At 42.1% G+C, this 230,686-nt stretch carries 204 protein-coding genes, 1 tRNA gene, 1 pseudogene, 2 riboswitches and 2 other annotated features (1 of these 210 running past the window's edge); of the genes and pseudogenes, 50 read left to right on the top strand and 156 right to left on the bottom strand.

The genetic code is table 11. The features are described from left to right. The 3 genes from A5883_RS05655 to A5883_RS05645 all read right to left on the bottom strand — a co-directional run. Window positions 1-156: the start of an SDR family oxidoreductase gene (locus tag A5883_RS05655; protein WP_086317269.1), read on the bottom strand. 684 nt of this gene lie to the left of the window's left edge; 156 of the gene's 840 nt are visible here — the first part of the coding sequence; it begins with the start codon at window positions 154-156; its stop codon lies off the left edge, out of view. A 122-nt stretch (window positions 157-278) separates the two neighbouring features. Continuing rightward, window positions 279-1,424 (bottom strand): N-acetylglucosamine-6-phosphate deacetylase, encoded by a 1,146-nt coding sequence (nagA, locus tag A5883_RS05650; RefSeq protein WP_005236444.1) that lies wholly within the window; start codon window positions 1,422-1,424, stop codon window positions 279-281. 68 nt (window positions 1,425-1,492) lie between these two features. Further along, on the bottom strand, window positions 1,493-2,338 hold the full coding sequence (locus A5883_RS05645; protein ID WP_086338131.1) for a helix-turn-helix domain-containing protein: 846 nt from the start codon (window positions 2,336-2,338) through the stop codon (window positions 1,493-1,495). A gap of 160 nt (window positions 2,339-2,498) precedes the next feature. Here A5883_RS05645 and A5883_RS05640 point away from each other — a divergent pair, with 160 nt between their 5' ends. Further along, window positions 2,499-2,678, top strand: coding sequence for a hypothetical protein (locus A5883_RS05640; protein WP_005236448.1), 180 nt, complete (start codon window positions 2,499-2,501; stop codon window positions 2,676-2,678). 55 nt (window positions 2,679-2,733) lie between these two features. On the opposite strand, the gene A5883_RS05635 is transcribed toward A5883_RS05640, so the two are convergent. From A5883_RS05635 to A5883_RS05620, 4 genes are all read right to left on the bottom strand, one after another. Beyond that, complete coding sequence (locus A5883_RS05635; protein ID WP_005236450.1) at window positions 2,734-3,951, bottom strand: pyridoxal phosphate-dependent aminotransferase; 1,218 nt, start codon at window positions 3,949-3,951, stop codon at window positions 2,734-2,736. 168 nt (window positions 3,952-4,119) lie between these two features. After that, complete coding sequence (locus tag A5883_RS05630; RefSeq protein WP_086338130.1) at window positions 4,120-4,995, bottom strand: ABC transporter ATP-binding protein; 876 nt, start codon at window positions 4,993-4,995, stop codon at window positions 4,120-4,122. A 10-nt stretch (window positions 4,996-5,005) separates the two neighbouring features. Next, a complete protein-coding gene (locus A5883_RS05625) occupies window positions 5,006-6,220 on the bottom strand; it encodes an ABC transporter permease subunit (protein WP_005236453.1) in 1,215 nt (404 codons plus the stop codon). Continuing rightward, window positions 6,217-7,329 (bottom strand): hypothetical protein, encoded by a 1,113-nt coding sequence (locus A5883_RS05620; protein WP_016621170.1) that lies wholly within the window; start codon window positions 7,327-7,329, stop codon window positions 6,217-6,219. The genes A5883_RS05625 and A5883_RS05620 overlap by 4 nt, the downstream gene beginning before the upstream one ends. A 196-nt stretch (window positions 7,330-7,525) precedes the next feature. Between A5883_RS05620 and A5883_RS05615 the strand changes: the two genes are divergently transcribed. The 3 genes from A5883_RS05615 to A5883_RS05600 all read left to right on the top strand — a co-directional run bounded on the left by A5883_RS05615 (window position 7,526) and on the right by A5883_RS05600 (window position 10,665). Further along, window positions 7,526-7,608: transfer RNA gene (locus A5883_RS05615), tRNA-Leu, on the top strand. Between the two features lie 404 nt (window positions 7,609-8,012). After that, window positions 8,013-9,248: an Ltp family lipoprotein gene (locus tag A5883_RS05605; protein ID WP_086338129.1), complete on the top strand. Its 1,236-nt coding sequence runs from the start codon at window positions 8,013-8,015 to the stop codon at window positions 9,246-9,248. 145 nt (window positions 9,249-9,393) lie between these two features. Further along, window positions 9,394-10,665 carry a hypothetical protein gene (locus A5883_RS05600; RefSeq protein ID WP_086338128.1) on the top strand — a complete coding sequence of 424 codons (1,272 nt, stop codon included), beginning with the start codon at window positions 9,394-9,396 and terminating at the stop codon, window positions 10,663-10,665. A gap of 92 nt (window positions 10,666-10,757) precedes the next feature. Here the strand turns inward: A5883_RS05600 and A5883_RS05595 are convergent, their stop codons facing one another. The 12 genes and pseudogenes from A5883_RS05595 to A5883_RS05540 form a co-directional block, all read right to left on the bottom strand. Beyond that, the gene (locus tag A5883_RS05595; RefSeq protein WP_005229963.1) at window positions 10,758-10,985 is read right to left on the bottom strand and encodes a hypothetical protein; all 228 of its coding nucleotides are present in this window, start codon (window positions 10,983-10,985) and stop codon (window positions 10,758-10,760) included. Between the two features lie 64 nt (window positions 10,986-11,049). Further along, window positions 11,050-11,922 (bottom strand): VOC family protein, encoded by an 873-nt coding sequence (locus tag A5883_RS05590; protein WP_086338127.1) that lies wholly within the window; start codon window positions 11,920-11,922, stop codon window positions 11,050-11,052. A 165-nt stretch (window positions 11,923-12,087) separates the two neighbouring features. Further along, a pseudogene (locus A5883_RS05585) lies at window positions 12,088-12,920 on the bottom strand (sugar phosphate isomerase/epimerase family protein). Window positions 12,921-13,069: 149 nt separating this feature from the next. Next, window positions 13,070-14,563 (bottom strand): extracellular solute-binding protein, encoded by a 1,494-nt coding sequence (locus tag A5883_RS05580; protein ID WP_016613309.1) that lies wholly within the window; start codon window positions 14,561-14,563, stop codon window positions 13,070-13,072. Between the two features lie 3 nt (window positions 14,564-14,566). Continuing rightward, window positions 14,567-16,159 (bottom strand): glycoside hydrolase family 43 protein, encoded by a 1,593-nt coding sequence (locus A5883_RS05575; RefSeq protein WP_086338126.1) that lies wholly within the window; start codon window positions 16,157-16,159, stop codon window positions 14,567-14,569. Next, the gene (locus A5883_RS05570; protein ID WP_086338125.1) at window positions 16,156-16,602 is read right to left on the bottom strand and encodes a DUF4064 domain-containing protein; all 447 of its coding nucleotides are present in this window, start codon (window positions 16,600-16,602) and stop codon (window positions 16,156-16,158) included. Before A5883_RS05570 ends, A5883_RS05575 begins: the two co-directional genes overlap by 4 nt. Then, window positions 16,599-17,516 (bottom strand): pectinesterase family protein, encoded by a 918-nt coding sequence (locus tag A5883_RS05565; RefSeq protein WP_086338124.1) that lies wholly within the window; start codon window positions 17,514-17,516, stop codon window positions 16,599-16,601. Before A5883_RS05565 ends, A5883_RS05570 begins: the two co-directional genes overlap by 4 nt. Continuing rightward, window positions 17,477-18,367: a dienelactone hydrolase family protein gene (locus tag A5883_RS05560; protein WP_086338123.1), complete on the bottom strand. Its 891-nt coding sequence runs from the start codon at window positions 18,365-18,367 to the stop codon at window positions 17,477-17,479. Before A5883_RS05560 ends, A5883_RS05565 begins: the two co-directional genes overlap by 40 nt. Then, the gene (locus tag A5883_RS05555) at window positions 18,364-19,680 is read right to left on the bottom strand and encodes a glycoside hydrolase family 28 protein (RefSeq protein ID WP_086338122.1); all 1,317 of its coding nucleotides are present in this window, start codon (window positions 19,678-19,680) and stop codon (window positions 18,364-18,366) included. The genes A5883_RS05560 and A5883_RS05555 overlap by 4 nt, the downstream gene beginning before the upstream one ends. Next, window positions 19,677-20,798 carry a glycoside hydrolase family 88/105 protein gene (locus A5883_RS05550; protein ID WP_086338121.1) on the bottom strand — a complete coding sequence of 374 codons (1,122 nt, stop codon included), beginning with the start codon at window positions 20,796-20,798 and terminating at the stop codon, window positions 19,677-19,679. Before A5883_RS05550 ends, A5883_RS05555 begins: the two co-directional genes overlap by 4 nt. Before the next feature lie 166 nt (window positions 20,799-20,964). Further along, a complete protein-coding gene (locus tag A5883_RS05545) occupies window positions 20,965-21,642 on the bottom strand; it encodes a YesL family protein (RefSeq protein ID WP_086338120.1) in 678 nt (225 codons plus the stop codon). Between the two features lie 15 nt (window positions 21,643-21,657). Next, entirely contained in the window at window positions 21,658-22,626 is a 969-nt protein-coding gene (locus tag A5883_RS05540) for an ABC transporter permease (protein ID WP_008381525.1), read from the bottom strand. A gap of 259 nt (window positions 22,627-22,885) precedes the next feature. Between A5883_RS05540 and A5883_RS05535 the strand changes: the two genes are divergently transcribed. Then, complete coding sequence (locus A5883_RS05535) at window positions 22,886-23,773, top strand: carbohydrate ABC transporter permease (protein ID WP_086338119.1); 888 nt, start codon at window positions 22,886-22,888, stop codon at window positions 23,771-23,773. 61 nt (window positions 23,774-23,834) lie between these two features. Here the strand turns inward: A5883_RS05535 and A5883_RS05530 are convergent, their stop codons facing one another. Continuing rightward, window positions 23,835-26,048, bottom strand: coding sequence for an AraC family transcriptional regulator (locus A5883_RS05530; protein WP_086338118.1), 2,214 nt, complete (start codon window positions 26,046-26,048; stop codon window positions 23,835-23,837). A gap of 162 nt (window positions 26,049-26,210) precedes the next feature. Between A5883_RS05530 and A5883_RS05525 the strand changes: the two genes are divergently transcribed. The 5 genes from A5883_RS05525 (at window position 26,211) to A5883_RS05505 (ending at window position 32,280) form a co-directional block, all read left to right on the top strand. Further along, the gene (locus A5883_RS05525) at window positions 26,211-27,191 is read left to right on the top strand and encodes a LacI family DNA-binding transcriptional regulator (RefSeq protein WP_086338117.1); all 981 of its coding nucleotides are present in this window, start codon (window positions 26,211-26,213) and stop codon (window positions 27,189-27,191) included. A 70-nt stretch (window positions 27,192-27,261) separates the two neighbouring features. Next, on the top strand, window positions 27,262-28,665 hold the full coding sequence (locus A5883_RS05520; protein WP_086338116.1) for a tagaturonate reductase: 1,404 nt from the start codon (window positions 27,262-27,264) through the stop codon (window positions 28,663-28,665). 12 nt (window positions 28,666-28,677) lie between these two features. After that, the gene (locus A5883_RS05515) at window positions 28,678-30,189 is read left to right on the top strand and encodes a UxaA family hydrolase (RefSeq protein WP_016613301.1); all 1,512 of its coding nucleotides are present in this window, start codon (window positions 28,678-28,680) and stop codon (window positions 30,187-30,189) included. 20 nt (window positions 30,190-30,209) lie between these two features. Then, window positions 30,210-31,634: a glucuronate isomerase gene (uxaC, locus tag A5883_RS05510; RefSeq protein ID WP_008381536.1), complete on the top strand. Its 1,425-nt coding sequence runs from the start codon at window positions 30,210-30,212 to the stop codon at window positions 31,632-31,634. Then, window positions 31,609-32,280 (top strand): rhamnogalacturonan acetylesterase, encoded by a 672-nt coding sequence (locus A5883_RS05505; protein WP_008381539.1) that lies wholly within the window; start codon window positions 31,609-31,611, stop codon window positions 32,278-32,280. The genes uxaC and A5883_RS05505 overlap by 26 nt, the downstream gene beginning before the upstream one ends. Window positions 32,281-32,538: 258 nt before the next feature. Here the strand turns inward: A5883_RS05505 and A5883_RS05500 are convergent, their stop codons facing one another. The 5 genes from A5883_RS05500 to A5883_RS05480 all read right to left on the bottom strand — a co-directional run bounded on the left by A5883_RS05500 (window position 32,539) and on the right by A5883_RS05480 (window position 36,733). Further along, window positions 32,539-33,345, bottom strand: coding sequence for a gluconate 5-dehydrogenase (locus tag A5883_RS05500; RefSeq protein WP_005229917.1), 807 nt, complete (start codon window positions 33,343-33,345; stop codon window positions 32,539-32,541). A 22-nt stretch (window positions 33,346-33,367) separates the two neighbouring features. Further along, window positions 33,368-34,210 carry a 5-dehydro-4-deoxy-D-glucuronate isomerase gene (gene kduI / locus A5883_RS05495; protein ID WP_008381541.1) on the bottom strand — a complete coding sequence of 281 codons (843 nt, stop codon included), beginning with the start codon at window positions 34,208-34,210 and terminating at the stop codon, window positions 33,368-33,370. Window positions 34,211-34,222: 12 nt separating this feature from the next. Then, window positions 34,223-35,221 carry a sugar kinase gene (locus A5883_RS05490; protein WP_008381542.1) on the bottom strand — a complete coding sequence of 333 codons (999 nt, stop codon included), beginning with the start codon at window positions 35,219-35,221 and terminating at the stop codon, window positions 34,223-34,225. 1 nt (window position 35,222) lies between these two features. Further along, window positions 35,223-35,870, bottom strand: coding sequence for a bifunctional 4-hydroxy-2-oxoglutarate aldolase/2-dehydro-3-deoxy-phosphogluconate aldolase (locus A5883_RS05485; RefSeq protein ID WP_008381543.1), 648 nt, complete (start codon window positions 35,868-35,870; stop codon window positions 35,223-35,225). Window positions 35,871-35,980: 110 nt separating this feature from the next. Beyond that, entirely contained in the window at window positions 35,981-36,733 is a 753-nt protein-coding gene (locus A5883_RS05480; protein WP_016613298.1) for an IclR family transcriptional regulator, read from the bottom strand. 150 nt (window positions 36,734-36,883) lie between these two features. On the opposite strand from A5883_RS05480, the gene A5883_RS05475 reads away from it, so the two are divergent. Next, window positions 36,884-37,624, top strand: a complete 741-nt coding sequence (locus tag A5883_RS05475) for a MurR/RpiR family transcriptional regulator (RefSeq protein WP_008381545.1) — start codon at window positions 36,884-36,886, stop codon at window positions 37,622-37,624. A gap of 18 nt (window positions 37,625-37,642) precedes the next feature. On the opposite strand, the gene A5883_RS05470 is transcribed toward A5883_RS05475, so the two are convergent. The 15 genes from A5883_RS05470 to recQ form a co-directional block, all read right to left on the bottom strand. Next, window positions 37,643-39,016: a gluconokinase gene (locus A5883_RS05470; RefSeq protein WP_008381546.1), complete on the bottom strand. Its 1,374-nt coding sequence runs from the start codon at window positions 39,014-39,016 to the stop codon at window positions 37,643-37,645. A 219-nt stretch (window positions 39,017-39,235) separates the two neighbouring features. Continuing rightward, window positions 39,236-40,567, bottom strand: coding sequence for a 6-phospho-alpha-glucosidase (locus A5883_RS05460; RefSeq protein WP_086338716.1), 1,332 nt, complete (start codon window positions 40,565-40,567; stop codon window positions 39,236-39,238). Next, window positions 40,567-42,195 (bottom strand): PTS transporter subunit EIIC, encoded by a 1,629-nt coding sequence (locus tag A5883_RS05455; protein WP_086299549.1) that lies wholly within the window; start codon window positions 42,193-42,195, stop codon window positions 40,567-40,569. Before A5883_RS05455 ends, A5883_RS05460 begins: the two co-directional genes overlap by 1 nt. 164 nt (window positions 42,196-42,359) lie before the next feature. Beyond that, entirely contained in the window at window positions 42,360-42,938 is a 579-nt protein-coding gene (locus A5883_RS05450; RefSeq protein WP_086338115.1) for a hypothetical protein, read from the bottom strand. Between the two features lie 15 nt (window positions 42,939-42,953). Beyond that, the gene (locus tag A5883_RS05445; protein WP_086338114.1) at window positions 42,954-44,597 is read right to left on the bottom strand and encodes an ABC transporter; all 1,644 of its coding nucleotides are present in this window, start codon (window positions 44,595-44,597) and stop codon (window positions 42,954-42,956) included. 18 nt (window positions 44,598-44,615) lie between these two features. After that, entirely contained in the window at window positions 44,616-45,491 is an 876-nt protein-coding gene (locus tag A5883_RS05440; RefSeq protein ID WP_005236529.1) for a carbohydrate ABC transporter permease, read from the bottom strand. 12 nt (window positions 45,492-45,503) lie between these two features. Then, a complete protein-coding gene (locus A5883_RS05435; RefSeq protein WP_005236531.1) occupies window positions 45,504-46,451 on the bottom strand; it encodes an ABC transporter permease in 948 nt (315 codons plus the stop codon). A gap of 57 nt (window positions 46,452-46,508) precedes the next feature. Next, entirely contained in the window at window positions 46,509-47,426 is a 918-nt protein-coding gene (locus A5883_RS05430) for an ROK family protein (RefSeq protein WP_176323953.1), read from the bottom strand. Window positions 47,427-47,439: 13 nt separating this feature from the next. Next, the gene (locus tag A5883_RS05425; RefSeq protein ID WP_042890402.1) at window positions 47,440-48,441 is read right to left on the bottom strand and encodes a LacI family DNA-binding transcriptional regulator; all 1,002 of its coding nucleotides are present in this window, start codon (window positions 48,439-48,441) and stop codon (window positions 47,440-47,442) included. Between the two features lie 223 nt (window positions 48,442-48,664). Further along, on the bottom strand, window positions 48,665-50,809 hold the full coding sequence (locus tag A5883_RS05420; protein WP_086338112.1) for a glycoside hydrolase family 3 N-terminal domain-containing protein: 2,145 nt from the start codon (window positions 50,807-50,809) through the stop codon (window positions 48,665-48,667). Between the two features lie 303 nt (window positions 50,810-51,112). Next, a complete protein-coding gene (locus tag A5883_RS05415; RefSeq protein ID WP_086338111.1) occupies window positions 51,113-53,452 on the bottom strand; it encodes a lectin-like domain-containing protein in 2,340 nt (779 codons plus the stop codon). Window positions 53,453-53,497: 45 nt separating this feature from the next. After that, the gene (locus tag A5883_RS05410) at window positions 53,498-53,863 is read right to left on the bottom strand and encodes a hypothetical protein (protein WP_008381556.1); all 366 of its coding nucleotides are present in this window, start codon (window positions 53,861-53,863) and stop codon (window positions 53,498-53,500) included. A 545-nt stretch (window positions 53,864-54,408) separates the two neighbouring features. Beyond that, on the bottom strand, window positions 54,409-55,149 hold the full coding sequence (locus tag A5883_RS05405; RefSeq protein WP_005236546.1) for a MurR/RpiR family transcriptional regulator: 741 nt from the start codon (window positions 55,147-55,149) through the stop codon (window positions 54,409-54,411). A 57-nt stretch (window positions 55,150-55,206) separates the two neighbouring features. Next, window positions 55,207-55,626 carry a GNAT family N-acetyltransferase gene (locus tag A5883_RS05400; protein WP_005236549.1) on the bottom strand — a complete coding sequence of 140 codons (420 nt, stop codon included), beginning with the start codon at window positions 55,624-55,626 and terminating at the stop codon, window positions 55,207-55,209. Window positions 55,627-55,683: 57 nt separating this feature from the next. After that, window positions 55,684-57,450: a DNA helicase RecQ gene (recQ, locus tag A5883_RS05395; RefSeq protein ID WP_061053985.1), complete on the bottom strand. Its 1,767-nt coding sequence runs from the start codon at window positions 57,448-57,450 to the stop codon at window positions 55,684-55,686. A gap of 118 nt (window positions 57,451-57,568) precedes the next feature. Between recQ and A5883_RS05390 the strand changes: the two genes are divergently transcribed. Beyond that, window positions 57,569-58,684: an NAD(P)/FAD-dependent oxidoreductase gene (locus A5883_RS05390; RefSeq protein ID WP_086338110.1), complete on the top strand. Its 1,116-nt coding sequence runs from the start codon at window positions 57,569-57,571 to the stop codon at window positions 58,682-58,684. Between the two features lie 93 nt (window positions 58,685-58,777). Here A5883_RS05390 and A5883_RS05385 read toward each other — a convergent pair whose 3' ends face one another. Then, a complete protein-coding gene (locus A5883_RS05385; protein WP_086338109.1) occupies window positions 58,778-59,788 on the bottom strand; it encodes a plasmid pRiA4b ORF-3 family protein in 1,011 nt (336 codons plus the stop codon). 65 nt (window positions 59,789-59,853) lie between these two features. Continuing rightward, window positions 59,854-61,398, bottom strand: coding sequence for a zinc ABC transporter substrate-binding protein AdcA (locus tag A5883_RS05380; protein ID WP_082741574.1), 1,545 nt, complete (start codon window positions 61,396-61,398; stop codon window positions 59,854-59,856). Between the two features lie 323 nt (window positions 61,399-61,721). Continuing rightward, window positions 61,722-61,821: riboswitch (TPP riboswitch) on the top strand. 94 nt (window positions 61,822-61,915) lie between these two features. Between A5883_RS05380 and A5883_RS05375 the strand changes: the two genes are divergently transcribed. The 4 genes from A5883_RS05375 to A5883_RS05360 are packed head-to-tail and all read left to right on the top strand — an operon-like array spanning window position 61,916 to window position 65,150. Then, complete coding sequence (locus A5883_RS05375; RefSeq protein ID WP_005236559.1) at window positions 61,916-62,539, top strand: YkoF family thiamine/hydroxymethylpyrimidine-binding protein; 624 nt, start codon at window positions 61,916-61,918, stop codon at window positions 62,537-62,539. Beyond that, window positions 62,532-63,134 carry an ECF transporter S component gene (locus tag A5883_RS05370; RefSeq protein ID WP_005236560.1) on the top strand — a complete coding sequence of 201 codons (603 nt, stop codon included), beginning with the start codon at window positions 62,532-62,534 and terminating at the stop codon, window positions 63,132-63,134. Before A5883_RS05375 ends, A5883_RS05370 begins: the two co-directional genes overlap by 8 nt. Then, a complete protein-coding gene (locus A5883_RS05365) occupies window positions 63,131-64,543 on the top strand; it encodes an ABC transporter ATP-binding protein (RefSeq protein WP_008381568.1) in 1,413 nt (470 codons plus the stop codon). Before A5883_RS05370 ends, A5883_RS05365 begins: the two co-directional genes overlap by 4 nt. Next, window positions 64,470-65,150: an energy-coupling factor transporter transmembrane component T gene (locus A5883_RS05360; protein ID WP_061053982.1), complete on the top strand. Its 681-nt coding sequence runs from the start codon at window positions 64,470-64,472 to the stop codon at window positions 65,148-65,150. Before A5883_RS05365 ends, A5883_RS05360 begins: the two co-directional genes overlap by 74 nt. 62 nt (window positions 65,151-65,212) lie before the next feature. Here the strand turns inward: A5883_RS05360 and A5883_RS05355 are convergent, their stop codons facing one another. Beyond that, window positions 65,213-65,731, bottom strand: a complete 519-nt coding sequence (locus A5883_RS05355; RefSeq protein ID WP_016613282.1) for a signal peptidase I — start codon at window positions 65,729-65,731, stop codon at window positions 65,213-65,215. Between the two features lie 178 nt (window positions 65,732-65,909). On the opposite strand from A5883_RS05355, the gene A5883_RS05350 reads away from it, so the two are divergent. Beyond that, the gene (locus tag A5883_RS05350; protein WP_254907491.1) at window positions 65,910-67,751 is read left to right on the top strand and encodes a hypothetical protein; all 1,842 of its coding nucleotides are present in this window, start codon (window positions 65,910-65,912) and stop codon (window positions 67,749-67,751) included. A 96-nt stretch (window positions 67,752-67,847) separates the two neighbouring features. Then, window positions 67,848-68,052: a binding site (T-box leader), on the top strand. A 41-nt stretch (window positions 68,053-68,093) separates the two neighbouring features. Further along, window positions 68,094-69,527: a proline--tRNA ligase gene (proS, locus tag A5883_RS05340; RefSeq protein WP_016621221.1), complete on the top strand. Its 1,434-nt coding sequence runs from the start codon at window positions 68,094-68,096 to the stop codon at window positions 69,525-69,527. Window positions 69,528-69,574: 47 nt separating this feature from the next. Here proS and A5883_RS05335 read toward each other — a convergent pair whose 3' ends face one another. The 6 genes from A5883_RS05335 to A5883_RS05310 form a co-directional block, all read right to left on the bottom strand. Further along, complete coding sequence (locus tag A5883_RS05335; RefSeq protein WP_005236575.1) at window positions 69,575-70,579, bottom strand: lipoate--protein ligase; 1,005 nt, start codon at window positions 70,577-70,579, stop codon at window positions 69,575-69,577. 18 nt (window positions 70,580-70,597) lie between these two features. Then, window positions 70,598-71,338 carry an MBL fold metallo-hydrolase gene (locus tag A5883_RS05330; protein WP_086338108.1) on the bottom strand — a complete coding sequence of 247 codons (741 nt, stop codon included), beginning with the start codon at window positions 71,336-71,338 and terminating at the stop codon, window positions 70,598-70,600. Window positions 71,339-71,546: 208 nt separating this feature from the next. Beyond that, window positions 71,547-72,332, bottom strand: a complete 786-nt coding sequence (locus A5883_RS05325) for a DUF975 family protein (RefSeq protein WP_228085134.1) — start codon at window positions 72,330-72,332, stop codon at window positions 71,547-71,549. A 9-nt stretch (window positions 72,333-72,341) separates the two neighbouring features. After that, the gene (locus tag A5883_RS05320) at window positions 72,342-73,424 is read right to left on the bottom strand and encodes a M42 family metallopeptidase (RefSeq protein WP_008381585.1); all 1,083 of its coding nucleotides are present in this window, start codon (window positions 73,422-73,424) and stop codon (window positions 72,342-72,344) included. Between the two features lie 189 nt (window positions 73,425-73,613). Beyond that, on the bottom strand, window positions 73,614-75,668 hold the full coding sequence (locus tag A5883_RS05315) for an FtsX-like permease family protein (RefSeq protein ID WP_086338106.1): 2,055 nt from the start codon (window positions 75,666-75,668) through the stop codon (window positions 73,614-73,616). Continuing rightward, the gene (locus tag A5883_RS05310) at window positions 75,658-76,422 is read right to left on the bottom strand and encodes an ABC transporter ATP-binding protein (protein ID WP_005236606.1); all 765 of its coding nucleotides are present in this window, start codon (window positions 76,420-76,422) and stop codon (window positions 75,658-75,660) included. The genes A5883_RS05315 and A5883_RS05310 overlap by 11 nt, the downstream gene beginning before the upstream one ends. 286 nt (window positions 76,423-76,708) lie before the next feature. Here A5883_RS05310 and nrdD point away from each other — a divergent pair, with 286 nt between their 5' ends. Then, window positions 76,709-78,904: an anaerobic ribonucleoside-triphosphate reductase gene (gene nrdD / locus A5883_RS05300; protein ID WP_005236607.1), complete on the top strand. Its 2,196-nt coding sequence runs from the start codon at window positions 76,709-76,711 to the stop codon at window positions 78,902-78,904. Between the two features lie 80 nt (window positions 78,905-78,984). Further along, window positions 78,985-79,581: an anaerobic ribonucleoside-triphosphate reductase activating protein gene (gene nrdG / locus A5883_RS05295; RefSeq protein ID WP_005236608.1), complete on the top strand. Its 597-nt coding sequence runs from the start codon at window positions 78,985-78,987 to the stop codon at window positions 79,579-79,581. A gap of 136 nt (window positions 79,582-79,717) precedes the next feature. On the opposite strand, the gene A5883_RS05290 is transcribed toward nrdG, so the two are convergent. The 13 genes from A5883_RS05290 to dnaX all read right to left on the bottom strand — a co-directional run bounded on the left by A5883_RS05290 (window position 79,718) and on the right by dnaX (window position 90,193). Further along, window positions 79,718-80,374, bottom strand: coding sequence for a DNA alkylation repair protein (locus tag A5883_RS05290; RefSeq protein ID WP_016621224.1), 657 nt, complete (start codon window positions 80,372-80,374; stop codon window positions 79,718-79,720). A 20-nt stretch (window positions 80,375-80,394) separates the two neighbouring features. Next, window positions 80,395-81,519: a DNA polymerase IV gene (gene dinB, locus A5883_RS05285; RefSeq protein WP_086338105.1), complete on the bottom strand. Its 1,125-nt coding sequence runs from the start codon at window positions 81,517-81,519 to the stop codon at window positions 80,395-80,397. 150 nt (window positions 81,520-81,669) lie between these two features. Then, the gene (locus A5883_RS05280) at window positions 81,670-82,011 is read right to left on the bottom strand and encodes a P-II family nitrogen regulator (protein WP_005229830.1); all 342 of its coding nucleotides are present in this window, start codon (window positions 82,009-82,011) and stop codon (window positions 81,670-81,672) included. A 16-nt stretch (window positions 82,012-82,027) separates the two neighbouring features. After that, a complete protein-coding gene (locus tag A5883_RS05275; RefSeq protein WP_005236611.1) occupies window positions 82,028-83,245 on the bottom strand; it encodes an ammonium transporter in 1,218 nt (405 codons plus the stop codon). 171 nt (window positions 83,246-83,416) lie between these two features. Then, window positions 83,417-84,277 carry a 16S rRNA (cytidine(1402)-2'-O)-methyltransferase gene (gene rsmI, locus A5883_RS05270; protein ID WP_086338104.1) on the bottom strand — a complete coding sequence of 287 codons (861 nt, stop codon included), beginning with the start codon at window positions 84,275-84,277 and terminating at the stop codon, window positions 83,417-83,419. A 74-nt stretch (window positions 84,278-84,351) separates the two neighbouring features. After that, window positions 84,352-84,699 carry a DNA replication initiation control protein YabA gene (locus A5883_RS05265; protein ID WP_077452675.1) on the bottom strand — a complete coding sequence of 116 codons (348 nt, stop codon included), beginning with the start codon at window positions 84,697-84,699 and terminating at the stop codon, window positions 84,352-84,354. Between the two features lie 19 nt (window positions 84,700-84,718). Then, window positions 84,719-85,519 (bottom strand): PSP1 domain-containing protein, encoded by an 801-nt coding sequence (locus A5883_RS05260; protein ID WP_005236620.1) that lies wholly within the window; start codon window positions 85,517-85,519, stop codon window positions 84,719-84,721. Between the two features lie 29 nt (window positions 85,520-85,548). After that, window positions 85,549-86,481, bottom strand: coding sequence for a DNA polymerase III subunit delta' (holB, locus tag A5883_RS05255; protein WP_005236622.1), 933 nt, complete (start codon window positions 86,479-86,481; stop codon window positions 85,549-85,551). Between the two features lie 14 nt (window positions 86,482-86,495). Continuing rightward, window positions 86,496-86,825: a cyclic-di-AMP receptor gene (locus A5883_RS05250; protein ID WP_005229817.1), complete on the bottom strand. Its 330-nt coding sequence runs from the start codon at window positions 86,823-86,825 to the stop codon at window positions 86,496-86,498. A gap of 32 nt (window positions 86,826-86,857) precedes the next feature. After that, window positions 86,858-87,505: a dTMP kinase gene (gene tmk / locus A5883_RS05245; RefSeq protein ID WP_005229815.1), complete on the bottom strand. Its 648-nt coding sequence runs from the start codon at window positions 87,503-87,505 to the stop codon at window positions 86,858-86,860. 20 nt (window positions 87,506-87,525) lie between these two features. Then, window positions 87,526-88,122 carry a recombination mediator RecR gene (gene recR, locus A5883_RS05240; protein WP_005229813.1) on the bottom strand — a complete coding sequence of 199 codons (597 nt, stop codon included), beginning with the start codon at window positions 88,120-88,122 and terminating at the stop codon, window positions 87,526-87,528. A 14-nt stretch (window positions 88,123-88,136) separates the two neighbouring features. Next, window positions 88,137-88,451 carry a YbaB/EbfC family nucleoid-associated protein gene (locus A5883_RS05235; RefSeq protein ID WP_005236633.1) on the bottom strand — a complete coding sequence of 105 codons (315 nt, stop codon included), beginning with the start codon at window positions 88,449-88,451 and terminating at the stop codon, window positions 88,137-88,139. 20 nt (window positions 88,452-88,471) lie between these two features. Beyond that, a complete protein-coding gene (gene dnaX, locus A5883_RS05230) occupies window positions 88,472-90,193 on the bottom strand; it encodes a DNA polymerase III subunit gamma/tau (RefSeq protein WP_086338103.1) in 1,722 nt (573 codons plus the stop codon). A 283-nt stretch (window positions 90,194-90,476) separates the two neighbouring features. Between dnaX and A5883_RS05225 the strand changes: the two genes are divergently transcribed. The 5 genes from A5883_RS05225 (at window position 90,477) to A5883_RS05205 (ending at window position 95,754) form a co-directional block, all read left to right on the top strand. Next, the gene (locus A5883_RS05225; protein ID WP_086338102.1) at window positions 90,477-91,703 is read left to right on the top strand and encodes an SPFH domain-containing protein; all 1,227 of its coding nucleotides are present in this window, start codon (window positions 90,477-90,479) and stop codon (window positions 91,701-91,703) included. A 16-nt stretch (window positions 91,704-91,719) separates the two neighbouring features. Next, complete coding sequence (locus tag A5883_RS05220) at window positions 91,720-92,841, top strand: ATP-binding protein (protein WP_086338101.1); 1,122 nt, start codon at window positions 91,720-91,722, stop codon at window positions 92,839-92,841. After that, on the top strand, window positions 92,838-93,659 hold the full coding sequence (locus A5883_RS05215; RefSeq protein WP_005236637.1) for a TPM domain-containing protein: 822 nt from the start codon (window positions 92,838-92,840) through the stop codon (window positions 93,657-93,659). The genes A5883_RS05220 and A5883_RS05215 overlap by 4 nt, the downstream gene beginning before the upstream one ends. Before the next feature lie 97 nt (window positions 93,660-93,756). Next, window positions 93,757-95,307 (top strand): ATP-binding cassette domain-containing protein, encoded by a 1,551-nt coding sequence (locus A5883_RS05210; RefSeq protein WP_086338100.1) that lies wholly within the window; start codon window positions 93,757-93,759, stop codon window positions 95,305-95,307. 9 nt (window positions 95,308-95,316) lie between these two features. After that, complete coding sequence (locus A5883_RS05205) at window positions 95,317-95,754, top strand: helix-turn-helix domain-containing protein (RefSeq protein WP_005236643.1); 438 nt, start codon at window positions 95,317-95,319, stop codon at window positions 95,752-95,754. Between the two features lie 95 nt (window positions 95,755-95,849). Here A5883_RS05205 and A5883_RS05200 read toward each other — a convergent pair whose 3' ends face one another. Further along, entirely contained in the window at window positions 95,850-96,818 is a 969-nt protein-coding gene (locus A5883_RS05200) for a pyridoxal-phosphate dependent enzyme (protein WP_005236650.1), read from the bottom strand. A 210-nt stretch (window positions 96,819-97,028) separates the two neighbouring features. Here A5883_RS05200 and A5883_RS05195 point away from each other — a divergent pair, with 210 nt between their 5' ends. Next, complete coding sequence (locus A5883_RS05195; protein WP_086299571.1) at window positions 97,029-98,048, top strand: branched-chain amino acid aminotransferase; 1,020 nt, start codon at window positions 97,029-97,031, stop codon at window positions 98,046-98,048. A 149-nt stretch (window positions 98,049-98,197) separates the two neighbouring features. Then, on the top strand, window positions 98,198-98,371 hold the full coding sequence (locus tag A5883_RS19115; protein WP_005236653.1) for a hypothetical protein: 174 nt from the start codon (window positions 98,198-98,200) through the stop codon (window positions 98,369-98,371). Window positions 98,372-98,490: 119 nt separating this feature from the next. On the opposite strand, the gene rplL is transcribed toward A5883_RS19115, so the two are convergent. The 4 genes from rplL to rplK form a co-directional block, all read right to left on the bottom strand. Then, entirely contained in the window at window positions 98,491-98,862 is a 372-nt protein-coding gene (gene rplL / locus A5883_RS05185; protein ID WP_003127081.1) for a 50S ribosomal protein L7/L12, read from the bottom strand. 60 nt (window positions 98,863-98,922) lie between these two features. Further along, window positions 98,923-99,423, bottom strand: a complete 501-nt coding sequence (rplJ, locus tag A5883_RS05180) for a 50S ribosomal protein L10 (RefSeq protein WP_005236672.1) — start codon at window positions 99,421-99,423, stop codon at window positions 98,923-98,925. A gap of 65 nt (window positions 99,424-99,488) precedes the next feature. Continuing rightward, window positions 99,489-99,615, bottom strand: a sequence feature (ribosomal protein L10 leader region). A gap of 63 nt (window positions 99,616-99,678) precedes the next feature. Further along, window positions 99,679-100,368: a 50S ribosomal protein L1 gene (gene rplA / locus A5883_RS05175; protein ID WP_005229790.1), complete on the bottom strand. Its 690-nt coding sequence runs from the start codon at window positions 100,366-100,368 to the stop codon at window positions 99,679-99,681. A gap of 100 nt (window positions 100,369-100,468) precedes the next feature. Beyond that, window positions 100,469-100,891, bottom strand: coding sequence for a 50S ribosomal protein L11 (rplK, locus tag A5883_RS05170; RefSeq protein WP_005229787.1), 423 nt, complete (start codon window positions 100,889-100,891; stop codon window positions 100,469-100,471). A gap of 318 nt (window positions 100,892-101,209) precedes the next feature. On the opposite strand from rplK, the gene sdaAB reads away from it, so the two are divergent. After that, complete coding sequence (sdaAB, locus tag A5883_RS05160) at window positions 101,210-101,875, top strand: L-serine ammonia-lyase, iron-sulfur-dependent subunit beta (RefSeq protein ID WP_005229781.1); 666 nt, start codon at window positions 101,210-101,212, stop codon at window positions 101,873-101,875. 13 nt (window positions 101,876-101,888) lie between these two features. After that, window positions 101,889-102,761 (top strand): L-serine ammonia-lyase, iron-sulfur-dependent, subunit alpha, encoded by an 873-nt coding sequence (sdaAA, locus tag A5883_RS05155; RefSeq protein WP_086338099.1) that lies wholly within the window; start codon window positions 101,889-101,891, stop codon window positions 102,759-102,761. A 154-nt stretch (window positions 102,762-102,915) separates the two neighbouring features. Here the strand turns inward: sdaAA and A5883_RS05150 are convergent, their stop codons facing one another. The 4 genes from A5883_RS05150 to rpmG all read right to left on the bottom strand — a co-directional run bounded on the left by A5883_RS05150 (window position 102,916) and on the right by rpmG (window position 105,532). After that, window positions 102,916-104,406: a DUF1576 domain-containing protein gene (locus A5883_RS05150; protein WP_086338098.1), complete on the bottom strand. Its 1,491-nt coding sequence runs from the start codon at window positions 104,404-104,406 to the stop codon at window positions 102,916-102,918. Between the two features lie 128 nt (window positions 104,407-104,534). After that, complete coding sequence (gene nusG, locus A5883_RS05145) at window positions 104,535-105,077, bottom strand: transcription termination/antitermination protein NusG (RefSeq protein WP_005229769.1); 543 nt, start codon at window positions 105,075-105,077, stop codon at window positions 104,535-104,537. Between the two features lie 119 nt (window positions 105,078-105,196). After that, window positions 105,197-105,367 carry a preprotein translocase subunit SecE gene (gene secE, locus A5883_RS05140; RefSeq protein ID WP_005229766.1) on the bottom strand — a complete coding sequence of 57 codons (171 nt, stop codon included), beginning with the start codon at window positions 105,365-105,367 and terminating at the stop codon, window positions 105,197-105,199. A 12-nt stretch (window positions 105,368-105,379) separates the two neighbouring features. After that, window positions 105,380-105,532 (bottom strand): 50S ribosomal protein L33, encoded by a 153-nt coding sequence (gene rpmG / locus A5883_RS05135; RefSeq protein WP_005229764.1) that lies wholly within the window; start codon window positions 105,530-105,532, stop codon window positions 105,380-105,382. 155 nt (window positions 105,533-105,687) lie between these two features. Between rpmG and cbpA the strand changes: the two genes are divergently transcribed. Then, on the top strand, window positions 105,688-106,326 hold the full coding sequence (gene cbpA, locus A5883_RS05130; RefSeq protein WP_008379786.1) for a cyclic di-AMP binding protein CbpA: 639 nt from the start codon (window positions 105,688-105,690) through the stop codon (window positions 106,324-106,326). Window positions 106,327-106,409: 83 nt separating this feature from the next. Here the strand turns inward: cbpA and A5883_RS05125 are convergent, their stop codons facing one another. After that, window positions 106,410-106,919, bottom strand: coding sequence for a QueT transporter family protein (locus A5883_RS05125; protein ID WP_008379785.1), 510 nt, complete (start codon window positions 106,917-106,919; stop codon window positions 106,410-106,412). 628 nt (window positions 106,920-107,547) lie between these two features. Then, on the bottom strand, window positions 107,548-108,246 hold the full coding sequence (locus A5883_RS05120; RefSeq protein ID WP_005236686.1) for a sunset domain-containing protein: 699 nt from the start codon (window positions 108,244-108,246) through the stop codon (window positions 107,548-107,550). Window positions 108,247-108,613: 367 nt separating this feature from the next. Between A5883_RS05120 and A5883_RS05115 the strand changes: the two genes are divergently transcribed. Beyond that, on the top strand, window positions 108,614-109,141 hold the full coding sequence (locus A5883_RS05115) for an FUSC family protein (protein WP_005236688.1): 528 nt from the start codon (window positions 108,614-108,616) through the stop codon (window positions 109,139-109,141). Between the two features lie 58 nt (window positions 109,142-109,199). On the opposite strand, the gene bsh is transcribed toward A5883_RS05115, so the two are convergent. Next, window positions 109,200-110,174 (bottom strand): choloylglycine hydrolase, encoded by a 975-nt coding sequence (gene bsh / locus A5883_RS05110; protein WP_086338097.1) that lies wholly within the window; start codon window positions 110,172-110,174, stop codon window positions 109,200-109,202. A gap of 658 nt (window positions 110,175-110,832) precedes the next feature. Between bsh and A5883_RS05105 the strand changes: the two genes are divergently transcribed. After that, on the top strand, window positions 110,833-111,804 hold the full coding sequence (locus A5883_RS05105; protein ID WP_005236695.1) for a diacylglycerol/lipid kinase family protein: 972 nt from the start codon (window positions 110,833-110,835) through the stop codon (window positions 111,802-111,804). 52 nt (window positions 111,805-111,856) lie between these two features. Here A5883_RS05105 and A5883_RS05100 read toward each other — a convergent pair whose 3' ends face one another. The 3 genes from A5883_RS05100 to A5883_RS05090 are packed head-to-tail and all read right to left on the bottom strand — an operon-like array spanning window position 111,857 to window position 115,107. Further along, on the bottom strand, window positions 111,857-113,029 hold the full coding sequence (locus tag A5883_RS05100) for an ABC transporter permease (protein WP_016613262.1): 1,173 nt from the start codon (window positions 113,027-113,029) through the stop codon (window positions 111,857-111,859). Next, window positions 113,016-114,161 (bottom strand): ABC transporter permease, encoded by a 1,146-nt coding sequence (locus A5883_RS05095; RefSeq protein WP_034878640.1) that lies wholly within the window; start codon window positions 114,159-114,161, stop codon window positions 113,016-113,018. Before A5883_RS05095 ends, A5883_RS05100 begins: the two co-directional genes overlap by 14 nt. A gap of 13 nt (window positions 114,162-114,174) precedes the next feature. Further along, window positions 114,175-115,107 carry an ABC transporter ATP-binding protein gene (locus tag A5883_RS05090; RefSeq protein ID WP_005236700.1) on the bottom strand — a complete coding sequence of 311 codons (933 nt, stop codon included), beginning with the start codon at window positions 115,105-115,107 and terminating at the stop codon, window positions 114,175-114,177. 86 nt (window positions 115,108-115,193) lie between these two features. Here A5883_RS05090 and A5883_RS05085 point away from each other — a divergent pair, with 86 nt between their 5' ends. Beyond that, window positions 115,194-116,303 (top strand): sensor histidine kinase, encoded by a 1,110-nt coding sequence (locus A5883_RS05085; RefSeq protein ID WP_005236702.1) that lies wholly within the window; start codon window positions 115,194-115,196, stop codon window positions 116,301-116,303. Further along, window positions 116,300-116,923, top strand: coding sequence for a response regulator transcription factor (locus A5883_RS05080; RefSeq protein ID WP_008379771.1), 624 nt, complete (start codon window positions 116,300-116,302; stop codon window positions 116,921-116,923). The genes A5883_RS05085 and A5883_RS05080 overlap by 4 nt, the downstream gene beginning before the upstream one ends. A gap of 99 nt (window positions 116,924-117,022) precedes the next feature. Here A5883_RS05080 and A5883_RS05075 read toward each other — a convergent pair whose 3' ends face one another. From A5883_RS05075 to A5883_RS05050, 5 genes are all read right to left on the bottom strand, one after another. After that, window positions 117,023-117,250: a hypothetical protein gene (locus tag A5883_RS05075; protein WP_005236708.1), complete on the bottom strand. Its 228-nt coding sequence runs from the start codon at window positions 117,248-117,250 to the stop codon at window positions 117,023-117,025. A gap of 96 nt (window positions 117,251-117,346) precedes the next feature. Next, the gene (recD2, locus tag A5883_RS05070; RefSeq protein WP_086338096.1) at window positions 117,347-120,007 is read right to left on the bottom strand and encodes an SF1B family DNA helicase RecD2; all 2,661 of its coding nucleotides are present in this window, start codon (window positions 120,005-120,007) and stop codon (window positions 117,347-117,349) included. Between the two features lie 20 nt (window positions 120,008-120,027). Continuing rightward, window positions 120,028-120,681, bottom strand: coding sequence for a histidine phosphatase family protein (locus A5883_RS05065; protein ID WP_016621323.1), 654 nt, complete (start codon window positions 120,679-120,681; stop codon window positions 120,028-120,030). 17 nt (window positions 120,682-120,698) lie between these two features. Continuing rightward, a complete protein-coding gene (gene trmL / locus A5883_RS05060) occupies window positions 120,699-121,202 on the bottom strand; it encodes a tRNA (uridine(34)/cytosine(34)/5-carboxymethylaminomethyluridine(34)-2'-O)-methyltransferase TrmL (protein ID WP_008379765.1) in 504 nt (167 codons plus the stop codon). A gap of 352 nt (window positions 121,203-121,554) precedes the next feature. Continuing rightward, complete coding sequence (locus A5883_RS05050; RefSeq protein ID WP_086338095.1) at window positions 121,555-122,397, bottom strand: methyltransferase domain-containing protein; 843 nt, start codon at window positions 122,395-122,397, stop codon at window positions 121,555-121,557. 102 nt (window positions 122,398-122,499) lie between these two features. On the opposite strand from A5883_RS05050, the gene A5883_RS05045 reads away from it, so the two are divergent. Beyond that, window positions 122,500-123,141, top strand: coding sequence for a copper homeostasis protein CutC (locus tag A5883_RS05045; protein WP_086338094.1), 642 nt, complete (start codon window positions 122,500-122,502; stop codon window positions 123,139-123,141). A 75-nt stretch (window positions 123,142-123,216) separates the two neighbouring features. Here the strand turns inward: A5883_RS05045 and A5883_RS05040 are convergent, their stop codons facing one another. Both A5883_RS05040 and A5883_RS05035 read right to left on the bottom strand, forming a co-directional pair. Continuing rightward, the gene (locus A5883_RS05040; protein WP_086338093.1) at window positions 123,217-124,998 is read right to left on the bottom strand and encodes an ABC transporter ATP-binding protein; all 1,782 of its coding nucleotides are present in this window, start codon (window positions 124,996-124,998) and stop codon (window positions 123,217-123,219) included. Further along, a complete protein-coding gene (locus A5883_RS05035) occupies window positions 124,985-126,736 on the bottom strand; it encodes an ABC transporter ATP-binding protein (protein WP_077452510.1) in 1,752 nt (583 codons plus the stop codon). Before A5883_RS05035 ends, A5883_RS05040 begins: the two co-directional genes overlap by 14 nt. Before the next feature lie 144 nt (window positions 126,737-126,880). Between A5883_RS05035 and A5883_RS05030 the strand changes: the two genes are divergently transcribed. Next, entirely contained in the window at window positions 126,881-127,717 is an 837-nt protein-coding gene (locus A5883_RS05030; RefSeq protein ID WP_086338092.1) for an AraC family transcriptional regulator, read from the top strand. A gap of 59 nt (window positions 127,718-127,776) precedes the next feature. Here the strand turns inward: A5883_RS05030 and mgtE are convergent, their stop codons facing one another. The 4 genes from mgtE to A5883_RS05010 are packed head-to-tail and all read right to left on the bottom strand — an operon-like array spanning window position 127,777 to window position 131,534. Next, window positions 127,777-129,141: a magnesium transporter gene (gene mgtE, locus A5883_RS05025; RefSeq protein WP_005229714.1), complete on the bottom strand. Its 1,365-nt coding sequence runs from the start codon at window positions 129,139-129,141 to the stop codon at window positions 127,777-127,779. Between the two features lie 17 nt (window positions 129,142-129,158). Beyond that, window positions 129,159-130,058 (bottom strand): RluA family pseudouridine synthase, encoded by a 900-nt coding sequence (locus A5883_RS05020; RefSeq protein WP_086338091.1) that lies wholly within the window; start codon window positions 130,056-130,058, stop codon window positions 129,159-129,161. Between the two features lie 4 nt (window positions 130,059-130,062). After that, window positions 130,063-130,860: an NAD kinase gene (locus tag A5883_RS05015; RefSeq protein ID WP_301280263.1), complete on the bottom strand. Its 798-nt coding sequence runs from the start codon at window positions 130,858-130,860 to the stop codon at window positions 130,063-130,065. Window positions 130,861-130,865: 5 nt separating this feature from the next. Further along, window positions 130,866-131,534: a GTP pyrophosphokinase gene (locus A5883_RS05010; RefSeq protein ID WP_005236729.1), complete on the bottom strand. Its 669-nt coding sequence runs from the start codon at window positions 131,532-131,534 to the stop codon at window positions 130,866-130,868. Between the two features lie 196 nt (window positions 131,535-131,730). On the opposite strand from A5883_RS05010, the gene A5883_RS05005 reads away from it, so the two are divergent. Both A5883_RS05005 and A5883_RS05000 read left to right on the top strand, forming a co-directional pair. Continuing rightward, window positions 131,731-132,309 (top strand): CYTH domain-containing protein, encoded by a 579-nt coding sequence (locus A5883_RS05005; RefSeq protein ID WP_016621318.1) that lies wholly within the window; start codon window positions 131,731-131,733, stop codon window positions 132,307-132,309. 105 nt (window positions 132,310-132,414) lie between these two features. Then, window positions 132,415-133,071 (top strand): DsbA family protein, encoded by a 657-nt coding sequence (locus A5883_RS05000; RefSeq protein ID WP_086338090.1) that lies wholly within the window; start codon window positions 132,415-132,417, stop codon window positions 133,069-133,071. Between the two features lie 137 nt (window positions 133,072-133,208). Here the strand turns inward: A5883_RS05000 and pepF are convergent, their stop codons facing one another. The 5 genes from pepF to A5883_RS04970 all read right to left on the bottom strand — a co-directional run bounded on the left by pepF (window position 133,209) and on the right by A5883_RS04970 (window position 139,829). Next, a complete protein-coding gene (pepF, locus tag A5883_RS04995; protein WP_016613250.1) occupies window positions 133,209-135,026 on the bottom strand; it encodes an oligoendopeptidase F in 1,818 nt (605 codons plus the stop codon). Window positions 135,027-135,086: 60 nt separating this feature from the next. Further along, complete coding sequence (locus A5883_RS04990; protein ID WP_254907818.1) at window positions 135,087-136,085, bottom strand: competence protein CoiA; 999 nt, start codon at window positions 136,083-136,085, stop codon at window positions 135,087-135,089. A gap of 100 nt (window positions 136,086-136,185) precedes the next feature. Further along, window positions 136,186-136,836 (bottom strand): adaptor protein MecA, encoded by a 651-nt coding sequence (locus A5883_RS04985; RefSeq protein WP_016621314.1) that lies wholly within the window; start codon window positions 136,834-136,836, stop codon window positions 136,186-136,188. 152 nt (window positions 136,837-136,988) lie between these two features. Continuing rightward, window positions 136,989-137,387 carry a transcriptional regulator SpxA gene (spxA, locus tag A5883_RS04980; protein WP_003127030.1) on the bottom strand — a complete coding sequence of 133 codons (399 nt, stop codon included), beginning with the start codon at window positions 137,385-137,387 and terminating at the stop codon, window positions 136,989-136,991. Window positions 137,388-138,092: 705 nt separating this feature from the next. Beyond that, window positions 138,093-139,829 (bottom strand): ABC transporter ATP-binding protein, encoded by a 1,737-nt coding sequence (locus A5883_RS04970; RefSeq protein ID WP_005236757.1) that lies wholly within the window; start codon window positions 139,827-139,829, stop codon window positions 138,093-138,095. Window positions 139,830-140,073: 244 nt separating this feature from the next. Between A5883_RS04970 and A5883_RS04960 the strand changes: the two genes are divergently transcribed. Then, on the top strand, window positions 140,074-140,808 hold the full coding sequence (locus A5883_RS04960; RefSeq protein WP_034872213.1) for an HAD family hydrolase: 735 nt from the start codon (window positions 140,074-140,076) through the stop codon (window positions 140,806-140,808). A 46-nt stretch (window positions 140,809-140,854) separates the two neighbouring features. Here the strand turns inward: A5883_RS04960 and A5883_RS04955 are convergent, their stop codons facing one another. The 3 genes from A5883_RS04955 to A5883_RS04945 are packed head-to-tail and all read right to left on the bottom strand — an operon-like array spanning window position 140,855 to window position 148,288. Further along, on the bottom strand, window positions 140,855-144,019 hold the full coding sequence (locus A5883_RS04955) for a DEAD/DEAH box helicase (protein ID WP_086338088.1): 3,165 nt from the start codon (window positions 144,017-144,019) through the stop codon (window positions 140,855-140,857). Between the two features lie 16 nt (window positions 144,020-144,035). Continuing rightward, the gene (locus tag A5883_RS04950) at window positions 144,036-147,164 is read right to left on the bottom strand and encodes an AAA family ATPase (protein WP_086338087.1); all 3,129 of its coding nucleotides are present in this window, start codon (window positions 147,162-147,164) and stop codon (window positions 144,036-144,038) included. Window positions 147,165-147,166: 2 nt separating this feature from the next. Further along, window positions 147,167-148,288, bottom strand: coding sequence for an exonuclease SbcCD subunit D (locus A5883_RS04945; RefSeq protein WP_005236763.1), 1,122 nt, complete (start codon window positions 148,286-148,288; stop codon window positions 147,167-147,169). Between the two features lie 254 nt (window positions 148,289-148,542). Here A5883_RS04945 and anmK point away from each other — a divergent pair, with 254 nt between their 5' ends. The 3 genes from anmK (at window position 148,543) to A5883_RS04930 (ending at window position 152,230) form a co-directional block, all read left to right on the top strand. After that, a complete protein-coding gene (gene anmK, locus A5883_RS04940; protein WP_034872212.1) occupies window positions 148,543-149,703 on the top strand; it encodes an anhydro-N-acetylmuramic acid kinase AnmK in 1,161 nt (386 codons plus the stop codon). A gap of 21 nt (window positions 149,704-149,724) precedes the next feature. Then, on the top strand, window positions 149,725-151,020 hold the full coding sequence (locus tag A5883_RS04935) for a PTS sugar transporter subunit IIC (protein ID WP_008379718.1): 1,296 nt from the start codon (window positions 149,725-149,727) through the stop codon (window positions 151,018-151,020). A 118-nt stretch (window positions 151,021-151,138) separates the two neighbouring features. Beyond that, complete coding sequence (locus tag A5883_RS04930) at window positions 151,139-152,230, top strand: DUF871 domain-containing protein (RefSeq protein ID WP_086338086.1); 1,092 nt, start codon at window positions 151,139-151,141, stop codon at window positions 152,228-152,230. A 53-nt stretch (window positions 152,231-152,283) separates the two neighbouring features. Here A5883_RS04930 and A5883_RS04925 read toward each other — a convergent pair whose 3' ends face one another. After that, window positions 152,284-152,919: a lysophospholipid acyltransferase family protein gene (locus A5883_RS04925; protein ID WP_005229679.1), complete on the bottom strand. Its 636-nt coding sequence runs from the start codon at window positions 152,917-152,919 to the stop codon at window positions 152,284-152,286. A gap of 137 nt (window positions 152,920-153,056) precedes the next feature. Here A5883_RS04925 and A5883_RS04920 point away from each other — a divergent pair, with 137 nt between their 5' ends. Both A5883_RS04920 and A5883_RS04915 read left to right on the top strand, forming a co-directional pair. Next, a complete protein-coding gene (locus A5883_RS04920) occupies window positions 153,057-153,791 on the top strand; it encodes a tRNA1(Val) (adenine(37)-N6)-methyltransferase (RefSeq protein ID WP_005236774.1) in 735 nt (244 codons plus the stop codon). Further along, entirely contained in the window at window positions 153,781-154,059 is a 279-nt protein-coding gene (locus A5883_RS04915; RefSeq protein ID WP_005236776.1) for a GIY-YIG nuclease family protein, read from the top strand. Before A5883_RS04920 ends, A5883_RS04915 begins: the two co-directional genes overlap by 11 nt. 83 nt (window positions 154,060-154,142) lie before the next feature. Here the strand turns inward: A5883_RS04915 and A5883_RS04910 are convergent, their stop codons facing one another. Further along, complete coding sequence (locus A5883_RS04910) at window positions 154,143-154,835, bottom strand: hypothetical protein (protein ID WP_086338085.1); 693 nt, start codon at window positions 154,833-154,835, stop codon at window positions 154,143-154,145. A gap of 231 nt (window positions 154,836-155,066) precedes the next feature. Continuing rightward, window positions 155,067-155,139, top strand: a riboswitch (Fluoride riboswitch). A 94-nt stretch (window positions 155,140-155,233) separates the two neighbouring features. On the opposite strand from A5883_RS04910, the gene A5883_RS04905 reads away from it, so the two are divergent. Continuing rightward, complete coding sequence (locus tag A5883_RS04905; RefSeq protein ID WP_086338084.1) at window positions 155,234-156,445, top strand: chloride channel protein; 1,212 nt, start codon at window positions 155,234-155,236, stop codon at window positions 156,443-156,445. 62 nt (window positions 156,446-156,507) lie between these two features. On the opposite strand, the gene efp is transcribed toward A5883_RS04905, so the two are convergent. The 18 genes from efp to parE form a co-directional block, all read right to left on the bottom strand. Beyond that, entirely contained in the window at window positions 156,508-157,068 is a 561-nt protein-coding gene (gene efp, locus A5883_RS04900; RefSeq protein ID WP_005229668.1) for an elongation factor P, read from the bottom strand. 74 nt (window positions 157,069-157,142) lie between these two features. Next, entirely contained in the window at window positions 157,143-158,081 is a 939-nt protein-coding gene (locus tag A5883_RS04895; RefSeq protein ID WP_086338715.1) for a cation diffusion facilitator family transporter, read from the bottom strand. Between the two features lie 103 nt (window positions 158,082-158,184). After that, on the bottom strand, window positions 158,185-158,754 hold the full coding sequence (locus A5883_RS04890; RefSeq protein WP_005236782.1) for a DUF2179 domain-containing protein: 570 nt from the start codon (window positions 158,752-158,754) through the stop codon (window positions 158,185-158,187). A gap of 362 nt (window positions 158,755-159,116) precedes the next feature. Further along, complete coding sequence (locus A5883_RS04885) at window positions 159,117-162,116, bottom strand: WxL domain-containing protein (RefSeq protein WP_086338083.1); 3,000 nt, start codon at window positions 162,114-162,116, stop codon at window positions 159,117-159,119. A gap of 410 nt (window positions 162,117-162,526) precedes the next feature. Further along, window positions 162,527-163,288, bottom strand: a complete 762-nt coding sequence (locus A5883_RS04880) for a hypothetical protein (RefSeq protein WP_016613236.1) — start codon at window positions 163,286-163,288, stop codon at window positions 162,527-162,529. A gap of 81 nt (window positions 163,289-163,369) precedes the next feature. Next, a complete protein-coding gene (locus A5883_RS04875) occupies window positions 163,370-165,823 on the bottom strand; it encodes a glycogen/starch/alpha-glucan phosphorylase (protein WP_086338082.1) in 2,454 nt (817 codons plus the stop codon). 117 nt (window positions 165,824-165,940) lie between these two features. Then, window positions 165,941-167,374, bottom strand: coding sequence for a glycogen synthase GlgA (gene glgA, locus A5883_RS04870; protein ID WP_016621303.1), 1,434 nt, complete (start codon window positions 167,372-167,374; stop codon window positions 165,941-165,943). Further along, entirely contained in the window at window positions 167,371-168,522 is a 1,152-nt protein-coding gene (gene glgD / locus A5883_RS04865; protein WP_016613233.1) for a glucose-1-phosphate adenylyltransferase subunit GlgD, read from the bottom strand. Before glgD ends, glgA begins: the two co-directional genes overlap by 4 nt. Continuing rightward, the gene (locus A5883_RS04860) at window positions 168,512-169,654 is read right to left on the bottom strand and encodes a glucose-1-phosphate adenylyltransferase (RefSeq protein ID WP_086338081.1); all 1,143 of its coding nucleotides are present in this window, start codon (window positions 169,652-169,654) and stop codon (window positions 168,512-168,514) included. The genes glgD and A5883_RS04860 overlap by 11 nt, the downstream gene beginning before the upstream one ends. A 42-nt stretch (window positions 169,655-169,696) precedes the next feature. Beyond that, the gene (gene glgB / locus A5883_RS04855) at window positions 169,697-171,631 is read right to left on the bottom strand and encodes a 1,4-alpha-glucan branching protein GlgB (RefSeq protein WP_016613231.1); all 1,935 of its coding nucleotides are present in this window, start codon (window positions 171,629-171,631) and stop codon (window positions 169,697-169,699) included. 174 nt (window positions 171,632-171,805) lie between these two features. Next, a complete protein-coding gene (locus A5883_RS04850) occupies window positions 171,806-172,213 on the bottom strand; it encodes a hypothetical protein (RefSeq protein WP_086317066.1) in 408 nt (135 codons plus the stop codon). Between the two features lie 94 nt (window positions 172,214-172,307). Further along, window positions 172,308-172,754 carry a hypothetical protein gene (locus A5883_RS04845; protein ID WP_005236794.1) on the bottom strand — a complete coding sequence of 149 codons (447 nt, stop codon included), beginning with the start codon at window positions 172,752-172,754 and terminating at the stop codon, window positions 172,308-172,310. A gap of 197 nt (window positions 172,755-172,951) precedes the next feature. Next, complete coding sequence (locus A5883_RS04840; RefSeq protein WP_086338080.1) at window positions 172,952-173,761, bottom strand: DUF1803 domain-containing protein; 810 nt, start codon at window positions 173,759-173,761, stop codon at window positions 172,952-172,954. 88 nt (window positions 173,762-173,849) lie between these two features. After that, window positions 173,850-174,779, bottom strand: coding sequence for a manganese-dependent inorganic pyrophosphatase (locus A5883_RS04835; protein ID WP_086317062.1), 930 nt, complete (start codon window positions 174,777-174,779; stop codon window positions 173,850-173,852). A gap of 94 nt (window positions 174,780-174,873) precedes the next feature. Further along, window positions 174,874-175,629, bottom strand: a complete 756-nt coding sequence (gene pflA / locus A5883_RS04830; RefSeq protein ID WP_086338079.1) for a pyruvate formate-lyase-activating protein — start codon at window positions 175,627-175,629, stop codon at window positions 174,874-174,876. Between the two features lie 104 nt (window positions 175,630-175,733). After that, window positions 175,734-177,962 (bottom strand): formate C-acetyltransferase, encoded by a 2,229-nt coding sequence (gene pflB / locus A5883_RS04825; protein ID WP_008379680.1) that lies wholly within the window; start codon window positions 177,960-177,962, stop codon window positions 175,734-175,736. 270 nt (window positions 177,963-178,232) lie between these two features. Next, window positions 178,233-180,695, bottom strand: coding sequence for a DNA topoisomerase IV subunit A (parC, locus tag A5883_RS04820; RefSeq protein WP_086338078.1), 2,463 nt, complete (start codon window positions 180,693-180,695; stop codon window positions 178,233-178,235). Window positions 180,696-180,706: 11 nt separating this feature from the next. Further along, window positions 180,707-182,734 carry a DNA topoisomerase IV subunit B gene (gene parE, locus A5883_RS04815; protein ID WP_034872209.1) on the bottom strand — a complete coding sequence of 676 codons (2,028 nt, stop codon included), beginning with the start codon at window positions 182,732-182,734 and terminating at the stop codon, window positions 180,707-180,709. Window positions 182,735-183,018: 284 nt separating this feature from the next. Between parE and plsY the strand changes: the two genes are divergently transcribed. Beyond that, complete coding sequence (gene plsY / locus A5883_RS04810) at window positions 183,019-183,657, top strand: glycerol-3-phosphate 1-O-acyltransferase PlsY (RefSeq protein WP_008379676.1); 639 nt, start codon at window positions 183,019-183,021, stop codon at window positions 183,655-183,657. Window positions 183,658-183,709: 52 nt separating this feature from the next. Here plsY and A5883_RS04805 read toward each other — a convergent pair whose 3' ends face one another. The 15 genes from A5883_RS04805 to A5883_RS04735 all read right to left on the bottom strand — a co-directional run bounded on the left by A5883_RS04805 (window position 183,710) and on the right by A5883_RS04735 (window position 203,598). Next, window positions 183,710-184,585, bottom strand: coding sequence for an aldose 1-epimerase family protein (locus A5883_RS04805; protein ID WP_086338077.1), 876 nt, complete (start codon window positions 184,583-184,585; stop codon window positions 183,710-183,712). An 11-nt stretch (window positions 184,586-184,596) separates the two neighbouring features. After that, complete coding sequence (gene codY, locus A5883_RS04800; protein WP_005236817.1) at window positions 184,597-185,388, bottom strand: GTP-sensing pleiotropic transcriptional regulator CodY; 792 nt, start codon at window positions 185,386-185,388, stop codon at window positions 184,597-184,599. 13 nt (window positions 185,389-185,401) lie between these two features. Next, complete coding sequence (hslU, locus tag A5883_RS04795; protein ID WP_005236820.1) at window positions 185,402-186,799, bottom strand: ATP-dependent protease ATPase subunit HslU; 1,398 nt, start codon at window positions 186,797-186,799, stop codon at window positions 185,402-185,404. Window positions 186,800-186,813: 14 nt separating this feature from the next. Then, entirely contained in the window at window positions 186,814-187,356 is a 543-nt protein-coding gene (hslV, locus tag A5883_RS04790; RefSeq protein WP_005229630.1) for an ATP-dependent protease subunit HslV, read from the bottom strand. 22 nt (window positions 187,357-187,378) lie between these two features. Next, window positions 187,379-188,317, bottom strand: a complete 939-nt coding sequence (gene xerC / locus A5883_RS04785) for a tyrosine recombinase XerC (protein WP_005236822.1) — start codon at window positions 188,315-188,317, stop codon at window positions 187,379-187,381. A gap of 196 nt (window positions 188,318-188,513) precedes the next feature. Next, window positions 188,514-189,950, bottom strand: coding sequence for a flotillin family protein (locus tag A5883_RS04780; protein WP_016613227.1), 1,437 nt, complete (start codon window positions 189,948-189,950; stop codon window positions 188,514-188,516). Between the two features lie 13 nt (window positions 189,951-189,963). After that, on the bottom strand, window positions 189,964-190,389 hold the full coding sequence (locus tag A5883_RS04775) for a hypothetical protein (protein ID WP_008379668.1): 426 nt from the start codon (window positions 190,387-190,389) through the stop codon (window positions 189,964-189,966). A 119-nt stretch (window positions 190,390-190,508) separates the two neighbouring features. Next, window positions 190,509-191,810: an FADH(2)-oxidizing methylenetetrahydrofolate--tRNA-(uracil(54)-C(5))-methyltransferase TrmFO gene (gene trmFO, locus A5883_RS04770; protein WP_016613226.1), complete on the bottom strand. Its 1,302-nt coding sequence runs from the start codon at window positions 191,808-191,810 to the stop codon at window positions 190,509-190,511. 152 nt (window positions 191,811-191,962) lie between these two features. After that, window positions 191,963-194,041: a type I DNA topoisomerase gene (gene topA, locus A5883_RS04765; RefSeq protein WP_008379664.1), complete on the bottom strand. Its 2,079-nt coding sequence runs from the start codon at window positions 194,039-194,041 to the stop codon at window positions 191,963-191,965. A gap of 142 nt (window positions 194,042-194,183) precedes the next feature. Next, entirely contained in the window at window positions 194,184-195,062 is an 879-nt protein-coding gene (gene dprA / locus A5883_RS04760; protein WP_008379662.1) for a DNA-processing protein DprA, read from the bottom strand. 68 nt (window positions 195,063-195,130) lie between these two features. Then, complete coding sequence (locus tag A5883_RS04755) at window positions 195,131-195,895, bottom strand: ribonuclease HII (RefSeq protein ID WP_005236834.1); 765 nt, start codon at window positions 195,893-195,895, stop codon at window positions 195,131-195,133. Further along, window positions 195,879-196,745 (bottom strand): ribosome biogenesis GTPase YlqF, encoded by an 867-nt coding sequence (gene ylqF, locus A5883_RS04750; RefSeq protein WP_005229614.1) that lies wholly within the window; start codon window positions 196,743-196,745, stop codon window positions 195,879-195,881. Before ylqF ends, A5883_RS04755 begins: the two co-directional genes overlap by 17 nt. A gap of 423 nt (window positions 196,746-197,168) precedes the next feature. Then, window positions 197,169-198,074 (bottom strand): class C sortase, encoded by a 906-nt coding sequence (locus tag A5883_RS04745; protein WP_086338076.1) that lies wholly within the window; start codon window positions 198,072-198,074, stop codon window positions 197,169-197,171. 22 nt (window positions 198,075-198,096) lie between these two features. Further along, window positions 198,097-199,968 carry a SpaH/EbpB family LPXTG-anchored major pilin gene (locus tag A5883_RS04740; protein WP_034878666.1) on the bottom strand — a complete coding sequence of 624 codons (1,872 nt, stop codon included), beginning with the start codon at window positions 199,966-199,968 and terminating at the stop codon, window positions 198,097-198,099. Between the two features lie 54 nt (window positions 199,969-200,022). Further along, the gene (locus A5883_RS04735; RefSeq protein WP_086338075.1) at window positions 200,023-203,598 is read right to left on the bottom strand and encodes a SpaA isopeptide-forming pilin-related protein; all 3,576 of its coding nucleotides are present in this window, start codon (window positions 203,596-203,598) and stop codon (window positions 200,023-200,025) included. A gap of 343 nt (window positions 203,599-203,941) precedes the next feature. Here A5883_RS04735 and A5883_RS04730 point away from each other — a divergent pair, with 343 nt between their 5' ends. Further along, window positions 203,942-205,435, top strand: a complete 1,494-nt coding sequence (locus A5883_RS04730; RefSeq protein WP_005236849.1) for a helix-turn-helix domain-containing protein — start codon at window positions 203,942-203,944, stop codon at window positions 205,433-205,435. Window positions 205,436-205,568: 133 nt separating this feature from the next. Here A5883_RS04730 and lepB read toward each other — a convergent pair whose 3' ends face one another. From lepB to A5883_RS04690, 7 genes are all read right to left on the bottom strand, one after another. Beyond that, window positions 205,569-206,117 (bottom strand): signal peptidase I, encoded by a 549-nt coding sequence (lepB, locus tag A5883_RS04725; protein ID WP_008379649.1) that lies wholly within the window; start codon window positions 206,115-206,117, stop codon window positions 205,569-205,571. A 32-nt stretch (window positions 206,118-206,149) separates the two neighbouring features. Beyond that, complete coding sequence (locus A5883_RS04720) at window positions 206,150-207,580, bottom strand: S41 family peptidase (protein ID WP_086299603.1); 1,431 nt, start codon at window positions 207,578-207,580, stop codon at window positions 206,150-206,152. A gap of 76 nt (window positions 207,581-207,656) precedes the next feature. Beyond that, window positions 207,657-207,878 (bottom strand): YozE family protein, encoded by a 222-nt coding sequence (locus A5883_RS04715; RefSeq protein ID WP_005236867.1) that lies wholly within the window; start codon window positions 207,876-207,878, stop codon window positions 207,657-207,659. Further along, window positions 207,871-208,392: a peptide-methionine (S)-S-oxide reductase MsrA gene (msrA, locus tag A5883_RS04710; RefSeq protein WP_008379644.1), complete on the bottom strand. Its 522-nt coding sequence runs from the start codon at window positions 208,390-208,392 to the stop codon at window positions 207,871-207,873. Before msrA ends, A5883_RS04715 begins: the two co-directional genes overlap by 8 nt. Beyond that, a complete protein-coding gene (locus tag A5883_RS04705; protein WP_005236869.1) occupies window positions 208,392-209,042 on the bottom strand; it encodes a YpmS family protein in 651 nt (216 codons plus the stop codon). The genes msrA and A5883_RS04705 overlap by 1 nt, the downstream gene beginning before the upstream one ends. Next, the gene (locus tag A5883_RS04700) at window positions 209,039-210,025 is read right to left on the bottom strand and encodes an SGNH/GDSL hydrolase family protein (RefSeq protein WP_086317054.1); all 987 of its coding nucleotides are present in this window, start codon (window positions 210,023-210,025) and stop codon (window positions 209,039-209,041) included. Before A5883_RS04700 ends, A5883_RS04705 begins: the two co-directional genes overlap by 4 nt. Before the next feature lie 214 nt (window positions 210,026-210,239). Next, window positions 210,240-211,082, bottom strand: a complete 843-nt coding sequence (locus A5883_RS04690; RefSeq protein WP_034872242.1) for a DegV family protein — start codon at window positions 211,080-211,082, stop codon at window positions 210,240-210,242. Window positions 211,083-211,208: 126 nt separating this feature from the next. On the opposite strand from A5883_RS04690, the gene trhA reads away from it, so the two are divergent. After that, the gene (gene trhA / locus A5883_RS04685; protein ID WP_005236874.1) at window positions 211,209-211,862 is read left to right on the top strand and encodes a PAQR family membrane homeostasis protein TrhA; all 654 of its coding nucleotides are present in this window, start codon (window positions 211,209-211,211) and stop codon (window positions 211,860-211,862) included. 63 nt (window positions 211,863-211,925) lie between these two features. On the opposite strand, the gene A5883_RS04680 is transcribed toward trhA, so the two are convergent. From A5883_RS04680 to A5883_RS04610, 15 genes are all read right to left on the bottom strand, one after another. Next, on the bottom strand, window positions 211,926-212,414 hold the full coding sequence (locus tag A5883_RS04680; RefSeq protein WP_086317052.1) for a dihydrofolate reductase: 489 nt from the start codon (window positions 212,412-212,414) through the stop codon (window positions 211,926-211,928). A gap of 5 nt (window positions 212,415-212,419) precedes the next feature. Then, window positions 212,420-213,166, bottom strand: a complete 747-nt coding sequence (locus A5883_RS04675) for a hypothetical protein (protein WP_086317050.1) — start codon at window positions 213,164-213,166, stop codon at window positions 212,420-212,422. 43 nt (window positions 213,167-213,209) lie between these two features. Further along, window positions 213,210-214,157 carry a thymidylate synthase gene (locus A5883_RS04670; protein ID WP_086317048.1) on the bottom strand — a complete coding sequence of 316 codons (948 nt, stop codon included), beginning with the start codon at window positions 214,155-214,157 and terminating at the stop codon, window positions 213,210-213,212. Between the two features lie 16 nt (window positions 214,158-214,173). Then, the gene (locus A5883_RS04665; RefSeq protein ID WP_086317046.1) at window positions 214,174-216,081 is read right to left on the bottom strand and encodes an ABC-F family ATP-binding cassette domain-containing protein; all 1,908 of its coding nucleotides are present in this window, start codon (window positions 216,079-216,081) and stop codon (window positions 214,174-214,176) included. A 204-nt stretch (window positions 216,082-216,285) separates the two neighbouring features. Beyond that, complete coding sequence (locus A5883_RS04660; RefSeq protein ID WP_086338074.1) at window positions 216,286-218,322, bottom strand: cation:proton antiporter; 2,037 nt, start codon at window positions 218,320-218,322, stop codon at window positions 216,286-216,288. 3 nt (window positions 218,323-218,325) lie between these two features. Further along, window positions 218,326-218,607, bottom strand: coding sequence for a hypothetical protein (locus A5883_RS04655; protein ID WP_008379625.1), 282 nt, complete (start codon window positions 218,605-218,607; stop codon window positions 218,326-218,328). 190 nt (window positions 218,608-218,797) lie between these two features. Next, complete coding sequence (locus A5883_RS04650) at window positions 218,798-220,918, bottom strand: peptidoglycan D,D-transpeptidase FtsI family protein (RefSeq protein ID WP_086338073.1); 2,121 nt, start codon at window positions 220,916-220,918, stop codon at window positions 218,798-218,800. A gap of 310 nt (window positions 220,919-221,228) precedes the next feature. After that, window positions 221,229-222,257 carry an LCP family glycopolymer transferase gene (locus A5883_RS04645; protein WP_086338072.1) on the bottom strand — a complete coding sequence of 343 codons (1,029 nt, stop codon included), beginning with the start codon at window positions 222,255-222,257 and terminating at the stop codon, window positions 221,229-221,231. Between the two features lie 185 nt (window positions 222,258-222,442). Next, a complete protein-coding gene (locus A5883_RS04640; RefSeq protein WP_086338071.1) occupies window positions 222,443-223,252 on the bottom strand; it encodes an ABC transporter permease in 810 nt (269 codons plus the stop codon). A 45-nt stretch (window positions 223,253-223,297) separates the two neighbouring features. Continuing rightward, a complete protein-coding gene (locus tag A5883_RS04635; RefSeq protein ID WP_086338070.1) occupies window positions 223,298-224,353 on the bottom strand; it encodes an ABC transporter ATP-binding protein in 1,056 nt (351 codons plus the stop codon). 169 nt (window positions 224,354-224,522) lie between these two features. After that, on the bottom strand, window positions 224,523-224,924 hold the full coding sequence (gene tagD, locus A5883_RS04630; RefSeq protein ID WP_008379620.1) for a glycerol-3-phosphate cytidylyltransferase: 402 nt from the start codon (window positions 224,922-224,924) through the stop codon (window positions 224,523-224,525). Between the two features lie 163 nt (window positions 224,925-225,087). Next, the gene (locus A5883_RS04625) at window positions 225,088-225,288 is read right to left on the bottom strand and encodes a cold-shock protein (protein WP_005229578.1); all 201 of its coding nucleotides are present in this window, start codon (window positions 225,286-225,288) and stop codon (window positions 225,088-225,090) included. 141 nt (window positions 225,289-225,429) lie between these two features. Beyond that, window positions 225,430-226,035 carry a superoxide dismutase gene (locus tag A5883_RS04620; RefSeq protein WP_005236898.1) on the bottom strand — a complete coding sequence of 202 codons (606 nt, stop codon included), beginning with the start codon at window positions 226,033-226,035 and terminating at the stop codon, window positions 225,430-225,432. Window positions 226,036-226,113: 78 nt separating this feature from the next. Then, window positions 226,114-226,575: a GtrA family protein gene (locus A5883_RS04615; protein WP_086338069.1), complete on the bottom strand. Its 462-nt coding sequence runs from the start codon at window positions 226,573-226,575 to the stop codon at window positions 226,114-226,116. Window positions 226,576-226,798: 223 nt separating this feature from the next. Continuing rightward, window positions 226,799-226,966, bottom strand: coding sequence for a GtrA family protein (locus A5883_RS04610; RefSeq protein ID WP_225001471.1), 168 nt, complete (start codon window positions 226,964-226,966; stop codon window positions 226,799-226,801). 132 nt (window positions 226,967-227,098) lie between these two features. Here A5883_RS04610 and A5883_RS04605 point away from each other — a divergent pair, with 132 nt between their 5' ends. Further along, a complete protein-coding gene (locus A5883_RS04605; RefSeq protein ID WP_086338068.1) occupies window positions 227,099-227,908 on the top strand; it encodes a DUF1189 family protein in 810 nt (269 codons plus the stop codon). A gap of 26 nt (window positions 227,909-227,934) precedes the next feature. Next, complete coding sequence (locus A5883_RS04600) at window positions 227,935-228,930, top strand: phosphoglycerate dehydrogenase (RefSeq protein WP_086338714.1); 996 nt, start codon at window positions 227,935-227,937, stop codon at window positions 228,928-228,930. A gap of 70 nt (window positions 228,931-229,000) precedes the next feature. Here A5883_RS04600 and A5883_RS04595 read toward each other — a convergent pair whose 3' ends face one another. The 3 genes from A5883_RS04595 to A5883_RS04585 form a co-directional block, all read right to left on the bottom strand. After that, window positions 229,001-229,939: a glycosyltransferase family 2 protein gene (locus tag A5883_RS04595; RefSeq protein WP_176323951.1), complete on the bottom strand. Its 939-nt coding sequence runs from the start codon at window positions 229,937-229,939 to the stop codon at window positions 229,001-229,003. A gap of 57 nt (window positions 229,940-229,996) precedes the next feature. Next, on the bottom strand, window positions 229,997-230,296 hold the full coding sequence (locus A5883_RS04590) for a HesB/YadR/YfhF family protein (RefSeq protein ID WP_005229567.1): 300 nt from the start codon (window positions 230,294-230,296) through the stop codon (window positions 229,997-229,999). Between the two features lie 11 nt (window positions 230,297-230,307). After that, a partial coding sequence (locus A5883_RS04585) for a potassium channel family protein (protein ID WP_141108412.1) occupies window positions 230,308-230,686 on the bottom strand: 379 nt, incomplete at its 5' end.

Below are 230,686 nucleotides of genomic sequence, written 5' to 3'. Positions count from 1 at the left end.
TGGATTGCCTGTCTCTTCCTTCAAACGTTGCTGTGCTGCCTGCCCTCGTTCAGCAGAACGGCAATACAAAATCACATGCATCCCCAATTCTGCCAATTGTTTGGCTGTTGCAAAGCCCATACCGGCATTGGCGCCGGTAACTAAAATCGTCTTCAAATCCCCATCATCTCCTTCATAGGATGTCGTTTTCTTTCATCATAACTGAAAACAAAAAAATCTGCTCAAAAAACAGATCAAGAGAAGCTCTCTTCTTGTTTCTTTAAGCAGATTGTTTTATTTTACGCCTGGTAGCGGCAGACGCCATCTAAATAGGTGGCTGTTACATTCATTTCTTGATCCAAAACAATAAAGTCAGCTGGGCGACCTTGTTTGATCATGCCGCAAGCATGGTCAATTTTACAGCTGATTGCTGGAATCAAGCTGGCCATCATGACCGCTTCTTGAGGGGTAGCGATTCCCCAGTCTACTACATTTTTCACAGCTTCTTTTAGTTTCAAAATACTACCAGCAAGATTGCCAGTTTCCATTCGAGCCGTTCCGTCTTTCACCACTACTGGAAATTCACCTAAAATATAATCACCATCTGGCATGCCGCCAGCCATCATACAGTCAGTGATCAAGGCAACATGGTCGTGACCAGCTTTTTCCATCAAAATCTCAGCTGCTTGAGGATGCACATGGTGGCCATCACAAATCAACTCTGAAAAAACTTCTTTTAATGAAAGTAGGGCACCAACCATTCCAGGCTCGCGATGGTTTAATCCGCGCATACCGTTGAATGCATGAACAAAAACGCTAGCACCAGCTTCAACTGCTGTTTGCGCTTCTTGTAATGTACCGTTACTATGGCCTAGAGCAACCACTACGCCTTCTTCCGTCACTTGCGAAACAAACTCACTCACACCTTCTCGTTCAGGAGCCAAGGCGATTTTTTTGATAATTCCACCAGAAGCTTCTTGCCATTCATGGAAGGTATCGATATCAGGATCACCAAAATAAATTGGATTTTGTGCACCTTTATGTTCTTCAGTAAAGAATGGGCCTTCAAAATAGATCCCTTGGATTTTTGCTCCTGTAACTTCGTCTTTGACTTTCCCAACGGTTTCAGCAACATCCCGCAACCGTTCTTTGCTGGATGTTAAGGTTGTTGGCAAGAAGGAAGTCACACCACATGATAAAAGGCCTTCCGACATGGCTTTAATGCCTTCTGCATCGTTGTCCATCACATCATGGTTCATAAATCCGTGGATATGAGTATCCACAAGACCCGGTGCTACCCATTTGCCTGAATAATCTTCTACGTCTGCACCAGAAGGGACTTCATCGACGATCGCTCCGAATTTCCCCTCTTTGACCTCCAGGTAACCAGGGCCATGAACCGCTGATTTTAGAAAGAATTTGTCTGCGTAAATATATTTATTCATCTTGATCGCTCCTCTATTTCTTTTCTTCCTTAAAAGTACTCTTATTTAGGGAAGAAGTCAAGAAAGGTCTACACCACTTTGTCAGATTGGCGAATATCCATGACAGCACGATACAGCTGAAAACTTTTTTCGGCTGCATTTTCTTCTTTCAGTCTATAAAGTAAGTGTCCCTTCAGTTCAAACAATTCTTCTAGAAAATACAAACTGTTCTTTTCTCTGGCTAAGGAAATGCCTTCGTTCGTTACCTTTAGCGCGAGGCAATCTTCTTGTTGCTCCTTTAAAAAGACCGCATAATTGTAGTAAATTTTGGTCAATGATGTGGAGAGACGTTCCGGTGGCAATGCGTGCATGGCATCGTATGCTTTTTCTAAGTAAAAACGAGCTTCACCCAGTTGCAGCAAATCACTATAGACGCGACCCATGCAGCTCAGGATACGAATTTCCATCACCGACACATTGGTCTTATCCTGTTGATAGGAGTAGGCCAATCCTTTTTTCAGCGCCTCAAGGGCGGCATCATAGTTTTGATCGAGGAAATAATCACAGCTGCCTAGATAGTAGTAATACATTTGCATATCTGAATCCAGATACAAATAATCCTTGATCGCCTTATCTTCCATTTTTTCCCGCATTTCTTGAAACTGCTTATGGACAAAATGTGATTCGATTTCGGCAAAGATTTGATTGGTTTTGTTGATCTCTTCCGAATGAAGCATCATTACTTGATCTAAGGTGACTCCTAAGCGTTGGCAGATTTGATACATCACCCAGACATTCGGCAACTCTTCGTTGTTTTCAATACGGCTTAAAACACTTTGCGAACAAATATCTTCCACTAACATCTTCTGTGTCATCTTTCGTTTCAACCGAATCGAACGGATATTTTGACCAAAAGATTCTTCTTTTTCCTTCATAATCGTCCTCCAGGGGGAATTCTTATAAAAACCGAACGTTTCTTGTCAAAAATGCGAATTCGCATTTTTAATTTTCTTTATTTTAGCACATAATGACAAAAAGGAAAGCAATTTCAAGAATGTCTTGTTATTTTTCCACAATTTCAAATGAGGTGTTAAGATGACGATCGACAGTACGATCTTTTTTACATGGGATGGCAAGAAGTATCAAGGGATCATCGAACGAGAATATGAGAACTCTGTTCTGGTTCAAGTCACCGATCCTAGTGCTGAAATGCTGGATAAATTTACCAATCGAATGATTGTGAGCAAAAAAATTTGTCAACCAGTTGCCGAATAAAAACATAAGCACCACTCCCTCACGGTTGTTGAAGGAGCGGTGCTTTTTTATATTCTTATTTCTGACGATAGGACGCCAAAAATTCTGTCATTTTTTCAGCAGTCGTTTTTAAGTCTTCCATATTAGGAAGATAAACGATTCGGAAATGATCTGGCTGTTGCCAGTTGAACCCACCGCCGTGAACCAGCAAAATGTGGTGCTCGTGTAAAAAGTCTAAAACAAATTGTTCATCATTGGTGATATTAAAGCGTTGAATATCAATTTTAGGGAAAATATAAAAGGCGGCTTTCGGTTTCACCGCTGACAATCCCGGAATGTCATTGATTGCCTTGTGGATAAACGCTCTTTGTTCATAAATACGACCACCTGGTAATAGTAACTCATCAGAACTTTGATAGCCTCCTAATGCGGTCTGAACGATTTGTTGCGATAAGACATTCGAACACAGTCGCATCGAAGATAGCATATTCAAGCCTTCGATATAGTCTTTCACATGGGACTTGTCGCCACTGAGGACCATCCAGCCCACACGGAAACCTGCCACTCGATGAGACTTAGACAAGCCACCTAGCGTCACAACGAATCGATCTGGCGCTAATGTAGCAATCGGCACATGGACATAATCATCCATGACTAACCGGTCATAGATCTCATCAGAGAAAATGATCAAGTCATGCTCACGAGCAACGTCGACGATTTGCTCCAAAATTTCTTTTGGATAAACGGCTCCTGTTGGATTGTTCGGATTAATAATGACGATCGCTTTGGTTTTGCTGGTGACCTTGGCTTTGATGTCCTCGATATCAGGATTCCAATCTGCTTGTTCATCACAAATATAATGGACGGGCTTTCCGCCAGCTAATGAGATCGAAGCAGTCCACAAAGGATAGTCAGGCATCGGCACGAGCACTTCGTCCCCATTGTTACATAGGCCCTGCATACACATCGTGATCAGCTCGGAAACACCATTACCTGTGTAAATATCATTGATGGTCACATCAGGAAATTTCTGTAATTGATAATATTGTTCGATCGCTTTACGGGCAGAAAAAATCCCTTTCGAATCAGAATATCCTTCCGATTCTCGCACGTTCATAATCAGGTCTCTAACGATCTCATTTGGGGCTTCGAACCCAAAAGGCGCGGGATTCCCCGTATTTAATTTCAAGATACTGATGCCTTCTTCTTGCATCCGATCGGCTTCTTCTAAAACTGGGCCGCGCACATCATAACTGACCCCTTCAAGTTTTGACGACTTCGAAAATTTCTTCATATTCCATTTCTCCTTTAACCATAGGTCAACGTCAGGTTATTGGTTCTCGTCGTTGATCTCTTTTCAGATTGAACCTATTATAGCAAAAAACTTTTACCTATGGCGAAATTTTTTTGCTTCTCCTTCATCTGTGCTTGTCCCGCTCTCATCTCGTAAATAGTGCGACAGTCAGTAATTTTCAGGAAAATACGTCAAATACAATTCATTTAGTGCCAAGTGCCCCACAGAAAAATCAGTGATCCCTGCAGCGATAAACCGTTGCGGTAGCTGAGGATCGCTGATTTCTATCAGATAGATCCGTCTTTGCAGATCGATGGTCACCGTCGTTAATTCTGGAAAAGCCACCAAAAAATCTGCCGAGTCCGTTTTTAAGTACAACGGTTGATTGACTAACGACTTGCGACCAAAGTATTCGTGAATGATCTTGCCGTCTTTTAAAAACAAGACCCGATCCGCGTAGGAATCCAAATTCGTCAAAATATGCGAAGCAATCACGATCGCTTTCTTTTGCGCTCGCAAGGCTTTTAATACGTTAGAGATCAATTCCACATTGGTCGGATCCAAGCCATTCATGACTTCATCCATCAGCATATAAGGCGTATCCGTCACGATCTGCATCGCAAAACAAAGACGTTGCCGCATGCCCAGCGAATAGGTACCCACAGGACGTTTGATATAGTCACTCATTCGCAAGCGCTCAATCGTTTCTTCCACTAAGTGTTCCTCTGAACGCCACATTCGCTGATACAGCTTGAGATGCTCGAAACCACTCAAATCATTGTACAAATCATTTTGGTCAGGAAAAAACGAAATTTGTTGATGCGCTGCCACTTCTGATTTTTTGGTCACATATACTTGACTGCCATTCAAAAATACTGCGCCTTCATTCGGCTGGATGAAATTCATCGCCACATTCAATAGCGTGGATTTCCCGGTGCCGTTAGGGGCGACTAACCCGACGATTTCCCCGGGAGAAAAGGCAATGGAAAGCTGATCCAATACTTTTCTCGTATACGTGACCGTCACATTTTTCAGTTCTAACATATCGTTCCTCCTATGCCAAATGAAATTTTTTGCGTTGGATCGTCACGAAGAAACACATTTCGATCAGAAGCCAAACGCCTCCTAATAAAAGCAACCCTTTTTCCATCGTAAACCCTGCAGAACCAAAATAAAAACGTGTCCAGCCTGAAAGGACTTGTCCCACATTTTGATACAGATAGACATACAGCGTTTTATCAAGGTAAGCACTGAACCAACGTCTTTGGAAAATATAGGGTGAAAGCAAGCAAAAACCAGCCAAAAGCAAATTAACCAGTTCTGAGCGAAACAGGGCACTGAACAACAAGATGCCGCGACAATAAATAAACTGCAAAAAAAGCGTCGCAAGAAAACATTGGCCTATAAAAAGACCGATGGCTTGTGTTTCAAAAGCGTTGAAATCTGTGATCGGGTAGCGGGCATCAAAGGTCGGTGATAAAATCGTGACCGGTAGTTCCAGGGAACCAAAGCCGAATTGAATACCAGAACCCAACCAGAGAAAGAACATGGTCCCAAGCGTTGCAATTGCAGAACCGACCATCAATACTGCCGTTTTGCTCCAAAGGATCTCTTCTGCCGATAATGGCAGTGAAAGAAATAGGGATTTATGTCTTCGTTCTTTTGGTAAGCAATCGATCGCCAAAAATAAAGAAACAGCAAGCAATAGAATCGGTAAATATCCAGTAAAACTTCGCTGCAATGCCTGTATCCCCGTTTTTTGCTCCATGACTGCTTGCGAGAGTTTCTTATTCGGCAACTGGCTGAAGGCTTCCATAAGCTTAGCGGTTGAAGCATAACCAAAGCGACCGTCATAGGCAGCGTAGTAATTTTGAAACGTATAATAATCCGGTGTATAAAAAACATTTCGTTCATCGGTAAACTGCAACGCCAACTGGTACCACGTAGTTGTTCCTCGTGCATAAGCTTGCCAGTTTTCATCAGCTAGTGCATCTAATCGTTGTTTTTCCGCTTCGTTCCATGGGGTAAACATTTCAACTGCTAAGCTTGCCGACCAATGGTCAGAAGGATTGGCTGCTTGTTGATCAAGAAAATCTTGTCGCACAGTATAGCGTTGTTGCATTTCTGTTTTATCTACTCGTTCAATCGGGCGAAAATCTTTTTGCCAAAAACTGTAAACGCCGCTATAGATAAGAAGCAAGCAAAAAAGACCAATAGTTTTCTTGCTCTTTAAGAGTTGTCGTAATTCAAATAAAAAATAGTCTTTCATCCTTTGCCTCCTCTCAACAAGCGATTCTGTTTATCCGCAACGAGCATCAAAGCTATACAAAGGAAGATCCACACCACCGTCAGCAGCCAACTAGCATAGACTCCCCAAGAAGTACCAGAACCCGATGCAAAGGCGCCCGAATAAAATTTATCCATAGCAGCTATATGAACTGGTAACAGTGGGATCTTTTGCAGCATCGGAATCAAGCCGAGCCCATAAAAAAGCACCAGCAAAAAGAAAGAGACGTATCGATTGGCTGCGATCATGTTCATGACAAAACCTAAGCATTCGATCAAACCAATCAGCAAGCCAAAAGAAACCAGGCTATATAAAACGCTCTGCCAAAAAGGTAAGGCTACCCAATCCCCATTGAGATAGACGGCTACTGGATACTGCCAATCCCCGAACTCCCCCAGAAGGCTCATTGAAAGAAAGACGCCTAAGAAGAACACAATCAAAACGCCTAAATTTGTAATCCCTTTAACCACAATTTTACTTAACATCCGAATCGGAAAAATCTGCGGGTACGAGCGAATCAAAGAGAAGTGTTCTCTTTCTTCTATCAAATTGTCACTGGCAAAAAAAGCCCAAAAGAAGAAGCCAAAATTCAGCAAAAACGTTATTGCCAAAGCGACAGCGGTCTGGGCATTGGCAGCAGTGAGGACCGGCTCTTTTTCTTGCTCGACTAAAGCTTGATAGACCTTCTGATCTTGTTCGATTGCCCATAAAGGTGGCAAAAATCCTTTGTCATCAACTTCTGACGCCCAAATCTGCTTTTTTAGTTCTGCAATTTGAATACTCGTTTGATTAAATCGTTCGTATTCTTCCATAATCAAGTTGGATAACTGTCGCGAAGTCAGTGTATTGTTTTCAAGCAAAAGTTGATACACCTCTTGTTCAGCAGGTGAACCCGACTGATTGGCTTGGTAGCGATCAACAAGCCGTGAGGCTTCCGCTTTTTCTGCAGTGATCGTGGCGGGTAAGTTGATGGGTTCCATCAGCTTCAAATAAATGGAAAAACAGCAACCTAAACTAAAGGCACCAATGAGCAGGAAGAGGAACGTTTTCTGTTTGACAGATTTAGCTAACTGGTTTTTAAAGTAGTTCATTTGCTCTCCTCTCAAAAAAATAATTATTCATTCTTTTAGCATACCTTTTATGGGAGAAAATGCAATCTAAAGTCTGAAAATTCTTTCAAATAGCATTAGGAAAAGTTATTGACAAACCTGTTGAAAATCAGGTAAGATATTTTCTAGACGCGGCGTGACAGAACTACCTCAGCCTGCGTTTCCTTCTATAGTATTTGCGGAAATGACGGAATGGCAGACGTGCAAGATTGAGGGTCTTGTGAGCAATCGCTCGTGTGGGTTCAAATCCCATTTTCCGCATCCTTACAGCTTCCCTATTATGGGAAGCTGTTTTTTTGTTTGCTCAAAAGATTCCCCATGGCGATCCTTCGATGAATTCTTTCGATCGCTTTGATCTTGAGCGTCTACTCCTAGAAAGTTGATACGAAGCTTCCTTTCCCAAATGTAAAAATCGATAAAAACTCTTTTATCATTGCATTTCAAACCATTTTTCATATAAAATGAATAATATAACAATTATTCTCGAAAGCTGGTTCGATGCTCCGCTTTTTCTTATTGGCGGATCAGAAACAGTTGCCTGAATTTACTGGTGATGAAAAATCTTTTCAGCATTTTTCCCATTCACCTTCTCTCCTCCTTCCCCCAGATAAACAAACCTCTTCCGACCGTTTTCTCAGTTACTTTCGATAGAAAGAAGGAGCCTAATGAAAAAAAGAGTACTGATCACCCTATTGTCATTCGTTATTTTGCTTATCGGTTGCGCAAAGGCAGATGAAGAACTGTCAGAGACCGTTGCACTTGGCATCGACGCACGACTGGAATATACAAACCAATCCGGAACGGGCTGGGCCTATTATCACCCAGCAACCTTAGAGTTGTTGATTGCCGGCAGTCAAGCCGAATTGGCTATTTTGGAAGAGCTTGATTCTTCCGACGAAGATCTTTATCAGTTAATCAGCCACACAATTGATTTGATGGCAACCGCTGAACGAGCGTTAGTGGAGCGTCGGATCGATGTCCCTGCTTGGTTTGCTGCCCGCATTGGTTATAGCGAGGCTCTGGCTGCGATTCATGAACGGAGCCCTATCATTCTCAGTAATCAAGACAACCTCAACCGTCTACTGGAGGTAGCAAACGAAACGATTCCTGAAGCCGACCCGCGTCAAAAGCTGGGGCTTTTGGCAGACGATATTGCGCAGCTTCAGCAGCTCACCGAAGATGAGCTAACTCTTTATCGCAGGATCAAACTTGACGACGAACTCACCGCCACTGTTTACCACACAAGTGAAATGAATGTTGACGTCTTCGTTTTTTCGAAGCCCGAAGAGGAGTACGCATCTGGATTTACTGTTCTTAATCGGGAAACTGCCGACGAGCAAAAAGCTGCATTCTATGAAACGATTTTACGAGGGCTGGTCGTAAATATTCCTCGTGAATCGTTGATGTTTATGAATCGATTCGATCAATCTTCAGATGAACATCAGCTGGCTGTGATGACCTATGGCTTTGATCATGACATTGATCAAGACATGGTCACTACCGTGTATCAACAGCTTCAAGAAGCAAACGCAAAACAAGAAGCAGCTACGGCTTTGCAGCAAGAGCAAAGCCAGCAAAACCAGGACGAACAAACTCAGACCGAGAATGAAGGAGCTTCAGAACAAAGACGAGCGATCGCACGTGCCGAATCCTATACGAACCTCATGGCTTTCTCACGTGCACGATTGATCCAACAATTAGAATTTGAAGGGTTTACCCATAATGATGCGCAATGGGCAGTTGATCAGCTCACGATTGATTGGAACGAGCAGGCGTTGAAGAAAGCAAATAGTTACCATTCCTTGATGAGTCTTCCTCCAGACAACATTCGCCGGTTATTGGCTTCCGAAGACTTTTCAGAAGAACAAATCGACTACGCGATGACAAACATGGGTAACTAAAAACTAGCGAACAAAAGGACATCGCGATGCCTTTATGATAGCCCTTATATTGTTGCTATTTTTTATACCCAAGAAAGTGCTCGATCTGATGCGTTCATTCGAACAAAATGGCGAAGTTTACCAGAGTCCCCGAGGAGGAGAAAAAATGAAAAAACAAGTTTTGTTGCCATTATTACTGATACTATCCCTGATTTCAGGATGTGGGACGATAAATTTAGCAAGTCCTGAGGAACTTTCTGAGCGCATCGGCGCCGCTTTGGATGCAGGTTGGGAACATACCTATCATGCAGAAAAGCTTACTTATGAGTTAAGTATTGAAAATTTAGAACTGATGATTCGTGGCAAAGAAGCAGAATTGGCCTTTCTAGAACAGGTCAATAGCAACTCAAAACACAAGGCGGCATTCATTGAAAACACGGAAAAGATGATTCAACTCGCCCAAGAAGCGATCGAAGCTCGCTATCTGGATATGCCCAGTTGGGTTGCCGCTCGGAATGGTCGTATCGCAGCCTTACTTGCCATCCATGAGGAAAGCCCGATCATCGTCAGTAGACGAGCAAAATTGCAAGAATTATTCAAAGAATACGAAGAGGATTTGGCACTAGTGACAGCTAGGGCAAACACTCCATTTGCCGATGAAGAAGCGTTCAATGAAGATACACGAGAAAAGCTTGGTTTGACGCCTGATACACTTGAACGTTTACACCAACAAAGCGACGACCAAGATATCGAGTGGCAGACCACTATTGATTTGGTGAACGGCGTGACCATGAATGTCTTTTCAACAAAACATGAGCCAGTGGAGATTCTCACATTTACGAATGCTGGCGAAAAATACCCTGCCGCAATCACTTTGTTTAATGGGCAAACGACGGAAATCGTTCCCGAGATAATGACTCCTTACGAAGCCGTTTCCGCTTATTTTTACGAAATTGCCGATGCAGTTTATGAAACGATTCCAGTCGGTTATCGATTTCTGGTTGAATCACTATGGCTTGAACTGGAAAACGACAATCGTTTTCAATTTAGAACCTACGTGTTTGATAACGAAGTGACCGAGGAAACGATTTTAGCAGGGTTTCATTTCGCCCCGACTGTAGCAGCACGCTATGAGCGCGAAAACAATGCGACAGAACGAGAACGTGAAGCCTTTTTCCTCGTTAGAGCGCAAGGAAATCGTCGCTTTTATTCAAAACAAGAGATGGCAGAACTGTTAGAAACAGAAGGTTTCACTGCGGAGGAAACACAATGGGCACTAGAGACCCTTGACGTAGATTGGTATCGCCATGCTTTAGGGCGCGCCAATCAATCCCGCCGGGTGTTAGGGATCCGTCAAAGAAATATGGCCGCTCATCTTGAAGGGAACGGCTTCTTACCTGATGAGATCGAATTTGCGATTGAAAACATGGAAAATTAGTATGTAGTGGACGAGACAGATCCCATTCCCCATTTTTTCTTAGCGTAAACAAAAAACCGACCAATCTTCCTGTTTAAGATTGGCCGGTTTCTTTATTTTTTGGTTTTGATTGGTACCATGGCTTTGCGCCGATGCTGTTTCATTATTGCTTGAAGACCATAGACACCAACTCCGATAATTCCTGCAAAAGCCGAAAAAGCAATAAAAATCACAGGAGACGCCCCACTTTCTATTAATTGTTTCCCTTGGACAAAGAAAAATAAGCCCATGCTGATCAATAATGCTAGAAATAGTGATTGTCCCGCCCCGTTTTTTTTCATGCTTGCTCTCCTTTTACTTGATTATAGGTTATTCTCTCATTTCATGAATGAAAAAACCTCCATCTTAAGGCTGATTCTTTCTTTCGATGATCAGATTGATCCCATTCGGATCAGTCAAATGCAAGCGGCTGTCTGTTTCTAACTCATAAGAAACGCCACTTGCCTTTAGATGACTTCGTAACGTAGAAAAAGCCAAAGCTGGCAAAACGATCGTAAAGTACGCTAAGCCTAGATCCTTTTCCTCCATAGCTGGAACATTTCTTCCCATCCAAATATTCGATCCGATATGGTGATGATACGAACCAGCAGCAAAAAACTTTGCTTGGCTACCAAAATCTGAAGTCAAATGCATGCCTAAAACTTCGGTGTAGAATTCTTCTGTTTTTGCCAGATCCGCCACTTTCAAATGGACATGCCCCACCGTGGTGCCAACTGGAAAAGTCGTTTGTGATCGGTCAGCGGCTCCCAGCACGCCTTGCGCGTCCATTTCGATAGTAACGCCTACGATCTCACCGTCTGCTCGAATATCCCATTCACTCTTCGGTTTGTCACGATACACTTCGATCCCGTTTCCTTCTGGATCGGTCAGGTATAACGCTTCACTATACCCATGATCGCTAGCACCATCCAGAGGGGCTTTGGCCTCCAAATAATGAACCAGCATATTTCCTAGGTCTTTACGGCTAGGCAAAAGAAACGCCGTATGGAAAAGGCCTGTTTTCCGTGTCAAAGGCAACGGATCACTTACCTTCTCTAGGACTAAGAGCTCTTGTGTCCCCACGCCCAATCGCGCGTGATCTACACTTTGCTCCAATAAAGTTAGGCCAATCACGTCCGAATAAAACCGGCTCATTTTTTCCATATTCGCTACTTTTAAAACGACTTTGCCAATTGCGGCTGTTGCATCGATTTGATAGGTTGATTGAATCATTGTCATCGCCATTTCCTCTTTTCTAAACAGTTAAATTCACTTGTACCTTTAAGTATAACACTAACTTTTAGTAAGTAAATAAATCTGCTTGTTGAGGAAAGGATTCCTTGATCTCCCGTGACTCCTTGTAACAAAGCTTTTCCTCATCAGTCACAATCAAAGACAGCTCGCTCACTTTTGCAATGCTTCAATCAGTGAAATGGCCGGCTGCATCGCTTCTTCGGTCGTCCCTTCTAACACAACATAACAAAATGGCTTGTATTCAGCGGTGATGGCCAATAGTTGTTGATAATCAATCCTTCCTTCTCCCAATGGCACTACCTTGATTTTACCATCGATTACTTGATAGTCCTTCAAGTGCAAGCAAACGATGGCATCACCAAAGCGGGAAAAAGCTTCCCTTGTCAAAGCGACTTGCTCTTGATAGTTCTTCGCCGTAATCAGATTGGTTGGATCAAAGATGATCCCTAAATAGTCAGACGGTACTCGTTCCAGCAATTCTTCGATTCGATCGATCGATGATAGTGGATGATTCAAGCCCGCTTCAATCCCTAGCATCACTTGATGTCTCTTAGCCACTTGGACCAAACGCTTGATCACCTGAACCAAATCATCGAAAACGACGTCACTAAAATTTTCCTCGGTATACCCCATATTTGGCAAAACCGAACCAGTTTCACTTGCAACCATAGCTGCATCAAAGTATTTGGCATGTGCGAGATAGGTCTCGAATCTGGATAAAATCGCTTCCCGTTTTTCCAGATCAGGATGGATCAGATTACTATAACAACTCAATAAAGCGACCTGAACATGAGATTGCCCAAAACACGTTTGAAAAAGCGGCCTAAACCAGGGCTTAATTGCTCTGGCTCTGCCCATTGCGGGAAGGATTTATTTAATGCAAATTGAATGTTATGAATGTTTTTGGCGGCAATTTTTTGCGCTAATTCTTCTGGGGACCCATAATTCTTTAAATCATGCCCCCGAACAGTTAGTTGAAACATAGCTTCTCCTTTCTTCATTGCTTTTGAAGCAAAAAGAAGACCAAGCAGCGAATCACTTCAACTGGTCTTGGTCTTCCAATCATTCAGCAGTAGCGGCTCCTCACTTCATCCATTCCTTCTCAACAGATGATCAGAACCTTTTGTGACCTTTATTGTTGTGAACGATAATCTTCCGTGAACTCATCAATGATTTGCTGTCCACCATTTCTTAAGAAGGTTTCGATCGCTGTATCAAACCCATCGATCTCGATTTCCCCAGTCATATATTGGTAGTAAGCGTCTGAGATTCCTTCAATCAAGCTTGACCATGAACGATCATAGGTTTCAGAGGTCAGCGATTGTGCAGGATTGATCACCGCAAACTCTTCATTTTCCCGAATCTTTTCATTGGCTAAGTTGACATAGGGGTTGCTTGAAGGGAAAACTGTTACTAATTCTGATGGACGAGACGAAGAAAATGGTTGTACTTCTTGTTGCCACTTCGTATCATCTAAACGGACATAGACACCCTCATCATCAATTTCATAATGGACCCCTTCGATCCCTTGCGTCATCAAGGTAAACGGCTCTTCGTCCATCAAATCGTTGATAAATTTCAAAACAACACGTAAGTCTTCTTCGGTTTCAACATTGTTTTTCGGAATGGCTAACCAACCGCCCATTCCACCATTGGTATCAGAAAGGATACGACGTTCCACATTTTCATGGACGATATCATTGATCAAGACCCATTCCATATGCTCTTCATCAGTACCAGCTGCATCATCAATGTAGTTACGTACTTCTTGCAAACCACTCAATACAATCCCACCACGACCTTGAACGATATAGTTCTTCTGATCATTTTTCGCCATTACCGCAAAATCAGAATTCATCCAGCCGTTATCATAGATATTACGGAACCATTCCATTGCTTCTTTGTATTCTGGTTGCATAAAGGATGGCATCACTTCATCATCATCCGTGATCGTAAACCAATTGTCTGCACCAAAGTAACCTGAAAGTGAACGGAACCCAACATTAAAGGACTCATCACGTTCAACGAATCCGACCGTGTCATCTACCCCATTGCCATCTGGGTCTCCTTCTGTAAAGGCTTGTGCCACAGCTGATAATTCTTCTAAAGTCGATGGCACGTCCAACCCTAAATTGTCTAACCAATCTTTTCTTACGAGGACACCATAACGAGCGATCGGTTTTAGAAACGGTACACCATAGATATGACCATCGATACGAGAAGATTCTAAGCGATCCTCAGAAATTTCTGCCAGATTCGGAAACTCTTCTAAATAGGGTTCCACATCCCAGAACATTCCAGATGCTAGCGAACTACGGACGGTTGTGTTATTGATTTCTGTCAAACTTACGATATCTGCTAAAGAATTTGACGCTAATGCTGCATTCAAGCGTTCTGTTTTTGATGCGTCCGGCACCCATGTAAAGTCGATCTCGACCCCTGTATATTCTTCTAACTTTTGTGTTACATCCCCAGACGGAGGTGAAGCGGTATGCAGCATCGCCATCCAAGAAATACTTGTTTTTTCATCACTTTCTGGTCCATCAGATGAACCTCCGCCATCGCCGCAGCCTGCTAAAAACAGTCCTGCACATAATAATAAACTTGCTACTTTCAACTTTTTCATTCGTTACCCTTCTTTCTCTATTTTTAGGGAATCATCATCGAGCGGATCTTTCCCTTGATACTTAAAGTACGTAAAATCGGCATAGCTTCCAGCAAAGTGATCTAGATCATGGGCACTGATTCCAATGAAATTCCCTGTAAAACCACCAGACAAGAACTGGATGTTTTGCTTTTTAAAGGGATGCCACGTTTGTGATTGCCGATAGAACCATTCTGCTTCTAGATAAGAACCGACTACTTTCAATCCGATCGGCTCACTTGAAGCAGCGAGGGCCAATTTATCTGGGAACAAGTGAAATTCTCCTTCACAACACCGAATCAGACGAAGGATCTTGCCGTCTTTTTCATCATAAGTCACATAGAAAAACAAATAGTTTTCTTCGTTTAAGAACAACGACAATCCAGCCATCTGATTAAACGATTGGGGGTGGTATTCCATCACTGTTTCAGCTTCAAAACAAAAGTCTTGTTGACGAATCGCCAATAAGTGCTTATGAAAGTTCGATTGCATCGATTCTCCGCCGATCAATCGCAAATACCCTGGTCGCTTACTCAGATTGCACCACTCTTCATTGGGCAGCAATCGCCTACCGTTCCATGCTTTTTGCAACGATCCTTTAAAATCATCCATAAAAACAGCAGGTGATGCCCTTTGCTTCTGAGCGTCGCTAGCGAGTCTGATGGTTTGATCTGGGATCGTATCATCATTGCTAAGACGCAGCCATCCTTCGTGATCCCAATAGACGGTTTGGAGTGCCGTCTCTCGTCCAAGGATCGCTGCCTCTTCTACTGGCCGAGTCATCAAATAGCTCATGACCCATTCTCCTGATGGTGCAATCGTCAAACTGCCATGACCTGTACATTGAAAAGGGGAATCTTCGCGCTGATAGGCACGCATCATGGGAAAATGCGGATCTACTTCATAAGGCCCAGTGATGGTTTTACTACGACAAACCGTTACCGCATGACCTGCACCCGTTCCTCCTTCTGCCGTCAGTAAGTAATAACACTCATTGTGGTAATAAAGATGCGGTGCTTCAGTCTTCGCCAGCTGGGTTCCAGAAAAAATTGGCACTCTGTCACCGATCAAGCGGCCTTGTACTTCAGAGTATTCTTGGAGCACGATCCCCACCGATTTATTTGGTGTATCCTTACGATAATCCCAAAGCGCATTCAATAACCAGATACGCCCCTCTTGATCATGAAACAAGGACGGATCAAAGCCACTACCATTTAAGTAAATGGGCTCACTCCATGGCCCATGAATCGTAGGAGCCGTGATGAGATAGTTTCGACAGTCTTTGAAGGGACGTGTCGTGTTGCGAACATTTGTATAGACACAATAGTATTGTCCGTTTGCGTAACTGATTTGCGGTGCCCAAATGCTGCAATTTGCTGTGTTACCTAATAAATCCACCTGATTGGTCAGAATATCTGTTTCATGGGACCAATTGACTAGATCTCGAGAACAGTAGACCCGAATTCCTGGCAACCACTCAAAGGAAGAAACCGCTAAATAATAAGTATCCTCGACTTTTAAAATACTCGGATCAGGATGAAACCCTCTTAAAATCGGATTATTGATCATTGCCTTCATGCAACCCCTCCTTGTTTGCTGACTGTGTCCGTTGTTTTTTTGTTGTGTCGGTCATCACGATGGAGAAAACAAAAACCCGCCGCTAAAAAGAAACAAAAGGCAATCGGAAAAGCGATCATTTGACTACCAATCAATGTCACAACACCAGTCAAAAAATAAAGAACACACGCTTGTTTTCGATAATTACGATAGCGAACCAGCATCGTCGCCACTGAAACCAATATCAGGAGTGCCAACAGCGTGAAGCCAAACCAAGCACCGAGTGTTTGAAATTGCGCCAATGCTGCTTCTGCCGTCATTTGCTTCAGTACAGTGGGAAACGCACGTTGAAAGATCTCTTCGAACTGCTGGACAGTCATTTGATTGATCGCCAAGGAAAAGCCGCCCATCAACACCAGAGCGAGAACCATCCCGATCCAGCCAGACCATTTTGCCTTGCTCATTTTTCTATCACTCCTTCGATAGTCACCCATTCAGGACGTTTGGGGCTTGTTTGGTAACAACACATTCGCTCCGTGAACGCGACCGTTTGGTGGCTTGCTGTTTTTCCCCAATCAGACCATCCGCAAGGGGCGAGCTGTTGATTAAAGCAGCAGGATAAAAAGGTGACTTTGGCTTCATTGCGCCAAGGGCGGCCTAGATAATAGGCTTTGTCCCCTGTCACCCGACACCGATCGAAGGTTAACCCGCTTGCTTGTTTGCTAGTTGAGGCAGCAGTAACGTAGTTCGTTTGTGGTGTATTTTTACAATGCAAGCGACACTCTTCAAAGGTGGCGGACCCACCGCCAAAAATAAAATCGACTGTTCCACTGATCCTGCAATGCAAAAACAAACTCTGTTGTTGGTCAAAGATTGTTTTTCGCCAAGGACTGATCATTGGTTCGCCTTCTTTGGTATATTTTGGCAATGGACCCAGACACAAGGTATCTTGAAAAGCATCGAGATGACAGCGTTCGAAGCGAATGTCATCCCCTTCGATATAGACGGCAACTGCTTGCCCGACTGCTTGCCCATACCCTGCGTCATTGATGATGGTCAGGTTTTTTACAAAGACTTCTCGGCTATTGATAAAGAGCGTCGCTGTTTGAAAGGTTCCTCTTTTTTGCCCATTTTCATCGGTTTGCTCGGCAGCCAAGTGGTAGCATAAGAACGTGTTAGTTTCCCCGATCAACGTAAGCTGGTTTTTATAGATTTTCACCTGTTCTTGATACACGCCAGAGGCGATCGTGATCTCACAAGGTGCGTTTAAGGCTTCAGCAGCCAACACGGCTGCTTGGATACTCGTAAAATCACCCTTTTGCGGCTCTTTACTAACCTTTAGCTTGATAGGAGGTGTTGTTTTAGAAATTCGATCCACTGCGCTCTCATCTCCTTGGTTTCTTCATGACCACCTGGCAAGCAACACGCCTGCCAATGCTCCTTGTAGCCTATTGCTTCATAATGCTGCCCGACCTGCTGATCCAAACGAGCGACGCCGCTTGAGGGGCAGCCACGATCCTCTTTGCCAACCAAACTCAAACGCGGGCGTGGTGCGATCTGTTTTTGGATCGCCGCAGTCGTAAAGTCTTTCAACACATTAGGAACATAATAGTAAAACCCATGTTTGCTTAGACGGTCCTCTTCGATCAATGCTTGATAGTCCACTTGTGCTGCCATGTCCACCACCACTGATATCCGTTCATCTAGCGCTGCCAACCACCAGCTCATCAAGCCCCCCATAGAAAGTCCCAATGTGGCGATAGCGGAATGTTTCACTTCTTTACGGGAAGCAAGATAGGTTAAAAACTGTTGATTGTCATAGATTCGTTGTCCCCATAATGTTTTGCCTTGCAACAGAAACCGCTTGTAGCTATCATTCTCACCGTTTTTTCGTTTGCCAAAGCCCCACATGTCGATCACTCCAACGGCGACGCCCAGCTTCATAAATGCAGCGAATAGGCTTTCTTTTTGCATATACGGCGGACTTTGTCGCAGTTCTTCTTTCCCCATCGTGAAGTCGCCGCCATGAGAATGATTGAACAAAACGAGTGGAACCGGTTGCTGAGAGCTAGGATAAGCAAAGTATGCAGGGACATCCTCTTCTTGATTTAATCGTAGAAGTAAATGTTCAAAGGTATAATTTTGCACCTGCTCTTTTGTTTGCTGAACCACTTGTGGTGCAACTTTCATATCAGGACCTAGCAGCTGAAGTAACTGAGGATCCCTCACAAAAAATCTCCTTGAAATGCCAGAGGCTGACGATTCTCAAATGACTGTGTGACGGTGATTTCCCGGCTATTCTCGATATGGAACGCTTCAGTTACACCTTCCAAATTGATACGATCAAACTGAATATTCCGTCCACAGCCAATATAAAAACCTTGTTTTGTCATCTCTTCGATACCTGTCATCATCGCAGGCTTTCCTGGAATTGGGTGCTCAGCCATAGAGACGGCAATATCTTGGAAAGTGATATCTGAAATAAATTGTTCAGCCAAGCCATAAACAAACCCAGCGGCCGCATGGACATTCCGAGCCGAGATATTTGCAAAATGAATTCTCCGGAAATGAGGGGTTTCCTCGGTGATCGGGTACGGATTTTTATCCCAAACATACTTTTCTTTGCCTTTCGGTCCACAGAAATAGTAAAGATTTAAAGTGAATGGACAGATGACATTATCCATCACAATGTTATTCACTCGAATATCTTCGATCGTTCCGCCACGTCCACGACGTGATTTCAAACGAATCCCACGATCGGTATCTTGAAAAATACAATTACTAATAGTGACATTACGAATATCGCCGCTCATCTCACTCCCTAGAACGACGGCCCCATGCCCATGAAGCATATGGCAATTTACGATCGTGATATTCTCACAAGCGACCCGTTCTTTAGTGTCCTCCGTTCCTGATTTGATGGCGATGCAATCATCACCAACATCGATATGACAGTTACTGATGCGGACATTTTTACAAGATTCAGGATCGATCCCATCCGTATTTGGCGAATCCGCTGGATTTTTGATGCGAAGATTATCGATCGTTAGATTTTGACAAAGAATCGGATTGACGGTCCAACTGGGTGAATCGACAAGACGGATATCTTTCAACGTAATTTGCTGGCAAGAGGCAAAACTGATTAATTTTGGTCGTGGATAAGCAAGCTGTTCACGATTTTCCCGAAAGGTCTTCCACCATCTTTGCCCTTGCCCATCAAGCATTCCTAGTCCTGTGACAGCGATATTTTCCGCATTCTCGGCATATAAACAAGAGGCATAAACTTCCCGTTTGACCCCTTCCCAGCGAGACACGACGACGGGATAGTCTTTGGGATCATCAGAAAATACTAAGGTCGCCCCCAATAGTAGGTGCAGTTCAATGTTACTTTTTAAAAAGAGCGCACCCGTCGGATAGCGTCCTGCTGAAAAAGTGATTCTGCCTCCTCCTTGTTGATGCAATTCATCAATTTTTTCTTGAATCGCTTCTGTCAACAGACCTTCTTTTCCTTGTAAATCAGCTGTAGTCAATTGGATATTCATTTCTTGCTTCCTTCCTCCGTTAATGGTTGCAGCAGTAAACTCGCTTGTAAAAAGGCACCGTATCCTTTGAAATCATTCGTGATAACGGGTTCACTGATATAGTAAACAAACGTACCATCCCGATTATCTGGTCCACCAAGACCAGCAACTTCACAGTTTCTGATCAGATTCAACCAACCTTCTTTTGTTAAAAAGACAAACTCGTCCAGCAATCCTTGATAGGTCTCTTGGGCAAACACTTGCCATTTTTGATCGATGATCCCTGCTTTGACTGCTTTCGCTGTTGCGTAACAAATCATTGAAGAAGCGGATGCTTCTAAATAATTCCCACGCTCCCTGCCTTTATCTAAGACTTGATACCACACTTTTTTCTGGGGATCTCTTACTTTAGCAAGAGCTTCTAGACAGGAGACAAACATGTTTTCTAATGGATTCTTCTGCTCTGATTCCCCTAATAGCACCATCGTATCGGCGAGAGCCATCATGAACCATCCCATTGATCGTCCCCAGAAATTTTTTGAACAACCGGTCCCAGGATCTGCCCACGGCTGGACTTTTTGTTCATCCCACGCGTGATACAAAAGACCCGTTTTTGGATCTAGGGTATGCGTAAAGCATAAGGTGAATTGCTTGATTACATCTGCCAATGCTTCTTCTTTATCAAATGTCAGTGCGTATTCTGTCAAAAATGGGGCCCCCATATATAAGCCATCTAACCACATTTGATACGGATAGATTTTTTTATGCCAGAACCCGCCTTCGCTCGTTCTTGGCATCTGCTGTAATTGTTGATACAGCGTGTCCAAGGCGATCTTGTATTTTGACGCTCCTGTTTCTTTGTATAGCAAGAATAAACATTTGCCATTATTGATGTAATCGATATTCATCGCATCCATCTGATAGTTTTTGATACGACCGTCTTCGTCAATATAAACATCCATCGTGTTTTGGATATAGTCGAAATAGCGTTTGTCACCAGTCTGTTCATAGGCTTCTTTCACGCCTTGCAAAACGACCCCGATGTCATAGGACCATTTTCCGTGATAAATTTTTTCTTTGCATAAGTAGTCATAGCGCTCAAATAATGTGTTCAAAGCAATTTCCGAATAGTTCTTCATGTACGATACTTCCTTTTATTGTAGTCTCCTCAATTCATAGAGCTGTTTCAATGAATCCGTTTTACTGGCTGTATTTCATGAGGGTTCAACTTGTTTTGCTATTTTTCAGGTGTTCTCTAGTGACCGTTTTGTTCACGGACTAGTAAAAGTCTTTGAGCCGTTTTCTTTAGATAATGACCTCATCTCCTTTACTGGCAACGGTTTGCTCCGTAGTCGATGCCGTTTTTGAAACCACCTGATCTGTATCAATTGGGTGGATATCTTGAAGAATTTTTTTACCAGCAAGGGCAAAAACACCACCAACTAAGCTGCTCCCCATCAAAATGAGGCCGATCAAGAAATAGCTGCCAAGAACTAAATAGCCAACGATCAAAATCGACCAACTAATGATCGAATAATGCAGATAGCCTAAACCTAACAACGCACTCCCTCGCAGGATCTCAAACACGGTCACAAAGTTAGTGGCTGCCATGACGGTATACACGTGCATGAATAAAAAGAGAAACGCAATCAAAAAGAGGACATTCGCTACTTGGATAAACCATGGAAATGGCGCAAATATGTTGGTGATCACGATCGCTGCAATGATGAGAAACAACCAACTGATCAGCACCGATTGTCGGAACCGTTCTTTACTATAGTAGAAAAAACTTTTGATCAAAGGCGGTCGTTCGTGAAGACGAAGCCAGCGATCATAATATTTCATCATGGCATACGAGGCTGGTCCGATTCCCAAAAAGATTCCCCCCAGAAGTGTCACACTTAGCCAAAGAAAATGAAGGGCGATCAGGGTCAAAAACGCGGTTAGCCCATCGTTGATTTTCGTGATTTTCTCAATCGTCATATGATCCCCTCTTTCTTAATAGATACCATCTTCCCCAATTTTTTTCGCCAAACGATTCGCAAAAACAACGAGGATCAAACCTACAAGACCTTTAAACAGCCCAACAGCTGTCGAGTAACTCAATTGACCATTTTGAATCCCGGCGGTATAGACAAAGGTATCAAAGATTTGGGCAACCTCACGGTTCATTGAGTTCATTAATAGGAACATATGCTCAAAGCCCATATCTAAGATCGAACCGATTTTTAAAATCATTAAGGTCACAATCGTCGGACGAATACACGGCAACGTGATGTGCCACATTTTACGTAGTTTGCCAGCCCCATCCATATCCGCAGCTTCATAAAGCTGTTCATCAACATTGGTAATAGCGGCTAGATAGACGATCGTCCCCCAACCGGCACCTTTCCAAAGATCTTGGAAAATGTACATTGGACGTAGCCAAGTACGGCTAGTTAAGAATGGGATACGTTCCCCACCAAGACTTTCGATCATGTTATTGATCACACCGCCTTCAGTCGTCAACAGGACGTAGAAGATTGAAACTACGATCACCCACGACATAAAATGAGGCAAATAAATAATCGTCTGGATACTTTTTTTCAAGCGACGGTTATTTACTTCATTTAACATAAGCGCCAATAAAATAGGAAAAGGGAAGGAAATCGTGATATTTAAGAAAAACATGATCAGCGTGTTGCGCATCAACATCACAAAAGTATCTTCAGTAAAGAGCCGAATAAAATGAGTAAACCCAACAAAGGGACTGCCTAAGATCCCTAAGAATGGCTGGTAGTCTTGAAAAGCGATGACTAAACCGCCCATTGGAATGTAACGAAAGATAATAAAATATAAAATACCTGGCAATACCATAATATAGAGCGCACGATTTTTTCTGATTTGCGCCCATTTTTTCTTTTTCAACCGCAGTCGCTGTTCTTCTTCAGTAAGTGGCGAGAAGTAATTATCAACTTTTGTTTCCATACTTGTTCCTCCGAGTTTTTTTGATTTGATAGTCCCATGGTAGCGTGTAAGAAAGATAACGTATATAATCATTTTCTCAGCATTGGAAAGGCATACATTTTTTAGGATTATTTCTCGGTCGAATTGGAAAACCATTGTTTTATCAACGTTTGTCATGATTGTGATTTTTTTAACATGTAAAAGTGATTATATACGTTGTCCCCGCCTCATGATACGTTGGAAATACCTATTTAAGTAAAAAAAGATGGAGGTTTTTCCTATGCAACAAACCCTAAAAAAAACGAACCGCCCGAAGAATGAACGGGTTGTTCAAGGATTTATTATCGGTTTTCTACTACTCTTTACCTTAATGTGTCTCTTGCCTTTTCTGAACATTCTCGGAAGCTCCTTTGCTTCTTCTTCTGAGATTGCGACACGAACATTTATCATTATCCCACGTGAATTTAGCTTAAATGCTTACCGGTATATTCTCTCGACTCCCACGATTTTTACGAGTATTGGTGTTTCCCTTTTTGTGACCATCGTCGGAACGGTTCTTTCAATGATCTTGACCTCTTTTATGGCCTATGCTCTTTCAAGAAAATATTTGCATGGACGTGGCATCTTCAATTTTATTGTCGTATTTACGATGTTGTTTAGCGGAGGGATGATCCCAAGTTTTATTTTGGTACAAAGCCTCGGCTTGATCGATTCTCTCTGGGCACTGATCTTACCGAGCGCCATCAGTGCATATAATATGATCATTATGAGAAACTTTTTCCAAGGGATTCCTGATAGTTTAGAGGAATCCGCAAAAATGGATGGTTGCTCTGATTGGGGCGTCTTTTTCCGTATCATCTTACCTCTTTCCTTACCATCGATTGCGACGATCTCTTTGTTCTACGCTGTTAGTTATTGGAATACTTATCAATCAGCGATTTTGTACATCAATGATTCAGCGAAATGGCCGATCCAAGTGCTCCTTCGACAAATCGTGATTGTCTCCAGCGGGATGAACGCCGATGCCGCTAGTGTCGATGTTGTCCCCCCAGCACAATCCGTGAAAATGGCCGTGATCGTCGTTGCGACTTTGCCAATGTTGATCGCCTATCCATTTGTCCAGAAGTATTTCGTGAAAGGTGCCATGGTTGGTTCCGTCAAAGGGTAACCAACAGGCAGCAAAGAAAAAAAGCGTTTTTTGATCGTTGATCAAAAACGCTTTTTTTCTTTTAGTCTTTGGATCGTTTGCGATACTCTCCGGGTGTCATCTGTTCTTTCTTTTTGAAAAAGCGGATGAAGTTTTGAGAGTTGGTATATTGTAGGTTGGCGGCGATTTCTTTGATGGTCAAATCGGTTTCTCTTAACCACTTTTTCGCGACTTGCAATCGATAGTTTTGTAAGTAATCGGCAAAATTGATGGATAATTCCTTTTTAAACACATTACTTAAGTAATTGGCATTATAATGCAACTGTTCAGCAATGCTATCTAAGGAGAGATCTTGGTCGTATTGTTGGTGTACGATCAAGACCATCTTTTCAGACAAGGAGCGAATTTCTCGATCTGTTTTGGCTTGTGTCGTTTCAACGATAGGTAAAACTAACTCTTGATAGATGATTTGCTCAACTTTGAACAAACTGGTTTGGTTGAGCACGGATTGATAAACTTTACGACTATTCTGCAAGCTAGTATGATCTGCTCCTAAGAGTTGTCCTAGCTGAACGATACTGTTGATCAACTTAAACAAGGCACTTTCAATCGTCAACGGATTTTTGTTTTCATGAATGATTTCGCGTACGACTTCTGTGTAACTCGTTTTGATGGTCGCTAGATCCCCACTACGCATTGCATCCAAAAAGGTGCTTTCTGCTTCTCTAGGGTACTGAACGATCGCGTTATTGTCTAATTGTGCCGCAATGTCGTCAAAAAAGATAATGACTTCTTCCCCTAAATTCATTCGATAGTGCAAGGCTTCTTTGGCGTTATCAACCGCTAATTTGGTTTCTACGAGGCGGTCGTAGGATTGTGAGACCCCACAACTTATTTTGATTTTCAAGTAATCTTTTGCTGCTTGATGGATCTTTTGACAATAGGTCAATACTTGTTTTTGGTCAACTGATTCAGGAAGCTTTAAAATTGTTCCTTGGGTTTCTTGACTGGAGATGATTGGCTGAAAACGCAAATTCGCCGGAATGATTTCAGAAACGAGATTCTCGATGGCAAGCAAGAAAATATCAATAGTCGCTGTTTCTCGTCCACACAAATCATCGATTTGAATCAGTAATACGGCAAAGTGTTCCGTTTCGGATACTTCATACCCAAATTGTGACAGTTTTAAGTGACTATCTGCTTCTGAGATACAGCCGCGGAACAAATTTAATAGAAACAAGGATTCTAACTCGGGCTTTTGGTGTTCAACTTTAACGGCGAGATCGTGGTTTTGATGTAAGACCTGGTCGATATCGGAAATCAACTGATTAACTTCTAATTTCTGACCTTGTTTTTTGGGCTTTAAAAGCTCTCCGATCCGATTGATGGGTGAGGTAGCCACGATCGCAATGCGATAGGATACTAATAAAAAGAGGATGATCAAAAGACTGCCAATCACGATCAAACCGCTTCTTAATTCACGGATTGCTTGCGAAACACTGGCAGGTGCCAGCCGGATCACATGATACCACTGATTGTAATCCGATTGTGTGACCACATACTTATTGTTTTCTTTGTCAGTGAAGATGCCATCGTCGTGGGCAGCTGCGATCATTGTTTCGTGTAAGTCAGAATCGATCACTTCACCATTATCGAAAAGTAGTTGTCCGTCCGCATGAAATATATTCAAAAAGGAATCGTCATGATCTGCCACCAACTGTGCAATGGTATGGTCTTGGATTTCAGCGATCCCCAAAGCAGTGGTTTCCTGTCGAAAAACAGGCAGCGTCATCACCATTTTTAAATAGCCATCTTCTGGCAACCAATACAAGTAGCGTTGGTTGTCAATCAACGCTTGAAAAGCAGCGAATTCAGTATCATCGATCTGTTTTAAGGAGCCTTCTTCGATTTTCCAATGCTGATTCAAATTCACCAATTGGTAGCTGGCGTTTTCGATCCCCATCACACCAATGTAAGCAAGTTGCGAATTGATCTCTCGCACTTGTCGATAATTCGTCACGGAAAATGGCTGTTCCATCGTATCGGAAAAGCTTTGAGTACTGCTATATGTAGAAAAGGCATACTCTACCATCTGAATTTTTTGATCCAGATTTTCTTTGACTTGGTTGACCAAATTATGTTGACTTTGCAAAAACGTTTCTTGAATGTTTTGATACGTTCGATGATAAATGACCCCACTAAACCCAATGATTAAAGCGCTACCAATTAGAAAAATCAAAATAAATATTTTATAAAACAAGTTGGATGTTTGATGATAGCTTAAAAAGAATTTCATAGACTCCCTCCCATTACCTAACTATCTTCTTTTATACTAGCACATCCCAGAAAAAGTTCCTATGTTATTTCGAAAAATGTTTCACGTGTGCATCCTTGGTGTATTGACATTCTCGTGGGAACAAGCTATGCTTGAATCAAGCAAAAAGGAAGAAGGTTTTCTATGGTCACGATCAAAGATATCGCCAAAGTCGCTGGTGTTTCACATACAACTGTTTCTCGTGCGTTAAACGATAGCCCATTAATCAAGCCAGAAACAAAAAAGAAGATCGCAGCCATCGCTGAATCTTTACACTATGTGCCCAATGTCAATGCCAAAAGTCTGGTGAATCAGAAATCTTATATCATTGGTCTTTATTTTTCTCATCTATCCATTGGTACTTCCGATAGCTTTTTAGTCGAAGTGATCAAAGGAATCAGTGATACCCTACCATCCGAATATACTTTGGCGGTTCATGAATTATTGCAATCCGATACATTTGATGAAGAGCCGAATCGCCTAGATGGAGCGATCGTGATGAGTCAAAGTGATCGTGATGACGGCTTTATCGCTGCTCTTTCAAAGAAAAACATTCCCATCGTCGTTTTGAATCGTCAATTGCAGGATGCAACCTTGATGAATGTCACTAGTAATGATGCCCAAGGGGTCTATCAAATGATGACCTATGTGCTTGAACAAGGCTTTCGAAAGATCGCCATGATCGAAGGGATCGCTTCCTTTGGTTCCGCTAGAGAGCGTCGCAAAGGATTTATGAAAGCGATTCAAGAAAAGCAGCTTGTCTGCCCGAAAGAATACTTCGTAGCTGGCGACTACTCGTTGGAAAGTGGTCAGCTGGGTGCCCAGCAACTACTCGCTTTACCTGAACCACCTGAAGTGATTTTTTGCGCCAATGATGATATGGCGATCGGGGCGATCAATGCCTGTCATCAAGCAGGACGAAAGATCCCAGAGGAGATCGGTATCATCGGTTTTGATGATAGTTCTTTTTCTCCCTATACGTATCCCCCTTTAACAACGATCCGCAAACCAGTCTATGAAATGAGTCAATTGGCAGCAACTCTGCTGTTGCAAGCATTTGCCAATCAAGTAGTTGAGAAACAACATTTCTTTGATACCTCGTTAATCATTCGTCAATCGCTGTAAGCCTCTTGTTTTCAAGAGCGCTTACGCAAAAATGTTAACGTGTGCATAACTATTTTTTAAGGAGGATTCTATGAAAAAAATTACCGAACAACCCCATCAAACCTATCCAGCCCGAGTGATTCAATTCGGGGAAGGCAATTTTATGCGGGGCTTTTTTAACTGGCAGCTGCAGCAAATGAACAAGCAAGGTCTTTTTAATGGCAGTGCCATTGTGGTACAGCCGATTGATCACGGCTTGAAAGAGCTGTTGGCACAACAAGAAAATCTCTACACCGTTATCTTAGAAGGACTTGTCGATGGCGCTCCTTCTCAAACATTTGAAGTCGTCTCCACCATTGATCAAGTGCTGAATCCTTATCAGCAATGGGAAGACTATCTTGCTTTAGCCGAAGATGAGCAACTCGAGATCATCGTTTCTAATACGACGGAAGCAGGTATTGCGTTTCACCCAGAGGATACCTTATACGATACCCCTCCCCACAGTTTCCCTGCAAAACTGACCGCTCTTTTGTATCGTCGTTTTCAACGACAAAAACCGGGATTTTTGATCATTCCTTGTGAATTAATCGATCGGAATGGTGAAAAACTAAAAGAGATCGTCTTACAATATGCCGCATTATGGTCTTTGGAGTCAGACTTCGTCAACTGGTTAGAAAAAGAAAACACCTTCTGCTGCAGCTTAGTCGATCGGATCGTTCCAGGATATCCTCGCGATAAAGTGGCACAATACCAAGAGATTCTTGGCTATGAGGATGCCGTAATGGTCACTGCGGAACCCTTTATGCTCTGGGTGATCGAAGGAAGCGGCGTAGCCGAAAAGCTTCCCTTGCAAGAAGCTGGGTTGAATGTGATCGTGACAGAAGATATGACCCCCTATCGTGAACAAAAAGTACATTTATTAAATGGTCCTCATACGGCGATGGTTCCACTCGGTCTTTTAGCTGGTTTAGAAACCGTTGAAGAAGTAATGAACGACCGTGATTTTGCAGCCTTTTTGGATGGTCTTTTTCTGGAAGAGTTGATTCCAATGCTTGATTTGCCTAAAGCGCAGCTTGCAGCTTATGCGGAACAAATCAAAGAGCGCTTCAGAAATCCTTATGTGAAGCATCAGCTGCAATCGATCGCTTTAAACAGCGTCTCAAAATTCCGTGCGCGTCTTCAACCAGTCTTAACTCGTTATGTCCAACAAAACCAGCAGTTACCAAAACGAATCACTGCCGCACTGGCAGGGTTGCTGACTTTCTATCTCACTCGACCTTTTCAAGATGATGACCTAGTGACAACCATATTTCAGCAAGTGAAACAATTACCAGCAGAAGAACAGATCGCCGCTCTATTAAAAAATGAGCAACTCTGGCATGCAGACCTGAGCTTTATGACAGCGACAATCAATGAAATGTGCGCATGTCTAAAACAAGACGGACCCCGCCAGTTACTTGCGTCGATTGACACCCCTGAGCCAAGTTTGAAATAAAGGAGAATCTTTATGTCCAGCACATTAACAGAAACACCCGCGCAACTATTGAAATTGCACCCTAATGATAATGTCGCAGTCGCATTAAAACCACTAGCTGCTAAAACGACCCTTTCATTTGAAGACCAAACGATCACCCTTTTTGAGGATATTCCACAAGGACACAAAATCGCCCTCAAAGATCTAGCACAATCACAAGACGTGATCAAATATGGCTATCCCATTGGACATCTCTTAGCTGACGTGAAAACTGGCCAATGGTTGCATACCCACAATGTCAAAACCAACCTTTCTGGTACCTTAGCATACACCTATGCCCCCGATTTGCATCCCGTCCGTTATCCAAAAAGGGCTGCGACGTTCCAAGGGTACCGTCGAGCAAACGGCAAAGTTGGAATTCGTAATGATTTACTGATCGTGCCAACAGTTGGTTGTATCAATGGTATCGCTGAGATCATTGTTGAAAACTTCAAGAAGAATCATCCAGATCTTGGCACCTTTGATCATATTACGATCCTTAAACATCCCTACGGCTGCTCCCAGTTAGGCCAAGATCATCAAAACACCCGTCAAATTTTAATTGATGCGGTGCATCATCCAAATGCCGGTGGCGTCTTGGTCTTTGGCTTAGGTTGTGAGAACAACACCGTTCCCGAGTTTAAGAAAAACCTGGGTGACTACGATCCAAAGCGCGTCAAATTTATGGTGGCACAGGAAAGTGACGATGAAATTGCGGTCGGCGAAAGCTTATTAGAAGAATTACTGGAAGCAGCAAAAGAGGATCAACGAGAAGCCGTTCCCTTGAGTGAGCTAAAGATCGGGTTAAAATGTGGGGGTTCTGACGGGTTTTCTGGGATCACCGCCAACCCTTTGTTAGGGGCATTTTCTGACTTTTTAGTTTCACAAGGTGGCAGCACGGTCTTGACGGAAGTACCCGAAATGTTTGGCGCTGAACAAGTCTTGATGGCGCGTGCACAAGATGAAGCAACCTTTGAAAAAATCCTCCATCTAATCAACGACTTTAAAGATTATTTTCTTGCTTACGGTGAACCAGTCTATGAAAATCCTTCTCCTGGCAATAAGGCAGGCGGTATCACTACGCTAGAAGATAAGTCATTAGGCTGTACCCAAAAATCTGGGACTTCCGCTGTGGTCGATGTCTTAAAATATGGGGAGAAACTCCGAAAGCCAGGCTTGAGCCTGCTGGAAGGTCCTGGAAACGACCTTGTTGCCGCTTCTGCACTGGCTTCTGCCGATTGCCAACTCGTCTTATTTACCACTGGTCGGGGCACGCCATTTGGTGCCTATGTGCCGACCATGAAAGTTGCCACGAATCAAGAGATTTATCATAAGAAACCCCACTGGATGGATTTCAACGCTGGTCGCTTGTTGGAAGAGCCGATGGAGGTCGTGCTGGAAGACTTTATTCAAGCGATCATCGATACTGCCAGTGGAAAACCGACTCGTAATGAAGCCAACAACGTTCGTGAGATCGCCATCTTTAAAAATGGTGTGACACTATAACCAAAGAAAAGAGGTTCGACATGTTTTTAAATGAAAACTATTTACTGCCAAATGAAATTGCTCAAACCCTTTACCATGAATATGCCAAAGATCTGCCGATCATTGATTACCACTGCCACTTAGACCCGAAAGAAATCTATGAGGATCGGCCCTTTAAAACTATCACCGAGGCATGGCTAAGTGGCGATCATTACAAGTGGCGATTGATGCGCGCTTGTGGCGTACCCGAAGAAGCGATTACGGGCAATGCCAGTGATTATGAAAAATTTTTGGCATGGTGTCAAACAGTGCCAAAATTGGTGGGAAATCCCCTTTACAGTTGGACCCATTTAGAGTTAAAGCGATTTTTTGCGATCGATCTTCCCGTTACTGAAGAAAATGCCGAAACTTTGTGGAGGCTATGCAACGAAAAATTGCAGCAAAAAGACTTTACCCGAAGAGCTTTGATTGCTCGCAGTAAAGTCGAGATCGTTTGCACCACAGATGATCCAGTCGATGATCTTCACTATCATCACCAATTAAGCCAAACAGAGCAACGTTTTCGGGTCTTGCCGACCTTTCGACCTGACAAAGCGTTACAAATCGACCATCCGAATTTTCTTACCTATGTTACCAAACTCGAAAAGAGTGTCGAAAACGCGATCACTACCTACGATGCTTTCTTGACAGCCTTGCGGGACCGTGTAAGCTATTTTCACCAGCATCACTGCCGCTTGTCTGACCATGCGCTGGATACTTTAGTGTATGCTACAGACGAACAGTTATCCCTTGAAGCAATTTTTGCCAAAGCATTAGCTGGAGAATCTTTGGAGGAAAAAGAAGTCTCGTTCTTCAAAACCAATGTTCTAGTTGAACTGATGCAGCTGTATCACGAACATGGTTGGACGATGCAACTGCATGTCCATGCGTACCGTAACTGCAACCAACGAATGTTTGAGCGCTTGGGACCAGATACTGGCTACGATGGCATCAATGATCAACCACTGACTCAAAACTTGCAGAAATTATTGAACGCTGCTGATGCGCAAGACCATTTGCCTCAAACGATTCTCTACTCCTTAAATCCCAATGACTATGATGCACTCGTCGCTTTGATGGGGTGCTTCCAGCAAGAAGGCAATAATAAATTGCAGTTAGGATCTGGTTGGTGGTATAACGACACCCGCGCAGGCATGCGTCACCAATTGACGAAATTCGCAGACGGCAGTGTGATCTTTAACTTTGTCGGCATGCTGACGGATTCAAGAAGCTTTCTGTCTTACACCCGTCATGAATATTTCCGACGCGTCTTTTGTGAATGGCTTGCTGAGATCGTTGTACGTGGTGAAGCACCTGCTGATCTTCGTCAGCTAAAACCATTAGTAGAAAATGTCTGTTATCAAAACGCCAAAAACTACTTCAAATTTCAGGAGAAAGACAATGGAAAAAATCGTCATCGTCGGTGATTCCACCGCATCGATCAAAGAGCCTAGCGCTCGTCCAGAAACGGGCTGGGGAGAAAAAATCTCACGGTATCTACCCCAGCATCAAATCGTCAACTTGGCAAAAAATGGGCGTTCCTCCAAGAGCTTCATTGAAGAAGGACGCTTGTTGCAGGCAGAAAAAGAACTACATGCTGGTGATTATCTCTTGATTCAATTTGGACACAATGATCAAAAAACAGATAGTCGCGGCACGACACCTGTTGAATATCAGCATAATTTAGCAACCTACGTGCAAACGGCACGCCAGCAGCAAGCGACACCGATCCTATTGACCTCGATCACTCGTTTGCATTACGTGGACCAACAACAACTTGATCCTTTGGCAGTCGGTCCTTACCCAGAAGCAATGCGTGCTTTGGCTACCTCCTTGGATGTGGTCTGTCTGGATCTTTTTGCCGCAACACAACGGTTCTTTTCAGCGCTGGAACCACAACAGGCGAAAACCTATTTTCTTCATTTAGAAAAAAATCAGCACCCCAATTATCCAGCCGGCATTACGGATAACACGCATTTAAATGACCAGGGTGCTACAGCCGTTGCCAAATTAGTTGCAGAATGTTTGAAAAATTCTCCATTACCGCTTGCACAACAAGTTTTGTTAGATTGAAACTCATTGTTCGTGTTTAATCTTCCCCTAACATAAATACGCTACCTGATTTTAAAAAGAGCAACTCAAGCAAAACGCTGCGAAGAACATTTTCCTTCACAGCGTTTTGCTTTTCCTTCTTTTTAAAAGATTTGTTTGCAATTGCTTTGCTTCAACCCATTTATCGCCAAGCTACCTTTTAAAGCCCTGCATTTATTAGGTGTTGCACCATAAAAATGGGAACGATTGCAATCGTCCCCATCCTTACTACTGATTGTTTTATTCAGGTTGTTTCCCGATATACGCCAAGATACCGCCATCTACATATAAGACATGGCCATTGACAAAGTTTGATGCCTCAGAAGCTAAGAAAACAGTTGGTCCTGCTAAATCTTCTGGCTCACCCCAACGGGCAGCAGGTGTTTTCGCTACGATAAATTGATCAAAGGGGTGACGAGAACCGTCTGGTTGGATCTCTCGTAATGGTGCAGTTTGCGGTGTTGCAATATAACCAGGTCCGATCCCATTACATTGGATGTTTGCTGAACCAAATTCGGCACAAATGTTTTTCGTCAACATTTTCAAGCCGCCTTTAGCCGCTGCGTATCCAGCTACCGTTTCTCTTCCCAATTCACTCATCATTGAGCAAATGTTGATGATTTTTCCATGTCCTTTTTTGATCATTGACGGTAAGACTGCTTTTGAAACGATAAATGGAGCGTTCAAGTCCACGTCAACGACTTGGCGGAAGTCTTCAGCAGACATCTCCAACATCGGGATTCGTTTGATGATCCCAGCATTATTGACTAAGATATCGATCACGCCAACTTCTTCTTCAATCTGCTTGACCATTTCGTTGACTGCTTTTTCATCCGTTACATCGCAGACATAACCGTGGGCTTCGATCCCTGCTTCACGATAGTTTGCTAATCCTTTATCCACTGATTCTTGATCCAAGTTGTTAAAAACGATCGTTGCTCCTGCTGCTGCTAGTGACCGAGCGATCGTAAAACCGATCCCATAGACAGCGCCTGTCACTAATGCGATCTTACCATCTAAACGAAATTGATCCATTGAAAAATCCATAATTGATAAACCCTCTTTCTTTTTATTTTAAGTCGTCCATTGCCACCATATCCATGTCGGTATAGGTGATATTTTCGCCACACATTGCCCAGATAAAGGAGTAGTTACTTGTTCCAACACCCGAATGGATCGACCAGCTTGGAGAAATAACGGCTTGTTCTCCACTAACGACTAAATGCTTCGTTTCATCTGGTTTGCCCATCATATGGAACACTTTTGTGTCTTCGTTGGCAAAATCAAAATACACATATGCTTCCATCCGACGTTCATGGGTATGACTTGGCATCGTATTCCAAGCACTGCCTGGTTCTAAGATCGTATACCCCATTTGTAATTGACAGCTTTCGCAAACGTTTGGGTGAATATATTGATAAATTTTCCGTTCATTTAATGTCAAGCCTTCGCCAGTCTCCATTGGTGTGACTTGATCAATACTGATTTTTACATTTGGGTATTTCTTATGTGCTGGCACGCAAGATAGATAGAATTTCGCTGGATTTGCTGGATCATCTGAGTGGAACAAGACTTGTTTGGTTTCCTTGCCGATATAGTAGCCGTCTTGTTTTTTCATTGGTTCTTTTTGGCCATCGATCGTGATCGCACCAGGTCCTCCAATATTGATGACGCCTAATTCGCGACGTTCTAAGAAGTATTCCACCCCTAATTCGCTGCTTAATTGCACTTCTAACGCTTCTTCTGTCGGTGTCACTCCGCCAAAGATCATCCGATCATTGTGGGTATAGGTCAGCATGATTTGTCCTGGTGTGAAAATTTTTTCTACCAAAAATTCTCTGCGTAATTCCTCGGTACTATAGTGACGAATATCAAGTGGACTATGGGTATAGCGTGTTTCCATGTGTTGCATGTTTTATTCCTCCTATCGAATAATTTTTCCTGAACCTGTTGCAATAAATTCTTGTATCTCATTGGCGCTAAACTGATTACAGTCGCCATGGATCGTATGTTTCAAAGCAGATGCGGCTGTGGCAAAATCAACGATTTCTTGGTCTTGTTTCTTCGTGACAACACCATGTAGGATACCAGCTGAAAAGGCATCGCCGCCTCCGACGCGATCAACGATTGGATTGATCTCATGGGTAGCAGAAACGACATAATTGCCGTTATGCCATAGGCTTCCTGTCAATTGATTGTGACTTGCTGAGAGCACCTGACGACTAGTTGAATAAAAGAGCTGGATATTTGGGTATTTCCGATGCATTTCTTGATAATAGTAGTCATCTTCGACTTCCTCTGTTGGAGCTGATACATCCATAAAGACTTGGGCATCTAACTGTCCTGCCGAGCAATAATCGACATAGGGGAGCACTTCTTGCAAAAAGACGCGTGCTTCAGCGGTCGTCCACAGCTTTCCACGATAATTGATATCGAAACTGATTTTACAACCAGCTGCTTTCGCTTCTTTGATCAACGTCAGCAAAAGTGTCTTCCAAGTCGTTGAAAGAGCGGGCGTGATCCCTGAAAGGTGAACAATATCAACCCCATCAAAAAGGTCAGATTGCCACTCATTTTCTTTCATTTGAGCAAAGCTAGAGCCTGCGCGATCATAAACCACTCGCGCTGCTCGTTCCCCGATACCGGTTTCAATATAGTAAGTACCTAGTCGGGAACCGCCACGAAGCACGTGGCGACAATCGACGCCATAGCTTCGTAAATGATGAAAAACGGCATCTCCTAAAGCATTCTCAGGCACTTTACTAGCAAAAGAAACGCGATGACCAAAATTCGCTAAGGAGATCGCAACATTGGCTTCTCCACCGCCATAATGGGCAGCAAACATCGAACTATGGGCGATTCGTTCGCCTAACGTTGTCGATAGACGCAACATGATTTCTCCTAGTGTCAGAATGTTTGCCATCTTACTTTCCTCGAATCTCTTTTAATTTTGCCGCATATTGTTTCGCTACTTCTGTTACTTTGTCAAAATCCCCACTTGCTGCTGGCGCTAACAAATTCCCCCCTACACCAACGGCTACAACACCCGCTGCAAACCATTCTTGCATGTTGTCTAAGCTGACACCACCGGTCGGCATAATGTTTAATTGTGGCAATGGCGCTTTGAAGGCCGAGATGATACTTGGTCCATACGCACTACCCGGGAATAGTTTAATGATATCTGCGCCTGCTTTTAAGGCGTCCTTCATTTCTGAAATGGTCATGCAACCAGGCAGATACGGGATTTGATATAAATTACATAATTCAGCCGTTTCTTGATCAAAGGTTGGGCTGACGACATATTCTGCTCCTGCCATGATCGCTAAGCGGGCGGTCACTGCATCAAGAACGGTCCCCGCACCAACAACTACCTCTGGATTCTCTTTGAAGATTGCTACTAATTCAGCGATTACATCCGCCGCTTGAGGCACTGTAAAAGTCAACTCAATGCCGGTGATCCCCCCTGCAACGATCGCTTTACTTGCTTGTAGTGCTTCTTCTTTTGAAGCGCCACGTACAACAGCGATCACACCGCTTTCCTTTAGTTTCATTAAATTCGCTACTTTTTTCATTAAGACCCTCCACTTATTTCCTATTTGGAAAATGGTATTTATTATAAAGAAACTTACACGTTCATTATACCGTTCTCGTTTTTATTTGCAAGGGCTTTCCATTAAAAAGTTTACAACGCTTGCTCAATTTGTTGTTTTGTCGCAATAATCGCATCGATCAATGTCGTTTTGTATTTTGGGGTCAAGCGGTATTTCGGTAGGCTGATAGAAAACGCCCCAACGATCTCCTGATCTTTTGTCAGTGAGGCGCCGATGCAATAGATTTCTTGTTCCATTTCTTCATCATCAAAGGCTACTTGGTTCGCTTTTGCCTGTTCCAATTCTTTCTTCAACTTCAACTGATTTGTAATGGTATTTTCGGTATAAGCGGTTAAAGGCGTTGCTGCCAAGTACTCCTCTACTTGAGGGGCATCAAACTCCGCTAAAACGGCTTTCCCCATGGCAGAGCTATACAACGGTCTTGTGATTCCTACTTTTGAAGACATGCGGATCGTTTGATTCTGAGGCTCCAATTTATTGACATAAAGAATCTCATTGGCGGTCAAGACCCCTAAGTGGATCGTTTCATCCGCCGTTTTCTGCAATGCTTCCAAGTATGGCAAGCTGATTTCCACTAAATCAAGCTCTTGAATGTTTTGATTCGCATACTTGATCAGCTTAGACCCTAAGCGATAATTCTTCTCTTTGTCGCGTTTGACATAGCCGATCATTTGTAGCGTTTCCAATATTTTCAAAGCTGTGGATGGGGTCAGTTTCGTTGCTTCTGAAATTTCTTGCAATGGTTTACTTGGCGCTTCTGCGAGGTAATCTAAAATGGTTGCTGCTTTTAGTAGTACGGTTCCATATGGTTTTTGTGTCATCATTTCTCCACCTCTATTTTCTATATAAGAAATTATAATATCTTTTTAGGAAATGCACAATCTTTTTCCTCTATAAAAGCATGACGCGATTCCTATTTTACTTTCTGTCGTTATTCATTGTATGATGAAGGCAAGACAAAGGAGTGCCGAACAATGGACTTAAATGTATTGATCAAAGGAAAAAAATTGACTGACAATGAGCTGCAAATTCTTGATTATTTGCTTGCAAATACCGCTGCGATCGATGGACTGCCCTTAAGAGAAATCGCTAAAACGATCTACACTTCCCCAGCAACCATCGTGCGGCTTGCGCAAAAACTAGGTTTTTCTGGCTATCTAGAGCTGCTTTACTTCTTAAAGAATCGCTTGAAAAATCAGACGATCACTGAAGCCGCCATCGATTACCAAATTGACGCTGCCAGTATTGCAGATACGATCGAAGCGATCAAAGAAATCTATGGACAAAACAAGAACAAGTTTATTACGATTTATGCCACAGGTTTTTCGGGGATCGTGGCAGAATACCTCCACAAAAAAATGCTTGTCAACGGCATCAAAACCTTATTAGTCAGTGCTTCTGACTCAGGTGGGATCATTAGTAACAACATTGAGAACATCAGTATGTTGATCACCATTTCTAAATCTGGCGAAACACAAAAAGTGCTGGAAAAGATGGCATTAGCCAATGAACATCACATACCAACTGTTTTGTTTTGTGGTAACGGTGAGCATCGCGCCAATCAACTAGCGACCTTTTCCTTTGAAGTGACAGATGAACGTCCCTACGACACCCAAAACATCCAGTACACCAGTTTCTTTGGCAAACTGCTCTTATTGATGGAATATATCGTTGACGCTTTCACGTGTGTTGAAAAAGAAAACCAGCAACCCTAGTGGATTGCTGGTTTTTGCTTATGCATGAAAATACGTTTTTGCCAGTTCTTGATAAAGCGCGTGGTTCTGCAGATCAGGAACAAATTTTTCATCTGGCTGATCTTGCCGCACAACAGAGCTTTTGTACAAATCATACAAGCCGAATATCGGTTCATTTTCATCGGAAAGATAACAGGTTAGCCCCAACACATCCGCGGTCATTTGACCTAATAGTTTTGTTTGAAAGAAACCACCACTTACAGTGACTGCCCCTTCCAACTGCGCCATTTGCTTTAATAAATCGATGTTCATCAGCATGCCTTCGAGGACTGCCCGTAACATATCTGAGCGATTGTGTTTCAGGGTCAAGCCAGAAAAGCCACCTGTGATTTCATTCGTCCAAAAGGGTGCCCGCTCGCCATTTAAATAGGGGAAAAAACGTAAACCGTTGCTGCCGATCGGTGATTCCTCCATGACTTGCGGCAGATAATGATAAAACCCATCAGGATCTTCTGATAAGGTCTCTTTTGCCCAAGCAAGCACACAACCGCCATTATTCGAAGGTGCCCCTACGACATAGAGGTCTTCTTGCAGATAGTAGCAAAAATTTTGTTTTTGGCGATCAAAGACCGTGGTCTCACTTACTTTACGAACCGCCGCACTGGTTCCGATCGTCAAGCTGTTGCGGATCCCTGTAGAAATATAGCCAGCATATGCTGCCAAACACCCATCGCTAGCCCCACACATCACTTCTACCTCAGGCTTCAAGCCACACCGCTGCGCCATCTCCTTGGTAATCAAAAAACGATCAGTCGGTGCACATAAAGGCGCTAATTGGGCTTTTGAAAGGGATAAATAGTTGAGAATCTTTTGACTCCATTGCTTTTCTTTCAAAGAAAAAAGACCGGTCGCTGATGCGGTACTATAATCGATCCGTGCTTGTCCAGTAAACAACGCCATTGCTAGTTCTTTTAAGCCTAACCATTTCGTCTCTTTGGAATATGAACCACTTGTTTGAAAATAAGCCAGTTTCGCAAAGGGAGACATCGCATGGATCGGTGTCCCTGTCTCTTCATAAAACGTTGCTGCCAGATCCGTTTGACGAAAGGCCGTCATCGTTTGATTCGCTTGATTGTCTGACCAAATGTAAATCTCTTCTGCTGTCTCACCAGCCACTGGCATCAAACTGTGCATGGCGGTACTGAACCCGATCACTGTGATTGCCGCTTTTAATTGAGCGGGAATCGTTGTGACACCACTGATTAATTGGCTACTGATCTGGGTCGCTGATTGGGTCTGTTTTAACCCGTGGCTATGGGTTTTGATTGGTAATGACTGTGAGTAAATGATTTTCCGATCTTCAATGACCCCAAATTTTATGGCTGTTGTGCCGATATCAATCCCTAAAAACATCGCATTGCTCCCTCTCATCTGATTCAATTAGCTTTATTCTACCATAGTTAGTGGCATATTCTAGCATACCTGTCTGATCGTTTTGTTGAGAAGACGTTTAGTGATGATTTTCTTCAGAGAAGTATTCTTCCACAGCAAAAATCAAAAAAAAGAAAGATTCTTGGAGAATCTTCCTCTTTCGTTATCCAACTAGCGAATGTTTCGCAAATGTGAAACAAATCAAGACAATCCTGGCCAGTAATCACCATTTTCCGAGACCAAATCATCGAGTAACTCTTTGGCTACTTTTGCGCTAGGAATCGTTTTGGAAAGGCTTAACGCTTGCCACATTTTTTGATAGCTCTTTTCCACATATGCTTCGACCACTAATTTTTCCACAGTCACCTGTTGGAACATGAGCGCTTGTTGGAAGGCAGGAATTTTTCCTTGAGCGAGGGCTTCTGGTCCATCAGAACCGACGATACATGGCACTTCCACCATGGCATCATCCGGGAAGTTCGCAATCGCGCCGTTGTTTTCCACAATCATGACCATTCGCTCATGAGTATTAAAAGCGATGGCGCGTGCCAAATCAACGATAAAGGTTGCATGGGCATCAATCTCAAAAGCGATCCCTTCAGCAGATCCTTGTGCAGTGATCTTTTTGGCATGATCGAACACTCGTCTTTCCCGTCCTTCCATCACTTCATTGGAACGCGTATACTCTGGGTGTTCTTTCATGTGTTCGTAGACGTAATCTGGGTATAAATAATACTTCAAGTACGTATTTGGCAGATATTCTGGTGTGAGAGCCAAGAGGTCTTTGGCTTTTTTGTGGGTGTCTTGCCAACTTGGGTCTGTATGTTGGGTATCCACTTCGATCTGCGTCAAATAGCCATGTTCTGCAACATAGTCACGTATGGTTTGAATGTACTCCGTGCCTTCTTTGTCTTTGACACTAGTCCACCAGCCAAAATGATTCAAGCCAAAGTAGCGAACTTCTAACTCCTCTGGCTGTTTGCCAATGATTTGCGACATGCGACGCAACGTGCCCACGGGCATGTCACAGATATTCAGAACTTTTGATTTAGGACGCAAGACTCGACATGCTTCAGCTACGATTGCAGCCGGATTGGAATAATTCAGCATCCAACAATCGGGGGAATACTTTTCCATGTAATCAATGATCTCCAGCATACCAGTGATGCTGCGCATCCCATAAGCGATCCCTCCTGGACCACAGGTTTCTTGACCAAAGACGCCATGACGCAAGGGAACTTTTTCATCTTTTTCCCGCATATCATACTTTCCTACTCGGATATGCGCCATACAGAAATCGACATCGCTGAAGGCTTCCTCAGGATCCGTCGTAAATGAAAATTCGATTTGCGGTGCTTGTTCTTTTAATAAGATCGCTAGGGCTTCACCGAGGATCGCTTGGCGTGCTTCATCATTGTCGTATAGTTTCAGCTTTCTTAAAGGAAAGCGTTCTTGATTATCAAGCAGCATCATAACGATTCCCGGGGTAAAGGTACTGCCGCCCCCTGCGATCACTACTGAAAAATTTTTCATCATTCAATCTCTCCTTCTCTTCCAAGATAATTTTCTAATTCTTCCCGCACTTTCGGCACAGTCAACCCGTAAACGACATGGACATTTTCACCATTTTTGATCACGCCTTTGGCTTGTGTTTCGTCTTTTAGTAGCGCTTCATCCACGAGTTCAGGATCCTTTAGTTTTAAACGTAAGCGGGTATAGCAGTTGTCGATGGTTTTGATATTGTCATCGCCACCTAGCGCTTTAGTGATGATTGCTGAGATACTTGTTTCACCAGTCGGACTAGTGGCGGCTTGGTCACTCGCCATGACCCCGACACCTGCTCCAGCAAGTTGTTTTTCTTTGTACTCTTTCTTCGAATACAGTTTGGTCTCTGTCCCATCTTCTTCACGCCCGACCGTTTTCAAATTCAGTTTCGTGATCAAAAAGCGGAACAAGAAGTAATAAAGAAAGAAGAAGACGACTCCGACGATCAAGTACACTGGCCAGCGAGTTTTCTCGATCCCTAAGGGCAAGTTGTACAAAAGAAAGTCGATGAAGCCATTCGGTCCGATGGCGCGAGAACCAAAGAGATTTAACGCCACCATGCTCAAGCCGCTAAGTGCAGAATGAATGACGAACAAAACAGGTGCCACGAACATAAAAGAAAATTCGATTGGTTCAGTCACACCTGCAATAAAGGAAGTGACGACAGCTGGAATCAAAATGGCTTTGACTTTGACTTTATTTTCTGGTTTTGCCGTTTGATACATCGCCAAACAGGCACCGATCAGTCCAAACATTTTTGAGATCCCACGAGCGTCCCAAATGACACTTTGCGATAATACGCGGACTGCTGGGTCAGCAATTTCCGCAAAATAAATGTTTCGTGCCCCTTCAAAGACTTGACCGCCAACTTCTGCGACACCGCCTAATGAGGTATACAAAAACGGCGTGTAGATCAAGTGATGCAAGCCAGTTGGAATCAATAAGCGTTCCAACATACCGTACAAGAAGATGCCAAAGTTGCCCGTTTGTTGAATGATGCCGCCTAAACCGTCGATGCCAGTTTGTATTACTGGCCATATAAACGTGAAAACGATGGCTAATAACACGACGACCGGAATCAAGACAATAAAGACGAAGCGCGCGCCGCCATAAACTTGAAAGGCGTTGTTAAAGGTCGTATCGATAAAACGATTATGGATCAATGCTACGACGATCCCTAAAATGATACCCAGAAAGACCCCCATATCCAACACTTGGATTCCTAAAACGATCGCTTGTCCTGAACCTTGAAGGGCATCGGCTGGAACCAACATCCCCCGAAGTTCCATGAATTTATTCATGGCATTCAAGAAGACGAAATAACCTAACAACGCGGTAAATCCCGCTTCAGCTTTTTTCTTATTAGCTAACCCTAGAGCAATCCCGACACAAAAAATAATGCCCAAATTGGTTAAAATCGGTAATAAGGAAGCGGACAAGATACTACCAAAACCGGTGGTTATCGGATTATCCAAAAAGGGAAACTGCTCAAGCAAGCGGACATTTGTAAACACATTCCCAACGGCAATCAATATCCCTGCGATCGGCAAAATCAAGACGGGCACAAACATTGCCTTGGAGAATTTCTGCATCGCATCCATCACTTTTTCTTTCATTGAGGAAACTCCTTTGTAATTGATTTGTAGGTTCATTATAGGAAACATTTGTTACTAATAGAATAGCAAACGTTTTCAATTCAATGCGTTTCAAAGATTGGAATGTGTTTCATCCTGTTTACTTCCTTGCTAGTGGCGATTACAAGCAACAAAAAAAGAGTGAATCAAGATTGATCCACTCTGTTTAGATGCAACACTTTTTGATAGAAATACAAGGGCCCAGACAGACAAAACAGATAGAAGATACCTGGTGCTGATTGCCATGTGAAGAAATAGCCGATCGCTGCTAGGACTAAGATTCCGATCCCTTTATGGTAGTGCATCATCGTAAAGAAAAAACTACTACGAAAAAGGTCAAACAGGTTTTGCCGATCTTGTATTTTTGATTGCATCACATACAGGTTAATGTTGTAGGACAACAAAAAAGTAAGAAAAATGATGGTCAAAAAAGAGAAAAACAATGAATTCGTCAAAGTAGCAGAACGCCACAAGCTGAGTCCGCATAAAAATGAGAAGAGATTGAAGACCCCTAGTGGCAGAGTCTTCAATAACGCGCTTTTGCTATTTTTCAAAAAGGGTTTTAGCAGTTTTGCTTCAGGATGTTCGTAAGCATCGACCACTGCTCGCAAAGCGGCTGGAAACGTGATGATCGGAAACGATACCACTAAAAACAAGAGATTCAATACCAGCATACGAAAAACGATTTCGCAAAGACGATAAAAACGACTCTCTAAAGCAAACATCACACTCACACACCTTTAGTTTAATTTTTCAATATTTTCAGCGATTTTCTCATTTCGATAATCAACGATTGCTGACCAACCATTATTTTCTCGTTCTTGTAAGTAATCTTCCCAAATCTGACGTCCCGTTTCTTCCGAGTCTGCCTGAATAAAGTTGACCAACGCTTGCACTCTTGCTGTGTTGATGGAAGTGAGGTTTCTTGCTTCAGAACCGGTGCGAGGATCAATGTCTTCGATCTCAAAACGCGGCGCCAATTTGTCTTGCGACCATTCCACCATCTGCCGAATCGATGTTGCTGGTTTTTGTCCCATTTGAATGGCGTAATTGTCATTGCCAACAAACCAATAAGAACCTAAACCAATTTCCTTATCAAAGCGAGCAATATCAGAATTTCGTAACGCTTCTGTTTCTTCTGAGTACTCAACCACGCCATCCACAAGATTGTATGTTTCCCCTTCGATACCAAAGGTAGTGACCATCGTGCCATACTCACTTGCTAAATAGGTCAAAAGTTCCATGGCTTTTTGGGGTTCTTTTGTCGACGTCGTGATGAAGGTTTGTGTCCATCCACCAATATTTCCGCCAGTAAAAGTGGAATCATCGCCATTCGAATTTTTCGGACCATCGACGGCAATATAGGTTTGCTCAGGATTACGGGCATTATTATCGGACATAAACTCATTGAGTCCCTTCGTATTCGTATGCAGGTAAGCAAAATAACGCCCTTGTCCTAGTTTTTCCTTCATCGTGTTGTCATTGTCTGAAAACTGGTCATTGTTGATGTATCCCTCATTGTACGCTTTTCTAAATGTCTCGATCCAAGTGATGTATTCCTCATCAGCGTCACGATCATTGAATTGACCGTCTACACTTGGTGCGATACTGAGAAAGTCTTGCAAAGTACCACCATAGGCGCCATCCCCACCATTGGAAATATCTAGTGCAGTCGAAGCAAATGGGACTAGAGCTGCACCATCATCTGCTGTCGGAAATGCTTCTTTTGCCCGTTTTAACGCATCTAAAAATCCTTCTGGCGTCGACATATCGGGTTCACCTAACGCTTCGTAAATATCTTTGCGGACAATGAAAACTTGGTCTCCCACTACATTGCCGTCCTCATAATCTTGTGCAGTCGTGGAAAAGCTCGGGTATCCATAAATGTTGCCATCTTCTAAAGTAAACCATTGAACAGATTCCGGTTTCGCTGCATGTTCTAAGAAGTAAGGGTCATATTTTTCTGCCAAAAGATTCAATGGCAAGGCAAATTTTGTCGCTTCATTTGCAGCAGACAGGTTTTTATCGAAGGTCATGATATCTGGAAGATCGCCACCAGCTAGCATCGTATTAAGGTTCTCGTCATTTCCTGAAATAAATTCGACATTGATATTCATGTCTTCTTTGATTTTTCGCGTCACAGTGTCTTTGCCCCACCCCGGCTGAGCATACCAATCAAAATTGACATACCATTTTAAGGTAGCTTCATGGTCGGTGTCTTTTTGCCAGCTTGGTATATCTTTGTCTGCTTCAAAGCGAGCTTCTGGCAGATCTTCTACCTCAGCAGCTCCTTTTGACTCGCTGCTGGAATTACCACAGGCACCTAATACCATGACTGATGTACATACGAGACCGATCCCTAAAAATAATTTGCTTGCTTTCATTTTTTTCTCTCCTTTTGTCTATTCTTTTACTGATCCAAGAGTCATCCCTTGAATAAAGTACTTTTGTAAAAATGGGTAGATCACGACGACAGGAACCGTCGTTACCACCATGGTTGCTAATTGCAATGACTGTGAAGTTGTATTTCTGACAACATTGGTTCCGGTCGCCACTGCGGGCGATAGATTTTCCGAAACGATCCGAAATAGTAGCATTTGTAAAGGATATAAACTACGATCATCCACATAGATATTGGCGGTCATGTAGTCGTTCCACTGAAAGACGCCGTGGAATAATGCAATGGTTGCCAAAACTGGAAGGGACAATGGCAAAATGATTTTCACGAAAATAATAAAAGGATTGGCGCCATCCATCATGGCAGATTCTTCCAGCGAAAATGGAATGCTCCGGAAAAAATTCATCAAAATCACCATATCGTAAAAAGAAAATAAGACAGGAATGATGTAAACCCAAAAATTATTTAACAATCCTAATTCTTTGAATAAGAGAAAGGTTGGGATCATTCCTCCGGAAACGAACATCGTTAAAATCCCCATGTTCATGTAGATTTTCCGTCCCATTAAGTTTCTGCGACTCATCCCATAGGCGACCATCGCCGTTAATGCCGTATGCAAAACAACGCCAATCACTGTTTTTGCAACTGAGATAACAAAAGCTTTATAGATCGCAGAATCTTCAAAAACGGTGTAGTAACTTTCTAGTGAAAATTCCCGTGGCCAGAAATAGATCCCCCCTCTTGCGGCATCGGTTGCATCATTGAACGACAAAGCGACGATATTCCATAATGGCAACGCAATGATGGCTAAAAAGAATACCATGAAAATCACATTGGCGGTATTGAAGATCTTCTCATCTTTTGAAAATGTTTGTTTCATACTTTTCCTCCTCTAAAAGACTGATTCATCACTGATTTTTTTGGTCAAAAGATGACTTCCTACTACGAGGATCAAAGAAACAACCGACACAAACAGGCCAACGGCGGTCGCATAGGAGAAGTCTCCTTGTTGGATCCCCATTTTATAGACAAATGAATTAATGACTTCACTGGACTGATAATTGACAGGGTTTTGTAAGACGAGTGTCTGATCGAGGTTTGAACCCAATAACCCACCCACTGACAAAACAAATGTCAAGGCGATAATATGACGGATCGAAGGAATCGTGATCCGCGTGATCTGCTGGAACTTCGTGGCGCCATCCATTCTAGCTGCTTCATAAAGAGCTGGATTGATCCCCGTCATAGCAGCGATGTATAAAATCGTATTCCAGCCAACTTCTTTCCAAATATCGGAAATGACTGCAATCGCCCAATATTTTTCGGGATCGGTCAAGAAGCGGATCGGTTCATCGATCAACCCAAAACCTAACAGTAAATTATTGACCAGACCGGTATCAGACAACCACGTAATAAACATGCCACCTAAGATGACCCAAGAAAGAAAGTGCGGCAAATAAGACACCGTTTGAACGACCTTCTTCAAGCGCACATGAACGATTTCATTGATCAATACCGCTAAACCAATCGCCGCTGGAAAGCCAATCAGTAGTTTAAAAAAGCTGATGCCCAATGTATTACTCATCACCGTCCAAAACATTGAATCACTAAAAAATTCTTGAAAATATTGAGTACCGACCCACTCCGCATTTGCGATCGAATCAAGAACTGAGTAATCTTTAAACGCGATAACGATCCCATACAATGGGATAAAATTAAAAATAATCATCAAGATAATACCTGGCCAAACCATCGCTTGATAAAAGCTTTGGCTTTTTAGTTTTTGCAAAAATGACCTTTTCTGTGGGGTTGCTTTTAGCATGACACCTTTTGATTCCATTTTTCCACCCTTTCTAAAACGCTTACTTTTTCACCCAAAGGAAATACATGCTTTCCTTTATTGGTTCATCAATTGATAGACCGCACCAATCATACCAGCATCATTTTTTAATTTTGCTCGTTGAATCGGTGCAATCGTGCGACCTTCTAAATAACCAATACTTTCATGGCGAGCTTTTAGCTGGCTCATGGTCTCTTCAAGCCTTGTCATGAAACCATCATTTTCACTGACCCCACCACCAACCAAAATCAGCTCGGGATCAAATGTACTGATCAAATTCAGTAAGCCCACTGATAAATCTTGGAAAAATTGAGCAATCACTTGGTTCGCTACTACTTCTCCTTGTTCTCCTCTCTGGAAGATCTCGACTGCATCTTGAGACAGATCACTTCGCCCTTGTTGCTGAAGTGCCAGTTGATACTGATGGCAAAGACCACCCACGATGGCTGCTCGTTGATTCAAGGAAACTGACTCTAGATTTCCCTGTTCAGGCAATGTGTCGATCAGCATCCACCCAAATTCACCTGCCATGCCATGACTGCCTCGATAGAGCTGATTGTTGACGATGATCCCGCCACCAATACCAGTTCCCACAACAAGACAAAGATAGTTCTCACAAGCCTGTGCATGCCCAAGCCATTTTTCAGCAATCGCTGCAGCATTGGCATCATTTTCAACAAGGACTGGCAGCTTGACACGTTTCTCTAATTCCAACTTTAGGTTGATTCCATAAAGCGGTTTGATTGATCCTGCCGTGATCATCGTGCCATCTTTTTGGATGATGCCCGGTGCGCTAATACCGACACCTTCGATCACTGCATCTTGCTGCAGCGATTCGATCAATGCTGTGATGGATTGCAAAAATTTTTCTTTTTCATGAATGGTTGGCATCTGTCCTTTCTTCACAATTTCACCCGTTCTCAAAATCACACCATATTTGATAGCCGTTCCTCCAACATCAATTCCAATAAACATTGCTTCACCCTCATTATTCATTTACTTGTTTTGTCGATTGCTTAATACTCAATTCTCCTGGTAAAACGTAGGAGACACCACATGCATTTTCCTCAATCATTTCGATCAAGTGGTTTACTGCCGTGACCCCTTGCAATTGGATTGGATTTTTCACAGTCGTCAACCGAGGCATGAAATAGTCCAAGAGATCGATGCCATCAAAGCCAATTACGCTGAAATCATCCGGCACCCGCCACTTGGTCTCATGGATCGCCTTGACCGTTCCTATCGCACTAAGATCATTTCCCGCCAGAAACGCTGTGGGTAAATCTTTCTGCTCTAGCAAAAACTGTTGCACGCGGACTCTCGTTCGTTCTTCTTCAAAGAACCCCTGCAATTGATAGTCCGACCGTTTAGAAACCCCTGCCTCGTTTAATGCTTCTAAATACCCTCTTAAACGCTCATCACTATCATAAACACCAGTAATACCACTGATAAAGGCAATTTTTTTGTGGCCAAGTGACAAAAGATACTCGGTGGCTGCTTTCCCTTTTTCGAAAGAATCAAAGACTACACTGCCGAAGTTCTTCTCTTGAATGTTTCGATCGATAAAGACGGCTTTGATTTGTTCTCGTTCCATCGCAGCCAAATCCTGCTTCGTTAAAAAATCTTCAAATCCAATAATGCCATCAACAACACCACCTAAAATACTATTGAGGACAACGCGCTTATCTGCAGATAAAAACACGTTGACTGCATACCCATGTTTTTCTGCCTCTCTGGCAATGGCTTCAACTAGTACGCTAAAGTAGGGGCCCTTAATGCTGGTGGTGTAAAAACCAAGCATCTTGGTTTTCGTGTTTTTTAATTGTTTGCCCATCAAATTTGGGACATAATGCAACCGCTGCGCGGCAGCCATCACACGTTCTTTCGTTGCGGGCCGAACAACATCGACACCGTTTAATGCTTTAGACACGGTCGCAATCGACACGTTTGCCTCCTTTGCCACTTCCCGAATCGTGATTCGATTTGTCAAATGATTCTCCCCTCCTGAAGGATTCTTCCCAAAAATAAAAACGTTTTTATTTTTCTGAAAAAATCAACGACCACTCTAAGGTTGGCCATCCGATAAACCAACTATATATAAAAACGTTTTCACCCACAATGGTTCTAGGACTAGTTGGCGCATGTACCAGCACCTTGAAACCTGTGCCACTTTGGTACAAGTTGTACCCGAAAAAAAAAGCCTCGAAAGGCTTTTAAATCGTGAGCGTACCAATCAACTTCGCTGAGGCAGCAGCAAAGCCAAGGTATAAGGAAATCGTACCAGGATCACTTTCTGTCGAGAAATCGGAATGAACATAAGCAAAATCCTCTGGTGTAACATAGAATGAATGCTGCCTTTCTTCGGCTGCAGCAAGATGGATTTTTTGCCATTGTTTCAATTCCCTCATCGGTCGTGCTACTTCCGTAACATCGTCTCTGCTATAGAGTTGCAATGTCGTTGTATGCGGCACATCGCCCTCATTTTTCAGTGTGCAACTGATCTCAAATGGCGCACCCTTTTCCTGAGGAATAATGATTTGGGTGTGGGTAATCGTGCATTTACTATAGCCTATCCCCGAGCCAAAAGAAAACAACGGCTCATTTTTTTCATCCATATAGCGCGAAATATATTTTTGATCACTATTCTCTTCTGTCAGTGGCCGACCTGTAGAGAGTTGAGCATAAGTCAACGGCAACTGTCCTTCTGCCCTTGGAAAACTCATAGCTAAACGTCCTTGCGGTTCAGATTCGCCCATCAACAAATCTGCCAATGCATTACCGCCTTCTGATCCAGGGAACCAGGCAATCATGATTGCTTGACAAAGAGGCTCGATGGCGGTCAAAACCAGTGGTCTGCCACAGAAAAGAATCGTTGCGATCCTAGGATTGACCTGACTTACTGCTTCAATCAATGCTTCTTGCTTTCTTGATAAAGAAAGTTTGGTCAGACTTGCCGCTTCTCCCGCTTCCTCGCTGGTTTCCCCCAGAGCCAATAAAACGACCTCAGCTCCTTTAGCGACTTTACACGCCTCATCAAGAAAGGCGCTCGTCAACATTTCCCCATCAGGGTACGGTAAGACAGTTAAGTCAATTTCTTTTTGAGAAAGACCTTCCGCTAAGGAGACCGCAGCCTCTGGTTTGCCGATCCACGACCAAGCCCCCAAAAGATCCTTTGAATCTGCTTTGGGACCGATCAGCGCGACCTTTTGTTTTTTCTGCAAAGGCAACAGTGCCTGGTTTTTCAGAAGAACCGTTGTTTGCTTTGCTGCTTCTCGTGAAAGAAGACGGGTTTCCTTTAGGAGTCTAGGCGTTAAGTTTTCCGGTGCTAACCCTCTATAAGGGTCTTCAAAAAGGCCTAGCTTGTTCTTTAAATGTAGCACATGAAAAACCGCCTTATTCAACTGCTCTTTCATAGCAGGATCTGCCTGAATGATTTGCTCTAGTGCGTTCAAATAGCAATCACTCATCATATCCATTTCGACACCTGCAGTAAAAGCTTTCTGTGCGGCTTCCTTTCGATCAGCAGCTACACGATGCGCCATCAATTCCGCCACCGCTGCCCAATCTGAGATGATCAAGCCATCAAACCCAAGCTTTTCTCGCAATACTTCCTGCAACAATGGTTGATTGGCTGTGGCCGGCACACCATGGATCGTATTAAAAGAAGTCATGACCAATTCTGCACCAGCTTCAATCGCCGCCTGAAACGCGGGCAGATAATTTTGGTAGAGCTCCAGATCAGACAAATCGACAGTATGGTAATCCCGGCCGCCTTCTGCAGCGCCATAGCCGATAAAGTGTTTGACACAAGCAGCAATTCGCTGTTTATTTTCTGCAAGGGAAGCAGTTCCTTGATACCCTCGTACATAAGCAGCCGTCAACACCGCAGATAAGGTCGGATCTTCCCCATTACTTTCCAAGACCCTTCCCCAGCGCGCGTCTTTAACATGATCCGCCATCGGTGAAAACGTGACATGGACACCAGCTTCTGCCGCTTCTTTTGCTGAAGCTTTAGCAACCTCTTCCACTAACTGCGCATCAAAGGAAGATGCTAAGGCCAGTGGAATTGGGAAAATCGTTTCATACCCATGGATAACATCTGCCATAAAAACAAGAGGAATCTTTAAGCGACTTTTCTCAAGATAAGACGTTTGGATGGCATACACTTGTTCCGCAGTATGAGTGCCCAACACAGAACCAATCGAAAATAATTGGTCTTCACTCATGTGCCATTGTTGCATCGGACCGGTGATTTCTCCTCCTTGCGCAAAAAAATCTGGCGTCAATTGGACCAACTGGCCCACTTTTTCAGCTACAGTCATTTGGTCAATCAGTTCTTTTAGTTTTACGGTTTCCACTATTATTCTCTCCAATCATTAGGCTCTCTTCTTTTGCTTATCGAACTTGCGGCATTTGCTCCTTCTTAGCAGAAGCAACATGTTGCCGATTCCTTTCATTCAGTATAATTAAAAACGTTTTCAAAAAAAGACGATCTTCATACTTTGGTGCAACTCATGGCAAAAAGGAAAAATCTTCATCATGGTACAAGGTGTACCATAAATAATGGATAACACCAAATCCCCTGATACATCCGACATTGTGTCTTCTCCGATGCTAACAAAAAGAAGCTGCAAATCGCTGCAGCTTCTTTTTGTTTATTGTTAAGGAACAAATGAAAGTTCCCAAAGAATGGTTGCTGAATATCTCGTGGCTTGAGGAGTCGCACTAATTGGCACCTCAAGTTTGACACTTTGATCCATTGTTTCTCGATCGCCAAAGCGCTGGACCCAAGTGCCTCTGCCTTGGTTGGCACCTGCTTGTGCGATTATCTCCGCATTTCCAACAGTCAGTGCTGCTTGCTGTTTGTGAGTAGGTGGCTCAGACACGTTTTCTCGAGTCGTTACTACATCGATATTGTCTAATAAAATTCTAGCACCAGTCAGTTGATGCCCTTCATCACTTTCAAAAGGCTCTCGTAAGGTTGCACGGAGGGTCCAACCGGAATTTTCCCGCCTCCGATCTGAAACCTGCACATAATTAGGGCGTAGATTATCATTTGGATCAGCCGGCTGAAGCAGTTTCTGCGGCAGGGCATCGTAGGTCGTCGTTTCTGACCGAATGCCAACTGTCCCAAACTGGAATTGGGAAACAAAATCCAAGCTGACAAACCCTTGTTCTGCATCAATCTCAGGCGGATTCTCAGGATTTACTTGCGTATCCGGATCAAGAGGGTCTACTGGTTGCGGAGTACTTTCCAAACCATAAACCAGCCAGTATTCTTGTTCATCTCGGGTGACTCTTGTTTCCAGCGGCTGACCGTCCCGCTCGTAAAGATATTGGTAATAAGGAATCTCCTCAGGAAGGATATCGACCGATTCATTTACGAATTCTCCTTGATAGGTTGGTTCCCTCAATGCTACCCCTTCTTCATCTATGTGATTGATCTTGATGTTCGATGGCACGCGATCAAATAAAAAAGTAACATTCTGATGGAAAGGCTGCGGCATAATAGCAAATGTACCTGGGTCAAAGTGTTCTGTGACATACTCAACCCCGTAATAGTCATACCCTAACTGATAGGGTTCATCGCTCTCTCGGTTCTTGGGGTCAAGGGTATGAAGGAAACGTAATGGTAGTTCTAATGTTTCAGTTGGTAGAATATCCTCCCCTGTCTCTCGATCCAGATAGTTTACATGGACGGTTCCAGTACCAATGTGATATTCCATCCAATCAAAAGTAAAGGTATGGCGATCACTCCTTGCACCTGTACTTCCAGTAATAAGAAAAGCCATCGCAGAAACATCCTCAGGTTGCCAATCACTAATATCTCTACGCCATGTCCGATTGTCATAATCGACTTGAAACCATCTCCCATTTTCATCCGGCTGATATTGAATAAGTACATCCAAATCATGTCCCAAGCGATTTCCAGCTCTTTGCGGTAATGCATCATTGCCGGTATAGGTCGCCATCGTTCGCGGACCTGTATGATAGATGAATCCAGCGAATGGCGCACCGCCAACAGACATTGGATCTCTAATCACCTCAAATCGATTCGTGAATTCTTCAAAAACACTAGGTGTAGTGTTATAATTATTGTCCAATTTAAACCCAAAGCCATCGATCAAACCGCCAATACCAAACGCATTTCCTGGATACCCGACTTCATCTGTAGCCGAATTGTGAAAGCCAAAAGCAATGCCATCGGCTCCGTCTAATCTCGTTCCGATATTTGCTTTGCCTTTTAGCGTAAATGGACGATCCAAACTGAGCCTTTCTTTTAAAGTAACATTACCAACGTGATCTGATAGATTGGGCGTTAACAGCACTTCTCCTGTTTGCTCGTTATAAGTAGCATCGATAGGGTGTCCTTGCAAATCAAAATGATCTAAGAAATCTGCTCGCTCAATTCGAATTTTAGCTGTAGTATCACTTCTATCATCTACTTCTGCCTCTCTTCCTACTTCATCCGCAGCCTCATCTGCTTGATCTACTTCCGCAGAGTCATTCTCTTCTTCCGTCGAATCAGTGTCTTCGGCATCCGTATGATCTAAGATCAGCAGGCGCTGCGTAGCAGTCTCGGCAACGATGATCTCATATTCTCCGATCGTATCCACAAGAATCGGTAAGACAAAAGTCGTTTGTGGGGTCTCGCTGTTCAGCTGCCACACACCTTCGTGGTCTGTTGCTACCACCGTTAGTTCATCGTTCAAAGCTTCCTGATCAATGATTATTTCCTGAGGCAACGCGATGTCCACCGTTTCGAGGGCAACTTCTGAGTAGAAAATAAAATCTATTACGTGCTCGACCTCTCCTTGGATCAGTTCCTCCGCAAAGGAGATTTCTCCACTCACTTCATCGTCGGCCTTCTCCTCGTGTTCTTCCTCTGGTGTCCACGAAAAAATCGTCTCGGCATTCATGATTGTTAATGTTGTAATCAGTGGGAGTAAGGCAAGTAGAACCAGCAACCACTTATTTTTTTTGCGAAAAAATGAGTTCATCGCATTCACTCCTAAATGTCATTTCTCTTATTTTCCCCATGGGATCTAGCCCCACTTAGGGAATGTTGATTTCCCTTTTTTGATAAGTTGTTTTACTACGTATATGTTAAGTGCGGTGATCAGCAAGAGACTTCCAAGAATTACCCAATCCAACCGTTGAATGAAGTTTGTCTGGGGCAGCTGCCCGCCGGGTTTACCCGTGTCTTGCGGTGGACGCGGAACAGGACCGGTTGGTGGAGATGGTTCTGGTTGATCCAAAGGCTCATAAATCCCGGTAAACCCCACTGTCCCCTCCGTTTCCGTTGAACGTCTCTCCTCGCCAAAACTCGTTCTTGTAAACCCGAAAGCGAACAATAAGACCAAACATACTTTCAAAGCCCTTCCTCTAATAGATGCACCGTTGATATCCATTCTCCCTCCTCCTTGTGAGTTGTTCATTTCGAAAACGATCGTTTTTGAGACGTGTTATTTTATTAAAGCCAATCTCTTTACAAAAGCCTAAATAGTACTGTTTATATGGAATTCATTCTATCTTGATCGTAGTCGTACTTGATATCTCAAAAACCATGGTTTTCAAACATGTCATACTAATTATATCGATGTTCTACTTAGAATAAAATTCACGATATTCCTCGATCGATGAATATCCTGCATGAAGTTAAAAAAAACATACGTTTCATTCATATGTTATTGTTGCAACTATTTTAGAAACTTGCCATCTCCCTTTTATACAACAAAAAGCTCAATGATCTTAGATTACGTTATTCCTTTAATCCTCGACACCTTGAATCGACGCTTCATGTCAGGCGTCCCTCTCATTTTCTATCAACAAGACTGAACCGTAATTAGCTTGCTAAAATGCAAAAAAACAAACAGGTCCAAAAGTCATCAAAAGAAAAGTCTCTTGATCCATTAAACCTGTTTGTTTTTTTCATTTATTAAAGGAAAAATGTAGCTTATTCCCCTGCGGATAAAGAAAACTGACGAACCGTCTCCGACAACGCTTCGACTAAGAAAAGGCAAGGAATTTGCGTCGTCAAATCTTCATACTTGTTGATGCGTTTCACATCAACTGAATAGTCTAAGACATAATCGGACATTCGCCCCAGTGTGCTGTTGGCGTCACTGGTGATTGCTACAGTGGTGAAGTCAGGATTATTACGAAAGCCATTGACCACTTCAATGATCTCGGTGGTCGTTCCGGTGATTGAAAGGACCACGATCATATTGTCTGACGTATGTTTCAGCTTCGCAAAGATTGGATAGGTATTATCCACCAAAGCATAACTGTTAAATCCGATTGTGGCAAAACGGCGGGCAGCATATTCACACATTGAACCTGACGCACCGATGCCATAAAAAATAATATTCTCACATTCCAGCATTCGTTCAGCGATTCGCCGGATTTTTCCTTCGATGTCTCGCGGGAAGCGTTCCGGATCCAAAACGGTCATACTGCTAAAAAAACTGACAGCATCTAACTCAGGTGCTTTGAACTGGGTACGAAATTCTGTAAAGCTCTCATACCCTAATTTACGGATAAAGCGCATAACAGAAGAAGCTGAGGTGTGGGATTCAAGCGCGATCTCACGAACCCGCATATAGGGAATCTTATCACTTTGGCTCGACATATAATGATAAATCGCACGATCGGTCTCTGATAACTCATTGAAATCGATTTTTCCAAAAAAAGACATAGTAAACGCTCCTATTTTCTCATTCTCCTATCAATGTACCACAAGCTAGCAAAAACATCACAACTGTTTGATAAGAAATAATTCCATCGGCTGTTCAAATCCAGGACTTGTCAAAAGTAACCCACCGGCATCTTGGTAACCAAGGTTGCGATAGAAATGCTGTGCTTGCTCGTCGACTTGCGTGGAAGTCAAACAAAGAGCATGGCCGGCTGCTTTTTGCTGTTGTTCCCAATAAGTAACCAACCGTTTCCCAAGTCCCTTGCCTTGATGCGCTTCTGCGATCACTAACATGGTACAAAAAGGAATCGTGTCCCAGAAAAAATTGTAGCGCAGTAACCCTACTGGCTGTTCGTCTGCAACTATCACATAAGCAGTTTTTTCCATTATCTTTTTGGCGAAGACTTCCTTTGGTAAGTGAGTATCCAAAGAAAACCAAAACGCTTGATCTGCAGCTATTGCCGGTCGAATCGTAATCACTGATTTTTCGTCCCTTCCTGCTGTTTTTTTGTCTTATCGTAGAGAAAATGGTCTATTTTAGTCACTTTCCGTCTTTTCGTATTCAGAAAGCAATGCTAAAAAGGCATCGCCATACTTATCCAATTTGTTTTGGCCAACCCCTTTGATCTGTAAAAAATCGATCGGCGTTTTTGGCTGAACTTCCGCCAATTCTCGCAGTGTTTTATCAGAAAAAACGACATACGGCGGCAAATTTTGTTCTTGTGCGAGATTCAATCGTAAGGTGCGCAGTTGATCGAACAGTTCATCATCAACCACTAACTGTTTGACTTTGGTTTGTTTTCTATAAACTTTTGCTTTTCCAAGCAACACATCAATCCCCGCATTGGTCACACTTAACAAAGGGTATTGCCCTTCTGACGGCAAAAGATACCCTGATGCTGTTAAATAATCGATCAGCTGATTGACTTCCTTTTGAGACCAATCTTTCATTAATCCATAAGTTGGTAACTTTTCAAAGCCCCACTGTTTGACTTTTTGGTCGCCAGAGCCCGTTAGCACTTTCCCCACCAAGGCTTTCCCGAAGCGTTCGCCCATTCGTTTCACACATGACAACACTTTTTGTGTATCCACTGTGATATCCACTTGTTCTCTTTCATCAAGGCAATTGCTGCAACGACCGCAATCGGAACCATCTTCTCCAAAATAACGCAAAATATAGCGCTGTAAGCACAGTTGGGTATGTCCGTATTGGCTCATCTCCCGCAATTTCAAGTATTCGTTTTGGCGATAAAGAATATCTGATTCGGATTGATCGATAAAGAATTGCTGAATCTGCATGTCTTGTGGAGCATAAAGTAAGATCGCATCACTGGGTTCGCCGTCTCGTCCGGCACGCCCGGCTTCCTGATAATAAGACTCCAAATTTCCAGGTATCTGGGCATGGATCACGAAACGGACATTGCTTTTGTTGATTCCCATCCCGAATGCATTGGTCGCTACCATCACTTGCAGGCGGTCATAAAGAAATTCTTCTTGGAAAAATGAGCGCTCTTCTTCTGAAAGTCCGCCATGGTAATACCCGACGGACACGCGTTCATGTTTCAACAGGTGATAGATCCGTTCCACTTCCTTGCGGGTACTGGCGTAAATGATACCTGATTGTCCTTGGTTCATTTTCAAATACGTTGTGATGTAGGTATCTTTTTGATCCTTGACGACTTGAAAAGCCAAATTTTCCCGAGCAAACCCGGTTTTGACTTGATTTTCTGCCGGAATTGAAAGTAAGTTTTCGATGTCTTCGGCAACTTTGGGTGTAGCTGTCGCGGTAAGGGCAACGATCGTTGGCTTCTGCTCCCAGTTTTCGATCGTTTCGGCGAGTCGCAGATAGCTCGGGCGAAAATCATGTCCCCATTGGGAAATACAGTGGGCTTCATCAACGGCCAATAAAGCGATCGGCATCTGCCGCAATGAGTAGCGGAAAGATTCTGAGTCTAAGCGTTCTGGCGAAACATAAAGCAGTTTGATTCGCCCTTGGCGTGCTTCTTGCAAGCGTTGATTGATCTGTGCTCCTGTCAAGGAAGAATTGATATACGCTGCTGGGATCCCCATATCAACGAGGCTATCTACTTGGTCTTTCATTAATGAAATCAAAGGGGAGATGACCAAGGTCACTCCATCCAGCAAGAGCGCTGGCAATTGATAACAAATGGATTTCCCTCCACCTGTGGGCATGATTCCCAAAACATTTTGTTGTGTTAAAATAGATTGAATAATCGTCTCTTGACCTTCACGAAACTGTGAATAGCCAAAATGTTCTTTTAAGACTGTTTGAATAGTTTGCATAATACCCTCTTTTCCATTTCCTTATTATACGCAATTAAGTACGCAAAGAAAACGGCATTAAGAGAACTTTCGCTTTTTATTCGCTTTTCAATGAAATCAAACAAAGGAGTCTTCTACTATGAAAAAAGTTATGATTATCGGCAGTGGGATCATCGGTTTGACCCTCGCCAATTATCTTGATAAAACCAAATTTGACGTGACTGTCATTGATTCCCTCATCGGTCAAGCAACATCTGCCAGCGCTGGCATCATTTCCCCTTGGTTATCCAAACGCCGCAATAAAAAATGGTACCAGTTAGCACAAGACGGAGCCGCTTTCTTCCCGAAATTGGTACGGGATTTTGCTTTAGATGAATCCATCTATGCCCCATGTGGCACTTTAGTAGTGCGACCAGAAAAGGCGCTTCAAGAACTGGCAGAATTAGCTGAAAATCGACGTAAGGCGGCACCAGGAATCGGCGAAATCGACTTACTGACGGGCTCACAAACCAAAGAGGTATTGCCATTACTAAAAGAAATGCCCTCTTTACGAATCACAGGCGGTGGCCGCTTAGATGGTCAGGCTTATCTTGCCCACTTAAAAGCAAACGCTCAGCAGCAGCAAGTGACTTTTATTGAAGAAAAAGCTGAGATCGTCAGAACCGACAACCATTGGCAAATCAAAACCAAGGATCACTTTCTTGAAACCGAGATTCTTTGCCTGACAGCTGGATCGGGATTACTAGACTTGTTATCACCTTTAGGGTATCAGGTTGATATCCGTCCGCAAAAAGGCCAGTTGCTCTCTTTTGCCACCAACCTGCCGACAAACAGTTGGCCGGTCGCCATGCTAGAAGGCGAAGGCGACTTGATTCCCTTCTCTAATGGTCAAATTTTATTAGGCGCTACTCATGAAAATGATGCTGGTTGGGATTTGACACCTACTGAAGCAGCCCAACAGCAATTGATGACAGGAATCGGTGCTTTTCTTGAAGACCCCGAAGCACTCTTTGCTGCCCCAATGACTATGCGAGTCGGCACACGCGCTTACACCTCTGATTTTGCGCCTTTCTTTGGGGAAGTGCCTGATGAAACGAATTTGTTCGCCGCCAGCGGGCTAGGTTCTTCCGGTTTAACGACGGGACCTTACATCGGTTATCTTCTAGCAAATCGGATCAATGAGGTACATGCGCAACCAACAGACTTCTCGTGCTACACCAAACCGATGACAGAGTATATCAAGAAGCGCCTTTGATAGGAAACCACTAAAAAACCACCAGAACCGTTACGGTCTGGTGGTTGTGCTGTTTGATTCTTGTAAAATTACGGACAATTTCCTAACTACTAGTTAAACATATTCTCCTGTTTCCCAATAATCGAGTAAAACTTCATTGATGATCTCACGATCCAGTGGTTCACGGATATCATCATCAAAGGCATCTTCGATCGGGACATCGCCCACAGTTTTGATACAAACCGGGACGACCGGATTCGGATGATCCTCTGCTGTCAACACTTTTTCAATCTTGATCTTATGTGTCCAATCTGCCCCCATATCATAAATATAGGTCATGGACTTACAATACTGAAAATCTTGGTCAATAGCGGACGCATCCGTTGGAACGGAATTGCCTAAGCCGATCGATTTCGAGCCGGCAATAAACAAATACAAATGTTGATTCATCCACTCAAAGGCAATCTGGATCAAAATATGTAGCTGTTCATAGGTCAGCCCTGCAGGAATAATCAAACGACGCCAAATTGGCGGACGGTATCCTTCTAAATCAATACGGACCTGATAGGCGACCGGCGTATCTGCTGCGTCATCAAAGGCCGTATGTTTTGTTGGAAATGGGACGATTTTTGGCGAGATTGCAGCAATCCGTGGGTCATCAACGGGCAATAGATCATGTTCTTCGGGATCGGTATCTTTAATCATTGCTAACATCGCTTCTTTCTTTTCAGCTGACCAAAACTGTGGTTTGGACATCCGAGCGAAAAAGATAGGTTGTTTTTCAGCCAATACAAAGGCAATTTCTAGGTATTGCGATTTGGTAATATGCTTTTCTTTATACATGCAGTAATAAAAGTCTTCAATGGCTGTTTTGGCAAACGGAAGAAAATTTAGACTGTACGGTACTTCTTGAGGCAGCATTTCAGTATATACCCATTCAACAAAGACTTTGTCTTTTAGTTTGGTCATGCCGCCATCTGTTTCCGCGCAAAAGATCAAGTAAAAAACAGGATCTAAGTAATGCTCAAGATCGTCGTCACTAACCACACTGGGTCCGCCATACAAATCAACGTGATCCATCATCCGGGCAATCACTTTCGCTAATTTCTTCAATGTTTTTTCCAAAAAAATCTCGCTCCTTCCTATCAAGTTTACTTTGACGAAAAGAGCGAGGATTGTCAATCTTTTTTTTAATGGGAGAGCATTTCCTGTGCAATTTCTAATCCGCTCATCCCCGTTGGGTAATAGGTCGGCCAATGCTCCATTTCCTCTAGTAACGCTTCATGACTCTCGTTGCCAAAGTAGATATGGAAATGATGTGAAGCACCTGGTGCGATCATATGGTCGCTAAATTGGATATATTTGAACGCCGCATCTTCATCGGTGCTTTCAAATAAGAAGCGTACGCCACGATTACCAGCTGAGTAGTTCAAAACCTCTTTGCCAGTATACACATACTTAGCTTCTTTCTCTGTACCATCATCAAAAATAAATGTCATTGTATTGTCTGTGATCTTGATCTGAGCAACATCCGTTTGATACCCTGTCGTATAATACTCTTTGTATTCGTCAGCCGTCATTTTCTTGTCCATTTTTGCTTTATAATCAAACACTTGATCCAATGTTCCGTCTTGTAAAAATGGGTAAACGGATTGCCAGTCTCCTGCCCAGTCAGATAAAGGACGGTCTTGTACATCGGCATCCTCAAAGTAGCCGTTATAAACTGTTTTTTCTTTTTCGGCTTCAGCCATTTCTTTGTCATTTGCTACATCGGTGGTTTTTCTCAAGGCATCGCGGTTTTGCTCCATAATTGAAATGTAGTCTTCCCCGTTATCCATCTGCTCTTGGGTCAAGCCTTCTAATGGATTCAAAACAGCCAGTTCGACTCCTGCTTCTGACGCTAACGTCCGGGCAATGCTGTCTTTGGCATTTTCTTCAAAATAGATCGTCTGAATGCCTGTTTCTTGAACGAACTCTTTTAGTTCTGCGATCCGTGAAGCGGAAGGCTCTTCACTTGGTGAAAGACCGGAGATCGGAACTTGGGTCAATCCGTATTCTAAAGCTAAATAACCAAAAGCGGCGTGCTGCGTTACAAAATGATTTTGCGCCGGATTGCTAAATGCTTCTTCATACGATTCATGAAGATCTTGTAACTGTGCTAAATAATTTGCAGCATTTTCAGCAAAGGCTGTCGCTTTCGCTGGATAAGCCTCACTCAGCTGGTCACGGATCGCCTCTACTTGTTTCATGGCTAAGCTTGGGGCTAACCAGACATGGGGATCTAATTCATGAGAATGACCATCATCGTCGTGGTCATGATCGTGATCGTGGTCGTGGTCATCGTCACCGGGTAACAGGACCATTCCTTCTGTGGCTTTAACCACTGTCACATCCCCGTCATTTAACGTGGCTTCAATCGAAGGAACCCACATTTCCATGTTCTCGTTGTTGTAGACGAAAACATCCGCATCTTGGATCTTTGCCATATCTTTTGCAGAAGGTTCATAATCGTGGGAATCAGTGCCCGCGGGCATCAATAATTCAACCTCCCCTTCATCCCCTACAACTTGACGAGTAAAATCATACATCGGATAAAACGTAGCCATGACCTGGATTTGTTCATTATCAGAAGCAGCGTTGCCTGATTGTTCAGTTGCATCAGAGCCTCCTTGTCCACAGGCCGCCAAAGCTAGGGCTACTGTTGATAACATCGTTATTTTAAAAAACTTCTTCATTTTCAAAATACACTCCTTTTTATTTTTCCATATTTCCTTTTCCTCGGCAAAACACTGATAAATCAATTACGATTTACAAAAACAAAACGTAACGTTTACGTTTTACCATCGGTTTTCTACTTTACACAACTATTTACCCCTTGTCAACAGCTTTTCAAGATGTTTTTTTATATGTAAAAACTTTCATATGTACCACTGCTGATATCATTATTAACTTACTGAATGGATCGGTTGATTCGGCAACAATCGGCAAATGACGAAAATTGCTATCTATTGTCCTTTGTCGCCTCCTGTGCTACACTCGAGGGGTAATTGAATACAAGATTATCCACTAGGGGCGCTTTATGCTGAGATAGACGTATGTCTGGTCCCTTAGAACCTGATTTGGTTAGTACCAACGTAGGGAAGTGGCAGCGCATGATTTTTCGCGTTCCCATTTTTTCTGTCTACGTGTGGATAGAAAAAGGAGGAACGCTTTTTTTGTAGACAGAAAAACCATCGAGAGGAGAAGAGAAAAATGACAAATGAACCAATCGCCTGTGCGGCAGATGGGATCGATATCACGGGGTGCCGAGTTAGCTTGTACCCAATGAAAGACCATTTCGCGCAACAAATTTTAACAAGTATCGAAAAAACGAATACGAGCGCTGTTTGGCAGCAGACCGATCTGTTCAGTACCCTTTTTCGAGGGGAAGCGCCTAGTGTCATAGACGCAGCAGAGGCGCTATTTATCAACGCCTACGAATCAAAGACACACCTCGTGGGTGAGTTTACTTTTTCCAAAGGCTGTCCCGGAGACACTGCGGGTGACACATTCTTGAATGGCGAACAGGCGCAACCCAATAAAGGAAAGAACCTTGCGAATGGTGACTTTTTGGTTGATTGCAAATATTCGTTTTACGTATTTGGCGAAAATCATTATATGGAAGAAATCGCCACGATCGTCCAACTGGCAGAGACTCATGGCTTGAGCCCTCGTTCCGCTCACTATGTGACGATGCTGACCGGATCAGCAAGCCAACTCTTTGCTTATTTTGAAGCCGCATTAGCTTATGCCCATGACCATCTCCCCCACTATGTTCTGGAAGCGACTGTTTCGGTCAATAGCCCTTCAAAAAAGGAGGCGATGCCACATGACTAAGTGGGCTTTGAAAGATGTCATCATGGTAGGAATTGCTTCGTTGATTTTTGGCGTGATCTATCTTGGGGCTGTCCATTTCGGATTGTTGTTAGGTACGCTTCTAACGCCCTTTGGTTTATCTGTCTTAGCCAATGAGTTTATCTTTGGTGTTTGGTTCATGGCGGCAGCTTTTGCCGGATATGTGCTACGTAAGCCGGGAGCAGCTACGATCACTGAAATGATTGCGGCTCTTTTAGAAGTGTTTATGGGAAATTTTTATGGACCTATCATTTTTATTAGCGGTTTTGTACAGGGGATCGGAACAGAAGCCGGCTTTGCATTAGGCCGCTACCGACGCTACGGGTGGTTCCCTTTAGTTACTGGAGCCGTGGGCGCCACGATCACGAGTTTTCTTTGGGGAATCATTCGGTCAAATTTCATTAACCTACAATGGCAGTTGCTGTTGGCGATCTTTCTTATTCGCTTGCTTTCTTCGTTATTCTTTTCAGCCTTTTTAGTGAAGATCGTCTGTGACCACTTGACACGGATGGGGGTCCTCAACAGTTACCCCATTGCTGAAGATCAAACGGTCATCGTCAAACGGAAAACCGCATGAGCCTGTCGGTAAAAAACGGCAGTTTTTTGGTGGATCAAAAGCGACTTGAATTGACTCTGTCTTTGGCCCCTGGTGAAACCAAAGGGATTTATGGTGCTTCAGGAACAGGAAAAAGCACCCTTTTCCATCTCTTAGCGGGACTAAATGAGAAGGGGTTTGATGGAGGGACGTATACGATTGACGGCCAAACGATGAACCAGCTTTCCATCCGGGAAAGAAGCACGTCCGTCAGCTTATTGTTTCAAAATCCTGATATGCAATTTTGCATGGCAACACCTCGAGAAGAGTTGCTTTTCTGTTTAGAGAATCAATGTATACCCCAAAAAGACATGCCAAACAAAGTGGCTGAAGCTTTGGCATTTTGCGAGATTACCCACCTTGCTGATCAACCTTTCACGACCTTGTCTGGTGGTGAAAAACAGCTAGCCGCATTGGCTTGTTGTCTGATATTAAAAAGTCGTTACTTGCTTTTGGACGAACCCTTTGCCAATTTGGATTCGGACACAAGTCAAAAAGTCATACGAAAACTGCAGCAAATCCAACACAAAAATGCTCTTGGTATTTTATTGATCGATCATCAAATCAAAGAGACCGCTAACTGGGTCGATGAGTGGCTGCTGATTGAAGAGGAATTCAGAACGATCAATCAAGCAGCGCTCCGCCAACTTGATCAGCACCTACGCAAGTCGCTGCCGCTTGTGAACATTAAATCGACTTCTAACGAAAAACGGCTTTCATTTCAAAATTTCCGATTACCCATCCGAAACCATGAAATTGTTTTCCCAGATCTTGCCTTTGATAAGGGCTCACTGATTGGAATCACTGGACGTAGCGGCAGCGGCAAGTCTTCGTTTTTAAAAGCTATTTTACAGCAGCAGGCCTATAAAGGGGATATTCTTTTGGCAGGTAAACCAATCAAGAAGTATCCGTCACCTTTTCGCTCCATCAGTTGGATCATGCAAAATCCGCAAGACCAATTTTTGGCAGCTACCGTTGCGCAAGAGCTTAGCCAAGGAAGCGCCCCGACCGAGAGCGACAAACTACTCGAAAAATTGCGTCTGCAAAACAAGAGTGCCCAGTCGCCTTTTCTACTGAGTCAAGGACAGCAACGGCGCTTGGCTGTTGCCTCCTTACTGCAGCGCCCGGTCGACCTACTGCTAGTAGACGAGCCGACATATGGTCAAGATGTCACACAAGCTTGGCAGATCATGGAGCTATTAGCTGCTAAAGCAACCACTGGCACGTTAGTTTTGATCGTTAGTCACGATGTCTTATTGTTGCAACAGTTTTGCTCGCAAATCATTGATTTCAATTGCTATCAAAAGGAGGTCGCAGATGCGTACACTCAATCCCACAGTCAAGTTATTCGCCATTTTAGGACTCGCCTTAGTGGTTTCTTTTCAAAATAATTTCAGATTGAATTTATTGCTCTCTGTCCTATTCTTCGTTATTACTGTAAAAGAGCGCTCCTTGAAAAAAAGTCTTTTGCTCTTTTCTGCATTAACACTGGCAGCTGTAGGGGTCTTTTTCACTGGTCTCCTTTACTATCAAGACCATCAAGGCGCTCCCTCCTCAACGGCAGCTATTCACTATGGGCTTGACATGGCGAGCCGAATCTACTGCTTCGGTATTATGGGCAGTTCTTTCAGTGTGACGACCACGATCAATGAATTGATTTATTCGCTGCAGCAACAGCTGCACCTGCCTGCCGTTTTTGCGTACGGTCTGCTCGCTGCGTTTCAAATTGCTCCGATCATTCCAGCAGAGTATCAAAACATCCGCAATAGCATGCGTTCCAGAGGAATCTCAGTCAATTCGTTTTCTTTCAAAATGTTGGTTCCTTTACTCGTCAAATCCATTCGCTGGTCCGAACTTTTGGCGACGGCAATGCTTTCAAGAGGTTTCGACGGTGAAGGAAAGCGAACTTATGCCAAGACATTTCGAATCACTTTTATGGATACGCTGTTTTTATCCTTATGTTTGATGGTGGGACTTGGCGGAACACTCATCCTATAAAGGGGAAAGAGACAAAAAGACAAAGAAACGTAAGGGTTTCTTTGTCTTTTTTCATTGATTTATTAAGAAGTGATCGTCTTTTTTACTGAACCAGATTTGATTTGGTAAAACGTAACAAACATCGTCGTTGCTAATATATACAAGGCGAAAAGAAGATACATGTTTTTAAACAGCTGGATCGTCGTTTGGTTCAACCAGGCCCCTACTTTGGGAATATAAAATATCGGCTGGCCAATCAATTGACTTTTTTGAATTTCGTTTGGTTCCATCTGATTTTGATTGTCGCCAATGGTGTAGAGCACCGATTGATTTTCCCCAACCGCAACGATTCGCCGCGTCCGCATCTGTCTACCTTGATCAACATAATACGTTACTTCGTTGCCAACCACTAAATTATCTTCAGAAGCTTTTTTTACAAAAAGGAGTGTCCCTTCAGAATATGTCGGTTCCATTGCATCACTAGCAACAATAGCCATTGTGAAACCAAACGCATGTGGGATCACCACAATTAGTACAGACAGCAGCATGAACATCAGTACAAAAAGTGAGAGCATGATACTTTGTTTTGGAAAAAGCTTCATTTTCTATTCTCCTTCTAAACCTCAGTTTCTTTTATGATTCTATAACATAACTCTATTTTTTTCAAATATTTAAAAACGTTTCATTGAATTTTTATACGAAGATTACTCGATTATTATTTGACTTTATTTAATTATTTATATTATGCTAAAGGCGATTAAAAAACAGAGGAGAAAAAGTATGCCTTTTTTAAATAACAAGTTTTTTTTAAAGCGTTGGATTCCCTTCATCCTTCTGGTCCTATTTTTACTGGGAAGTATTGTCTTTTTTCTCGTTCTTTTTTTATTCCCAACTTCTGATATCCATGCAGTGGAGAAAAAGGAAGACTGGATTTTCTATGCTGAGGACAATCCCGAATCTACTTTCATTAGCCGTTATGTGAAACATTTACCTAGTGTAAAAGCGAATGATCGTTTTGTGATGAAGCGAAAAATGACCAACGATTATAAATACCCTACAATGTTACTAATTGGCGATCATCAACACATGACTGTCTATCTCGATGACCAAGAAATTTACACCAACGATGAGCCCAATGATCCACTGACTCTCAATCATCCAGGCAAAACATTGTCTTTTATCACCTTGCCTGAGGATTATGTTGGTAAAACCTTGAAAATATACGTGACTAGTCCTTTTGACACCTATTCTGGCTTCCCAGCAGAAGTCTTTTTTGGCCCTGCAAATGCACTGATCGGCTATGTCTTCAGTCTGTCAATTTTAAATATTTACATTCTTTTATTTACTGGTTTTATTTGTATCATCAATTTATTTTATATCTTAGTTTCTTTTATCAATCAACGAAGGCTGAAAATATCTTCTCTCTTATTCAGCGGCTTTGCCTTAACAGCAGGCTTGGAAGCGGGCTTCAGCGATATGCTTGGTGGACTACTGTTTCCCCCAATCGTCAACTCTGTAATGTTAAATATTCTTTCTATTATTACACCAATGTTTTTGATCGGCTTTTACTGCACGAATATGCATTTTATTCGCAAGTACTACCAGAAATGGTTATACTTCCACTATTCATTCGGTCTGTTAGCGATACTTTTCGCACTTTTCCAAGCACAAAGTTTGCCCGTCATCATGAATTATATGTTCTTGTTGAATATTACCAGTACCTTCGTTACTTCTTTTGCAGCAATTTATGAAGCATTGAAAAAAAATCCTTTTTATGTCATTTGTGCGCCTTGGATCGTGATTGCGGCTATTGGTCATTGTTTCTTGTATATTCAGGATATTTTAGTTTTGCCACAATCTGATATCAATTGGCGTTCGATCATCTTTTTCTTATTAATTATCATTTTTACTTGCTACGGCTTCCTTGAACTCTTTTTTGCCAGCGAGGGTAAAAATAAGCAGATCGATACGGCAGACATCAAAGTGCGTTTATATGAGAACCAACAAGCGATCAGCCCTGAACAAACGTTAAAATGGCAGCAAGTTTTACGAACCATCAAACAAAGAACCCATACCGTCAAGGATATGTTAGAAGATCAGCAGTTGGCAGCGGCCTATGAAGGCCTTAGTGAGATTGAAGAACAGATCAAGCAGCAGTTAACGAGTCCTTCCGTTGAAAAAGAATCACTCACGACGATGCTGCTTGCTAATTATAAACACACAGCTGCTCAAAAAAGGATCACCTTTGCCTGTGATGGCATCATAGAACCACTGGAACAATTGGCGGAAAATGATCGTCTATCCTTGATCGCTCATTGCCTAGAGTACGCCATCCGATACACTTGTGCGGTCACTGATCCTCAAAAGCGAAGACTCGCGTTGAGGGTGAATGACACGAAGGGCCAGTTGCATATCGACTGCCAAATGCCGCTTCTCTCAAATGAAGAAGCAGAAAAACTACAGAACAATGAAACCAAACGACAGGCGATGCAGGCTGACATGCAAATGCTAGAACAACTTTGTTTAGCCTACCAAGGAAGTATCCGGATTGAAGAAACTGACGGGCTTCACCTCTTGCATTTGACACTTAGGGCGAAAATAGATCCGCTGTCTTTCGACTGACCGTCTTGCTACATTAGTTTTAAAGGAGCGATTTTAAGAAAAAGCGAAAAAACTCTTGCTTTTTTCGCTTTTTCGCTTTAGCATGATAAAGAACAGCAACAAGCATTGGAATAGTAGTTTTATGATGGTCTTAGAGAGTCGATGGCAGCTGAAAAATCGACACCCACTGATAAAATGAACCTACCCAATGGCAATGACCGCAAAACGGTCGGTGGAAAGGCCTTATCCTTTACGAGTTGGATTATCCCGATAGATAATCAACAAAGGTGGTACCGCGAAATCCAAGCATTTCGTCCTTTTTTAGGACGAGATGCTTTTTTATTTTTTTAAGGAGGAAAAAGAATGACACAAAAAAATGATTTTACAGAATGGTATATCCAAACGATCCAAAAAGCCGAATTGATGGCTTACTCCCCAGTGAAAGGCTCCATTATTTTCCGTCCTGACGGCTTCGAACTTTGGGAGCATATCCAAGAAGAGTTCAATCGATTCTTGAAAAAAGAGGGCATTCGCAATGCGTACTTCCCAATGCTGATTCCGCAAAATTTCTTTATGAAAGAAGCCGATCATATTGAAGGTTTTGCGCCTGAATTGCCATGGGTCACAGAAGTCGGCAATGAAAAATTGGAAGAACCTTTGGCCTTGCGTCCAACCTCAGAAACCATGATTGGCTCTGCCTTTTCTGATTGGATCAACTCCTACCGTGACCTGCCTTATGAAATCAATCAATGGGCAAACGTCTTTCGTTGGGAAAAGAAAACATTGCCTTTCTTGCGTACCTCAGAGTTTTTATGGCAAGAAGGCCATACCGCTCATGAAAACGAAGAAGATGCACGTCAACGCACCATGAAAATCTTGGATGAATATGCCCGCCTTTGCGAAGAATTCCTAGCGATCCCTGTTTATCGCGGACAAAAAACCCCTTCCGAGCGTTTTGCTGGAGCAGTTGATACTTATTCGATCGAAGCGATGATGAAAGACGGCAAAGCAGTCCAAGCAGGAACCAGCCACTACATGGGGACAAAATTTGCTGAAGCATTTGATATTACGTATTTAACGAAAGAAAACAAGCATGTCCATGCCCACACAACCTCTTGGGGTGTCTCTACCCGCTTGTTGGGGGCCTTGATCATGACCCATGGCGATGAAAATGGGTTAGTTTTCCCACCAACCATTGCACCAACCCAAGTTGTGTTGTTACCAGTCGGTCCATGGAAAAAGAATCCAGCCATCTTAGAAAAATTAGAAGAACTGTATGCCAACTTTAAAGCCAAGGGCATTCGTGTTCGATTGGATGATTCTGATAACTCACCTGGCTATAAGTTCAATGAATGGGAACTAAAAGGCGCTTGCTTGCGAATCGAATGTGGCCCAAGAGATTTAGAAGCTGGCAAAGTGATGGTCAAAGTCCGCGACTTGGCTGACAAGCAAACAGTCGCCCTTGAGCACTTGGAAGCCTTCGTTGATCAAGAACTGCAAGCAATGACCCCACGCTTATTGGCAGCTGCGAAGGAACGTAACAAAGATAATGAGTACACCAACATCGATACATTGGATGAACTAAAAGCCCATATCGAAACGTGCAAACAAGAAGACAAAGTGACTGGCTTTGTTTTGATCGGTTGGGACGGCTCGGAAGAAACGGAAGCGAAAATCAAAGAAGAAACCGGCTTTACTACCCGAAACATTCCGTTTGAAGCACCAATGGAAAAAACAGTCGATATCGTCAGTGGCAAACCTGCCAAGCATACCGTTTGGATCGCCCGCGCATACTAATAGAAAAAACGAAGCAGCCAGATTGAAAAGGCTGCTTCGTTTTTTGATTAATAAATCAATGAAAGAAAATCTTCAGGCGTGATGTTGCCAAAATATTTTTTAACATCAATGTTGGCGATGACTTGTGCCAAATCTTCCTTGGCATAACGAGTTCCGATCAGGGCTTGTTCGACATCTGCAATGTCCCCTAGTCCGAAAAAGTCGCCAAAGATTTTGGCATCCGTGATTTTTCCTTCTGCCACATTCAAACGAACTTCGATGGAGCCGATTGGGAAGCGATGACGGCGTTCAATATCAAAAGCTGGAGATTTACCGTAATTCCAATCCCAGTTGCGATAATACTTATCGGAAATCTCATTGATCTTGACCCAATCCTCTTCAGTCAGTTCATAGGTTTTGACTTCTTCCACGGAATCGACACCAAAAATCTTCAATAAGATTTCTTGACGGAACTCTTCAGTCGTCATGTCTTGCTTCTCTTTTGGCAAGAATGGTTTGATGTTGGTCACTCTTGAGCGGATCGATTTGATGCCTTTTGATTCGATTTTGTCTTTGCGGACTTTCAAGGCGTTGACCACTTCATTGATGTCACTGTCAAACATGATCGTCCCATGAGCAAACATCCGGCCATTCGTTGCGTACATCGCATTCCCAGAAAACTTCATGTCATTGATCACAAGGTCGTTGCGCCCTTTTAGTTGCGCCCCTTCAACCCCCATCTCATGCAAGGCTTGGACGATTGGTTTGGTCAGTTTTTCAAAATCTCTGAAAGAATTGCCATCGTCAGGCATAATAAAGCTGAAATTCAAGTTTCCGAAATCATGATAGACTGCACCGCCGCCGCTGAAACGACGAACGACATGAATCCCATGTTCATCCACATATTCCTTATTGATCTCTTCGATCGTATTTTGATTGCGTCCAATGATAATCGATGGTTCATTAATGTAAAAAAGTAAGATGGGTTCATCTACTTTCATTTCTTGAAGAAGAAAAATCTCGATGGCTAAATTGATGCGTGGGTCGTTCAGTTCATTCGGTACAAAAAGCATACTATTTGTTCCTCCTAATTAGATGATTTCTATTATTTTTTGAACAGCCGCCAACTCAACAGGGATTCCATTGGCAGCTAGCGCAGCCTCTTCTCGTAACTGTTCTAAGTCACCGTGTTGCGGCAAATGCGTCAACATTAATTTTTTCACCTGCGCTGCATGGGCGATCTCCCCTGCTTCTTTTGAAGTAAAATGAGCCTTGTGCCGCTCATTTCCTGCAAAAAGATAGGTATCTGCCAAGAATAAGTCAGCCCCTTCAGCAAACGGAACGAAAGATTCTAAATAGCCAGAGTCTCCAGTAAAAACAAAGACCTTGCCCGTACTTTTCTCAACAAATCGCATGGCATAGCAAGTGACTGGATGGATCGTTTTCATAAAGGTAATGGTGAACGGGCCCAATTCCAACGACTCAGACTGAAGGTAATCAAATCCTTGGGTCACTCCCGGCATCGTCAGACTTTCAAAATGAACCCTGTCCTCCCCATGACCGTAGATCGGCAAAACCTGCCGTTCTTCGTTTTCGGGATATAATTGCCAATAGTATTGTAATACCCCCAGATCCGCAATATGATCGTGATGGTAATGTGTCAAAATCACTGCATCTAAGTCTAAGGGATCAAGGATCTTTTCTAATTGGACCAAGGTGGTACTTCCCGCATCAAGCAGCAAATGAAAGCCATCTGACTCTACTAAATAGCCAGTAGTCCCTTCACCATTATACGGATAGGCACCTAAACAACCTAAGACAGTTATTTTCACATGTGTTTCCTCCTCTTTGGCTCCAGCTGATTTTCTACTTCTTTTATGCTATCACATCTCAGCTGATTTGACTAAAATCTGACCATTTTTTTTTGCGAAAAAGGATCAAGAAAATGAGAAAAAAACGACGTCTATTGATGAATCCCTTGAATGAGTGTTCTACTCTATCCTTAAGGAACCATTCCAATGGTACGTCGTCTTTTTTTACTTATCTGATCAGCGCTCGTTGTTCATTGATCAATTCTTCATAGAATGCTGCGTTGACCGCATACGCATAGGCGTTTGCCCACAACATCCCAATCATAAGCGCCAAGAAACCCAGAATAAACCAGCCAATCAATGATAATTGCAGCCAAATGTATTGGCCCAGATGCGGTCGCAAGAGAGCGAAAGCTGCTTTAATTGATTGAAGGACTCCTAATTCAGGCTGATCATAGCGCAGATAGATTGCTAATTGGATCACACCGGTAACAACTTGCGACAAAAAGAAGAACAAGATGATGGAGAGAATCGTCCCAACCACAAAAGCGATCGAACCGTTAAACATCGATACATCAATAGAAATTCCCCGATTAAAATTGAATACCAAGCCCAAATATTGATTAAGGCCTGATAAGACAAATTGCGGTAAGAAAATCGCAAAACTCAAAAGATAATTTAAAAGCGCGCTCACTAAGTTTAATAACAAAAACGGTACATACAGACGCTTATCAAAGACGAGAAAAATATCCGCCACCTGGATTCCTCTGCCACGAACCAGATAGAGTGCCATAATACTCAATGCTACCGAAAACGCAAAGAAGACAAAATTGTCCAAGATCAGATCGATCCAGCTCTCTGCATTGTTTGCACCAAAAGAAGTCCCAATACTACTAAAAAGCGAGCTGACCACCGCTTGTACGGCAACCGTCGCTAAAATACTTAAGACGAACGTTCCCCAGAATCCGCGCAAGGAGTTTTTAGCCGTCTCACGAATCATTGTGTTTGATCTCATAAGCTCACCTTAATAACTGCGCAATGCTTTAACGGTTTTATCGTCTAAGCGGCGAACCACTTCCGTTACAAGCTTGACTGTATTGAAGTAGTCATCCTCATGAATGACAGAAGTATGAGAATGCAGGTAACGAACGGGCACGGTAATAGCGATCGAAGGGACCCCATCACGAGTCAAATGCATTTGACCAGCATCGGTTCCTCCACCAGTGATCACGGTATATTGGAAAGGAATTTCCATCTCTTCGGCGACATCGATCACAAAATTCAATAATTTCTTGTGAGGAATCATGGAAGCATCGAAAATCAAGACTTGTGGGCCTTTGCCTAACACAGAATCCGCTTCTTTTGGTGTCATTCCAGGTGTGTCCCCAGCGGTACCAGTATCTAGGGCGATAGCGATATCGGGATTCACTAAGTGAGTGCTTGTTCGTGCCCCTCTTAGGCCAACTTCTTCCATCACGTCACTGCCGGCAAACAAGCAGTTTGGATGTCCTTCTGCTGCCAAGGTTTCTAATACCCGTAGTGATACCGCCGTACCGATTCGATTGTCCCATGCTTTTGCTAGCAAAAATTTGCTGTCGTTCATCCGTTTGTATTGGATATAGGGGGTGATCATGTCTCCAGGACGGATGCCCCAGCCTTTGGCTTCTTCTTCGCTTGACGCGCCAATATCGATGAACATATCTTTGATATCGTAAGGTTTGTTTCGAGTCTCTGGACTCAACACATGGGGTGGTTTTGAGCCGACGACACCGTGGATCACTTTGCCTTCATTGGTTTTGATCTCCACTTGCTGTGCCAGCATCACTTGCCCCCACCAGCCCCCAAGGGTTTGAAATTCAATAAAGCCTTTTTCTGTGATTTTTGTTACCATAAAACCGACTTCATCCATATGTCCCGAAATAAAAATTTTCGGACCGCCGCCATCACCAACATGTTTGGCAATGACACTTCCTAAACCATCAAAAAAGATATCTTCAGCAAAGTCTTTGGCATATTCTTTAAAGACTTCACGCACTTCCTCCTCATTCCCAGGAACCCCACGTGCAGTCGTTAGGTCTATTAAAAGCTGTTCTTCTTTTTTCTCCATTTCGCTTCCTCCTTTGTCTCGTTGATTATGATTATACCATTCTCTTAATCTGGTACCAGAGGGAAATACAAAAAGATTGGTTAAATAAAAAAAACGATCCTCGTTTTGTAGTGATCCTCAAGGTTAGATTTTTTGGTCTAACCTTTAAGGTTCGCTTCAATTCTAAGGATCGTTTTATCAAGAATTCAATCAAGTTTCAATTATTCGCAGACACAGCTTGACGGTAATCAAATAGGCAAATAGATAGACGACTGCTGCAACTGCCGCAAACAAATGAGCGACCCAATACCCAGGACTGTCGATGATTTGGGTGAAGGTATTGATGGCAAAGACGGCATGCAAGATCGCCAGTAGCGTACCTGGCATAAAAATCCAGATGTTTTGCCAGTAAACGAGTTTGCGTACTTCTTTTCGGGTGTAACCTAGTTTGGTCAATAATCGGTAATTGTGTTTCTCCCGCTCGGTATTTGAAAATTGCCGAACGATCAAACTGCTGGATGTCGTGATCAAAACGATCACACCTACAAATAATGACACAAACAAAACGATTCCTGCTTGCCGCCGCACGCCGCGCATCGTTGTAAAACGATTCGCTAAGGTCAGTCGATATGCGGTCATCTGGTTATTCTCACTGGTGGAATCTCGGGCAGTCTCTGGATAAAAACGCACGCTTTTTTGGTCATCGCTAAACTCATAGGTCAAAGGATGCGTCCACTCAATCGGCAGCTCTTCATCTAGCAGCTGAGTCAAGCTCTCCGTTTGCACCTTGTCTGTTTGTAAATAAGCAACGCTATAGGTGAAGCCCTCAACTTGCTGGTACGCATCATCTTGGATGACAAGGACATTCGGCAAGGAATAGCGCAAGGCAGAATCCCCAAAATAATCCTGTTCTGCTTGAATGAGTTTGAACGTATGTTGACTGCCGATTTTGACCTCATCGCGATAGGTGATAAACGAACGAGTCACATCGTATTGACTGTCAAAAAGCACCGCTTGTTTATCGGTACTCAGTTGAATCTCCGGGGCATCGGGAACCAGTTTTCGCAGACGCTGATAATCAGAAAAAGCGACCAGATTCACCATGATATTTTCAATATTTTCGTCTTGCAACTCTCCAAGGTAACGGGTTTGAACCGTCATATTGGTCATTTTATAGGGAATCGATTGTTCGGCAATAATCGGTGTATCGGCTTTTTCTAAAAGGTCCCGCAAGGTATCTGTCTGCTCTCCTGACACCTGAAAGGAAGTTGGATAGATACGGTTCGTTGCTTGGTAATTCAAAGAGATGACCCCCATTGTTCCCCCGATCAATGAAATCGCGATTGCAGTGATGATCGTCAAAAGGGCGTAGCTTTTCCACGTCCTTTGCAAGTAAGCACGCACGTTATTGTAAGCAATCAACTTCGCCCCTTTGATAAGGCGTTTTTTTGGTTTACTCAAAAAATACAATAGTGCTGGCAAGGAACAATCAAAAAAGAGATAGGTTGCCGTTATACAGCAAAATAGAATCAGTAAAGGGATCCATAGAATCGCTGAAAAATCTTGCGTATACGTGATATAGTTGGTCCATGTTTCCCTTAGGGTCAATGACAGATAATACCCTACCCCAAGTAAAATCAGACCTAGGACCCCCATCAATGTACGAAACGGAGTCATTTTCATTTTTTTGATCGGTAAGCGGTATTCGGTCTTGATCAATTCACTCATTGGGGTACGCCAAACAAAAAGGATCACTTGAATACTCAATATAATCATTGCGGCGATAAAGACAAAGACCGTCGAAAAAATCGATTGCGGTGAATTAAAGAAATGACTGGTCAAATTTAGGCCCATCGCCCGAATCAAAATCATTGAGAAGAATTTTGAAAAAATAATTCCCATAAAGATACCGGTCACTAGAGAGAAAAAATTTAGTAAAAACGTTTCCCGTAGCAACAGCCAAGCAAGACGACCTTGCCGCAACCCCAAAAGCTGGTAAACACTGATTTCTTTTTGTCGCTGACTAAGAAAAAAATGATTGGCACTCAGCATAAAAAACAAGACGACAAAGGCAACCACACTGCTGCCGAATCCTAAAACCCCTTCAATGCGGATGTCTTGCTGGACCCGTTGATTCAGTAGACGATCATTCATCAAGGCGTTAAAGGAATAAAAAATCATCACGGCGGTCATCATACAAATAAAATACACCATATAATTGCGAAACTGCCGCAAAAAACTCCGCCAGCCGATTTTAAACAACATGGCGCGGACCGCCTCCAATCGTAGCCTGCATATCGATGATTTTTTCGAAAAATTCCTGACGGCTGCCTTTTTTGACAACTTCCGCAAAGAAGACACCATCGCGAATGAACAGAATCCGATTGCAGTAGCTGGCGGTAAAAGGATCGTGGGTGACCATCAAGATCGTCGTTTTTTCTTGTTGATTGATTTGCGCTAAATACCGTAACAATTCTGTTGCCGCTTTTGAATCAAGGGCTCCCGTGGGTTCATCAGCAAAAAGGACCGCCGGACGACTGATGATCGCCCGAGCAGCAGCGACCCTTTGTTTTTGCCCTACAGACAATTCTTCTGGGTAGCGATCCAATAAGTGTTCGATCCCTAACAAATTGGCCGTCTCCTCGATACGTACTTGGGTTTCCTTCACGGGCAAGCGATCAATCGCTAAAGGCAGCAAAATATTGTCTCTGGCTGTCAATGTCTCTAAAAGATTAAAATCTTGAAAGATGAAGCCAATCTGCTGACGGCGAAAATCGCTGAGGGCTTTTTCCGACATTCGGGTAATGTCTTTGCCATCGATATAGATCGAGCCTAAGCTAGGTCGCATGATTGAAGACAAAAGATTCATCAAGGTCGTTTTCCCAGCACCGCTTGGCCCCATGACCCCAACAAATTCTCCTTGATCCACTGCAAAAGAAAGGTTATCTAATACTTTGGTTTGATTGAAACGGGTGCCGTAACTTTTTGTCAGATGCTTCACATCGATCATATTTTTCACACAGAACCCTCCTTTAAAAAAATTCTCTCCTTATGGTAGCATACTTTATCATTGAATACTTCTGCTTCAAAACAGAGAAAAAATAAATTTAAAAAAGTTTTTATTCATTATGTGAAACATGGAACAACCAAATCCTTAATCTTATCAAGTTTTCTCGAAAACACCTCAATGAATATACACCATATATTGTGTATATCCAAAACACAAACCCTTTTCGACTACTATATATAGTTGCTCATTTCTACAATTTGTTTTATTATATTGTGGAAGATAAGGAGTGGTAGAAATGATGAACATTAAGAGAAATCCTGAGCAAGGGTTGGAAAGACAGTCCGCTTTGCGTCAGTTAAAAATCGTAAAACGTGATGGACGGCTTGTCGATTTTGATGATCAAAAAATTTATGATGCGTTAGTGAAAGCCCTGAGAAAAATCAACGGTGAGCTTTCTCCCATCGACCACGAAAAAATCACCGAGATCGTTGACAGTGTCGATCACGAGATCGCGGAACGTTTTCGTACAAATGTAAAAATCTATGAGATCCAAAATATCGTCGAGCATATCTTGTTAGCAAAGAACGAGTATGCCTTGGCTGAAGAATATATCAACTACCGGACCCATCGTGATTTCGAACGCAGCAAAGCAACAGACATCAACTTTACGATCAATAAATTGATGAATAAAGATCAATCGGTCGTCAATGAAAATGCCAATAAGGATAGTAACGTGTTCAACACACAACGTGATTTGACCGCTGGGATCGTAGGAAAATCGATTGGTTTGAAAATGCTGCCTCCTCACGTGGCAAATGCCCACCAAAAAGGCGACATTCATTACCATGACTTGGATTATCATCCATATACCCCAATGACTAACTGCTGCCTAATCGATTTTAAAGGCATGCTAAATAATGGATTTAAAATTGGGAACGCCGAAGTGGAATCGCCAAAATCGATCCAAACGGCCACCGCTCAAATCTCACAAATCATTGCAAATGTAGCATCGAGTCAATATGGTGGCTGTTCTGCTGATCGAACAGATGAATTATTGGCTCCTTTTGCTGAGTTGAATTACCAAAAACATTTAAAAGATGCCGAAGAATGGATTGAGACACCCGAACGTCGGGAAGCTTACGCGAAGAGCAAAACCCGCAAAGATATCTACGATGCAATGCAAAGTCTAGAATACGAAATCAATACGTTATTCACCTCTAACGGACAAACGCCGTTTACTTCCCTTGGCTTTGGTTTAGGAACCAACTGGTTCGAACGGGAAATTCAACGAGCGATTCTCCAAATTCGCATCAACGGGTTAGGCAGTGAAAAGCGTACTGCTATTTTCCCGAAATTGATTTTTAGTATTCGCCGTGGGGTCAACTTGGCACCTACCGATCCGAACTATGATATTAAAGAACTGGCTTTAGAATGTGCCACTAAACGGATGTATCCGGATATTTTGAATTATGATAAATTGGTTGAATTGACTGGCAGCTTTAAAGTGCCGATGGGCTGTCGTTCTTTCTTGCAAGGCTGGAAAAACGAACGTGGTGAAGAAATCAATGTCGGTCGGATGAATCTAGGTGTCGTGACATTGAATATTCCACGGATCGCCTTAGAAGCAAATGGCGATCAAGAAAAATTCTGGTCACTGCTGGAGGACCGTCTGCAAATCGTTAAAGATGCCCTTGTCTATCGAGTGGAACGCTGTAAAGAAGCGAGTCCCGCCAATGCGCCGATCCTTTATATGTATGGGGCTTTCGGTGAACGTTTGGATCGCAAAGACAATGTCAACGAATTATTCAAAAACAAACGTGCCACTGTTTCGCTTGGTTACATTGGTTTATACGAAGCTGCTTCGGCTTTTTACGGTGGAACTTGGGAACAAGACCCAGAAGCAAAGGCCTTTACGATGGCGATCGTGAAAGAATTGAAAGCTCATGCCGATGCCTGGGGCGATGAATACGGCTATCATTTCAGTGTGTACTCGACCCCTAGTGAAAGCTTGACCGATCGTTTCTGTCGCTTAGATACCGAAAAATTCGGTGAAGTTGAAAATATTACCGACAAAGAATATTATACCAATAGCTTCCACTATGATGTGCGGAAAAATCCGACACCATTTGAGAAACTTGATTTTGAAAAGGACTATCCAAAATACTGTTCTGGTGGCTTTATTCATTACTGTGAATATCCAGTCTTGCAGCAAAATCCAAAAGCGTTAGAAGCAGTTTGGGATTACGCATATGATCGGGTCGCTTATCTTGGAACAAATACCCCTATCGATCACTGTTACGAGTGCGGATATGAAGGAGACTTTAATCCAACCGAACGAGGCTTTGAATGTCCACAATGTGGCAATCACGATCCAAAAAGTTGTGATGTTGTCAAAAGAACCTGCGGGTATCTTGGAAATCCTCAAGCTCGCCCGATGGTCAACGGTCGTCACAAAGAAATCTCTGCTCGGGTCAAACATTTGCAAGAATAATCATAAAAGGAGTGTTAGATTTCTTCTACACTCCTTTTATCGAACAACCCCTGTAATTCACAATAGAAAGAAGTTTTCGTATGAGAAATCCTAAGCCCCAAGAATGGAAAGCAAACGAGTACAGTCAAAATTATATTGCTGATTACAAAGCCTTCAACTTTGTGGACGGTGAAGGCATCCGAAATAGTTTATATGTGAGCGGCTGCCTGTTTGCTTGTGAAGGCTGTTTCAACAAAGCCGTCCAAAACTTTCGCTACGGCACACCTTTTACCCAAGAGCTAGAGGATCGAATCATTGAGGATCTGCGACATGACTATGTTCAAGGACTGACCCTCCTAGGCGGCGAACCTTTCTTGAACACGACGGTCTGTCTGAAAGTTGTTGATCGCGTTCGCGCCGAATTTGGTCATAGCAAGGACATTTGGAGCTGGTCAGGCTACACTTACGAAGAACTGCTCTTGGAAACCCCTGACAAACTAGAACTTTTATCCAAAATTGATATTTTGGTGGACGGCCGTTTTGAACTCAGCAAGCGAAACCTAAACTTGCAGTTTCGTGGTAGCAGCAATCAACGAATCATTGATCTTGCTGCATCTCGAGAACAAGGAAAAGCGGTTATCTGGGCAAAGTGCAAAGATGCTGAAGCAAGCTACGAACAAATCAAAAAACAAATTTAACGACTCAAAACACCGTGCATCTTGAGATGACCCCAAAAGTTAGACCAAAAAATCGAACTTTTGGGGTCACCACATCTTCCTTCAAAGATGATGCACGGTGTTTTTTTTGTTATATAAAAATCAGTGACCAAGCTTTTTAAAGGTACTTACTTGCTTCACGAACCGTCAAAGGCGCCAGACTTTTTTGATGGCGTAGAAGAAAATCTTGGACCCACTGAGGATTCGTCTTGGCATAGTCTCGCAAGCTCCAGCCAATGGCTTTGTTGATAAAGAATTCAGAACTCCCCAAATTGTTGACAAGGATCTCTTCAAGTAATGGTCGATCCATCTGTTCTTTTTGCAACAATTGGTGAAGAATCGCCACTCGCCGTAGCCAAAGATTATCCTCAAGACTCCAACGAAGCATCTCAACCTTTAACGCTGGCAGTCGGCGAACAAGCTTTCTGACGACCTCACTTAGTGCGTCCACGCTATCCCACCAAGATTTCGTTATGACTAACTGTTCAATTTTTGCTAGATCAACGGCTGATAAAAAGGGCTCCAGCGCCACTAAATAATCAATCGCAAGGTACTGGTGTTCCCGATAGCTGCTTTGCCAACATTGATCGATAAATTCCCAATCGATTCGTTTCATTTGTTTTGCTACTTTAAAGGCTGCTTTTTCCTGCTGACGGCGCAACGGTGTAGGGATGCCTAAAAACTCAAACTGATGCCGCATATAGGCGGCCATTTTTTCCCTTCGTTCTTCATCAGCCAAAGCAATCATCGTTTCATATACTTGATAGATCGTCATATTGGTCCTCCTTTTTAGGTCTACTGATCGTCAGATGTTTGCCATAAAGGCAGTACGATATTTTCATAGGTCAGAGGATCGAGATTTGTGACGGTGATTCCCAAAAGACGAATGCCTTTTTCAAGACCTAAAATCTCTTCCCAAATGAGACTGGCTTCCGAAAATAACTGTTCTTTTTTATGAACGTAAATCGGCAAAGTCACTCGTTTAGTGATCGTAGAGTAATCACTGTAACGGACTTTCAACACGACTGTTTTGCCATGTTTCTGTGTGCGCTTTAGTGATCTCTCAACTTCTTCTGCGATGGCGCGTAATTGACTTAAGACTTGTTCTTCACTCGTTAATGGATTGCCGTATGTATGCTCCTTACCGACTGATTTTCGTTCTCTGGTCACACTGACTGGTGAATCATGGATTCCTCTAACTTTACGATACAAAGAATACCCCATTTTGCCAAATTCGCGGATCAACGCCATCTCACTCCAAGTGTATAGATCTTCTCCTGTAAAAATGCCTAACTCATGCATCCTGGGGACAGTTTTCTTCCCGATCCCATGAAATTTATCGATGGGTAGTTGTTGTAAAAAGGCCACTGCCTCATCCGGCATCACCACTGTTAACCCTCGTGGTTTATGATAATCCGAGGACAATTTTGCCAAAAATTTGTTGTAACTGACGCCTGCCGAACAAGTCAAATGGGTCTCATGCCAGATGTCTCGCTGAATCAGACGAGCGATCTTAATTGCTGAAGGACAGTTGATTTTGTTAACTGTGACGTCCAGATACGCTTCATCAATTGAAACTGGTTCGATGATGTCGGTGTATCGGTGAAAAATTTCTCTGACTTGCTGGGACACTTCACGATACTTTTGATGATTCCCCGGTTTAAAAATCGCTTGCGGACAAAGCTCGTAGGCTTTTTGTGCGCTCATTGCCGAATGGATGCCATATTGTCGCGCCAGATAATTCGCTGTCGTGACCACTCCTCGGCCGCCGGTATCACTTGGGTGACGGGCAATGACAAGGGGATGCTTGGCCAGCTCAGGATCATCCCGTTCTTCCACCGAAGCAAAAAAAGCATCCATATCAATATGAATAATTTTGCGGCTCGTATCATTTTTTAAGGGAAATTGCAGTTCCGACATCGTTGCTCACCTCGCTTCTTATTATAAACGAACAGAAGTTCCCTATCAAGCAAGGAATCAAGACAAAGACGCAAAAAGGACCAATTTTCATTGGCCCTTCCCTATACGTTCGCTACTTTTGCTGCACGGTTCATGACCCAAGAAGTTCTGCTATAAGGCAGCTTCTCCTCGTTCATTGGTGCGAATCCGAATCGCTTCTTCCAAAGGGTAGACGAATATTTTGCCATCACCGACTTCATCTGTCCGACAGATCGATACAATCAGCTCAATCACGGCATCGACTTTTTCATCTGCCAAAACAAAGCGGACATTTACTTTCGGTAAAAGAGTCGTGATCACTTCTTGGCCACGAATAAACTCTTTTAACCCTTTTTGATTGCCACACCCGAGAACTTGACTGACCGTCATCCCACTGATCAGATCCGATTGATCCAAAGCGGCTTTTAGCTCCTCTAATTTTTCTTGGCGAATAATCGCTTCAACTTTTTTCATGACTGCTCCTCCACTCTTAAGAATCTAACCCCATAAAGGTAGGATAGGCCGTTTCATCATGTTCGATCCGATCCATCCCCACCGCTTCTTCTTGCTGAGATACGCGAATCGGCATCACCCATTTGATCAAGGTAATTATGACAAAGGATAGGATACCAGCGAACAAAATCGTAAATACGATACTTTCGGCTTGTGCGATAAAAAGATCAACACCGCCATAAAGCAATCCTGAATGTCCGCCAACAGCGGGATCGGCAAAGATCCCGGTCATCAAACCACCGAAGATTCCGCCTACCCCGTGACAACCAAAGGCATCCAATGCATCATCTAACCCTAATCGATGTTTGATGACGGAAATAAAGAAGTAACAAAACGGACTGACTAAAGCGCCAATGATAAAGGAAGACCAAAGGGAGACAAACCCCGCCCCTGGTGTGATGGCAACTAAGCCCACCACTGCACCTGTACAAGCACCGACGATTGTCGGTTTTCCCACGACGATTTTTTCGATCAGCATCCAAGAAAGCATCGCACTGGCTGCTGCTGTATTCGTGGTCATTAGGGCGTGGATCGCTAGACCATCAGCTGCTAACGCAGAGCCAGCATTAAAGCCAAACCAGCCAAACCATAAAAGACCGGCACCTAGTACAACAAAGGGAATATTATGAGGACGATATTCGGTTTGATGAAATTCTCGTCGCTTACCGACAACGATCGCTAAGACTAGCCCACTGATTCCCGAACTGATGTGAACGACATTGCCTCCTGCAAAATCGATCGAGCCGATCGCATCTAAGAAGCCACCGCCCCACACCATATGCGCCATTGGAAAATACACGAAAACCAGCCAGAAGCCAATAAATAGAAAAATAGCAGAGAACCGCATTCTTCCAACGACTGATCCAGTGATAATCGCCGTTGTGATCAAAGCAAACATCATTTGAAAGGCAGCAAACAACCCTTCTGGAATTCCCTCTCCTTCTGACATCGAAACATGATTGAAAAAGACTTTGTCTAAATTGCCAATAAATGATCCTGTCCCGCTAAAGGATAATGTATACCCTAGAGCGACCCAGAGGACGGACGCCAAGCCCATCGTACAAATCACCATCATCATGGTATTGAGGATGTTTTTGCGTCGTTCCAATCCTCCATAAAAAAATGCCAATGCTGGAGTCATTAGAAAAACCATACCGCTACAAATTAAAATAAATGCAATATTCCCTGTATCCATTTTACACGCCTCCCTTTCTATATGTTAGCTATCCTAACACCATATTTTCGAATAATCTAGATTTTTCTGAGAAAAACATGAATTTTCTGAAAATAGCTAACTTTATATGTTAGGTAATATCACATAAGTAAGCGTGTGAACAAAAAAATACCGAGAGAAGTCTCGGTATGATTACTCTTCTATTTGGTGATACGCTTGATAGACAAGCTGTTTCTTTACTTGATTACGTTTAGCCACTTCTTTGATTGCTTCTTTTGAGGACATTTCGGCCTCTTCCATCAAGGCAGCTACTTGTTCTGCGTAACTTCCTTCATAAACAATTTCATGTATTTCAGAAGAGCCTTCCACCAACAGACAGCATTCTCCTTTGATTGGCTGCTGCTCTAAATAGTCGATCAATTCAGAAAAGGTCCCTCGCAAGTATTCTTCATGGATTTTTGTCAATTCTCGGCAAATGACTGCCTGACGTTCACCAAATACCTCTAGCATTGTTTCAATCGTCGCGGCGATTCGATAGGGTGACTCATAAAAAATCATCGTTGCTTTCTGGGTCGCTAATTCACTCAAGGCTTGTTTTTGTTCTTTTTTCTTACGAGGTAAAAAGCCATAAAAAAGATTTGGTTGCGGCGATAAGCCTGAAGCAATCAACGCTGTCAAACCTGCCGTAGGTCCCGGAAGCGCAATCACCGCGATTCCTTCAGCTAGACAGGCCTTGACTAATTCATGCCCCGGATCACTGATGGAGGGCATACCAGCATCGCTGCATTGGGCAATGGTCTTTCCCATCTGCAGCTGTTCTACCAAATGCGGAACTCGCTCTTTATAATTGTGTTCATGTAAGCTTTTTTGCGGTGTCGAGATCTCAAAATGATTCAACAATTTCTGGGTATTGCGAGTATCTTCACTTGCGATCAGGTCCGCTTCTTTTAAAATTTTGACACAGCGGACCGTCATATCTTCCAAGTTCCCGATCGGTGTCGGAACAAGATACAGTTTTCCAGTGCCTTCTTTATAACTTTGTTGCTTTTGCATGTACTGCTCCTTTCGAAAAAAAGACCAGTGGAAACTGATCTTTTTTCTAACGAACCTATTAGACTGTCAGTCAGTTATTTGCCGCTTTCACGATAGATCACTTCTAGACAAAATGCACAAGGTTCATCATGTTCTCTGCGAGAACCGTATAAGTCATAACAAACATGAAATCCTTCTTCGTAAATCTTTTCTAAATTCATTCGTGATTTAGAAAGTTCTTGTTTGACCGATTCAGCGGGTGCATCTGCCACTTGGTTCAACTCACGAATGTGTTCACGTAAGCGTTGATTTTCCAATTCTAATGTCGTATTTTTTTCGACGATTTCTTGCAAAGACTGCTTCATTTCCGCTAGATTATTTAAGGAATTTTGCAACTCCGATTCTAACTGATTCAATCCGTCATATATTGATCGTTTGTCCATGCTCATTATGGTCACCTACTTATTTTGTCACTAGTTCTTCATAATCATATTCGATTGGTGTTTGCCGATCATGCAAACGGACTTTGATCACTCGGCTCAACAGATCCAGCCCAACCACACGTCCTTTGCCATCTGGCGTTTCAACTTCCTTGCCGCGATCCGGCAATTCTTTTTTCGCCCGCTCATATTCTTCACTTTCATACTTAAGACAGCACATCAAACGACCGCATAATCCTGAGATTTTCGCAGGATTCAAGGAAAGTCCTTGATCTTTAGCCATCTTGATGGATACAGGGATAAAATCCCCTAAAAACGTCGCACAGCATAGTTTGCGACCACAGGGCCCAACTCCGCCTAGTGCCTTCGCTTCATCCCTAACACCGATTTGGCGCAGTTCAATCCGGGTATGAAATTCACTTGCCAAGTCTTTGACTAATTCGCGAAAGTCAACACGGCTTTCTGCAGTAAACGAAAAAATCAGTTTTGTCCGCTCAAAGGTATAGGCTACTCGAATCAGTTTCATTGGCAACTGATGTGCGCGGATTTTTTCTTTTCCAATTTTTAACGCTTCATCTGCCGCCTTTTGATTGGCTGCTGCCTGTTCCAAATCTTTCTTCGTCGCCCGACGTAAGATAGGTTTGACTACCTGTGGCAAATCGCTCTCATTCATTTCTCTGCTTTTGGTGACGACTGTGGCAAGACATTTAGCATCTTGTGATTCCACGATGACTTGGTCATTTATAGTATAGGTCTGTTTTTTCGGTGTGTAAAAATAAATCTGGCCTACGTCATGATAACGCACTCCGACAACTTCGATCATCTCTGGTCTCCTTTTCCGGCTGCTGCGTTTTATCCATAGATGATTTTCACGGAAAATTGTTCTGCCACACCTTGGAAAGACACATTGGCTTGCAACTTTTTTTGTGCTTGCAATGCGGCTTCAATGGCACGATTGATCTCTTTTCCCCATAAACCTTGCCCCAACAATCGATCCCGCTCCTCTTGAAAGTAAAATAACAAGAGCAAAAAGATTTCTGATTGCTGATTTTTTTCTTTTGCTAGACCCAATAATTTTTTCTGAACAAAAATAAATGCTTGCGGGTCTTTCTTCAAAAGGTAATTCACCCAACGCTTAACAGCATCCTTAGTTTCATTAAACCATTCATCTTGCGAGATTTCAACTGCTTTATGATAACTATTGGTCAAGTGGCTTAGAAGTCGGCTTGTCTCTTTAGAAAGTCCCTCTTCTTGTAACTTTTCTTGCAGTTTTTCTTTTGACAAAGGAGAGAAATGAATGATCTGACAGCGAGACTGGATGGTTGGCAAAATACGACCAAGGCTCTCCGTTTCTAAGATCGCCAGAAAGTTTCCCACTGGTTCTTCTAAAAACTTTAGTAAACTGTTGGCAGCGCTGTTGTTCATTTTGTCAGCTTGAGACAAAATAAAGATTTTCAAACGGCTTTCAAAGCCGCTTTTTGAGAACTCCTCTTGCAGCTGTCGAATCTGGTCGACTTTGATCATCTGACCATCAGGTTCAATTTGGATAACGTCAGGATGCTCTCCTTGGGCGATCCGTAGACAATTGCTGCATGCACCACATGGCGCTTCTTCTTGTACATTGGCACAAAAAAGGCGTTTTGCGAGCCATAGACTTAGTTCATGCTTGCCAGTCCCCTTGTCCCCTTCAAAAAGATAAGCATGAGCAATGCGCCCATGCTTGATACTTTTTTTTAGTTGGGCAAAAACAAGAGGCTGGTATTCTTGTAGAAATAACTCCTCCATGAAATGCTCCTTTTTTAATATTGATGGAATCCGTCAACTGGCAGCACGAATACGGTGGCGCCACCGACTTCGACTTCGACTGGATAAGGAACTTGACCATCTAAGGATATATCTAGTGACATCGGTGTCGAGACATATTGCTTTCTTGATTGACAGGTTTTTTTAATCAATTCTAACGCATCTTGCACACGGTCATCTTCAATACCAATGATAAACGTACTATTACCAGCCTTTAAAAAACCACCCGTTGATGACAATTTTGTAGCACGGATATTGGCATCAATAAACTCATTTGCCAAACGATTACTGTCTTTGTCTTGTACGATTGCCATAATTAATTTCATGGGACCATCTCCTTTGTGTTATCCAACCTACCCTAGATTGATTTGAAGTAAGCAGGATACGATTCAACGATTGCTGAATAGCTGGATTCAACAACTTCTTGTAACCCCATTCTAGCATCAATCTTATGAATGCGTACAGGATTTTCTTCCGCTAGCTTTAGATACGCATGACGAACCCGTTGATGAAACTCCAATCCTTCCGAATCTAGTCGGTCATATTGATGTGCACGATTTTCTTGGATGCGACGCAAGCCAGTATCAGAGTCAACATCTAGATACAAGGTAAAATCAGGGGTCGTTCCTTCCGTCGCAAACTCGTTGATCCGTGCGATCTCAGGAATCCCGATGCGACGTCCAGCTCCTTGATAGGCAAGCGAACTGTCAACAAAGCGGTCACAGATCACGATGTGTCCGGCGTTCAATGCCGGCAGGACAACCTCAATCAAGTGTTGGCGGCGTGCCGCTGCATAAAGTAAGGCTTCGGTCCGCTCATCCATTTCTTCATTTCGCGGATCTAAAATAATTTTACGAATTTTTTCAGCGATTTTAACTCCGCCAGGTTCTCTTGTTTTAACGATTTTTCTTGTTGCTTCAAGCTGTAACCGAGGATATAATTCTTCGATCACACTGGTTTTTCCAGCACCATCCGGTCCTTCGATGGTTATAAACAATCCATTCACCCTAATTGCCTCCAATATCTTTATAATTCTCGGCGACCTTCTACTGCTTTTAGCAAGGTCACTTCATCCGCGTATTCAATATCGCTGCCCACAGATAAGCCATGAGCCAAACGCGTGACTTTAATACCGGCAGGCTTGATCAAACGCGACATATACATCGCCGTCGCTTCGCCTTCCGTGGTCGCATTGGTCGCAATGATCACTTCTTTGACCTGATCATCATGCAGCCGCTGTATCAGGGATGCAATGTTGATATCTTCTGGACCTGTCCCTTCCATCGGGGATAACACGCCATGCAGCACATGATAAAGTCCATGATACTCGCGGACTTTTTCTAATGCCATGACATCTTTAGGCTCTTCAACTACTAAAATCGTTTCTTTGTCTCTTGTGGGATCACTGCAGATTTCACAAGGATCTTCTTCCGTTATATTTCCGCAAATACTGCAAAAGTGCAAATCTCGTTTAACACTAAGCAACGATTTAGCAAACTCATTGACGACTTCTTCTTTCATATCAATCGTATAAAATGCCAAACGTGTTGCGGTTTTTTGTCCAATTCCCGGCAGTTTCATGTAACTGTCGATCAATCGGGCGATCGGTTCAGGATATTGCACCGTCATTTCTCCTTTTATAGACCCGGAATGTTTCTTGTATATTTGCCCATTGTTTGTTCCGATTCTTTTTCAATTTTCTTTAATCCGTCATTGATGGCTAAAATGATCATATCTTGCAGCATTTCCACATCGTCAGCATCAACGATTGCTTCATTGATAGCAATGTCTTGTAACGTCTTATCGCCAGTAAAGGTCGCTTTGACATAGCCATTTGTCGATTCGCCGATAAATTCTTTGCTGTTTAGTGCTTCTTGTTCTTTCATCATTTCTTTTTGCATTTTTTGCATTTGTTTCATCATGCCTTGCATATTTCCCATACCTCGCATCATTATTCATCACTCCATATTCATTAATTTTCTTCAATGCTGGTTAATTCACCAAATAACTCTTGCGCTTTTGTTACTAAGTCGTCATTTTCTGGTTCGACAGGAGCGGCTTCGGTCTCTTCTTGCTCTACTTCAATTTCTGACTCTTCCGTTGCTTGACCGCCAGCCAAAAACTCTTGTCGTAGCGTCGGCCAACTTTCTTTTGTAATAAAGACAGCCTGTGGGGCGTAGTCTTTGATCATACGGGACAATTGATTATGGATCATCAATTGAAACTCTTGGTCGTTACTTGCTCGCTGACATAAGATCTCATAGTCAAAAGCGATCACGACGCCCGATTCGCTGGCAGCTTTTGCTTCACTGGAGTGCAGCATAGCTCTTTGCGTCACGGAAAGAGACATCAAAAGATCGTCCCAAACATTACGAACATTTGCCAAGTCTTTCTTCGTTGCACTTTTCAGCACTTGGAACACGCGTTCCTTTGGTAAACGGAACGTAGTGGTCGCCTTGGTTTTCTTCACTGGCGCGGTGGTTTCAGCAACGGCACCTGTCGGTCGATTCTCTTGCAGTCGTTGCACCTCTGCCTGAAGTTTTTGCAGTGCTTGACGTAACTGCGCCACTTCTTGACTATTGTCAGCTGAATTGCTGGCAACAGCAGCACTTTCTGGATCATTGGCTAATTTGACCGCAGCCACTTCCAAATAGATCGTAGGATTGTTCGTAAATCGTACTTCATTTTGCGTATCGTTTAAGACCGTGATCCAGTGATAGATTTTTGCTGGCGGGGTAATTTTTGCCAGTGTTTGAAACGCTTCAGTCAACTGCAGAGACTTTTCAGATAGCAGCTGCGGCGCTTGTTGATACATCAGCAAGTCTCGACAATAAACCAACAAGTTTTCCAATAAACGGCGGGCTTCTTTACCAGAGGCTAATAACTCCCGCAAGGTCGCTAACGCATCGGCAACTTCTTTTTCCCCACAAGCCTGCATCAGACGGTCCATCATTTCATAGGACAAGCTGCCCGTCACTTCTAAAGCATCTTGGGTCGTTACGGTTCCATCACTAAAAGCGATCGCCTGGTCGGTGATACTCAAGGCATCCCGCATACCGCCTTCTGCGGCTCGCGCAATGATCTGTAAAGCTTCTGCTTCGTAATTGATCTCGCTAGTAGTAAGGACCGTTTCCAAATGACCCACGATGTCTTGCGTATTGATCCGTTTGAAATCAAATCGTTGGGTTCGGGAAATAATCGTTGCTGGAATCTTATGGGGCTCTGTTGTTGCCAAAATAAAGACAACATTTTTCCGTGGTTCTTCCAATGTTTTTAGTAATGCATTAAATGCGCCTGTTGACAGCATGTGCACTTCATCAATGATATAAACTTTGTATTCTGCTTGGGTCGGTGCATAGTTCGCACGATCACGAATAAAGCGAATTTCTTCTACACCGTTGTTACTTGCCGCATCGATTTCGATCACGTCTTCTTGCGTTCCTGCTGTGATTGAGCGACACATGTCACACTCATTGCAAGGCTCGCCATTGACTTGGTTCGGACAATTGATGGCTTTGGCAAAAATTTTCGCTGCACTTGTTTTCCCGGTTCCTCGAGGGCCCGTAAACAAGTAAGCATGCGAGATTTGATTTTGATCGATTGCATTTTTTAAGGTTTGGGTAATTGCTTTTTGTCCGACAACATCATCAAAACGCTGAGAACGCCAAACACGATATAATGCTTGATAGGCCATAGTTTTCCACACTCATTTCAAAATTCGCTACCTTCTATTATACGTAATATCAGCTAAAAAAACCACCGTTTGCGTGGTGGAATCTCAAAAGAAATGGAAATTTAATTCGAAGAGCCATTCCGCGCGCTTTCACTCACTATATCCTTTTATTCCTCCCTATTTTCAAGAAAAAAGACCATTCCTCTTCTCCAACTTTAGACTGATAACGTAAATCTCACCTCCTATGGTATAATGAATCTACGTTCATCTATTGTGATGAAAACAATTTAAAGGAGGACTGAAAATGGGTATTATCAAAGCGGCAACAAGCGCAATTGGCGGCGGATTAGCAGATCAATGGCTAGAGGTGATCGAGCCTGACAATATGAGCGATTCGACAGTAATGACAAAAGGTGTCAAAGTGCGGCGTAATGACAAACGCGGTTCTAACAGAAAAGGCACGGAAGATGTCATCACTGATGGGTCAGTGATACATGTCTATCCGAATATGATGATGTTATTGGTTGATGGCGGGCGAATCATCGATTATACCGCTGAAGAAGGCTACTATACCGTCAAAAATGAATTAGCGCCTTCGATGTTGAATGGTTCATTGAAAGATGCGATTTCTGAAACCTTCGACCGCTTTAAGTTTGGCGGCGTTACACCACAAAAACAACAAGTTTTTTATATCAATCTTCAAGAAATCAAAGGAATTCGCTTCGGTACTTCATCGCCTTTGAACTATTTTGACAACTTTTATAACGCAGAACTATTCTTACGGGCGCACGGAAACTATTCCTTACGAATTACCGATCCAATTTTGTTCTATACGAATGCGATCCCAAAAAACAAAAGTCAAGTCGATATCAACGACATCAATGAGCAGTACTTAGCTGAATTTTTGACCGCCCTACAAACAGCGATCAACAAAATGTCCGCTGATGGCGAACGAATTTCTTACGTTCCATCTAAGAGCATGGAATTAAGCAAATATATGGGAACAGTTCTTGATGACAGCTGGCGAGAACTCCGCGGCATGGAAATCGTTTCTGTTGCCGTAGCGAGCATCTCTTATACGGATGATTCCGTAAAACTGATCAACATGCGGAACCAAGGGGCAATGTTAGGCGACCCTTCGATTCGTGAAGGCTATGTTCAAGGTTCGGTTGCTCGTGGTATGGAATCTGCCGGTAGCAATGCCGCTGGGGCTACGACTGGGTTTGTTGGCATGGGCATGGGGATGAATGCTGGTGGCGGTTATTTGAACCAAGCGTCACAAAATAACCAACAGCAAATGCAGCAACAGGCTTCCGCACAAACCAACGCAGATCATTGGGACTGTCCACAATGCGGCACCTCTAATACTGGTAAATTCTGCAGCAATTGCGGGACGCCAAAACCAACGAGCGATGGACCAAGCCTGAAAATGAAATGCAGTGATTGTGGTGAAGTGATCGATTTAGCCAACGGCATTCCAAAATTCTGTCCGAATTGTGGCAAACCTTTCAAAGGTGTCCCAGTAGACTAATTGAGGAGGATTGCTGATGGATGTTATCACACATAAGTGCCCCAATTGTGGGGGCGCTTTAACCTTTGAACCTGGTGATCAAAAATTTCATTGTCCATTTTGTCTGAGTATTTTTACTGAAGACGAAGTCACTGCCTTCGAAGAAAAGCAAAAAGAAGCGCAGATGGCCGATACTCCTGTCTCAGATCCTTCTGCAACGACCGAAGCCGAACCGTCCCTTCAAGAAGAAGTTAGAGAGCAAGCCGATGCACAAGCGGGGCAGATGGACCTTTTTACCTGCCCCAGCTGCGGTGCAGAAATCGTGACGGATGCAACGACGGCCGCAACCTACTGCTACTTTTGCCACAATCCTGTCGTCTTGTCAGGACGGCTTTCAGGAGAATTTTTACCTAACAAAGTCCTCCCTTTTGCCATCGAAAAGGAAGAAGCAACTGCGAAATTCTTAGAATGGGCGCAAAAGAAAAAATTTGTGCCACGGGATTTCTTCGATCAAGCACAAGTAGAGAAATTGACTGGTGTGTACTTCCCTTATTGGGTCGTCGATGCTGAGATGAATGGCTCGCTTTCAGGTATGGGTACCTCTTTGCGTATTTGGCGCGTTGGTGATATTGAATATACTGAGCACAAACAATACGATGTCTTGCGACGAGGAAAAATCAAGGTGAATGAATTGCTCAAGCATGCGCTGTCAAAAAACGTTCAGCAAAAAATGGTGACTGGCGTTCAGCCGTTTCCCCTTGAAAAAGCTGTTAATTTTCGCAGTCAGTATTTAGCCGGCTTCCAAGCAGAAAAAAGAGACATTGAATACATTGATCTTTCTGACGAAGTCAAAAACGAATTATCGGGTTATGCTGAAAATCTGCTAGCAGGTACCGTCAATGGCTATACTAGTTTTAAACGCAACAATCGTTCCATCAATCTAACAAAAGAAGAAAACAACTACGTTTTGCTTCCTGTATGGCTAGTGACCTATCGAGCCGATGATGAAAACAAGAGTGCCTTTTATTATGCGATGAATGGGCAAACCGGAAAAGTCAGCGGTGTTTTACCGATTAGTTACAAGCGCTTGGGAATCGTCAGTGGCGCAATTTTCGCGGCAACGACCATCCTCGCATTGATTGGAGCGTATTTCTTATGAAAAAACTATCTTATTTGTTGTTACTGCTGGTTGGTTTTTTCTTAACCGCCCTGCCCGCCTTCGCAGCCGAAGAGACAGTCGCAGACCACGCTGGACTCTTTACCGAACAAGAGATCCAGAAGTTGAACGAAGAAGCAGAAGCGCTGAATGCAAAGATCAAAGGCGAAGTTTTTATTCAAACAACAAACAGCAATACGGGAGATATCGAGTTGTACACTGATCGATATCTTTCAAGACGGATCGGCAACGACAACAACGGTTCGGCATTGGTGATCGATATGGCGCAACGGAAATTTCACGTTTCGACTTCCGGAAATATGATCGATTATCTTACCGATTCACGTCTAGATAAGCTACTTGATGCGGTATTTGACCAGATGGCAGAGGGAAATTATTATCAAGCTGCATTGGTCTATCTGCAAAAAGCAGAGGGTTTTGTGGAAGCAGGTGTTCCTGCCGATCATTATCGTATCGATCGTGATACCGGAAAAATTACTTATTACAAAGTGATAACGCCACTAGAAATTGCTATTTGCTTAGCGATCGCGGCAGTGATCAGTATCGCTTTTTTCATCATTGTTAAATCCCGTTACCAATTAAAAATGGGCGGCTACAAATTTAACTATCTAGAAAAATCAAGTATTGATCTGACCCAAAAAGAAGATCGCTTAGTCAATTCCTTTGTCACAACCAGACGCATCCCCCGTCCTTCGAATAATGGTGGAGGCGGTGGTGGCGGTTTTTCTGGCGGCGGCGGTGGCAGTACGACCCACTCTTCTGGTGGCGGAACATTCGGCGGCGGCGGACGCAGCTTTTAATTTTTCAAGAGTTCCTTTAATCAGGAACTCTTTTTTTGTTGACAATTTTCATAAAAACATCTACCACTTAGGAAAATATAGGAATTGAGTTGATTTTATGTTTGAAATTATTAGAAACAATAAACTTTTTATCAGTTTGAGTAGTTTGCTAGTTTTTTTGACTGTCCTGACAAACCTCGCTTTCCCTTTGCTTCTACAAGAAGATCACGCACTGCGCTTTGATCATCTCGTCGGCTTATTAGCGTTCATATTAAGTATCACTTATTGCGCGCAATTCTTATTGATTGTGATGAAAGAGCGCTATGCAGCTTCGATGAATGTTCGCCATCTCTTAGAATTGTTAAAAAAAATGAAAAGGAAGAGTTATGTAGAACTCTCTGAAAAGGAGCCCACTTATCTATTAAACCGCATCTTTGGCGTTGTTGATTCCTTATACTTGTTTATTTGCGGTAGTTTTAGCGAATCCATTCGCTGCTTTTTCTTATTGCTGATCCCACTTTTTTTGTGTTTCCAATTGCATTATTTACTGGGTTTCATTTTACTATCGCTATTTCCCATCAATGTTTTTGGGTTTCGATGGATCAATCAACAGTTGAGTATTAAGATGAAAAATATGCAAGAAGCATTTGCTCTTAGCAATAAGGAAATGTTAACAACATTGTCCCATATTGATACAATGAAGCAATGGAGTGACGCTGTTCTTGAGCAGCTGTTTTCCTCTCAATTGACATCGATGTATCAAACATTAGCAAACACCAATACTTTTGCCCAAACGACTAGTTTAGTCCTTAATGCGATCAATCAGATCGCCCAGATCGGCGTCTATTTGTTTATGATTCAAGGAATATTACAAGATGAACTGCCAACCTCTGCGTTGATTTTGATTGGCGTGCTATTACCCATTTACTTTTCTGCATTAAGTGGTTTAACGAAAATCAATCTTGATACAGCTACTCTGAGGACCAATCAACGTTTTGTTAACGAAGAATTGGCTGCTCCCGATGACCGCTGGAACCAAACGTGTGAAGCTACTCTGAGTCTTACTTTCGACCACCCTGTCGTATCCATTGGCAACCACAGCTTTTCCTTTCCCATTGAAGAAACCTTGAAACCTGGTGAACATATTTACTTGGCTGGCGCTTCAGGAAAAGGAAAATCAACGTTTTTAAAGGCAATTGCTGGCCTTTATCCATCAGAAGGAATTTCGCTTTCAACGAAGAGTAAACGCATCAAGCCAAGAAACCCTGAAACAGATAAAACCCTCTACCTTGCTCAAGACCCTACGATTCTCTCTCGGACAATTGAAGAAAATCTTGTATGGGGAAGAAAAATGACGAGAGAAGAAAAAATAATTATCGAAACCTCTGGTATTTTAGCGCCCATTTTTCAACAGCGCTCATGGACTAGCAGGCTTACGGAAAATGGTGCCGACTTGTCTGGAGGAGAAAAGCAAAGAATCGCTCTAGCTCGCATATTATTAAGTGATGCTGAAATCATTCTTTTAGACGAAGCTACCAGCAGCCTTGATGATGAAGCTGCCGAAAAGATTATGAAGTATTTAAAAAAACATGCAGAAAAAAGCATTATCATCTATACTAGTCATAAGAAAGAGGAGCAACGCTTTTGTGATCGTACAATCGCTTTGTAGGAGGAACCGATGAAAGATTATTATACCGTTGAAGAAGTCGCTGAAAAACTGGGCGTAACGACTCGAACCATCCGAAATTATCAAAAGACCAACCAACTTAAAGGGACAAAAATTGGCGGGCAGTGGCGCTTTTCTTACAAAGATGTGGCTTCGTTGATGGGCGAACCATTTGAAGATCCCCTGCTTTCTTTTGCTTCAATACGTTCAGAAAAACAGATACCCGAAAGCTTACTTGCCATTGATTTCTTTATTGAATCAGAGGAATTGCTACAACAGCAAAAAAAAATCGTTATTGATGAGTTCAATGCACTTTACTCAGGGGAAAGTCGGCGTTTTTACTTTGAAAAAATCAACCCAACGATGGCACGATTTACATTGATCGGACCGTTGAAATATGTAACAACCTTTGGACAGTGGATCGAAACAATACTTTCTCTCCCAAAGTAATCATCTGAGCGCCTGCTTTGAATTTAAAAGAAGAGACCCAATTAGGAGAATGTCTAATCAGGTCTCTTCTTTCTTTTTTGGAAGGCTTGTTGCACTCAGATGATTTCCTTAAACACAGAGAAATCAATATTGCCGCCGGAGACCAATGCCACAGTTTTCTTTCCTCGAAGCAAATGATCGATCTGTCCGCTTAAAATCGCCGCCGTACTTAATGCACCAGCCCCTTCTGCGATGACTTTTTCCCTCAATGCTAAGTAATGGATCGCTTGTTCGATATCGGATTCTTCAACTAAGACCGTTTCATCGATACGGGTCTTTAAAACATCATAGGTCAGTTCCCCTGCCAAAGCAACATCACAGCCATCGGCGATCGTTCTACTGCGGCGATTGGCTACTAGCTTTTGCTGCCAAAGTGAGGCGATCATGCCATAAACGCCATAGGATTGAACGCCGATGATTTTGACTTCTGGACGAAGTTCTTTTAAGGCTAAAGCAATCCCAGCAATCAACCCACCACCGCCGATGGGAATAATGACATTATCAACATCTGGAAGATCCTCCAACAGTTCGATCGCAATCGTTCCTTGCCCCTCCATTACTGCACGATCATCAAAGGGAGAGACAAATACTTCGCCACTATCTTTCATGGCGTCTAGTGTCAGTTGTTTGGTTTCATCAAACGTCTCTCCTGCTAAAACGACTTGTGCGCCATAACTTCTTGTCGCCTCTATTTTTGTTTTGGCAGCCGTTAATGGCATAAAGATTCGGACATTGATCCCCAGTAACGATCCGGCGAGAGCAACACCTTGCGCATGATTTCCTGCAGAACAGGCAATGACACCGCGAAGTTTTTCTGCATCAGTCAATGACGCGAGTTTGTTATACGCCCCCCGCGCTTTAAAGGAGCCGGTACGCTGTAGATTTTCTAATTTCAAAAATATCGTGCCCTCTTTTTCTTTGCCTAAAATATTACTTGGTGCAAGTGGTGTATGGATCATGATTGGTTTCAATCGTCGATACGCAGCAGCGATCCCCAGACTGTCCGTCAACACTTCCTCAATCACAAACGTTCCCCCTTTTTTGTTTTTTTATACTCTCATTGAAGCACAGAACTTGTAGAAAAACAATCTGGGGAACTCGTACAAGCAAAGATCGGTTCCCCTTTCTTTACACGTCACTGTCACCAAATATTCTTACAGAAGAATTTTCAGAAAATAATGACATTTCTTTTCTGAAGTGCTATACTTAGAAAAATTAAAAAAGGGTGTGAACGAATGACAATCGATTGGTCAAATTTAGGGTTTTCTTATATCAAAACGCCATGGCGTTTTTTGGCAACATGGAAAGACGGTTCTTGGAATGAAGGCGAACTTACCGAGGATAATTATCTGCATATCCACGAGGGATCAACCGCTCTTCATTATGGACAGCAATGTTTTGAAGGACTAAAAGCCTACCGAAGAAAAGATGGCGGCATCAATTTGTTCCGTCCAGACGAAAATAGCAAACGGATGAACCGCAGTGCCTATCGCCTGCGTATGCCAGAGGTTCCTGAGGCCTTTTTCTTAGATGCGGTAAAACAAGTAGTAAAAGCAAATCAGGAATATGTTCCGCCTTATGGCAGCGGCGCCACCTTGTATATTCGTCCTCTATTGATTGGCGTCGGAGAAAATATCGGTGTAAGCCCAGCACCAGAGTATATTTTTACGGTTTTTTGTATGCCGGTCGGACCTTACTTTAAGGGCGGATTGACACCAACCAATTTCATTGTTTCTGATTATGATCGCGCGGCACCAAATGGTACTGGCGCAGCCAAAGTTGGTGGAAATTATGCGGCGAGTTTGTTACCTGGATACGAAGCCCATCAACGGAAATTTTCCGATTGCATCTACCTTGATCCAGAAACGCATACCAAAATCGAAGAAGTCGGTTCTGCCAACTTTTTCGGGATCACGGCTGCTAATGAATTTGTGACACCAAAATCTCCTTCTATTTTACCAAGTATCACAAAATATTCATTGCTGCATCTAGCGCAACATTCATTAGGATTGACCCCTGTGGAAGGTGATGTTTATCTCAATGAGCTGGATCGTTTTGTCGAAGCGGGTGCCTGCGGAACAGCTGCTGTTATTTCCCCGATCGGCGGGATCCAAAACGGCGAGGATTTCCATGTGTTCTATAGCGAAACGGAAGTTGGTCCACAAACAAAAGCATTGTATGACCAATTGACCGGCATTCAATTCGGCGATATTTCGGCACCAACCGGTTGGATCTTTGATGTTCCATTGGATTAAGCGAACCGGGCTACATCCTCTTCAACCGAACGATCACTACGGACCGTTCGGTTTTTCTCTTTCTATCGATCAATTTATCATCACTGCATCAGAATTGATTGCCACAACTCTTTTGACTTGTTACAATCATAGCAAAGGGAGGCGTAATGATGGGCAAACGATTCGGCTATTCTTTGCTAGCAACAGCCTTGTATTTGGTGGTTTCCAATATTGGTAATCTCGTTTTTGGTATTAACCGCAGCTTTAGTTGGACCACAACGTTGTGGGAAGCATTTTTCTTTTTTATTTTCGTGTTCTTATTCCAACAATTTCGAAAAAAATAAGCAGCGATCCTCGCTCATAAAAAAACGAGGATCGCTGCTTATTACTTTTTAGGAATCTCAGCCTCTAACAAAAAAAGCGCCAAACCCCTTCATACGAAAAGATTTGACACTAAGAAAAATTATTTAACTGTTACTGAAGCGCCAACTTCTTCTAAAGCTGCTTTCAATGCTTCAGCTTCGTCTTTAGAGATGCCTTCTTTAACTGCTGAAGGAGCTCCGTCAACGACTGCTTTCGCTTCTTTCAAGCCTAAGCCAGTTGCTTCACGAACTGCTTTGATAACTTTAACTTTTTGATCGCCAGCTGCAGTCAATTCTACAGTGAATTCAGTTTGTTCTTCAGCAGCACCAGCATCGCCAGCTCCACCAGCTACAGCTACAGGAGCTGCAGCAGATACGCCAAATTCTTCTTCGATAGCTTTAATTAAATCGTTTAATTCTAAGATTGTCGCGCCTTTTAGCTCTTCGACAATGTTTTCAATGTTCAATGCCATTTTGTTTTCCTCCATTTAAGTAAGTAGTTTAGTTTTTAATACTGAAAAATTATGCGGCAATTATGCTGCATCTTCTTCTTTTTCTGCCACTGCTTTGACAGCGTAAGCCACGTTGCGGATAGGTGCTTGTAGCACAGATAGCAACATAGAAAGAAGTCCTTCGCGGTTTGGCAATTTCGCCAATGCAGTAATTTCTTCCAATGAAGAAACTTTGCCTTCGATGATACCGCCTTTGATTTCTAAAGCTTTTGCGTCTTTTGCGAAATCGTTAATGATTTTTGCAGGTGCAACAACGTCTTCGTTACTGAATGCTACGGCAGTAGGGCCAGTGAATACTTCACCTAAACCTTCTAGACCAGCTTTTTCAGCAGCACGAGAAAGAATTGAGTTTTTGATAACTTTCATCTCAACGTTTGCATCACGCAATTGTTTACGTAAGCGAGTTACTTCATCAACAGTTAGTCCACGGTAGTCAACAACGACTACAGATGCGGCTGCAGAGAATTTTGCACTCACTTCATCAACGATCGCGGATTTTTTAGCGATAGCTGCTTCACTCATTTATATTTCACCTCCTGATTTTGATGGAAGAGTTTCTTCGAAACAAACTGTTCCTTTGTCCTATAAAGGACAATAAAAAAACTCTATGCCACCGTAGACATAGAGGGACTATTGAAGATTCTCAATAAACGTCCTCGGTAGGAAATTAAGGCAAATGCCACCTACTGTCTTCGGTACAGTTAAACTTTTAACCTTGACTACCTTACCACAGATAAGGTAGTCAAGTCAATAAAAGTTTTGAATTTTTGTATTAAATTAGAAAGAAGCTTGTTCTACATGGATCCCAGGACCAAATGTTGTTGTAACTGAGATATTTTTCATGTATTGCCCTTTTGCTGCTGAAGGCTTAGCTTTCAACAATGTTTCATGGATCGTTTTGAAGTTTTCAATCAATTTGTCATCTTCAAAAGAAACTTTTCCGATTGGTACGTGGATGTTCCCAGCTTTATCAACACGGTAAGTAACTTTACCAGCTTTTACTTCGTTAACTGCTTTTGTTACGTCCATTGTTACTGTACCAGTTTTAGGGTTAGGCATCAAACCTTTAGGGCCTAATACACGACCTAATTTACCAACAGTAGCCATCATGTCAGGCGTTGCAACAACAACGTCAAAATCGAACCAGCCACCTTGGATTTTTTGAACCATATCGTCGTCACCAACGAAATCAGCACCAGCTGCTTCTGCTTCTTTGGCTTTATCGCCTTTAGCAAAAACTAAAACTGTTTGTGTTTTACCAGTACCGTTTGGTAATACAACCGCGCCACGGATTTGTTGATCCGCTTTTTTAGGGTCTACGTTTAATTTGTAAGCAACTTCAACCGTTGCGTCGAATTTTGCAATATTTGTTTCTTTTGCCAAAGCTACTGCTTCTTCAACTGAATAAGCTTTTGTAGCATCAACTTTTTTCAATGCTTCTTGCATTTTTTTGCTTTTTTTAGCCATTTTGTTTCCTCCTTGATGTGGTTATAACGGTAGAACCTCCCACGTGTCCCATATTTTTCAATATGAAGCCGACTGAGAAGCTACTTCCTTAGGGCTGTAATTATTCTACAGTGATCCCCATGCTTCGTGCAGTTCCTTCAACCATGCGCATTGCTGCTTCAACGTCAGCTGCGTTTAGGTCTTCCATTTTCAATTCAGCGATTTCTTTTACTTGATCGCGTGAAACTTTTGCAACTTTTGTTTTGTTTGGTTCGCCTGAACCTTTTTCAACGTTTGCTGCTTTTTTCAACAATACTGCTGCTGGTGGTGTTTTTGTAACGAAAGTAAATGAACGGTCTTCGTATACAGAGATCACTACTGGAATGATCAAACCTGCTTGATCAGCTGTACGAGCATTGAATTCTTTAGTGAATCCCATGATGTTGATACCCGCTTGACCTAGCGCAGGACCTACCGGCGGAGCTGGTGTTGCTTTACCTGCAGGAATTTGCAATTTAACGATTTTTTCTACTTTTTTTGCCACGAGACATACCTCCTTGAGTCCGTGATGTGGTTAATTGGAGATCCAAATTTCTCCTCCCACTTTAGTGATTCATGTGCACACACAAAAAACGTGTGACGAAAGCACACTGGAATATTATAGCATCTTTATGGAATAATTCAAGGTTTTTCAGCTGATTTTTTTGAAAAAATGCTCACCAGCGCTTTTCGTTAGTCCATCGCTAAAAAAAGAAATAAAAATCACTTGCTTTTGGTCTGCTTTTTTCATTCTCTCATTTTTTTATGCTACACTACTACTGGAATTCTTCCCTATTCGTTTACTACTATCGAGGTGAAAAAAATGGAACAATTAAAATACCGCAGTGTATTTGACATAATCGGACCCATCATGGTGGGTCCCAGCAGTTCTCATACCGCCGGTGCTGCCCGGATCGGAAAAATCGTTCGCAGTATTTTTGGCGAACAGCCAGACAGTGTAGATATCCTGTTGTATGAATCGTTTGCTAAAACCTATCGCGGTCATGGAACCGATATTGCGTTAGTTGGCGGTCTCTTAGGCATGGAGCCAGATGATGCTCGCCTAGCGGACTCTTTAAAAATCGCTTATGAGAAAGGGATCGAAGTCTTATTCGTCCCTAAAAAAGAAAAAGCGGAACATCCGAATATGGTCAAGATGATTTTGACAAAAGGTAGCCACAAACTATCTGTCACTGGCATCTCGATCGGTGGTGGCAACATTCAAATCTCAGAGCTTAACGGCTTCAAAATTTCTCTGACACTGGGTACCCCTACTTATGTGATCGTCCATCAAGATGTTCCGGGAATGATTGCGAAAGTAACCAATTTACTATCAGAGGCTCAAATCAATATCGGTACGATGACCGTTACGAGAGAAGCTGTCGGTGATAAAGCAATCATGATCATCGAAGTCGATCAGCGCAATGATCAGCTGGCGCAACAAATCAAAGTTTTGCCGCACGTTTACAGCGCTGCGTATTTTGATTAAAGGAGATAAGCACATGTTCTATACAATAGAAGAGTTAGTAATAGAAAGTAAAAATTATCCTTCCGTTGCAGAGATGATGATTGCGATCGAAGCAGAAAATACTGGTCGTAGTCGCGAACAAATCCTTGCAATCATGGAAAAGAATTTAGTTGTTATGGAACAATCAGTCGCTGAAGGTGTCGCTGGTGTAAAATCGGTGACGGGATTGACCGGCGGCGATGCGACTCGCATGAACGACTACCTTGCTGCCGGTGATTTTTTAAGCGGAGAAACCATTCTACAAGCGGTCCAAAATGCCATTGCAGTCAACGAAGTCAATGCGAAAATGGGCTTGATCTGTGCAACACCGACTGCCGGTAGTGCGGGTGTTGTTTCTGGTGTATTGATGGCCGTACGTGAGCGTTTGGCACTGACTCGAGCGCAACAAGTCGACTTTTTGTTTACAGCCGGCGCCTTTGGTCTGGTGATTGCCAACAATGCCTCGATTTCCGGTGCCGAAGGCGGTTGTCAAGCAGAGATCGGTTCTGCTAGCGCAATGGCAGCGGCGGCTTTGGTTTGTGCAAAAGGTGGCACCCCCCACCAAGCGGCTCAAGCGGTGGCGATCACCCTCAAGAATATGATGGGCTTGATTTGTGACCCTGTCGCGGGCTTAGTCGAGGTCCCCTGCGTGAAGCGCAATGCCCTGGGATCTTCCCATGCCTTTATCTCTGCCGACATGGCATTAGCAGGAATCGAAAGTGTCATCCCACCTGATGAAGTGGTCTTAGCGATGTATCAAGTAGGACGACAAATGCCTAGCATTTTCAAGGAAACGGCTGAAGGTGGTCTAGCCATGACACCGACTGCCCAACGCCTACAGGCAGAAATCTTAGAAGCCAATCGTTGATGTTTTTTTAGAAATGAACACGAATAAAAACCAACCAAGAACAACCAATCTTTGCTTGTTCTTGGTTGGTTTTCATTTTCCCATTATTTCCAACGACGAAAAGGCAAGCACTCCCTACTTGTTAAACAAGTAACAAATGACATTGGCGGTTTTTCTACTCCCACTCGCCTACCCTATAGTGTTTCTTTTGGGCAACGGGTTTTAATACCTTCACAGGCTCGGAAAATTTAGGTTTTCCTTCTGTTTGATCCAATGGGACCAATGGCTGCTCGCTTTCTTGTGCTTTCAAGTCCATTTGTGGTTTTTCATCCTTGGTAGCTTGCGCCTGATCGGCTGATTTTTGCCAAAGCTGTTTGCTGAGATCCAATAAGGGAATGATCATCATGGCGACTAGCCCGCCAGAAAAACCATTATTATACAGATTCAAACCTCCATGTAAGAAATCAATATTCAGTACCATTGAGGCGTGCACAAAACCGACCACCAAGCCGCCTTTCCAGCCATAGGCATTTGTTACTGCACAGAGCATCATCGCAAAAATCGCTGACGTGACTGTAACCGTCTCGTTGATGGTGTATACGCTCAATAGATTGGCAATCGTCACCCCTGCCAATAAAGGCAGCGAGTTAAAGACATGAGAGCCACAAGCAGAAAAGCCGATGACGCAAAAGATCGCACCGATAACTGGTCCATTTAAAACCGCACCAATACTGACGACATATGCCACAAGCAAAAACGTCATCAATCCCATGTTGATCATCGTATTATAAACGCCGGTATCACGTAAGATATCTCGTTCGATTTTGCCACTATGAGACCAAATCGCTCGCGTATTCAATCGTTTTTTCTTGATTGCCATCAGCGACCCATAGCCTACGAACACACTTCCTAAAACCAGCATCATGAGAATCAAACGCGGCTGCTGTTCTTGCGACACCAATGTTCTTAGCTCAATCGTTAGGCCAAACATCCGACAGATAGCGGCGACTAATGTACACAACATTCCTGAAGTGAATCCAGCACTGTATAAACTGACGCTTTGAAATAGTCCTTGAAAATATAAGGCCATGGGAACCATCAAAAAACCGGTAAAAATTCCAATACCGTACCCCATCACCAAGCTAAAATAAGGCGGTAGTGAGTCATTGAATGCAAAATAGCTGACGATTGGAGAAACCGACGATCCATACAAGGCAATCAACAGAAATTTTTTCAATGGTTCATTCATAAAATACGAATACAGACGGACGCCTAAAAATATCGGGATAAAATTTAGTAGATTTTTCCCAAAAAAACCATACCCAGTCACCATAAAGATAGCAGACACCGCGCCTCCTGTGATCGGCACCCGATAATGATAGCAAATCGAGATCGCTACAAACGTCATCAAACTGCTGTTTAATAAAGCCGACCCTACAGAAGTCATAGCAATATAATCTGTCACAAGATGACTTTCCGAAAATAAAATCAACTTGAGCTCTTCGACTGCCACCCTTGGATCGAAAAACAACATGGCAAAGAAAAACAGCAGCAAATTAAAAAGAAACAACAAGCTATACCCATTATGTACAGAGATCATCCCTTTAGTATGGGGATGAAAATCATTGTGAAACTTTACTCTAAAAAAAGCAAATAATTTTGACATAAGACCCCTTCCTCTTATAAAGCGCTTACTCATTTTGAGAAAAAAAGTGGGCCAACGAATTGGTCCACTTTATTCTCATTACTGTTATTTTACCGTAAATGAGCCGTTCATGCTAGTCTATCCAGCAGTTAAATTTTATCTACTTGCTCAAAATCAAGTTCTGTACTGGTTTCACGACCGAACATATCGATGTTCACTTTTAGTTTTTGTTTTTCTTCATCGATTTCTGCTACTTGTCCTTCTAGACCAGAAAACGCACCTTCGATGATTTTGACGGTTTCGCCAATTTCGACTTCCAGTTCAACTGTCCGAGTACTCATACCGATCGAACGTAAAATTGAATTGATTTCTTCTTGTAATAAAGGCGCTGGCTTGCTTCCTGCACCATGAGAGCCAACGAAACCTGTTACCCCAGGAGTATTACGTACAACGTACCAAGATTCATCCGTCATGACCATTTCAACTAATACATAGCCAGGAAATGTTTTATGAACGATTTCTTTGGTTTTGCCGTTTTTTTCTTCTGTTTCTACTTCTTCGGGAACGACGACACGGAAAATATAATCACCCATCCCCATGCTTTGTGCACGTGACTCTAGGTTCGCTTTTACTTTGTTTTCATAGCCAGAATACGTATGCAGTACATACCAATTTTTTTCAAAAGATTCCATTTTTTTCGGACTCCCCATCTTTTTTGTAAAATAAAAAAACCTCAGCTGCACCGAAGTTTTTCCTCAAAGCGATTATAGCACGATTTGTGATAAATGACTAGCGCTATCAGTAAGAAGTGTTACTTTAGGATCCAATTGAAGACCGTTTGAATCAGTGTATCCATCACAAAGAACATCAATGCAAAAATAATGGTTGTTTGAATCACCACAAATGTATCTTTGCGTAATTGTTTTTTTGATGGCCAAGAAACGTTTTTCATTTCTTCAACAACATTTTTCAAAAATTTCATTCGATTCCCTCCTTACTTCGTTTCACGATGCAAAGTATATTGATTGCAATACTTGCAAAATTTGTTGATTTCAAGGCGTTCGCCTTTTTTACCTTCACTGACTGATTTTGAATAGTTGCGGGATCCGCAGACAGAACAAGCCAAAGCAGCTTTTTTCGTTGCCATCTTAGTGTCCTCCCCCTTTTTATAAAGTTTTCCAACACTAAAAATACCATTTATTTAAGATTGTGTCAATTTTTGATTTTCTGTCGTATAAATATAGTTTCTGCTGATTTTGTGGTATGATAATGGTGTTAAATGGGTATTTGGGAGGGAAAATTATGTTATTAAAAACAATGGTTTACAAAAAACGCGATTTAACAACGGTAAAGGAAACAGCTACCTTAGAAGAAGCGCTGGCAATTTTAGAAGAGTCTGGTTATCGTTGTGTGCCTATCCTAGATGAATCAGGAAAGATTTTTAGAGGAAATATTTATAAAATGCACATCTATCGCCATAAAGCAAATGGCGGTGACATGACTTTACCCGTCACCTATCTGCTAAAAAATGCGACGAAGTTCATTTATGTCAACTCTTCATTTTTTAAGGTTTTCTTTACAATCAAAGAATTGCCTTATATTGCGGTACTAGATGAAAACAATCAATTTTACGGCATCTTGACTCATAGTTCCTTATTGAATATGTTGTCACAATCATGGAGCGTCGAACAAGGAAGCTATGTGTTGACGATCGCATCAACAGGTCAACAAGGCGACTTAGCGGTTATCTCAAAAATAATCGCAAAATACAGCAGTATCGCTAGCTGTATCACTCTCGACATCGGTAAAGACGAATTTATTCGTCGTACGATGATCACTTTACCAGCAAACACATCAAAAGAATTATGCGACAAGATCGTTGCGCAACTAGAAGCGAAAAACTTCAAAGTTGTGGAGATCGAAGACTTAAAAGCAGAATAAAATAAAAGATCATTCCTTCATTTCTTAGGAATGATCTTTTTTCTTGTTTTTTGAGAACCATCAAAGCAAAAAACAAGCTTTTTTTACACGCGCTTATCGAAGCGAACGGCACGATTGATGATATACATCACCGGTGCCGTAATCGTCATTACAATAAATTCACTCAATGCCGTTGTTGCAAATGTTGGCCAGAAAGGCAATGCTAAGGTGATATTTAGCATAATCGCAATCAGGAACATACTTAATGAAAAAACAATGGTATTAAATGCCAGTCTTACGAAAACATTTGGAATCTTCTTATATACCAATGCAGTTGCTCCTAAAGCCAAGAAGCTTCCGAAACCGCCGAATACGACATCCAAGATCCCCATTCCAAAGAACATGTTATACACTACAACCCCGCCAACGACACCCCACATCAATTTTCTGTTGAAAACGACCAAGTGATTCAATCCTTCAGATATCCTAAATTGAATCGCTCCTGAGGCAACGGGTGAGACTAGAACCGTTACAGCAACATAAAGTGCCATAATGATCCCATTGGCTGCGACGACACGCAAACGTTGATTGGTTAGATTTGTTGATTTTTCCATTTGATCCCTACTTTCTCCGAGTTTTGATTACGCGGGATGGTTGATGAACCGCGGTGCGCTTCGCACAAGTACTTATTATACACATTAATAGCCATATATCAATGTTAAACCGGCCATTTAATCATCAAATCATCTCGAAATCACCTGACAAAACTTTATGCAGATGGAATTGCTCCCTCTGTTCCTTCATTCGTTGATTCAAAGAAACACTTCGCAGCTTTCATTTTCTAGCCCTATTCGACTATCAATGAATCATCCATCGTCAGATTTCCTAATGGCTTGTGATTCAATCTTTACCCTTGAAAGAGATGGCAAAAATATTATTTTTACGCCTACCGAAGAAATGAACGATGAAGATGGTGGCTTTGTGTTGAAACCTCGCTAAATCAAGGCGCATCTCGTGATGAAAGGTTAAGTGCTGAATTACTTTAAGATTCGTCGGATCTACGCACAGAAATCATCTTGAATACGTAAAACATCCCTTTTCGCTAACGGAAAGGGATGTTTAGAATGAATCAGACGATTCAGTTACTTTTTGATCAAAAATAGCTTTCTTCTCGTTGCCTCGTTACCTTTTCGGTAAAGCAATTTCTCATAGATGTTTACTCAGCGAATGCCTGCCACACCTCTATTTAGCTGGTCGAAAGCCCGCTTTGTAGGCTTCCACCTCTGTCTTGAACATCCGAATTGGACTGGTCGTTTTATTATAATATTGACTCCCCGGTATATGATAAATCTTTTGTTTGGAGCCTTTGATCAGCCCTTTGCCCCGTTTGTCTACATATTTTTTCAGTCCATCTCTAAATGCATCATTCGTCGTTCCAGGTGCTTTCCCACCTTTTTTCACCAGTTTGACCTGGATTGCTTCCAGTTGAAAACCAAAGCCAGACGTTCCTGAAGACTGTCCGTTTTTCGCCCACCCCATCCAGCCAAATTGTTGTGCATTGACTCGATAATAGACATCGTAATACTTAGCGATCTCACCGGTGAGTTTGATTTGGATCGCCTCCAACCGTTGCCCTTTTCCACTTGTACCAGATAGAGTCCCATTTTTTCTAAACGATTTTTCCCATCCTTGTTTCTGAATGGAGGTTTTATATTCAATATTCCCTTTGTATTTTTCGTTAGTAATTTTTATCTTGATTGCTTCAAGTCGCTTGGCTTTCCCTGTGGTCCCTGACGTCTGACCGTTTGTTTTCCATGATTGCCACCCTTGAGACTGGATATTTGTTTGATAGCTCACACTTGGTGAAGATGCAGCAAAAACTGTCATCGGAAAAACAACAAAGCCAAGTAAAAGAACAAATAGTATTGACACTTTTTTCATTTTAAACCCTCCTTATTTTGATTATCTCAATATAATATCTAAAAAACAAACTTTTTATGAGCAATAAATATTTTTTTATCAAAACACTTATTTAAACGTTGAACAGACTGAGAAATAAAAAAAGGAGTCTTAAGCGATGGCAACGAAAGTCAATTCATTTAGGGTTGGGGTCACTTATTGTATTCCTTTCAACACTCAAAGTTGAAAATTGCATGGTATCAAGCTAGCTTCTCGACGACTGATAAAATTTGCCTGTCAACGTACGATGAAAGAATCGTTGTTCATTTTTCTGAAAATCTAAGCAATTGACCGTCTGCAATGTGGTATAATCGACTTCGTTGAAATTTGTTTTGAGAGGATGGCATGATTGAACTTATTTGGATTGACCTTTGGCTTAAGAAATGTAAAAACTGGAATCAGTGTATTCCTCTGTATTTTGATTAGTGTTCTTTTGAATCGTGAAACCTACGTCGTATCAACGATCACAGCTGTTTTCACATTAAGAGAAGATCATGAGAATACCGTCAAATACGGGAAACATCGGATTGCCGGTAACAGCTTCGGCGCAATCGCTTCTGTATTTTGTATTGCGATATTTAACTTTTTCGGACATTCGTCCTTTATTCAAATGATTGCAATCCCTTTAGTGATCATGTTAATGATCGCTTTATTGGTCAAATTTGATTACTCCGAGGGAACAGTTGGTGCTTGTGCCACACTATTGACGATTTTATTTATGATTCCTCAAACTGAATCTTACTTGTATGCTTTTAATCGAATTGTTGATAGTTTTATCGGCATGACGATTGCAATATTGGTGAACCGCTTTTTTCCATTTCCGAATAAAAGTACCGCAGGGACGAAGACGACAACAAATGAGAGTGATTCATTTTAAAAATGAAAAAGAAAAAAACCATCTCAAAACAGCTTTGAGATGGTTTTTTAAGAATGGATCAGTTACTGAAAAGAACTTGTTGGTCTTCAATTAATGGATAAGAAATCGGTACATTACCTTCCAAATCTTCTTTATTCATATCAACTGCAACGATTTGACTATTTTCATACGTACGATAGTAATAGATTCCTTTATCTGTATTGCAGCAAGAAGAATAAATCGTGTACTCATAGCGCTCATTGCCTATGTCACAAAGTCCTTTTTGTTGCTCAACCGAACCTAAAATATGGAAGAACTGACTAATGCTTTCGGATTCAGATTCTCCAGAAACGGAATTCAATCGGGTAAAAGCTACTTTGACAAAGCGAGACATCGAAGAAAGATCTCCTGGCAGACCTAAGCCGCCCATTCCACGACTATATTCATCAAAATCCACCTTGTCAGAAAAATGAGTTTCCGGAGTTTTCGATGATAACACACGGTAATTATTCAAATTGAACAATTGATAGTCAAATGGTGGATTATTTGTCAAAACTCCCACCGGATTTTCATGAATATGAAGGCCATCACTCATACTTTCCACAACGATGGCACTTTTTTTATCAGCAATCATCCAATGCAAAGGCGATAGAGGCAAATCTTCACTAAAATTGATCCGAACGAGATTGACATTGGCTAATAGCCCTTTTACCTCTTCGACAGTAGCGCATTGTCCTAAGAGCCATGGGATGAACTCAAAAGGCGTAACATTCTCTTTTCCTTCTTGAAATTCATTGTAGACAGCATTTTCTGGAAAATTCAATCCAGCGATACCTAAACCTTTTTCATTGACCGCATCATAATACAGTGGATACTGAGCGACACCAGCAGCAATCCCAATCATTGCATAATGGTGATCTATTTTACTTACTTTGCGAAATTTGAATGGATAATTTCTCGGAGTAATGGTCACTACTTCTTTATAAGAAACATCATAATCAAAATTTCTGCCAAAATAATGATCTTTCGTTACATAAGTTAACGCAGTACACATAATACTTCCTCCTAAAATAAGTTTTTTTACACTTCTAATTTACTCCTATCGCTTTTTTTTAACAAGGAAAAAGCAATAAATAATAATAAAAATACAATTAAATGATTTAAAATCATTTTAATGTACCATATAAAGAAAGATGAATCTAGTTGGACTTTCCATGGCTATCCTTACCTTCTCACAGATTCATTTTGTTTACAACTCCTTCAGAAGAGCTTATCATGATCGGCGATGATCAAAATTTTCTCCTTTCTCCTTTACCTTTTATTTAAACTATTTAAATTTATCTAAAAGACAACTACCAAATCATGTAAGCGATTGCTAAAAGAGAAAAATGTGCTATACTATAAGTGTAAGGAGCAAGGATTCCCAGTAAAGCAGACGAAGCAGGTTCTGCAAGAAAAGAATTGTTGTCAACTTAGAATAAAAGACAAAGGATGTGGGAATTTGAGTTACTCCTTACTAATTGAATAGGATTCGGCGATGGGCATCATTACCTGAGGATCAAAGTGGACATAAGAACCTTTGAAAACCCAGAAAGCACAATCGTCGAATCTATTTTTTTGCTCTTTTTTCAGGCATCGTCTCCCCGCCTTCTGTCGAAACATGCTATAATTAACCGCATTGAACGAAAAAACGATATGGAGCTATTCATAAAATGAACTATTATTATCACTTCCTCGTAAACCCTGCTTCAGGTAGTGGACGAGGAAAAAAAGCGGCGGAACGTGTGCAAAGAATCGTAAAAAAACATCGTTTCCCCCATCAAATCTACCTAACCAAATCACCCGGCGACGAACGGTACATCACCAGAAAACTCTTAAAAGAACGCCTTTTGCCTTGGGATGATGTCTATTTAGAAAATGGCGAGATGCTTTATCCATTATTGGTGGTTATCGGCGGTGATGGAACGCTGCACCAAGTAGTATCAGAGTTACAACTTGAACAACAACAAATTCCCGTTGCTTACATCCCCGCTGGCTCGGGAAACGATTTTGCGCGAAGTATCGATCTGCCACGAGAGCCGGAAAAAGCGTTTTGGAAAATTGCCGGTACTACTAAGCCCCAAGAATTGGCCATTATCCGCTATGAAGAGCAGATCCAAGAGGAAAACGGCATCGCTCTTAATAATGTGGGTATTGGTCTTGATGCGGCAATCGTCTATACCACCAATCACTCTGTGGCAAAAAGCAGTCTTAATAAGTTCAACCTCGGCTCCTTTTCCTATATCGCTGCAATTATCCGCGTTTTGTTTCTTCAAAGAGGTTTTCCGATCTTAGTCGAGTGTAATGGGCAACAATTCAGTTATAAAAAAGCTTTTTTGTGCACCACGACCAATCATCCTTACTTTGGCGGCGGTGTTGCAATCGCCCCAACCGCTTCAGTCAGAGAGAAAAAGTTTGATTTCGTACTCGTTGAGCGTGTGTCGATTTTCAAGATTTTCTGGCTGATCGGTTTACTGATGCGTAAGAAACACATGAATTCACGCTACTTTCATCATCTCTCCACGTCGAAGCTGAGAATTATCTCTACCGTGCCCCAACATGGACAAGAAGATGGCGAAGAAATGGGCCAACGTCCCTTTGATATTACCTTTACTACTGCCAATCAATTATTTTGGTGCCCATAAAGAAAACGATACAAATCAGCAACGATTTGTATCGTTTTTTTCTGTGTACCTGTTAGTTTTTCGCTGAGTTGTACTGCCAACGAGGACTGCCTTCTTTTCCCAAAACAAAATGAATCATTGAAAATACTGCTGCAAATGCAACCAAGACAAAGCCATTGAACCAAAACGATTCAGTAAACCCTTGATTGTACGTGAGGGTCTCGCTAATCAAGGTATTGTTTTGAACAAACCAATACGTTGGTGTAAACGCCGCGATTTTATTGACGATATCTGGCAGGAAATTAGCTGATACAAAGACACCACCGATAAAACAGCTGCCGGTTATAAAGATATTGCTGATCCCGCCGATTGCTTCTGAATTTTTCACCAGGGAAGTGACACACGCCGAGAAGCTGATGACTGGTAATAAAAACAAGAACGTGTTCAAAATGTGGTACCAAGCTGCTGTATCCCAAGACGTGCGGATCACTAATAACACCATCAGTAATAAAAAGCCGAAAGTTAAGAGCAGCGAATAACTGATCAAGCTTAACAGGATTTTCCGCTGTAAGACACGTTTAGCAAGAGGGGCGCTCTGGTTTCGCTTGCTGATTGCTTTGCGATTAAAGGCCATATTGATCACGCCAAACCCGCTAAATATTGATAGAAAGAGACCATATGACAATAAGTTAAAGGTCATGCCTGTTAACATTTTTTTCATTCGTTGACTATATTCTGTACTGAGTTCAACTTGCCCAGTGACGGCTAGCGCTGTTTGTGCTTGTTCTATCGCCTCACTAACTGTTTTACCTTCTTCTTTAAAAAGCAAAAGCGTCTGTAAGTACGTGTTCACTTGCTGGGTGACAATGGTTTTAGAGAAAGCATCTGGCCGGCTTTGAATCTCGATTGCTGGCATCTGGCCGGCCTCCACCTGTTCCGTGAAATCTACTGGTAAATGCAAGACGATGTTTATGCGATTAAAATAAAGGGCATCATCAATTTCTTTTTGTGAGGTACCCTCCAAAGTGACCAAGGTCTGCTTCTCCTTCAAGTAGTCCCGAAGACCGTCAACGACTGGCGACTCCTCTTCACTGATCAAAGCAATGTTGGCTTCTTGTAAAGAGGTGTTTTCGACGTCGATGCTTTGTGCATAAAAGAATGTAACTCCCACAGTGATCAGTACTCCAATTAGTAAATTCGACTTATTGGCCTTCAGTAAAGTCCAAATCGTTTTATAAAGCGTCATAGCGCACCCCTCTTTCGATCCAAGTATTTCCAATTGCGAAAAGGACGATAAAGCCAGTCAACCATAAAAGATTGGTATAAAAGCTAGCCAGATCTGTATAGTAGTATAATTGATAGAGACTTTCACTGATCAAATTGACGAGATTTATTTGCCCCAGTATCGGCACATGTAGATCAAGCCAATACTTGATTTGTTCCGAGCCCATCATCCCGGCAAAAAAGCTCATCGCCATCGTCACGGAAATCAAAATGCCATCCTTTTGCACCAGATTCATTTTTGGCGTCAGATTTCCAATCAATGTTCCTAGCAAAATCGCACACAATGATCCCAACGCGGCAACCAGTAGTAGCCACTGCCATCGTTCACCAAAGTCTACTTGATAGACAAAACGAAAAACCGCTAAAATAATGTAGACTTCTACTAACACAATCGTAAAACTCGCCGCTAAATTCGCACTTGAAACCAATGTGCGTTTTCTTGGTATCAAGGAAAGCCGAATCCCATTCGCGGATTGATTGGCTTGCTGATCCTGAACATTGCGAACACCCCACATCGTCCCATAGAGGATCGCCATCCCAATCAAAGTAAAGAAATAAAAACTTTTAACACTCATGTCACGATCAGCATTCACTTCTTGAAAAGTCGCTTCCTGTTCAAACGCGGCCATAATTGGTGCAAGATCAAGCGTTTCAAGTTCTGCTGCTTTACTAGAAATAATCGCTGTACGTTGTAAAAATTGATCCATTACATTTTTCATCAACGTCTGACTCATGCCCGCTTGCCCCACATGGAGTGAAATCGTTTCGTCAGCTATCAGATAAAACCCAGCTAAATCACCCGCATTCAGCTCTTCAACTGCCTCTGCTTCTGATAGTTCCTTAAGATCAAATAATGGTTTTTCATTGATTTCCACTTGTTCAAGGACCGCGGAAAAATTTTCCGAAAGCGCTGATTGATCCCCGTTTTTTACGATTCCCGTCGTGATTGTCTCTAAATTTCCTGCTTGATCGATCTCCCCAAAGGCCGCCATAAACATTAGGCCTAAGAGAATGGGAAACGCCAACGTCCAAAACAGCATGGATTTATTTCGCAACAGCACTTTTGTGCGATATTTGTAAAAATGCCAAAACATGTTTTCCCCTCCTTTAGTCTCTCAATTCCTTGCCCGTGATCTCTAAAAAGACATCATTTAAGGTCGCTTCTTTGGTTGCAATTTTTCCGTAACTGATTTTCTCTGCTTGTAAGAGCGTCAAAATGGGGAGCAAGACCGTATTGAGTTCCGTCGTTGTTACTTGGAGCTGTCCCTCTTTATAAACGATCCCGTCAGCAGTAATGGTGGTTTGAATTGTAGCCAATACATGGTCTGGCAGTAAGGGGATGTCGATGGTCAAACGATCTGCCGTGCGTACCATGTCTTTCAGAGATTCCTTGGTCCCTTTGGCAATCACCTGTCCCTGATCCATAATCACGATCTGGTCACAAAGAATTTCCACTTCTTCCATGTAATGGGTCGTATAAACGATCGTTGCTCCTTGGCGATTCAGCTCTTTGATGCTTTCCAAAATTTTATTACGACTTTGGGGATCGACGGCGACTGTTGGTTCATCTAAAAAAATCAAGCGTGGCTTATGAGCGATCCCACAGGCAATATTCAACCGTCGTTTCAAGCCACCACTCAGCTCACCTGGATGGAAAGTCACGAAATTTTCCAATCCCACTAATTGTATGACTTCTTCGATCAATGCTTGCCGTTTCTCTTTGTCAGCAACATATAAACCACAAAAATAATCGATATTTTCTTGTACACTTAGTTCTTCAAAGACGGCAACATCTTGAGGAACGACGCCGATCATTGCTTTAACGGCATAGTTTTCAGGGGTCATGGTTGATCCAAACAGTTTAATGGTGCCTTTGTCATAATTTAGCAAAGAGAGCATACAATTGATAGCAGTCGATTTCCCACTACCGTTTGGTCCCAATAATCCTAAAACTTCCCCTTCTTGTACTTGCAGATCAAAATGATTCAATGCCACAAAATCACCATAGCGTTTAACTAATTTATCAATTTCAATAATCATGATGAAAAACTCCTTCCAAATTTCTTGTTAATCTGACTATAATAAAGTTTAAGAAAAGAAACTAGTGACGATTGACCAAATCAACTATGACATTTGTCACAATGAAGGAGTCTGCCATGTCCAAATCTCGACTACTCAGCGAAGCTGGCTTTCTACTCGCAATCTCGTTGCTTCTATTGGTAAATCAAGGATTTGTTGCCGTACAAGTCATTTTTTTGCTGATCGCTATTTTCTTCACTGGTGTCAGTTATTTATTGCCTAGGAAAGCAAGCTGGTTTTTTCAAGTTATTCTATTGCTTCTATGTACTTTTTGGCCAGAGCTTGCCCTCTTTCTGCCTGCAATGATGCGGGTGATCGCTCCTGAAGAAAGAAAAGATGACATTCTATCTTTATTAGGATTTTTATTGATCGCGACAGTTGGCAATCAATCCCCCTCCAAGATCGCCTTTGTCATCCTTTTGTTGCTTTTTGCTTTTTACTTACGTAAAAAAGAACAGCGAATGTCTGCTCTTGAGAAAAAGTACATCGCTTCAAAAGATACTCATTGGGAAAAACAGCAGCAATTATCGCAGCAAAACAAAGTACTAGCCTTATCACAAGAAACAAAATTGGCCTTACAAATTGCCGAAGAACGAAATCGAATCGCGCGAGATATCCATGACAATGTTGGCCATCTGCTGTCGAGTGCCATTTTGCAGATTGGCGCACTTGAAATGATCAATCAAGAACCAAAACTGAATGAGCCCTTAGCAAATTTGAGTGCTACGGTTCACACTGGGATGGATCGTATCCGCCAAAGCGTTCATGATCTCCATGAGACATCGATTACTTTCCAACAGTCCTTAGAGTTTCTGATTGCTGATTTTCCATCTTCAGTCACGATTGAAGGAACCTTATTTGAAGGATTGAACGAAGCCCAGCAAAATTGTTTCTTAATGGTGATCAAAGAAGCCTTGACCAACAGCATCAAACACAGTCATGCCAAAACCGTTGTCTTGCATTTTCGGACACTGCCTGCTTTTTTCCGCTTGCAAATCACCAATGATGGGGTCCGCGGATCTCAAATTGCTAAAACTGGAATCGGTCTGAAAACGATGCGTCAACGGGTCCAAGAACAACAAGGACAAGTTCATATCTTACAAGAAAACCAACGCTTTCAGTTGACGATCATTTTACCAAAGGAGGAACACCAATGATTACTGTAGTTATTATTGACGATGATCCGTTTGTGACGACCTCGTTGCAAACCATTTTAGAAAGCACAGAAGAAATTCGTGTATTAGGCATCGGTCATTGTGCCAAAGACGCCATTGACCTCTATGAAACTCATCGTCCTGACGTTTTGCTGACGGACATCCGCATGCCGGAACAAACTGGGATCGATGCTGCCAAAGAAATACTGGCTAAATTTCCCCACGCGATCCTTTTGCTATTGACTACCTTCAAAGATGAAGAATACATTCGAGAAGCCTTTTCCATCGGTGTGAAAGGTTATTTGATCAAACAGAATTTACAGGCAATCATCCCTTCTGTCAAAGCCTCTTATAATGGCCAAGTTGTCTTTGGGAATGAAATCGTTGAGACCTTCACACAGCTAATGAAGAACGAACCATCAATTGACAATCAAGCTTCCTTTAGCGAACGTGAATTTGCGATCATCAAAGAAGTAGCAGCGGGTAAAAACAATAAAGAAATCGCCGATGCCTTGTATTTGAGTGATGGAACCGTTCGTAATTACATCAGCCAATTACTAGAAAAGCTGGGGTTACGGGATCGCACGCAATTAGCAATCTATTTTTATCAGCATTTACAGTGAGTCTCGTTAGACACAAAAAACCTGAAGAAATGCGCCTTTGCATTCTTCAGGTTTCTTTCTATTCGATTATTCAACAGTTGGTTTCTTCTTGGTATAAAATCATGGATTTCCAGGACTGCCAGGATTCGTTGGGTTATTTGGTGTGTTAGGCGGGAAAATCGGCGCCTTATCTAACGTTTTTTCTAATCCTGATTCTTCCCGTTCGCCTCGTTCTGCATCAGGGCTTTCATCTAATTTAAATTCTTTTTCCATCTCATCCAATTTCTTAAAGTCGTTGCCAGATTCTTTTGCGAGTTTTGCTAATTTGTCTTCGGTTTCTTTCGCCATAATGTAACGCCTCCTTTTGATTTCAGCTTAGCATAAGAAGCTGAAAAACCAAAAGAAAGCGCTCACTAACAACCCATTTTTAGCATTTTCTCATCGTTATAATCCCTCGTTTTTTACGGGCATAAAGTCGTACGGAGAACAGTCCTTCATCCCAATCATTGGATCTACTAAATGCTTTTTGACCATCGTTAAGGTCAGCACACCATCGTTTTGCGTTTCTTCGATGAGTGCTTCTTCCCCCGTAGTCCCTTCACTTAGGACCTTATCCCCTGACAGAGGCTTGGCCGTTTCTGTCTGATTTGGTGCCGACGGCTCAGGCTCGGCAAAAGCAAACAAGTCCAACCCACTATCTGGTGACTTTTCTGTCGCTTGCTGGTTAGCAGCAGCTTCAGTGCTGGGATTTTCCTTTGGCTTCGAAGCTACCATTTTTGCCTTCGTGTTCTCAGAGGAATCATTATAAAACGGATCATCGGCTTCCTCAAACTGAGCCAATTTCGCCCGTTGCAGCGTCGTCATTTCTTCCGTGCCATTGATACGTTCTTTTAATGTCGTTAAGCGAGTGGCAGATTCGTGACTGACACAGGTTTGGTAGGCTTGCGGTTCACCAAGTAAAATCAGCATCTCTTTGCTGCGAGTCACAGCGGTATATAGCAAATTGCGCTGCAGCATACGCTGGTATTGATGAACCATCGGCAAAATAACCATTTGAAATTCACTACCTTGGGATTTATGGATCGAACAACAGTAGGATAATGTGATCTTGTTCCATTCATTACGCTTATAGGTCACTTCATTGGCATCAAATTGAATGACCAGTTCGTCAACCTTGTCTTCCGACTGTTTGGCTAGAGTGATCCCAACGATTTGGCCCATATCGCCATTAAACACGTTATCTTCAGGAGAGTTTACCAACTGCAAGACCTTATCGCCGATACGATACACCGTATCATTGAAGGTGACCTCTTTTTTGGTTCCATCGTTGGGGTTAAAAATCTCTTGCATCATTTTATTCAGAGCATCGATCCCAGCTGCCCCACGATACATCGGCGCCAACACTTGAATATCTTGCGGCGTATAACCTTTGTCTTTCGCCCGTTTCACGATCTGAGCGATCAACGGTTCGATCTTGTACGCATCACAAGCAAAGAAAGAACGATCTTTTTGGTTTTGTGTAAAATCAGCAGGCAGCTGCCCGTTTTTGATGGCGTGGGCCAGTGGAATAATACTTGATCCATCTCCTTGACGATAGATTTCCGTCAATTCTTGTTTCGGGATCGCATCGATCGCTAGCAAATCATGAAGGACTTGTCCTGGTCCCACAGAAGGAAGCTGATCTTTATCCCCCACAAAAATCACTTGCATGTTTGTAGGGATCGACTTAAAGAGCGTATTCGCCAACCACGTATCGACCATTGACATCTCATCGACGATCAGTAAACCGCCTTCTAACTCTTTGGGACTAATCGATGGTGCTTTTTCACGGCCATTCAATCCTAACAAACGATGGATCGTACCACTTGGCAAACCAGTCGTTTCGTTCATCCGTTTGGCGGCTCGACCAGTCGGTGCTGCCAAGAGAATCGGAAAGGTTTCGTCGCTGTATTTTGATGGTTCTAAGTCCAAATCGTTCAACTCAGCAAATAATTGTACGATCCCATTGATCACTGTTGTTTTCCCAGTACCTGGGCCACCTGTCAAAATAAACAATGGCGATCGGATTGCTTCTTTGATCGCTTCTTCTTGCGAGGAACCATAGGTGATGCCTAAGTGCTTTTCTATTTTACGTAACGTTTTACTGATTTTTTTCTCAGGATAGACGATTTCTTTTTTGCGGGAAAGCAAGCGTTCGATGGAACTGGCAATTCCCCATTCAGAAAAGTACAAACTATTTTCATATAAACGGGTTTCTTCTTGTTGGATCTTTCCTTCTTCCACTAGATGAATGATCGTTGATGCCAAATCGTCAGGCGCAATCTCAATGGGGCGGCTCGTTTCTAATAGGCGCAGTGTCTGCTCTAACAAATCTTGAGCGTGGATAAAGGTATTGCCCGTCTGCAAGGACTGGGCGAAGATTTGATGCAAGACCGCCGCTCGAAACCGTTGCGGTGACGAAGCTTCGATCCCCAGCTGTTCAGCGATGCCATCTGCGCGTTTAAAGCCAATGCCTTCAATGTCTTCCACCAGCTGATATGGATTCTCCTCAATAATGGATAGCGCCTCATTTTTGTAGGCTTGATAGATAGCAAAAGATAGCTGGCTACCAAAGCCATAGCGACTCAAGCCAACGATTACTTGATCCATCCCATGGTTTTGCCGAACGGTATCTAAAATCATTTTTTGCTTACTTTCATTTAACCCTGGAATCTGCTCCAACAATGCCGGTTCTTCCAGCATCCGGTCGATCGCTTCTTCTCCTAAAAGATCAACGATTTTTTCAGCGGTCTTCTTGCCGATCCCAGGAAATTTTTCTCCAGAAAGGTAGGCGATCAACCCTTGTTCAGAGGTCGGTTGTTCTTGTTGGTAGCTTTCGGCCTTCAACTGGACGCCATACTTGGGATGATTGACCAGCTCACCAAAAAACCGATACTTTTCCTCTTCTTGGATTTCGCCGAAACTACCAGTAACGACGATCTCCGAGTCTTTGTAGTCGGCATTATTCTCAGTGACTTTAACTAATAGTACTTTATAAAAATTGCTGGGATTCTGGAAAAAGATGGCGGCAACATGGCCGACAAAAAACGTTCTTTCTGGAATCATGGTGCCGCTCCTTTCATGGTTTACAATAAAGCGTCTAATCCTGCCTGATTGCTTAAAAAGCTTGCTTCATTCCAAACTTTTAGTTCAAAAGGCAATACTTTTTGTTCATTCGTCTCTAATAAGCTAACGCTGTTATTGACTAATCCACCTTGCTCTCTTAATTCGGCTAATGGTTTGCCTGCAAGCCACTGGATAGCAGCCGTAAAGGATGCCCCATGACCGACGAACAATAATGGGCCTTCATGCTGCATCACCGCATCCATGACGACGGTCTCGATCCGGCTCAATGTTTCTTGGATCGGCTCTCCCTTAAAGGCACTGGGATCGTAGCGATCAAGATGATTACGCAGATCAGTCAATTGTTGAGGATACTTCTCATGCATTTCATCGATAGAACGTCCTTCTAATTCACCAAGTCCGATCTCACGCAGGTTCTCATTATAAATAATTTCAACAGGGTGATGGAGCCTTGTTTGGATCTCTTGGGCAGTTACTTTTGCTCGTAAAGACGTGCTTGAATAAATCTTCTCAAAAGGAATAGCAGCCAGATGATCACCGAGCAGTTTGATCTCTTCATGACTTTCCGGCAATAACGGTGAATCCCCTAGCATCCCTTGAAAGCGGCGCGCTTGGTTCCACTCTGTTTTTCCGTGACGGGTAAAGTATAATTGCATCGAACAAGCCTCGTTTCTTAATCTAGTTTGTCGTTCTCATAATGGTGTGTCAATTCCAGCTGTGGGAAGCCTTGCTGCCGCAAAACTTCATAAATGATCAAAGCAGCCGTATTTGATAGATTTAGGGAACGAACATGCTCATCATTCATCGGAATGCGTAGGCATTTTTCGGCATGCTCACGCATAAAGCTTTCCGGAAGCCCCGTCGTTTCTTTCCCAAAAATAAAGAACTGATCATCATCCGCGGTATAATCGACGTCAGAATACACGCGATTGGCAAATTTCGAGATCAGGTACAACGGACGCTCTCCTAAAAAGTCCATAAAAGTAGCCAAATCTTTGTGATAGGTGATATTGACATCATGCCAATAATCAAGTCCTGCCCGCTTCAATTGCTTGTCATCCGTTGAAAAGCCTAGTGGCTCTATTAAGTGTAAATGAGTATTTGTTGCTGCACAAGTACGTGCAATGTTCCCCGTATTGGCCGGGATCTGAGGTTCAAAAAGAACGATGTGATTCATAGATAAAAACTCCTTTCGATCGGATATTGCCGATCGGTTCTCGCATTGATTTGTGTCTCTGTATCTTGCGTTTTACAATTGATTCTCAATAGCTTCTTCAATAACTTCTATAGTACCATATTTTGGCACGCTTGTTTTTTGAAAAAGACATTTTTTAAGTTGAATTTTGGGCATAAAAAAAACGTACCAACTCGGTGTCGATCACTGCGAGTCGTTACGTTAGTGAAGCTCTTTTCACTAACTTTTATCAGAACAGGAACCTGATAAAAACCAATGAAAAATGACTTGAGAACAATATATCACTCCCATGGCATGATTGCAAGAGTAAATAACAAAAAAGTTCAAAATATTTTCAGGAAATTTTCGCAATCAACACCTCAACATCAACAGTGATCTGTGTCAAAGGGGTCTGCCGCAGCTTTTCTTTCCTTTCCTCCGAAGCCCCCCACTCTAACGGCGACATGGCAAGTAAATCTTGCCGATTTTCTTCAGGGATCGCAAAAACATGCGTTACTCTTTGACGGGATGCGGTGGGATAGTGTTCAAAAAATTTGCTAACGACCCGTTCATTCGAATACTGCTGTTTTGTTTCATCATCAGGATAAAAAGCGGCTCGTAGTTCTTTTAAATAATCCGCCGCAGGGACGACTTTGATCAACTGTCCACCCTTTTTCAAAATGCGGTTGAACTCCCCGTAATTTGACGGTGAAAACAGATTGAAAATCGTATCAAAGCTCGCTTCAGCAAACGGCAGGTTGGTCAGATCCGCCACACACCAAAAAGCCGGTACGTTTTGATTGGTTGCTAGATAGACCCCGTCTTTGGCGATATCAAAGCCGACAGCCGCCTGAGTCTTTTCATTGACCATCTGCGCAAGGAAACTGCCTTCACCGCAGCCGACATCTAAAAGATACTCAGCAGCCCCCAAAGCTGCTTTGATGGTCTCAAGGACTGGTGCATACATGCCGCTAGCGATCATACGTTGACGCGGCAAAAACAGTGCTTGATCATAATCTGCTTTAACTTGATGATCCAAAAAGAAAAGTGTGCCTTTCTTTGATAAGTCAAATCGATGACGATTTGGACAAACCAAGCCATTTTCGGTTGGGAAAAATGCTTGGCGGCACAATGGACATTCAAATAAGTGATAATGGGCGTTTAAAAAAAGGCGCCCGCGATCGATTTTTTTTAACATTCAACTTCCCTCATCTCTGCTCTACTTTAGCATATTCTTGTGGTAGAATGCTAGTGGATAGAATAACAAATCAATTGAACACCCATCTATTGGAGGTAAATCATGTTAAAAGAATTTTGTGCAGAAAATTATACCAATATTCCCTTAGCAATCGCACGAGGCGCACAGCGGATTGAACTCTGTGATAATTTAGCGGTCGGCGGAACAACACCAAGTACCGGCGTGCAAGAAGAAGTCCTGCAGTATGCTGGCGAAAAAGGAATACCCGTTATGACGATCATCCGACCTCGAGGCGGTGATTTTGTTTACAATGACACTGAGTTGAAAATCATGCACACCGACTTGATCGAAGCAAAAAAGCTAGGAACAGACGGCGTTGTTCTAGGTTGCTTAACACCTAGCGGCTGGTTGGACGAAGAAGCATTGGAGCTATTGTTAGAAACTGCAGAAGGCTTGCAGGTTACTTTTCACATGGCCTTCGACGCAATTCCTGCAGCGCGCCAATTTAAAGCGATCGATTGGTTAGCTGAGCATGGCGTACAGCGGATTTTGACCCATGGTGGTGCTGCAGGGACTCCGATTGAAGACAACTTCGATCATCTGAAAGAATTGATCGCCTATGCTGGTGAGCGTTTAATGATTTTACCTGGCGGTGGCATTTCCTTTGAAAATGCCCAACATGTTGCTGATACATTAGGTGTAAAAGAAGTTCATGGAACCAGAATCGTCGACCTTAATGATTGAGCTTGCGTGACACAAAAGAATCACGCAAAGAAATCCCCACAAACGATGCGTTTCAATCATTTGTGGGGATTCTTTTTAGATGGCTTGCAGTAAGTCGTATTGTGATTGATACAAATGGTGGTACAAGCCTTTTTGTGCCATTAGCTGATCATGGTTACCCGATTCAGCGATCGTGCCCCCTGCCACGTAAAAGATTCGATCAGAATTTTTGATCGTGGACAGCCGGTGAGCAATGATAAAAGAGGTTCTGCCTTCTAACAGCTTCAACAATCCTTCTTGCAGCAATTCTTCTGTCTTCGTATCGATACTTGAGGTCGCTTCATCTAAGATCAAAATTTTTGGATCAGCCAACAACGCTCGGGAAAAGGAAATCAGTTGCCGTTGCCCTGCAGATAAAGTGCTTCCTCGTTCTTCGACGACGGTTTGATAGCCGTCTTTCAACTCCGTGATAAAGTCGTGAGCACGGACGATTTTCGCTGCTTCGATGATCTCTTCTTCTGTCGCATCTAATTTTCCATAGCGAATATTCTCTATGATCGTTCCTGAGAAAATAAAGGTATCTTGCAGCATGACCCCCATTTGTGAACGCAGCGATTCCAGCGTCACGTCACGAACGTCCATCCCATCTACTTTAACACTGCCTTCATTGACATCATAAAAGCGGCTCAGCAAATTGATGATCGTGGTTTTCCCAGCACCAGTAGGGCCAACCAAGGCAATGCTTTCCCCGGGTTCGATGTGGAAGTTGACATCAGAAAGAATGTTTTTGCCTTCTTCGTATCGGAAGGTCACGTGTTCAAAATCAACGGTTCCTTTCATCGTCGGCAATACTTTTGCATCTGGTTTGTCTTCGATATCTGGCACTTCATCCATCGTTTCAAAAATCCGTTCAAGATAGGCTGTTGCTGTAATCAAAGAATTATAAAAATTCCCGATATTGATGACTGGATTCCAAAAATTATTGATATAACTGATAAAAGCGATCAACGTACCTGTGCTGACATCGACACCGATTTGGCGAATGCCGACAAAATAAATCAAGCAAGTCGTAATGACTGAAATGTTTTGCACCCCAGGCCACATGAGAAACTGAATTTTGACAGCTTTCATCCAGGAAGTCCGATAATCATTGCTGACTTCTTGGAAAATCTCTGCATTTTCTTCTTCCCGTGCGAAGGATTGGGTAATCTTGATGCCGGCAATACTTTCATGAATGTAAGCATTTAAATTGGACTGTTTATTACTCAACTCCTGATAGGCTTTGCGCTGGTTATTTTTGATTACCATCACCATGATGAACAAAATTGGCAGCAACGCAAGGGAATATAGGGTCAATTTGAAGTCGATCGCAAACATAAAGATCAAGGTGATGATGACGTTGAAAACATCGGAAATCAAATTGATCAGGCCATTACTCAACAGGTCACTCAGTGTATTGATGTAGTTTACGATGCGGATCAAGATCTTGCCATGGGGCCTTGTATCAAAATAAGAAAACGGCAGCCGCTGCAGATGTTCAAAAATATCAAAGCGCATATCCTTCAAAACATCTTGCCCAATATTCGTGATATGGTAAATACGATAACGCATGCAGACGCCAATAACGATCAAGGTCACTAAAAAGGCAGCTCCTAAAAGCAGCAATTGATTGACATTTTTTTCAGGAATCGATGAGTCGATGGCGATCTTCGTGAAAACGGGCGCCAGCATTCCTGCTAAGTTTGCCAGGATGATCGTAAATAGTACTTTTCCAATACTTTTTTTATACGGTACGACGTATTGGGACAAACGCTTGAAATCCTTCCAGCTAAATTCCTGGTCTAATTCCTCATCGACATCAAATTTATTTCTCGCCATCGTCTTCACCTCCTGACAAGCCTAATTGTTTTTGATACACTTCATAGTATTTTCCTCGCAGTTTGACGAGTTCTTCGTGGGTGCCTTGTTCAACGACCCGACCTTTTTCCATCATCAAAATCTGATCGGCTTCTCGAACAGAGGAGATCCGATGGGCAATGATGAACGTCGTTTTCTCTCCTGTTAATTTTGTCAGCTCTTGTTGGATCTTCGATTCTGTCTCCATATCGACGGCAGACGTCGTGTCATCCAAAATCAAGATCGATGGATCTTTGGCTAAGGCCCGCGCAAGAGAGATCCGTTGTTTTTGTCCGCCAGAAAGTCCGACACCTCGTTCACCGACAATCGTCTCGTAGCCTTGAGGCATTCGAGAAATAAAGGTATCTGCATCGGCGACTACCGCCATTTGGCGAATAAAGCCTTCATCTGCTAAAGGATTTCCAAAGGCAATATTGTCAGAGATGGTATTAGAAAACAAGAAGACATCTTGCATCACCATTGAAATGTTTTCCCGCATTTGGCGCACAGGATACTCTTTGGCATTTTTTCCATCAATCAATACTTCCCCTTCAGTCGGGTCATAAAAACGTCCGACTAAATTCACCAAGGTCGTTTTTCCTGAGCCGGTTTCGCCTAAGATCCCTAACGTTTGTCCCGGCCCAATCTTGAAGTTGATGTTTTCCAGTACATTTTGCTCTGGATCATCTGAAAAGTGGAACGAAACATCTTTAAATTCCACAAATCCTTTGATCGGTTCTAATTTTTCTTGTTGGTGAACCGGTATTTTCGATTCTTGTGCCAGCATTTGTCGAATTTTGATACAGGCCGCAGAAAATCGCTGAACATCGTTGATCAACCAGCCGCTCATACGCATGGGGTTGTTCAACATCCATAGATAGCCATTAAACGCAACAAGATCTCCTAAGGTCATGTCCCCATTGATTACGAAAATTCCGCCTAAGACTAAGGCAATGACTGACAAACTTCCTGCTAAGCCATCAAGCCAGGGCAGATAAGTGCGGGAAACTTTGGCAGATGCCATGTTGCGGGTCTTAAAATCTTCGTTGTAGGAGCGAAATTTTTCGATCTCAAAATTTTCACGAGCAAAAGCTTTCACCACCCGATTGCCGCCAATATTTTCTTCTACCATTGAATTCAAGCGCGAAAAGCTCTCACGAATGTCAAAAAACAGTGGGTGTGCTTTTTTAGACATGCGGTTGGTCAACAGAAAAATGATCGGTGTGACAGCCACCAGTGCCAGCATCAATTTCCAATCAATAAAGCTCATCACAACCACCGCTGAAAAGAACCATAAGATACATTCAGCGATATTATAGGTCACCCAAGAAACAAAGTGGCGAATAGCATCGGTATCCCCGGTCATTCGTGCCATAATATCTCCCACACGAGTGTGATTGAAAAAGTCAAAATCCAATTCCTGCAGTTTCTGATACAAGTCTTCCCGTAAATCGTATAGCGTATTTTGTCCGACCCGTTCAAATAAAATTTGATAACTATAGCGGACAATGGTGCGAATGACGGTCGTTGCGATCATGATCAACAGTAATGGAATCAATAAGTGCGTTTTTTGCTGATTGATGACATCATCGATCACCATTCCTCCCAAGTACGGATTAACAATGATCAGCGCTGCATTGATCACTAAAAACAGGATCGCCAATATGATTTTTCCGCGGTTCTTTTTGGCATAGCGCCAGATCCATTGTGTATTACTCATCTAATTCCCCCTCTCGTTGTTAAGCTTAGCGTTTTGAAAAGCGATTTGAATGGTTTTTCTTACTCATTTTGATGTAAAATATTAGTAAGAAGCACCATTCCCTTTTTTTATCGGAGATGGGCACCCAATTGGAGTGAATCAGCCATGAATTTAGTTAACCCTCGGACCTTCAATCCCGAAATCATCTATCTCTTTGACCCATGGACGCAAGCAGAAAGTCATGGAGAAATGCATCATCATGACTTTTTAGAAATCAGCGTCTTGTTAGAAGGAGAAAGTACGTATTATTTTGAAAAAGAACCAGCGAAGAAAATTCGTGCTGGCAGTGTCATGCTTTTTAATCCTGGTGTCGACCACTGCGAATTACAGCCTAAAGGCACTCGCTCCCACCAGTTGCATATTGGACTGAAGAATATTTCCTTGGAAGGATTCAAGCGAAATTTTTTCCCCAACAAACACCCATTGTTAGAATTAGGCAAATACCATCATCAAGTTTTGGAAAAAGCGTGGCAGTTGGTGCGAGAAAGCAATGAAGAGCGGGATGAGTTTCAGTTGATGCAAAAAGCTGTCTTGATGGAGATGCTCGTCTATATTTTACGCGGACTAAATGAAGACCACATCAATGTCGTTCCTTACCTTTCCAAAAGCCAAAGAAGACAACAACAAATCGTCAACTATACCGTCTATTATTTGGAAAATCATTATAAAGAAGAAATCACCTTGGAAAAACTGGCACAAGATCAATTTCTCAGTCCGACGTACCTTTCCAAGATTTTTAAAGAAGCGACAGGGGTCAGCCCCATTAACTATTTGATAGAAATCCGCCTAAAACGCGCCAAAGACATGCTAAAAAATGACAACCTCACGATCAAGGAAGTCGCCTCTGCAGTTGGCTATCAAGATGCCTATCACTTTAGCAAGTCTTTTAAAAAACTTTATGGCGTCTCTCCTTCTGGGGTGTTGCCAAAACCAAAAAATTAAAAAGTAAGCCAATGATTCTTCACTCGAAGAAAAATCATCGGCTTGCTTTTATTTTTTATTCATTGAATAAAATAGTTCATAAAAAGACTGGCAATATTGAAATAGATCAAAACACTGGTCAAATCACTGAGGGTCGTAATAAACGGACCGCTCGCCACTGCCGGATCAAACCCAAGCTTATCCATTAGCATCGGAATCAAACTTCCCGCTAAGTTGGCTACTGTGATGGCACACATCATAGCCATCCCGATCACAAACCCTAGAATCGGATTTTGTTTCCAGACAGCCACAATAGCAAAAATCGTCAATCCGGTAATAGCTCCTGTGAAAAGTCCTGTAAGCACCTCACCGACCACTGTTTTCATAAAGCTATTTTCTTTATCATCATTGATCGCCAAGCGGCGTACGGCTACCGCTAAAGATTGGGTACCGGCATTGCCGGCAGTTCCGGTGATCAGTGAGATAAAGACGGCGAGAATACTTGCTTCACTAACTAACTCTTCATAATGGCTGATTAAACTGGCGGTTGCCATTCCGAGAAAGAGTAAGGTGATGAGCCAAGGTAACCTTCTCGAAGAAGCTTTGATCGGGTTTTCACTGACTTCTTCTACATTGACCCCTGCCAAACCCGAGTAATCACTGGCTGCTTCATCATCGATAACGTCGATGATATCATCGACGGTCACGATCCCTAATAGGTGATCGTCATAATCGGTGACTGGCAATGCGAGAAAGTCATAATCCCGGAAGGTCTGAGCGACATCCTCTTGGTCATCTCCAACATGAACCGACATCACCCGCTCGTTCAAAATATCAGCAATCATGGTATCTTCATCATTGATGATCAAGTCTCTTAAAGAAATAACGCCCACAAGTTTGTTGTCGGTATCCACGACGTAAATATAATAAATCGTCTCAGCAACATCTGCGGCATTTTTTAAGACATACATCGCTGAACGAACCGTTTGGTTGGCAACAATGGAAACAAACTCGGTTGTCATCAATGATCCAGCTGTTTCATCTTCATAATGCAATAGTTCTTTGATCTCGCTAGCGGCTTCAGCAGTCATCAGACTCAAATATTTGGCCGTTTGTTTCTTGTCCAATGTATTCAGTAGATCGACAGCATTATCGGTATACATCTCTGCTAACATCGTTGCAGCATATGCCGGCCGCATTTCTGAAAGATAGTCCACCATGTTTTCATCGTCTTCTTCAATGACGTCAAACATGTCTGCCAATTCTTTCGGCGATAGATACGTATAGACGATTTGTCGATCGTCTGCTTCTAGAGATTGGTAGAATTGACCCTGCTCGTAGATATGCAGATCCAAGAATGCCTCACGAAATCCCTGGATATCATTGTCTTTTAGTGCTTGATTCAGTTGATCAAATCGTTCGGTTAATTCTTGATTTTCATCCAATCTCTTCACCTCATTTGTTATTGCTTATCGATAGCTGAACAAACAGCGGCCATGTCTGCAGGTAAAGGCAGTTCAAAAGCCAACGGTTCATTCGTAAAGGGATGCTGGAATTGCAGCTGACAGCAATGAAGTGCCTGTCGTCTGATCCCAAAAGCCATTGGTCCCCCATACATCTCGTCTCCTAGTAAGGGACAACCGATTGCAGAAAAATGGACCCTTATTTGATGTGTCCGGCCTGTGTGTAGTTGAATGTCGACTAATGCGCAATCTGAATTGCGCTGTTTTAGCCAATACTCCGTACGTGCCTCTTTTCCTTCTTCACTGACCTTGCGTTTCAAAAGCGAGGTCAGGTCCCTAGCGATAGGCAAATCGATCTCGCTATGGGCGGATAATGCGGAAAGATCTCCCGCAACGAGGGCTTGATATTTTTTAACAACTTGCTTCTTCCGTAACTGGCTATCCAGCTTCGCATGGGCAAAGCCGTGTTTTGCAAAAAGCATCAATCCTGATGTGTCACGGTCTAAGCGAGTCACTACATGGATCACTTGATCTTCATAGTGTTGCGCTTGATAGTAGGCCTTGACTCGATTGGCCATCGTGCCAGTCGGATGATATTGCGCAGGAATCGATGAGATGCCAGCCGGCTTATTCACGATTAACAGATGGGCATCTTCATACACAATCTCAATAGGTGTCGGATCAGCCAGCATCGTTTCATGTTCCCCTTCAGGAGGAATTACAATAGTTACCCTATCATTTTGCGCCAAAGAAAACAAGACGTTTTGCTCGTGGTCGTTCACAAATATCTTTCCGCCTTGAAATTTTATTTTCGCTAGCAGACTTTTGGATACTCCTTGTTCCTTCAAAAAATATTTGACTTGCTGCCCTTGTCCAGTATATTGATACGTAAATTCCATGAGTTTATTCTTCTCCAATAAAGGAATCTTTGACACGATTCCAAAAATGCATATGCCGATAAGACGCAAAATGAATCCGTTCGTCGGCAATCCGGTAATAGATTGCATCGATTTCTTCTTGCTCGATGGTAAATTGATCAATCGTTACTAAATAGTCGGTACTTTGTTGCAGTTGCACTTTGACCCACTCGTGATGACCCACGACGATCGGTGATCCAAGTGTCCGAAAGACGCGATTGTTCAAAGAAGCAATCTCTGCTAATTGAAACGCATTGATACTTGGGTGCAATACTGCCCCACCAACACTTTTGTTATAGGCAGTTGAGCCGGTTGGCGTTGAGATCGAGAGGCCATCCCCGCGAAACTTTTCAAAGAGGTCTTCTTTAATAGAAATATCGGCAACCATGGTGCGATTGCCGCGTTTGATCGTTGATTCGTTCAATGCCAGGAAATGCTTGTCTGGTTTGCCATTTGCATAAGTGATTCGGACATCCAATAAAGGATAACTGACACTCTTTTGATGGTCATTGCATAAAGACTCTACCAATTCATCCAATTCATAGTCACGCCAATCTGTATAAAAGCCGAGGTGTCCCGTATGGACCCCTAAAAATTGTACTTGATCTAACTTATGGTTGAACAAGTGAAAAGCAGAAAGAAGCGTACCATCTCCACCAACAGAGATCACTAATTCAGGGTTCTCTTGATCGATCTTGTTTTCAGACTGCTCTAGGAGGACAGTTAAACGCTTCGTCACTTCTACTGACTTGCTTTCTTGATTATGGACGATTGCCACGCGGATGCCTTTCATTCTGATTCCTCCTTCGGCAACTTGGGCGTGTCATGTCCGCCGCGTTTGCCTTTCCCATGAGAAAACAACCGCTGTGCCTCTTGGATCTCTTCACGAATATTAGACATCTCTTCATCTAGCTGGTAGGCTGCTTCTGCCGAACGTCGTAGTCGCTCGCTAATTTCATCGGGAAATTCCCCTTGGTATTTGTAGTTCAATGAATGTTCAATCGTTGCCCAAAAGTTCATCGCCAGTGTACGAATTTGTACCTCTGCTAAGATAATTTTTTCTCCATCGATCAATTGAACTGGATACTCGATCACCAGATGATACGAGCGGTAACCACTGACTTTTTTATTGGTAATATAGTCACGTTCAATAATGACTTTCATGTCTTTACGTGTCCGCAACAGTTCAACGACTTGGTGAATGTCTTCCACAAACTGACACATGATTCGCAAACCGGCGATGTCAGACATTTCTTCTTCAAGACGATCCAGTGCGATTCCTCGTAATTTGCTTTTTGTTAAAATGCTATCTACTGGCTTGACACGCCCCGTGACAAATTCAATGGGAACATGTTTGTTTTGTTCCCGATATTGTTTTCTTATGCCTCTTAATTTTACTTTTAATTCTGAAACCGCCTGTTCATAAGGCGCTAAGAATTCTTCCCAATCTCGAATCATTCTTCTCCCTCGATTCTGTTCATAACATACCTCTTATTCTACCATACTCTTGGAATAAAACTGAATGGACAGAAGTGCAGAAACAAAAGATTTTTTTGTCTGCCCCAATCGTTTCCGCTTTTCTTTGTTTAGTTTCTTTGACGGAATAGCTGAAACAGCGTACACTATGTTTGCAATAGAAAGAGAGTGAAAATCAATGGTCGAACAAGTAGAGATTGAGTATAAAACAATGTTGACGGAAAAAGAATACCACCAGTTGCTTGCTTATTACAAATTGTCAGAAAAAGCCTTCAAGACGCAAACCAATTATTACTTTGATACGCAAGACTATAAACTGCGAGAAAAGCATTTTGGCTTACGCATTCGCACGACTCCTACCAATGCAGAATTAACGCTAAAGACCCCCATTGAACACGGTCTGTTAGAAACGACTGATCCTTTGACAATCGAAACCGCAGCGTCATTGATCGCGTCAGAAAAAATTTTAAAAACAGGTGTGGTTGCTCAACGCTTAAAAGCAGCGAATATCGAACCTGATTCATTACACATGATCGCAGCATTAAAAACGAAACGGGCGGAATTTCCGATCAATGAAGGATTACTTGCTTTGGATGAAAGCTGGTATGGTCAACAGCATGATTATGAGTTAGAGCTAGAAGTCAGTGAGCCAATTCAAGGAAAATTTGCCTTTCAATCGTTATTGCATTCTTTTGGTGTTCCTTACCGACCAGCAAAAAACAAGATCATTCGAGCCGTTGAAGAAAAATCATTGTAGGATGCCCTTTTGCTTACTTTTTTCGCGTTTTTTTGCTATATTTAATAAAACATACTTATTTTGTTTTTCAAGTTACTCAAGAATCTTAATTGGGGAGAGATTCAAATGATCGAACTTTTTTTATTTATTAATCCGATTGGGCCTATTTGTTATGATATCGAAAAAGAGATTCTCAACAAATTAAACACGAGCCGCAAAAAAATCCATTTGCAGATCCTGCCTTTCGTTAACTTGTTTTCCGTAGGTGTTTCAATGGACTATTTGTCCATGAATAAGGCGGATTTGGTCTTGCGAAATGAACAGACCAACCAAATCTATGCTGCGTCATTGGATTATAAAGCAGCCCAGTTGCAAGGAAAAAAAATTGCTCGGGATTTCTTATTGAAATTGCAACAACGGATAGGGATCGAAAAACAGGAATATTGTGACACCTTAGTGAAAGATCTATTTTCAGAAACGAATGGTGATTTAGAGATGTTCCTAGAAGATCGTACATCTGAGCTAGTGAAAAAGAACTTTGCCACCGATCAGAGGGTAGCGAAAGACATGGGCATCACGATCACACCTTCTGCTGTGGTGTATGATTTTTCAAGTGAAGAAGAATATGGGGTCCTTTTAGAAGGATCAGAGGAAGTGAGAAGTCTTCCTCTCGTCTGTGGTACAGCAACAGAACTCGATACATTTATGCAAAAAGCTCAGTCTTTGAAAGCACCAAAACTTTCCACTATTCATGAAATTGATCGAGGGTTGATTCTTTTATGAAACCCTATTCAATAGCGACGCTGCGCAGCGAGCCAAACGATGATCTTGTGTTTGGCTCGCTGCGCAGCGTTTTTCATTGCGGGAGGAACAAAAAAAAACAAACCAATCCTTTTCGGACTGGTTTGTACTCTTTTCAATTATGCTTCGATTTCTTTTACGAGTTCTTCCAATTCATTCAAGCGTTGCTCAAATACTTTCATTGCATCTTCAATATAATCTGCTTTCGTCATATCTACGCCTGCTTTTTTCATGACTTCGATTGGATAATCACTACGTCCGGCTTTCAAATAGTTCAAATAGTTAGTTAAGGCATCAGGTTCGCCAGCTAAGATTTTCTTCGCCAAAGCAGAAGCTGCCGAAAAACCAGTTGAATATTGGTAAACATAGTAATTGTAATAGAAATGCGGAATGCGTGACCACTCAAGACGAATCTCCGGATCTTTTTCAACTGATGGTCCGTAGTATTTTGCATTTAACTCGGCATAGTTCTCGCTTAAGAATTCACTGGTCAACGGCGTTCCTTTCGCATCTTCCACGTGCATGAAGTGTTCAAACTCGGCAAATTGCGTTTGACGGAAAATCGTTCCTTTGAATCCATCAAGAAAATGATTCAAGACATAGGCTTTGACCCGCGGATCAGTCTCAGTCTGAAGCATGTATTCCGTTAAAATATTTTCATTCGTGGTTGAAGCGATTTCTGCTAAGAAGATCGAGTAATCCCCATAGGCATAAGGCTGGTTATTCCGTGTGAAGTAACTATGCACACTGTGTCCCATTTCATGAACGAGGGTAAAGAGTTGATCCAATCGATCATTCCAGTTCATTAAGATATAAGGCAGTGTGTCATAAGCACCTGAAGAATAGGCACCACTGCGTTTGCCTTTGTTTTCAACGACATCGATCCACCGATTGCTGAAGGCTTCTTCAACTACAGCTAGATACTCTTCCCCTAATGGTTTTAGCGCTTCTTTCGCTTTTTCGACTGCTTCTTCATAGGTATAGCGAATCGGTGCTTCCCCTAAAATCGGCGTGTACACATCATACATATGAAGCGTGTCGACAGCCAACAGGCGTTTTCTTAATGCCATATATCGGTGTAATAATGGCAAATGCTGATTAACGACGTCCACTAAGGTATCATAGACACTTTCAGGAATATGATTGGCACTCAAAGCGGCTTGGCGAGCCGAGTCGTATTTACGGGCTTTGGCTTTAAAGTTGTGGGCTTTGATATTCGTACTTAAAGTTTGGGCAAAGGTATTGCGGAATTGCTCATAGACGCCATAGAGACCTTTAAAGGCCGCTTCCCGAACAGACCGATCCGTGCTTTCCATCAACTCACCGTATACACCATGAGATAGCTGTACTTTTTCCCCGTTTTCGTCTTCAACTACTGGAAAATCCAAATCAGCATTGTTTAAAACAGAAAAAATGTTGCCGGATGCTCCAAAAATTTCGCCTGCTCCGGCCAATAGCGCTTCTTGATCGGCAGGCAAAACATGGGGCCGCTCGTTAATAGTTTTTTCGATCATATGACGATAAACAGCTAGTTTCGGTTCTTGATCGAAATAGCCCCAAATCGTTTCATCGGACATCGTCAATAACTCGGGATCAAACCAAGCAACGGCTTCACTTACTTGCGCAACTAAACTGCTGGCTTTCGCATATAAGCCTTGATAAGTCGTATTAGCGGTATCTTGATCATTTTTCAAATGACTGTAAACATACAGTTTCTCTAAACGGCGAGAAAGATCTAAGACAAATTCTAAAGCGGATAGGAAGGTTTGTGGCCCATCTGCTAAAGTGCCTTGGTAACTGCTAGCTTCTTTAAGCTGTGCTTGGATTTCTTGAAATTCTATGTCAAAAGCCGCATCATCGGCATAGATTTTCGTTAAGTCCCACGTTTTTTCGACTGGAATCGATTCACGTGCTGGTAATTGTTTTGTTTCTGACATTCCCTTCACTCCTTGTTCATTGGTTAAAAATATCTTATCACACTTTTCAACGAAACCAAATCATTGGCTTGAAAAAGAAACCGAATTTTCTAAATATTGGCATTCTTGAAAGATTTCTCTCAATATTTCTCTTTGATCAAGCAAAGGAAAGCACCATTGCCAATGCAGCTTCCTCAGCCGAATCAACCACTGTTCAAAACTAATGGGACATTCACTTAAATAGAGAAAGCGAAAAATCAGTATGCGGTGTTCAAATAAAAAGCCAAACCGACTTTCACAATAGCACCAAAGAGGCAACTGCGAGACATTCCCATTCAACGGGTATACTATTTCTTGAATCTCTCTGATTTTAGGCAGTCTGTTTCGCAGTTTTCGAATCACCCACAAACGATAATCGACCGCTACCCATTCAATAGAATGGTGGGTATCTGATTCATCTGCTTCGTACAAAGGTCGAAGTGTCTCTTTCTTGTAAGGCTCCCCTTTTTGTATAGCGCTTCGTCGACTGATTACCCCTTCTTGATAGTGCCATTTGATTTGGTGCAGCCGCACCAAGGCCTGATTTCGCGTATCAATGAGCCACAAGCAAAAGCCAGTAGACTGATAAGTACAGCAGGCTTTTGCCAAAAGTGACCAATGGCGTTTCGGATACAATTTGGTCCCTAGGATCCACCAAGGCTGATAACCATTTGCTAAATAAGTGCTGGTTCGTTCCAGAAATCGTGAAAACTTGAGTGAAGAACACTGGACTTCAACGGCAATATTTTTGTAACAGAGATCAGGTCGCTGCTGAAGTTGCGGCAAGTAGGCTTCAAGTTCAATATCCATCTCTTGATACCATTCAAACAAAAGTTGTTTTGCTTCCAAGTCCTCCTTCGTCTCCCCTTCACTGTATGTCTGACAATCAGTGGTGGCTTGATGGGCAAAGTGGGACTGTCGCTTAAGTCCTTGCCTCAAAATCACTTCTTTCTGACAGCCTGGGCAATAAAAAGGGCCCGAGGATTTCTTTGCCCCTTTCGCTAGGATGACTTCTTTTCTTTGGTTCAACGCTTTCAACATCTGGCTCACCTCAATAAGAGGTACGCCAGATTCGTCAAACACAATTAAAAAAGCCAAAAACATTGTCAAAATGTCCTTGGCTGGAAATGATTTTCATTCATTAATCATTCTTGAAATAGAAACGAGTCAATTCAAGTGCATCGTTTTCCATGATCAACTCACCGTATTCTGATAAAACTTCGGGCGTCACTGAAGTCCTTTGGGCAAATTCCATCAAATAAGAAAGTGCATTTTCCACTTCAATATCAGTAATATCTACATCCATAAATCGAATTTCAATATAATAATGATTGCCCATTTGGTAAAGATTGGTTGCAACGGAATCCAAATATACTTCGGATGCCAATTGAATCATATCTTCGAATCGCAACAACTCGAATACAAAACGATTGCCGATTTCTTCTGCTTGCTCTGACTCTTGTAATTGAGCCGCTACATGTTTTTTCAACATATCGGTAATGTCTTCATTCGCTTCATCGTTCATCTCATCAAAATTTTCCATTCCTTCTGGTGGAAGATTTTTGCTAATAAACAATTCTAACCCATCGCCTTTAGGCAAGACTTGGAAAGTTACAGCTTCACTGCCTTTAAATTCTTCGTCAATATCAACTTCTTCAAGAATACTGTAAAAGAAGTTTTCAATTTCATTGTGATTTCCTAGAAGGTCAAGAAAAGTGATGCCTCTCGCAGCTAAGTCTTCACTTTTGATCAATACACGAATGGTGTTCTCATTGATATGTTCCATTTCCATATTAGCTACACCTCACTTTTGCTACTCACTATAGGTTCATTGTATCGAAACCTGATAAAAAGTAAAGAGAAAACGAATATCCTCTTAAGAAAAACGTAAAAACTCAAAAAAAGACTCACTTTCTACGAGAAAGCGAGTCGATGAAGTCAAATTTATAAGCCTGCCATTAATTGCGCTTGTCTTAGTTCCAGTTGGCGAACATCCCTAGGTAAGAACCGACGAATTTCATCTTCGTTAAACCCAACTTGCAATCGTTTTTCATCGATCATAATTGGCCGACGCAATAATCCTGGATTTTCTTGAACAAGTGTCAATAAATCTTTTAGGGGCAAGTCATCTAGATCCATATTCAACTTTTGGAATACTTTGGATCTGGTGGAAATAATTTCTTCTGTGCCATCTTCTGTCATTTGTAGAATTGCCTTAAGCTCAGAAATATTTAACGGTTCTGAAAAAATATTTCTTTCAACAAAAGGGATTTCGTGCTCTTGTAACCACGCACGAGCTTTGCGACAAGATGTGCAACTTGGGGAAGTGTATAGTGTCAACAACGTGCATCTCTCCTTTTTAATTTTCAATCAAGCAAGTCCTGTTCCCTCGCTTGATTTCAATTATACAGGTTTAACTAAAAAAAATCTAGTCTAAATCTCATATTTTTTAATAAAACTCGAAAGTTATATTAAAAGCGAAACCTTTTAGGCAAAAGGTTTCACTCAAAAAGTTTATTTTTAAATGAGAAAAATCAAATTTTTTTTTAATATTACTTCTTTTATACAACAGTGTGTCAAAGGTGTATCAAAAAGATGTCAGAATATTAAAATACTCTTTTAGTTGAATCCCGCGTTTTTTAATTTCCCCTCTGTAATTACATGTGTAATCAAAAAAAAGGAGGAAAAAACCAAGTCCATGGCTCAATCGTTTTCAAAGGAAAAATTTCACGATCCCTTGTTGCCTTGGAAACGACAGGGCTACAATAAAAATATATGTTATTTTTTCCAGAGAAGATTCTCAACCAATGTCTTCATTCTTGATTCCATTGTATCACATTCCTTTTTAATCAGAAAACCATACAAGCATTTCTGTCATAATCGACAATAAAACAGTAGGAGAAATGAATATCTGCTTATAAATGAAAAGGGTTTCTCACAAAAATTTAGTGAAAAACGATCAACCTAAGAAACCCGTCTTTTATGCTTTTTCCTGACAAAGTATAAAAAGACTAGTGTTTTCTTGGATTGATCGTTCATTTCTTTCTTCTAAGGGAGAGAAGGTTCTCCATCACGAGCGAATTGCGCATCATGCAATGCGCGATAATGTCCCTTTTTCGCCATCAAATCTTCATGGGTCCCCTCTTCTAAGATGCCTTTATCACTAACGACAATGATGCGTGTCGCATGTTTGATCGTTGCGAGGCGATGGGCAATGATCAAGGTTGTACGGCCATCTGCCAAAGAATTCAATGACTCTTGAATCACTTGCTCGGTTTCTGTATCCAACGCTGATGTTGCTTCATCTAATATCAAAATCGGCGGGTTTTTTAAGAACATCCGAGCAATCGCTACCCGCTGCTTTTGACCACCGGATAATTTGACTCCTCGTTCACCGATGACCGTATCTAACCCATCCGTCATTTGATCGATGACCTTTTCTAAGTGTGCTAATTTGACTGCCTTTAAAATCTCTTCTTCTGTTGCATCAAGTTTGCCATAAGCAATATTTTCTCGAATCGTTCCCGGGAAAAGAAAGACATCTTGCTGCACAGTCCCAATCTGCTGACGTAAAGAAGCCAGGGTCATCTCCTGAATATTGATGCCGTCAATCGTAATGGCGCCTTCAGTGACTTCATAAAAACGCGGCAACAAGTTGCATAACGTGGTTTTCCCTGAGCCACTTTGCCCGACGAAGGCGATCGTCTCGCCAGCTTTGATCGATAAATCGATGTGATTCAAGACTTTCGTCGCATCCGCATAGGAAAAAGAAACATCTTGGTAGACGATATCCCCTTTTAATGATTGAACAGCCCGTGCCCCTGGTTTGTCTTTGATCGTCGGTTCTTTATCCAATTCTTCGGTCAATCGTTTGAAGCCAGCGATGCCTTTCGGATAGCTTTCAATCATCGTATTGACCTTCTCAATTGGTCTAACAAAGACATTCGATAATAAAATAAACCCAACAAACTGGCCATTCGTCAGTTCACCACGAATCACGTAGTAAGCACCAAAAATCAGAGCAAACAAGTTGATCAAGCGAATCAGAAAGTAATTATACGCTGAACTGATCGCCATTACCTTATAAAAAAGGATCTTCGATTGCCGATAGATTTCGCTCAATCCATCAAAGCGTTTATGTTCGAACGTTTCATTAGCAAACGATTGGGTCACTCGAATGCCGCTAACAGATGCTTCCACTCCGGCGTTGAACTCACCGAGGTTGTCATAGATCTGTGTATTGACTTTGGTCATTTTCTTATTGAAAAAAACCAAGGCAATCGTAATCAATGGAATCAACGCAAATGTCGCTACCGCTAATTGAACGTGCATATTCAACATCAATAGGAATGCCCCCACCAAAGTCATGATGGTAATAAAAACATCTTCTGGCCCATGGTGAGCGACTTCAGAGATTTCAAAGAGATCCGTGGTCAAGCGACTGATCAGCTTGCCGGTCTTTTGATTGTCATAATATTCAAAAGATTGGGTCTGCAGATGTCGAAACAGTTCTTGACGCATATCTGTCTCAATATTGACCCCAAGTTTATGACCATAAAAAACCACGATATATTGCAACACAGTATTGATCACATAAAACAAGAACAAGCCTAAGCAAGCCAATAGTATCAAGCGAAAGTTGTTCTGGGGCATGATCTTATCGATTACTTGGTTGACGGCAACGGGAAAGGCCAGTTCTAATAAACCAGCAAATACCGCACAAGTAAAATCTAGCATAAATAGTGACCGATACGGTCGATAATAACGAAAAAACCTTTTTAACACATTTCCCCCTCCTCAATAGCTTTCATTATAAGCAACTCTTTGAAGAAATGCAAAATGAGAAACATGTGAAAATGGGTAAAATTCACTATAATTTTGAAAACCTATCAAGACGCGGATTTCTAAAAACAGTAAATAAAACCTTTATTTTACAGGGATTTCCCTCTTTTTTTTACAGGAATAATGGCTTATGATTGATTCGAAAACAAACTGAAAATTTTCACTAACTCTGAAAGGCGTGTCTCTTTTGATCACTAGTATTCTTTTTGATGTCGATGATACCTTATATGACCAGCAACAACCATTTCGTAATGCCATAACCTCATGCTTTCCACAAATTGCCCGCAAGGACCTAACCGCTCTTTATTTGCGTTTTCGCGTACATAGCGATGAACAGTTTGGAAGGGTATTGGCGAATGAATGGACGCTGGAGCATTTTCGTTATTACCGGCTGACTCATTCTCTAACGGACTTAGGTTATTTCTCTATTACTATGGAAGAAAGCTGCCAGTTTCAGCTGTGCTATGAACAAGAACTAGATGCTATCACGCTACATCCAGAAGTTGAGTCAACCTTGAGTTATTTGTCCAAATTGCCAATCAAATTAGGAATTATTACTAACGGTCCCACCGACCACCAACAAAAGAAGTTGAATCAGTTGCAACTGACTCGATGGATCAAACCAGAGCATATGATCATTTCACAAGCAACCGGTTATCAGAAACCAGAACTAGAAATTTTCCAATTGGCAGAAACCGCCTTTGCTCTTGATCCAGAAACAACACTGTACGTAGGTGACAACTTTGATAATGATGTAGTGGGCTGCAAAAAAGCCGGTTGGCAAGCCTTGTGGTTCAATCATCGTCTTCGTCAGGCGCCTAATGGATTGGAAGATTTACCCGATGTGTCGATCACTGCTTTCTCGCAGCTCCAAGAAAGTATTGACGCCCTCTTGCAGCTTCCTGCATACGCCTATAACTAAAAAACATGGACCTTCGCTTCAAGCGGGTCCATGTTTTTTTGAATGCTTAATGTTCTTCGCCGATACTCAAAATTAAGCGAATATCTTCTTCGGTCATTTGTTGAAGCTGGGTTTCATTGCCTTGAATCACTTTTTGGAAAAGCTCACGCTTTTCTTGTTGCAATGCATCCATTCGTTCTTCAATGGTTCCTTCGGCGATCATTCGCCAGACTTCGACTACATTTTTTTGACCGATCCGATGGGCTCGTCCAGCGGCTTGTTCTTCCACTGCCGGGTTCCACCATAAATCGTATAAAATCACTGTATCTGCACCAGTCAGATTTAGTCCAGTTCCTCCTGCTTTTAATGAGATCAAGAAGACATCTTTTTCGCCACTATTAAAAGCATTGACCATCGTCAAACGATCTTGCGGCGGTGTGCTGCCACGCAAATAGAAGGATTCAAACCCTTCCTGGGCTAATTCTTCTTCAATGATCGAAAGCATACTGGTGAACTGAGAAAATAGCAGGACACGACGGCCATTTTCTTTGGCTGCTAAGAGTAAATCTTTGACCTGTTCAAGTTTCCCAGAAGACCCTTCGTAGTCCTCCACGAATAATCGAGGGTCACAGCAGATTTGCCGTAGACGAGTCAAGCCAGCCAAAATACTGATCCGATTTTTGCGGAAAGACGTAGAATCCATTTGCGCGATTTCTTCTCGCATTTGTCGCAAATACGCCAAATAAATTTTCTTTTGTTCCTCTGTTAGGACACTGTAATAATTTGTTTCCAGCTTTTGCGGCAAATCATGTAACACAGATTTTTTATCTCTTCGCAAAATGAAGGGTTTGATCATTTTTGCAATTTCCTGTGTAGATAGTTCCTTAAATTTCTGCTTGTTGGGGAAAAAGCCTGGCATAATCATTTGGAACAAGGACCACAATTCTTCTAAATTGTTCTCGATCGGTGTGCCACTGAGGGCGAACCGCTGCGGAACTTCCAAGGATCGCAATGCCTGTGCCGTTTTGGTCGCGCTGTTTTTGACCATCTGTGCTTCATCTAAAATCAAACACGATAGCTCTAGTGCTTGATAGGCATCAATGTCCTGACGCAAGCTTGCATACGAAGTAATTCGGACGTCCGCTGATTGCGCCATCTGCGCTTCTCGCTCTTCTTTCGTTCCACTGATGACAGTCGCTGAAATTGAAGGTGCGAACCGTTTGATTTCTTGCTGCCAGTTGAATGTTAGACTGGCTGGCGCCACGATCAACGCATTCAATTTTTGATGCTCTTGTTTCTCAGAAAGCAAATAGCTAATGGTTTGGACGGTCTTCCCTAACCCCATTTCATCAGCAAGAATGCCGCCAAATTGATAATGGCTCAACATTTTTAGCCAACGAAAGCCAACTTCTTGGTACTGCCGCAACTCAGCATGCAAGTTGTCTGGCAACTGTGCCTCAAAGTTTTCTGGATGGATCAAATCTTTCGTCATTTGCTGAAAGCCTGTGCTAAAACTCGCTTGATCGGCAAACTGTTCTTGCAGTAATAGCCCTTGATTCAATGGGACTTGGATTGCCCCGTTTTTCGTATCTAACGAGAGCCGCAATTTTTTGAGGGCAGCACTTGCTTCTTGAAACTCTTCCGACTCCAACGAAAGAACTTGACCATTTTCTGTGGTATAAAATTGCGCAGATTGCAACAGACTCCGCAAAACATCGTTGATCTCTGATTCTTGAATGCCGCTAACATCAAACTTGATATCCAACCAAGAACCATTCTCTTCAATCACGATTTCTGGTCGATGATGCTGGGCATCAAGGTAGAGTTCCCGCAGCTTCTTGCCGATCCGCACTTCCCCTAATTGTCTCAAGACCGGGATCTCTCTCGTAAAAAAGGTATAGAGTTGCTCACCTAGTGGTAGATTTTTTTGCCAATTTTTGCTGCTGGCTTGATAGCCAAAGGTTTCAATAATGGCTTCGATCCGTGCTTCTTGTTGGAAATCACGTAAAATCTCTGGATGATTTTCTGGCATGTATTGATGTTTTTCATCACTTGAAAAAACGACTTCTCCATAAGTAAAATCAACTTGTAGATCTACTTGACCTTTGATTTTCCGCAAGGAGAAAACTGCTTTCAATTCAGATTCTTCGATGTCATTTTGAACCTCAGGAGCCACTTGGACACGCCCAATTTTTCGCAAATAAGGCAAAACTTTCATAAAGAGATTCGCCAGCTCTTCTTTTGGATAATCAATGATTGGCTGTTCAAAACGTTTAAACAGCTGCTGCATCGTGACATAGATCTCCTTTTGCTCGACAGTCAATTCATAAAATGTTCCGTCCAACAGCCCCCAGTTATAATAACTAAGTAAGTGGTCGAAGTCTTTTACGAACTGCAGCGGAAAATGATCCGTTTCTTTTGTAACTGAAAACGTCAATGGTTCCCCCGATTGGAAGTCTACTTGGCTGACCTTGGTTTCACCAATGGTGATTTGCGTGTAGACATCATTGAATTGCAATATCAGTTCTTTGCCGAATTCAACGGGCAGAAGCAAGTATTTTTTATCAAGTTTGCCATTGATTTGAATGCCCCCTTGCCCCATTAATTGTTGGGTTTGCGCGATTCCTGTCAATCGATTCAATAAAGCTCGATTTTTCTCATCAAAGGCATCCGCAGAAAGCAAAAAGGGCTGTTGCTTATTGGCCGCATATTGCTTGTTCTCTTGATACATCTGTAAAAATTTATAAATGTTTTTGACGACATAGGTCCTGGCCGTGCCGCGATGCCCGACCTTCAAAGAGACCCCTAAAATATCCATCTCTTGGTGATAAGGATTTGTCGCAATCGTATCTACCCGAAATTCAATCTGTAATGGTTTACTCGCTTCCTTTTCGCTGTCTAAGCGAGCAAAACCATTGGAAAACATCTCTGAAGCAGAAAAGGCCTTTTTGATGGGGGTTTGTTCATTGATTTTTCGTGTTTTTCCTTGTTGGCGTAAATAGAGTTCGACGGCCACCGTATGTTTGCAATAATGATGTTCTTCCCAATAGGGACATTGGCAATAATCCACTTCTTTGGCAGTAGCATCCAAAGTAACTAAATACAATTCTGTTCCGAGTACTTCTGCATGCCACACATTTTTTTCTTTATCCGGGGTGACAGACAGGACACGGCCTTCATTAAGATACGTTCTCCCCCGCTCGATTACTTTTTCTGGAATACTCCACTTCATAAGAGCCCTCCTCTCCTTATTCTTTTATTCGGATCCGGCTTTGCCCGCTGCCGTTGGTTTCTACGAAAACTTGCTGCAGGATCCTTGCCCGCAGTTCTCGAACATGACTGATGATCCCAATCATGCGCCCTTCATTTTCGATCATTTCTAATGCTTCCATCGCCATTTCCAATGATTCTTCATCAAGCGAGCCAAACCCTTCATCGATGAAAAGTGCTTCGATCTCAATCCCGCCAGCTCGTTGCTGGATCACATCTGCTAAAGAGATTGCTAACGCTAAGGCTGCAATAAAGCTTTCACCGCCTGACAGTGTATGTGCTCTTCTGACTTGACCGGCATTATCGTCATAGATGTCAATTTCTAAGCCTGTTGAGCTTCGATAGCTACCAACTTTATCCGCTAATTCAAATTGATAGCGGCCACGGGTCAAACGGGACAAGCGTTCATTGGCGACTTCTAAGATCTCCGTCAAAAATTGTTGCAACACATACCGTTCCAAGCTGGTTTTCTTCGTGTTTTCGCCATTGATGGTTTCTGCCAACTGTTGAAGTTGGCCTAATTGGGCAAGTTCTTCTACATTTTTCTGATAAATGACTTGCAACTCGTCAAATAACCGTTGATTGCTGTTGACCTTCTCCTGTTTGCGAACCGTTTCTTGCTGTAATTTCTCCATCACAGTCTGCAACTGAAGGTAGGTCGTTTCCAATTGGATTAAATCCATTGTCGCCTGCTCTTTTAATTGGGTATCTAGCAATATCAGACGCTGTTGAACAAACGCCGTTTCTTGCTCATAGGTTTTGATTTCTTCTGTCAGAAGGGTTGTTTGAGGAGCTTGGGCAATCAATTCCCGCATTGCTTCTTCAGTCATCGCTGCTTCTTGCAATCGTTGCATCAGCCGTTGTTCTGCTTTCGCCTTGGCGGCTTGCTTTTCTTCGAAAAATTGTTGTACATTCTTCAACTTCTCTGAAAGGATCGCTTGCTGCTCTTTGATCTGTGCTTCTTGCCGGGCATCCGCCTCGATTTGTTGCGTATATTCCCTTAGTAAAAGATGAATTGACGCTAAATCGGCTTGTAGTTGTTGGTAAGTAGCACCACCAAGTTGTTCTTGCAAAGAGGCCAATTTTCCTGCCGCAAGTTGGCGTGCTTCCTCGGCCTTTTTTGCTTGCTCACTGACTTGCTGATAGGATTCATCTAACTTTGTCAATTGCCCCTTTACTGCCTGATATGTTTTTTGCGCTGCTTCGTAAGAGGAGGCTTTTTGCTGATTGATAGATTGTCGTTTTTTTAATTCCTGTGCAATCGTTTCTTCAGTAAGCTTCTCTTGCGTTTCGAAAGGCTGTAACCTAGCGTATGCCTGCTGAACGTCGTTCCAAGCAGCAGCCGCTTGCTTTTCCGCCGAAACGCTTGTCGCTTGCCATTCATTGATCCGCAATAACGCTTGTTCTTGAAGCGTTTGATTTGCCGATACCTGCTGTTGGACTATCGTCAATTTTTCTTGCATTTGCTCAAGTCTTTGCTCACTCGCAAGAATGTCCTCAATGGGATAGGTCGTATGCTCCTGTGCATTCGGATGATCCAATGATCCACACACGGGACAAGGTTCATTTTCTTCCAATAAAAGACGAAGCCGCGCAATTTGCATCCGAGCATTTTGACTGGTTTCTTGTTTTAGCGTTTTTTGCAGCTCTAGCAAAGATGTTTCTAGTTGCTGTTTTTCAAGGACCAAATCCGAATGAATTAGTTGTTGTTCCCCTGTTTTTTGCTCTGCTTCACGAACCAGTGCCTTTGCTTGCTGCCATTTTTCAATTAGCAATTGTGTTTCAGCTAGTTTTAATGCTTCTGTTTGAAATGTTCTTAACGTTTCAATTTTTTCTACCAGTTGCTGCTCTTGTGTTTTGGTGTTAGCAAGCACTTGAGTAATTTTGGTCAATTTGCTCGTTTGCTGCTGTGCTGCTTTTTCCTGCTGTGCCACTTCTTCTCGCTGCTTTTCTGTGCGTTGCGCCAATGGAATCTGCTGCTGGATCTGTTGGCTTCTTTGATTGGCAGCTTCATGCTTTTTCTTAGTCTCTTCGATCAACGGTCTTTGATCTTGCCAGCTTACTTGTTGCCGCTGAACATCTTGCAACAGCTGCTTCGTTTCGTCGATTTGCTGTGCTGCTTGCTGCGCTTCATTTACGCGTTCTTCTTTTTGCTGCATGATTTCTTGATGTTCAAGCGCCCACACAAGTTGAGTCAATCGTGCTTTTTTTTGATCGATCTCGTTTTTTTGGGCATTCAACAGTTGTGCTTTTTCTTGTAGTTCTTGCCATTCGATCCGAGCATTTTCGATTTCTTTTGCACGGTAAAAGGCATCTTGCGCAGCTTTCATTTCTTGCGTTGCCTGGTCTTTTCTCTGCAATAACTTTTGAAGTTGAATCTGTTGTTTCTCTAAATCTTGCGCCCATAAAGTCAGACATTCCGCAACCGTTAAAACTTCTTGCACTTCTTCCCATTCAAAACGCTCCATGATCTGCGAAGCGACTAGTTGCTGATGTTCAAGCTTTCTACTTTGTGCTTTGACTTGCTCTTTTAGCCATTCATTAAATTGCTGGTACATTTCTGTACCAAATAGATTTCGTAAAACCCGTTCTTTCTCGTTACTACTGGCAATCAGAAAATTACGAAATTCTCCTTGCGGCAACATCATGATTTGAAAAAACTGTTTTGCATCCAGCTGCAGCAGATCCTTGATAAACGCATCAACTTCTGTCCGTTTACTGATCTGCTTTTTCTCTTTGCCATCGGCGTCAAAAATCGTCAATTGAACTTTTGCCGTTTGGTTAGTGACACCGTCACCACGTTTTTTTGCTAACGTCTGTTCCGGTTTCCGTTGGATCTGGTAGGTAAAACGCTGATGTTCAAAAGTAAACGTGACGCTGGTCTCTTCGGTTGGTGAAGCAAACATCGATCGCATTTCTTTGCCTGAGCGCAGATTCCCCGATGTTTCACCGAACAAGGCAAACGTCATTCCATCGAAAATCGTCGTTTTTCCTGCACCAGTTTTACCGCTGATCAAAAACAACCCGCCAGCTTGCAGCTGACTAAAATCCAATTTTTCATCAATGAATGGACCAAAATTTTTCATTTGTAAAGACTTCGGTTGCATGACTATTCCCTCTTTTCCACGACAAATGCTTCATTTAATCCTTGTTCGATCCATTTGGTTTGTGAATCGAGCAATGAATCTCCCGTCATTTCTTGAAAAAAATGACTGATCAAGGTCTGCGGGTCGGTTTCTCGTGTCGTTAGCTGTCTTTTTTTCGTCTGTTCTCGTCCATTCAACCGTTCGACAGACAAAATAAATGGATAGATTTTTCGCAACTGATTCATCATATTTGGAATCACAGCACGATCCGTCAGCAGAAAATGCCAAAACGCCTCACGATCCAGATCACGGTAAAAAACCGGATCGATCAACTCCTCAAAGGACGCCGTCAGCTGCTGGATATCCCTTTTTGGTGTCAGTGGAATAAATTCATTGGTATCTTTTACGGTATCAATAAGATAGATCCCTTTTTGGTTCGTCCGTTCAGAAAGGGAAAATTTCAGTGGTGAGCCGCTGTACCCGATCTTTGGGTGTTTGAGAGCCGTATTGGCATGTAAATGGCCTAAAACAACCCGATCAAAAGGCGCAAAAGCGGTGGTCGGTACGCTGTCCAATCCGCCAACTTGAATTTTTGTTTCTGAATCTGTTTGGCTAGAACCCGCCACAAAAAAATGGGTCACTAGCACTTGCTTTTTGGACGAGTCAAAGTTCTTGGTCATCTCCTCAATGACTCTTTGGACACTATCAGAAATCTTCATTAATGGTTCATCAAAAAACAAGCGGGCCTCGATGGGTTCGAAATACGGTAGTAAAAAGAATTGTGTATCGTCAAACTCAACCGGGTGCAAACTTTGTTCGATGCTGGTGGACAGGTAAAAGCGTGTTTGTTGAAACCACTGACTGCCGGTTTCTAAACGAGTTGGACTATCATGATTTCCTGAGATAGCCAATAATGGCAGTTCATTCGTTAAATTGATTTCAGCGATTTTTTCATTTAGTAATTTGACTGCATCAACAGCAGGAACCGAACGATCATAAAGGTCCCCCGCAATGACGATGGCATCGACCTTTTCTGCTCTTGCTAGCGCTATGATTTGATCAATGATTGCTCGTTGGTCTTCCAGCAGATCATAGCCATGTAGTTTTTTTCCGATGTGCCAATCAGCTGTATGTATAAAGCGCATTTCTTCACCTTCTTAAAAAATATCCTTCCAATCATTATACCACTTTCCCTGATCGTTAGACATCTCTCTTCCAGCGAAATTTCATTTACCACCCATTTTTGATAAAAATAGCGAACACCTAACATCATTATGTTGAAATGTTTTTTCAATTATAAATTTATATCTTGAAATATAATTACACTTCATTTACAATGAGTGTGAAATCGAATTCAACAATCGCTTTCATCACTATTCTAAAAGAAAGGAGAAACGATATGCTTGCAATAGGACTCATGTCAGGAACCAGTTTGGATGGAATCGACGCTGCTTTAGTAAAAATCAACGGCTGCGGTACCGAAACTGACGTCCAGCTGATGGAAATGCTCACACTGCCCATTGGTGAAGAATTGAAGGAACGAATAAAAACTGCTTGTGATCCGGTGGAATCAAATGTTCCCCTCATCTGCCAATTAAACACTGAATTAGGGTATCAATTTTTGAAAGCGTGTCAAATCCTCTGCCAAAAAGCCGGCATTGAAGAAAAAAGCATTGATTTTGTTGCCAGCCACGGACAAACGATCTGGCACTCCCCCGATGCTGATCCAGCGAAAAACAGCACCTTGCAAATTGGCGAACCTTCGATTATTGCTTATGGCTTACAAACGAAAGTCGTCGCCGATTTCCGAGTGATGGATATGGCTGCTGGCGGGCAAGGAGCGCCCCTTGTACCTTATACGGACTATCTGCTTTATCAATCAGACGATAAAAATCGCTTATTGCAAAATATTGGCGGCATCGGCAACGTTACGGTTCTGCCTAAAAATGGTGGCTTAAGCGAATTATATGCTTTTGATACAGGTCCAGGAAACATGGTCATCGATGAACTAATGGTTCAGCTATTCGGTCAGCCTTATGATGCGTTTGGTGAAACAGCCCGAGCGGGAGCAATTATACCCACCTTGCAAAAGGAATTAAGAACTCATTTTTATTTGTCCCAGCAACCGCCGAAAAGCACTGGACGTGAACAATTTGGCAAACATTTTGTGCAGCAGCTAATGACCGAATATCCCCAAGTAGCATCGGAAGACTTGGTGAGGACTTTAACCGATTTCACCGCATTTTCCATTGCTGACAGTTACCAAAGGTTCATTTTCCCTCAGTTGGGAACAAATGATATTGAAGTGATTCTTTCAGGTGGTGGCGCCCATAACCATCTGCTGATTGAGATGATCAAAGGCTATTTACCCGAAACAGTAGCCGTTGTAACACAAGATGACATTGGCGGTTCGAACGATGCCAAAGAAGCGGTGGCTTTCGCCATCTTAGGAAATGAAACCCTTCACAGCCGTGTCAACAATGCCCCTGCAGCAACCGGGGCAGCCCAAGGCGTGATTTTAGGAAAAATCATTCCGAATCCATGGGAAACAAAAATGTAAAACATCTTAGGAGGATAAACCATGTTAGATAAATTCACTCAGTTCATCGAACGCCATCTGGCAGGACCGATGGAAAAACTTGGCAGCCAGCGTCATTTGCGAGCGGTTCGTGACGGGATCGTTTCAACATTGCCATTGATTATCGTCAGTTCGTTCTTTATGATTTTAGCCTTTCCACCGCTGCCTCAAAGTTGGGGCATCTATCAATTCTTGTCTAGCAATGCCACAACCATCTTATTGCCTTATCGAATGACGATGTACATTATGAGCTTGTATGCTGCATTCGGGATCGGATACAGTCTTTCTCGCTCTTATAAGCTTGATGGTCTTTCAGGCGGGATCTTAGCAACGACCGCCTTCTTACTGACCTTCACCCCGGTCAATATCCCAGCAGAAGCGTTGGATGCAGCTGGAACGGTCGGTTTTGTCTTGCCAATGGCCAATTTAGGGAGTGCTGGTATGTTCGTGGCGATCATCACCTCGATTCTTGCCGTTGAAATCTATCGGTTAACGGACAAATCGAAATTTAAAATCACGATGCCAGAACAAGTCCCACCTGCAGTCGCTCGCTCTTTTGAAGCCTTGACTCCCACTTTAGTGATCATTTTAGGAATGGGCGCGATCACTTACTATATCGGTTTTGACTGGCACACGATCGTGGCAAAAGTCGTCGATCCTTTAGTCAGTGCCGCAGATACCTTGCCAAGTGTGCTTTTGATCACCTTCTTGACGACCTTCTTCTGGTCATTCGGGATCCATGGTGCTTCTATCGTTGGTTCACTGGCTCGTCCATTATGGTTACAGTTGTTAGAAGGAAATACAACAGCGCTTGCATCGGGAGATATGATTCCCAATATTGCAGCCGAACCATTTTATCAATGGTTCATCTGGATTGGTGGGGCTGGTTCAACGATTGGTTTGGCTATTTTGTTAGCTTTTCGCACAAAATCGGAATTCGGTTCAAAACTAGGAAAAACAGCCTTAATTCCAGCTATTTTCAACATCAACGAACCACTGATTTTCGGTACACCGATCGTCTTGAATCCAATCTTGATCCCACCATTCATCATTGCGCCTTTAATCAATGGTGTCATTGCATGGGTCGCCACCTCAGCAGGTTTAGTCAATGCCGTCACGGTCAATGCCCCTTGGACATTGCCTGGACCAATTGGTGCTTTCTTAGCGACTGGCGGCGATTGGCGTGCGATCGTACTGAATGTTCTTTTGATTCTTTTATCGATTCTGATCTATTACCCATTCGTAAAAATCTATGACAAAAACGAATTGGAAAAAGAAAATCAACCAGTCACACAATAATTTGTTGATAAAGGTCGGACGAAGCACCCATCAAGACAATCGGAAGAAGCGCTCCTCAGCAGCATTTTTCGATACTAAGAGGTGCTTCGTACGATTTTTTTAGAAAGAGGGAAAACCATTGAAACGAGAAATTGGCCTTTCGATTTACCCCGACCATAGCGATCCTTTACTGGATCAAGACTATTTAAAAAAAGCTGCTGCCCTTGGTTACTCTCGCTTATTTATGAGTATGCTAGAAGTCAGTGAAGGCAAAGAGACCGTCAGAAAAAAATTCTCTTTGATTATCGGGTTTGCCAAGAACCTTGGGTTTGAAACGATTTTAGATATTTCCCCAGCTGTTTTTAGTGATCTGGCGATCTCTTATGACGATCTAAGCTTCTTTGCAGAATTAGGTGCGGACGGTATCCGCTTGGATCAAGGGTTTGATGGCAGCAAAGAAGCCCAACTGACCTTCAATCCATTCGGCTTGGCGATTGAATTGAATATGAGTAATGATGTGAACTATTTAGAAAATATCCTTTCTTATCAAGCCAATGAACCTTTTTTATATGGCTGCCACAATTTTTACCCCCAACGAGGCACAGGCTTAACGGAGGCTTTTTTCCGCAACTGCAGTCAACGTTTTAAAAAATATGGGTTGAAAACAGCCGCCTTCATCACTAGCCAATCAGCCAAAATTGGCCCTTGGGAAGTCAATGATGGCCTGCCAACCTTAGAATCTTGTCGCGATTTACCATTGGCGCTACAAGGAAAGCTGCTTTTTGCTTCTGGGTTGATCGATACGGTGATTATTGGCAATGCCTATGCGTCGGATGCAGAACTGAAAGCTCTGGCAACGATCGATCGCTACAAACTGACCTTTGGCGTTTCCGTAGAAGCAGAAGCCAGCGAAATCGAACGGAGGATATTAGCTGAAACCAATCATTTTCGTCGCGGTGACAGTAATGCGTTAGTCGCTCGGTCCACACAATCACGGGTGAAATACCGTCCCATCGAAAACCTCCCTCATACAAACCATGAACCGTTTGCTTATGGGGACATCGTTATCGGCAATGATACCTTTGGTCAGTACAAAAACGAATTGCAGATCGTTTTGACCCCTCACCAAGACGCCCGAAAAAACAAAGTCGGCGCTATCCCCAAAGAGGAGTTGCCTTTGTTGGAATATTTGAAACCATGGACCAAATTTGCTTTCGAATTATTGGATTAAATCATTAGAAAAAAGCCGCTGATCACAAAAGGATCAACGGCTTTTCTTAGGTATTAATCTTCTCTTTTGGACTCATCGATTTGATAAACAAATGACGGATCGATCGCTTGATCCAGTGTGTCAAATGCACCTTGTATGCGCCGTTCCACTTCCGCCAAGCCCTCTTTGTCCATCTTTTTGATGTCACTGATATCGATTGGCTCCCCAAAACGGACAGTCACTCGCTTGCGTTTAAATAAATCCTTTAATGTCAGCGGTCCTTGATAAACAGAGGGAACGATCTTGACTTTGGCCATTTTCGCGATCAACGCCATGCCACCTTTTAAGGCCGTTGCATGTCTCGTACCACTTGGGAACATGATCAAGCTAAGATCGGTTTCCTTCAAGATTTTGACTGGCGTCTTTACCGCGCTCGGCCCTGGTTTGTCCCGTTTGACTGGAAAAGCATTGGCATGAATCAAAATGAACCGTAAAATCGGGTTTTTGAACAGCTCTTCTTTCGCCATAAAACTGAATTTCTTTGGCCGAGCAGCCACTGCTAGGTACAATGGATCCCACCAGGTTCGGTGAGGAGCCACTAAAATATAGTTTTCATTTTTAGGTAAAACCTCTTTGTTTTGATAACGAGCATTGCCGTTGATCAAAAATAATACTACGCGAACCACACCGCGCATAAAGCGAAAAAACATACTCATTTTCCTTTCTATTTCTCTCCTATTCAAGTATGCAAAAAAACGGTTTAAATGACAAGCCTTTTTTAGCGTTTCCCATTATTCTTAATCGTAGTATAATACATTGAAATGAATTTAGAACAGGAGTATGCTTCATGTTGCAACCGAACGAACGCATTGACCAATTGTATGCCGATGACATCAAGATCATTCAGAGTTCCGAAGTTTTTTCTTTTTCATTAGATGCTGTCTTATTAGCCAATTACGCTAGAGTACCAAAAAGAGGTGTGATCGTTGACCTTTGTGCAGGGAATGGCGCAGTCGGTTTATTTATCAGCAGAAAAACGACTGCTCATATTTATCAGGTCGAATTGCAGGAACGCTTAGCGGATATGGCGCAGCGCAGTATCGAATTAAATGACTTGCAAGAACAGCTGACGGTCTATCCTATGGATTTGAAGAATCTCTTTCAAAAAATCAAACCTGATTCCGTCGATCTTTTGGTCTGCAATCCGCCTTACTTTAAAAATATACCGACGGCGATCAAAAACCCGAATCCCTATTTAGCGATCGCCCGGCACGAGATCACCACAAATTTAGATGAAGTGATCCAAACCGCCAGTAAAGCGTTAAAAATGAATGGAAGGTTTGCGATGGTTCATCGCCCGGATCGCTTTCTCGATATTTTGGACCATATGCGCACCCATCGAATCGCGCCAAAACGAGTCCGCTTCGTCTATCCGAAAGTAGGCAAAGAGGCCAATATTTTATTGATTGAAGGAATCAAGGATGGTAAGGCGGAAGGGTTTAAAATTGATTCTCCTCTCATTACCTATGATGAAACGGGCTCTTATAGTCCAGAAGTGAAGGCGATGCTCTATGGCTGCTGACAACCATTACTTTTATGTCTTACGTTGCAACGACCAATCCTTTTACGGCGGCTATACTACCGATTTGAGTCGCCGCTTATTAGAGCATAACAAAGGGATCGGGGCAAAATATACCCGTCCCGCTAGTCGCAGACCCTTGCAAATGATCCATGCGGAAAGCTTTTCCACTCGCAGTAAAGCCACTCAAGCAGAAGCCGCCTTCAAAAAATTGCCTCGCAAAAAGAAAGAGGACTACCTGATCAGTCATAGGAAAAGCAATGTTCTCTGACCAAGCATGCAAAAAACTACCTGCGCACGGAAGTTTCCTTCTTGAGGGAGCTTTCTTTCGTGACTTAGGTAGTTTTTTTATCGTTATTCATTCCTATTCGGTAACGCCCATTGGGTTTGACTTTTCCCAAATTCTTTCGGGATCACAGAATCAACGGATTGATATTCGAGGGTTTCTTGGGACTTTGGAATCGTAATTGCCGTTAAATAGTTGTTGGTTTCGGAATAGAAACCAATTGTTTTAAAGGAAGGATCAGTCAAATGGTATTGAACCCCCTGCAGTTTAGCAGTTGTTTCCTCATCCACAAAAGTCGGTTGATAGCGAGCATAGTAAACCTGGGCGCCCATTTTAAAATATACGGAGTTATGAGCAGAACCAAGAAATTCAATCTCCCGTTCCACCGGTATTGCTTGATAGATTCCTAAAGTTTCAATCGCTTCATTGCTTTGGATGCGCTGATAAATTGCTGTAGTATCAGATTCGTAATATTTATAGCCTAGAAACATCTTTTCGCGATCTCGGATATTCGGTGTGATCAGCGCATTATACGTTTTGAATTCACCATACACTTGATCCCCAATAAAAAAACCTAATAGACACGTAACGACTATGCCGCCAAGCAATAGCGTCACTTTTGGGTTGCGGTTTTCTCGATAAAGCAGAACCATCAGGAACCCTAATAACGCAATCAGACCAACTACCATGAGAATTGGTAGGATCACATAATAAAAACGCTCACTTTGCAGCCATTTTTCGCTCGTCATAAATGCAACCATTTTTTATTCCTCTTCGATTCCTCACTACTCACTGTCTTACCCTTGGTCAAACAGTAGAAGGATCGTCCTTTCATCCCTTTTCATGCCAATTATCCTCAAGGCGCTCAATTCCCATATAAGTTCTTATGAGATTAATTTTACCATAACTATGTAGAAAAGATAAGTGTTAGATGAATTGCTTTTCACAACAAACATCCATTGACAAAAGGAGGGTTTTATCAGATAATATTGATGCTAATCGGGAATGAATGTCTCCCTCAGTTCTTACTGAAACCGCAATTTTGCTAATGACTTCTACCACTTTTTTTAGTGTGTAGCAGTCATTTTTTTATTTTCACTAGGTCGTCGTATTTGCAGGAGCATTGTTCCTATATTCTTTTTAAAGGATCGTGATAGAAATGATGAAACAAAAAACAACTTATTGGGAACTGACTGCTTTAGGTGTGGTCAGTCTGGTTATTGGCGTATTCGCTGGAGCCGTCGACACCTTCTTTGGTAAGATCCTACTTTCCTTAAGCGCCTTTCGTGATAGTCATTTTTTGCCCTTGATTCTCTTTTTACCCATTATCGGCATTTGTTTTACTTACCTGTTCCAAAAGTACGGTGACCGAAGTCCTCAGGGAATGAATTTAGTGTTTTTAGTCGGACATGAAGAAGAAAAAGACATTCCGTTGCGCTTGATTCCTTTTGTAATGGTGGGAACCTGGCTGACGCATTTATTTGGAGGAAGCGCTGGCAGAGAAGGGGTTGCGGTTCAGTTAGGTGCCACCATCGCCAATCGCTTAGGAAAATGGCTGCGACTAGAAAAGTACGCCAGCACCCTGATCATGATTGGGATGGCTGCGGGATTTGCTGGTTTATTTGAAACCCCGATCGCTGCGACGTTCTTCGCACTGGAGGTACTTGTCATCGGTAAATTCAGTCATCATGCACTCTTACCAACTTTGCTGGCTGCTTTCACTGCTAGTACGACTTCTCAATTGTTAGGATTAGAAAAATTTAGTTTTGCTTTGTCACCGTCCCCCGATTTGACTTTGGCTGTTTTTCTGAAATTACTTTTGATTGGCTTAATATTTGGTATTGTTGGTGGCAGCTTTGCGGGATTATTAGAAACGATGAAACGGATCATGAAACGACGCTTTCCTCATCCTCTCTGGCGCATCGGCATCGGTTCACTCGTGCTAGTCTTACTTTTTGTCCTTTTGTATCATGGTCGTTATTCAGGTTTAGGAACGAATTTGATCAGCGCTAGTTTCACGAATCAACCAATCTATTCTTATGACTGGCTGCTTAAGATGGTGTTAACTGTACTGACTATCAGTATTGGTTTTTTGGGCGGAGAAGTCACCCCTTTGTTTGCGATCGGCGCCTCTTTGGGCGTCGTGCTGGCACCGCTCTTCGGACTGCCTATCGAACTGGTGGCCGCCCTAGGCTATGCCAGTGTCTTTGGCAGTGCTACTAGCACTTTATTTGCACCGATCTTTATCGGTGGGGAAGTCTTTGGCTTTGAAAATCTGCCCTTGTTTGTGATCGTCTGCTCCGTCGCCTACTTTATCAGTAAACCCTATAGTATTTATCCCTTACAAAAATCATTGGCAGACGGGAAATGATTCACTTTTGATCCCTCCTCCAGAGCAAAAGAAAAAACCGCGAACAAGTCGCGGTTTTTTTCTTATTTCGCACGTTTTAAGTAGGTACCTTCAGCTGTATTGATTTCTAGCATTTCGCCTTCTTCAACAAAGTCAGGAACATTGACAACTAAGCCAGTTTCCATCGTTGCTGGCTTGCCTGAACCAGTCACAGTCGCCCCTTTGATCGACGGCTGTGTTTCAACAACCTTTAAGATTACGCTTGATGGTAGTTGAACGCCGATTACTTCGCTGCCGAAGAATTGGATTTTCACTTCCATGTTTTCAAGAATAAATTTCATTTCTTCTTCTACCACTTCAACTGGAATTTCATATTGTTCATAGGTTTCCAGATCCATGAAGAATGCTGTATCATCCATTGTGTATAGATATTGTACAGCTTTCGTATCAATATGCGCTTTTTCAAATTTTTCTTCTGGACGGAAGGTTGTATCATAAGTCGAACCAGTCCGAACGTCCCGTAATTTCATACGCATAACCGTATTTCCCTTACCTGGTTTGTGATGGCTAGCATCTAATACTTTGATAAGTTTGCCGTCTTGAACGAATGTCATTCCAGCTCTTAAGTCACTTGCATTGATCATAATTTTGAAATCTCCTTCACTATGTGATAATCCTTGTCTATTGTATCAAAAAAAGCTGCTTTATTCTAGCTAAATCAGTGGGAAGGTCGCACAAGTTTACGGCGTTTCTCCATATAGTGAGGGTCATACTCATCTGTCTCAATATAAATATAGACTTTTTTATCTGCCATCTGGTGTCGAATCTCGGCTTCAATCTCATTAATGATCTCATAGCCGACCTCTTCTTGTTTCGAGGCAATATCAACTTTTGCCGCAATCAAAATTTCTGATGGTCCTAAATGCACCGTTTTAACATCAATCAAGCGATCAACATCTGGCCGTTCAAATGCTCTTTTGATCACTGCTAGATCCCGTTTTGTGACACTTTCGCCAATCAGTAGACTGTAAAATTCGCGGGCTAAGAAAATGGCTGCTACCATCAATAAAAGACCAATCAACAAACCACTGAAGACATCAAAAAATGCGTTACCCGTAATCATGGTTAAAATCGTACCAAATAGTGCGATCATTAGGCCGATCATTGCACAAAAGTCTTCTGTGAAAATGATCAGAATCTCACTATGCCGACTTTCTTTCAAAAAACGATAGATTGGTTGACGTTCCACATTCAGTTCGCGGATCTCCTTGATCGCGATCCACAACGAACTTCCTTCAACGATCATCCCGAAAATCAAAATAGCGATCACCAACCAAGCGTTACCAACTTCATGGGCAGGATGCAGCAGCTTTTCTACCGCTTCCATCACACCGAGTGCGCCCCCACCAAAGAAGAGCATCATCGCAACGATCGTGCTAAAAAAATATTTCGCCCGACCTTCTCCAAACTGATGCAGTTCACTTTGGCCCTTTGTTGCCCGTTTATCCCCGATCAATAAAAAGATTTGATTGCTACAATCCACGACACTATGAATGCTTTCATTCAACATGGCTGCACTGCCACTTAGTGCATAACCGACAAACTTACTAATAGCCACCAAAATATTTGAGATCAGGGCAGCGATGACCGCCATCATACCATTTGCTTTCTTTTCCACACCTTACGCTTCCTCTCATCAATAAACTCCCTGCTTATTATGCAACTATTCTTCACGAATGGATCAAGCTGCCTCTAGTTCCTCAATCAACAGGTGCTTGCTTTTTCAACTTCGCCTCTCTACGGCTGATTTTTTTGGTCCAAAAACCGCCCGAAATATACTTGGGTTCATAGCTGATGATAAACGCTCGTTCTTCCACCGCTTTGATGGTTTGATAGAGCTTTTTCTCACTTTTTCTTTGGGAAAGAATCTCTAAAATCAGTCGTGGCCCTTCTAAGCCTTCTCCATAACTTTGTGTAACTCCGTAGCCTTCTTGTCGTAAGATCTTAGGCAAACTTTTTTCCTCATCCGTATTACTAGGTAGGATCACTGTGACCATTGTATAGCCCAGAGCCAGCTTATCTTCGATTTTGATACCAATACTGACTCCTGCAGCATAACCTAATGCATAGAATAAGAGATTCAGCGGGTTATCCAAACGATCCAATACCATAGATAAGCCTAAAATATAGATCGTGATTTCGATCATACTCACTAATGGGGCAATCACGCGATACCCTTTCATTGTCAATAAAAATCGCAGTGTGTTCAATGTGACATAGGCGAGATTGATAAAGAAAATCATCGCCAGCATTTGTAGATCAACTTCCATCTTTGATTCCCCCTTGTTCTTAGCATATCAAAAGGCAAGAGAAAATTAAAATATTTGAGCAGGATTTAATTACTAAAATAGCTAAATAAAATTTATACTGGGGAAGATATAGTGCTTAAGTGATTTCATTGATCACTACCATGTCATGATTTTGCTCATTGGTCCATTGCCTGTGGTTTCACTCTCTTCTATTGATCGAAAAGCATATCCACCAAAGTGGGAAAAGCAGTTTAAACCACCGCTCGTCTGTTTCAGACAAAAAAGAAGTCCAATGGCAACTGGACTTCTTTTTGTCTGAGCAACTTTTACAGTGTTCGATCATATTCACGATTGCAGAACATGCTTACTTGTTTTCCAAGGGGTTATTCGTCAGCACCAGGTACGAAACTCAGCTCCCAACGAAGGGTTCCTTGATAACTTGTTGCTTGCGGCCTCGCGCCAATAGGGATTTCCAGCTCGACACTTTTTTGCATGGTATGCTCGTTTCCATAGCGTTGAATCCAAGTACCCGTCCCTTGATTTTCATTGGCACGTGCAATCACTTGGTTCTGCGGTCCTAGCTCAATTGCTTCAACGTAGTCTGGTGCTTCAGAGCGATTTTCTTTAGAGGTGACCATTTCAATATTATTCAAATGCACACTCGCTCCTTTTAAATAGTGCTTAAACGCATCCGTGCTTACGAACCCTTCCTCAGATAATCGGGCACTCAAGGTCCAGCCATTTGGGAGAAATCGACGATCGGAAACCTGAATATAGTTTGGTCGTTCGGTTGATTCATGATCATCCACTGAAGAAATTCGTTGCGGACGCGCCGGATAGCGGCTTGTCGACGAGCGAATCGGTACTGTACCAAAATCGAATTGTGAAACAAAGTCTATACTGATAAACCCGCGATTTTCTGGTATCAATGGTGGATTTTCAGGTAGAATCGGTTGATCAGGATCAAGGGGATCTTTTGGGTCAACGTCACCAATGGGTTCCACAGTGGTTGATGCTTCTGCCCATTTACCATCAAGAAATGCCTGAGCGGTGACCACCTCACCTTGTGTAAAATACTGGAAAGGTTCTAAATCAGATAGATCAAGTAAATAGTGCCCATTTTCACCCGCTTGTGTGTGAAAGTACTCGCTATTGCCGGCACTATCGACTGGCGTTTCAAGCGTCGGTTCTGGCATCAGCCCCTCTCTTTGAAATCGAAGGTAGCTACCAGGATTGGCGGTTCCCGAAATCGTATAGGCATTAGGTAAGGTTCTATCTTCTGTCAAAGGATCGATGGTCACCGTGATGTCTGGGATTCTCTCAAATAATAGACGTTGTGAACGAGAAGCAAACTGCGAGGCAAACCCTCGACTTGTTTCCTCATTCAGTGAAGATACATTGGTCACATTGGTGTTGGTTCCGGAAATCGCCGCAGTCATGGACAGAATCGGTTGCCACTGAAAATCAGATGGATCTCCTGTATTTCCATGCCGCCACTGGCGAATCGCCTGATTCTTTGCAGTGATTCCTCCCCCTTCAATTAGACCATTTGTGGTGGTCGTTATGGCGCGGGTTCTTTGCAAATTGACACGCTTGGCATCGTCGATCGTCAATCTTGCGGGATTGTTGGCACCGGTAAAGAAAAGTAGCCGTTGGACAGCTTGTGGGCTGTCCGAACGAATATCTAAGGTAGCATCTTTGCCCACGTTGAGATTGCCAGTCGTGCCAGAGAAGTGGAAGATATTTGCGGTTGTATTTTGATTTGTTGCTTCAACCTCTAAGGTGCTGCTGTCTTCTAAGGTGACATGCGTATTGGCACTTAACCAGAAAATATGACTGTACAACGTTCGGTTTGTAGCAGTAACTGACAAGCGACTTTTTTCCATTAAGCGAATATCATGGGGCGTGCCTGATGTGATGACTGCCGGACTGTTGTTTTGTGTATTTAATGCCAATTCCGCACCTTTTCCTAACTCAATGCGTCCATTGCCAGCGACAAAGCGAATATTGGCACCGCCTGCTTCGCCAGCTGAACCGTTGGCATTTAATGATAGTCGGGCATTATTCCCTAGTATGAGACGCGCATTCGTATTATAAAAATCAAGATTTCCTGAGCTGATCGTCGACATTTCGACGTTTGCTCCCTCACGAAGCTCGATTTGGTTGATTTCAAAATTCGCTTGGGTGTTCGAGTGAATCATCCAAGAAGCATTGAAGTCTGATGTATATCTAGGCGTTTGGTGTGAAACCGAATGTCCAGAAAAGCTGGCTCGAGAGTGCAAACCGTAAAACAACTGATTGCCAGTATGGTTGAGATTGTGGTACCGAATGATTGAACGCTGCTGATTTGACATGTTCAAATCATGATATTCAATTGCCCCCCAAAAGTTTCCATGGTAAAGTTCCAAATTTTGCAAGGTAATGTCCCATGGGGAATCAGGATTGACACTCGAATCGCGAAAACAGATCGCTACGGCTCTAAGATCCATCTGAAAGGTGTCGAGACCATCGATGATTAACGTCCTTGAAACTCTCGAGGCATTGATATAAACATAGGCTAATCCGCCATTAGGATTGGCGCTGCTGCTCCAGCCGTCAATTCCCGTAATGCCTAAACGAGGATTATCGTTCGTTTGAAAACTGGCTGTCAAATAAATATAATTGACCGTCGTATCGACCATTGCAGCCATAAATTCGACCCAGTCAGCAACCCCTCTCTTTTTTACGTCGTCGCCTAACAGATATAGATTGCCAGGATCTGACTCTGATTCGTCAGGAATCTGGCTTTCTATTTCCTTCTCTTTTGGTAATTGATCCTCTTTGTCCTCTTGATCGAATTGATCAGTGGAGTCACTCGAATCGGTTAGCGCATCCTCTTGTGTATCCGTAGGGTTTGTCTCCCGTGCTTCCTTTATTTCAAGTATTATTATTGATTCTGCTACTTCAAATGGAAACGTCCCTGCTGTATCAACTACCAATGGAACCAAAAAATCACTTCTAGGGATATCAGTCGTTAGTTTCCAACCATTCTCTTCAGTGGTTGACGTAATTTTGACTCCCTTTGGCAACTCCTCTTCAACAAAAACCGCAGATTGCGGCAACCGGATCGCTATTTCACTAATGGGACGGCCCGTATGAAACGCAACTAGTAACATGTCTCCTACAGTCCCGGCTTTCGTTGATTCATCAAAATAAATGGCAACTTTTCCCTCAGCCTCTTTCTCTCGTATCGGTTCGAATGGGTCACTCGCAACCGTTTCTTCCTCCAGCTGTGCAGCAAAGAAAATGTTTGAAGAAAACACACTCATGGTTGAAAAAAAGTAGAGTCCTCCAAGTAAGCCAATAATGATGGTGAAATATACCTTTCTCTTTTTCTTGTTCATTTGTTGATGCCCCACCTTTCAGCGTATCTTTCACTTGAAATCGATCATGGATCAGTCCTTCCCAAAGAGCAGCTATAACCATCAGGACGCTTGCTTCCTTTTTTCAATTACGGCTGATCAGAAAACCACAATCCTGCCATCGATTTTAAATGACAAAAGAAATCGCCAATTAAAATAACAAACATTATAAATAACGATGGTTTTGATCGTTTCACTTTATTCTATAGCCCACGCTATTGCTTAGTAAAATCAGAATATTCCTCAGTCGGTGAAAAATGTAATTCGACTAAGTATTTTGTGAAATCGGCAGTTTCAGCACACAAAAAAAAACAGCTAGATGTTCGCCATCTAGCTGAAATCATTCATCGTTATGCTCAAAGGACTACTTCTATTAAGAGTAACTGTCTCTACTATTTAGAACGAAAATAGCCATTTGAAGATTCTTCTTGTTGATCGTCTTCAATCATTCCTTTTAATGATCGATCTAAAACGGACCGTTTTTTCTCACCATTTTTTTTATTGTTGGCCCGAAACTCGCTGCGTGTCATCCCAACAGAGGGGTGGCGATTGAATTTTTTGACGGTTGGATCGCTTTCTTCTTTGACTTGATAAGCTGCTGGTTCAGTATCAAATAACAAATAACTTTCTTGTTTTTTTGCCATTGCATCCATCAAATCGTTCGGCGTAATTTCAGGTTTTTGCTCATCTGGAATAATTGATGCAGGAATATATTTAGGCACGAAGTAAGAGCGTCCCGAATATTCTTTTTTCGAAGAAACAGGAACCTCAGCTTTTTCCTTCTTACTAGTAACTTGATAAGAAGAATGGTTCGCTTCTTTGCCAAAAAAATTGGTTTTTCCTGTCGGCATCTGCTCTTTCACCGGACGTTTTCCGTACTGAGGCAAGTTGGCACGGTGATTGGCAAGCTCTTCTTTTTGACGAACATTGTGCCCTCGATCGCGTTGGCTGGAATGCACTTTACGCTGCAAAGATTGATTTTCTTCCTTGTGAGAATGACTCACGGGATCTTTGATTTCGGTTAAAATCCAATCATCTGCTTTACTGAATGCGGGGCGATGCTCGGATTGAAGCTTCACACCGTCTGTATCATCATAAGCAGGAAAACGGAAGTGTTTTCGTTTCACATCTAAATAATTTGCCACTGTACTCATCCTCTTACATGCATTTTTTTCATCATACCACAAATAAAAGAGAATTTCACGAAAGACTGCGCCATTTCAACCGAAGTCGCTTCAATTGTCTCCCCTTGGAGGCACTGACTCCGTCAAGCTTGCCGCATTTGGTTCTTTGATATGGGCAAATAATGGATCGATCTGCCAAATATCTGCTGCATAATTTCGCACCGTTTCATCCGCCGAAAACTTCCCAGCATTCGCAATATTCATTAAACTGATTTTTTGCCAGCGATGAGTATCTTGATAAGCAATATCCACCCGATGCTGTGCATCACAATAGGCGTGGAAATCTCTTAATAAAAAGTACTCATCATTGTATTTCAAAAGTGAATCAAAAATCTCGCGGCCTTCTACTTGAATATTGGGGATTGTCCCGTCAATAAAGGCATTGACTACACGTTGCAATAGTGGATCTGACTCATAATACGCATAGGCAGAATAATTACGCTGGGCGTAATACTGATACACTTCTTCTTCGGTTAGCCCAAAGATCGCGATGTTTTCATCACCGATTGCATCTCGAATCTCAATATTGGCACCATCTAAAGTGGCGATCGTTACTGCCCCATTTAGCATCAACTTCATATTACTTGTCCCTGAAGCTTCTTTGGAGGCCAATGATATTTGTTCACTGACATCCGCTGCTGGGATAATTTTTTCTGCTAAAGAAACGTTGTAATTTTCTAAAAAAACAACCTTGATTTTATCATTGATGGTTTCATCATGATTGATCAGATTCGCCACTTCATTGATGACTTTAATGATCGATTTTGCGTAGTGATAGCTTGGCGCGGCTTTGGCACCAAAGAGAAAGACTCTTGGATGAAACGCAGCAGTTGGATCGTCTTTGACCTCAAAGTAGAGCTTTAGAATATTCATAAGATTTAGTAATTGTCGTTTGTATGCATGCAGACGCTTGATCTGCACATCAAATATTGCCGTCGGATCTACTGTGATGCCCGTTGCTTTTTGAATGTACTGTGCCAGTGCACGCTTGTTACTCATTTTTGCGTCGGCAATTTGTTGGAGAACAGTTTCGTCCTCATAATAGTTTTTGAGTAGTTGCAGGTCTAATGGATCATTGCGCCAGCTTGTACCGATGGACTGATCCAATACTTTGGCTAACGGTTGATTGGCTAGCTGAAGCCAACGCCGTTGCGCGATGCCGTTGGTCTTATTGTTGAAACGGGCAGGATAAATAAGATAAAAGTCATGGAGTACCACTGATTTTAGTAAATCAGAATGGAGCTTGGCTACGCCATTGACACTGTGGCTGCCGATGATCGCGAGATGTGCCATATGGACTTGATCATCAATAATGATTCGCGTCCGTTCCAGTAAGGCTTGCGGATGGACCCCTTGCATCGTTTCCACAAAACGGTGATCAATTTCTTTGATGATCTGATCCATTCTCGGCAAAACTTCTTCAATCATGCGCACGGGCCATTTTTCTAAGGCTTCCGCCATGATCGTATGGTTCGTATAACTCATGACTTTCACGGTGATCGACCACGCTTGTTCCCAAGCAAGACCTTCTTCATCAACTAAAATGCGCATCAGTTCTGGGACGCAAAGGGCTGGGTGCGTATCATTGATGTGGATCGCTACTCGTTCACTCATCATGGCCAAAGGTAAATTCATTTTTTTATAATAACGGACGATACTTTGGATCCCTGCAGACACAAAAAAGTATTCTTGCATCAGCCGGGTCCGTTTGCCTGTCTCATTGGAATCATCGGGATACAAGACCGCTGTCAGATTTTCCAATGCTTGCCGCGATTCTAGTGTCGCGTAGTGCGCCTCATCTTCGGCAGGAACCTCAACACTCCATAAACGCAAGGTATTGAGATGGTGATTTTGGTAGCCAACCATTGCTGTATCATAAGGAACCGCCCGCCAGGTAAAGCCACCTTCATAAACTGGGGCTAATTTCCCGTCCTCTCCGGTAACGAGATAGACATGGCCCCCGAAACGAATAGGCACCGCCTTGCTTTCTTTGCGGACTTCCCAAACATTCCCCGAACGCAACCAGTCATCGGGCAACTCTACTTGATGACCGTCAATAAATTTTTGTTTAAATAATCCGTAGCGATAGCGGATCCCATTGCCATTTCCCGGCAAACCTAAAGAAGCCAATGAATCCATAAAACAAGACGCTAAGCGACCGAGTCCCCCGTTGCCTAAAGCCATGTCTTTTTCCGTCTCTGCAACATCGTCAAGTGAAAACCCTAACTCTTCAAAAACGGCTTCCGCTTGCTCCAACAGCTGCATATTTAACAGATTACTCTTTAACATTTTGCCGGGTAAAAATTCGATTGAAAAATAATACGCTTGTTTCTGATCCTCCAACAAGAGATTTTTTCTGGTCTGACGCCAGTCTTCTGAATACATTTGCTTCACGACATTGGCTAGCGCCTGAAACAATTCCTGCGGTGATGCTTCATCGATCTCTATCGCAAACAGTTCGTGCACGTTGGTTTCTAACAGATCACGCAATCGTTCTTTTGTCATAGGGTTACACTCCTTTATGCTAACCGTTTATAAAAAAGAAGAATTCTTGCCGCCAGAATGGCTAGTCATACAACTAGCCGTTCTGTTGCAGACAAGGATTCTTCTGTCTTAAAACAATCAAACTTTGATATTATTATACAACTCAACATAAAGATCTGAGCTTTGATTCCAGCTAAAATCTTTTTTCATTGCTTGCTTGACTAATGCCGTCCATGTTGTCGGATCCGATTCATACAATTCAATCCCCTGTTTTAAAGCATTCATCAAGTAAAAAGGTGAAAACTCTTGGAAGCCAAAGCCGGTTCCTTGTTTCGTGATCGGATTATAGGAATCCACCGTATCTTTCAAGCCACCGATTTCATGAACGATCGGTAATGTACCATAACGCATCGCGATCATCTGCGATAGTCCACATGGTTCAAAAGCCGAAGGCATCAAGAAGAGATCCGCTGCTGCGTATAACTTTTGCGCCAGTGCAATATCAAAAGAAATCGCGGCAGCACATTTGTCAGGATATTTCTGCGCAAAGTAGCGAAAGCCTTCTTCAAAATCATGCTCACCGGTTCCCAATAGGATAAACTGGACATCAAACTGCAAGAGGTTTTCCATTTCTTCAAGAACTAAATGGAACCCCTTTTGAGTGGTCAAACGACTGACAACGGAAATCAACGGAACCTCTTTACGAGTTGGCAAGCCAAACTGTTCTTGTAGCGCTCGCTTGTTTTTAGCTTTTCCTGATAAATCCTCGACACTGAAAGGATAGTCCAAATGAGGATCGGTTTCTGGATCATTCATTTCATAATCAATTCCATTCAAGATACCGCTTAGCTTGCCACTTTCCATGCGTAAAATGACTTCAAGACCACAACCAAACTCAGCTGTTTTGATTTCTTCACTATAGGAAGGACTGACGGTCGTGATGCGGTCCGCATACAAGATTCCTGCTTTCATAAAGTTCAAGCAATCGTTTAAACGCAAGGTTCCATCATCATATCTTTCCGTACCCATCCCAAAAAGATCCGGTAAAATATCGCGACTATACCACCCTTGAAACCCAATGTTATGGATCGTCAAAACGGTGCGTATGTTTTGATACGCTTGGATCCAATGATATTTTTCTTTGATCAAGAACGGAATCATCGCCGTATGGTAATCATTGACATGTACGACGTCTGGAATAAATTCAATGCGTTCCATCATTTCGATCACGGCTAATTGGAAGAAAGCAAAGCGTTCCCCATCATCATAAAAATCATAGAGCCGTTCGCGACCAAAATAGTAGAGATTGTCTATGAAATAATAAGTCACAGCGCCTAGAACTAATTTTTTGATTCCACAATATTGCTTGCGCCAGCCGACCGCCACTTCAAAGGAAAAACAATCTTCCATTTGGTCTTGGTATTCGGCAGGCATTTTCGTGAAATAAGGTAAGACGACAACTGTCTCGACGCCTTTTTTGACCAACTCTTTTGGCAATGCACCTGCAACATCCCCTAACCCGCCTGTTTTAAAAAACGGAGCGCACTCTGCTGCTGTAAACAAAACCTTCATGCGCTTGCTCCTCCGATTACATCTTCTGTCACATGAGAATTCTTCTTAATGACAATCGGCGTTTCTTTGGTTCCCTGCACTTTTACACCTTCTGCGATGGTTACATTTTTATCTAAGATCGCATAAGAGACTTCGGCACCTGCTTTGATTTCGTTATTTCCGAAAATGATCGCGCCTTTGACTTTTGCCTCAGGATGGATTTTCGTACGGCGAGCAACCAGTGACTGCTCGACAGAGCCTTCAACGATGCAACCAGAAGCAAAGTGGCTATTTTTCACCTCAGACGTTTCCGAGTAATAGGTTGGTACTTCATTCTTCAATTTGGTATAGATTTTTTGATTCGAATAAAGCAATGAAGTGAATTTATGCACATCTAGCATGTCCATATTTGTTTGATAATAAGAAGAGATATCATAAATGTTACTTAAGTAACCAGTGTACTCATATAGGCCAGTGTTCTCCACAGAGATCATCTCTCGTAAAAATTGACCGAGATCTGCCGTTGCGCCAACTTTTTGCCCTTCTTTAAGAGCCGCGATCAGACGATCCGTTTGAATGATAAAAATATCCGTACACAAGTTGACTAGGGAGCCAACTTCCCCTTTTTTCGCTTGGATCGCTTCTTCTAAGTGTCCTTCACTGTCAACATTAAACAACAAGTCACTTTCAGAAACATTGTCACTGCCGATGCGTTTATACACCACAGTCATTTCATTGCCTTGTAGTTGATGAATTTTCAGCAAAGCGCGCAAATCGATGTTGCATAAGATTTTGCTGCCCATAAATACAGTGTGATCTGATTTCGATTTTTCCAAATAGTCAATGACGTTATAGTAGTACTCTTGCCCTTCGGCTTGCTTTTTCAATGAGTCTTGAAATAAGTGAATAAAGAACCGGTTTTGAACACCGTCCAAGTTCCACTCTTTTCCACCGCCGATATGATCAAAGACCGACTGAGTCTCTCCTTCATTGAAAATCATGTAGACTTGTTTGATGTTGGCATTTTCAATACTTGAAAGATTGAAATCCAGCAAGCGATATTTGCAGTCAAACAACAAGGTCGACAGCGGACGATTCTCCGTTAATGGCATCAAGTCTTGGTATCGCTGTAGGTTCCCTAAAATTGCACACATTTTATTAGTTCTCATCAATCGTCACCCCTAAAATTTCAGAATAGCCGACTACGGCAATTTCGTCTGTTCCATCGATCTCTGCGTCGTCACCAATCACTGCATTTTCCCCAACAATCACTCGATTTAATTTGACATTTCTGCCAATCACCGCTCCAGGCATGATCACGCTATCTTTGATAGTCGAGCCTTCTTTCACTTGCACGTTCTCTGATAAAATACTGTGCTCGATCTCCCCAGCAACATAGCAGCCGTCCATCACAAGCGAATTTTTAGCAGCACCGGTTTCAGTTACAAAGTGCGGCGGTGCGATTGGGTTTTTGGAGAACACTTGCCAGCTTTTATCCCGGATATTCAACTCCATGGCTGGATCAATAAATTCCATGTTGGCTTCCCATAAGGAATCGATCGTTCCTACGTCTTTCCAATAGCCAGAGAAGCGATAGGCAAAAACGTTGTCGCCGCTTTCTAGATAAGAAGGAATGACATGTTTCCCAAAATCGACCATTTCGCCGTCTTTTGTGTAGTTACTCAATAGCATACTGCGTAGACGACTCCAATCAAATATATAGATCCCCATCGAAGCAAGATTGCTTTTTGGTTCGGCTGGTTTTTCATCAAATTCGATGATGCGGTCATTTTTATCAGTATTCATGATTCCGAAACGAGAAGCATCTTTCATCGGAACTTCGAGAACTGCAACCGTCAATGAAGCATCATTTTCTTTGTGTTTTTCCAGCATTTCTTCGTAATCCATTTTGTAGATATGGTCGCCGGACAAAATCAAGACGTATTGCGGGTCCATCTCATCGATATAGGCGATGTTTTGATAGATGGCATGGGCAGTTCCCTCAAACCATTTTTCGCCTTCTGAATTTGAATATGGCTGTAAAATCGTCACACCGGTACTGATTCCATCCAATCCCCAACTGGCGCCATTGCCGATATGATTGTTCAGTGCTAAAGGTTGGTACTGCGTGACTATACCCACATTTTTGATTCCAGAATTGACACAATTACTCAACGTGAAATCGATGATCCGATACCTGCCGCCAAACGGAACTGCTGGCTTGGCAATATTTTTTGTTAGTTTCCCTAAACGAGTCCCTTGTCCTCCTGCGAGGATCATTGCTAACATTTCTGTTTTCATTTTGTTTGGTGATCTACTCACCGTTCCCCCTCTACTCTTTTTTTATGCTTTCTTTACTGCTTTTTTACGAGTCATTTTGATTTTTTCTGGTTTGATAATCAAAGCCCCAAGTGCAGGCAAAATTGTTTTGATTTGATAGTCGTATTGTTTAAAAGGGGCATTACTGGTCTGGCAGTCTTGGTTATTAGCCACCCAAGTTCCACCAAATACATCCCGTTCAGTGTTTAAAATCTCTCGATACGTTCCTTCGTATGGCACGCCGATCGCAAAATCGTGACGCTCCACTGGTGTCAGATTGACAACAACGATCAAGAAATCTTTTTTCGTTTTTCCTTGTCGTAAGAAAGTCAATGTCGTTTCATCTAAGTTGTCTGCATCGATCACCATCAATGAATCTTCTTGATCATCCAATTCCCAAAGGGCTCGTTCTTCTTTGTATAGTTCATTCAAGGTCTGGGTGAAGAACTGCATTTTTGCATTTAATGTGTCGTTTAAATCGACCCATTCAAGCCCATGATCATATTTCCATTCTAAAAACTGTCCCCATTCACTACCCATGAATAACAATTTTTTCCCTGGATGCATCATCATGTACGTATAGAGATTTCGTAGTTGTGAAAACTGTTTGTAGCGGTCCCCCCACATTTTATGCATCAAACTTTTTTTACCATGAACGACTTCATCATGAGAAAGTGGCAAGATATAATTTTCTTGCATCCGATACATGAAAGAGAAAGAAAGCAGATTTAAATGATCTTTACGGAAAATCGGGTCCATTTCATAAAAACGCAGGACATCGTTCATCCAGCCCATATTCCATTTATAATCAAATCCTAACGCGCCTTCTTCGACCATTCCTGTTATTTTGGTTTCAGACGTACTTTCTTCTGCAATCATGACCACTGCTGGATGGGCTAACTTGATAACAGAATTAAGCTTCTGTAAAAAGTAATAGCCTTCAAAGTTGCGATTGCCCCCTTCGTGATTTGGTTCCCATGGACCTTCATCATAATCGCGATAGATCATGTTGGAAACGGCATCTACCCGAATACCATCAATATGATAAAATTCGATCCAGAACAAGGCACTTGAGATCAGAAAGCTTTGGACTTGTGGTTTGCCGAGATCAAAGTTGATCGCACCCCAGCGAACATTTTTGGCACGGTTTTCATCCATGTATTCAAATGTCGGCGTGCCGTCATAATAAGCTAAGCTGTCATCATTGACACAAAAATGTCCTGGTACCCAATCAACAAAGACACCAATATTTTCTAAATGGCATGCCTCTACAAAGTCTTGAAATTCTTCTGGTGTCCCATAATAGGAACTGAGCGCAAAATAACCTGTCAGCTGATAGCCCCACGAGGTACCTAATGGATGTTCCATCAAAGGCATAAATTCAATATGGGTATAACCCATTTTTTTCACATAAGGAATAAGTTCATCTTTTAATTCAGAGAAGCGATAAGGGGTGCCGTCTTCGTGGTGCTTCCACGAGCTGGCATGAACTTCATAAATATTTAGAGGTCGATTAAATGTTTTCTGTCTTTTTTTGCGGCCTTGCCATAGTCCATCCCGCCATTTTTTTTGTGGGATCGAATGCAACACGGCAGCAGTTCCTGGTCGAGCTTCGAAATGGACAGCAAAAGGATCAATCTTCAATACTTCTCGTCCATTTGCTTGTTTGACTTTGTATTTGTAAAGCTGTCCTTCTTTTACTTGGTTGGTCTCAATCTCCCAGACCCCAGATTCTGCCCTTTTATTCATTGGCAAAGTGTCTGTCCATTGGTTGAAATCACCAACCAGCCAAACTTGTTGAGCGTTTGGTGCCCAAACACGAAACACATAGCCATCATCCGCTTGATGGGCTCCTAAGAAATGTTGGACATAAAAATTTTCACCGCTCAGAAAGTCCTTTTCTGCAGTCAGTACCTGTTGTTTGGTAACCACTCTCTCATCAGTCCTCCTTCGACTCATCTTGATCGCTTATTCTTTAACGATCGATCATTGTCCCATTTTTTAATAGAGAAGCATTTGCAACCAAACGATCTCTACTGTTAGCATAGCATAAAATAAAATTCTAGTAACCTAATAACCCTATGATACGAACGAATTATTCAGGACAGAAAAAAACAGCTTGAACGTATCTGTTCAACCTGTTTCAGCTCTACTTTTTAGCTTTTGGAAAATGAAGTATGTGACTACACTTAACTGAAACAAACTTGCCAAAACCAGGATGAAAACAACCATCACCGGAAATGTCTCAGTTAATTCAACATATGCCAGCAGTGTCCCAAATGCAGAAGAGGCGGAGCAAAAACACCAGAATCGAAACCCGTAAAAACTCGTCACTACGGTATAAAGACTAATAATCCCCAATAAGAAAAGCTGAGTAAATCGGTCAAATACCGTATCGGTATAATAAATTTCACCTAACATGACTTGGATCGTACCAAAACTAGTTGGTACTTTATAAAGCGTCAGCAATGCACAGATCAAACTGAATGCACCAATCAAAAGATGACTGCCAGCTAAGCTGATTCGAATGTTTAGTTTCACGCGTCCTTCACAACCTTCAATCTTCGATCCTTTTACGAAAACAACTGCTTCTACAGCCGTTTCCCTTCTTCGCTAGAGCCGAAATCACCTTCAATTATTTTGCTTGCCAAAGCTCTTTTACTTGCCCATCGGTGTAAACTTTATAGGCTTTATTTACTGCCAAGGACTTGTCTGCGTGACCAATTAAGTAATAATTGCCATCACAGTCAAACTCTCCCTCACTCAATAATTTATAACTCGTTAATGGACCATCTGCCATTTTTTTCGCCAAATAACGAAGGGCATTCGCGGGATTCACTAAATAGTTTTGATTCACTAGCCAATCAATAACCACTGAAACGATCGTATTTGCCCCAAATCGTTCCTTTTGCTTTAATGCGAGAATGAGATCTCCATCAGAAAAACGCGTTTCATCGATCCCCGCATTTGTAATTGCTTGCCGTGCCGCTTCTATCTCTGACATTGATACGAATGTAATCATTTCTGCTTTCGTTTTATTCCGTTCCAACTGTTCAAAATCAACCGTTTTATATCCTTCCATTTTTATATCCCCTTTCAACGTTCTAAAATCATCATATCATCAAGAAATCAAATCTCCAAACAAAACGATCGTTATATTTTAATTTTTATTCATCAAATTATCATTTTAGTGAACAAGAAAAAAAGCTATTAGAATAACATCTAACAGCTTTGTAATATTCAGAAAATTTAAAACAAATAACATAATTATTAGAAATCTCAATTATCATTGAAAAAAAACGTGTTGTATGAACCTGCTTTTTTCGCTAAGTGAGCGAGCACTGATCGTTGCAAGAAAATATCCTTTTCAGCAGATGGATAACGGCCGTTTTTTAGATTATCACAATTTATTTCTTCCAGCAAGAAATCTAGCTCGGAACTAACGATTTTCAACTGTTGAAGCGATTCTAGAAAAATACTCGGACGCACTTTTTTGTTTTTACGGATACGTTCAAAGATGACACTTACTTGATCTAAGTAATAGACCGGATCGACATCGCCGATCAAATCCATTAGTTCGTCATAAACCGATAGATTTTGCAGCTGGCGATTTGCTTCAAAAAAAGCCGGCAGCGTTGGTGGCCATGGCGCTTCTGCGTATGAGATCATCTGAAAACTTTCATGGGCCAAGGAATAAGCAATCCCCTGCTCCACCTCCTGCAAACAACCATAGAAGTATTTATTTTCATTACTTAATGTCGCAAAGTTTTTGAGAAAACCAGCGATTTCTTGTGTTGACCAATCAAGGGCATCTTGATAAAAACCGTCACTTTCTTGCAGCTGCTTTTGATCTTCTTCAGTATAAACAGGAAAACCTAAAAAATAGCGTCGATTTTGGCGGATGATCAAAGCTGATGCGATCAGACGGTCAAGGGTTTTATCAAATGACACCTCTGGAAACTTCGCTTTTAGCTCTCGTAGTGTCGGCGGTTCCTGACAGCTTAAAAGCACATGAACCAAATCATGGAATTCAGAAGATGCCAGGATCGGTTGCAACGAACGATAATGGGGACTATAAAAAAATTTCACTGTGTGTACTCCTTATTAAAAAAATCATGAAAAATGCTGGCTTGATCTACCAAAACAGATCTCACCAGCACTCTGACATTTATCCTAATTATCCTTCGAAAACCGCTGTTAATTGAGGAACGATTTGTTTTTTACGAGAAACAACGCCAGGTAAAAAGGCACGATGGTTCGTTAATGTCGTTTCAAACGCTGCTTCTACTGGGGCAATTGGTTCACCAACAACTAATAGCTCAGAATTACTGTCTAAGATATCAGTAGCAACAAGCAAGAACAAATCATAGCCATTTGCTGACATTGATTCTTTCATGGCAGCTTCCAATTCTGCTTGACGGTCAAAGACCTCTTTTAGGTCGACTGTATTGACTTGTCCGATACGGATGTTTTTCCCGCCCATTGGGAAGCTTTTTGCATCAAGATCCAGCAATCCTGCTGCTGATTTCGTTCCAAGATTTGTGCCGGCTTTCAACATATCCAATCCGTATGCTTCCAGTTCAACACCTGCTAAAACCGCTAATTCTTTTGCTGCCGCTACATCTTCATCGGTACATGTTGGCGATTTGAACAACAATGTATCGGAGATGATCGCTGAAAGCATGATTCCTGCGATCGCTTTTGGAATTTCCACTTGATTTTCTTTGTATAACTTCAATACGATCGTACTGGTACAACCAACAGGTTCTGCACGATAATACAACGGATTGGCTGTCTCAAAGTTAGCAATACGGTGATGATCAACCACTGCCAACACTGTAACATCAGCGATATCTGCCGCACTTTGCTGAAACTCATTGTGATCCACCAGCATTACTTCTTGTGTTTCCTTAGTTACTGAATCGATTACACGAGGAGCAGCCAGGCTAAAGGTGTCTAGTGCAAATTGTGTTTCTTCATTCGGTGTACCTAGCGCCACCGCTTCACAGTCTTTCCCAAGTTGATTTTGTAAGTTTGCAAAGGCAATCGCTGCACCAATAGCGTCGGTATCAGGATTTTGGTGACCGAATACTAATATTTTCGACATTTCTTCATCGCTCCTATTTCAATTGATATTCACTTTCTAATCATAGTAAAAAAACAGGAAAGAAGCAATAGCAATCTCTTCTTTCCTGTTTTGATCAACGGGTTAAGTAGCCTTTATAGTCATCTACATGGAGCAAACGTTTGGCATTTTTCACCCGATCTTCGGTTGGTGGTTCGATCCCTTCAAGGGGATATTTCAAGCCTAGCTCATCCCACTTGTATTTCCCCATCGTGTGATAAGGTAAGATCTCAACTTTATCGACATTCTTCAACGTCTTGATAAATTCATCCAAACGGATCAAGAAGTCATCATAATCGCTTCTAAAAGGAACCAGCACATGACGAATCCAGACGGGCTGATTGATCTCTGAAAGATAATTTGCCATATCCAAAATATTATCATTGGATTGGGTGGTCAGCTCTTTATGGGCTTTGTTATCGATATGTTTGATATCAAACAACAGCAAATCAGTCACAGTCATCAACTCTTGAAACTTACTGAAAAAAGGCTCTTCTCGTGTAAATGGTTTTCCGCAAGTGTCCAGTGTTGTGCTGACCCCTTCTGCTTTGGCTTTGCGAAACAGATCGATCAGAAAGTCCATTTGAAGTAACGGTTCCCCACCACTAACGGTGATCCCACCTTTTTGTCCCCAGAATTCGCGATATTTCAACGCCTCTTCTAAGACGTCATCAGTCGTTCGTTCGATACCCGCGCCAATCTTCCAAGTATCTGGATTATGACAAAACTGGCAACGCATGCGGCATCCTTGCATGAATACAATAAAACGGATACCTGGTCCATCTACTGATCCAAAACTTTCTGTTGAATGTACTTGTCCTGTTACTGCCATAATGCTCTTCCTTTCTTCGAAACGACGGATAACCATGCTCCGTCTGATACTCTCAAAACAAGAGGCGGCGGATTTTCCCGTCCGCCGCCTGAAGTTGTTGCTTATTACATTGCTTCGTGCATTGTACGAGCAATGACATCATCTTGTTGTTCTTTGGTTAATTTAATGAAATTAACCGCATAACCAGAAACCCGAATCGTTAATTGTGGGTATTTTTCTGGGTGAGCTTGCGCATCAAGTAATGTATCACGGTTAAATACGTTGATATTTAAGTGGTGACCACCTTTTGCTGCATAGCCATCTAGCATTGTTGCTAGGTTTTCTTGTTGTGTCTCATCGTCACGACCTAATGCTTTAGGTACGATTGAGAAGGTGTTTGAAATACCATCTAATGAGTAATCATATGGTAATTTCGCAACTGACGAAAGACTTGCTAATGCACCATGCGTATCGCGGCCATGCATTGGGTTTGCACCTGGAGCAAATGGTGCACCTGCACGACGTCCATCAGGCGTGTTCCCTGTTTTCTTCCCATAAACCACATTAGAAGTGATTGTAAGGATCGAAGTTGTATGTTTTGCATCACGATATGTTTTTGTGCGTTTTACTTTCTTCATGAAAGCTTTCAACAAGTTGACTGCGATATCATCTACACGGTCATCATTGTTTCCGTATTTAGGATAATCGCCTTCGATTTCGTAATCTTCAACAATGCCGTTTTCATCACGAATCGTACGAACTTTGGCATATTTAATCGCTGATAATGAATCAACTGCAACAGAGAAACCAGCGATACCAGTAGCCATCGTACGTAGAATATCTGTATCTTGGAGCGCCATTTCAATGCGTTCATAAGAATATTTGTCATGCATGTAATGAATGATGTTCAATGTGTTCACATACAGATCACAAATCCAGTCCATCATTGTGTCATATTTTTCCATTACTTCGTTGTAATCCAAGTATTCAGAAGTAATTGGTTGGAATTTTGGTCCAACTTGTGCTTTTGATTTTTCATCGACCCCACCGTTGATTGCATACAACAATGTTTTCGCTAAGTTTGCACGAGCACCAAAGAATTGCATTTGTTTCCCGATGCGCATTGCGGATACACAACAAGCGATTCCGTAATCATCGCCCCAATGTCCACGCATCACATCATCGTTTTCATATTGAATCGCTGATGTTTGGATCGACATTTTCGCACAGAATGTTTTGAAGTTATGAGGCAAACGTGTTGACCATAAAACAGTCAAGTTTGGTTCTGGTGCTGGACCTAAGTTTGCTAGAGTGTGTAAGAAACGGAAGCTGTTTTTTGTTACCATGTGGCGTCCATCTTCACCCATACCAGCGATTGACTCAGTTACCCAAGTTGGGTCACCAGAGAACAATGCGTTGTAATCAGGCGTCCGAGCAAATTTCACAAGACGTAGTTTCATGACAAAATGGTCAACGATTTCTTGTGCTTCTTCTTCAGTGATCACGCCATTTTTTAAATCGCGTTCAACATAAATATCAAGGAAAGTTGACGTACGTCCCAATGACATTGCCGCACCATTTTGCTCTTTGATGGCTGCTAAGTAACCAAGATATAACCATTGGAATGCTTCTTTCGCCGTTTGAGCTGGTTTAGAAATATCAAATCCGTAAATGTTTCCTAATTCTTTCAATTCGCTTAAAGCGCGAATTTGTTCACTTAATTCTTCACGTTGGCGGATAATGTCTTCAGACATGGTTCCGTTTCCGCAATACAATAGGTCTTGTTGTTTTTCTTTGATCAAGAAATCCACTCCGTATAATGCAACACGACGGTAGTCACCAATGATCCGGCCACGGCCGTATGCATCAGGAAGACCTGTGATTACACCAGAACGACGAGCTGCTCTGATTTCAGGTGTATAGGCATCAAATACCCCTTGGTTATGTGTTTTACGGTAGTCGCGGAAAATGTGAGAAACTTCCGCATCGATTTCATAGCCGTAAGATTCTGCTGCTTGTTCTGACATGCGGATGCCGCCAAATGGTTGCAAGCTGCGTTTAAATGGTTTTTCCGTTTGGAAACCAACAACTGTTTCTAAGTTTTTGTCTAAGTAGCCAGGTCCATGAGAAGTAATCGTTGAAACGACTTTTGTATCCATATCCAATACGCCGCCAGCTTCACGCTCTTGCTTGTTCAGTTCCATGACTTGATCCCATAGCTTCGTCGTTGCTTCAGTAGCATCTGCTAGGAATTCATCTGTTCCGTCATAAGGTGTGTAGTTTTCTTGGATGAAGTCGCGTACGTTTACTTCTTCTTTCCAAGTTTTTCCTTTAAATCCATTCCATTGTTCCATCTGATGGACCTCCTTAAATTTTCTGTTCACTAATGTAACAGCTTTACGTGAACAGTATAACACACACCCTAATGATTGCAAGTGTTTTCAAGAATTATTTTGAACAATTTAGTTTTTTTTAAGATTTTTATTATTAAAAACGTTGATTTATAAGCATTTATCAAATGTGAATCTTTTATTAAAGTGCGTTTTTTATTAATGTGAAAGATTAATTAAGAGGCAAAAAAGCAACCATTCTGTACTGGTACAGAATGGTTGTTTTGTTATAATTTATAGTACAGAATCCTCTGCGATTGCAGGACTGATTTGTGTTTTCACTTCGTAGATTTGCCCCCCTGTTTTCTCATCCATGATAAATGAGCCGTTGGAGGTCCGATCATTGATCGGGATTTGATTCGTGATGACTTCAAAGGCTTGTCCTTTTTGGTTGGTTACCAGTAGCTGCTGGTTCTCTCCATTCCCCATATAGACTACGCGATGAGGGTTTTTCTTCAATTCCCGTAAGACCATCAATCCACGCTTCGCCCGTCCTAATTGGGTGATCTCTTGGGCTAGCATGCGTTTTGCTGCGCCACGTTGGGTAATCAGAACGATCGGTGTATCCCCTTCTGAATAAACTAACAACCCATTGATAAGATAATCATCCGCTTTAAGGTTCATCGCTTTGACCCCAGCTGCTTTTGGTCCCACAACGGGCACTTCATTAAGCGAATACCGTAAGCCAAAGGCAAGATGACTGACTAAAAAGACATCCATTTCTTCTGTTTGATCAGTCAAAAAGACATTGACTAATTCATCTGATTCATCTTTCAGCTTCATGATCGTCATTGGCCGTGTCTTATAGGTGCGCCAAGGTTCAAATTCCGTCATTCGTGTTTGTTTAATCATGCCGTTTTTACTGATCAGCACAAAGTTTTTCAACGGATCGATCTCTTTGTAGGCAAAGACCCCAATGATCATTTCATCTTGCGCCAGTGTCATAACCGTTTGCGAAATATGTTCGCCTAGATCTTTCCATTTTAAATCAGGCAATTCATGAACCGGACGATAGATCGTGTTTCCTTTATTGGTTACCAATAACAGATGATCCAACGTATTCATTTGGTTGCTGTAAAGTAAAGAGTCGCCTTCTTTCATGCCGATCTCTTCTGGTTTTGAGGCACCGTAAGAACGCAAACTGCTGCGTTTGACATAACCGTCTCTTGTGACTGTCACGACGACTTCTTCTTGCGCGACTAAAACTTGTGTTTCGATCTTGATTTCTTGAATTTCGGCTTCGATCTCAGTCAATCGCGGTGTCGAATATTTTTTCTTGATCTCCCGCAATTCCTTTTTGATCACTTTCAGTAATTCACTTTCCTCATTTAAAATCGTTGTCAATTCAGCGATCGTTTCAGCAAGTTCTTTCGTCTCTGCTTGCAATTGTGTGATATCCGTATTGGTCAAGCGGTACAACTGTAAGTTCACAATGGCTTCTGCTTGCTCTTCCGTAAAACCGTGCTGAACAACCAGATTGTTTTTGGCATCTTTTTTGTCTTTACTGCCGCGAATGGTGGCGATCACTTCATCAAGAATCGATAAAGCTTTGATTAACCCATCGACGATATGCTGTCTCTTTTGGGCTTTTTGCAGTTCAAAACGACTGCGTTTTTCGATCACTTCACGCCGATGCTTGATGTAGCTTTCTAAAATCCGTTTCAAACCGACTTGTTGGGGGCGCATATTGTCGATAGCCACCATGTTGAAGTTGTAGTTGATCTGCAATTCGGTATTTTTAAATAAATAATTTAAAATTCCTTGTGCATTTGCTTCTTTTTTCAGCTCGACAACGATCTGCAAACCAGTACGGTCAGTTTCATCACGCACTTCAGCAATCCCGTCGATCCGTTTATTCAAACGAATCTCATCCATTTTTTTGACTAGATTGGCTTTATTGACCTCATAGGGAATCTCATTGATAACGATTTGCTGCTTGCCACCTTTGATGTCTTCGATCTTGGTTTTCGAACGCAGGATCACTTTGCCTTTGCCTGTTTCATAGGCTTTTTTGATTTCTTCTTTCCCTTGTAAAATCCCTCCTGTTGGAAAATCAGGGCCGGGAATATACTTCATCAGCTGATCCAAAGAAGCTTGCGGATGGTCGATCAAATAGACCGTTCCATCAATGATTTCCCCTAAATTATGGGTGGGAATTTCCGTTGCATACCCAGCTGAGATCCCAGTTGAGCCATTGACTAACAGATTTGGGTATTTTGCTGGTAAGACAGTTGGTTCTTTTTCGGTATCATCAAAATTCCACACCAATTCGACGGTGTTTTTTTCGATATCTTTTAACAGCTCACCGCTTAATTCTGAAAGTCGTGCTTCGGTATAACGCATGGCAGCTGGCGGATCACCATCCATACTCCCGTTGTTTCCGTGCATTTCAATCAAAATCTGACGCAATTTCCAGTCTTGGCTCATGCGGACCATTGCTTCATAAATACTCGAGTCACCATGGGGATGAAAGTTCCCCATGATATTCCCGACTGATTTCGCTGATTTGCGGAAGCCTTTGTCATACGTATTGCCGTCTTGGTTCATGGCGAACAAGATGCGCCGCTGAACCGGTTTTAACCCATCACGAATATCTGGCAATGCCCGTTCTTGAATAATGTATTTGGAATATCGACCGAAGCGATCTCCCATCACTTCTTCCAATGTCAATTCTTGTATATTGCTTCTGTGTTCCAAGAGACCACCTCCTATTCCTTAACTAAATGTTTGCTTTCTGCTTGTTCGGTATCCATTAACTTTTCATCAACTAATTCCGGTACCGTATCTTCTTTTTTATCCAAAATACTGCCATCTTCTTCTAAACTGAATTGAACATGGCTTTCGATCCACTTCCGACGAGGTTCTACCTTGTCCCCCATCAGTGTGGTGACACGGCGTTCTGCTTGGGCCGCATCATCGATTCTTACCCGAATCAGCGTCCGCGTTTCTGGGTCCATCGTCGTTTCCCACAATTGATCGGCATTCATTTCCCCCAACCCTTTGTAGCGCTGAAGCATATAGCCTTTACCGATTTTTTGGGTCAGTTTGCTTAGTTCATCATCCGTCCAAGCATATTCGACTACTGCCTTTTTCCCTAACCCTTTAGACACTTTATACAAAGGTGGCAAAGCAATGTATACTTTTCCCGCTTCGATCAAAGGTTTCATATACCGGTAGAAAAACGTTAAAAGCAGCACTTGGATGTGCGCCCCATCGGTATCCGCATCGGTCATGATAATGACTTTGTCATAATTGCAGTCTTCAATCGAAAACTCTGGGCCAACACCGGCACCGATAGTATAGATCATGGTATTGATCTCTTCATTTTTCAAAATATCCTGCATCTTGGCTTTTTCTGTATTGATAACTTTGCCTCGTAACGGTAAAATCGCTTGGAACTTGCGGTCACGGCCTTGCTTCGCTGACCCGCCGGCTGAGTCCCCCTCCACCAAATACAATTCATTTTTCTTAGGATTACGAGACTGAGCAGGCGTTAATTTTCCAGAAAGCAGTGACTCACCTTTTTTGCGTTTCTTTCCTGTGCGGCTTTCTTCTCTCGCCTTTCTGGCAGCTTCACGGGCCTCTCTTGCTTTGATCGCTTTACGAACCAGCATTTGACTCATTTCACTGTTTTCTTGCAGGTAATAGCCTAGTTGCTCGCCAATCACATTGTCTACAGCATTTCTTGCTAAGGGTGTTCCTAATTTCCCTTTGGTCTGCCCTTCAAATTGCAAAAGATTTTCTGGAACACGGATCGACAACACGGCCGCTAAGCCTTCACGAAAATCACTACCTTCAAGGTTCTTATCTTTTTCCTTCAACAAATTGACCTTGCGGGCATATTCATTGAAAGCTTTCGTCATTGACGTTTTCATCCCCACTTCATGGGTACCACCATCTTTGGTACGTACATTGTTGACAAAGGACAAGACATTTTCCGAATAGCCATCATTGTATTGAAAGGCAAGTTCTACCTCGATTGCTTCTTTGGTACCGGAAAAATACACCACCTGGGTCAAGGTATCTTTTTCTTCATTTAAATAATCAACGAATTCTTTGATGCCTTCTTCATATAAAAAAACTTCATGAATTGGTTCTTCCCCACGTTCATCCGTCAGGGAGATTTTGACCCCTTTTAGCAAGAAAGCCGATTCTCTTAAACGTTCTGCGAGAATTTCATAGGAGAATTTGGTTGTTGAAAAGATCGTGTCGTCAGGTTTAAAGGTGACTGTGGTTCCAGTTGGTTTACGAGTTTTGCCGATTTTTTTCAAAGTACCCGCTGGTTTCCCACCGTCTTTGAAGCTCTGTTTGTATTCGATGCCATCACGAACGATGACTACTTCCAGCCAGCTGGATAGAGCATTTACAACACTGGCACCAACCCCATGAAGGCCGCCAGAAGTTTTGTAGCCTCCTTGGCCAAACTTCCCGCCGGCATGTAGCACTGTGAAGATCACTTCAACAGTAGGGATTCCCGATGCATGTGTCCCGACCGGCATTCCTCGCCCGTTGTCTCGAACACTGATACTATTGTCTTTGTGGATCGTAACATCGATTTCATTGCCGTATCCTGAGAGTGCCTCATCAACCGCATTATCGACGATTTCATACACTAAGTGATGTAAGCCGCGGCTATCGGTCGAGCCGATATACATTCCTGGCCGTTTTCTTACTGCTTCTAGGCCCTCTAAGACCTGAATGGAAGCATCATTATATTCTGTGGTTTTCTTTGCCAAACCCACCGCTCCTTTAATCTTGATCAGTCCTTTTTTACTGCTGAAAGGACTGCAAAAAAAATCTTAACACAAAATACGCTTTTTTCAAGCGAACATTTTTCTAAACTATCTTATCCTTTTTCCTTTGTTTGCACAAGCTAGAGTCACAAAATGGCTTGTTTGTGTTTCACAGCTCCGAGGAAAGCTGTTTTTCTTCTTTCCCTGACTAGCGAAAGATTTTCTTATTGTTGGAAAGGCGTTTTCATGCTAAAATTGCCCTAGCCTTGCAAAGAAAGTTGGTTATTATGAATACGATTCTTTTATTTATTGTTGCTTACCTTTTAGGTTCGATCCCCTCGGGTGTTTGGATTGGCCAATTGTTTTTCAAAAAAGATATTCGCCAATTCGGCAGCGGCAATACGGGAACGACCAATACATTTCGCGTTTTAGGAAAGAAAGCCGGGATCGTTGTTTTATTGATGGATATCTTAAAAGGAACTTTGGCAACCAGTTTGCCTGTCCTCTTTGGTCTCCATACCGTCAATCCGCTCTGGTTTGGGGTCTGCGCGATCTTAGGTCATACCTTTCCGATCTTTGCCAAGTTTAAAGGCGGCAAAGCGGTGGCGACAAGTGCTGGGATGCTCTTAGGATACAATCCGCTCTTTTTCATTTATTCTTCATTGATTTTTGTTATCTGTCTTTATGTGACAAGTATGGTAAGCCTGACCAGTATGATCGCGGCGTGTTTGATCACCTTATCGACGGTCGTTTTGCCTTTTATCGCCCCTGCGATATTGCCTGAGCAAAACTGGCTGCTGACCTTCATCGCGATCGGCGTAACGATTTTTATTTTTATTCGCCATCGCGAAAATATTTCACGTATTAAAGACGGGACTGAAAGTCGGGTACCGTTTGGTCTGAATAAGCGTCAAGCGAACAAATAAGCAGAAGCTGAGAAAAGTGCAATGACTTTTCTCAGCTTCTTTTTGCCTGCTTTTATTTGACTGTGATCGAGTACTTTGTTTCAAATAACTCCTCAGGCGAAAGTGCTTGAATACCCAATTTTTCTGAAAGCTCACCGGAAGCTTCCAGTGTGTCTGCGATACCGCACCATGGTTCTATACATAGAAACGGCGATTTCACTGGATACGTGGACCAAAAACCGACATACGGCATATTATTGTAGCTTAACGTGACACTATGAGGCGATTTCTCACTGCGAATCGAGTAGGAATGTAATCCTTTCGTTTCATAAACTAGCGCATCATTTGCAAACATGTCATGGGTCAAGCGTAAATCCGTATTCGTTTGACCGAGTGTGCGTTGCTCATAATCAATATAGTTGCCTTTTAACGGCAATTTCACCCGTGATTTCTTTGGAGAAAAAGAAAGATAATAGTCTTCAAAAGTCAGCCCTTTTTCAAGTGGAACGTTGAATGCAGGGTGTCCACCAATGGAGAAATAGAGCTCTTTTTGACCGCTATTCTTCACTTGGTATTTGACGACTAAACCATCACCGCCTAATTCATAACTGACATACAGCTGAAAATCAAACGGATACTTTGCTTTGGTTTCAGTCGAACTTTCTAGTAAAAACAAAGCGTAATCTGTGCGTTTTTCAACGACAGTAAACAACATGTCTCTGGCAAATCCATGACGAGGCAAATGATAACTCTTGCCCTCATGCTGATAGGTGTCCTCTTTTAAGGCACCAACGATCGGAAATAAGATCGGTGCATGCTTTCCCCAGTGGTTTGGATCAGCTTGCCAAATATATTCAAGGTCATTGCTCGTATCGACTAAACTTTGCAGCTCAGCCCCTTTTTCTGCAATTTTTGCTTGCAGATGACCGGCCGTGATGGTAACTGTCATGGTCTCATCTCCTAATATTGATGTTTCGTCAATTCCTCTTTAAAGCGACTGTTAAGCACTTTTAAATAGGTGCCTTTCATCCCCAAAGAGCGGGATTCAATAATACCGGCAGACTCTAATTTACGTAAAGCATTTACGATCACCGACCGTGTAATTCCAATGCGATCAGCGATACTTGACGCGGTCAGACGACCTTCGTCGCCTTCTAATGCCTCAAAGATCGCTTGAACAGCTTTCAACTCACTATAAGAAAGGGTGTTGATTGCCATTTGAACAGCTGTGGTACTGCGAACATCTTCTTCGATACTGCGGGATTTTTGGTACAAGAATTGCATACCAACAACTGTCGCACTGTATTCCGCTAATACCAAATCGTCGTCATCAAAGGACTTATCGATTCTGGAAAGAATGATCGTACCTAAACGTTCTCCTGCACCGTAAATCGGTACGATGGTCGTTAGTCCGTTTGGATACAATTCACGGCCTTCTACAGGAAAAGCGGTCATATCATCACTGATTGGCACATTAGCTTCTGTGGAAGTCAGGTGATCGACTAAATCTGTATAATTTTTAGGAAACTGTTTTTCAACAAACATTTTTTTGATGCGTTCATTATTGACATCATGGTTCTCAACAAAACCTAACACGCTACCGTCAATGCTAATAATATACGCATTGCTGTCTAGGATGTTTCCTAAAATGACAGCCATCTTGTCGTAAGGCAAATCAGAAGCTAAATTAAAGGTGTTTTTTTGCTGCAATAATTCGTTGATTTGTCTTGTCTTTTCTAATAATGTTTTCATTGGTCCGCTCCCTTTATAATATATACCGGCTTAAGTCTTCATCTTTTGCGATGGACGCAAGTTTTTCTTCCACATACGCTTCTGTGATGGTAATTTCACCCATTTGCATCTCAGATGCTTCAAACAATAAGTCTTCAAGTAGTTTCTCTAGAATCGTATGCAAACGACGAGCACCAATATTGTCGGTATCGCGATTCACTTGATAAGCAATTTCGGCAATTTTCTCGATAGCTTCCATCGTAAAGACTACTTTGACATTTTCGGTTCCTAACAAGGCAATGTATTGCTTGACTAAGGCATTGTTGGGCTCCGTTAAAATTTTAACAAAGTCTTCTTTTGTCAAATCATCTAGTTCCACACGAATCGGGAAACGCCCTTGCAATTCAGGGATCAGATCGCTTGGTTTCGACAGGTGGAATGCCCCAGAAGCAATAAAAAGGATATGGTCTGTTTGTAGGGTTCCGTATTTCGTATTGACTTGCGATCCTTCAACGATCGGCAAGATATCTCTTTGCACCCCTTCACGAGAAACTTCTCCTGACTGCTGTGATTTCGAAGATACTTTGTCGATTTCATCTAGAAAAATGATGCCACTAGATTCTGCTAAACGTAATGCTTCACTATGAATATCCGCGTCGTTGACCAGTTTTGAGGATTCTTCTTGAATCAGCAATTCTCGTGCTTCTTTTACGGTTACTGTGCGTTCAATTTTCTTTTGCGGTTTCAATGCTCCTAAGGTTTCATTCAAATCGATCCCCATTTGTTCTAAGCCATTGTTCATCATCGGTGCTTGATTTTTCGGCTCATCGACTTGGATCGTCACTTCCCGGTTGTCTAAAAGGCCTTTTTCTAATTGCTCAAAAATGGCTTGACGGTTGCTGCGAATCTCATCCGTCAATTCTTCTTTTGGCTCTTCTGGTTGTTGTGCGGCGTTGAACATATTCATCATTTGTTCATAAGGATTGGTATTCTTTTTCTGTTCCTTTTTAATACCAGGAACTAAGACTTTTACTAAACGACGGTTGGCTTTTTTCTCTGCTTGGATCCGCACGTTTTTATATTGTTCTTTTTTCACGATTTGGATCGCATTCTCAACGAGGTCACGTACCATCGATTCTACGTCTCGACCGACATAGCCGACTTCCGTGAATTTCGTCGCTTCTAACTTAACGAAAGGTGCATCAACGATCTTTGCTAAGCGTCGCGCAATTTCCGTTTTACCAACCCCTGTTGGTCCGATCATCAAAATATTTTTTGGTGTGACATCTTGTTGCATCTTTTCATCTAATTGCAGCCGGCGGTAGCGATTTCTCAAAGCAACAGCCACTGATTTTTTGGCGTTGGTTTGTCCAACGATGTATTCATCTAACTCTTTCACGATTTCTCGTGGTGATTTGTTTTGGTTTGTCATATCGTCATCCCTCTTTAAAACTCTTCTACAATGATATTGTGATTCGTAAAGACACAAATGTCTGCGGCAATATTCAAGGCACCTTCAGCAATTTCTTTGGCAGATAGTTCACCGCCATAACGTTTCATCGCACGGGCTGCTGCCAAGGCATAGTTTCCACCTGAACCGATGGCTAAGATCCCTTCATCTGGCGAAATGACTTCGCCTGTCCCAGAGACCAAAAGCATCTCCTTATCATTCATGACGATCAGCATCGCCTCTAATTTTTGCATCGACTGCTGAGTCCGCCATTCTTGTGCCAATTCTACTGCAGCTCGTTGCAAATTTCCGTTGTATTCATTTAGTTTTCCTTCAAATTTTTCTTCCAAGGTAAAGGCATCTGCCACACTGCCGGCAAAACCAACGATCACTTCACCGTTGTAAATTCGACGGACTTTCCGAGCGGTTCCTTTCATAACGACCTGTTCTCCCATCGTTACTTGTCCGTCACCGGCCATGGCAAATTTCCCATCTTTTTCAACCGCACAGATGGTGGTTGAATGAAATTCTGACTTCATTTATGTTCCTCCTGTACCAATTTTACGCGCGTGGATGAAATTGGCGATAATTTTTTTGTAAACTGTCTTTGGTGACATGCGCATAAATCTGTGTCGTCGATAGATTGGCATGCCCCAACAATTCTTGAACGGTCCGCATATCGGCGCCGTTGTTTAATAAATGGGTTGCAAACGTATGCCGAAGCATATGAGGATGGATTTTACTGTCTAAACTGCTTTTTCGAATGATTTGATTCAAAACATATTCGATCCCAGTTGCAGTGATCCCGTCACCAAGATGATTCACGAAAAGGATCTCGTGTTCCTTGTTCTGCTTTTCCATCAGCTGTTTGCGTCCTGAGGAAAGATAGCGTTTGACTGCTGCTTGTGCGTAACTACCGAAAGGAACATAGCGATCCTTATTCCCCTTCCCATGGATCAGTAATACGCCACTTTCCCAATCGATTGCCCCCAGTGTGAGACTGCTGCACTCACTGACCCGCAAACCTGAACCATAAAGGACTTCTAACAATGCTTGATTGCGCTGTTGTAGTGGCTCATCGCCAGCAACACTTTGAAAGAGAGCATCCATTTCCTTCTCATAAAAAAAACGCGGCAATTTGGCGTTTTTCTTTTTTAAATGAATGTAGGCGAAAGGATTCTCTTTGACGATCTCATGCTTGGTTAGAAACTGATAAAAAGATCGCAAACTAGCCATTTTACGACTGATGGAATTACGGCTGTACTCTCGTTCCGTCAAATAGCTTAAATAGACGCGAACATCGCGGTATTCCACTGCTAATGGGTCTTCATTGCCAGACTCTTTTAAGAAGTGAAAAAAATCGCCCATATCTTCTTGATACGCTTTTTTTGTCTTTTCCGAATACCCTCTTTCAACAATAAGATAACGAAAAAACTCTTCTTGAAACTGATCTGTTTGCAAATTAACCCCCCTTTTCATGATTCGAAATAACTTTAGCATAGACCACAAAAAAAAACAAATGAATTGTCAGAATTTAATCAATATTTCAAAGTTTAGACATAATTGTGAAAACTTTCTAAGAATCTACGTAAGATTCTTATCTTTGTTCAGAAAGATCCGTTAAATGCGCCAGAAAAACGTACCAGTCCCTCTCCTCAAAAGAAAGAGGGACTGATACGTTTCCACTTATTTGCTTTTATTCGATTGGATCAGTTGTTGGCTGATGCGAACCAGTGCTTTCAGATACAACCTGAACTAGCTCTTTGTTTCCTTGTTTTGTGGACATCGTGTCATTGATTAACCCAACTAAGTCTAATCCGGTTGTCTCTTTGATCGTATCAAAGGTTCGCGCTAAACCAGCTTCCCCCATTGATTGAAGACCATCATTGCCGCCAAAGCTAACCACTTTATCAATATTGCTCAGTGGCGCATTGACCTCTTTCGCGATTTCAGGCAGCACTTTGATGAACTCCATCAAAATACCAGCTTCGTTCAGTTTGGTCAAAGCAATCGCCATCTTTTCACGGCTTTCCGCTTCGGCTTGACCGACTTTTGCGATCCGTTCCGCGTCGGCACTACCTAGTTTTTCAATTCGTTCGGCTTCTGCTTGGGCAGCTAATTTGACTTTTTCCGCTTCCGCTTGTGCTCGTGCGATTTCTCTTGCTTTGTCTGCTAAAGCGTTTTGTTCAACCACATATTTATCCGCTTCGGCTTTTTTACGGACAGTTGCATTCAATTCTTTTTCCGTCAATTCCGCTTGTTTTTCTTGAATCTCGATATTTTTTTCTTGTTCGATCAATTGAACTTTCATTTGTTCGCCGACCGCGATCTGTTCCGCTTTCGCATCCGCAACTTCGCGTTCTTGTTTGTATTGTGCTTGTTTCAATGCCATATCTTTTGTCGCTTCTGCAATTTCTGTTTGGCGACGGATCTCTTCATGCTGTGCCAATTGCTCATTCTCAGCTTGCTTGATTCGAGTTTCTCTTAAGGCATTGGATTCCGCTACTTCGGCATTTTTTTTCACTTCAGCAATCTGAGGGCGTCCTAACGCATCCAAGTAGCCATTGCTGTCGCTGACATCTTTGATCGTAAACGAAACGATCTCCAACCCCATTTTCTTCAAATCCGTAGAGGCAACTTCTTGCACTTGTTCCGCAAAATCATCGCGGTTTTTATAGATGGCTTCTACCGTCATCGTTCCTAGAATCGCCCGTAAGTGACCTTCTAAGACTTCTTGGGCTTCATCTTCCAATTCACCTGTGGATTTGCCTAAGTATTGCTCAGCAGCTGTCTTGATCGACTCGGTACTGTTGCCGACCTTTACAAGCACCGTCGCACTGGCTTTGATCGGTACGCCTTGTTCCGTATAAACTTCTGGTGTCCCAATCTCTAACTTGTGGGTCAATAAACTTAATTTATGGGCTTTTTGAACAATAGGAATCACAAACGTCCCACTGTTTTTTAAGATTTTGATGCCTTCTTTTCCTAAAAACGACCCCGTAACGATCAATGCTTCATCGGGTTTCCCAATGCGATAGCGTATCATCAAAAAAGCGATCAATAAAACAACGAGGACAACACCCCATAAAATCGGATTACTTAAAAAATCTACTGCTGATCCTGTATCCACCATAACGTAACACTTCCTATTCTATAAAATTTTTACTTTCCACCACCAACGCGATCCCTTTTTTATCAAAATCGACAATGATGACTTTGGTTCCGACTGGCAATCGAACATTGTTTTCACGATCTTCTTCCCGAAAAAAACGTGCAGGATAAACAGAACGTGCACCTTGACTCCCTATCTCCATGACTTCGCCGATTGTATCTCCGACAATCTTTTCCGTCAGTTCACCGATCACAAAATCATTGCGACTAATGACATTGCTGCGGTTTTTGTCTGTGATGCGATTGTAAAGCCACATAATGGGACCTAACAGCAAACTAAATAAAACAAAGACAACGAAAATGACCCCGACCAACAGGATCAGCCATCCTAAAAATTGAATTACTGTAGGAAAACGCTGTAAATAGTTTTGAATCAAATGAATCCATTCTCCAATCACCATCTTCACCACCTTCTGTCATTGTTACTGTCTATCATAAGTCACCTTGATTAAAGTTTCAAGACAAATTAAAAAAAAACCTTCTTACCATTTATTAGTAAGAAGGTGATGACTCATCGCTCTTATAGTTGTTCTTTGGCTTCTTCTAAGGCAGCTAATGCCCGGTTTGCCAATGCTTCATAACGAGATTTTTTATCTCTGATTCGTTCTGGAAGTTCTGGCAGCAAACCAAAGTTGGCATTCATCGGTTGGAAGTGTTTGCCTTCTGCATGAGTGATATAATACGCCATACTGCCAATTGTCGTCTCTTGTGGCATAATGATCGGCGCTTCCCCTTTTGCAAGTTTGGCAGCGTTGATCCCGGCCATCAATCCACTGGCTGCACTTTCAACATACCCTTCAACGCCTGTCATCTGACCAGCAAAAAAGAGGTCTTCACGTTTTTTCGATTGGTACGTTTGTTGTAACAACTCTGGTGAATTCATAAAACTATTCCGATGCATCACGCCGTAGCGCACAAATTCTGCCTCTTCCAAACCAGGGATCATCCGGAATACCCGCTTTTGCTCGCCCCATTTCAAATGTGTTTGAAAACCAACGATGTTGTACAGAGAAGCAGCTGCATTGTCTTGCCGCAGCTGAATCACTGCATAAGGACGCTTGCCGGTTTTCGGATCTTCCAAACCAACGGGTTTCATCGGACCAAACAACATAGTTTTCGGTCCACGGCCAGCCATAACTTCGATTGGCATACATCCTTCAAAGAATTTTTCTTTTTCGAATTCTTTCAAAGGGGCCACTTCCGCATTGACTAAAGCTTCACGAAACGCATAAAACTCCTCTTCGTTCATTGGACAGTTCAGATAGGCTGCTTCGCCTTTGTCGTAGCGTGATTTCAAATAAACTTTATCCATATTGATGGTGGATTTATCGACGATCGGTGCTGCTGCGTCATAGAAATAAAATCCTTCTGATCCGTTAAAAGCTTGGATCGCTTTTGATAAAGGTTCAGAAGTCAAAGGTCCAGTTGCAATCACGGTAATCCCTTCTGGAATTTCAGTGATCTCCTCTTCGATGACAGTGACTAAAGGATGTTCTTTTACACGTTTGGTTACTAACTCTGAGAAATCATCACGATCCACAGCTAAAGCACCCCCTGCTGGAACAGCTGTTTTGTCTGCAGAGGTAATAATGACTGAATCTAAGCGGCGCATTTCTTCTTTCAAAACACCGACCGCATTCGTTAAATTGTTGCCCCGAAGTGAATTCGTACAAACAAGTTCAGCAAAATTATTTGTGTGATGGGCTTCTGTCGATTTCTTAGGACGCATTTCATAAAGCTTTACTGCGACACCTGCTTGAGCTGCTTGCCAAGCAGCTTCGCTTCCGGCTAAACCGGCACCAATAACATTGATTTCTTTCATAGTGCTCTCCTTTTATTTCAAAAGCTCGCCTCTTCTCATAAGAAACTGCTTGTATTAATCAAAAGGACCGGCACTTTCTTTTGTCAGCCAACATCGAGGCTGACCGTTCAAAAGAATGCGCCGATTCTTTTTTTAACAGGGAATCCTGCTAGTTATTTTTGCACATTTTCTTCATAGTCCCCATTGATACACACGACTTGCTTGCCGCCTTTGACTTTCTTCTCGACTAAGTAATTATCACATTTCGGACAATTACGGCCTACAGGTTTGTCCCAAGAAGTAAAGTCACAGTCCGGATAACGGGTACATCCATAAAACAACCGATTTTTTTTCGATTTGCGTTCAACAACTTGGCCTTGGTGACAGACCGGGCACTCAACGCCGATTTCTTTGACGATTGGTTTCGTGTTGCGACAGTCAGGGAAATTACTACAGGCATAAAATTTTCCGTAGCGACCTAATTTGATCACCATTGGATGTCCACAAAGATCACAGTCAAAGCCTGCAGGTTCGTCTTTGATTTGGATTTTTTCGATACTTTCTTCTGCGGTCGTCAATTCTTTTTCAAAGGGACGGTAGAATTGATCGACGACTTTGACCCATTCTTCTTTCCCAGCTTCAATGCTATCCAAGCTATTTTCCATTTCAGCAGTAAAATGCATATCAACGATTTGCGGGAAGAATTCCTCGATCAATGAATTGACGATCTCACCAAGTTCAGTTGGCTCAAAACGTTTTTGTGTCAATTTCACATAATAACGTCGTTGGATTGTTTCCAACGTTGGTGCATAAGTTGAAGGACGACCCACACCGTTCTCTTCAAGGGTTTTGATCAAGGTGGCCTCACTGTAGCGGGCAGGTGGTTGAGTGAAATGCTGTTTTGGTTCGATCGATACGGATTGGACCACATCTCCTTCAACTAACTCTGGCAAAATGTTCTCTTTGTCTTCTTTGCCATCATCGCGCCCTTCCACATAGACCTGCATAAACCCTTTAAATTTGATCTTTGAACCATTGGCAATAAAGATGACACCATTTTGATCCAAGGTAACTTTCATTGTATCCAAAATCGCCGGCGTCATTTGACTAGCCACAAAGCGAGACCAGATCAAGCGATACAGTTTCAGTTGGTCTTTGTCTAAGAATTTCTCCATGGCTTCTGGCGTACGCATCACACTTGTTGGTCTTACCGCTTCATGGGCATCTTGTGCCCCTTGTGCATTCGCGCGTTTTTTGCCACCGTGCGCCGAGAACTCTGAACCATAAGTACTTTCAATAAATTCTGCCGCTTCGCCTTTGGCTGTGTCTGCGATTCGGGTCGAATCGGTACGCATATAGGTGATCAAACCAACGGTTCCTTGTTTACCAAGAGCGATCCCTTCATAGAGCTGCTGTGCGACCATCATGGTTTTCCGCGTTCGAAAGTTCAGTTTACGGGCTGCTTCTTGTTGCAAGCTACTGGTGGTAAACGGTGCCGCCGGGTTGCGTTTGCGTTCTTTCTTTTCAACCTTCGTCACTTGAAACTCTTTACTAGAAAGACGATCGGTGATTTCTTTTATGCTTTCAGCATTCGGTAATTTTTTCTTTTTGCCATCTAGGCCCCAAAAATTGGCTTTGAATTTTTTCGTGGCTTTTTTAAAGTTCCCATCGATGCTCCAATATTCTTCAGGAACAAACTCACGGATCTCTTTTTCACGATCTATAATAATCTTAAGCGCCACCGATTGAACACGGCCAGCACTCAAGCCTTTTTTCACTTTACGCCAAAGGATCGGGCTCAATGAATACCCCACCAATCGATCTAAAATCCGGCGCGCTTGTTGAGCGTCAACGAGATCTACATCGATCGTTCTTGGTTCTTTGAAAGCTGCCTTGACCGCATCCTTAGTGATCTCATTAAAGACGACTCGGTTTTTATCTTTTAAATCTAACCCTAGTAGAAAAGCTAAATGCCAAGCAATAGCTTCTCCTTCTCTATCCGGGTCACTTGCGAGGTAGACTTTTTCGGCTTTTTTCGCAGCTGAGCGGAGACTTTTGATCACATCGCCCTTGCCACGGATCGAAATGTAATGCGGTTCGTAGTCATTTTCGACATCAATTCCCATTTTACTTTTAGGAAGATCACGAATATGACCGACACTTGCGACGACTTTGTAATTTCGTCCAAGGTATTTTTCAATGGTTTTCGCCTTTGCCGGCGATTCCACGATTACTAAATATTTATATGCCATATAAAGAATGGCTCCTTCCTGAATTTTTCCTACTATTATATTCTATCAATCAGTGAACCTATCGTATGCAGATGAAACATACAAATCGTAGCTTATCATAGCTTTCAAGAAAAGGTTTGTCAAGGAAGGTTGATTGGAAAAATCAAAAAAAGGCTAACTCCTGTAAAATATCTGACACACTAATCGTACATTTTGCGCCATCTTGAATCAAGTGGTGACAACCTTTTGACTGATCGGAAATCATTTCACCAGGCACTGCAAAAACTTCTCGGCCATTTTCCATTGCTAATTGTGCCGTAATCAAAGAACCGCTTCTTTCTTTAGCTTCAATCACACAGATTGCTTTTGAAATACCGGCAATGATGCGATTGCGTAAGGGGAAGTGATGTCTTTGCGGTTTGGTGTCGTGAGAATATTCACTCAGTACTAGATGTTCTTGACGAATCTGCTGGAACAACGGATACGCAGAAGTAGGATAACAATGTTCCAAACCAGAAGCAATCACGGCAATGGTTTGTCCCCGATTTCTGATGGCTGATTCATGGGCAAAACTGTCGACGCCATTTGCTAATCCACTGACGATCGTATAGTTTTCTGTCACTAAAGGCGGGATCAGCTTTTCGCAAACTTTACGCGCGTAGCGAGAAGCTGTTCTTGCGCCGACAAATCCAATCATGGGCGTTTGCAACAATTGCAGATTTCCTTCGTAAAATAGTAATAATGGTGGGTCCGCAATTTGTCTTAAAAGCATCGGATACTCCGCTGAAAAGAAGGTGAGGTAGTTTTGTCCCCCCATCTTTTGTGTGATATGCTCTTCTGTCATTTGCTCCCACGATCGGCGAAAGACCGTCCTATGCTGTGGAAGGACGCCGATGGCAATCATCTCTTCCAACGAACAACGCATTTCTTTTGTTTCCAGCCAATGCCAAATAATCTTCCAGCAACCTTGCAGACCGATTCCCTGACAGTAGTACAGTTTTATCAACTGTTTTTCAAAATCTGTTGCTTGTTGATATTTCATAAACAAAGCCCTCTTTTCTTAGTGATCTTACTTATAAGATTCGCTAAAAAAAGAGGGATGGATGAAATTTATAGGTATTGTTTAACTGGGGCAAAGGTTTTTCGATGAATAGGGCAAATTCCATGGGCAGCTAACCCTTCTAAATGAACTTTGGTCCCATACCCAGCATTTTGATCAAACCCATAAAAAGGATACACATCATGAAAATCTTTCATTAAATTGTCACGATAGACTTTGGCAATGATACTTGCTGCGGCAATCGAAATGGAGCGGGCATCGCCTTTGATCAAGCTTTGTTGAGGGATGTCGGTCTCGATGGTCATCGCATCAATGAGCAAATGTTCCGGCTTGACCGCTAAGTCGATCAAAGCTTCTTTCATCGCCAGGCGGCTCGCTTGATAGATATTTATCCGATCGATTTCTTCAGGACTAACCACACCGATACCGACAGCCACGGCTTTATTTTGAATTTCGATAAACAGTTCTTCTCTTTTCTTCGCAGAAAGCTGTTTTGAATCATTCAGACCTAAGATCTGACATTCTTTAGGCAGAATGACCGCAGCTGACACCACGGGTCCTGCTAATGGTCCACGCCCCACTTCATCTAAACCGGCGATAAAACGGGCACCTTGTTGAAATGCTTCGTTTTCAAAACGCATCATTTCTTCGTATTTCTCCTGCAAAAGCTGCTGTTTAACTAATTGTTTCTCATATTGTTGCAGTAGCTTTTGGACCCCCGCGCGTTCATCTGCCTGCAATTCCTGTAAAAATGCCAGGTCATTAAATGTTGGATCAAATAATCGCTCTTTGATTGACTTAATCGGTTGTTTCATCTTGGCTTTCCATTTCCTCCACTCGATCTAGTGTATAACGGCCTAATTTTCCTTGCCGAATGTCAAAGACAACAAGCTCGCTTCCTCGATCATAGTTATCTTTATACCCACGTTTTTCAGTGATTTTCATCAACAGGTCTGGCGCTAACAACGCCTCTTCCTCCGCCTTTAGTTGGTAACGATTGGCGATTCTTTCAGGATAATAGCGGGCAAAAAAATCAAGTCCATACAATGCGATATCATCCAAATGGATCAGCTGATCTTTAATAGCCCCCGTCAATGCCAATTTTTTACCAATCTCAGGATCTTCAAATTTTGGCCATAAGATCCCAGGCGTATCTAGCAGCTCTAGATCAGTCCCAAAACGCAGCCATTGCTGTCCTTTGGTCACGCCGGGTTTATTACCCGTCTGAGCAATTTTCTTCCCTACTAAACGGTTCATCAAGGTTGATTTTCCGACATTCGGAATGCCAATCACCATCGCTCGAATCGCACGGGGCTTCAATCCTCTGGCTTTGTCACGAGCGATTTTTTCCTTCAAGACTTGCTTAGCCGTCGGGACAATGGCTTTGACGCCTTGATTGTCTTGGGCGTTGATCGCCAAGGCTAAATAGCCTTGTGCTTGGAAATAATGCTCCCATTTTTTGGTTTGAACGGGATCTGCTAAATCCGCTTTATTGATCAAGATCAATCGTGGTTTTTGCTGTAATAATTGGTCCAGCATGGGGTTGCGGGATGAGATCGGCAAGCGTGCGTCCACGAGTTCAAAAACGATATCCACGAATTTTAATTTCTCACTTACTTCACGTCTGGCTTTCGCCATATGGCCTGGAAACCATTGAATGGTCATTTGAACGTTTTCCTCCTTGGTACTTCTTCGAATTGGTAAAAAGACAGTAGTGTCTAAATCCATGCAGTATATACCTAACAAGAACGAGGACTATTTGCTCTAAAACCATCAGAGAAACTAGTCACACTGGGCATTTTGCTAAAATTGCTTTAGGACAATGTTCTTGTTCCAACCTCGTGCATAGGTAAAGCTTTCAGCGCGATTCTCATGCGTCATACGCGCTTTCTCGCTTTTTAATTTTGGGGAAGTGGTTGGAAAAAGCTTGTCTACCCACTCATTCTTCCTTTTTTCTGACACCTTTACCATTAGACCGACTGCTTTTTACTACCTTTTATCTTCGTTATTGTACCATATTTCACACGACATGTTTCGTTCTGAGTAAGGTTAACAAGTCATTTTCTAGTGGATCTAGAGGAAAACCTGCTATCTTTGCTTCTTATCACTGGGAGTGATCAAATCATGCTGTTTTTTTCTTTTGATTTTGCTAATCACCAGCAGGAGTAGTAATAGTGTGGTGCTTACAACTAGCAGCACCCACAAATCCTGCTGGTTTGCTTTTTTTGCGGCATTTGTTTCATTTTCTTCATTGTAAGGAACCCTTTTGCCGCGAACCAATAAACGATGGCTATTGACCATATAGGGTGTGCAGGTTAGTAAGGTGACATAATCACTGCCTTTGACAATTTTTAGTGCTTCGGTATCATCAGGGGCGACCGTTTTAATCTGATCTATTTGATACGCCAACGTATCATCAAACGTTTCGATATAAAACTCATCGCCGATCTGCAGCTTAGGCAGATCCGTAAAGAGGGTTGCACTCGTTAACCCACGGTGTCCGCACAAAACTGCATGGGTATCTTCACCACCTATTGGATACGAAGCGCCCTCCAATAATGTTGCTCCTCTTTTTAACAACGTATCGGTGGTTTGATCAAAAATCGGGAGAGCGACACCAATCACGGGGATCTTTAAAACGCCGATCGTATGTCGTTCATAGTAATCAGGTGTATCGCCTGATTCTGAGTCCCTTGTTTCTGATAAATCTTGCGTTTCTTTGATTCCAGGATTGCTGGGATGCTGTGCCAGCTCTTGATTTACTCGTTCCAACTGGTTCCTTTTTTGTTGTTTTTCTATTTCACTCATTTTTTTAGCTTGGCTTTGGTAGTAGCTGATCAACTGTTGATCCAAAAAGGTGTTGAGCTGATTACTTACAAAAGGATAACTGATGATCAGAACACCTAGCAGCAGCAGAATACCCATTAGAACATCCAACAAAGTCACTTTTTGAGTAGGTACTTTCGTGCCATTTCTTTTCCTTTTGATTGTCATCGTGCATTTTCATCTCATTTACTTACCCTTTTTTCCGTTTAACAAAATAACACCCAGCTAAACCAACGATCACCACTCCGATGGCGCCCATTAAATACGTGCCGGCACCACCAGTTGCCGGTAAGGTTCCTTTGCGGCGGTTAGGGACTTTTTCTGGATCTCCCAATTGCTCTTTCGTTCCATAAGACGTTTCATGTACTTCAAAAGCGATGCGATTTGTTAGCAGTACATAATTTTTTGGTGCTTTTACTTCTTCCAAATAGTAGGTGCCAAATTTTAACCCGATGATATCAACTAATCCATCTGTCCCTGTGGTAAATTTCGTCGCTTCATCCGCTGTTTGCACCCAAGATACCTGTTTGGTTCCTTCTTCGATTTTCAGGTAGTTGGCATCATCACGGTCTTGATCCCGTACAACAAAAACTGCATCTGCCAATGCTTCGGTAGCGGTCACAGCCCCATCGACTTTTAAGAACCGTTTGCCCCCTGTCAAAACTTCCACGCTTGGAGGCGTTTGATCCGTCATGAAATCCGTTTCTACATTTGCTTTATTCGTAAAGCCATTAATAGGCATAGCCTGTTCATTTAAATACATATAATACACAAAGCGCAATTGATTTCCCGGCGTTAATTGCGGCACGAATTCTGGATTGATAGTTACCGTAAAGCCATGCTCTTTTTCCGTTACTTGGTAATTCGTCGCATCGATTTTCTGCTCTCCATCATACAACGCATAGCCCGTTTCTCCTTCAGCTGTATTTTCAAAAGTTAATGCTGGATCATGGGCATCGATCAATTGAAAATGTTTGTATTTGTTTTCTGATCCTACTTTATCTTGAATACCTGATGGGATATTGACCGTTAGGTGATATTGGATTCTTTCGCCGATCTCCACGTCTTTGCCGTCTAATTGTGGTGTTGTTTTTGTAACATTTGTTGTGTCATTCTTGATTGTTAGCTCAACAGTAACGTTACTTCCTGAATCAATCGAGAAATCCTTGATTCTTTCTTCCTCGATTAAGGCGGCTTGACTTGGGGCTTTCGTTTCCTCTAATTGATAGGCGCCTGTTTCTAGTTGCGCAATCTTTAGCTGTCCTTTTTGGTTCTCACTCACATCGATACCAGCGTCTCCAGCAGCATATTGTTTGCCTGTCAAAAAACGGTACGCTGCCTGTTTGTCAGTTGTCCATGTATAAAGTCCATCGGCTGCACTTAAAATGTATTTCTTGGTATTTTCGCGTCCTTCTTGCTTTGAAACAACAAATTCCGCATCATTCAGTGGTTCGTTTTCCCCCGTTCCTCGCTTATTCACAAGGAGCGTTCCTTCATTTGTGACGATATTTTTCGGATAAAGATGGATCGTGTCTAGCTCTTCTTCTCCATAAACATATGAGCCATCAGCTTGTTGGATCATTTCATATACGGGAAAGGCGATCACCATATTCTCAGCAGTTGTAACGCCGTCTTTAGGGGCTTCTACAATGGTGTAAACTGCATCCCGATCGGCTTGTTTTTTCGGCAATTCAAAAACCAAATCACCGGCTGCATCTGTTTTTCCGCTAGCTATAGGGGAACCAGACGTCAAGGTTTGAACTTGACGCTTGGCTTCTTCAACGGATGCCCCTGCAGATCGTTTTTCATAAAATGCTGCTGTCACATCATAGACAGAAAAAGTGACATCGGCTAAGCCTTGGTATTGATCAAACTCTTCCATCTCAGTCCCACTATTTTGAATCAATGAACCTGGCAGATTGACCATTTTCTTTTTATGGAGATGGATCTGTGCCAAATTGCTCTCTGCAGACACTTGCTGATTTTTTGTTCCAAAAAAGACAAATGGCAAAAGTAAAAATAGGAGACAAACCATTTTCGTATGATTAAAAATCTTTTTCATTGTTCTTTCCTCTCTTCTAAATTTTTTTTCGTTTTTCATTCGCTAATGGAAAAATTACTTTAATGAAGGCTTATCTTTGCGCTTAACGTGCAAATAGCTACCAGCTAAAAGGACTAGCAGACTTGCTGAAAGAATGACCATCCATCCATGCCAATTCCCTCCGGTTTCAGGAAGAGACACTTTCACTTGATTGGTTACGATCAATTCTATTTGATTGTTCTTTTCTCCAGAAACAAGAAGATTCGGTAGTCGTTCTTCATCGATAAAGACCTGACCATCCTCTTCAATCTTGATTTGGACAGGTGCTGTTAAACCTGCATAGCCTGCGGGTGTACCAGTTTCTTCCAAGGTATAGCTGCCGGGTGTGAGATCTTGGAAGTGAAATACCGCTAGTGCTTCTCCGTTTTCAGGCAGTTCGACAGTCCGTCCGTTTCCACTTAGCCGGAATTTTGCCCCCTCAAGTGCTTGTCCCAGTTCATCCTGTTTATTGACCACCAAATCAAAAGGTTTTAACTGATTGCCATGGGTAAGGGTCCAACAGTTGGCATCCCCGTCGACATTTTCCCCTTGATACTGGATTTTTCCGTCTGTACCAACGACAAATTCATAGTCACCGGCAACCGTATCATATCCGAGCGGACCGGCTGTTTCTGAGATACGATAAGCGCCAGGCTCAAGGATCGTAAATTCAGCCATCCCAACATCATCCGACGTTTCTGAGGCGATTTCTTGATAATCCCCTCCTGCTGTTTTTTGTTGCAGAGAAAAGACAGCGCCTGCTAACAATACTTGCTGCTCATTTTGCAACGTATATTTTCGAATAGCGACTGGAATTTCTGTAAACGGATTGATAATCTCCAGGATAATCGTATGCTCGACCAGTGTGACAGGTTGTCCATCAATCGTCGCATGCCCTTGCTCATCAATATGGATCAGCCACTCTGTTTGCTTAGCCAAATGATGTCCCGCCGGTGCAGTGACTTCCTTTAAACGATACGTCTGACTTTTTTGCAACGTAGTATCTGCTGGCAGCCCGTACGTTCCATCCCCTTGATCCACAAGGGTTACTGTCTTTCCAGCGCCCGTCAATTCAAAAACAGCACCTGTCAGCTTCACCTCTCCTACAGCGGATTTTTTGATCAGATTTAATGCGAGGGGCACAAACGTCTTTGTGTTTTTCCATGTAGAAACGTCCACTCTTGTCGACTCGTAGCCTGATACTGCCAGTTCATTTGTGACTTGATAATTAAACGTTTCTCCTTGATTGTTATAAAGCGGCAGTAGACGGGTTTCTTCGTAATCCGTTCCATCCTTTTCAGAAACCGCGGAAACCTTGCTTCGTTCCCAACTTGTCTGATCTTGTGCATCGGTCTCAGTAAGTTTGAGATATCCTGTTTGCCAGCTCTCCTTGCTAGTAACTGGGCTTCTGCTTATTTCAAAATAGACAGATTCTGGGCGACTTGACGTATCGCCATCGTATTCCTCCCAGACTTTTTTGATCGTCAACTCTTTCCCAGGTGCTTTGGCAGAAGGCACACCAAACAATGCCTTTTGATCGGACTGATGATTCGGATAAAACACCGTTTCTCCATTCATTTGATACCAAGTATCTGGTTTAAAATCCGCTGCTTCCGTTTGAATCCGCACTTGATAATGAATTTGCAGTTCCTGTCCTTCGCCTAAATAAAGACCAGAAGCATTGAGTGTATTGTCAGATATCGTGACCTCAGGCTGCACCGTTAGAGCAGCAGAACCGACACTTTTGATGGACAAGCTATTTTCTTCGTATAAAAATGGTTGCGAAATGGGGTCAGTAATCTCTCCATCAGTGACTGTCGCCGAAATATGAAGGGCTTTTTTCTCGAGATAGTCGGCAATATCCGCTGCTTCATTGGCTGACTCATAATAAAGATGCCCCTCTTCATCAGCAGAAACCATCTGTCTCATTTTGTTCTCAACATCGGCCTTTGTATACCCAGCTGTTTGATCCCCTTGCAGTTGAATCCCCAATCCGTGAATCTCAATCCCGCGCTCTTTTAACGCCATCGCCTCACCGATCGTGGCGACAAACGTATTGTTGATCCATTTAGAGTTACCGTACTGATCAGATGCAAAATACCCGTTGTAGAGATGTGAAGTATTCATCGGCTGGTCTTGAGAAAGAGAAAAGGCGGTTCCATAATAACTACCATCTGCTTGTGTATGCACTTTGGACACATGATAACTGTAGGTCGGCACGCCATCTGTTAGCAAAACGATGACTTTCTTATGTCCATTTTGCGTTGATAGCATATCCCCAGCTTGGCGCAGCCCTCTTTGGGTAAAGGTCCCCCCAGCTGCTGTTTCTGGCGTCATCGTTCGGATCGTCTCTTTGACTTCAGAAAATTTTCCTAACTGGCAGGTTTTGTTTTGGTAATTGTTACCATCACTGGAATAACCGACATAGCCCATGTAGACACTGTCTTGAATGCCGCTTCCTTCAATTTGATTCAAAAAGCGATCCACACCTTTTTTTACCTCAGTGATGCGTCCCATCTCATTCATACTCCCTGACCAATCCACTACCAACACAACATCGATCGGATCAATTTGGCGTTGAACATTCCCTCGTACATTTAGGTAGACATCAAACAGTCCTGGAGTATTCGTCTCTTTTGCAAATTTCCGTAAAGCAAAATCCGCTTCATCTCCCACACCACCATACTCAATATACGAGTTGGTCAAATTTTCTGGATCACCATTCCATGTAGTTACGCCATCCCAGGTTTCGCCTGCATCTTTGTTCCCCTGATGATTTAAGACATTGCTCTTTTCATCAATTGTCCAATTAGCCGAAGGATACGTCCCGCTTTGGTCTGTCGTATAATCTGGTTCAATCGAAGCAAAAGCCTGTGAAACGGTCGTTTTTTGATAAAGACGTTCTTGTTTAAACGGTTCAATGAGTGTTTCGTCTTCAGAAGAACTTGTCGTTGTTCCTGTTTCCTTTGTCTCTTCCTGCGTTTCTTCATTCGAAACACCTTTTGAGTCTTCATTCGACACTTGTTCCGAAGTTGACTCCGTGCCGGTTTCTGCAGCTTGTGAATCAGTTGAGCTGACTTCCACCCTATCTGAGGAAGCAGATTCTGTCGCAAGCGGAATGTCAACTATCAATTCATCCAAAGACGCCAATTTGTGCGATTCTTGATTTTCGTGATCATATTCTTCAATCTGAATCGCCAACTTCAGTTTTTTTGTTTCATTAGGTAGTTGAAACGTTACTTCTTGTTCACAGGGTGTTTTCAAGAAGTCTTGTGTTGTTAGCCAAGACTGCGCGGATTCATCCTCAATAAAAACCACCTCTTTGTTGTTCGTTTTCGTTAGCGGTTGTTCTTTTGTTTCATCAAGTGCATATAATTGCAGCCAGATGCGTTGCTGTTTGTTTTTTTGTGATAGCTGATATCGTAAAGTAAATTGATTGCCCTCCCGTTGACCTGTCAACTTGATCTGCTCCGTTTCGGTAATAGCGATCGTATTTTCTTCTTGTGCACTTGCTATCCCATTTGTTTGCAAACTCGAATAAATGAAAAATAATATCCCCCCTAACATACAGAAAATGAAAGAGAACCAGTGGTGTCTCTTTGTCAAAAACATAAAAAGACCTCCTTTCAAAGAATCAAAAATTACAAGCTGATGATACAAGAAAGAAGCGAAAGACACCTCTTTTTTTTATTTTCTGAAAAACAGGAAAAATTTACGCATCTGTAGTTATTCATAAATAAAAAAGTTTTTTTATTTCAAAGCGGAACCAATTAACCAACGTTATTTAATAACTAAAAAAAACTAGCGTTTTTCACATGCGATTTCTATTTTTGTTCTTTATGAGACAGCTCTGGCAAAAATTTGTCTCAGTTTTTCTAAAAAAAAGCAAAAGTTTTGAGACGTGTCTTTACACAGTAATATAAATAAGTTATTAATAAAATAAGAAGGTGATCATTTGATTGAAAAAATACTCTTAGATACCCGAGCATTAGACAAAATCGGACTCTACGGAAAACTACTATCAATTGCTCCGGGTGAATACAACATAGAGTTCGTGAAAAATCTGACCCATTTAAGTGCAACGAGATTGAAAAGTTTACTTTCCTCGATCCAAGAGGACCTGCAAAACCTCTCCCCAGTAAATCTTTCATTACATAAAAACACCCTTAGTCTCCCTAAAAATTTGATTGAATACAATCAATATCAGCAGTTTTTAGCCCAAGAAAGTATTTCTTATAAAATGTTGTTAAGTATCTTGACCAATCAAGATGAAAGTTTGCTGGCATTTTGCCAAAGAAACTATATCAGTCGTTCGACTTGTTTCCGTCAAACTAAAAAGCTTCAGGATCATTTAAAGGAATTCAACGTAACCTTAAATCAATCAGCCATGACGCTTATCGGTTCAGAGATGGTGATTCGCATCTTATTGTTTAATTTTATCTGGCACATTTCTTTAGGGGATAGTTTGGTGAAGGCCTTTGACCAAGAGATCGAAGAGCTTTTTGTTACCTATGAAGGAACGAAATACAAAAGCAAGTATGAAATTGGCAAAAAAGAAGCCTTACTTCATTGCAAGATTTGTCTGTTTCGTTTAAAGGATGGTCACAAGACAAATCTTTATCAGTTAACGAACCGATCATTTATCCCCAGTGGTGAAAAGCTTGATTTCTTCTCTGCTTTCTTTATGATCATTGATTCAGCAATAGACATTCTTGAGATCAATTCTTTGTTCTTTCTTTTTTATTACTGGCCGATGCTGACTTCTGCCAAAGATGTGCGTCTTCCGATTGTAGCGGATTGTTACAATCACGAAAAGCTAGAATTAAAAGAGCTGATGACTGAGTTTGAAGAACATTGCCAAAAATTTCTCTGTGATTTTGACTTCGACCATCAGTCGTTCCTTTATATGAATACATATCTTACGTTGCTGAAGTTCTGTATATTTAAGCAAAAAGTTCCCCTTTCAAATTTTTTCGAAGCAAATGTCATTAAGGATAAATACCCATTACATACGATTTTGACAAATACCATTCAAAGTTTTTGGCGTAAAATAGCAAATCGTAAAGGTTATGAGTGGTTAAAAACCTGTTATACCGATCTTGCTTTTTATCAAGCCTGTTTGCTTTATCCCATTTACATTGAAAAGGAACAAAAATATAAACTTAAAGTTGCTTTTGTCTATGTATCTAACTACTTGGTTTCCATGGAAGTTTTTAATATATGTGAACGGTTGCCCTACGTTGAAATTGAACGGATCACGCTGCCAACTGAAGAACCTTTTGACTTTTATATTTTGAGCTCACCACAGCTTTTACCCCCTTTTACAACCGAAGAAAACTCGGCAATCATTGATTTTTGTCGCTATCGTGATTTTGAAACGAATTTATGTCAGAAACTATCGAATGCTTTTAATGAAAAAATAAAAAAATTAACAGCAATTAGTGACTAAACAAACGCTTCTTTCGATGCTAACCATTTCCCTTTGGAAAAAGAGTAAAAAGCTAGACAAAATCCCCCCTTGGAATCAACGGATGATTCCAAGGGGGGATTCATTATTTAATTATTTATTGATTTTACACAGACTAAATCAATCGAATATGAGTCAATGGATAATAAACAAAACGAGCATTGCCTAAAATGGCCTCTCCTGATATTGGTCCAAAGGAACGGCTATCTTTGGAGGCACGTCGATTGTCTCCAATGACAAAGTAACTATCTTTCCCTAACTTCTCAACACCTAATAAAGATTCCAAATCAAAGTCATTGGTGTAAGAGACAGACTCGTGATCATTGCTGCGGTTCTTCACTAGAAAATCTTCATCTACCGGTTCATCATCAATGTAAAGCTGATCATTGACATATTTCACTGACTCACCCGGTAAGCCAATCACCCGCTTGATATAGGTCGAACCATCCGGCAACTGGAAAACAACGACATCAAAACGTTGGATGGGCGAAATCTTCTCAATGACCACCATGTCTCCTTGTTTTAAGGTTCCTTCCATCGAATTTCCTTCAACAGGAACTGGGATCAACAAGAATGCCCGAATCAAGAATGCTGTTGCAAAAGCGATCAACGCATATTTCACTACTAGCCAAAAACGATCAACCCAGAGTTTTTTCGCCTCCACACGTCTGCCTCCTCTCCAATTTTTCACTTAGTTTATTCTTCAGAAAGCAAGGACAGTGCTTTTAAATATGCTGGGTCCTCTGCTTTGAGTTTCTCCGTTACTTCTTTTTCGATCGCTTGGGCAGTGTCTGCATCGACTTCCCCAGTCACTTTTAAATCATGAGCCTCTTGGAAAGTCTTCACTGCTGCTGTCGTCTCATCATTGAAGGTATCACCACTAGTGGCATACCCTAAAGCTTTAAGAAATTGATTTAGGTTATTGACTGCCGTTGATGATTGTCCAGCTTTTAAGGCATTGTCCCGTGGTAATGGCGGGAAATACGCATACTCTGGATAGTCCTCTTCATAATCCGGCATCACACCTTGATCATTGACCCAATTTTCATCCGGTGTCAGCCATTTCATGACCGTCATTTTTAATTCACTATTATCCCCCAGATCCTTCACGTTCTGAACGGTTCCCTTGCCGAAGGTTTCTGTACCAACAACTGGGATATCCGCTGATTCTTGCAAGGCTGCGGCAAAAATCTCCGATGCAGAGGCACTGCCGCCGTCGACTAAAACAACGACCGGTTCTGTGACTTTGAATCCTTCATCCAATGCTTCGCTCGCTTTGGTCTCACTGACCACCCCTTGATTGTTGGCAAACTTCACGATCGTTTGGCCGTTTTCTAAAAACATACTTGCCATGATCTGTACTTGGTCCAGCAGTCCGCCAGGATTTTGTCTTAAATCCAAGACAAACGACTTTGCGCCGGCTTCTCGCAGTTCGGTGATGGTTTCTTTCAACTCAGCTGCTGTGTTTTCACCAAAGGAAGTAATATCGATACGACCGATTGTGTCATTATTTTCAGCAATTTCTCCATGGACCGTTTCGATTGGGATCACATCACGAGTGATCTCCACATCAAAGGTGTCCTGATCACGTTGAATCGTTAAGGTGACTTTCGTCCCTTTTTCACCACGAATCTTACCCACAACTTCAGATAATTCCTGTCCCTGCGTATCTTCACCGTCTACCTTAACGATTCGGTCATTGATCCGCAGACCACTTTTTTCAGCAGGCGTATTTTTTATCGGCGCTTGTGCGACTTCTGGATAGTCTTCAACGATCGACAAGGTAGCACCAATCCCTTCAAAACTTCCAGAAAGTGATTGTTCTAAGTTATCCGCATCTGATTGGTTCAAATACGTCGTATAAGGATCATCTAGCGCATCAGTCATCCCTTGAAGGGCACCTTCTATCAAGGCATCCTCATCAACTTCTTGGTAATAATTCGCAAGGATTTGGTCATATAGCGACTGGATTTTCTCCATTCCGCTGGCTTCTGTGGTCGTTTCTGTCACCGGTTGCGTCGTCTGCTGATTTTGCTGAGCCGTTTGCCATAAATAGACACCGCCTCCTGACAAAATTGCGACACAAACGAGAGAAACGATATATCGGCTCGTCGTTAAACCTTTCATTCACAACACCTCTCTGAGAAAAAACAGCTCCGTTCTGCGGATTTTATGCAACCATACAAAACGAAGGATAGTTTTTTTATTTGTTATTTTCGAGATACTCTGCCCAGATACGATCAAAAATATCCATGGATGGCAAATAATCAACATTTAGTTCCAGATAAGAAGAGACTTCATCATAGTCATCGCTGTGCTTCGGAAACTGGATATCATGACTTGCATGAGTAGCAAAGATCTGGGCCTCATCTGTATGACTCGGTCCTTTGACTGCCATTAAATAGGTATAAAAACTTTTACGCATGTTCTTGCTCCCAATGATTTTCTAAAAAGGCTGCTCTACGGGCATGATTGCGAGCAAAATTCTCAGGATTCTTTTTGTAATACTCTTGGTGCTCTTCTTCCGCTAAATAAAAAGGTTGGGCTGGTTCGATCGTGGTCACGATCGGATCGGTAAATCGACCGGAAGCCTGAAGCGCCTCTTTGCTGGCTTCGGCTTTTTTCCGCTGCTCTTCATTAAAATAGAAGATAGCCGGACGATAATTGTCGCCGCGATCTTCAAATTGACCAAAAGCATCTGTCGGATCCGTTTGCTGCCAATAGATCGTCAAAAGGTCTTCATAACTGATTTTTTCAGGATCAAAAATGATTTCCACTGCTTCAGTATGCCCTGTTTGATGGCTTTTGACTTCTTCATAGGTTGGATTTTCGGTATGTCCTGCGGTATAGCCGGAAAAAATTGAATGCACCCCTTCTAATTCATCAAAGGGTTGGATCATACACCAAAAGCACCCACCGGCAAAAATTGCTCGTTCCATTATTCATCCTCCGTTTCAGCTGGTAAATATAAACTCATTTGAATTTCATCATCCACAAGATTGATTTTGTTGGCTTTGATAAACAAGCCATTTTGCATACGGAATTGATCCAAACGTATCAAAATGATTTGTTCATCTGCATTGACATCGATCCAGTCAGGAAATTTAAAACTACGTTTGATCATTTTCATTACTTCACTGGTGGGCAGATCCAAGGTGCCGATTGATAAGCTTTTGGCTTTCAATTGAACGTTACCTTCTTCGGTCACGTAAGGATCAAAATAGAGATAGAAGGTGATAGGAAATCCTAATACTTGAAACTCTCCCGTCAACAATGCCTCATTTCTTAGCTCAAAATTATACTTGACCTCTTGATCTTTTTGAAAATCTGACAGATAAAAATCAATCAATTGGTTGACCTGGCTCTTGTTGCTGTTAACGGTCAGAACAGGACTGCCCTCCCGTTGAACAAGTTCAGCACTTTCATTTAAGCCGGTTTCTCGCTGTTGAAAAATTCTTGAAGCAAAGAAAACCGTTGTGCCTAAAAGGATACCGACCAACACTAGAAAAGCAATTTTCCAGTAGTTGATCGATTTTTTTTTCGTTGCAGCTGTTTTTTCCGGCTGCTTCGTTGATTCGCTTGGTTTCATTTTGCTTCCTCCTCTAGCAACCAATAATTTTGCGTTTTGATCACTTCATCGCGAACGGCATTCGCCATCAGTTGATACCCAAGATTATTGGGATGGAAGCGATCGCCTTCATACAAAACATTGTTTGTGATATTATTCCCGACAGTTTGCGATGAGTCAGTTGTCGTTGAAGTACTGCTTTGTGATTCATCCGAAGCTGTCGTCGATGAATCAGATAAGCGTTCTGTGTCCGATGATTCGGCAGTTTTCTCTGATTCTCCTTCTTCTGTATCAGCAATACCGACCTCATCACTTAACCCTTTATAGAGCAAATCGTTGATAGGAATAAAAAAGGCATTGTCTTGCTGATTGACGAACGTTTCCGTTTGTTTATTCCAGTTATCAATGATCGTCTGCATATCCGTGATTTCTGGGAAATTCAGATAAAATGGATTGTAGATGCCCAAGACATAGATTGGTGCATCACTATTCAAATCGCGGATTTGAGCAAACAAGTCTTTTAAACGTTCCTGGTAATCTTCCATCGGTTCCGTAAACGTCTCAATGCTCAAGCCGAAGAAATTGCTCTGAATCACTTTTAGTACGTCGTTACCGCCGACAGTCAAGGTAATCAAATCCGCTTGACTAAGATCTTGGCGTAAGTCTTCATCGTTTTTCACTCGCTTTAAAATCTGATCGCTTCTTTCACCAGCGACCCCATAATTTTTAGTTACCAAATTGCTCAAATCATAGCGATCCTCTAGATCCCCAGCCAAAATTGGCACAAAGCCACCACGAGCTGTTTCATCACCAACCCCTTCTGTCAAGGAATCCCCAAGAGCGAGATATTCAATGGCGGATTTTTTCGAATCATTGGCTGCTAGCTTGTCCACAGGGGTCAGCAATGGTTGGGCTTTGGGAACAGTAAAATGAAACAGTAAGCCAGTTCCAATAGCTATCAATCCCACAACGAGTAGATAAGTTACTAATTTCTTCCATTTCACAGGTATTCAAACTCCTTTGTAATCTTTGCTATTTTAACAAAATTCTCATAAAATTCCTAGTCGCAATCCTTCAAACTTAAGAAAGAAAACAGCTACCTGCCAAAGAGTCGACAAGCAAAGGCAGCTTCTTTTTTTGTTTTTTCTTCCCGACAGCTTGTCATACGCCAAAAAGCGATTCGTCATTAAACGAATCGCTGAAAGAAAACATGCTTTTTTATTCCGTACTATAAGTAATCGCAAAGGCACCTTTACCTGTGTGAGTGGCGATGATCGGTGTCGTGTGCAACAAGGGGATATCCAACTCGGGGAATAGTTCCGCTAATTCCTTTTGGAAACGTTCTGTGATTTCTAACCCTTCAGCATGAGAAATACCAATTTTCGTCACTTTAGGCATACTCTTCAGTTCAGCTTTTAACTCTTCAAACCATTTATTGAAGGTCTTGACACCACGTCCTTTGACGACTGGAATCAGTTCTGAATGATCAAAATCCATAATCACTTTCATGTTCAGCAAACTCGATAAAAGACCTTTGGCACGACTGATACGACCGCCTTTTACTAAGTTTTCTAACGTTGAAACGCCGATAAATAATTTCGTATGCTCACGCACCAAATCCACCTCTGGTAAAACTTCTTCTAGTGTCTTACCGGCTTTAGCCAATTCTGCTGCCCGAATCACTTGAAAAGCCAACGCTTGGTCTGTCGTGTCACTATCGATCACGGTGACTTTAGCTTTTGATAAATGACTGGCTTGACGAGCCGCTTCCACGGTTCCGCTAAGCCCTTTGGTCATATGAATCGATAGTATTTCACTGCCATCTTTGCCTAATTCATCATATAGTTCTACAAAATGACCGATTGGCGGCTGGCTAGTTTTAGGTAATTCTTTGGCTTGCGCCATCATTTGCATAAATTTTTCTCCCGGCAGCGTTTCATCATCTGGATAAACGACACCATCGATCATTACAGATAAAGGCACGACATGGATAGCCAAAGCATCACGGACACTTGGTTCCATCGTACTGGAAGAATCTGTCACAATTTTAAGATTTGCCATCATATATTCACTCTCTCTTTAAATCAAGTCTTTTTTCGTGGTAAAATAACCACAGACCATTTATACTAAGTATAACAGAGAGAAAATTTTTTTTCATCTAATTTCGATTCGAAAGGACGGTGCCGAATGCAGCACATGAAGTTTAGTCGCAGATATTTGATCGTCAATGAAGTATTAAATGCAGTAACCCACGGGATCGGATTAGGACTGAGTATCGCAGGACTGGTCATCCTCTTAATCAAGGGGGCAAATCTAGGGTCACCTATCCACATCGTTTCCTATGCCATTTATGGGTCGATGATGATTTTGCTCTTCCTCTTTTCTACCTTATTTCACAGTTTGATTTTTACCAAAGCAAAAAAGGTCTTCCAAGTCTTTGATCATGCCTCCATTTTCTTGCTGATCGCCGGAAGCTATACACCTTTTTGCTTGCTTAGTATCCAAGGCTGGCTTGGCTGGTCACTCTTTGTCTTGATTTGGCTACTAGCAATTAGCGGCATCGTTTATAAGTCACTGACTCTTCATAAAAAAGAGACTGTCTCAAAAATCTCCACCCTGATCTACATCATCATGGGCTGGCTATGTGTCGTCGCCTTCAAACCTCTGATCGAACATTTAGGATACTGGGGAACATTTTTACTAGCAAGCGGTGGTGTTTCTTATACTGTAGGTGCGCTATTCTATAGTTTAAAATCCGTTCGATTCATGCATGTGGTTTGGCACTTATTCGTTATGTTAGGTGCTGGACTGATGTACTTCTCCGTCTTGTTGTATACCTAAAAGTGAAGCATTGCTTACAAACAAAGAACAGGAAACTTTCGCTGCAGAAAGCTTCCTGTTCTTTTATTTTCTATGATAAAATTCAAATTGATGGGGATAACGGTTCTTTTCATCGACGATCCCATCGATCACATGATCAAGTTTCCATTGCGTCCAATCAATCTCTGGGAAATACACATCTCCGTTAAATTCCGCATCGATCACTGTACGGTACAATTGATCGCAATCGTCAATCATCGCTTCAAAAACACCCGCTCCACCAGTTAAAAAAACGGGATGCTCTTGTTGCTTCACATACGCTAAGATTTCCTCTCGGTCATGCATCACTAACGCGCCGTTGGCTTGATAGTGTGGATCACTTGTCAAAACGATTGTCGTACGCTGCGGCAGTAATCTTTTTCTCATTCCTTCAAAGGTTTTGCGCCCCATTATAATCGTATTATTGATGGTTTGCTCTTTAAAAAATTTCAAATCATTTGGCAAATGCCACGGCAACGTGCCATCCGCTCCGATCAAACCCTTTTGATCTTGTGCCCAAAGTGCGATCAACATAAAAATTACATCCCTTCTGTATAAAATGATTCCGAAATAGTAGCAGCAACCTGCAGCCGCTGCATCAGCTGAAAAGCTGATTCATGCTCAAATGGATCTTTGTTGCGTTCATCAAAGCGCAAGCCATCACAGGCTTGGTAAACAATTGTGCCGCCGCTTCTTTGGACATTTCTCGGCCATTCCCCATCGTTTAAACGCGCGTTGTTGTTTTTCAGTAAGGTCGGTATCAGGGAGATAGGAAAGAGAGCACTACCAGCTGCGACATCAATTTCTTGTATTTGAAAAAAGTCAGCTGCGATCTCGTTGATCAAGCGCTCCGTTCTTTGCCACGTTTGCGGATGACTCGCAAACGCCCTTGCAGTTCGCCCTAGGATACAATACGTATTCTCTGGTAACGGCTGTTTGCTTATTGCCACAAGTTCTTCCGGATACGTCTCGATCCAAGTCACTACGCGATCAAAATCACAAATATGCAATGAATCCAGCATTGGTAAAGTATGCTGTGCCGCAAAAATAAGCCTTCTGCGGGCATCCGCCGCCCCTTTTGCTGGTATAAAAAGGGCAGTGCACTGCTGATTTGATCGAATGGCTTCTTTTAGCTCCGGCACTGTTTCCTCGGATACGGATAGCCAAACTGTATCATAGTGCTGATGCAAGAAATCAATGCATTGATCAATGAGCAATGCATGAATCGATCCAACATGTCTCTGATGAAAGGTCGCCGCAAAGCCTCGTTTGTGGGTATTTCCCATTACGCCTCATTCCTTTCTTTATGAAATGAAACCAAACAACCACTTAAACTGCGATCGGTGCTTTGATTGTTGGATGCGGATCATACCCTGCCAGGGTAATATCTTCCATTTCAAAATCAAAGATTGACTGTTTTTCAGGATTTAACTGTAAGCTTGGCGCCGGACGTACTGAACGAGTCAACTGTTCCTTCATCTGTTCTATATGATTACTGTACAGATGAGCATCACCTAATGTATGGATAAAATCTCCGACTTCTAGTCCAGTTTCATGAGCAATCAGGTGCGTTAATAGCGCATAACTAGCAATATTGAAGGGAACGCCTAAAAAGACATCGGCACTGCGTTGATATAACTGACAGCTTAAGCGACCATCATGAACATAAAATTGAAACATCGTGTGACAAGGGGGCAACGCCATCGTCGGTACATCTTCTGGATTCCAAGCAGAGACGATCAAACGACGAGAATCTGGCGTCGTCTTGATCATGTCGATCACTTCTTTGATTTGATCGATAAACCCGCCCGTACTTTTTTCCCAATGGCGCCATTGGTACCCATAAACGTGTCCCAAATCGCCGAAGGCTTCAGCGAATGTATCATCAGATAAGATTTTTTCACAAAACTGTTTCAACTCGTGTTGGTACTGTTCGTTGAAAGCTTCATCCACTAGGGAACGACGGCCAAAGTCCGTCATGTCAGGACCTGTGTAAGCATCACTTTTAATATAGCGCTCAAACGCCCATTCATCCCAAATGTGGTTATTATGTTCTAGGAGATAACGAATGTTGGTATCTCCTTTTAGAAACCACAATAATTCGCTTTTGATCAAGCCAAAAGGAACTCTCTTGGTTGTCAACAATGGAAAGCCTTGGGACAGATCAAAACGCATTTGGTGACCAAAGACACTGCGTGTTCCCGTTCCTGTACGATCACTTTTATCATTGCCTTCTGCTAATATTTTTCTTCCTAGATCTAAATATGCTTGTTCCATCGTTCTCTCCTTTACTCTACACAAACTCGCTCAAATATTCCCAACGATCCATTTTTTCTGCAAGTTGCGTTTCAACCTCGCTGATTTCTTGCTGTAATTTTTGGAGCTTGGTAAAGTCAGCTCCTTGATGATTCATCTCTTCAGTCAAAGCGGCAGCTTTTTCTTCTAACGCCGCGATATCATCTTCAATTGTCGCCCACTCTTTTTGTTCCATATAACTCAGTTTCTTTTTGACAGGCGCTGCAGCAGACTCCTCACTATCAGGAGAAAGTGAATCGTTTTTTGATTCTTTTGGCTCTAGTACACTTGAACTAGCTTTATTGGTATTGGCTGCTAGGTACTCATTAATGGAACCAAAGTAGGACTTAATCCTGCCGTCTCCTTCGAAGATCAGCAATTTTTGGGCAACTTTATCTAAAAAGTAGCGGTCATGGGAAACAGTGATTACTGCACCTGGGAATGTTTCCAAATAATTTTCCAAAATCGTCAGGGTATCAATATCCAAATCGTTGGTCGGTTCATCTAACAAGAGAACATTTGGCTGCCCAATCAATAGCTTGAGCAAAAATAGGCGTCGTTTTTCCCCGCCAGACAGCTTGCCGATCTTAGTGCCGTGCATGGATCGCGGAAACAAAAACTGTTCCAGCATTTCTGCGACACTGACTTGTGAGCCATCCACTTTTTGCACTTCCTCGGCTGCTTCTTGCAAATAAGCAATCATTCGCTGATCAGGGTTCATCGCTTCAATCGTTTGCGTATAATAAGCCATTTTCACAGTCACGCCAATCGTCCGCTCCCCTTCTTCTAAAGGCAGGCGACCAGCTAAAATATTGAGCAACGTAGATTTGCCCGCACCGTTTTCTCCTGTGATCCCTAAGCGTTCTCTTGATTGAATCAACAGATCAAAGTGAGACAAAATCGTTTTGTTTTCAATCTGGAAACTCGCATCTTTTAGCGCTAAGACTTGTTTGCCTAAGCGTGTCGTAGCAACATCAATGGCCACTTCGCCGTTCCGTTTTACTTGATGTAGGTTTTCTTTTAAATCATCGAAACGATCGATCCGTGCCTGTTGTTTCGTTGTACGGGCCTTCGCTCCGGTGCGAATCCAAGCCAACTCATGTTTGTATAACTGCTTGCGCTTGTCTTCTTGCGTCTCCTCCACTCGTTCTCGTTCTGCTCGAGCATGAAGATACGTCTCGTAATTGCCTTGATATTCATGCAGCTTGCCAAAGGACAATTCAAAGATCCGGTTAACGACTCGATCCAAAAAGTAGCGATCGTGGGTCACCATCAATAACGCACCCCGATAATTTTTTAGATAGCCTTCCAACCATTGGATCGCATCATAATCTAAGTGGTTAGTCGGTTCATCCAATAACAACAGGTCTGGTTCATCGATCAATACTTGAGCCATAGCCACTCGTTTCTTTTGACCTCCAGATAACTCACTGACCTTTTTCTTTAAATCACTGATCCCAAGTTTTTGGAGGATAATTTTGGCTGTTGTATCTGTGTTCCAAGCATCCGCTTTATTCATCGCTTCTTCTGCCAATTGATAATTGCGCTGCGTTTGTTGATCCATACCATTATTTTCTAAAGCAATCAGCGCTTTTTCATAGTCGCGAACAACGCGGATCAGCGGACTGGTCCCTTGAAAAACAGCATCTACAACGGATAATTCTTCTTGTAGCTGATTGTCTTGCGCTAAAAAGCCAATTCGATAATCTTGATTGGCAAAAACAGTTTGGCGATCACCATCTCCACGATCCAAACCTGCTAAGATTCGCAGCAAACTTGATTTCCCCGTGCCATTGACACCGATCAAACCGATCCGATCTTTTTCATGTATCAGAAAAGAAAGCTGATCAAACAGTGTTTTTTCACCGTAAGTTTTGGTTAATTCACTTACTTTTAATTCTTTCACAGAATCCCTCCTGAGTTTTTTCTTCGCTCATTGTACCACATTTCATCCGAGGAAACGATGAGAGAAAGGAGCAGTTTTTGCAATAAAAAAGAATGCCTTCGTCAGTTTATTCCCTCTGATCATCGATGTTGATCATCTTTTAGGAATAACCTGACGGAGACACTCCATAAAACGTGCATCAAGTTGCGCGCCTTTTGAGACATATTATCGGCGGAACATCCGCTGTTTCGGTTGTTCTTCCGCTCGAGACATCGCATACGATTCTAACAGATTGACATTGCGTCGGTACTCATTTGCAGAAATCGTTGAAATTTTCTCAGCCACTTCATATTCATCGATCGTCTTGCGCTCAAGATAATAGCCCCAAAGGACTTTCTTAACAAAAATCGGGTCTTGCTCAATCATGATCGTTTCAATGAAATTGCTATGTTCAAACCGTTTGATGCTCATTTCTCGTTGACGAATAAAGAAATTGATCAGCGAGGAATCATAAACATCTTCTAAATTGCTCAAACTGTGAAAAATGTATTCGCTGTTTTTTAAGTAGATTTTTTGTACTTCAGAAATGTCTCGTTGTTTCAAGGCATCTTTCAGTTGCTGCTGCCGCTGTAAAAACAAACGTGGATGGATCAGTACACGAATAAAACGCTGAATAAAGAAGAGCCAAAAACTAAAGAATGAGAGAATTTGTTTTGCGAGGGAATGCTGCTGCTGAGAAATAAAGCGTGAATAAAAACGATAGCCATTTAGGCTGACTTTCCCATTTCGATAAGCTTCATCCAAGCCGTCTTGTTCGATCGATAAGATCAATCCTTGAATTTCTTGGATTTCTTGTTTTTCTGAATCAGTCAAACTATTGCGATACAATTCCCAACGACGATTTTCATAGGAATTGATGACAGCATCGATCGCTAAGCGACCTTTATCAGAAAGCTCTTGTTTTTCTCCTGCTTCCAATTGTTCGATGACGTCTTCTAAGATCAACAAGTGATTGAAGTCGACACTTTCGGCAGCTTCACCATCTGCCAAATAAGGTAAGACCATCACGCTGATGATCAATGTCAGCAAAATTACACAGGCGGTCAAAAACAGGAGCAAGCTCCGTTCCTGAAACGGTGTATCATGCACCATCACCGGTAAAATGAAGATGGCTGCCAAACTGACTGTTCCCTTGACGCCACCAAAGGTCAACAAGGCGACTTGATTCATGGATACTTGTTTTTTTGACTGTAAGAACCAATAATAAAATAGCAAAAAGATAAAACGTACGAGGAAAATCACCGCTGTGACGACTAAAATCGTGATGACTAGATGCCAGTTTGCATAGTTTTTGCTTTCCCAGATCGGTGAAAAGACTTGTGACAACTCGATCCCTAGAAAGAGAAACACTAATGCGTTCAATGTAAAGACAATGGTCGACCATGTGCTTTCCGAAATGTTCGCTAATTCTGCATCAAACAACGAGATCCGGCGTTTTCTTTGGGCTTGGGCTACACCTGCCACAACTGCTGCGATAATCCCTGAGACGCCAATCATTTCTGCCAGCAAATAGGCAGCAAATGGCAAGAGCAGTTCAATCAATAAGTATACTGTGACATCTTGTGCCGAGATTTTTTCAATAAAACGTAAAATCCGGCGTTTCAGCCATACTATCAAGTAACCGACAAGCCCGCCACCGATACTAGAGAAAAGAAGTTGGAAGCCTGCGTTTGCTGCTGAAAAACTCCCGGTAGTCAAAGCCACGATAGCAAACTGTAATGCGGTAACCCCCGAAGCATCGTTCAGTAAGCCCTCGCCTTCAAGAATATGCATAATGTTTTTGGAAATTTTCAAACGCTTTGCTAATGAGGAGACTGCCACCGCATCAGTTGGTCCTAACGCAGCCCCGAAAGCGAAGCAAGCAGCCAGAGGTATCGTCGGCATCAACCAATGGAGGGTTCCGCCGACCGCAAACAGCGTCATTAACACGCCACCAAAAGCCAAAAACAGCACGATCTTGCTGTTTTTTAGGATCTCAGGTACATCTGCTCGTTCCCCTTCTCGAAATAGCAATGGACCAATGATCATTACTAAAAACATTTCCGGTTCAAAGGCGATCTCTTGACCCATTTCTGTAAGACCTAATAAAATTCCTAAGATGATTTGAATAAAAAAGATCGGTACTGAGGGCAATATTTTGCTCGCCACATTTGATAATGTGACAAGAATTGCAATGATAATGACGAGTTCAATAAATTCCATCCATTACCCTCTTTTCTTTCGAATGGCTAATAACAGCTCAAGAAAATCTTCTTTTTTTAAAAGGATCTTGTCGTTTAGAAGACCTAACTCCTTTTCGTTATTTTCAATCTCGCATTGGACACGCCGTGATTCCAAGCGATATAAATCGTGTTTCATTCGTTCAAATTTTCGGAAAAGCAATGGATTTTTCCGTTGCAAATAATCCCGAATCTCCTTTTTTTCAGCTGGTGTAAATTGTCCCAACTGCTTCATTAGTTCTTGCTTACTTAAACATTCCTTGTTCATAATTACGTTTTTTACCCCTTTTATCATCAGTTTATCTTTTTATTTAACGTGCAAATCAAAATTATCTCTTGACCGCTAGTATTCTAAGCCAATCATTCAAAAATAGCAAGTCTTTCTCACTAAATGTTGGTTTTCTATCAGTTTTCTTATAAAACAAAAAAACCGCAGTCTTCACTGCGATTTTTTATGCTTATTTCATATATAAGTCGTAGTAAGCATCCATGATCTCTTTGGCGATTTGAATATTTGGATGGGTATCTGTGTCGCCTTTTAATTGAGGCATTACGATCGCAATCGCAATATCCGCATCACTGCTTGGCCCGTAGGCAACGATGTTTAGGTTAACTAAGCTGATGGTATTGCCATTACTATCCACAATTGGTGTTTCGGCAGTACCTGTTTTGGCAGAGACCTCCATTTTCGCAGAAGCCAAGCCTTTGGCAGTTGCCCAAGCATCCGTTCCATGAACTGCATCATAAAATCCATTTTGAACAATTTGCATTTGAGCATCTGTTAAACCAACTTCGTTCAATACCGTTGGTTCGATCTCTTCAATCAGTGAGCCAAGACCGCCAGTTTCATCATTGCCGTAAATACCGTCGACGATATGAGGCTGCAATCTTTTGCCACCATTAGCAACAGTTGCTGCATATTGTGCCAGTTGCAACGTGGTATAGGTATCAAACTGACCAAAAGCCAAGTCAAGGATCTTCCCACCATCACTGACCGGGTCCATGTTATCGATCGATGTGCTGATACCAGTCGCTTCTCCCGGTAAATCGATCCCAGTTTCAGTTCCCATACCAAAAGAGGCAAAAGACGAACGTAGTTTTTCATAGACATCCCCTTGACGATCCACTGTTGGAATCGAGATACCTGACTGATAATTGATGCCCATCAAACGTAAAGCGACTTGCATCATATAGGAGTTAGAAGAAACTTCCAACGCCTGCTCCGCAGAAAGGTTACGATTATTTGCCCCAGTTGGGTTGAAAATTGAGGCTTTTACATCGGAGCCAATTCTGATTGGTTGATCCAATAACACTTCATTGCCGTTTAAGACCCCATTTTCCCAGCCGGCAGCCAAAGTCCCTGCTTTGACAACGGACCCTGGTACAAAGGAATTAATGAAGGTACCAATGGCATTTTCCTGCAATTCATTTGAACCTGTATCATGATGATAGCCGGACATTGACAAAACGCCGCCGGTTTTTGGATTTAACGCCACTGCGTAAACCCCTGGAGAATATTCTGCTGCCCCAGAATCAATCAGTTTTTGGAAATTGTCTTGCAAGATTTTATCAACTCTCGCTTGAAACTCAGCATCTAATGTTAATACAAGGTTATCCCCTTTTGCCCCTGCAAAGGTTTCTTTTTGACTTTCAATATTATTATTGTTATCAAGGGAAATCTCGGAAATGGATTTTGTGCCTTGTAAGACTTCTTCATACTGCTGCTCTAAATAACTGCGTCCAACACGATCATTACGAGCATAGCCTTTTTCTAAAAATTCATCCAAAACTTCTTCCGGAATCCCTTGTTCTTCACTAGTCACCGTTCCGATCAAACTAGCCAGAGAACTTCCTTCAACGATGTTTCTCGTCCAATCAGTCCCCGTGGAGATTCCCGGTAAATCAACCATATTTTCAGCGACAACAGCTAATTCACGGTCAGACACATCCGACGTCTTAATAAAGACCGTACTCAAAGATTGGGCGCTATTCATCCGCTTAAAAATCGTGGCTGCTTCTAATTCTGCATCAGAGAAATTGATTTCATCTTCTGTCACTTTATCAACGGTTGCCGCATATTGTTCAGAAGTACCTAAAGAACGCTCTTCATCACTCAATCGGTCAGTTGCTGCTTCAAGATTTTCTTCATCGGCCAGCCAAAAGTCCTTAAGATCACGATCAGACAAGTTTTTGTCCACAGGTACTTCGATCAACTCGCTCAATTTTTTGGCCGTTTCTAACAAATCTTGAGCGGTCATTTTGTTTCCGCGGGTAAATGTGATTGCTGCATTGGCTTGATTTTCCACTAAAGCTTTCCCAGAAGCATCGTAAATCATCCCCCGAGGGGCACTTCCTTTTACTTCCACTACAGATGAAGCTTTCAATTGCTGCTCAATATTTTCGCCATTGACGATCTGTAGATAGCCTAATTGGACAATCAATGATACAAACAAAGCAAAAATAATAAAAAACAAAAAGTTCAATCGAAATGGAACATGAGATTTGCGATACGATTTGGCCTTTGGTTCTTCTGGCCCCTTACGTATCCCTTGGACAACTTTATCTTTCAAATTCTTCATCTCATCTATCCTTCCAATCTATAATGACTACTGTCCTATTTTACCAAAAAATTCGATCTGAAACAGAAAAAACAAAAAATATCCATTAATCCTTAGAAAAAACTATAAAAACTCAACGATATCTGCCTGAATGTTTCACAGATAGATTGTTTCATTTTCACTCTTTCATGAAAAAATTGTTTTTTTAAGCTTTCTTATGTTTTTTCATTTGTTGATTTCGTGAAACAAGAAATTGATTGATGTTATTGTGGAAAACTAAAAGCAGGAGGACTTTCGGTCACCCTGCTTTTTAGGCTTCTAAAGAAACTAGCTACTCCCCAGTTGTTGAATTTTCTTCTGAGAAGGTCAGACTGTCGTCGTATAACTGATAATTAGGCGATCCGTTAGTATATTCATCGCCTTGGGTCAACCCCTCGTTCGTCGGAAGTTGCAACTGCTCCTTTAACAAATTTTGCGTATGCAACAACTGATTCGTGCCTAATAGCTGATAATATACCCCACCAATCAGTTGTCCTTCCCCTTGTAGCTGCTCTTGCTCGATGGTCGTAAAAGCAGGCATGTAATTCGTGCCGATATCCATCATGTCATTCCAGGTAAGATCCGTCTTCGAATTTTTTTCAACTGCTTTAAGGATATTGCGGTAATTTCCTATTCCCTCCAAGCTCATGACTTTTTGAAGGATTTTCGTCACCACTTCTCTTTGCCTTCTTTGTCGTCCAATATCTCCCTCTGGATCTTGTTTACGCATTCTTGCGTAGGCCAAGCCTGTTTTCCCATCTAAAGTGATTTGTCCTTTAGGGACATGGACACCTTCTAACGTAAAATCGATGGCATTTGTCACTTCGATCCCACCTACTGCATCAATCAAATCCCGCATTCCTTGCATATTGATCGTCACATAATGGTCGATAGGAATGTCTAAAAGATTTTCAACTGAATCCATTGCCATCGCTTCACCACCGAAAGCATAGGCATGATTCAACTTATCGATCGTATTAAAGCCAACGATTTGCGTATAGATATCACGGTCAAGACTAACGATCGTTGACTGCTTTTTCTCAGGATTGACTGTTACCACCATCATGCTATCTGAACGGCCTTGCTCGGTTCGTCCCAACGCCCCTGTATCAATCCCCATTAACAGAATGGAAAATGGATCGCGCTCTTCAATGCTGATCGCTGTTTCTCGTTTGTCTGTTTTACGATCAACAGACTTTGAGATTTGGTTGAATGTAGCATTCGTCTCTTGATAGATCTGCATGCCATAAATCGTTAACCCAATGATTCCAACTACTAACACGACTAAAATACTGACTATTACTTTTTGATAACTCCGCATCCTGCACCTCGCCAATAAAAAATCACTTATCGAGTAAATTTTCCCACAAAATACAACGTTCAGCAACCGCTATCAAGAATAACTTTCATCCGTAACGCTTCCGTAACTTATTTGAAATAAAGAAAAAATTAAAAACAAATAAAGTGCGCTCTCTAAGTTAGAGAGCACACGTCAAAACATCATTTTTAAATGTAATCAACAAAACGAGCACGGAACTTCATATGCAAATGGCTTCCTAAAATAAGAAGCATCAAAGTTAGACACCAGAATATAAGTGTGTAGGTCGTTTTTTCCCAAACCCATGCTCGAGAAAGGAAAGCATCCCGAAATCCCTCGATTAAATAGTAAATTGGATTTAAGTGTAACACTTTAATTAGCCAATCTGGTAAATTACGATTATTGATATTCCAAATAGGTCCTGAAACATAGAATAATAAACGAAGTACTGATTGTAAGAAAATATGATAATCTCGAACTAGTACTGTTATTGTGGCGTTCAATAGACCAAATGCAAATAAGAAAACAATCATCGCAAGAAAATAATAAATAAATTGCAACCAATAGATACTTGGCGTCACACCAGCTATGAATAACGAACCTACCACGATTGCCACCATAGGAATGTAGGATGATAAATTACTTATAATGTTGATCGATGGTAGAATACTGACTGGAAACTTCATTTTCGCTACCATTCCTACTTGTCGATGAATACTATTCGAGGCTCCTAAGATTGATGCACTAATATAAAACCATGCCGTGATCCCAATCAGCATCCAGATAATAAAAGGTACGCCATCAATATTTCCGTTTTGATTAACACCTAGACCAAAAACCAAGTAATAGATTCCTACTTGAATAGCGGGATTTAAAATCTGCCAAGCTAAACCTAGATAGTGACTCTGATAGGTCGCTTTATCTTCATAACGGGACATCCGAAAAATAATCCCCGCATTTTTAAATTGTTCTTTTATAACTGCAGCAATCTCTTTCACAAACTTCTTCCTTTTCTATTTGAACTAAACAAAGAAACATCTTCTTTATTTGAAAACTTGACTGATCGTTTCAACAGGATTTTTAATTGCGTAAGTAATCGAACGCCCGCTAAAAGAAACCAGCGAGCAGAATATCGTTGCGACTACGACCAAACCTAAGACTCCTTTTGTCGGCCAGCTCATTTTTTCTCCTAGTGGCGTACGTTTCAAGTTTTTCTTGATCATTTGGTCGGAAAGATTTTGTAGTTGTAAAAAATGATCTTCTCGGCTTTTTTCAGCTAATTTGTCCAAGTTAAATGCTTTTTGATCTTCTTTGTATTTATCTTGATAGGCTTTTTGCTCTTTCTTTGGTTGTTTTTTGAACCAATCGATAAATTTGCGGTATTCAGCCATTACTTCTTCAGTAGGACCAAACATCCGTAAATCACCATAGTGCATCCAAATCGTTCGGTCACAAAGTTTTTCTACCTGTCCTAAAGCATGACTAACAAAAAAGATCGTTTTTCCTGCTTCTTTAAATTCCATAATCTTATCCACACATTTTTGATAAAACGTTTCGTCTCCGACAGACAACGCCTCATCAATGACTAAAATATCTGGATCATTATGAACCGCAATAGCAAAGCCTAACCGTGATTTCATCCCACTGGAATAGCTTTTAACGGGTTGATTGATAAAATCACCTAAATCAGCAAAGGCTACTATTTCAGGCATTTTTTCATCAATTTCTTTATTAGTCATTCCAGACATCAATGCTTTGAGCCGAATGTTTTCTAACCCTGTCAGCTGATATTTTAACCCCGCACCGATTGCGATGATTGAGGTATCACCATTTACTTCCATCGTACCGGATGTCGGTGGAATAATGCCACTGATCACGTTCGATAAAGTTGATTTTCCAGAGCCATTGATCCCAATGATCCCCACTGATTCACCAGCTTTCACATCGAAGCTAACTCCTTTTAATGCCCAAAAACGGGGAACATTGCGATGATAGAACTTGAATAGTGCTTTTACTTTGTCAGCTTTCTTTTTATATAAGTCGTATTCTTTCGTCACTAAAGTTGCACGGACTTTGATTTCTTTTTCCACTTTCTTCATCCATTCTCATAGAATTTCTAATTGATCAAGTCAACTCACAAAACATCATACCATATTTTGAGTTCTGAACAAATAATCAATGAAAAACTAGTAATAAATTCTTAAGTTCTTGGAGTTGGTTTCAATAAAAAAAACATCTGTAAAAGATGCTTTTTTAATAACAGTCCTTTTAATTGTTGAGTTTCAAATCTTTTTTGATTTGCGTGGTTGATATTTCTGGTGTCCGTGCTAGATAAATCACTTCAGCATCGGTTTCTTCTTGAATAAAGTCAAACTTTCCTGCCCAATCGTCTCCCATAACAAAGGTATCAACATGGTACTCTTTGACATCAGAAACTTTTTGAGCCCAGCCTTCTTCAGGAATCACTAGATCCACATACCGAATCGCTTCTAATAATTGTTTCCTTTTCTCATAAGAAAAGTAACATTTTTTTTGTTTTTCATTCCAATTAAATTCATCCGTTGACAGTGCTACGATTAAATAATCGCCTTGTTCTTTTGCACGACGCAAAAGATTGATATGTCCATAGTGCAATAAATCAAATGTTCCGTAAGTGATTACTCGTTTCATTCTTATCCCTCTTCGCTTCCTAGTCTTACTAATGTATTGAAGATACCAAATATGGAAAGAAATAGCAAATTAAAAAAGCTGAGTATCTTTTGTGACCTCAAAAATCAAACAATAAAAAATATCTTTTTGAGGCACTTCAGTTACTCAGCTTTTTTGTTCTGATTTAGACTTTGGTTACTTCCGCTGCCTGCGGTCCGCGGGCACCTTCAACGATCGTAAATTCAACTTCTTGTCCTTCTTCAAGCGATTTAAAACCATCTCCTTGAATGGCAGAGAAGTGAACAAATACATCATCGCCACCGTCAACTGTAATAAAACCAAACCCTTTTTCGTTGTTGAACCATTTTACTTTCCCATGTTCCATAGTGTGTAAAGCCTCCAATAATTATAATCCGACGATTCCGTCTATTTCATTATAGCGAAATATGTAAGCGTTAGCAATAACGAAATTTCTTTCCATCAACAAAAAAGAAGCCCTTAGTCAGGCTTCTTCCTAATGGTTTGTTTAAGCTTTTGCGAAATATTCGTTTACTTTGTCCCAGTTAACAACACTCCAGAAAGCATTGATGTAATCTGGACGAACATTTTTGTATTTTAAGTAATACGCATGTTCCCAAACATCTAAACCTAATACAGGTGTTTGACCATCCATCAATGGTGAATCTTGATTCGCGGTTGAAGTGATTGCTAGTTTACCGTCTTTAACGACTAACCATGCCCAACCTGAACCAAAACGTCCAGTTGCAGCAGTTTTAAATTCTTCTTTAAAGTCTTCAAAGCTGCCGAAAGCTTCGTCAATTGCCTCTTTGATTGCCCCAGTAGGTTCGCCACCAGCATTTGGGCCTAAGATTTCCCAGAAGAATGTGTGGTTAGCATGGCCGCCGCCATTGTTGCGAACCGCTGTTTGAATGTCTTCTGGTACAGAAGAAAAGTCTGCTAATAATTCTTCAACTGTTTTTTCACCTAATTCAGGATGTTTTTCAATCGCTGCATTTAAGTTTGTTACATAAGTGTTGTGGTGTTTATCATGATGCAAATGCATCGTTTCTTCATCAATATATGGTTCCAATGCATCGTATGCGTAAGGTAAATCTGGTAATGTGTAAGTCATAAAAAAATCCTCCTCAATGATAATGTTTACATAAGTAACATTATCAGACTATCAGACTTTGTTCAAAAAATATGCTTACTAACTTTCATCATTTACTTCAAAATTTTTGATTTCCGCTTGATTAAATATCAGGAATTTACTAAAGAGATAATTAGCGAGAACAACAATGATTTGAGTAACTATCTTTGCTGTTAAATTCGTTGTATTCATTAAATCGATCATAACATACATCACACCCATATCCATTCCAAGGGAGAGTACACGATAAAAAATAAACTTAGCAAATTCAACTAAAAGTTCTAACATACTTTCTGTTTTTGAATGGAACACCCAAACTTTGTTCGTTACAAAAGCAAACAAAACAGAAGCTATCCACGAAATTCCATTTGCTACCAAGTAATGCAGAGAGAGCCATTCTACACAAATAAAATAAGTTACGATATTTACAATTGTGGCAAGACCACCAAAAAAAAGATAAATAAAAAGATTCCATAGTTTTCTTTTTTCTAAAGCCTCTTTAAACCTTAAATAAAATTTCAAAAAGAACACTCCTAATTCATCAAAGCTTTCTTACACTATATTATATCTGTCTCTTATACACATCTAGATGTGTATAAGAGACAGATATAATATAGTGTAAGAACACTCCTAATTCATCAAAGCTTTCTTACACTATATTATATCCTATAAATAATTAATATACGAATTTTTTCATAAAATTATCGCTTTATTTTTCTTTTTTTCATAAGATTAAAGAAGACAATCAAACAATCACATTCGCTGTCTGATAATAAAAACCAAACCCTTCACGAAAAATAAGATAGACGACAATATTGACTACGGTGGTCAAACCACCAAAAAATAAATACGTGAGTGGCTCCCACAGTTTTTTTTGTTGTAAGATTTGTTTGTATTCAATAAACTTTTGCATCCATATGCCTACTTTCATTACTTTATTTACTTATTCAATAGATATTTGGCTCTTTTTTTGTGAATTCCTTGTAATCCTAAGAACCCTTCGTTACAATTACTCTAGTTATACCACAAAGGAGTTTATCAGCAAATGACTATCGTCCAACTATTTAAAATTGCTTTTTTTCGAATACCAGAACTAAAATTCGTCAAAAAAGCAGAGTTTTCCAAAGTGATCGTTTTTCTATTAGGTGCAGCCGTGATGATGGCTTTGCCAATTACCATCAATGTCTTAGGCGTCTTTCGTGATGTGCAAGCAGATGGACAAAAAATCGGAGAAACGATTCCTGATTTTACGATCGAAAATGGACAGCTTTCTGCCGCTCCAAATACGAAAGGATTCATCTATCAAACCGATTCGATCATCTTTACTTTTGATCCTGATGGCAATCGTACACCAGCGGATATTGCATCTGATGTCACCGGCTCGGTGATCGCAGTAGGTTTGTTAAAAGATCAGCTGGTCATTCGTATCCCTTCTTCTGGTTTCTCAACGTCTATGTTCGATTCAAACCAATTAGAGTTTGATTATAGTGAACCAGCACTGCGTAATCTTAACGGTCAGGCGATTCGAGAAACCTTATCCAACCAAGCGATCCCATGGCTGATAAAAATCATTGTCTTTTTTGTCGCCTTATATCCCACGTTTGTCAGCTTACTGATCACCTTAATCATGGGAACCTTTATTGCAACGATCTATACGAAATTGAAGCTATTCTCTTATACCTTTTTCGAAAATTTAAAGATTCTCATTGTCTGTGCTGCATTGCCTACACTCATTAGTGTTATTGTACAACTAGCGCTGCCTTCCTTTGATGCTACCACCTTTATTTTGTTTGGTTCCCTATTCTTATTTACACAAGGTGTCAAAGATTCACCAAAAATACAATTAAAAAAATGATCTATGCCATGTTCAATTCATTGAACATGGCTTTTTTCTCATTCTTTGCTACACTTAAGATACAAGGAGGCTTGGCAATGAAAAAAATAATCTTAGCCACTCGCAACTTTCGCGACACTTATGTGGAACAAATGGAAAAAGACTATCAATTTCTCGTCTACTCAAAGGACCAAGCAATTGATTGGTCACAAGTAGAAATCACTATCGGTTGGAAACCAACATGGAACGAACACCTGTTAACCGAAAAAACAAATTTGAAATGGGTCCAAGCGATTTCGGCTGGTGTGGACACCTTGCCATTAAAAGAGTTTGCAAAATACGACATTCTCTTATCAAATGGCAGTGGCATCCACGCAGAATCGATTACAGACCATTTATTGGCTTTGCTCTTTATGGAAAACCGCGGGATTTTCCAAGCAATCCAACAACAAAGAAAACAGCAATGGGCACCGGATACGATTCCTTATGCAAAGCTATCTGATCAAGAGATTTTGATCGTTGGTACGGGACAAATCGGCCAAAGATTAGCCCAAGCATTAACCTTTTTTGGTGTACATCCGATTGGCATTAATACAAGCGGCCATGAGGTGGCGGGTTTTGAAAAAACGTTTGCGTTATCTGACTTACACGCTTGCGCAAAAACCGCCGATTGCATCATCAATATTCTTCCACTGACAGAAGAAACCACACATTTGTATGATGAAGCCTTTTTTGCACAAATGAAGCCTTCCGCTTCATTTTATAATGTCGGTCGCGGTCCTAGCGTGGATACTGCCGCATTAACAAAGGCATTAGAGAAAAAGCAGCTGGCATTTGCCGCACTAGATGTTTTTGAAGAGGAACCTCTACCAGAAAATGATCCACTATGGCATACCGAAAACCTGTTGATTACTCCTCACATCTCAGGACACACGCCCCATTTTCAAAAGGCATTTATGGATATTTTCTTAGCGAATTTCCAACAATTTTTAACGAAACAAGAACTTGTTAAAAATGAGATAAACTTGGAAAAGGGATACTAACAAATTCTTTCCGTAAAAAAAGTGTACAGTTGAAGGCAACCCCTTCAAATTGTACACTTTTATTTTATCATTATTTTTCTTGGTCTTTTTCGGTTTCTTTCAAGAAGTATAAGGGTCTATTTTTAGTCTCTAAGAAAATTTTTCCGATATACTTGCCGATGATCCCTAAACAAAGCAATTGCAATCCACCAACAAATAAGAAGATACTGACCATTGAAGGCCACCCTGATGTCGGATCTCCAAAAATAAAGGTTCTTATCACAATAAAGATCAAAGCAATCAGAGAACCAAAACAGGAAAGCGCACCAATAAACGAGGCGATATTCAAAGGTGTATCTGAAAAATTGACGATGCCATCGATCGAATATTGGAATAGCTTCCAGAATGACCAGGACGTCTCACCCGCTACTCTTTCTCGATTCTCATAGGCGATGTATTCTGTATCAAACCCAACCCAGCTGAAGATCCCTTTTGAAAAGCGATTGTACTCTGACAGCTGTAAAACTGCATCAACCATATTGCGGCGCATCAAGCGAAAATCTCGCGCACCGTTTACCATTTCAGTATCGGCAATTTTGTTGATGATGTTATAGAACGAGTTCGAAAAAAAACTGCGAATCTTTGGCTCACCTTTTCTATCGGCACGTCTCGTACCCACACAGTCAAGCTCTGGTTTACTTCTTAGCAAAGCAAACATTTCAGGTAGTAATGACGGCGGATCTTGTAAATCTGCATCCATTACAGTGACAAAATCGCCTCTAGCAGCTTGTAGCCCCGCATAAAGAGCAGCTTCTTTGCCAAAGTTTCTCGAAAAAGATAGATAGCGAACACTTTCAGGGTGGGCGTGATACAAGTCTCTTAAAACAGACAGAGTTTGATCTGAAGACCCGTCATTAACAAAAATATATTCAAAAGGCATATTTAAGTGTTTCTTCACTTTTTCTGTTTCTTCAAAGAAAATCGGCAAGCTTGCCTCTTCATTAAAACAAGGTACAACAATTGATAACATCGGTTTCATCTCCTAGAGCCAGTCGTGGGAAATCGGTCAGCTAGGACCGAATCCACATTATTTTTTATCTTCGCTAAAATCATATTTCGGTTCATCTAACGTTTCATCATAGTCCACAGTTAGATCATAGCCTTTGAAAAACCATTCGTCTGCTTCATCAATAAAAAAAAGCAAGCCATCAATGGTTTGTTCGACGATCGGACGTTCTGGTTTATCGACTGACATTCCCACGGAAAATCCGTCATGCACTTGTGTTTTGCCATAAATTTTTCCGAAAAAACGAATCCCGCTTCCTTGGTCTACCACCAATTCTTTTTTAAACCATTGCATTGCTTCAGGACTTATTGTTAAGTTCATTTTCTTCACTCCTAATCATTCATATGTTCATCAAGTATATCTACATCATCTGTATTGCCGATCACGAGTAAATTGTCATTTTCACGCACGATCGCCTCTGCATCAGGCGAAACGATCACTTGTCCTGGTCCCCGACGAATCGCAACGACTGTCAGACCATATTTTTGTCGAAAATTCAGCTCAATCAGGGATTTATTGAAAAAGCGTGGATTGGACACGCGAATCTCTGCTAGAGAAAATTCGTCAGATAGTTCAATATAATCTAAAATATTTTTGGAAACAAGATTATGGGCGATGCGAATCCCCATGTCACGTTCGGGATGAACGACACGGTCTGCGCCGAGTTTTTCCAGTACACGGGCATGGTATTCGTTTTGGGCTTTCGCTAAG

Source organism: Enterococcus sp. 5B3_DIV0040 (assembly GCF_002140755.1).
Taxonomy (GTDB): domain Bacteria; phylum Bacillota; class Bacilli; order Lactobacillales; family Enterococcaceae; genus Enterococcus_D; species Enterococcus_D casseliflavus.
The sequence above is the reverse complement of the archived record's forward strand: the minus strand, read 5'-3'. Positions and strand labels throughout refer to the sequence as shown.

What these genes read in the sequence shown, in the direction of transcription:
- A5883_RS05020 (WP_086338091.1), bottom strand. Translation starts at nt 130,058, where the DNA reads ATGGAATTTACGTATCAATATACTGGACAAGGGCAGCAAGTCAAATAT.
- A5883_RS05050 (WP_086338095.1), bottom strand. Translation starts at nt 122,397, where the DNA reads ATGTTAAAAAAAATCGATCGCGGGCGCCTTTTTTTAAACGCCCATTAT.
- A5883_RS05605 (WP_086338129.1), top strand. Translation starts at nt 8,013, where the DNA reads ATGAAAAAAAGAGTACTGATCACCCTATTGTCATTCGTTATTTTGCTT.
- A5883_RS04915 (WP_005236776.1), top strand. Translation starts at nt 153,781, where the DNA reads ATGGCTGCTGACAACCATTACTTTTATGTCTTACGTTGCAACGACCAA.
- proS (WP_016621221.1), top strand. Translation starts at nt 68,094, where the DNA reads ATGACACAAAAAAATGATTTTACAGAATGGTATATCCAAACGATCCAA.
- plsY (WP_008379676.1), top strand. Translation starts at nt 183,019, where the DNA reads ATGAATACGATTCTTTTATTTATTGTTGCTTACCTTTTAGGTTCGATC.
- secE (WP_005229766.1), bottom strand. Translation starts at nt 105,367, where the DNA reads ATGAAATTTTTGAAAAATGTTGTTGAAGAAATGAAAAACGTTTCTTGG.
- A5883_RS05595 (WP_005229963.1), bottom strand. Translation starts at nt 10,985, where the DNA reads ATGAAAAAAAACGGGGCGGGACAATCACTATTTCTAGCATTATTGATC.
- A5883_RS04880 (WP_016613236.1), bottom strand. Translation starts at nt 163,288, where the DNA reads ATGAGTACAGTGGCAAATTATTTAGATGTGAAACGAAAACACTTCCGT.
- kduI (WP_008381541.1), bottom strand. Translation starts at nt 34,210, where the DNA reads ATGCAACACATGGAAACACGCTATACCCATAGTCCACTTGATATTCGT.
- A5883_RS05035 (WP_077452510.1), bottom strand. Translation starts at nt 126,736, where the DNA reads ATGAGTAATACACAATGGATCTGGCGCTATGCCAAAAAGAACCGCGGA.
- rsmI (WP_086338104.1), bottom strand. Translation starts at nt 84,277, where the DNA reads ATGCAAAAGCAACAAAGTTATAAAGAAGGCACTGGAAAACTGTATCTT.
- A5883_RS04985 (WP_016621314.1), bottom strand. Translation starts at nt 136,836, where the DNA reads ATGGAAATGGAACATATCAATGAGAACACCATTCGTGTATTGATCAAA.
- sdaAB (WP_005229781.1), top strand. Translation starts at nt 101,210, where the DNA reads ATGGAACAATTAAAATACCGCAGTGTATTTGACATAATCGGACCCATC.
- A5883_RS04835 (WP_086317062.1), bottom strand. Translation starts at nt 174,779, where the DNA reads ATGTCGAAAATATTAGTATTCGGTCACCAAAATCCTGATACCGACGCT.
- A5883_RS05215 (WP_005236637.1), top strand. Translation starts at nt 92,838, where the DNA reads ATGAAAAAACTATCTTATTTGTTGTTACTGCTGGTTGGTTTTTTCTTA.
- bsh (WP_086338097.1), bottom strand. Translation starts at nt 110,174, where the DNA reads ATGTGTACTGCGTTAACTTATGTAACGAAAGATCATTATTTTGGCAGA.
- A5883_RS04670 (WP_086317048.1), bottom strand. Translation starts at nt 214,157, where the DNA reads ATGGAACAAGCATATTTAGATCTAGGAAGAAAAATATTAGCAGAAGGC.
- glgA (WP_016621303.1), bottom strand. Translation starts at nt 167,374, where the DNA reads ATGAAGGTTTTGTTTACAGCAGCAGAGTGCGCTCCGTTTTTTAAAACA.
- A5883_RS05265 (WP_077452675.1), bottom strand. Translation starts at nt 84,699, where the DNA reads ATGGACAAACGATCAATATATGACGGATTGAATCAGTTAGAATCGGAG.
- A5883_RS04635 (WP_086338070.1), bottom strand. Translation starts at nt 224,353, where the DNA reads ATGAAGAAAGTGGAAAAAGAAATCAAAGTCCGTGCAACTTTAGTGACG.
- holB (WP_005236622.1), bottom strand. Translation starts at nt 86,481, where the DNA reads ATGGAGGAGTTATTTCTACAAGAATACCAGCCTCTTGTTTTTGCCCAA.
- A5883_RS05620 (WP_016621170.1), bottom strand. Translation starts at nt 7,329, where the DNA reads ATGAACTACTTTAAAAACCAGTTAGCTAAATCTGTCAAACAGAAAACG.
- A5883_RS05370 (WP_005236560.1), top strand. Translation starts at nt 62,532, where the DNA reads ATGACTAAGTGGGCTTTGAAAGATGTCATCATGGTAGGAATTGCTTCG.
- xerC (WP_005236822.1), bottom strand. Translation starts at nt 188,317, where the DNA reads ATGCTAAAGTTATTTCGAATCATGAAAAGGGGGGTTAATTTGCAAACA.
- A5883_RS05545 (WP_086338120.1), bottom strand. Translation starts at nt 21,642, where the DNA reads ATGACGATTGAGAAAATCACGAAAATCAACGATGGGCTAACCGCGTTT.
- A5883_RS05470 (WP_008381546.1), bottom strand. Translation starts at nt 39,016, where the DNA reads ATGTTTTTAGGGATTGATATCGGCACAACAGCCATAAAATTTGGGGTC.
- A5883_RS05365 (WP_008381568.1), top strand. Translation starts at nt 63,131, where the DNA reads ATGAGCCTGTCGGTAAAAAACGGCAGTTTTTTGGTGGATCAAAAGCGA.
- A5883_RS05275 (WP_005236611.1), bottom strand. Translation starts at nt 83,245, where the DNA reads ATGGATACAGGGAATATTGCATTTATTTTAATTTGTAGCGGTATGGTT.
- A5883_RS04935 (WP_008379718.1), top strand. Translation starts at nt 149,725, where the DNA reads ATGTTAGATAAATTCACTCAGTTCATCGAACGCCATCTGGCAGGACCG.
- pflB (WP_008379680.1), bottom strand. Translation starts at nt 177,962, where the DNA reads ATGGAACAATGGAATGGATTTAAAGGAAAAACTTGGAAAGAAGAAGTA.
- rplJ (WP_005236672.1), bottom strand. Translation starts at nt 99,423, where the DNA reads ATGAGTGAAGCAGCTATCGCTAAAAAATCCGCGATCGTTGATGAAGTG.
- A5883_RS05485 (WP_008381543.1), bottom strand. Translation starts at nt 35,870, where the DNA reads ATGAAAAAAGTAGCGAATTTAATGAAACTAAAGGAAAGCGGTGTGATC.
- A5883_RS04955 (WP_086338088.1), bottom strand. Translation starts at nt 144,019, where the DNA reads ATGAAGTGGAGTATTCCAGAAAAAGTAATCGAGCGGGGGAGAACGTAT.
- rplA (WP_005229790.1), bottom strand. Translation starts at nt 100,368, where the DNA reads ATGGCTAAAAAAAGCAAAAAAATGCAAGAAGCATTGAAAAAAGTTGAT.
- A5883_RS05390 (WP_086338110.1), top strand. Translation starts at nt 57,569, where the DNA reads ATGAAAAAAGTTATGATTATCGGCAGTGGGATCATCGGTTTGACCCTC.
- A5883_RS05325 (WP_228085134.1), bottom strand. Translation starts at nt 72,332, where the DNA reads ATGAGATCAAACACAATGATTCGTGAGACGGCTAAAAACTCCTTGCGC.
- A5883_RS05065 (WP_016621323.1), bottom strand. Translation starts at nt 120,681, where the DNA reads ATGCAATTATACTTTACCCGTCACGGAAAAACAGAGTGGAACCAAGCG.
- nagA (WP_005236444.1), bottom strand. Translation starts at nt 1,424, where the DNA reads ATGAATAAATATATTTACGCAGACAAATTCTTTCTAAAATCAGCGGTT.
- A5883_RS04860 (WP_086338081.1), bottom strand. Translation starts at nt 169,654, where the DNA reads ATGAAAACAGAAATGTTAGCAATGATCCTCGCAGGAGGACAAGGGACT.
- recD2 (WP_086338096.1), bottom strand. Translation starts at nt 120,007, where the DNA reads ATGATTCCAGAAAGAACGTTTTTTGTCGGCCATGTTGCCGCCATCTTT.
- A5883_RS05580 (WP_016613309.1), bottom strand. Translation starts at nt 14,563, where the DNA reads ATGAAAAAGTTGAAAGTAGCAAGTTTATTATTATGTGCAGGACTGTTT.
- A5883_RS19115 (WP_005236653.1), top strand. Translation starts at nt 98,198, where the DNA reads ATGGGCAAACGATTCGGCTATTCTTTGCTAGCAACAGCCTTGTATTTG.
- A5883_RS05550 (WP_086338121.1), bottom strand. Translation starts at nt 20,798, where the DNA reads ATGAAGAACTATTCGGAAATTGCTTTGAACACATTATTTGAGCGCTAT.
- A5883_RS05480 (WP_016613298.1), bottom strand. Translation starts at nt 36,733, where the DNA reads ATGATGACACAAAAACCATATGGAACCGTACTACTAAAAGCAGCAACC.
- A5883_RS05405 (WP_005236546.1), bottom strand. Translation starts at nt 55,149, where the DNA reads ATGTCTTTTTTTGGAAAAATCGATTTCAATGAGTTATCAGAGACCGAT.
- A5883_RS04705 (WP_005236869.1), bottom strand. Translation starts at nt 209,042, where the DNA reads ATGAAACCAAGCGAATCAACGAAGCAGCCGGAAAAAACAGCTGCAACG.
- A5883_RS04775 (WP_008379668.1), bottom strand. Translation starts at nt 190,389, where the DNA reads ATGGTGATTGGAGAATGGATTCATTTGATTCAAAACTATTTACAGCGT.
- A5883_RS05575 (WP_086338126.1), bottom strand. Translation starts at nt 16,159, where the DNA reads ATGAAGGCAATGATCAATAATCCGATTTTAAGAGGGTTTCATCCTGAT.
- A5883_RS05220 (WP_086338101.1), top strand. Translation starts at nt 91,720, where the DNA reads ATGGATGTTATCACACATAAGTGCCCCAATTGTGGGGGCGCTTTAACC.
- A5883_RS04690 (WP_034872242.1), bottom strand. Translation starts at nt 211,082, where the DNA reads ATGGCAAATCTTAAAATTGTGACAGATTCTTCCAGTACGATGGAACCA.
- A5883_RS04600 (WP_086338714.1), top strand. Translation starts at nt 227,935, where the DNA reads ATGGCTTTTTTCTCATTCTTTGCTACACTTAAGATACAAGGAGGCTTG.
- A5883_RS05415 (WP_086338111.1), bottom strand. Translation starts at nt 53,452, where the DNA reads ATGAACTCATTTTTTCGCAAAAAAAATAAGTGGTTGCTGGTTCTACTT.
- rplL (WP_003127081.1), bottom strand. Translation starts at nt 98,862, where the DNA reads ATGGCATTGAACATTGAAAACATTGTCGAAGAGCTAAAAGGCGCGACA.
- A5883_RS05095 (WP_034878640.1), bottom strand. Translation starts at nt 114,161, where the DNA reads ATGTTTTGGCATTTTTACAAATATCGCACAAAAGTGCTGTTGCGAAAT.
- dinB (WP_086338105.1), bottom strand. Translation starts at nt 81,519, where the DNA reads ATGTCGGAACTGCAATTTCCCTTAAAAAATGATACGAGCCGCAAAATT.
- A5883_RS04945 (WP_005236763.1), bottom strand. Translation starts at nt 148,288, where the DNA reads ATGCGCTTTATACATACAGCTGATTGGCACATCGGAAAAAAACTACAT.
- A5883_RS05535 (WP_086338119.1), top strand. Translation starts at nt 22,886, where the DNA reads ATGCAACAAACCCTAAAAAAAACGAACCGCCCGAAGAATGAACGGGTT.
- A5883_RS05235 (WP_005236633.1), bottom strand. Translation starts at nt 88,451, where the DNA reads ATGATGCGAGGTATGGGAAATATGCAAGGCATGATGAAACAAATGCAA.
- efp (WP_005229668.1), bottom strand. Translation starts at nt 157,068, where the DNA reads ATGATCAATGCAAGTGACTTAAGAGCTGGAATGACATTCGTTCAAGAC.
- trmL (WP_008379765.1), bottom strand. Translation starts at nt 121,202, where the DNA reads ATGAATCACATCGTTCTTTTTGAACCTCAGATCCCGGCCAATACGGGG.
- A5883_RS04875 (WP_086338082.1), bottom strand. Translation starts at nt 165,823, where the DNA reads ATGACAAAAGAACGATTGCGTGATCTGTTAGAAACCAACGTGCACGAA.
- A5883_RS04650 (WP_086338073.1), bottom strand. Translation starts at nt 220,918, where the DNA reads ATGAAGAATTTGAAAGATAAAGTTGTCCAAGGGATACGTAAGGGGCCA.
- A5883_RS05645 (WP_086338131.1), bottom strand. Translation starts at nt 2,338, where the DNA reads ATGAAGGAAAAAGAAGAATCTTTTGGTCAAAATATCCGTTCGATTCGG.
- A5883_RS05010 (WP_005236729.1), bottom strand. Translation starts at nt 131,534, where the DNA reads ATGATTCGAGATTGGGAAGAATTCTTAGCGCCTTATGAACAGGCGGTT.
- A5883_RS04990 (WP_254907818.1), bottom strand. Translation starts at nt 136,085, where the DNA reads ATGTTGAAAGCGTTGAACCAAAGAAAAGAAGTCATCCTAGCGAAAGGG.
- nrdD (WP_005236607.1), top strand. Translation starts at nt 76,709, where the DNA reads ATGATGAACATTAAGAGAAATCCTGAGCAAGGGTTGGAAAGACAGTCC.
- glgB (WP_016613231.1), bottom strand. Translation starts at nt 171,631, where the DNA reads ATGAGTCGAAGGAGGACTGATGAGAGAGTGGTTACCAAACAACAGGTA.
- trmFO (WP_016613226.1), bottom strand. Translation starts at nt 191,810, where the DNA reads ATGAAAGAAATCAATGTTATTGGTGCCGGTTTAGCCGGAAGCGAAGCT.
- A5883_RS05280 (WP_005229830.1), bottom strand. Translation starts at nt 82,011, where the DNA reads ATGAAAAAAGTTGAAGCGATTATTCGCCAAGAAAAATTAGAGGAGCTA.
- pflA (WP_086338079.1), bottom strand. Translation starts at nt 175,629, where the DNA reads ATGGCAGTAACAGGACAAGTACATTCAACAGAAAGTTTTGGATCAGTA.
- A5883_RS05630 (WP_086338130.1), bottom strand. Translation starts at nt 4,995, where the DNA reads ATGTTAGAACTGAAAAATGTGACGGTCACGTATACGAGAAAAGTATTG.
- A5883_RS05525 (WP_086338117.1), top strand. Translation starts at nt 26,211, where the DNA reads ATGGTCACGATCAAAGATATCGCCAAAGTCGCTGGTGTTTCACATACA.
- ylqF (WP_005229614.1), bottom strand. Translation starts at nt 196,745, where the DNA reads ATGACCATTCAATGGTTTCCAGGCCATATGGCGAAAGCCAGACGTGAA.
- A5883_RS04745 (WP_086338076.1), bottom strand. Translation starts at nt 198,074, where the DNA reads ATGACAATCAAAAGGAAAAGAAATGGCACGAAAGTACCTACTCAAAAA.
- A5883_RS05460 (WP_086338716.1), bottom strand. Translation starts at nt 40,567, where the DNA reads ATGAAAAATTTTTCAGTAGTGATCGCAGGGGGCGGCAGTACCTTTACC.
- rpmG (WP_005229764.1), bottom strand. Translation starts at nt 105,532, where the DNA reads ATGGCAACGAAAAAAGCTGCTTTGGCTTGTTCTGTCTGCGGATCCCGC.
- A5883_RS05450 (WP_086338115.1), bottom strand. Translation starts at nt 42,938, where the DNA reads ATGTTTGCTTTAGAGAGTCGTTTTTATCGTCTTTGCGAAATCGTTTTT.
- A5883_RS05120 (WP_005236686.1), bottom strand. Translation starts at nt 108,246, where the DNA reads ATGAAAAAAGTGTCAATACTATTTGTTCTTTTACTTGGCTTTGTTGTT.
- A5883_RS05625 (WP_005236453.1), bottom strand. Translation starts at nt 6,220, where the DNA reads ATGAAAGACTATTTTTTATTTGAATTACGACAACTCTTAAAGAGCAAG.
- sdaAA (WP_086338099.1), top strand. Translation starts at nt 101,889, where the DNA reads ATGTTCTATACAATAGAAGAGTTAGTAATAGAAAGTAAAAATTATCCT.
- A5883_RS05445 (WP_086338114.1), bottom strand. Translation starts at nt 44,597, where the DNA reads ATGAAAGCAAGCAAATTATTTTTAGGGATCGGTCTCGTATGTACATCA.
- A5883_RS05250 (WP_005229817.1), bottom strand. Translation starts at nt 86,825, where the DNA reads ATGAAATTAATTATGGCAATCGTACAAGACAAAGACAGTAATCGTTTG.
- A5883_RS05375 (WP_005236559.1), top strand. Translation starts at nt 61,916, where the DNA reads ATGACAAATGAACCAATCGCCTGTGCGGCAGATGGGATCGATATCACG.
- A5883_RS05440 (WP_005236529.1), bottom strand. Translation starts at nt 45,491, where the DNA reads ATGAAACAAACATTTTCAAAAGATGAGAAGATCTTCAATACCGCCAAT.
- A5883_RS05075 (WP_005236708.1), bottom strand. Translation starts at nt 117,250, where the DNA reads ATGGCGAAAGAAACCGAAGACAAATTAGCAAAACTCGCAAAAGAATCT.
- A5883_RS05515 (WP_016613301.1), top strand. Translation starts at nt 28,678, where the DNA reads ATGTCCAGCACATTAACAGAAACACCCGCGCAACTATTGAAATTGCAC.
- dprA (WP_008379662.1), bottom strand. Translation starts at nt 195,062, where the DNA reads ATGAAATATCAACAAGCAACAGATTTTGAAAAACAGTTGATAAAACTG.
- A5883_RS05350 (WP_254907491.1), top strand. Translation starts at nt 65,910, where the DNA reads ATGCCTTTTTTAAATAACAAGTTTTTTTTAAAGCGTTGGATTCCCTTC.
- A5883_RS05500 (WP_005229917.1), bottom strand. Translation starts at nt 33,345, where the DNA reads ATGGATTTTTCAATGGATCAATTTCGTTTAGATGGTAAGATCGCATTA.
- anmK (WP_034872212.1), top strand. Translation starts at nt 148,543, where the DNA reads ATGCTTGCAATAGGACTCATGTCAGGAACCAGTTTGGATGGAATCGAC.
- A5883_RS05505 (WP_008381539.1), top strand. Translation starts at nt 31,609, where the DNA reads ATGGAAAAAATCGTCATCGTCGGTGATTCCACCGCATCGATCAAAGAG.
- tagD (WP_008379620.1), bottom strand. Translation starts at nt 224,924, where the DNA reads ATGAAACGAGTAATCACTTACGGAACATTTGATTTATTGCACTATGGA.
- A5883_RS05640 (WP_005236448.1), top strand. Translation starts at nt 2,499, where the DNA reads ATGACGATCGACAGTACGATCTTTTTTACATGGGATGGCAAGAAGTAT.
- A5883_RS05355 (WP_016613282.1), bottom strand. Translation starts at nt 65,731, where the DNA reads ATGAAGCTTTTTCCAAAACAAAGTATCATGCTCTCACTTTTTGTACTG.
- A5883_RS04845 (WP_005236794.1), bottom strand. Translation starts at nt 172,754, where the DNA reads ATGGAAGGATATAAAACGGTTGATTTTGAACAGTTGGAACGGAATAAA.
- A5883_RS04905 (WP_086338084.1), top strand. Translation starts at nt 155,234, where the DNA reads ATGATGAAACAAAAAACAACTTATTGGGAACTGACTGCTTTAGGTGTG.
- A5883_RS04920 (WP_005236774.1), top strand. Translation starts at nt 153,057, where the DNA reads ATGTTGCAACCGAACGAACGCATTGACCAATTGTATGCCGATGACATC.
- A5883_RS05635 (WP_005236450.1), bottom strand. Translation starts at nt 3,951, where the DNA reads ATGAAGAAATTTTCGAAGTCGTCAAAACTTGAAGGGGTCAGTTATGAT.
- A5883_RS04950 (WP_086338087.1), bottom strand. Translation starts at nt 147,164, where the DNA reads ATGCAACCGAAGTCTTTACAAATGAAAAATTTTGGTCCATTCATTGAT.
- hslU (WP_005236820.1), bottom strand. Translation starts at nt 186,799, where the DNA reads ATGACAAACCAAAACAAATCACCACGAGAAATCGTGAAAGAGTTAGAT.
- A5883_RS05435 (WP_005236531.1), bottom strand. Translation starts at nt 46,451, where the DNA reads ATGGAATCAAAAGGTGTCATGCTAAAAGCAACCCCACAGAAAAGGTCA.
- A5883_RS05040 (WP_086338093.1), bottom strand. Translation starts at nt 124,998, where the DNA reads ATGGCGAGAAATAAATTTGATGTCGATGAGGAATTAGACCAGGAATTT.
- A5883_RS05090 (WP_005236700.1), bottom strand. Translation starts at nt 115,107, where the DNA reads ATGATTATTGAAATTGATAAATTAGTTAAACGCTATGGTGATTTTGTG.
- A5883_RS05455 (WP_086299549.1), bottom strand. Translation starts at nt 42,195, where the DNA reads ATGAAAGAAAAAGTGATGGATGCGATGCAGAAATTCTCCAAGGCAATG.
- A5883_RS04605 (WP_086338068.1), top strand. Translation starts at nt 227,099, where the DNA reads ATGACTATCGTCCAACTATTTAAAATTGCTTTTTTTCGAATACCAGAA.
- pepF (WP_016613250.1), bottom strand. Translation starts at nt 135,026, where the DNA reads ATGTCAGAAACAAAACAATTACCAGCACGTGAATCGATTCCAGTCGAA.
- A5883_RS05335 (WP_005236575.1), bottom strand. Translation starts at nt 70,579, where the DNA reads ATGCTTTTTGTACCGAATGAACTGAACGACCCACGCATCAATTTAGCC.
- A5883_RS05225 (WP_086338102.1), top strand. Translation starts at nt 90,477, where the DNA reads ATGGGTATTATCAAAGCGGCAACAAGCGCAATTGGCGGCGGATTAGCA.
- A5883_RS05555 (WP_086338122.1), bottom strand. Translation starts at nt 19,680, where the DNA reads ATGAATATCCAATTGACTACAGCTGATTTACAAGGAAAAGAAGGTCTG.
- A5883_RS05150 (WP_086338098.1), bottom strand. Translation starts at nt 104,406, where the DNA reads ATGTCAAAATTATTTGCTTTTTTTAGAGTAAAGTTTCACAATGATTTT.
- A5883_RS05205 (WP_005236643.1), top strand. Translation starts at nt 95,317, where the DNA reads ATGAAAGATTATTATACCGTTGAAGAAGTCGCTGAAAAACTGGGCGTA.
- A5883_RS04625 (WP_005229578.1), bottom strand. Translation starts at nt 225,288, where the DNA reads ATGGAACATGGGAAAGTAAAATGGTTCAACAACGAAAAAGGGTTTGGT.
- A5883_RS04655 (WP_008379625.1), bottom strand. Translation starts at nt 218,607, where the DNA reads ATGAACAAGGAATGTTTAAGTAAGCAAGAACTAATGAAGCAGTTGGGA.
- A5883_RS05380 (WP_082741574.1), bottom strand. Translation starts at nt 61,398, where the DNA reads ATGAAGAAGTTTTTTAAAATAACGATGTTATCAACAGTAGCCCTAGCT.
- A5883_RS05600 (WP_086338128.1), top strand. Translation starts at nt 9,394, where the DNA reads ATGAAAAAACAAGTTTTGTTGCCATTATTACTGATACTATCCCTGATT.
- glgD (WP_016613233.1), bottom strand. Translation starts at nt 168,522, where the DNA reads ATGAGAACTAATAAAATGTGTGCAATTTTAGGGAACCTACAGCGATAC.
- A5883_RS05125 (WP_008379785.1), bottom strand. Translation starts at nt 106,919, where the DNA reads ATGGAAAAATCAACAAATCTAACCAATCAACGTTTGCGTGTCGTCGCA.
- A5883_RS04890 (WP_005236782.1), bottom strand. Translation starts at nt 158,754, where the DNA reads ATGGAAGTTGATCTACAAATGCTGGCGATGATTTTCTTTATCAATCTC.
- A5883_RS05570 (WP_086338125.1), bottom strand. Translation starts at nt 16,602, where the DNA reads ATGAGCAAGGCAAAATGGTCTGGCTGGATCGGGATGGTTCTCGCTCTG.
- A5883_RS05000 (WP_086338090.1), top strand. Translation starts at nt 132,415, where the DNA reads ATGATCGAACTTTTTTTATTTATTAATCCGATTGGGCCTATTTGTTAT.
- A5883_RS05085 (WP_005236702.1), top strand. Translation starts at nt 115,194, where the DNA reads ATGACATTTGTCACAATGAAGGAGTCTGCCATGTCCAAATCTCGACTA.
- A5883_RS05030 (WP_086338092.1), top strand. Translation starts at nt 126,881, where the DNA reads ATGAATTTAGTTAACCCTCGGACCTTCAATCCCGAAATCATCTATCTC.
- A5883_RS04720 (WP_086299603.1), bottom strand. Translation starts at nt 207,580, where the DNA reads ATGAAAGGTTTAACGACGAGCCGATATATCGTTTCTCTCGTTTGTGTC.
- A5883_RS05360 (WP_061053982.1), top strand. Translation starts at nt 64,470, where the DNA reads ATGCGTACACTCAATCCCACAGTCAAGTTATTCGCCATTTTAGGACTC.
- A5883_RS04885 (WP_086338083.1), bottom strand. Translation starts at nt 162,116, where the DNA reads ATGAACAAGAAAAAGAGAAAGGTATATTTCACCATCATTATTGGCTTA.
- A5883_RS04805 (WP_086338077.1), bottom strand. Translation starts at nt 184,585, where the DNA reads ATGACAGTTACCATCACGGCCGGTCATCTGCAAGCAAAAATTGCAGAA.
- A5883_RS04680 (WP_086317052.1), bottom strand. Translation starts at nt 212,414, where the DNA reads ATGTTGATCGCACTTTGGGCACAAGATCAAAAGGGTTTGATCGGAGCG.
- A5883_RS05210 (WP_086338100.1), top strand. Translation starts at nt 93,757, where the DNA reads ATGTTTGAAATTATTAGAAACAATAAACTTTTTATCAGTTTGAGTAGT.
- A5883_RS04895 (WP_086338715.1), bottom strand. Translation starts at nt 158,081, where the DNA reads ATGATGGCGGTCATCGCTGCCCTGATCTCAAATATTTTGGTGGCTATT.
- A5883_RS05195 (WP_086299571.1), top strand. Translation starts at nt 97,029, where the DNA reads ATGACAATCGATTGGTCAAATTTAGGGTTTTCTTATATCAAAACGCCA.
- hslV (WP_005229630.1), bottom strand. Translation starts at nt 187,356, where the DNA reads ATGAAGTCAGAATTTCATTCAACCACCATCTGTGCGGTTGAAAAAGAT.
- A5883_RS04610 (WP_225001471.1), bottom strand. Translation starts at nt 226,966, where the DNA reads ATGCAAAAGTTTATTGAATACAAACAAATCTTACAACAAAAAAAACTG.
- A5883_RS05530 (WP_086338118.1), bottom strand. Translation starts at nt 26,048, where the DNA reads ATGAAATTCTTTTTAAGCTATCATCAAACATCCAACTTGTTTTATAAA.
- A5883_RS05315 (WP_086338106.1), bottom strand. Translation starts at nt 75,668, where the DNA reads ATGTTGTTTAAAATCGGCTGGCGGAGTTTTTTGCGGCAGTTTCGCAAT.
- A5883_RS05590 (WP_086338127.1), bottom strand. Translation starts at nt 11,922, where the DNA reads ATGACAATGATTCAATCAACCTATCAAATCGATGCAACAGCCGCAATT.
- A5883_RS05320 (WP_008381585.1), bottom strand. Translation starts at nt 73,424, where the DNA reads ATGGAGAAAAAAGAAGAACAGCTTTTAATAGACCTAACGACTGCACGT.
- codY (WP_005236817.1), bottom strand. Translation starts at nt 185,388, where the DNA reads ATGAAAACATTATTAGAAAAGACAAGACAAATCAACGAATTATTGCAG.
- A5883_RS05005 (WP_016621318.1), top strand. Translation starts at nt 131,731, where the DNA reads ATGGTCGAACAAGTAGAGATTGAGTATAAAACAATGTTGACGGAAAAA.
- A5883_RS04735 (WP_086338075.1), bottom strand. Translation starts at nt 203,598, where the DNA reads ATGTTTTTGACAAAGAGACACCACTGGTTCTCTTTCATTTTCTGTATG.
- A5883_RS04780 (WP_016613227.1), bottom strand. Translation starts at nt 189,950, where the DNA reads ATGGTGGATACAGGATCAGCAGTAGATTTTTTAAGTAATCCGATTTTA.
- nusG (WP_005229769.1), bottom strand. Translation starts at nt 105,077, where the DNA reads ATGGAATCTTTTGAAAAAAATTGGTATGTACTGCATACGTATTCTGGC.
- dnaX (WP_086338103.1), bottom strand. Translation starts at nt 90,193, where the DNA reads ATGGCCTATCAAGCATTATATCGTGTTTGGCGTTCTCAGCGTTTTGAT.
- A5883_RS05080 (WP_008379771.1), top strand. Translation starts at nt 116,300, where the DNA reads ATGATTACTGTAGTTATTATTGACGATGATCCGTTTGTGACGACCTCG.
- A5883_RS04925 (WP_005229679.1), bottom strand. Translation starts at nt 152,919, where the DNA reads ATGTTTTTTCGCTTTATGCGCGGTGTGGTTCGCGTAGTATTATTTTTG.
- A5883_RS05260 (WP_005236620.1), bottom strand. Translation starts at nt 85,519, where the DNA reads ATGATCGAAGTTGTCGGAGTGCGTTATCATGACGTAGGCCAGATTTAT.
- trhA (WP_005236874.1), top strand. Translation starts at nt 211,209, where the DNA reads ATGCAGCACATGAAGTTTAGTCGCAGATATTTGATCGTCAATGAAGTA.
- A5883_RS04755 (WP_005236834.1), bottom strand. Translation starts at nt 195,895, where the DNA reads ATGAAACAACCGATTAAGTCAATCAAAGAGCGATTATTTGATCCAACA.
- A5883_RS04595 (WP_176323951.1), bottom strand. Translation starts at nt 229,939, where the DNA reads ATGTTATCAATTGTTGTACCTTGTTTTAATGAAGAGGCAAGCTTGCCG.
- A5883_RS04645 (WP_086338072.1), bottom strand. Translation starts at nt 222,257, where the DNA reads ATGCGGAGTTATCAAAAAGTAATAGTCAGTATTTTAGTCGTGTTAGTA.
- nrdG (WP_005236608.1), top strand. Translation starts at nt 78,985, where the DNA reads ATGAGAAATCCTAAGCCCCAAGAATGGAAAGCAAACGAGTACAGTCAA.
- A5883_RS04620 (WP_005236898.1), bottom strand. Translation starts at nt 226,035, where the DNA reads ATGACTTACACATTACCAGATTTACCTTACGCATACGATGCATTGGAA.
- A5883_RS05045 (WP_086338094.1), top strand. Translation starts at nt 122,500, where the DNA reads ATGTTAAAAGAATTTTGTGCAGAAAATTATACCAATATTCCCTTAGCA.
- A5883_RS05100 (WP_016613262.1), bottom strand. Translation starts at nt 113,029, where the DNA reads ATGACGCTTTATAAAACGATTTGGACTTTACTGAAGGCCAATAAGTCG.
- cbpA (WP_008379786.1), top strand. Translation starts at nt 105,688, where the DNA reads ATGTTATTAAAAACAATGGTTTACAAAAAACGCGATTTAACAACGGTA.
- A5883_RS04715 (WP_005236867.1), bottom strand. Translation starts at nt 207,878, where the DNA reads ATGCGTAAAAGTTTTTATACCTATTTAATGGCAGTCAAAGGACCGAGT.
- A5883_RS05520 (WP_086338116.1), top strand. Translation starts at nt 27,262, where the DNA reads ATGAAAAAAATTACCGAACAACCCCATCAAACCTATCCAGCCCGAGTG.
- topA (WP_008379664.1), bottom strand. Translation starts at nt 194,041, where the DNA reads ATGGCATATAAATATTTAGTAATCGTGGAATCGCCGGCAAAGGCGAAA.
- A5883_RS04740 (WP_034878666.1), bottom strand. Translation starts at nt 199,968, where the DNA reads ATGAAAAAGATTTTTAATCATACGAAAATGGTTTGTCTCCTATTTTTA.
- A5883_RS04660 (WP_086338074.1), bottom strand. Translation starts at nt 218,322, where the DNA reads ATGGAATTTATTGAACTCGTCATTATCATTGCAATTCTTGTCACATTA.
- A5883_RS04590 (WP_005229567.1), bottom strand. Translation starts at nt 230,296, where the DNA reads ATGAACTTAACAATAAGTCCTGAAGCAATGCAATGGTTTAAAAAAGAA.
- A5883_RS05105 (WP_005236695.1), top strand. Translation starts at nt 110,833, where the DNA reads ATGAACTATTATTATCACTTCCTCGTAAACCCTGCTTCAGGTAGTGGA.
- msrA (WP_008379644.1), bottom strand. Translation starts at nt 208,392, where the DNA reads ATGGAACGAGCAATTTTTGCCGGTGGGTGCTTTTGGTGTATGATCCAA.
- A5883_RS05540 (WP_008381525.1), bottom strand. Translation starts at nt 22,626, where the DNA reads ATGGAAACAAAAGTTGATAATTACTTCTCGCCACTTACTGAAGAAGAA.
- A5883_RS05290 (WP_016621224.1), bottom strand. Translation starts at nt 80,374, where the DNA reads ATGACGATCTATCAAGTATATGAAACGATGATTGCTTTGGCTGATGAA.
- uxaC (WP_008381536.1), top strand. Translation starts at nt 30,210, where the DNA reads ATGTTTTTAAATGAAAACTATTTACTGCCAAATGAAATTGCTCAAACC.
- A5883_RS05490 (WP_008381542.1), bottom strand. Translation starts at nt 35,221, where the DNA reads ATGGCAAACATTCTGACACTAGGAGAAATCATGTTGCGTCTATCGACA.
- A5883_RS04675 (WP_086317050.1), bottom strand. Translation starts at nt 213,166, where the DNA reads ATGGGAAATACCCACAAACGAGGCTTTGCGGCGACCTTTCATCAGAGA.
- A5883_RS05430 (WP_176323953.1), bottom strand. Translation starts at nt 47,426, where the DNA reads ATGTTTATTGGAATTGATGTTGGAGGAACGGCTATCAAATATGGTGTG.
- A5883_RS05475 (WP_008381545.1), top strand. Translation starts at nt 36,884, where the DNA reads ATGGACTTAAATGTATTGATCAAAGGAAAAAAATTGACTGACAATGAG.
- A5883_RS04910 (WP_086338085.1), bottom strand. Translation starts at nt 154,835, where the DNA reads ATGGTTGCATTTATGACGAGCGAAAAATGGCTGCAAAGTGAGCGTTTT.
- recQ (WP_061053985.1), bottom strand. Translation starts at nt 57,450, where the DNA reads ATGCAAACTATTCAAACAGTCTTAAAAGAACATTTTGGCTATTCACAG.
- A5883_RS05410 (WP_008381556.1), bottom strand. Translation starts at nt 53,863, where the DNA reads ATGGATATCAACGGTGCATCTATTAGAGGAAGGGCTTTGAAAGTATGT.